This is a genomic window from Halolamina salina, assembly GCF_054653455.1.
Window position 1 is genome coordinate 215,497 of sequence record NZ_BAAIGE010000002.1, and the last position, 209,685, is coordinate 425,181.

General features: G+C 69.5%; 253 protein-coding genes, 7 tRNA genes, 1 other RNA gene and 1 pseudogene (2 of these 262 cut by a window edge). 147 read left to right on the forward strand and 115 right to left on the reverse strand.

All coding sequences use genetic code 11. The features are described 5' to 3' along the window. Window positions 1-1,134, forward strand: partial view of a DNA-methyltransferase gene (locus ACYQZ5_RS01460; protein WP_379730510.1) — the 3' portion only. The gene continues 75 nt to the left of window position 1, outside the view; only the last 1,134 of its 1,209 coding nucleotides appear in the window; its start codon lies beyond the left edge, outside the window; the stop codon is at window positions 1,132-1,134. Here the strand turns inward: ACYQZ5_RS01460 and ACYQZ5_RS01465 are convergent. From ACYQZ5_RS01465 to ACYQZ5_RS01475, 3 genes are all read right to left on the reverse strand, one after another. Then, window positions 1,131-2,624, reverse strand: coding sequence for a restriction endonuclease (locus tag ACYQZ5_RS01465; protein WP_379730509.1), 1,494 nt, complete (start codon window positions 2,622-2,624; stop codon window positions 1,131-1,133). The genes ACYQZ5_RS01460 and ACYQZ5_RS01465 overlap by 4 nt on opposite strands. 76 nt (window positions 2,625-2,700) lie before the next feature. Continuing rightward, on the reverse strand, window positions 2,701-3,288 hold the full coding sequence (locus ACYQZ5_RS01470) for a tyrosine-type recombinase/integrase (protein ID WP_459844893.1): 588 nt from the start codon (window positions 3,286-3,288) through the stop codon (window positions 2,701-2,703). A 213-nt stretch (window positions 3,289-3,501) separates the two neighbouring features. Next, entirely contained in the window at window positions 3,502-3,744 is a 243-nt protein-coding gene (locus ACYQZ5_RS01475; protein WP_379730507.1) for an AbrB/MazE/SpoVT family DNA-binding domain-containing protein, read from the reverse strand. Window positions 3,745-3,846: 102 nt separating this feature from the next. On the opposite strand from ACYQZ5_RS01475, the gene ACYQZ5_RS01480 reads away from it, so the two are divergent. From ACYQZ5_RS01480 to ACYQZ5_RS01515, 8 genes are read left to right on the forward strand one after another with little or no spacing between them, the layout of a single operon-like run. Continuing rightward, the gene (locus ACYQZ5_RS01480; RefSeq protein ID WP_379730506.1) at window positions 3,847-4,083 is read left to right on the forward strand and encodes a hypothetical protein; all 237 of its coding nucleotides are present in this window, start codon (window positions 3,847-3,849) and stop codon (window positions 4,081-4,083) included. Further along, on the forward strand, window positions 4,076-4,267 hold the full coding sequence (locus ACYQZ5_RS01485) for an AbrB/MazE/SpoVT family DNA-binding domain-containing protein (RefSeq protein ID WP_379730505.1): 192 nt from the start codon (window positions 4,076-4,078) through the stop codon (window positions 4,265-4,267). The genes ACYQZ5_RS01480 and ACYQZ5_RS01485 overlap by 8 nt, the downstream gene beginning before the upstream one ends. Continuing rightward, window positions 4,267-4,470 carry a hypothetical protein gene (locus tag ACYQZ5_RS01490; protein WP_379730504.1) on the forward strand — a complete coding sequence of 68 codons (204 nt, stop codon included), beginning with the start codon at window positions 4,267-4,269 and terminating at the stop codon, window positions 4,468-4,470. Before ACYQZ5_RS01485 ends, ACYQZ5_RS01490 begins: the two co-directional genes overlap by 1 nt. Then, window positions 4,467-5,327 (forward strand): hypothetical protein, encoded by an 861-nt coding sequence (locus ACYQZ5_RS01495; protein WP_379730503.1) that lies wholly within the window; start codon window positions 4,467-4,469, stop codon window positions 5,325-5,327. The genes ACYQZ5_RS01490 and ACYQZ5_RS01495 overlap by 4 nt, the downstream gene beginning before the upstream one ends. Then, window positions 5,324-5,956 (forward strand): hypothetical protein, encoded by a 633-nt coding sequence (locus ACYQZ5_RS01500; RefSeq protein ID WP_379730502.1) that lies wholly within the window; start codon window positions 5,324-5,326, stop codon window positions 5,954-5,956. Before ACYQZ5_RS01495 ends, ACYQZ5_RS01500 begins: the two co-directional genes overlap by 4 nt. Further along, on the forward strand, window positions 5,956-6,552 hold the full coding sequence (locus ACYQZ5_RS01505; RefSeq protein WP_379730501.1) for a hypothetical protein: 597 nt from the start codon (window positions 5,956-5,958) through the stop codon (window positions 6,550-6,552). Before ACYQZ5_RS01500 ends, ACYQZ5_RS01505 begins: the two co-directional genes overlap by 1 nt. Next, window positions 6,552-7,091: a hypothetical protein gene (locus tag ACYQZ5_RS01510; RefSeq protein WP_379730500.1), complete on the forward strand. Its 540-nt coding sequence runs from the start codon at window positions 6,552-6,554 to the stop codon at window positions 7,089-7,091. The genes ACYQZ5_RS01505 and ACYQZ5_RS01510 overlap by 1 nt, the downstream gene beginning before the upstream one ends. Then, window positions 7,088-7,873 (forward strand): ATP-binding protein, encoded by a 786-nt coding sequence (locus tag ACYQZ5_RS01515; protein WP_379730499.1) that lies wholly within the window; start codon window positions 7,088-7,090, stop codon window positions 7,871-7,873. The genes ACYQZ5_RS01510 and ACYQZ5_RS01515 overlap by 4 nt, the downstream gene beginning before the upstream one ends. 252 nt (window positions 7,874-8,125) lie before the next feature. On the opposite strand, the gene ACYQZ5_RS01520 is transcribed toward ACYQZ5_RS01515, so the two are convergent. Further along, on the reverse strand, window positions 8,126-8,542 hold the full coding sequence (locus ACYQZ5_RS01520) for a group I intron-associated PD-(D/E)XK endonuclease (protein WP_379730498.1): 417 nt from the start codon (window positions 8,540-8,542) through the stop codon (window positions 8,126-8,128). 167 nt (window positions 8,543-8,709) lie between these two features. Between ACYQZ5_RS01520 and ACYQZ5_RS01525 the strand changes: the two genes are divergently transcribed. The 13 genes from ACYQZ5_RS01525 to ACYQZ5_RS01585 all read left to right on the forward strand — a co-directional run bounded on the left by ACYQZ5_RS01525 (window position 8,710) and on the right by ACYQZ5_RS01585 (window position 13,964). Continuing rightward, a complete protein-coding gene (locus ACYQZ5_RS01525; RefSeq protein ID WP_379730497.1) occupies window positions 8,710-9,000 on the forward strand; it encodes a hypothetical protein in 291 nt (96 codons plus the stop codon). Between the two features lie 3 nt (window positions 9,001-9,003). Then, complete coding sequence (locus ACYQZ5_RS01530; RefSeq protein WP_379730496.1) at window positions 9,004-9,477, forward strand: hypothetical protein; 474 nt, start codon at window positions 9,004-9,006, stop codon at window positions 9,475-9,477. 2 nt (window positions 9,478-9,479) lie between these two features. Continuing rightward, complete coding sequence (locus tag ACYQZ5_RS01535; protein ID WP_379730495.1) at window positions 9,480-10,214, forward strand: hypothetical protein; 735 nt, start codon at window positions 9,480-9,482, stop codon at window positions 10,212-10,214. Continuing rightward, on the forward strand, window positions 10,215-10,439 hold the full coding sequence (locus ACYQZ5_RS01540; RefSeq protein ID WP_379730494.1) for a hypothetical protein: 225 nt from the start codon (window positions 10,215-10,217) through the stop codon (window positions 10,437-10,439). After that, the gene (locus ACYQZ5_RS01545) at window positions 10,432-10,566 is read left to right on the forward strand and encodes a hypothetical protein (protein ID WP_379730493.1); all 135 of its coding nucleotides are present in this window, start codon (window positions 10,432-10,434) and stop codon (window positions 10,564-10,566) included. Before ACYQZ5_RS01540 ends, ACYQZ5_RS01545 begins: the two co-directional genes overlap by 8 nt. Further along, window positions 10,556-10,912, forward strand: a complete 357-nt coding sequence (locus ACYQZ5_RS01550) for a hypothetical protein (RefSeq protein ID WP_379730492.1) — start codon at window positions 10,556-10,558, stop codon at window positions 10,910-10,912. Before ACYQZ5_RS01545 ends, ACYQZ5_RS01550 begins: the two co-directional genes overlap by 11 nt. Then, window positions 10,912-11,307: a hypothetical protein gene (locus tag ACYQZ5_RS01555; protein ID WP_379730491.1), complete on the forward strand. Its 396-nt coding sequence runs from the start codon at window positions 10,912-10,914 to the stop codon at window positions 11,305-11,307. Before ACYQZ5_RS01550 ends, ACYQZ5_RS01555 begins: the two co-directional genes overlap by 1 nt. Beyond that, window positions 11,307-11,906: a hypothetical protein gene (locus tag ACYQZ5_RS01560; protein ID WP_379730490.1), complete on the forward strand. Its 600-nt coding sequence runs from the start codon at window positions 11,307-11,309 to the stop codon at window positions 11,904-11,906. Before ACYQZ5_RS01555 ends, ACYQZ5_RS01560 begins: the two co-directional genes overlap by 1 nt. A gap of 1 nt (window position 11,907) precedes the next feature. After that, window positions 11,908-12,318, forward strand: coding sequence for a hypothetical protein (locus tag ACYQZ5_RS01565; RefSeq protein ID WP_379730489.1), 411 nt, complete (start codon window positions 11,908-11,910; stop codon window positions 12,316-12,318). A 66-nt stretch (window positions 12,319-12,384) separates the two neighbouring features. Further along, on the forward strand, window positions 12,385-12,951 hold the full coding sequence (locus ACYQZ5_RS01570; protein WP_379730488.1) for a hypothetical protein: 567 nt from the start codon (window positions 12,385-12,387) through the stop codon (window positions 12,949-12,951). Beyond that, window positions 12,951-13,529, forward strand: coding sequence for a hypothetical protein (locus ACYQZ5_RS01575; protein ID WP_379730487.1), 579 nt, complete (start codon window positions 12,951-12,953; stop codon window positions 13,527-13,529). Before ACYQZ5_RS01570 ends, ACYQZ5_RS01575 begins: the two co-directional genes overlap by 1 nt. Continuing rightward, window positions 13,526-13,729: a hypothetical protein gene (locus ACYQZ5_RS01580; RefSeq protein WP_379730486.1), complete on the forward strand. Its 204-nt coding sequence runs from the start codon at window positions 13,526-13,528 to the stop codon at window positions 13,727-13,729. Before ACYQZ5_RS01575 ends, ACYQZ5_RS01580 begins: the two co-directional genes overlap by 4 nt. Beyond that, window positions 13,722-13,964, forward strand: a complete 243-nt coding sequence (locus tag ACYQZ5_RS01585; RefSeq protein WP_379730485.1) for a hypothetical protein — start codon at window positions 13,722-13,724, stop codon at window positions 13,962-13,964. Before ACYQZ5_RS01580 ends, ACYQZ5_RS01585 begins: the two co-directional genes overlap by 8 nt. 80 nt (window positions 13,965-14,044) lie before the next feature. On the opposite strand, the gene ACYQZ5_RS01590 is transcribed toward ACYQZ5_RS01585, so the two are convergent. From ACYQZ5_RS01590 to ACYQZ5_RS01610, 5 genes are all read right to left on the reverse strand, one after another. Continuing rightward, entirely contained in the window at window positions 14,045-14,608 is a 564-nt protein-coding gene (locus ACYQZ5_RS01590; protein ID WP_379818904.1) for a CPBP family intramembrane glutamic endopeptidase, read from the reverse strand. Between the two features lie 611 nt (window positions 14,609-15,219). Beyond that, entirely contained in the window at window positions 15,220-15,615 is a 396-nt protein-coding gene (locus ACYQZ5_RS01595; protein WP_379730483.1) for a hypothetical protein, read from the reverse strand. Between the two features lie 205 nt (window positions 15,616-15,820). Then, window positions 15,821-16,258, reverse strand: coding sequence for a hypothetical protein (locus tag ACYQZ5_RS01600; RefSeq protein WP_379730482.1), 438 nt, complete (start codon window positions 16,256-16,258; stop codon window positions 15,821-15,823). A 284-nt stretch (window positions 16,259-16,542) separates the two neighbouring features. After that, window positions 16,543-16,615, reverse strand: a tRNA-Pro gene (locus ACYQZ5_RS01605). A gap of 106 nt (window positions 16,616-16,721) precedes the next feature. Beyond that, on the reverse strand, window positions 16,722-17,504 hold the full coding sequence (locus ACYQZ5_RS01610) for a DUF7847 domain-containing protein (RefSeq protein WP_379730481.1): 783 nt from the start codon (window positions 17,502-17,504) through the stop codon (window positions 16,722-16,724). 142 nt (window positions 17,505-17,646) lie between these two features. Here ACYQZ5_RS01610 and ACYQZ5_RS01615 point away from each other — a divergent pair, with 142 nt between their 5' ends. Genes ACYQZ5_RS01615 through ACYQZ5_RS01630 form a run of 4 tightly spaced genes read left to right on the forward strand, consistent with a single transcriptional unit; the run spans window position 17,647 to window position 19,780 of the window. Continuing rightward, window positions 17,647-18,447 (forward strand): CopG family transcriptional regulator, encoded by an 801-nt coding sequence (locus tag ACYQZ5_RS01615; RefSeq protein ID WP_459844907.1) that lies wholly within the window; start codon window positions 17,647-17,649, stop codon window positions 18,445-18,447. Next, window positions 18,440-18,958 carry a DUF8135 domain-containing protein gene (locus ACYQZ5_RS01620; RefSeq protein WP_379732650.1) on the forward strand — a complete coding sequence of 173 codons (519 nt, stop codon included), beginning with the start codon at window positions 18,440-18,442 and terminating at the stop codon, window positions 18,956-18,958. The genes ACYQZ5_RS01615 and ACYQZ5_RS01620 overlap by 8 nt, the downstream gene beginning before the upstream one ends. Before the next feature lie 34 nt (window positions 18,959-18,992). Continuing rightward, a complete protein-coding gene (locus ACYQZ5_RS01625; protein ID WP_379732651.1) occupies window positions 18,993-19,316 on the forward strand; it encodes a transcription factor S in 324 nt (107 codons plus the stop codon). Between the two features lie 41 nt (window positions 19,317-19,357). After that, window positions 19,358-19,780, forward strand: coding sequence for a hypothetical protein (locus tag ACYQZ5_RS01630; protein ID WP_379732652.1), 423 nt, complete (start codon window positions 19,358-19,360; stop codon window positions 19,778-19,780). Here ACYQZ5_RS01630 and ACYQZ5_RS01635 read toward each other — a convergent pair. After that, window positions 19,762-20,427 (reverse strand): dienelactone hydrolase family protein, encoded by a 666-nt coding sequence (locus tag ACYQZ5_RS01635; protein ID WP_379817924.1) that lies wholly within the window; start codon window positions 20,425-20,427, stop codon window positions 19,762-19,764. The two genes, ACYQZ5_RS01630 and ACYQZ5_RS01635, sit on opposite strands and share 19 nt — an antisense overlap. A 92-nt stretch (window positions 20,428-20,519) precedes the next feature. On the opposite strand from ACYQZ5_RS01635, the gene ACYQZ5_RS01640 reads away from it, so the two are divergent. After that, window positions 20,520-21,335 carry a PspA/IM30 family protein gene (locus ACYQZ5_RS01640; protein ID WP_379731738.1) on the forward strand — a complete coding sequence of 272 codons (816 nt, stop codon included), beginning with the start codon at window positions 20,520-20,522 and terminating at the stop codon, window positions 21,333-21,335. A gap of 43 nt (window positions 21,336-21,378) precedes the next feature. After that, window positions 21,379-22,410, forward strand: a complete 1,032-nt coding sequence (locus tag ACYQZ5_RS01645; RefSeq protein ID WP_379731739.1) for a DUF7972 family membrane protein — start codon at window positions 21,379-21,381, stop codon at window positions 22,408-22,410. 4 nt (window positions 22,411-22,414) lie between these two features. Here the strand turns inward: ACYQZ5_RS01645 and ACYQZ5_RS01650 are convergent, their stop codons facing one another. From ACYQZ5_RS01650 to ACYQZ5_RS01675, 6 genes are all read right to left on the reverse strand, one after another. Then, window positions 22,415-23,455, reverse strand: coding sequence for a dipeptide epimerase (locus tag ACYQZ5_RS01650; protein ID WP_379731740.1), 1,041 nt, complete (start codon window positions 23,453-23,455; stop codon window positions 22,415-22,417). Further along, on the reverse strand, window positions 23,452-24,486 hold the full coding sequence (locus ACYQZ5_RS01655) for an N-acetyltransferase DgcN family protein (protein WP_379731741.1): 1,035 nt from the start codon (window positions 24,484-24,486) through the stop codon (window positions 23,452-23,454). The genes ACYQZ5_RS01650 and ACYQZ5_RS01655 overlap by 4 nt, the downstream gene beginning before the upstream one ends. 98 nt (window positions 24,487-24,584) lie before the next feature. Then, entirely contained in the window at window positions 24,585-25,487 is a 903-nt protein-coding gene (locus ACYQZ5_RS01660) for a Vms1/Ankzf1 family peptidyl-tRNA hydrolase (RefSeq protein ID WP_459844913.1), read from the reverse strand. 40 nt (window positions 25,488-25,527) lie between these two features. Then, window positions 25,528-25,665, reverse strand: coding sequence for a hypothetical protein (locus ACYQZ5_RS01665; protein WP_379733306.1), 138 nt, complete (start codon window positions 25,663-25,665; stop codon window positions 25,528-25,530). A gap of 119 nt (window positions 25,666-25,784) precedes the next feature. Next, entirely contained in the window at window positions 25,785-26,126 is a 342-nt protein-coding gene (locus ACYQZ5_RS01670; protein WP_379817926.1) for a DUF5802 family protein, read from the reverse strand. 126 nt (window positions 26,127-26,252) lie between these two features. Further along, window positions 26,253-26,822 carry a peptidylprolyl isomerase gene (locus ACYQZ5_RS01675; RefSeq protein ID WP_379731183.1) on the reverse strand — a complete coding sequence of 190 codons (570 nt, stop codon included), beginning with the start codon at window positions 26,820-26,822 and terminating at the stop codon, window positions 26,253-26,255. Between the two features lie 103 nt (window positions 26,823-26,925). Between ACYQZ5_RS01675 and ACYQZ5_RS01680 the strand changes: the two genes are divergently transcribed. The 7 genes from ACYQZ5_RS01680 (at window position 26,926) to ACYQZ5_RS01710 (ending at window position 33,746) form a co-directional block, all read left to right on the forward strand. Continuing rightward, window positions 26,926-27,120 carry a XapX domain-containing protein gene (locus ACYQZ5_RS01680; RefSeq protein ID WP_379731184.1) on the forward strand — a complete coding sequence of 65 codons (195 nt, stop codon included), beginning with the start codon at window positions 26,926-26,928 and terminating at the stop codon, window positions 27,118-27,120. 56 nt (window positions 27,121-27,176) lie between these two features. Further along, window positions 27,177-28,481, forward strand: coding sequence for a 5'-deoxyadenosine deaminase (locus tag ACYQZ5_RS01685; RefSeq protein ID WP_379731185.1), 1,305 nt, complete (start codon window positions 27,177-27,179; stop codon window positions 28,479-28,481). A gap of 54 nt (window positions 28,482-28,535) precedes the next feature. Further along, on the forward strand, window positions 28,536-29,519 hold the full coding sequence (locus ACYQZ5_RS01690; RefSeq protein WP_379731186.1) for a DUF7972 family membrane protein: 984 nt from the start codon (window positions 28,536-28,538) through the stop codon (window positions 29,517-29,519). A 124-nt stretch (window positions 29,520-29,643) separates the two neighbouring features. Next, window positions 29,644-31,296, forward strand: coding sequence for a CTP synthase (gene pyrG / locus ACYQZ5_RS01695; RefSeq protein ID WP_379731187.1), 1,653 nt, complete (start codon window positions 29,644-29,646; stop codon window positions 31,294-31,296). Then, window positions 31,296-32,213, forward strand: a complete 918-nt coding sequence (gene guaA, locus ACYQZ5_RS01700) for a glutamine-hydrolyzing GMP synthase (protein WP_379731188.1) — start codon at window positions 31,296-31,298, stop codon at window positions 32,211-32,213. The genes pyrG and guaA overlap by 1 nt, the downstream gene beginning before the upstream one ends. Continuing rightward, window positions 32,210-32,539 (forward strand): DUF7126 family protein, encoded by a 330-nt coding sequence (locus ACYQZ5_RS01705; RefSeq protein WP_379731189.1) that lies wholly within the window; start codon window positions 32,210-32,212, stop codon window positions 32,537-32,539. Before guaA ends, ACYQZ5_RS01705 begins: the two co-directional genes overlap by 4 nt. Window positions 32,540-32,759: 220 nt before the next feature. Next, on the forward strand, window positions 32,760-33,746 hold the full coding sequence (locus tag ACYQZ5_RS01710; RefSeq protein WP_379731190.1) for a hypothetical protein: 987 nt from the start codon (window positions 32,760-32,762) through the stop codon (window positions 33,744-33,746). Window positions 33,747-33,974: 228 nt separating this feature from the next. Here ACYQZ5_RS01710 and ACYQZ5_RS01715 read toward each other — a convergent pair whose 3' ends face one another. Then, complete coding sequence (locus tag ACYQZ5_RS01715) at window positions 33,975-36,137, reverse strand: amino acid permease (RefSeq protein WP_459844918.1); 2,163 nt, start codon at window positions 36,135-36,137, stop codon at window positions 33,975-33,977. Next, complete coding sequence (locus ACYQZ5_RS01720; RefSeq protein ID WP_379817914.1) at window positions 36,134-36,556, reverse strand: NAD-binding protein; 423 nt, start codon at window positions 36,554-36,556, stop codon at window positions 36,134-36,136. Before ACYQZ5_RS01720 ends, ACYQZ5_RS01715 begins: the two co-directional genes overlap by 4 nt. Window positions 36,557-36,765: 209 nt before the next feature. Here ACYQZ5_RS01720 and ACYQZ5_RS01725 point away from each other — a divergent pair, with 209 nt between their 5' ends. From ACYQZ5_RS01725 to ACYQZ5_RS01745, 5 genes are all read left to right on the forward strand, one after another. Beyond that, entirely contained in the window at window positions 36,766-37,242 is a 477-nt protein-coding gene (locus ACYQZ5_RS01725) for an Lrp/AsnC family transcriptional regulator (protein ID WP_379731266.1), read from the forward strand. A gap of 124 nt (window positions 37,243-37,366) precedes the next feature. Then, window positions 37,367-37,675 carry a cupin domain-containing protein gene (locus ACYQZ5_RS01730; RefSeq protein ID WP_379731265.1) on the forward strand — a complete coding sequence of 103 codons (309 nt, stop codon included), beginning with the start codon at window positions 37,367-37,369 and terminating at the stop codon, window positions 37,673-37,675. Beyond that, complete coding sequence (locus ACYQZ5_RS01735) at window positions 37,675-38,451, forward strand: PHP domain-containing protein (protein ID WP_379731264.1); 777 nt, start codon at window positions 37,675-37,677, stop codon at window positions 38,449-38,451. The genes ACYQZ5_RS01730 and ACYQZ5_RS01735 overlap by 1 nt, the downstream gene beginning before the upstream one ends. Window positions 38,452-38,504: 53 nt before the next feature. Next, window positions 38,505-39,305 (forward strand): aldo/keto reductase, encoded by an 801-nt coding sequence (locus ACYQZ5_RS01740; RefSeq protein WP_379731263.1) that lies wholly within the window; start codon window positions 38,505-38,507, stop codon window positions 39,303-39,305. Between the two features lie 108 nt (window positions 39,306-39,413). Further along, the gene (locus ACYQZ5_RS01745; protein WP_379731262.1) at window positions 39,414-39,845 is read left to right on the forward strand and encodes a DUF8048 family protein; all 432 of its coding nucleotides are present in this window, start codon (window positions 39,414-39,416) and stop codon (window positions 39,843-39,845) included. Between the two features lie 228 nt (window positions 39,846-40,073). Here ACYQZ5_RS01745 and ACYQZ5_RS01750 read toward each other — a convergent pair whose 3' ends face one another. Both ACYQZ5_RS01750 and ACYQZ5_RS01755 read right to left on the reverse strand, forming a co-directional pair. Next, window positions 40,074-41,894 carry a S9 family peptidase gene (locus ACYQZ5_RS01750; RefSeq protein ID WP_379731261.1) on the reverse strand — a complete coding sequence of 607 codons (1,821 nt, stop codon included), beginning with the start codon at window positions 41,892-41,894 and terminating at the stop codon, window positions 40,074-40,076. Between the two features lie 49 nt (window positions 41,895-41,943). After that, window positions 41,944-42,294 (reverse strand): DUF8066 domain-containing protein, encoded by a 351-nt coding sequence (locus tag ACYQZ5_RS01755; protein WP_379731260.1) that lies wholly within the window; start codon window positions 42,292-42,294, stop codon window positions 41,944-41,946. Window positions 42,295-42,383: 89 nt separating this feature from the next. Here ACYQZ5_RS01755 and ACYQZ5_RS01760 point away from each other — a divergent pair, with 89 nt between their 5' ends. Both ACYQZ5_RS01760 and ACYQZ5_RS01765 read left to right on the forward strand, forming a co-directional pair. Further along, window positions 42,384-42,749, forward strand: a complete 366-nt coding sequence (locus tag ACYQZ5_RS01760) for a VanZ family protein (RefSeq protein WP_379731259.1) — start codon at window positions 42,384-42,386, stop codon at window positions 42,747-42,749. 49 nt (window positions 42,750-42,798) lie between these two features. Then, window positions 42,799-43,878, forward strand: a complete 1,080-nt coding sequence (locus tag ACYQZ5_RS01765; RefSeq protein WP_379731258.1) for an archaeosine biosynthesis radical SAM protein RaSEA — start codon at window positions 42,799-42,801, stop codon at window positions 43,876-43,878. 478 nt (window positions 43,879-44,356) lie between these two features. Here the strand turns inward: ACYQZ5_RS01765 and ACYQZ5_RS01770 are convergent, their stop codons facing one another. The 3 genes from ACYQZ5_RS01770 to purS all read right to left on the reverse strand — a co-directional run bounded on the left by ACYQZ5_RS01770 (window position 44,357) and on the right by purS (window position 46,305). Next, on the reverse strand, window positions 44,357-45,259 hold the full coding sequence (locus ACYQZ5_RS01770) for an ABC transporter substrate-binding protein (protein ID WP_379817905.1): 903 nt from the start codon (window positions 45,257-45,259) through the stop codon (window positions 44,357-44,359). 114 nt (window positions 45,260-45,373) lie between these two features. After that, window positions 45,374-46,051, reverse strand: a complete 678-nt coding sequence (purQ, locus tag ACYQZ5_RS01775) for a phosphoribosylformylglycinamidine synthase I (protein WP_459844924.1) — start codon at window positions 46,049-46,051, stop codon at window positions 45,374-45,376. Then, window positions 46,048-46,305: a phosphoribosylformylglycinamidine synthase subunit PurS gene (gene purS, locus ACYQZ5_RS01780; RefSeq protein ID WP_379733183.1), complete on the reverse strand. Its 258-nt coding sequence runs from the start codon at window positions 46,303-46,305 to the stop codon at window positions 46,048-46,050. Before purS ends, purQ begins: the two co-directional genes overlap by 4 nt. 156 nt (window positions 46,306-46,461) lie before the next feature. Here purS and ACYQZ5_RS01785 point away from each other — a divergent pair, with 156 nt between their 5' ends. Together ACYQZ5_RS01785 and ACYQZ5_RS01790 are read left to right on the forward strand one after the other, a co-directional pair. Then, the gene (locus tag ACYQZ5_RS01785) at window positions 46,462-47,697 is read left to right on the forward strand and encodes an MFS transporter (protein ID WP_459844928.1); all 1,236 of its coding nucleotides are present in this window, start codon (window positions 46,462-46,464) and stop codon (window positions 47,695-47,697) included. A gap of 56 nt (window positions 47,698-47,753) precedes the next feature. Then, window positions 47,754-48,017, forward strand: a complete 264-nt coding sequence (locus ACYQZ5_RS01790; RefSeq protein WP_379732088.1) for a DUF8015 family protein — start codon at window positions 47,754-47,756, stop codon at window positions 48,015-48,017. An 86-nt stretch (window positions 48,018-48,103) separates the two neighbouring features. Here ACYQZ5_RS01790 and ACYQZ5_RS01795 read toward each other — a convergent pair whose 3' ends face one another. Further along, window positions 48,104-49,144, reverse strand: coding sequence for a phosphoribosylaminoimidazolesuccinocarboxamide synthase (locus ACYQZ5_RS01795; protein WP_379732087.1), 1,041 nt, complete (start codon window positions 49,142-49,144; stop codon window positions 48,104-48,106). A 159-nt stretch (window positions 49,145-49,303) separates the two neighbouring features. Here ACYQZ5_RS01795 and cofH point away from each other — a divergent pair, with 159 nt between their 5' ends. Further along, complete coding sequence (gene cofH / locus ACYQZ5_RS01800; RefSeq protein WP_379732086.1) at window positions 49,304-50,653, forward strand: 7,8-didemethyl-8-hydroxy-5-deazariboflavin synthase subunit CofH; 1,350 nt, start codon at window positions 49,304-49,306, stop codon at window positions 50,651-50,653. A 1-nt stretch (window position 50,654) separates the two neighbouring features. Here the strand turns inward: cofH and ACYQZ5_RS01805 are convergent, their stop codons facing one another. From ACYQZ5_RS01805 to ACYQZ5_RS01835, 7 genes are all read right to left on the reverse strand, one after another. Further along, on the reverse strand, window positions 50,655-51,527 hold the full coding sequence (locus tag ACYQZ5_RS01805; RefSeq protein WP_379817897.1) for a mechanosensitive ion channel family protein: 873 nt from the start codon (window positions 51,525-51,527) through the stop codon (window positions 50,655-50,657). A gap of 66 nt (window positions 51,528-51,593) precedes the next feature. Then, on the reverse strand, window positions 51,594-52,760 hold the full coding sequence (gene cofG / locus ACYQZ5_RS01810) for a 7,8-didemethyl-8-hydroxy-5-deazariboflavin synthase subunit CofG (protein ID WP_459844933.1): 1,167 nt from the start codon (window positions 52,758-52,760) through the stop codon (window positions 51,594-51,596). A 73-nt stretch (window positions 52,761-52,833) separates the two neighbouring features. Continuing rightward, window positions 52,834-55,149, reverse strand: coding sequence for a nitric-oxide reductase large subunit (locus tag ACYQZ5_RS01815; RefSeq protein WP_379732040.1), 2,316 nt, complete (start codon window positions 55,147-55,149; stop codon window positions 52,834-52,836). Window positions 55,150-55,255: 106 nt separating this feature from the next. Beyond that, window positions 55,256-55,870, reverse strand: a complete 615-nt coding sequence (cofC, locus tag ACYQZ5_RS01820; RefSeq protein WP_379817893.1) for a 2-phospho-L-lactate guanylyltransferase — start codon at window positions 55,868-55,870, stop codon at window positions 55,256-55,258. Window positions 55,871-55,883: 13 nt separating this feature from the next. Next, on the reverse strand, window positions 55,884-57,068 hold the full coding sequence (locus ACYQZ5_RS01825) for a tubulin/FtsZ family protein (RefSeq protein ID WP_379732483.1): 1,185 nt from the start codon (window positions 57,066-57,068) through the stop codon (window positions 55,884-55,886). Window positions 57,069-57,204: 136 nt separating this feature from the next. Continuing rightward, the gene (locus ACYQZ5_RS01830) at window positions 57,205-59,967 is read right to left on the reverse strand and encodes an AAA domain-containing protein (RefSeq protein ID WP_459844936.1); all 2,763 of its coding nucleotides are present in this window, start codon (window positions 59,965-59,967) and stop codon (window positions 57,205-57,207) included. A gap of 68 nt (window positions 59,968-60,035) precedes the next feature. Beyond that, complete coding sequence (locus ACYQZ5_RS01835; protein WP_379731845.1) at window positions 60,036-60,848, reverse strand: AAC(3) family N-acetyltransferase; 813 nt, start codon at window positions 60,846-60,848, stop codon at window positions 60,036-60,038. A gap of 151 nt (window positions 60,849-60,999) precedes the next feature. Between ACYQZ5_RS01835 and ACYQZ5_RS01840 the strand changes: the two genes are divergently transcribed. Continuing rightward, entirely contained in the window at window positions 61,000-61,227 is a 228-nt protein-coding gene (locus tag ACYQZ5_RS01840; RefSeq protein WP_379731847.1) for a hypothetical protein, read from the forward strand. On the opposite strand, the gene ACYQZ5_RS01845 is transcribed toward ACYQZ5_RS01840, so the two are convergent. From ACYQZ5_RS01845 to ACYQZ5_RS01855, 3 genes are read right to left on the reverse strand one after another with little or no spacing between them, the layout of a single operon-like run. Then, window positions 61,228-62,190, reverse strand: a complete 963-nt coding sequence (locus ACYQZ5_RS01845) for a zinc-dependent metalloprotease (RefSeq protein ID WP_379731849.1) — start codon at window positions 62,188-62,190, stop codon at window positions 61,228-61,230. Window positions 62,191-62,226: 36 nt separating this feature from the next. Continuing rightward, the gene (locus ACYQZ5_RS01850) at window positions 62,227-62,691 is read right to left on the reverse strand and encodes a hypothetical protein (protein ID WP_379817889.1); all 465 of its coding nucleotides are present in this window, start codon (window positions 62,689-62,691) and stop codon (window positions 62,227-62,229) included. Between the two features lie 54 nt (window positions 62,692-62,745). After that, complete coding sequence (locus ACYQZ5_RS01855) at window positions 62,746-63,438, reverse strand: DUF8071 domain-containing protein (protein WP_459844939.1); 693 nt, start codon at window positions 63,436-63,438, stop codon at window positions 62,746-62,748. A 113-nt stretch (window positions 63,439-63,551) separates the two neighbouring features. Between ACYQZ5_RS01855 and ACYQZ5_RS01860 the strand changes: the two genes are divergently transcribed. Beyond that, on the forward strand, window positions 63,552-64,616 hold the full coding sequence (locus ACYQZ5_RS01860) for a M20/M25/M40 family metallo-hydrolase (RefSeq protein WP_379817887.1): 1,065 nt from the start codon (window positions 63,552-63,554) through the stop codon (window positions 64,614-64,616). Between the two features lie 6 nt (window positions 64,617-64,622). Here the strand turns inward: ACYQZ5_RS01860 and ACYQZ5_RS01865 are convergent, their stop codons facing one another. The 5 genes from ACYQZ5_RS01865 to ACYQZ5_RS01885 form a co-directional block, all read right to left on the reverse strand. Next, window positions 64,623-64,802, reverse strand: a complete 180-nt coding sequence (locus ACYQZ5_RS01865; protein WP_379817885.1) for a hypothetical protein — start codon at window positions 64,800-64,802, stop codon at window positions 64,623-64,625. Between the two features lie 56 nt (window positions 64,803-64,858). Continuing rightward, complete coding sequence (locus tag ACYQZ5_RS01870; protein WP_379732432.1) at window positions 64,859-65,968, reverse strand: hypothetical protein; 1,110 nt, start codon at window positions 65,966-65,968, stop codon at window positions 64,859-64,861. After that, window positions 65,965-67,104, reverse strand: coding sequence for an Hsp70 family protein (locus ACYQZ5_RS01875; protein WP_379817883.1), 1,140 nt, complete (start codon window positions 67,102-67,104; stop codon window positions 65,965-65,967). The genes ACYQZ5_RS01870 and ACYQZ5_RS01875 overlap by 4 nt, the downstream gene beginning before the upstream one ends. Window positions 67,105-67,245: 141 nt before the next feature. After that, a complete protein-coding gene (crcB, locus tag ACYQZ5_RS01880; RefSeq protein WP_379817881.1) occupies window positions 67,246-67,602 on the reverse strand; it encodes a fluoride efflux transporter CrcB in 357 nt (118 codons plus the stop codon). Continuing rightward, window positions 67,599-67,985, reverse strand: a complete 387-nt coding sequence (locus tag ACYQZ5_RS01885; protein WP_459844943.1) for a fluoride efflux transporter FluC — start codon at window positions 67,983-67,985, stop codon at window positions 67,599-67,601. Before ACYQZ5_RS01885 ends, crcB begins: the two co-directional genes overlap by 4 nt. 96 nt (window positions 67,986-68,081) lie before the next feature. Here ACYQZ5_RS01885 and ACYQZ5_RS01890 point away from each other — a divergent pair, with 96 nt between their 5' ends. Continuing rightward, complete coding sequence (locus ACYQZ5_RS01890) at window positions 68,082-68,561, forward strand: 50S ribosomal protein L11 (protein WP_379731979.1); 480 nt, start codon at window positions 68,082-68,084, stop codon at window positions 68,559-68,561. Between the two features lie 48 nt (window positions 68,562-68,609). Here the strand turns inward: ACYQZ5_RS01890 and ACYQZ5_RS01895 are convergent, their stop codons facing one another. Continuing rightward, window positions 68,610-69,272: a DUF2238 domain-containing protein gene (locus tag ACYQZ5_RS01895; RefSeq protein WP_379731981.1), complete on the reverse strand. Its 663-nt coding sequence runs from the start codon at window positions 69,270-69,272 to the stop codon at window positions 68,610-68,612. Next, window positions 69,269-69,910 carry a hypothetical protein gene (locus ACYQZ5_RS01900; RefSeq protein ID WP_379731982.1) on the reverse strand — a complete coding sequence of 214 codons (642 nt, stop codon included), beginning with the start codon at window positions 69,908-69,910 and terminating at the stop codon, window positions 69,269-69,271. The genes ACYQZ5_RS01895 and ACYQZ5_RS01900 overlap by 4 nt, the downstream gene beginning before the upstream one ends. Window positions 69,911-69,998: 88 nt before the next feature. Between ACYQZ5_RS01900 and ACYQZ5_RS01905 the strand changes: the two genes are divergently transcribed. Next, complete coding sequence (locus ACYQZ5_RS01905; protein ID WP_053949012.1) at window positions 69,999-70,178, forward strand: HVO_2753 family zinc finger protein; 180 nt, start codon at window positions 69,999-70,001, stop codon at window positions 70,176-70,178. Window position 70,179: 1 nt separating this feature from the next. Continuing rightward, the gene (locus tag ACYQZ5_RS01910) at window positions 70,180-70,446 is read left to right on the forward strand and encodes an elongation factor 1-beta (RefSeq protein ID WP_379731984.1); all 267 of its coding nucleotides are present in this window, start codon (window positions 70,180-70,182) and stop codon (window positions 70,444-70,446) included. A gap of 89 nt (window positions 70,447-70,535) precedes the next feature. Here ACYQZ5_RS01910 and ACYQZ5_RS01915 read toward each other — a convergent pair whose 3' ends face one another. After that, window positions 70,536-70,886: a DUF5518 domain-containing protein gene (locus ACYQZ5_RS01915; RefSeq protein ID WP_379731986.1), complete on the reverse strand. Its 351-nt coding sequence runs from the start codon at window positions 70,884-70,886 to the stop codon at window positions 70,536-70,538. Window positions 70,887-70,989: 103 nt separating this feature from the next. Between ACYQZ5_RS01915 and ACYQZ5_RS01920 the strand changes: the two genes are divergently transcribed. The 6 genes from ACYQZ5_RS01920 to ACYQZ5_RS01945 all read left to right on the forward strand — a co-directional run bounded on the left by ACYQZ5_RS01920 (window position 70,990) and on the right by ACYQZ5_RS01945 (window position 76,444). After that, window positions 70,990-71,190, forward strand: a complete 201-nt coding sequence (locus tag ACYQZ5_RS01920) for a dodecin (RefSeq protein WP_379731987.1) — start codon at window positions 70,990-70,992, stop codon at window positions 71,188-71,190. A gap of 56 nt (window positions 71,191-71,246) precedes the next feature. Continuing rightward, window positions 71,247-72,641 carry a bifunctional metallophosphatase/5'-nucleotidase gene (locus ACYQZ5_RS01925; protein WP_459844948.1) on the forward strand — a complete coding sequence of 465 codons (1,395 nt, stop codon included), beginning with the start codon at window positions 71,247-71,249 and terminating at the stop codon, window positions 72,639-72,641. Window positions 72,642-72,689: 48 nt separating this feature from the next. Beyond that, complete coding sequence (locus ACYQZ5_RS01930; protein WP_379732666.1) at window positions 72,690-73,109, forward strand: universal stress protein; 420 nt, start codon at window positions 72,690-72,692, stop codon at window positions 73,107-73,109. A 79-nt stretch (window positions 73,110-73,188) separates the two neighbouring features. Beyond that, on the forward strand, window positions 73,189-74,109 hold the full coding sequence (locus tag ACYQZ5_RS01935) for a S49 family peptidase (protein WP_459844951.1): 921 nt from the start codon (window positions 73,189-73,191) through the stop codon (window positions 74,107-74,109). Beyond that, entirely contained in the window at window positions 74,102-75,064 is a 963-nt protein-coding gene (locus tag ACYQZ5_RS01940) for a DUF4350 domain-containing protein (RefSeq protein ID WP_459844953.1), read from the forward strand. The genes ACYQZ5_RS01935 and ACYQZ5_RS01940 overlap by 8 nt, the downstream gene beginning before the upstream one ends. A 195-nt stretch (window positions 75,065-75,259) precedes the next feature. Continuing rightward, window positions 75,260-76,444: a tripartite tricarboxylate transporter permease gene (locus ACYQZ5_RS01945; protein ID WP_459846580.1), complete on the forward strand. Its 1,185-nt coding sequence runs from the start codon at window positions 75,260-75,262 to the stop codon at window positions 76,442-76,444. On the opposite strand, the gene ACYQZ5_RS01950 is transcribed toward ACYQZ5_RS01945, so the two are convergent. The 3 genes from ACYQZ5_RS01950 to ACYQZ5_RS01960 form a co-directional block, all read right to left on the reverse strand. Next, window positions 76,441-77,385, reverse strand: a complete 945-nt coding sequence (locus ACYQZ5_RS01950) for a metal-dependent hydrolase (RefSeq protein WP_459844955.1) — start codon at window positions 77,383-77,385, stop codon at window positions 76,441-76,443. The two genes, ACYQZ5_RS01945 and ACYQZ5_RS01950, sit on opposite strands and share 4 nt — an antisense overlap. A gap of 55 nt (window positions 77,386-77,440) precedes the next feature. Continuing rightward, window positions 77,441-78,094 carry a mechanosensitive ion channel domain-containing protein gene (locus ACYQZ5_RS01955; protein ID WP_379732272.1) on the reverse strand — a complete coding sequence of 218 codons (654 nt, stop codon included), beginning with the start codon at window positions 78,092-78,094 and terminating at the stop codon, window positions 77,441-77,443. A 77-nt stretch (window positions 78,095-78,171) separates the two neighbouring features. Continuing rightward, window positions 78,172-78,483, reverse strand: a complete 312-nt coding sequence (locus ACYQZ5_RS01960) for a DUF7116 family protein (protein ID WP_379732273.1) — start codon at window positions 78,481-78,483, stop codon at window positions 78,172-78,174. 161 nt (window positions 78,484-78,644) lie between these two features. On the opposite strand from ACYQZ5_RS01960, the gene ACYQZ5_RS01965 reads away from it, so the two are divergent. From ACYQZ5_RS01965 to ACYQZ5_RS01995, 7 genes are all read left to right on the forward strand, one after another. After that, the gene (locus ACYQZ5_RS01965; protein ID WP_379732274.1) at window positions 78,645-78,821 is read left to right on the forward strand and encodes a hypothetical protein; all 177 of its coding nucleotides are present in this window, start codon (window positions 78,645-78,647) and stop codon (window positions 78,819-78,821) included. 368 nt (window positions 78,822-79,189) lie between these two features. Further along, window positions 79,190-80,845 (forward strand): thermosome subunit beta, encoded by a 1,656-nt coding sequence (gene thsB / locus ACYQZ5_RS01970; protein WP_459844958.1) that lies wholly within the window; start codon window positions 79,190-79,192, stop codon window positions 80,843-80,845. 254 nt (window positions 80,846-81,099) lie between these two features. Beyond that, entirely contained in the window at window positions 81,100-81,936 is an 837-nt protein-coding gene (locus ACYQZ5_RS01975) for a hypothetical protein (RefSeq protein WP_459844960.1), read from the forward strand. Between the two features lie 45 nt (window positions 81,937-81,981). Next, complete coding sequence (locus ACYQZ5_RS01980; RefSeq protein WP_379732734.1) at window positions 81,982-82,470, forward strand: DUF7109 family protein; 489 nt, start codon at window positions 81,982-81,984, stop codon at window positions 82,468-82,470. A 43-nt stretch (window positions 82,471-82,513) separates the two neighbouring features. Further along, window positions 82,514-83,113, forward strand: a complete 600-nt coding sequence (locus tag ACYQZ5_RS01985; RefSeq protein ID WP_379732732.1) for an NUDIX hydrolase — start codon at window positions 82,514-82,516, stop codon at window positions 83,111-83,113. Between the two features lie 271 nt (window positions 83,114-83,384). After that, window positions 83,385-84,008 (forward strand): hypothetical protein, encoded by a 624-nt coding sequence (locus ACYQZ5_RS01990; RefSeq protein ID WP_379733006.1) that lies wholly within the window; start codon window positions 83,385-83,387, stop codon window positions 84,006-84,008. Window positions 84,009-84,134: 126 nt separating this feature from the next. After that, entirely contained in the window at window positions 84,135-84,968 is an 834-nt protein-coding gene (locus ACYQZ5_RS01995) for a DUF7388 family protein (RefSeq protein ID WP_459844964.1), read from the forward strand. A 4-nt stretch (window positions 84,969-84,972) separates the two neighbouring features. Here ACYQZ5_RS01995 and ACYQZ5_RS02000 read toward each other — a convergent pair whose 3' ends face one another. Next, a complete protein-coding gene (locus ACYQZ5_RS02000) occupies window positions 84,973-85,707 on the reverse strand; it encodes a CPBP family intramembrane glutamic endopeptidase (protein ID WP_379818732.1) in 735 nt (244 codons plus the stop codon). An 87-nt stretch (window positions 85,708-85,794) separates the two neighbouring features. On the opposite strand from ACYQZ5_RS02000, the gene ACYQZ5_RS02005 reads away from it, so the two are divergent. Both ACYQZ5_RS02005 and ACYQZ5_RS02010 read left to right on the forward strand, forming a co-directional pair. Further along, window positions 85,795-86,220, forward strand: coding sequence for a hypothetical protein (locus ACYQZ5_RS02005; RefSeq protein ID WP_379818731.1), 426 nt, complete (start codon window positions 85,795-85,797; stop codon window positions 86,218-86,220). 54 nt (window positions 86,221-86,274) lie between these two features. Next, window positions 86,275-87,453, forward strand: coding sequence for an MFS transporter (locus ACYQZ5_RS02010; RefSeq protein WP_379818730.1), 1,179 nt, complete (start codon window positions 86,275-86,277; stop codon window positions 87,451-87,453). A gap of 414 nt (window positions 87,454-87,867) precedes the next feature. On the opposite strand, the gene citZ is transcribed toward ACYQZ5_RS02010, so the two are convergent. Further along, window positions 87,868-89,019: a citrate synthase gene (gene citZ / locus ACYQZ5_RS02015; RefSeq protein WP_379732329.1), complete on the reverse strand. Its 1,152-nt coding sequence runs from the start codon at window positions 89,017-89,019 to the stop codon at window positions 87,868-87,870. Between the two features lie 124 nt (window positions 89,020-89,143). On the opposite strand from citZ, the gene ACYQZ5_RS02020 reads away from it, so the two are divergent. After that, window positions 89,144-90,364 carry a potassium channel family protein gene (locus ACYQZ5_RS02020; protein WP_379732328.1) on the forward strand — a complete coding sequence of 407 codons (1,221 nt, stop codon included), beginning with the start codon at window positions 89,144-89,146 and terminating at the stop codon, window positions 90,362-90,364. Here ACYQZ5_RS02020 and ACYQZ5_RS02025 read toward each other — a convergent pair whose 3' ends face one another. The 3 genes from ACYQZ5_RS02025 to ACYQZ5_RS02035 are packed head-to-tail and all read right to left on the reverse strand — an operon-like array spanning window position 90,365 to window position 91,487. Then, window positions 90,365-90,655: a DUF7536 family protein gene (locus ACYQZ5_RS02025; RefSeq protein ID WP_379818727.1), complete on the reverse strand. Its 291-nt coding sequence runs from the start codon at window positions 90,653-90,655 to the stop codon at window positions 90,365-90,367. A gap of 45 nt (window positions 90,656-90,700) precedes the next feature. Then, window positions 90,701-91,318 (reverse strand): endonuclease dU, encoded by a 618-nt coding sequence (locus tag ACYQZ5_RS02030; protein ID WP_459846583.1) that lies wholly within the window; start codon window positions 91,316-91,318, stop codon window positions 90,701-90,703. Further along, window positions 91,314-91,487 carry a DUF5786 family protein gene (locus ACYQZ5_RS02035; RefSeq protein ID WP_053948942.1) on the reverse strand — a complete coding sequence of 58 codons (174 nt, stop codon included), beginning with the start codon at window positions 91,485-91,487 and terminating at the stop codon, window positions 91,314-91,316. The genes ACYQZ5_RS02030 and ACYQZ5_RS02035 overlap by 5 nt, the downstream gene beginning before the upstream one ends. 110 nt (window positions 91,488-91,597) lie before the next feature. Between ACYQZ5_RS02035 and ACYQZ5_RS02040 the strand changes: the two genes are divergently transcribed. The 3 genes from ACYQZ5_RS02040 to ACYQZ5_RS02050 all read left to right on the forward strand — a co-directional run bounded on the left by ACYQZ5_RS02040 (window position 91,598) and on the right by ACYQZ5_RS02050 (window position 95,026). Next, window positions 91,598-92,104, forward strand: coding sequence for an LUD domain-containing protein (locus ACYQZ5_RS02040; protein ID WP_379731305.1), 507 nt, complete (start codon window positions 91,598-91,600; stop codon window positions 92,102-92,104). After that, a complete protein-coding gene (locus tag ACYQZ5_RS02045; RefSeq protein ID WP_379731306.1) occupies window positions 92,101-94,320 on the forward strand; it encodes an LUD domain-containing protein in 2,220 nt (739 codons plus the stop codon). Before ACYQZ5_RS02040 ends, ACYQZ5_RS02045 begins: the two co-directional genes overlap by 4 nt. An 82-nt stretch (window positions 94,321-94,402) precedes the next feature. Then, window positions 94,403-95,026 carry an MBL fold metallo-hydrolase gene (locus tag ACYQZ5_RS02050; RefSeq protein ID WP_379731307.1) on the forward strand — a complete coding sequence of 208 codons (624 nt, stop codon included), beginning with the start codon at window positions 94,403-94,405 and terminating at the stop codon, window positions 95,024-95,026. Window positions 95,027-95,068: 42 nt separating this feature from the next. Here the strand turns inward: ACYQZ5_RS02050 and ACYQZ5_RS02055 are convergent, their stop codons facing one another. Together ACYQZ5_RS02055 and ACYQZ5_RS02060 are read right to left on the reverse strand one after the other, a co-directional pair. Then, window positions 95,069-95,218 carry a 50S ribosomal protein L40e gene (locus tag ACYQZ5_RS02055; protein WP_053948938.1) on the reverse strand — a complete coding sequence of 50 codons (150 nt, stop codon included), beginning with the start codon at window positions 95,216-95,218 and terminating at the stop codon, window positions 95,069-95,071. Window positions 95,219-95,356: 138 nt separating this feature from the next. Next, window positions 95,357-95,638 carry a thioredoxin family protein gene (locus tag ACYQZ5_RS02060; protein WP_379731309.1) on the reverse strand — a complete coding sequence of 94 codons (282 nt, stop codon included), beginning with the start codon at window positions 95,636-95,638 and terminating at the stop codon, window positions 95,357-95,359. Window positions 95,639-95,765: 127 nt separating this feature from the next. Between ACYQZ5_RS02060 and ACYQZ5_RS02065 the strand changes: the two genes are divergently transcribed. The 4 genes from ACYQZ5_RS02065 to ACYQZ5_RS02080 all read left to right on the forward strand — a co-directional run bounded on the left by ACYQZ5_RS02065 (window position 95,766) and on the right by ACYQZ5_RS02080 (window position 97,220). Continuing rightward, window positions 95,766-95,924, forward strand: coding sequence for a preprotein translocase subunit Sec61beta (locus tag ACYQZ5_RS02065; protein ID WP_379731310.1), 159 nt, complete (start codon window positions 95,766-95,768; stop codon window positions 95,922-95,924). 48 nt (window positions 95,925-95,972) lie between these two features. Then, window positions 95,973-96,599, forward strand: coding sequence for a pyridoxal 5'-phosphate synthase glutaminase subunit PdxT (gene pdxT, locus ACYQZ5_RS02070; RefSeq protein WP_379731312.1), 627 nt, complete (start codon window positions 95,973-95,975; stop codon window positions 96,597-96,599). Beyond that, on the forward strand, window positions 96,596-96,931 hold the full coding sequence (gene hisE, locus ACYQZ5_RS02075; RefSeq protein WP_379731313.1) for a phosphoribosyl-ATP diphosphatase: 336 nt from the start codon (window positions 96,596-96,598) through the stop codon (window positions 96,929-96,931). The genes pdxT and hisE overlap by 4 nt, the downstream gene beginning before the upstream one ends. A gap of 115 nt (window positions 96,932-97,046) precedes the next feature. After that, a complete protein-coding gene (locus ACYQZ5_RS02080; protein ID WP_379731314.1) occupies window positions 97,047-97,220 on the forward strand; it encodes a hypothetical protein in 174 nt (57 codons plus the stop codon). 43 nt (window positions 97,221-97,263) lie between these two features. On the opposite strand, the gene ACYQZ5_RS02085 is transcribed toward ACYQZ5_RS02080, so the two are convergent. The 4 genes from ACYQZ5_RS02085 to ACYQZ5_RS02100 form a co-directional block, all read right to left on the reverse strand. Then, window positions 97,264-97,416, reverse strand: a complete 153-nt coding sequence (locus ACYQZ5_RS02085; protein ID WP_379731315.1) for a hypothetical protein — start codon at window positions 97,414-97,416, stop codon at window positions 97,264-97,266. 111 nt (window positions 97,417-97,527) lie between these two features. Next, complete coding sequence (gene npdG, locus ACYQZ5_RS02090; RefSeq protein WP_379731316.1) at window positions 97,528-98,196, reverse strand: NADPH-dependent F420 reductase; 669 nt, start codon at window positions 98,194-98,196, stop codon at window positions 97,528-97,530. Window positions 98,197-98,253: 57 nt separating this feature from the next. After that, on the reverse strand, window positions 98,254-99,129 hold the full coding sequence (locus ACYQZ5_RS02095) for a TIGR01548 family HAD-type hydrolase (RefSeq protein WP_379818722.1): 876 nt from the start codon (window positions 99,127-99,129) through the stop codon (window positions 98,254-98,256). A 49-nt stretch (window positions 99,130-99,178) separates the two neighbouring features. Then, the gene (locus ACYQZ5_RS02100) at window positions 99,179-99,613 is read right to left on the reverse strand and encodes a UPF0146 family protein (protein ID WP_459844975.1); all 435 of its coding nucleotides are present in this window, start codon (window positions 99,611-99,613) and stop codon (window positions 99,179-99,181) included. Between the two features lie 38 nt (window positions 99,614-99,651). Between ACYQZ5_RS02100 and ACYQZ5_RS02105 the strand changes: the two genes are divergently transcribed. The 5 genes from ACYQZ5_RS02105 (at window position 99,652) to ACYQZ5_RS02125 (ending at window position 104,044) form a co-directional block, all read left to right on the forward strand. Continuing rightward, window positions 99,652-100,173, forward strand: coding sequence for an archaemetzincin family Zn-dependent metalloprotease (locus tag ACYQZ5_RS02105; RefSeq protein WP_379732469.1), 522 nt, complete (start codon window positions 99,652-99,654; stop codon window positions 100,171-100,173). 57 nt (window positions 100,174-100,230) lie between these two features. Continuing rightward, window positions 100,231-101,367: an alanine racemase gene (locus tag ACYQZ5_RS02110; protein WP_379732468.1), complete on the forward strand. Its 1,137-nt coding sequence runs from the start codon at window positions 100,231-100,233 to the stop codon at window positions 101,365-101,367. A 168-nt stretch (window positions 101,368-101,535) separates the two neighbouring features. Beyond that, on the forward strand, window positions 101,536-102,402 hold the full coding sequence (locus ACYQZ5_RS02115; protein WP_379818718.1) for a ubiquinol-cytochrome c reductase iron-sulfur subunit: 867 nt from the start codon (window positions 101,536-101,538) through the stop codon (window positions 102,400-102,402). Between the two features lie 5 nt (window positions 102,403-102,407). Beyond that, a complete protein-coding gene (locus ACYQZ5_RS02120) occupies window positions 102,408-102,749 on the forward strand; it encodes a DUF8113 family protein (protein ID WP_379818717.1) in 342 nt (113 codons plus the stop codon). Window positions 102,750-102,898: 149 nt separating this feature from the next. Further along, window positions 102,899-104,044, forward strand: coding sequence for a nicotinate phosphoribosyltransferase (locus ACYQZ5_RS02125; protein WP_379732638.1), 1,146 nt, complete (start codon window positions 102,899-102,901; stop codon window positions 104,042-104,044). A 42-nt stretch (window positions 104,045-104,086) separates the two neighbouring features. Here ACYQZ5_RS02125 and ACYQZ5_RS02130 read toward each other — a convergent pair whose 3' ends face one another. Genes ACYQZ5_RS02130 through ACYQZ5_RS02140 form a run of 3 tightly spaced genes read right to left on the reverse strand, consistent with a single transcriptional unit; the run spans window position 104,087 to window position 106,832 of the window. After that, on the reverse strand, window positions 104,087-104,350 hold the full coding sequence (locus ACYQZ5_RS02130; RefSeq protein WP_459844978.1) for a ubiquitin-like small modifier protein 1: 264 nt from the start codon (window positions 104,348-104,350) through the stop codon (window positions 104,087-104,089). A gap of 38 nt (window positions 104,351-104,388) precedes the next feature. Then, a complete protein-coding gene (locus ACYQZ5_RS02135) occupies window positions 104,389-105,624 on the reverse strand; it encodes a cation:proton antiporter regulatory subunit (RefSeq protein ID WP_459844980.1) in 1,236 nt (411 codons plus the stop codon). After that, the gene (locus ACYQZ5_RS02140) at window positions 105,621-106,832 is read right to left on the reverse strand and encodes a potassium channel family protein (protein ID WP_379818419.1); all 1,212 of its coding nucleotides are present in this window, start codon (window positions 106,830-106,832) and stop codon (window positions 105,621-105,623) included. Before ACYQZ5_RS02140 ends, ACYQZ5_RS02135 begins: the two co-directional genes overlap by 4 nt. Window positions 106,833-106,921: 89 nt before the next feature. On the opposite strand from ACYQZ5_RS02140, the gene ACYQZ5_RS02145 reads away from it, so the two are divergent. Continuing rightward, complete coding sequence (locus ACYQZ5_RS02145; protein ID WP_379732475.1) at window positions 106,922-108,070, forward strand: NAD-binding protein; 1,149 nt, start codon at window positions 106,922-106,924, stop codon at window positions 108,068-108,070. Window positions 108,071-108,565: 495 nt separating this feature from the next. Here the strand turns inward: ACYQZ5_RS02145 and ACYQZ5_RS02150 are convergent, their stop codons facing one another. The 3 genes from ACYQZ5_RS02150 to ACYQZ5_RS02160 are packed head-to-tail and all read right to left on the reverse strand — an operon-like array spanning window position 108,566 to window position 111,623. Beyond that, on the reverse strand, window positions 108,566-110,038 hold the full coding sequence (locus ACYQZ5_RS02150; protein WP_459844982.1) for a universal stress protein: 1,473 nt from the start codon (window positions 110,036-110,038) through the stop codon (window positions 108,566-108,568). Further along, on the reverse strand, window positions 110,039-110,764 hold the full coding sequence (locus ACYQZ5_RS02155) for a guanosine phosphorylase (RefSeq protein WP_379732711.1): 726 nt from the start codon (window positions 110,762-110,764) through the stop codon (window positions 110,039-110,041). It lies immediately after the preceding gene. 55 nt (window positions 110,765-110,819) lie between these two features. After that, window positions 110,820-111,623 (reverse strand): DUF63 family protein, encoded by an 804-nt coding sequence (locus ACYQZ5_RS02160; protein ID WP_459844985.1) that lies wholly within the window; start codon window positions 111,621-111,623, stop codon window positions 110,820-110,822. 93 nt (window positions 111,624-111,716) lie between these two features. Between ACYQZ5_RS02160 and deoC the strand changes: the two genes are divergently transcribed. Beyond that, complete coding sequence (gene deoC / locus ACYQZ5_RS02165) at window positions 111,717-112,352, forward strand: deoxyribose-phosphate aldolase (protein ID WP_459844988.1); 636 nt, start codon at window positions 111,717-111,719, stop codon at window positions 112,350-112,352. Window positions 112,353-112,361: 9 nt separating this feature from the next. On the opposite strand, the gene ACYQZ5_RS02170 is transcribed toward deoC, so the two are convergent. Continuing rightward, window positions 112,362-113,546 (reverse strand): outer membrane protein assembly factor BamB family protein, encoded by a 1,185-nt coding sequence (locus ACYQZ5_RS02170; RefSeq protein WP_459844990.1) that lies wholly within the window; start codon window positions 113,544-113,546, stop codon window positions 112,362-112,364. A gap of 122 nt (window positions 113,547-113,668) precedes the next feature. Between ACYQZ5_RS02170 and ACYQZ5_RS02175 the strand changes: the two genes are divergently transcribed. Both ACYQZ5_RS02175 and ACYQZ5_RS02180 read left to right on the forward strand, forming a co-directional pair. After that, the gene (locus ACYQZ5_RS02175; protein ID WP_379731938.1) at window positions 113,669-114,919 is read left to right on the forward strand and encodes a tRNA (N(6)-L-threonylcarbamoyladenosine(37)-C(2))-methylthiotransferase; all 1,251 of its coding nucleotides are present in this window, start codon (window positions 113,669-113,671) and stop codon (window positions 114,917-114,919) included. Between the two features lie 63 nt (window positions 114,920-114,982). Then, on the forward strand, window positions 114,983-115,897 hold the full coding sequence (locus ACYQZ5_RS02180) for a hypothetical protein (protein ID WP_379731939.1): 915 nt from the start codon (window positions 114,983-114,985) through the stop codon (window positions 115,895-115,897). A 3-nt stretch (window positions 115,898-115,900) separates the two neighbouring features. Here the strand turns inward: ACYQZ5_RS02180 and ACYQZ5_RS02185 are convergent, their stop codons facing one another. Beyond that, entirely contained in the window at window positions 115,901-117,307 is a 1,407-nt protein-coding gene (locus ACYQZ5_RS02185; RefSeq protein WP_379731940.1) for a carotenoid oxygenase family protein, read from the reverse strand. 40 nt (window positions 117,308-117,347) lie between these two features. Beyond that, complete coding sequence (locus ACYQZ5_RS02190; RefSeq protein WP_459844993.1) at window positions 117,348-118,256, reverse strand: cation diffusion facilitator family transporter; 909 nt, start codon at window positions 118,254-118,256, stop codon at window positions 117,348-117,350. Between the two features lie 128 nt (window positions 118,257-118,384). On the opposite strand from ACYQZ5_RS02190, the gene ACYQZ5_RS02195 reads away from it, so the two are divergent. Further along, on the forward strand, window positions 118,385-119,728 hold the full coding sequence (locus ACYQZ5_RS02195; RefSeq protein ID WP_379732017.1) for a sodium-dependent transporter: 1,344 nt from the start codon (window positions 118,385-118,387) through the stop codon (window positions 119,726-119,728). On the opposite strand, the gene ACYQZ5_RS02200 is transcribed toward ACYQZ5_RS02195, so the two are convergent. Further along, window positions 119,729-120,280, reverse strand: a complete 552-nt coding sequence (locus ACYQZ5_RS02200; RefSeq protein ID WP_379732016.1) for an HIT family protein — start codon at window positions 120,278-120,280, stop codon at window positions 119,729-119,731. 83 nt (window positions 120,281-120,363) lie between these two features. Here ACYQZ5_RS02200 and ACYQZ5_RS02205 point away from each other — a divergent pair, with 83 nt between their 5' ends. Next, a complete protein-coding gene (locus ACYQZ5_RS02205; protein WP_379732019.1) occupies window positions 120,364-121,023 on the forward strand; it encodes an AIM24 family protein in 660 nt (219 codons plus the stop codon). A gap of 18 nt (window positions 121,024-121,041) precedes the next feature. Here the strand turns inward: ACYQZ5_RS02205 and gdhB are convergent, their stop codons facing one another. Both gdhB and ACYQZ5_RS02215 read right to left on the reverse strand, forming a co-directional pair. Then, complete coding sequence (gene gdhB, locus ACYQZ5_RS02210) at window positions 121,042-122,337, reverse strand: glutamate dehydrogenase GdhB (RefSeq protein WP_379818227.1); 1,296 nt, start codon at window positions 122,335-122,337, stop codon at window positions 121,042-121,044. A 2-nt stretch (window positions 122,338-122,339) separates the two neighbouring features. Next, window positions 122,340-122,510 (reverse strand): rubrerythrin-like domain-containing protein, encoded by a 171-nt coding sequence (locus ACYQZ5_RS02215; protein ID WP_379732214.1) that lies wholly within the window; start codon window positions 122,508-122,510, stop codon window positions 122,340-122,342. 196 nt (window positions 122,511-122,706) lie between these two features. Between ACYQZ5_RS02215 and ACYQZ5_RS02220 the strand changes: the two genes are divergently transcribed. Genes ACYQZ5_RS02220 through ACYQZ5_RS02235 form a run of 4 tightly spaced genes read left to right on the forward strand, consistent with a single transcriptional unit; the run spans window position 122,707 to window position 125,683 of the window. Then, window positions 122,707-123,273, forward strand: coding sequence for a GNAT family N-acetyltransferase (locus ACYQZ5_RS02220; RefSeq protein WP_379732215.1), 567 nt, complete (start codon window positions 122,707-122,709; stop codon window positions 123,271-123,273). A gap of 57 nt (window positions 123,274-123,330) precedes the next feature. Beyond that, complete coding sequence (gene mdh, locus ACYQZ5_RS02225) at window positions 123,331-124,245, forward strand: malate dehydrogenase (protein WP_379732216.1); 915 nt, start codon at window positions 123,331-123,333, stop codon at window positions 124,243-124,245. A 60-nt stretch (window positions 124,246-124,305) separates the two neighbouring features. Further along, window positions 124,306-125,202, forward strand: coding sequence for a CPBP family intramembrane glutamic endopeptidase (locus tag ACYQZ5_RS02230; protein WP_379818229.1), 897 nt, complete (start codon window positions 124,306-124,308; stop codon window positions 125,200-125,202). A 37-nt stretch (window positions 125,203-125,239) separates the two neighbouring features. Continuing rightward, complete coding sequence (locus ACYQZ5_RS02235) at window positions 125,240-125,683, forward strand: FxLYD domain-containing protein (RefSeq protein ID WP_379818230.1); 444 nt, start codon at window positions 125,240-125,242, stop codon at window positions 125,681-125,683. Window positions 125,684-125,687: 4 nt separating this feature from the next. Here ACYQZ5_RS02235 and ACYQZ5_RS02240 read toward each other — a convergent pair whose 3' ends face one another. The 3 genes from ACYQZ5_RS02240 to ACYQZ5_RS02250 form a co-directional block, all read right to left on the reverse strand. Continuing rightward, window positions 125,688-126,692, reverse strand: a complete 1,005-nt coding sequence (locus ACYQZ5_RS02240; RefSeq protein WP_459845001.1) for a zinc-binding dehydrogenase — start codon at window positions 126,690-126,692, stop codon at window positions 125,688-125,690. A 97-nt stretch (window positions 126,693-126,789) separates the two neighbouring features. Then, a complete protein-coding gene (locus ACYQZ5_RS02245) occupies window positions 126,790-128,064 on the reverse strand; it encodes a COG1470 family protein (RefSeq protein WP_379732359.1) in 1,275 nt (424 codons plus the stop codon). A 102-nt stretch (window positions 128,065-128,166) separates the two neighbouring features. Continuing rightward, on the reverse strand, window positions 128,167-129,915 hold the full coding sequence (locus tag ACYQZ5_RS02250) for an excinuclease ABC subunit C (protein ID WP_459845005.1): 1,749 nt from the start codon (window positions 129,913-129,915) through the stop codon (window positions 128,167-128,169). Between the two features lie 104 nt (window positions 129,916-130,019). On the opposite strand from ACYQZ5_RS02250, the gene ACYQZ5_RS02255 reads away from it, so the two are divergent. From ACYQZ5_RS02255 to ACYQZ5_RS02265, 3 genes are all read left to right on the forward strand, one after another. Beyond that, a complete protein-coding gene (locus ACYQZ5_RS02255; RefSeq protein WP_379731977.1) occupies window positions 130,020-130,277 on the forward strand; it encodes a DUF7967 family protein in 258 nt (85 codons plus the stop codon). Between the two features lie 61 nt (window positions 130,278-130,338). After that, a complete protein-coding gene (locus tag ACYQZ5_RS02260) occupies window positions 130,339-131,283 on the forward strand; it encodes an ABC transporter ATP-binding protein (RefSeq protein ID WP_379731976.1) in 945 nt (314 codons plus the stop codon). Next, window positions 131,280-132,173 (forward strand): ABC transporter permease, encoded by an 894-nt coding sequence (locus ACYQZ5_RS02265; RefSeq protein ID WP_379731975.1) that lies wholly within the window; start codon window positions 131,280-131,282, stop codon window positions 132,171-132,173. Before ACYQZ5_RS02260 ends, ACYQZ5_RS02265 begins: the two co-directional genes overlap by 4 nt. A 401-nt stretch (window positions 132,174-132,574) precedes the next feature. On the opposite strand, the gene gnd is transcribed toward ACYQZ5_RS02265, so the two are convergent. After that, a complete protein-coding gene (gnd, locus tag ACYQZ5_RS02270) occupies window positions 132,575-133,474 on the reverse strand; it encodes a phosphogluconate dehydrogenase (NAD(+)-dependent, decarboxylating) (RefSeq protein ID WP_459845010.1) in 900 nt (299 codons plus the stop codon). 125 nt (window positions 133,475-133,599) lie between these two features. Between gnd and ACYQZ5_RS02275 the strand changes: the two genes are divergently transcribed. Together ACYQZ5_RS02275 and ACYQZ5_RS02280 are read left to right on the forward strand one after the other, a co-directional pair. Then, window positions 133,600-134,703, forward strand: coding sequence for an aminopeptidase (locus ACYQZ5_RS02275; RefSeq protein WP_459845013.1), 1,104 nt, complete (start codon window positions 133,600-133,602; stop codon window positions 134,701-134,703). 465 nt (window positions 134,704-135,168) lie between these two features. Further along, window positions 135,169-135,441, forward strand: a complete 273-nt coding sequence (locus tag ACYQZ5_RS02280) for a hypothetical protein (RefSeq protein WP_379732381.1) — start codon at window positions 135,169-135,171, stop codon at window positions 135,439-135,441. A gap of 1 nt (window position 135,442) precedes the next feature. Here ACYQZ5_RS02280 and ACYQZ5_RS02285 read toward each other — a convergent pair whose 3' ends face one another. Beyond that, window positions 135,443-136,105: a DUF5806 family protein gene (locus ACYQZ5_RS02285; RefSeq protein WP_379732380.1), complete on the reverse strand. Its 663-nt coding sequence runs from the start codon at window positions 136,103-136,105 to the stop codon at window positions 135,443-135,445. 94 nt (window positions 136,106-136,199) lie between these two features. Beyond that, window positions 136,200-136,727, reverse strand: coding sequence for a GbsR/MarR family transcriptional regulator (locus ACYQZ5_RS02290; RefSeq protein ID WP_379732379.1), 528 nt, complete (start codon window positions 136,725-136,727; stop codon window positions 136,200-136,202). A gap of 90 nt (window positions 136,728-136,817) precedes the next feature. On the opposite strand from ACYQZ5_RS02290, the gene ACYQZ5_RS02295 reads away from it, so the two are divergent. The 5 genes from ACYQZ5_RS02295 to ACYQZ5_RS02315 all read left to right on the forward strand — a co-directional run bounded on the left by ACYQZ5_RS02295 (window position 136,818) and on the right by ACYQZ5_RS02315 (window position 139,930). Next, window positions 136,818-137,453, forward strand: a complete 636-nt coding sequence (locus ACYQZ5_RS02295; protein ID WP_379732378.1) for an ABC transporter ATP-binding protein — start codon at window positions 136,818-136,820, stop codon at window positions 137,451-137,453. Next, window positions 137,446-138,174 carry a hypothetical protein gene (locus ACYQZ5_RS02300; RefSeq protein WP_379818445.1) on the forward strand — a complete coding sequence of 243 codons (729 nt, stop codon included), beginning with the start codon at window positions 137,446-137,448 and terminating at the stop codon, window positions 138,172-138,174. The genes ACYQZ5_RS02295 and ACYQZ5_RS02300 overlap by 8 nt, the downstream gene beginning before the upstream one ends. Beyond that, window positions 138,171-138,899, forward strand: a complete 729-nt coding sequence (locus ACYQZ5_RS02305) for a hypothetical protein (protein WP_379730551.1) — start codon at window positions 138,171-138,173, stop codon at window positions 138,897-138,899. Before ACYQZ5_RS02300 ends, ACYQZ5_RS02305 begins: the two co-directional genes overlap by 4 nt. A 96-nt stretch (window positions 138,900-138,995) precedes the next feature. Then, the gene (locus ACYQZ5_RS02310) at window positions 138,996-139,364 is read left to right on the forward strand and encodes a universal stress protein (protein ID WP_379730550.1); all 369 of its coding nucleotides are present in this window, start codon (window positions 138,996-138,998) and stop codon (window positions 139,362-139,364) included. Window positions 139,365-139,366: 2 nt separating this feature from the next. After that, complete coding sequence (locus tag ACYQZ5_RS02315; RefSeq protein WP_379730549.1) at window positions 139,367-139,930, forward strand: GNAT family N-acetyltransferase; 564 nt, start codon at window positions 139,367-139,369, stop codon at window positions 139,928-139,930. Here the strand turns inward: ACYQZ5_RS02315 and ACYQZ5_RS02320 are convergent. Next, window positions 139,909-140,316 carry a universal stress protein gene (locus ACYQZ5_RS02320; protein ID WP_379730548.1) on the reverse strand — a complete coding sequence of 136 codons (408 nt, stop codon included), beginning with the start codon at window positions 140,314-140,316 and terminating at the stop codon, window positions 139,909-139,911. The genes ACYQZ5_RS02315 and ACYQZ5_RS02320 overlap by 22 nt on opposite strands. Before the next feature lie 225 nt (window positions 140,317-140,541). Here ACYQZ5_RS02320 and ACYQZ5_RS02325 point away from each other — a divergent pair, with 225 nt between their 5' ends. Further along, a complete protein-coding gene (locus ACYQZ5_RS02325) occupies window positions 140,542-140,883 on the forward strand; it encodes a DUF8070 family membrane protein (protein WP_379730547.1) in 342 nt (113 codons plus the stop codon). Between the two features lie 51 nt (window positions 140,884-140,934). Here the strand turns inward: ACYQZ5_RS02325 and hemB are convergent, their stop codons facing one another. Next, window positions 140,935-141,939, reverse strand: coding sequence for a porphobilinogen synthase (gene hemB, locus ACYQZ5_RS02330; RefSeq protein ID WP_379730546.1), 1,005 nt, complete (start codon window positions 141,937-141,939; stop codon window positions 140,935-140,937). A gap of 92 nt (window positions 141,940-142,031) precedes the next feature. On the opposite strand from hemB, the gene ACYQZ5_RS02335 reads away from it, so the two are divergent. After that, on the forward strand, window positions 142,032-142,196 hold the full coding sequence (locus ACYQZ5_RS02335; RefSeq protein WP_379730545.1) for a DUF6757 family protein: 165 nt from the start codon (window positions 142,032-142,034) through the stop codon (window positions 142,194-142,196). A 1-nt stretch (window position 142,197) separates the two neighbouring features. Here the strand turns inward: ACYQZ5_RS02335 and ACYQZ5_RS02340 are convergent, their stop codons facing one another. The 3 genes from ACYQZ5_RS02340 to ACYQZ5_RS02350 all read right to left on the reverse strand — a co-directional run bounded on the left by ACYQZ5_RS02340 (window position 142,198) and on the right by ACYQZ5_RS02350 (window position 144,654). Next, entirely contained in the window at window positions 142,198-142,695 is a 498-nt protein-coding gene (locus tag ACYQZ5_RS02340; RefSeq protein ID WP_379730552.1) for a DedA family protein, read from the reverse strand. 77 nt (window positions 142,696-142,772) lie between these two features. Further along, the gene (locus ACYQZ5_RS02345) at window positions 142,773-143,597 is read right to left on the reverse strand and encodes a PHP domain-containing protein (RefSeq protein ID WP_379730544.1); all 825 of its coding nucleotides are present in this window, start codon (window positions 143,595-143,597) and stop codon (window positions 142,773-142,775) included. 40 nt (window positions 143,598-143,637) lie between these two features. Then, window positions 143,638-144,654, reverse strand: a complete 1,017-nt coding sequence (locus tag ACYQZ5_RS02350; RefSeq protein ID WP_379730543.1) for a DUF5784 family protein — start codon at window positions 144,652-144,654, stop codon at window positions 143,638-143,640. Window positions 144,655-144,779: 125 nt separating this feature from the next. On the opposite strand from ACYQZ5_RS02350, the gene ACYQZ5_RS02355 reads away from it, so the two are divergent. Further along, the gene (locus tag ACYQZ5_RS02355; protein ID WP_379730542.1) at window positions 144,780-144,953 is read left to right on the forward strand and encodes a DUF5786 family protein; all 174 of its coding nucleotides are present in this window, start codon (window positions 144,780-144,782) and stop codon (window positions 144,951-144,953) included. A gap of 97 nt (window positions 144,954-145,050) precedes the next feature. After that, the gene (locus tag ACYQZ5_RS02360) at window positions 145,051-145,278 is read left to right on the forward strand and encodes a DUF7561 family protein (RefSeq protein ID WP_379730541.1); all 228 of its coding nucleotides are present in this window, start codon (window positions 145,051-145,053) and stop codon (window positions 145,276-145,278) included. A 22-nt stretch (window positions 145,279-145,300) separates the two neighbouring features. On the opposite strand, the gene radA is transcribed toward ACYQZ5_RS02360, so the two are convergent. The 4 genes from radA to ACYQZ5_RS02380 form a co-directional block, all read right to left on the reverse strand. Then, window positions 145,301-146,332: a DNA repair and recombination protein RadA gene (gene radA / locus ACYQZ5_RS02365; protein WP_379730540.1), complete on the reverse strand. Its 1,032-nt coding sequence runs from the start codon at window positions 146,330-146,332 to the stop codon at window positions 145,301-145,303. Between the two features lie 122 nt (window positions 146,333-146,454). Beyond that, window positions 146,455-146,814 carry a hypothetical protein gene (locus tag ACYQZ5_RS02370; protein WP_379730539.1) on the reverse strand — a complete coding sequence of 120 codons (360 nt, stop codon included), beginning with the start codon at window positions 146,812-146,814 and terminating at the stop codon, window positions 146,455-146,457. A 2-nt stretch (window positions 146,815-146,816) separates the two neighbouring features. After that, a complete protein-coding gene (gene pspAB, locus ACYQZ5_RS02375) occupies window positions 146,817-147,488 on the reverse strand; it encodes a PspA-associated protein PspAB (protein WP_379730538.1) in 672 nt (223 codons plus the stop codon). Window positions 147,489-147,586: 98 nt separating this feature from the next. Then, complete coding sequence (locus tag ACYQZ5_RS02380; RefSeq protein ID WP_379730537.1) at window positions 147,587-148,150, reverse strand: hypothetical protein; 564 nt, start codon at window positions 148,148-148,150, stop codon at window positions 147,587-147,589. 123 nt (window positions 148,151-148,273) lie between these two features. Between ACYQZ5_RS02380 and ACYQZ5_RS02385 the strand changes: the two genes are divergently transcribed. The 4 genes from ACYQZ5_RS02385 to ACYQZ5_RS02400 all read left to right on the forward strand — a co-directional run bounded on the left by ACYQZ5_RS02385 (window position 148,274) and on the right by ACYQZ5_RS02400 (window position 150,053). After that, window positions 148,274-148,346 (forward strand) — tRNA-Arg (locus ACYQZ5_RS02385). Between the two features lie 81 nt (window positions 148,347-148,427). Then, the gene (locus ACYQZ5_RS02390) at window positions 148,428-148,559 is read left to right on the forward strand and encodes a hypothetical protein (RefSeq protein WP_379730536.1); all 132 of its coding nucleotides are present in this window, start codon (window positions 148,428-148,430) and stop codon (window positions 148,557-148,559) included. 52 nt (window positions 148,560-148,611) lie between these two features. Further along, complete coding sequence (locus ACYQZ5_RS02395; protein ID WP_379730535.1) at window positions 148,612-149,043, forward strand: histone family protein; 432 nt, start codon at window positions 148,612-148,614, stop codon at window positions 149,041-149,043. After that, window positions 149,043-150,053 (forward strand): histone deacetylase family protein, encoded by a 1,011-nt coding sequence (locus tag ACYQZ5_RS02400; protein ID WP_379730534.1) that lies wholly within the window; start codon window positions 149,043-149,045, stop codon window positions 150,051-150,053. The genes ACYQZ5_RS02395 and ACYQZ5_RS02400 overlap by 1 nt, the downstream gene beginning before the upstream one ends. Before the next feature lie 6 nt (window positions 150,054-150,059). Here ACYQZ5_RS02400 and cca read toward each other — a convergent pair whose 3' ends face one another. After that, the gene (gene cca, locus ACYQZ5_RS02405; protein ID WP_379730533.1) at window positions 150,060-151,472 is read right to left on the reverse strand and encodes a CCA tRNA nucleotidyltransferase; all 1,413 of its coding nucleotides are present in this window, start codon (window positions 151,470-151,472) and stop codon (window positions 150,060-150,062) included. A 96-nt stretch (window positions 151,473-151,568) separates the two neighbouring features. Here cca and ACYQZ5_RS02410 point away from each other — a divergent pair. The 5 genes from ACYQZ5_RS02410 (at window position 151,569) to ACYQZ5_RS02430 (ending at window position 154,164) form a co-directional block, all read left to right on the forward strand. After that, a tRNA-Asn gene (locus tag ACYQZ5_RS02410) sits at window positions 151,569-151,641 on the forward strand. A 49-nt stretch (window positions 151,642-151,690) separates the two neighbouring features. Then, window positions 151,691-151,766 (forward strand) — tRNA-Ile (locus ACYQZ5_RS02415). A 289-nt stretch (window positions 151,767-152,055) separates the two neighbouring features. Then, entirely contained in the window at window positions 152,056-152,595 is a 540-nt protein-coding gene (locus ACYQZ5_RS02420; RefSeq protein WP_379730532.1) for a hypothetical protein, read from the forward strand. Between the two features lie 41 nt (window positions 152,596-152,636). Continuing rightward, complete coding sequence (locus tag ACYQZ5_RS02425; RefSeq protein ID WP_379730531.1) at window positions 152,637-153,512, forward strand: GAF domain-containing protein; 876 nt, start codon at window positions 152,637-152,639, stop codon at window positions 153,510-153,512. Further along, window positions 153,505-154,164: a DUF7504 family protein gene (locus ACYQZ5_RS02430; protein WP_379730530.1), complete on the forward strand. Its 660-nt coding sequence runs from the start codon at window positions 153,505-153,507 to the stop codon at window positions 154,162-154,164. Before ACYQZ5_RS02425 ends, ACYQZ5_RS02430 begins: the two co-directional genes overlap by 8 nt. A gap of 34 nt (window positions 154,165-154,198) precedes the next feature. On the opposite strand, the gene ACYQZ5_RS02435 is transcribed toward ACYQZ5_RS02430, so the two are convergent. The 4 genes from ACYQZ5_RS02435 to ACYQZ5_RS02450 form a co-directional block, all read right to left on the reverse strand. Then, window positions 154,199-154,849: a DNA-3-methyladenine glycosylase family protein gene (locus ACYQZ5_RS02435; protein WP_379730529.1), complete on the reverse strand. Its 651-nt coding sequence runs from the start codon at window positions 154,847-154,849 to the stop codon at window positions 154,199-154,201. Continuing rightward, window positions 154,846-155,598, reverse strand: a complete 753-nt coding sequence (locus ACYQZ5_RS02440; RefSeq protein ID WP_379730528.1) for an MBL fold metallo-hydrolase — start codon at window positions 155,596-155,598, stop codon at window positions 154,846-154,848. Before ACYQZ5_RS02440 ends, ACYQZ5_RS02435 begins: the two co-directional genes overlap by 4 nt. Before the next feature lie 42 nt (window positions 155,599-155,640). Continuing rightward, entirely contained in the window at window positions 155,641-157,302 is a 1,662-nt protein-coding gene (locus tag ACYQZ5_RS02445) for a histidine kinase N-terminal 7TM domain-containing protein (RefSeq protein WP_459845026.1), read from the reverse strand. A gap of 66 nt (window positions 157,303-157,368) precedes the next feature. Beyond that, window positions 157,369-158,253: a complex I NDUFA9 subunit family protein gene (locus ACYQZ5_RS02450; protein ID WP_379730526.1), complete on the reverse strand. Its 885-nt coding sequence runs from the start codon at window positions 158,251-158,253 to the stop codon at window positions 157,369-157,371. Between the two features lie 112 nt (window positions 158,254-158,365). Between ACYQZ5_RS02450 and tmk the strand changes: the two genes are divergently transcribed. After that, complete coding sequence (gene tmk / locus ACYQZ5_RS02455; RefSeq protein WP_379730525.1) at window positions 158,366-158,959, forward strand: dTMP kinase; 594 nt, start codon at window positions 158,366-158,368, stop codon at window positions 158,957-158,959. Window positions 158,960-158,972: 13 nt separating this feature from the next. On the opposite strand, the gene ACYQZ5_RS02460 is transcribed toward tmk, so the two are convergent. Then, complete coding sequence (locus tag ACYQZ5_RS02460; RefSeq protein ID WP_379730524.1) at window positions 158,973-159,293, reverse strand: DUF7991 family protein; 321 nt, start codon at window positions 159,291-159,293, stop codon at window positions 158,973-158,975. A gap of 129 nt (window positions 159,294-159,422) precedes the next feature. Beyond that, window positions 159,423-159,947, reverse strand: coding sequence for a DUF5813 family protein (locus ACYQZ5_RS02465; protein ID WP_379730523.1), 525 nt, complete (start codon window positions 159,945-159,947; stop codon window positions 159,423-159,425). Window positions 159,948-160,077: 130 nt separating this feature from the next. Here ACYQZ5_RS02465 and ACYQZ5_RS02470 point away from each other — a divergent pair, with 130 nt between their 5' ends. Continuing rightward, the gene (locus ACYQZ5_RS02470) at window positions 160,078-161,298 is read left to right on the forward strand and encodes a carboxylate--amine ligase (protein WP_379730522.1); all 1,221 of its coding nucleotides are present in this window, start codon (window positions 160,078-160,080) and stop codon (window positions 161,296-161,298) included. A gap of 545 nt (window positions 161,299-161,843) precedes the next feature. After that, window positions 161,844-163,199 (forward strand): LLM class flavin-dependent oxidoreductase, encoded by a 1,356-nt coding sequence (locus ACYQZ5_RS02475; RefSeq protein ID WP_379732655.1) that lies wholly within the window; start codon window positions 161,844-161,846, stop codon window positions 163,197-163,199. 207 nt (window positions 163,200-163,406) lie between these two features. Here ACYQZ5_RS02475 and ACYQZ5_RS02480 read toward each other — a convergent pair whose 3' ends face one another. From ACYQZ5_RS02480 to ACYQZ5_RS02500, 5 genes are all read right to left on the reverse strand, one after another. Next, a complete protein-coding gene (locus ACYQZ5_RS02480; RefSeq protein WP_379818438.1) occupies window positions 163,407-163,589 on the reverse strand; it encodes a DUF8015 family protein in 183 nt (60 codons plus the stop codon). 204 nt (window positions 163,590-163,793) lie between these two features. Then, window positions 163,794-163,878, reverse strand: a tRNA-Leu gene (locus tag ACYQZ5_RS02485). A 44-nt stretch (window positions 163,879-163,922) separates the two neighbouring features. Further along, complete coding sequence (locus ACYQZ5_RS02490; protein WP_379732260.1) at window positions 163,923-164,885, reverse strand: succinylglutamate desuccinylase/aspartoacylase family protein; 963 nt, start codon at window positions 164,883-164,885, stop codon at window positions 163,923-163,925. Window positions 164,886-164,951: 66 nt separating this feature from the next. Further along, entirely contained in the window at window positions 164,952-165,608 is a 657-nt protein-coding gene (locus ACYQZ5_RS02495) for a DUF4396 domain-containing protein (protein WP_379732261.1), read from the reverse strand. Window positions 165,609-165,651: 43 nt separating this feature from the next. After that, window positions 165,652-166,428, reverse strand: coding sequence for an SDR family oxidoreductase (locus tag ACYQZ5_RS02500; protein ID WP_379732263.1), 777 nt, complete (start codon window positions 166,426-166,428; stop codon window positions 165,652-165,654). A 532-nt stretch (window positions 166,429-166,960) separates the two neighbouring features. On the opposite strand from ACYQZ5_RS02500, the gene ACYQZ5_RS02505 reads away from it, so the two are divergent. The 5 genes from ACYQZ5_RS02505 to ACYQZ5_RS02525 all read left to right on the forward strand — a co-directional run bounded on the left by ACYQZ5_RS02505 (window position 166,961) and on the right by ACYQZ5_RS02525 (window position 171,449). Then, window positions 166,961-167,812, forward strand: coding sequence for a HoxN/HupN/NixA family nickel/cobalt transporter (locus ACYQZ5_RS02505; RefSeq protein ID WP_379732002.1), 852 nt, complete (start codon window positions 166,961-166,963; stop codon window positions 167,810-167,812). A 111-nt stretch (window positions 167,813-167,923) separates the two neighbouring features. Continuing rightward, window positions 167,924-168,316 carry a succinate dehydrogenase, cytochrome b556 subunit gene (sdhC, locus tag ACYQZ5_RS02510; protein WP_379732003.1) on the forward strand — a complete coding sequence of 131 codons (393 nt, stop codon included), beginning with the start codon at window positions 167,924-167,926 and terminating at the stop codon, window positions 168,314-168,316. Window position 168,317: 1 nt separating this feature from the next. Further along, complete coding sequence (locus ACYQZ5_RS02515) at window positions 168,318-168,686, forward strand: succinate dehydrogenase/fumarate reductase transmembrane subunit (protein ID WP_379732004.1); 369 nt, start codon at window positions 168,318-168,320, stop codon at window positions 168,684-168,686. Window positions 168,687-168,688: 2 nt separating this feature from the next. Next, on the forward strand, window positions 168,689-169,573 hold the full coding sequence (locus tag ACYQZ5_RS02520; RefSeq protein WP_379732005.1) for a succinate dehydrogenase/fumarate reductase iron-sulfur subunit: 885 nt from the start codon (window positions 168,689-168,691) through the stop codon (window positions 169,571-169,573). Window position 169,574: 1 nt separating this feature from the next. Next, on the forward strand, window positions 169,575-171,449 hold the full coding sequence (locus ACYQZ5_RS02525) for an FAD-binding protein (RefSeq protein ID WP_459845033.1): 1,875 nt from the start codon (window positions 169,575-169,577) through the stop codon (window positions 171,447-171,449). A gap of 84 nt (window positions 171,450-171,533) precedes the next feature. Here ACYQZ5_RS02525 and ACYQZ5_RS02530 read toward each other — a convergent pair whose 3' ends face one another. The 3 genes from ACYQZ5_RS02530 to ACYQZ5_RS02540 form a co-directional block, all read right to left on the reverse strand. Then, on the reverse strand, window positions 171,534-171,692 hold the full coding sequence (locus ACYQZ5_RS02530) for a DUF7563 family protein (protein ID WP_202594681.1): 159 nt from the start codon (window positions 171,690-171,692) through the stop codon (window positions 171,534-171,536). Window positions 171,693-171,828: 136 nt separating this feature from the next. Further along, window positions 171,829-173,130 (reverse strand): dihydroorotase, encoded by a 1,302-nt coding sequence (locus ACYQZ5_RS02535; RefSeq protein ID WP_459845035.1) that lies wholly within the window; start codon window positions 173,128-173,130, stop codon window positions 171,829-171,831. Between the two features lie 24 nt (window positions 173,131-173,154). Then, window positions 173,155-173,883: a lipoate--protein ligase family protein gene (locus ACYQZ5_RS02540; RefSeq protein ID WP_459845037.1), complete on the reverse strand. Its 729-nt coding sequence runs from the start codon at window positions 173,881-173,883 to the stop codon at window positions 173,155-173,157. Window positions 173,884-173,936: 53 nt separating this feature from the next. Between ACYQZ5_RS02540 and ACYQZ5_RS02545 the strand changes: the two genes are divergently transcribed. Then, window positions 173,937-174,866 carry a DUF8155 domain-containing protein gene (locus tag ACYQZ5_RS02545; RefSeq protein ID WP_379818456.1) on the forward strand — a complete coding sequence of 310 codons (930 nt, stop codon included), beginning with the start codon at window positions 173,937-173,939 and terminating at the stop codon, window positions 174,864-174,866. On the opposite strand, the gene ACYQZ5_RS02550 is transcribed toward ACYQZ5_RS02545, so the two are convergent. Then, window positions 174,863-175,321: a DUF4385 family protein gene (locus ACYQZ5_RS02550; RefSeq protein ID WP_379732443.1), complete on the reverse strand. Its 459-nt coding sequence runs from the start codon at window positions 175,319-175,321 to the stop codon at window positions 174,863-174,865. The two genes, ACYQZ5_RS02545 and ACYQZ5_RS02550, sit on opposite strands and share 4 nt — an antisense overlap. Window positions 175,322-175,410: 89 nt before the next feature. Between ACYQZ5_RS02550 and ACYQZ5_RS02555 the strand changes: the two genes are divergently transcribed. Both ACYQZ5_RS02555 and ACYQZ5_RS02560 read left to right on the forward strand, forming a co-directional pair. Then, window positions 175,411-175,896, forward strand: a complete 486-nt coding sequence (locus ACYQZ5_RS02555; protein ID WP_379732442.1) for a PaaI family thioesterase — start codon at window positions 175,411-175,413, stop codon at window positions 175,894-175,896. A gap of 70 nt (window positions 175,897-175,966) precedes the next feature. Beyond that, on the forward strand, window positions 175,967-176,392 hold the full coding sequence (locus ACYQZ5_RS02560; RefSeq protein WP_379732440.1) for an HIT family protein: 426 nt from the start codon (window positions 175,967-175,969) through the stop codon (window positions 176,390-176,392). A 33-nt stretch (window positions 176,393-176,425) separates the two neighbouring features. Here ACYQZ5_RS02560 and ACYQZ5_RS02565 read toward each other — a convergent pair whose 3' ends face one another. Next, window positions 176,426-176,995 (reverse strand): cysteine hydrolase family protein, encoded by a 570-nt coding sequence (locus ACYQZ5_RS02565; RefSeq protein ID WP_379732439.1) that lies wholly within the window; start codon window positions 176,993-176,995, stop codon window positions 176,426-176,428. 74 nt (window positions 176,996-177,069) lie between these two features. Here ACYQZ5_RS02565 and ACYQZ5_RS02570 point away from each other — a divergent pair, with 74 nt between their 5' ends. Continuing rightward, on the forward strand, window positions 177,070-178,722 hold the full coding sequence (locus tag ACYQZ5_RS02570; RefSeq protein WP_459845041.1) for an Hvo_1808 family surface protein: 1,653 nt from the start codon (window positions 177,070-177,072) through the stop codon (window positions 178,720-178,722). 31 nt (window positions 178,723-178,753) lie between these two features. Then, window positions 178,754-180,079 (forward strand): Hvo_1808 family surface protein, encoded by a 1,326-nt coding sequence (locus tag ACYQZ5_RS02575; RefSeq protein WP_459845044.1) that lies wholly within the window; start codon window positions 178,754-178,756, stop codon window positions 180,077-180,079. Here ACYQZ5_RS02575 and ACYQZ5_RS02580 read toward each other — a convergent pair. Both ACYQZ5_RS02580 and ACYQZ5_RS02585 read right to left on the reverse strand, forming a co-directional pair. Continuing rightward, window positions 180,076-180,381, reverse strand: coding sequence for an AzlD family protein (locus ACYQZ5_RS02580; RefSeq protein ID WP_379818452.1), 306 nt, complete (start codon window positions 180,379-180,381; stop codon window positions 180,076-180,078). The two genes, ACYQZ5_RS02575 and ACYQZ5_RS02580, sit on opposite strands and share 4 nt — an antisense overlap. Beyond that, the gene (locus ACYQZ5_RS02585; RefSeq protein WP_379818450.1) at window positions 180,368-181,078 is read right to left on the reverse strand and encodes an AzlC family ABC transporter permease; all 711 of its coding nucleotides are present in this window, start codon (window positions 181,076-181,078) and stop codon (window positions 180,368-180,370) included. Before ACYQZ5_RS02585 ends, ACYQZ5_RS02580 begins: the two co-directional genes overlap by 14 nt. 121 nt (window positions 181,079-181,199) lie before the next feature. Between ACYQZ5_RS02585 and ACYQZ5_RS02590 the strand changes: the two genes are divergently transcribed. From ACYQZ5_RS02590 to ACYQZ5_RS02605, 4 genes are all read left to right on the forward strand, one after another. Continuing rightward, window positions 181,200-182,123 carry a sulfide-dependent adenosine diphosphate thiazole synthase gene (locus ACYQZ5_RS02590; protein ID WP_379732923.1) on the forward strand — a complete coding sequence of 308 codons (924 nt, stop codon included), beginning with the start codon at window positions 181,200-181,202 and terminating at the stop codon, window positions 182,121-182,123. Next, window positions 182,123-183,466, forward strand: a complete 1,344-nt coding sequence (thiD, locus tag ACYQZ5_RS02595; protein WP_459845049.1) for a bifunctional hydroxymethylpyrimidine kinase/phosphomethylpyrimidine kinase — start codon at window positions 182,123-182,125, stop codon at window positions 183,464-183,466. Before ACYQZ5_RS02590 ends, thiD begins: the two co-directional genes overlap by 1 nt. 67 nt (window positions 183,467-183,533) lie before the next feature. Next, window positions 183,534-184,355 (forward strand): alpha/beta fold hydrolase, encoded by an 822-nt coding sequence (locus ACYQZ5_RS02600; RefSeq protein WP_459845052.1) that lies wholly within the window; start codon window positions 183,534-183,536, stop codon window positions 184,353-184,355. A gap of 45 nt (window positions 184,356-184,400) precedes the next feature. Next, a complete protein-coding gene (locus tag ACYQZ5_RS02605) occupies window positions 184,401-185,615 on the forward strand; it encodes an iron-containing alcohol dehydrogenase family protein (protein WP_459845054.1) in 1,215 nt (404 codons plus the stop codon). Between the two features lie 4 nt (window positions 185,616-185,619). Here ACYQZ5_RS02605 and ACYQZ5_RS02610 read toward each other — a convergent pair whose 3' ends face one another. Further along, window positions 185,620-186,372: a sensor domain-containing protein gene (locus tag ACYQZ5_RS02610; RefSeq protein ID WP_459845057.1), complete on the reverse strand. Its 753-nt coding sequence runs from the start codon at window positions 186,370-186,372 to the stop codon at window positions 185,620-185,622. A 151-nt stretch (window positions 186,373-186,523) separates the two neighbouring features. Between ACYQZ5_RS02610 and ACYQZ5_RS02615 the strand changes: the two genes are divergently transcribed. From ACYQZ5_RS02615 to ACYQZ5_RS02645, 7 genes are all read left to right on the forward strand, one after another. Further along, complete coding sequence (locus ACYQZ5_RS02615) at window positions 186,524-186,868, forward strand: helix-turn-helix domain-containing protein (protein ID WP_379733167.1); 345 nt, start codon at window positions 186,524-186,526, stop codon at window positions 186,866-186,868. Further along, window positions 186,865-187,206, forward strand: coding sequence for a hypothetical protein (locus ACYQZ5_RS02620; protein ID WP_459845059.1), 342 nt, complete (start codon window positions 186,865-186,867; stop codon window positions 187,204-187,206). The genes ACYQZ5_RS02615 and ACYQZ5_RS02620 overlap by 4 nt, the downstream gene beginning before the upstream one ends. After that, window positions 187,199-187,477, forward strand: coding sequence for a DUF7521 family protein (locus ACYQZ5_RS02625; RefSeq protein ID WP_379818315.1), 279 nt, complete (start codon window positions 187,199-187,201; stop codon window positions 187,475-187,477). Before ACYQZ5_RS02620 ends, ACYQZ5_RS02625 begins: the two co-directional genes overlap by 8 nt. A gap of 96 nt (window positions 187,478-187,573) precedes the next feature. Continuing rightward, a complete protein-coding gene (locus ACYQZ5_RS02630) occupies window positions 187,574-188,404 on the forward strand; it encodes a DUF4097 family beta strand repeat-containing protein (RefSeq protein WP_379732647.1) in 831 nt (276 codons plus the stop codon). 139 nt (window positions 188,405-188,543) lie between these two features. Further along, window positions 188,544-188,884, forward strand: an RNA gene (gene rnpB / locus ACYQZ5_RS02635) — RNase P RNA component. 117 nt (window positions 188,885-189,001) lie between these two features. Continuing rightward, the gene (locus ACYQZ5_RS02640; protein WP_379818318.1) at window positions 189,002-189,304 is read left to right on the forward strand and encodes a WNWW family protein; all 303 of its coding nucleotides are present in this window, start codon (window positions 189,002-189,004) and stop codon (window positions 189,302-189,304) included. Between the two features lie 61 nt (window positions 189,305-189,365). After that, window positions 189,366-190,652, forward strand: coding sequence for an MBL fold metallo-hydrolase (locus tag ACYQZ5_RS02645; protein ID WP_379818319.1), 1,287 nt, complete (start codon window positions 189,366-189,368; stop codon window positions 190,650-190,652). Here the strand turns inward: ACYQZ5_RS02645 and ACYQZ5_RS02650 are convergent. Genes ACYQZ5_RS02650 through ACYQZ5_RS02665 form a run of 4 tightly spaced genes read right to left on the reverse strand, consistent with a single transcriptional unit; the run spans window position 190,640 to window position 193,806 of the window. Then, window positions 190,640-191,065 (reverse strand): SRPBCC family protein, encoded by a 426-nt coding sequence (locus tag ACYQZ5_RS02650; RefSeq protein WP_379731811.1) that lies wholly within the window; start codon window positions 191,063-191,065, stop codon window positions 190,640-190,642. The two genes, ACYQZ5_RS02645 and ACYQZ5_RS02650, sit on opposite strands and share 13 nt — an antisense overlap. A gap of 58 nt (window positions 191,066-191,123) precedes the next feature. Beyond that, the gene (gene hemG, locus ACYQZ5_RS02655) at window positions 191,124-192,383 is read right to left on the reverse strand and encodes a protoporphyrinogen oxidase (protein WP_379731810.1); all 1,260 of its coding nucleotides are present in this window, start codon (window positions 192,381-192,383) and stop codon (window positions 191,124-191,126) included. A gap of 2 nt (window positions 192,384-192,385) precedes the next feature. Next, window positions 192,386-193,471 (reverse strand): TIGR04053 family radical SAM/SPASM domain-containing protein, encoded by a 1,086-nt coding sequence (locus ACYQZ5_RS02660; RefSeq protein WP_379731809.1) that lies wholly within the window; start codon window positions 193,469-193,471, stop codon window positions 192,386-192,388. A 29-nt stretch (window positions 193,472-193,500) separates the two neighbouring features. Then, window positions 193,501-193,806, reverse strand: a complete 306-nt coding sequence (locus tag ACYQZ5_RS02665) for a CGCGG family putative rSAM-modified RiPP protein (RefSeq protein WP_379731808.1) — start codon at window positions 193,804-193,806, stop codon at window positions 193,501-193,503. Between the two features lie 205 nt (window positions 193,807-194,011). Between ACYQZ5_RS02665 and ACYQZ5_RS02670 the strand changes: the two genes are divergently transcribed. Both ACYQZ5_RS02670 and ACYQZ5_RS02675 read left to right on the forward strand, forming a co-directional pair. Further along, a complete protein-coding gene (locus tag ACYQZ5_RS02670) occupies window positions 194,012-194,398 on the forward strand; it encodes a winged helix-turn-helix transcriptional regulator (protein WP_379731807.1) in 387 nt (128 codons plus the stop codon). Window positions 194,399-194,504: 106 nt separating this feature from the next. After that, the gene (locus ACYQZ5_RS02675; protein WP_459845064.1) at window positions 194,505-195,221 is read left to right on the forward strand and encodes a DUF7119 family protein; all 717 of its coding nucleotides are present in this window, start codon (window positions 194,505-194,507) and stop codon (window positions 195,219-195,221) included. On the opposite strand, the gene ACYQZ5_RS02680 is transcribed toward ACYQZ5_RS02675, so the two are convergent. Further along, a complete protein-coding gene (locus ACYQZ5_RS02680; protein WP_459845066.1) occupies window positions 195,212-196,462 on the reverse strand; it encodes a M20/M25/M40 family metallo-hydrolase in 1,251 nt (416 codons plus the stop codon). The two genes, ACYQZ5_RS02675 and ACYQZ5_RS02680, sit on opposite strands and share 10 nt — an antisense overlap. Before the next feature lie 81 nt (window positions 196,463-196,543). On the opposite strand from ACYQZ5_RS02680, the gene ACYQZ5_RS02685 reads away from it, so the two are divergent. Continuing rightward, a tRNA-Lys gene (locus ACYQZ5_RS02685) sits at window positions 196,544-196,617 on the forward strand. Window positions 196,618-196,994: 377 nt separating this feature from the next. Next, window positions 196,995-197,141, forward strand: coding sequence for a hypothetical protein (locus tag ACYQZ5_RS02690; RefSeq protein WP_379731353.1), 147 nt, complete (start codon window positions 196,995-196,997; stop codon window positions 197,139-197,141). A gap of 111 nt (window positions 197,142-197,252) precedes the next feature. Here the strand turns inward: ACYQZ5_RS02690 and ACYQZ5_RS02695 are convergent, their stop codons facing one another. Continuing rightward, window positions 197,253-197,747, reverse strand: coding sequence for a deoxyuridine 5'-triphosphate nucleotidohydrolase (locus ACYQZ5_RS02695; protein WP_379731354.1), 495 nt, complete (start codon window positions 197,745-197,747; stop codon window positions 197,253-197,255). Between the two features lie 110 nt (window positions 197,748-197,857). Here ACYQZ5_RS02695 and ACYQZ5_RS02700 point away from each other — a divergent pair, with 110 nt between their 5' ends. The 6 genes from ACYQZ5_RS02700 (at window position 197,858) to ACYQZ5_RS02725 (ending at window position 202,722) form a co-directional block, all read left to right on the forward strand. Continuing rightward, window positions 197,858-199,831: an aconitate hydratase gene (locus ACYQZ5_RS02700; protein WP_379731355.1), complete on the forward strand. Its 1,974-nt coding sequence runs from the start codon at window positions 197,858-197,860 to the stop codon at window positions 199,829-199,831. Window positions 199,832-200,084: 253 nt separating this feature from the next. After that, window positions 200,085-200,573 carry a ribosomal protein S18-alanine N-acetyltransferase gene (gene rimI / locus ACYQZ5_RS02705; protein ID WP_379731356.1) on the forward strand — a complete coding sequence of 163 codons (489 nt, stop codon included), beginning with the start codon at window positions 200,085-200,087 and terminating at the stop codon, window positions 200,571-200,573. A gap of 203 nt (window positions 200,574-200,776) precedes the next feature. Continuing rightward, the gene (locus tag ACYQZ5_RS02710) at window positions 200,777-201,217 is read left to right on the forward strand and encodes a DUF5810 domain-containing protein (RefSeq protein ID WP_379731357.1); all 441 of its coding nucleotides are present in this window, start codon (window positions 200,777-200,779) and stop codon (window positions 201,215-201,217) included. An 80-nt stretch (window positions 201,218-201,297) separates the two neighbouring features. After that, window positions 201,298-201,744 carry a DUF5809 family protein gene (locus ACYQZ5_RS02715; RefSeq protein WP_379731358.1) on the forward strand — a complete coding sequence of 149 codons (447 nt, stop codon included), beginning with the start codon at window positions 201,298-201,300 and terminating at the stop codon, window positions 201,742-201,744. Next, complete coding sequence (locus tag ACYQZ5_RS02720) at window positions 201,737-202,318, forward strand: NUDIX hydrolase (RefSeq protein WP_379731359.1); 582 nt, start codon at window positions 201,737-201,739, stop codon at window positions 202,316-202,318. Before ACYQZ5_RS02715 ends, ACYQZ5_RS02720 begins: the two co-directional genes overlap by 8 nt. A 50-nt stretch (window positions 202,319-202,368) precedes the next feature. After that, on the forward strand, window positions 202,369-202,722 hold the full coding sequence (locus ACYQZ5_RS02725) for a rhodanese-like domain-containing protein (protein ID WP_379731360.1): 354 nt from the start codon (window positions 202,369-202,371) through the stop codon (window positions 202,720-202,722). 53 nt (window positions 202,723-202,775) lie between these two features. Here ACYQZ5_RS02725 and ACYQZ5_RS02730 read toward each other — a convergent pair whose 3' ends face one another. The 6 genes and pseudogenes from ACYQZ5_RS02730 to ACYQZ5_RS02755 all read right to left on the reverse strand — a co-directional run bounded on the left by ACYQZ5_RS02730 (window position 202,776) and on the right by ACYQZ5_RS02755 (window position 207,086). Further along, window positions 202,776-204,767 (reverse strand): CARDB domain-containing protein, encoded by a 1,992-nt coding sequence (locus ACYQZ5_RS02730; protein ID WP_379818324.1) that lies wholly within the window; start codon window positions 204,765-204,767, stop codon window positions 202,776-202,778. Between the two features lie 70 nt (window positions 204,768-204,837). Further along, window positions 204,838-205,131 (reverse strand): stress response translation initiation inhibitor YciH, encoded by a 294-nt coding sequence (yciH, locus tag ACYQZ5_RS02735; RefSeq protein ID WP_053948808.1) that lies wholly within the window; start codon window positions 205,129-205,131, stop codon window positions 204,838-204,840. Between the two features lie 107 nt (window positions 205,132-205,238). Next, window positions 205,239-206,162, reverse strand: a pseudogene (locus tag ACYQZ5_RS02740) (formate/nitrite transporter family protein); the annotation flags it as partial. Between the two features lie 52 nt (window positions 206,163-206,214). Continuing rightward, window positions 206,215-206,439 (reverse strand): hypothetical protein, encoded by a 225-nt coding sequence (locus ACYQZ5_RS02745; protein WP_379731720.1) that lies wholly within the window; start codon window positions 206,437-206,439, stop codon window positions 206,215-206,217. 76 nt (window positions 206,440-206,515) lie between these two features. Then, window positions 206,516-206,589, reverse strand: a tRNA-Thr gene (locus ACYQZ5_RS02750). Between the two features lie 14 nt (window positions 206,590-206,603). Next, on the reverse strand, window positions 206,604-207,086 hold the full coding sequence (locus tag ACYQZ5_RS02755; protein ID WP_379731719.1) for a GNAT family N-acetyltransferase: 483 nt from the start codon (window positions 207,084-207,086) through the stop codon (window positions 206,604-206,606). A gap of 134 nt (window positions 207,087-207,220) precedes the next feature. On the opposite strand from ACYQZ5_RS02755, the gene ACYQZ5_RS02760 reads away from it, so the two are divergent. Then, window positions 207,221-209,197 (forward strand): 3-hydroxyacyl-CoA dehydrogenase/enoyl-CoA hydratase family protein, encoded by a 1,977-nt coding sequence (locus ACYQZ5_RS02760; protein ID WP_379818325.1) that lies wholly within the window; start codon window positions 207,221-207,223, stop codon window positions 209,195-209,197. Window positions 209,198-209,235: 38 nt separating this feature from the next. Beyond that, a protein-coding gene (locus tag ACYQZ5_RS02765; RefSeq protein ID WP_379732663.1) for an NUMOD3 domain-containing DNA-binding protein crosses the window boundary here: on the forward strand, window positions 209,236-209,685 show its 5' portion. It continues 228 nt past the right edge of the window; the window shows 450 of its 678 coding nt (coding positions 1-450); it begins with the start codon at window positions 209,236-209,238; the stop codon falls past the right edge of the window.

The window sequence follows — 209,685 nt, forward strand, 5'->3', positions numbered from 1 at the left end:
CAGGGCGATAGCCGAGAACGTCTGAAGGAGCTACCTGACGACTGTATCGATCTCGTAGTCACGTCTCCTCCTTTCGCGCTACAGCACAAGAAGGAGTACGGCAACGAGGATCAGGAGGGGTACAACGACTGGTTCATGGAGTTCGCGGAGGAGGTCTACCGCGTTCTCGCGCCCCACGGGAGCTTCGTCATCGAGATTGGCGGCGCCTTCCAGAAGGGCTGGCCCAAGCGCTCGACCTACCAGTTCAAACTGATCACGCGCCTCGTCGAGGAGGGCAACTTCGACCTCGCGCAGGACTTCTACTGGTACAACCCGGCGAAACTCCCGAACCCGATCGAGTGGGTGAACGTCCGGAAGATCCGCGTCACCGACGCCGTCACGCACATCTGGTGGCTCTCGAAGGACGCGAACAAGGACTCCGCCGTCGAGGAGGGCGAACAGCCCAGTCCCGAAGCGAACAATCAGCGCGTCCTCCAGGAGTACAGCGACAGTCAGAAAGACCTGATCGAGACCGGCGACTACAACGACGGGAAGCGGAGTTCCGGGTGGGACATTGACGCCGAGTCCTTCGCGAACGAGAACGAGGGCTCGATCCCGGACAACCTGATCGAGGGCTTCTCCGCCGGGAACGTGCTCGAAAAGCTCGACGAGATCTCCGCCGAGGAGTTCATCGGGATGGTCGCGGGCGAGGACCCAGAGGATCTATCTGCCGGCGACCTACTCCGGATTCTCGGTATGGGTGGACCGACCGCTGACAACCTCGTTGAGGCGTCGAACACCGCCAGTAACACCCACTACCTGAAGATGTGCCGCGAATTTGGCTTCGACGCCCACCCCGCGCGCTTCCCGCGTCAGATCCCGGAGTTCTTCATCGACTTCCTGACGCCGAACCCCCCCTACGACGACTGGGACCGAGGTGAGCTCGACCGGCCGGTCGTGCTCGACATCTTCGCCGGCAGCAACCTGACCGGGCAGATCGCCCAGCAGAAGGGCCGCTACTGGCTCGGCTTCGAGAAGGAGAAGAAGTACATCGAGACCTCGCGGTTCCGCTTCATGGCCGAGGAGGAGATCCGCCAGTCCCTCGACGATGAACAGAGCGACATCGGCGAGTTCGCCGAGATCGGCGACGACTAACTGAACTCGTCAAGCGACTCTTGCGAGTCGTCGCCGTCCTCGATCTGGTCGGCGTACTTTTCCAGCGCTTCTTCCTCGCGATCGGTCATCTCTTCGTCTTCGTCCTCGTCGACCAAGTCCTCACGGCCGAGCCGCTTCAGGTTCTTCACCCGGCGGGATTCTCCCCGGAGAGTCGTCAGGAGGTGATCCTCGTTCCCGTCGAACTCGTCCAGGTCGTCACCCCTGATGAACAGAATGGCGATGTTCTCGTGCTGCATCACACGGTTCGCGTACTGCTCTGCCTTCGAGGAGACGCCCCCTCTGGCGACCATCAGAATAGTGTTCGTCTGGAGGGTCCGTGAGAGGCCGACCTCGCGAGCGATATGTTTCGCCTCGAGCTGATCCTTCGTGTTCTTACACTGGATCTGGAAGCGGTTGAACGTCACACCAACGTCGTCCATGACCACGTCGACCTCCGATCCTGCTGTCTCTCGACCGCGAACCCGCCAGCCTGCGAAGTCGAGCCCGAGAAGCCGACCGATTTTCACAGTCAGCGTTTCGAGGGCAACACCGCGCTCGTAAGTTGAGTCGGCGTCCATCTGCTCTTGGATCTCGTCGAACGAGAGTCGGAGAACCGCCCTGGGGATGCCGGTACGCTCTGCCAAGTCTTCTAAGACGGGACGCAGAACCTCGGCGTCGAACTTCTCCGTCGTCGTGACGAGGTTCGGCTTCCCGGAGACGTGTTCCCACTCGATATACCCCGCTTCCTGTAGGGGGTTGAGTATCCGCTTACTGATGCCAGACTGCCGAATATCGACGCCGTAGGCCTCCTCCGCGATAGCCTTCGGAACCCTGTTCTTAATCGGACCGTCGGGGTCGATGAGCGCCAGAGCCCGAAGAAACGCCTGCTGTTCGTCCTCCAGTTCGTCCAGTTCGAGAATATCTTCCGAATCGACGCCGATCAGCTCCTCGATCCTACTACGGTCGATGTCGTAGTGGTGGGTTCCTGAATTCACCACACCGGCCTTCGACATCCACGCCCGCATCTGGGACCAGTGGTTAGAGGATTCGTTGATGTGGAAGTCGTACTGTTCTCGGAACTCCTCTTTCACGTTCTCGTTGACTGTTCGCCGGCCCTGAGCCTGAAGATCCTCGACGATCTCGATTCCCTTCAGCCCGTGCTCGTTCTGGAGGATATGCTTCGCGAACCGATCGTACATCGCCTCAAGATCGTCCCGAAGCTCGTAGAGCTCCTCACCGATCTCGGTGAATCGGAAGTCTTCGTCGACGATATCGTATCCCGCTGGCCCGAGCCCGAGTCGAACGTTCTTCGCGCGGTCGGGTGTCGAGAAGAACTGCTCCCGCATCTCTTGGTCGAACGCTTCGGGATCCCATTCGTGCTCTTTCGCTAGTTCGAGAACGGCCCGTAGCTCGTCTTCGCCGTCCTCGACTTCGATCTGGTTCGGAGAGAAAGCGTCTCCGAAAGGAAGGTCGGTATCCTTTCGGACCATTCGTTAGACCCAGAGCTGTTGGGTCTAAGTATAGTTCTTACGTATAGTCTAAACAGAAAATCGGATAGCGGAGAGGTTAGAGCCACTCTACCTTCCCACGCTCCCTCGCCTGCGCCTTCTCCGTCGCTTCGCCGCGGTAGTGGTTCAGGAACGTATCGAGATCGTTCCACCCGCCCCAACGCAGCGCCACAGTCTCGTCCACGTCGGCGTTCGCGAGCTGCCCCGCCCACGTCCGCCGCAGGTCGTGAAACGTCAGGTGCTCCCAGCGATCCTCGCCGGTTGCCGAGGCCAGCTCCTCGCGAGCGCCCTCGACCCAGTTCCGGACCGAGCGTGTCGATCGATCAACTAGGACCTCGTCGTCGTCGACGCCGCCGAAGCTCGCCGCGGCGTCCACAGTATCCGCCAGCGAGTCGGGAATCGGCGCCTCGCGGTACTTCTCGCCCTTTCCCTCCGGCACGACCAGCATCTGTCCGGCCTCCCCGCCGTCGACGACGTGCTCGGGCCGAACTTCGACGACCTCGTGAGACCGGAGCCCCACTTCGGCGCCGAGCCGGAACGCGACCTTCCGTAGCGGGTCGTCGGCGACGCCGAGTAGCTGCTCGACCTCGGACCGACTGAGCCACACCCGCCGACCGTCCTTGTCGTCGTACTCCTCGGTCATCATGGCTACCTTCCTCCTTGCCCGCTTCCCGGAAGGTTTCCTCGGTCGATCGCCGCCGATCGGGGGTGAATCGGCGCCGATTCAGGGGGTGATCGGGTCATCAGTTTCCGACTCTCCCCCGATTCTCGGAAGCGGCCGTCGACGGCGCCCGAGCGCACAGGGGGCACTCGTCGTCGGTGTTGATGTACTCGATCTCGTGGAGCGGGCAAAAGTCCATCAGTCCCATCCCTCGAAGTTCTCCGCCTCCCGAATCCGGAACTCGTCGGCCTCGGCATCGTAGCCAAGCTCGAGGCTGTCGCCTTTCTCCATGCCGAGGCGTTCGACCATCTGCTTGGGGAGTGAGACGGTGAAGGTACCGTCGTTGGTGCCGAGGGTCCGCTGACCGAGCGGGACCACGTCGGAGTCGCTACCAGTCTTCGCTTCAGCCGCCGTCCGGCTGGGCCGAGATTTCGTCGCCACGATTCTTCTTTGCGAGTAGATCGGTAAAATACCTACGCGAGTATCAACGTCTGTATCAGGTTCCCTCATCGCCGAATAGCTCGCTCCCCGACAGCCGACCGCATGGCAACAACGGTACACCGCAAGCACCAGGGCGAACAACGAACCTTCCTCGTCGTTCCAGCCACCGACGCGACCGGCCGGGAAGTCGGCAGCCACGTCTTCCAGGTCACCGACGACGGGCCGGAGTACGTCGGCGAGGGTGACGCCGTCGGCGACTGGGAGCCAGACGAGGAGCTGACGAACGACGACGCACCACAGTCGGCGCTCAACGCCGCCCGCGAGGCCGACGATGTCTGACGACGGCTACGCGGGCTCGCGGAAGGTCCTCGAACGTGGCGGGAGCCTCACCGTGGGCATCCCGAAGGCCATCGTCGACCGCTACGGGATCGAGAAGGGCGACGACGTGTTCTGGAGCGACCAGAAGGACGCCGACCGGCCAACGTTCATCCCGCCCGGGCAGGGTGGGCCGGAGGTGGCCTGATGCACACCCACGAGAGCGGCGACGTGCTCGCCCTTCAAGCCGAGACCGAAGTCGAGCACCAAGCGCTGGTCCGCCTGTGCAGCATCCTCTCGACGCCCGACCTCCGCTACCCCGCGCCGGAGTGGAAGCTCCCAGCGTGGGACGGACTCGACGAGACGAGCCACCGAGACGCACTCCTACTTCCGGACGGAGGTGCTCGGTGAGCTTCGAGATCGAGTTCGGGACGAAGGGCGGCGCCGACGCCGCCCGCGACGAACACGGGGAGTACGTCTGCCCCGTCGACGACGATCGCCGGCTCAAGACCGTCGCGTTCGTCGACGACACCCCCGACCACGTTCGCGATCAGCTCGAGGCCGGCGCCCAGACCGGCCGCGCCGAGCGTGAGGAAGGGGCTGGGCAGGCAGAACTCACCGACGGCGAGAAGAACCGCGTCGGCCCGTTCGTCGAGGAGAACAACTACCTGAAGGCTGCGTCAGTGAAAGCACTTCTCCGCGATAACGGGGTGAGCGACTGGGAAGCGTGGTACGGTCCGGAACTCACCGTCGACGAGCACCGGAACTCCGTGCTCCCAAAGGCCCAGCAGGCTGGCGGCGGCGACCGGATCGAGAACGAAGGCCCCGATCGCGACGCCGCGGCCCGCGCCGAGAAGGCCGCCGGCGAGCAGTGCGACCACGCTCGGGATCACTGCGAACACGGCGATCCTGAGGCCTGTGAGTTCCTCCGCGAGAGCTGTGGGATGGACGACGACGAAGTCTCCGCGCTGCTCTCGGACGAACCTCGTGCTGCCGAGGAGGAAATCTCCGGGGAAGCCTTGGGCGCCCTCGGCCGGGCGTGGCAGGGGTACAAGGCCGGCGTCAGCCGCCTCGATCAGGAACTCTCCGACGCCGTCGACGCGAAGGCCAACGCCGAGCAGGCCGCAGCGGCGATCAACGCGATCCGGGCTAACCACGGACAGGAACCGATGGAGTTCGAGCGCCTCGAAGAACTCAGCGACGAGCTCCAAGCGACTGGCCGTGACGCACACGACGCCAAGGGCCACGTTGAGGAGGCCGACGCATGAGCGAGTACGAGTGCCCGGTCGACTGGTGCGAACACACCGGCAACCTCGACTCGGTGAGGGGCCACATCAACGGGTCGACCGACCCCGATCACGACTGGTCGGAGTTGAAAGACCAGATCGAGGCCCAGAACGACCAGCCCGAAGGGGACCCATCGGGGGGAGACGAATCAGGGGACGGCGCTGTTTCCGACCCTTCCGACGACGACCAGCCAGCAGAGGGGAAAGAGACCAGCGACGAAGGGGGGTCTGAAGGCCCCTCTGAAGGGGGTACGATGGCAACCGACGCCGAGTACGAGAACCAGACCAACGACGACCAGCAAGAACCGACAGACGAGAAGGAGACGGGGACCAGCGACGAGGGGGGGTCAGAGGGGGGTTCGAACCCCTCTGCAGGGACTGGTGCAGCGGCAGCAGGGGGCGCGACCGCCCTCATCGCCGGCCAGTCGATGTGGGTCGTGGTCGGTATCGCTGCCCTCGCGCTGCTGGTCGTGCTGCTCGTCACCAGCGACGATGGAGAACCGACAGCAGAGAACGCGATGGGGACCAGCGACGAAGGGGGTAGCGAAGACCCCTCCGAGGGGGCCTCGGAGGGTGGTAGCGACGGCGAGACTGGAGGCCTGATCGACTGATGCCCGACGACCAACCCAAACCGGACGACGAGAGCGAGGTAGAGACCAGCCAAGAGGGGGCCTCCGAAGGGGGTGAAGAGGGTGGTAGCGACCAGCCCGACATCGCCCCCGACGAACAGGCCAGCATCCCCGAGGGGCTCGACGATATCGACCCCGAGGAAGCCGAGGAGGCAGCCGGCGTCGACGAGGAAGACGTCGAGGACGAACAGGCAGGTGCCGATAGCGACATCGCCGACCCCGGCGCTTCCGGTGGAGAGGCTACCGAAGCCAGCCCGCTGAAAGCCGGGAACCTCTACGTTTCGGTCGTCCAGTCGGTCACGAACGCGCAGATCGAGAAGTTCGGTGACGAGGACGCCGAAGAGCTGGGGGACGACCACTTCGAGCAGTACGACCTCGCCCACCACTTCAACGAGACGATGGACTACATGGGGGTGGGCTCGGACATGGAGCCCCACGAGGCTCTCCTGATGGCCACCGTGCTCTCGGTCGGCGACGGCCTGGTGAGCGAGACCGACGTGCTCGACAAGCAAGTGAGCCGCCTGATGGACAAAGCGATGAACGGCGACGGCGCCGAGAACGGAGGTGTCGCGGCGTGATGGGCGGCATGAAGCAGCGCATGATGAACCAACTGCTCGACTCCGGGATGACCGAGAACCTCACCTCGGTCCTCGCCCGCGCCGAGCACGAGCTCCTCACGACTGCCAAGCGCATGGAGGAAGCCCACGGCACCGAGACGCTGGGCGATCTCCCCACCGTCGAGGAGCGACAGGCCGCGCTGAAGCGGCTGATCGAGGCGCTCGTCACCGACTCGGTGGACGAGGTCTGGATCGAACAGGTCGCGCCGGCGCTGCTCGACGACCCCGAGAAGGCCGAGTCCTACCTCGCGATGGACGACGACGAGTGGGCCGACCAGATCGAGCGCTGGGCCGAGTTCTATCGCGAGAACGGCGCCGAGGGGAACGACCGCGTCCTCGCCGAGCACCACGTCAAGCGCACCTTCGGCGTCGATCTCGAGACCTTCGAAGATCGCGTGGTCAACTGGGAGCGCGGAGAGGAAGCCGAGCGCATCTTCGCCGGGAACTTCCGCGCCGTTCGGCGCTCGATGGAGGAAGTGACTGAGGAGGCCGAAGCGTGACCCGGCGCCTGCTCGCGGCGATGTCCGGGTGGGGGAAGTCCTGGTACGCGCAACTCCTCTTCGAGACTAACCTTCCCAAGTTCGATCTCGTCGCGATCTTCGACTACAAGGACGAGTACCGCGGACTGGTCAAGGCCGGGCTCGCGAACCACTACATCGTCGGTGAACGCGAGAAGGCGTGGTCCGTCGACGACTGGGAGACGTTCTTCGAGTCGAACCCGAAGGTTGTGCTCGCCCGGCACCGACTCAAACCCGAGGAGTGGCAGGAAGTAACCGCCAGCGCCGTCCAAGCCCTCCGGAACCTCGCCGGACCGTCCCGATCGGCGCTCGCCGGCGTCGACGAGGCCCACTTCGTCGCCCCGCAGTCCGGCAAGATCCCCGACGCGATCGAGGGGCTCGCGACGACCGGCCGCGGTGAGGGCGCGTCAAGCATGTGGATCACCCAGCGCCTCGCAAAACTCGACGAGACAGTCGGCTCGCAGTGCGACGAGCGGATCGTCGGCGGCTTCTCGGGCGATCGAGACCGCGGAAAAATCGATCCGGAGTACCCCGAGGACGTACACAACCCGCAGGCTCGGAGCATCGCCCGACTCCCGGAGGAACTCCGTGTCGACGGCGAGAACCTCCCACTCCGGCGCTTCGAGGAGAACGGCTCGACGATCGGCTCTGAGTGGGTCTACTCGAACAACAAGGGCGAGATGGAACGCCGCGACACTCGCGATCTGAGCATGGAGACCACCCACTACGGCCCCGAAGGCCACCCCATTCACGACCCGAACTAATGCCACGTACCCAAGCGACCCTCCAAGGAGCGGACTCTGAACGCTTCCAAGATACCCGCGAGCGCGTCTGTGAACTCCGTGGCGGCGCCGAACCCTCAAACGCCGAACTCATCCGTATGATGATGGATCAGTTCGATCCGGCCGACGCAGTTATGACACCGGATGGCGTTGGAGGTTCAAGTGAATCCTGTAGTAGTAGGTTGTGATGCAATCCCGTTCCGCAAATAGAGGGAATGGGGCGTAGTACAGATTTTATATCTTCTTAATAGCTTCTGAGAATGTATGGTCGCTAATATGGTGAGAGGTCTGTCGGCTTCTGTCAGACCTCATTTGATCTAAGTCGGTGAACGTCACACGTTGTCTCTTTCCGGACGCCTCAACAGTCGGGATGTAGAATGATCTCTCTTCGGCCTCAGAATATCCTGCTAAGAGATCCACATACTCTTCCTCGTAGTGATCGGCACTAGCTTGGATGTAATACCTGTTGCCTCCCTCGTTTTTCGCAGTCTTAACTTGGATTCTATACAGAGATCCATCTTTGTCAACGATTAGATCGTATTGGTGATCATGACCAAAAGGAAAAGAAACACCGTACCCTTGCGCCATCAGTTCTGAGGCAACAGCCAATTCTGATTTCTCACCTTGCCGTGAGCCTTCACCAGGAGTCATAGATCCATTACTTGATTGGGGCACAATAAATCCAGAGGACAAACCGAATCAACAGGGTCGGCCCGGAACTATACATAGCTCTACTGCTGAACCGCTGCACGCCACAGCACACCTGCAGCAGTCTTTCGTGGCCAGTTCAAGGGTTTCACCCTCCGAGTTAGGAGCGCATGGCAGAGATGGCTGATGCGTTCGAACAGGTGATCGAATTCGACATGTGGGAGCGAGTGCTGGCGATCCTCGCCGGCTTCTTCGCTCCGACTGTCCTGCAAAACCTCCTCGGTGGGGTCGTCCCCGATGCTACCGACCAGCGCGAGGTCTACGGGCTTGCCGTCGTCGCCGGCGGCCAGCTCGCGCCAAAGTACAGCACCGAACTAAGCCTCGGCGGTGGCGTCTACACCGCCGACGCGGCCGCTGAACGGTTCGGCGTCAAGGGCACCATCGTCAACGCGGGGGCCTAACGGATGTCTGAAACCCTCTCCAACCTCGGCACGCCGAAGGTCGATGCGACCGAGAAGACCAACGTCCCGGGGCAGATGACGAACATCCTCGAGTTCCAGCCCATCGACGGGATGGTGCTCACGCTGTCGAACCGCGGCGGCGGCATCCCCTTCCAGATGGACCTCCGGGACGCCAACGACGACCCCCTCCCGCTGGACACCGACCTCGAGATCGTCTACGACGCGCCGCACCTCCAGCGCCCCCAGACGGTCTCGGAGTCGCTCGCGAACATCGGGACGTACAACCGGCTGAGTATCGCCGAACAGCAGAACGAGGACTACGTCGAGCAGACCCGCATCTCGCTCAACGGGCGGGAGCTGGTCGTCCGGGACATCGACATCGCCGCCGTCGCGATCGAGTCCAGCGAGCAGATCGACTGGTCCAACTCGCGCATCTACGTCGACAAGGACAACGTCACCACCCGACAGGAGGCCTGAACATGGTTTCCGACCGCATCCTGAACGAGCTCCGGAACGCCGACACCTACAGCGACCAGTTCACGCGGGCGGACTTCGACCTCTCGGCGGGCGTTGCCGGGTCGAACGAACTCGTCGCCGAGACCCAGCTACTCCGCCCCCACGCGCTCGAGGATGGCGTCCCGATCGACGTGGCCATCATGGCCTACGAGGAGTTCACGGCCGACGCTACCGCGGGCAACAGCGAGACGCTGACCCTCTCACATGACCCAGTCGACTCCACCGCGACCCCCGATCCGGTCGTCGTCTACGAGAACGACTCCCGGCTTCCGATCGACTCGCGGGACTTCGAGAACGACACGGTCACCGTCACGCCCGCGAACGCCGACAGCACGCTCGGCGTGTTCTACGCTTCGGGCGAACAGGCGCAGGTGGCTGTTCAGAAGACCGCGCCTGGTTCGCAGGCACAGGAGACGCTCTACTCGGGCGATATCGGGCTGATCCATATGCGCGACACGGCGCGCGAGCCGATCACGCTCAACTTCAGCGGCTCGCCGCTCCAGCCGGTGATCCCGACCGACTGGCGCCTCCAGGTGTACGTCGACGCGCCGTACACGGCGAGGTTCGCGAAGGACGTGGGCGGCGACGGGACCGACGAGCAGGCCACCAACTCCCTGCTCGGGTTCGCGTACCGCGCCACGAAGGAGGACATCGAGGGGCTGAAAACGGCCGTCGCGCAGGACTCCGCGGGGCGATAGATGGCCGGGCTCATCGCCGAACAGGACGGCGGCGAGAGCGCATCCACCACAGGGGGTGACCAAGCGTTCTCGACCACCGACGCTGGGGGCGGCCCGTCCGGAGAGTCTCATCTCGACTCGTTCATCGCCAGCTCGGGCTGGTCCCGCGAGGATCTGATGCTCGTGCTGATGCTGCTCCAGACCACGCTGCTGATCGCGTGGTACGTGGAGGTGCGCGATGCCTGAGGTCGAGGACGCCGAGGTCACGGAGATGACCGACGACGAGCTCGAAGAGGCCGTCAAGGAGGCCGTCGACACGGACACCGAGACCGCCGACGAGGAGGTGATGGGCTTTGCCCCGCGTGATTCCTGAACCGGACCCCGACGACACGCCGTTCCTCAGCCCGTACACGGTCACCGTACCGCCGGGTAAGAAGGCGACCGTCGAGTTCACGCCCGAGGAGTCGAGTTCGGTGTTCCACCTCGCCGCAGTCGCGATCTCAAAGGAGGCCCAGACCACCTACGAACTCCGCGACGACGACACTCCAATGTACGGGCCGGCAGCGATCCCGCCCACCGACATCGACGACTCGTCGGTGACGTGGGTGCCCTGCCAGCGCTTCAGGAGCAGCCTCACAGTAATCATCAAGAACGTATCCGACGCCCAGCGGACCTACAGCATCCTGCCGATGGGCTACGAGACCACGGAGGGCACCTGATGGGACTCATCACTCGCGGGAAGATCGAGAAGCTTCGCGGCGTCGTCGATCGCGCCGGGGACTTCAGACCGGCCGCGAACGCAGACCTACAGGCCAAGATCCGGGACTTCCTTGGAAATCGGGATGGGCTGACGCAGTTCGTCTACTCGACGAGCGGAACCACCGCGGAGGCACTCGACTCCAAGAGCGTTCCCGGCGGTGTGGAGGTGCTGGTCGAGTACGATCAGGGCAACAGCGGCACAGTCTACGTCGGCGATTCTGACACGCAAGCGATCGCGCTCACCGCCGCTGGGCAGGGCCGCGGCTTCCGCGTCACCGACACCAGCGACATCTACGTCCGGACGCCGAACACCGGCGACGGTGTGATCGTATCGTTCGTCGGAGGTGGTGCCTGATGGTGAGCATCTACGGTGGCTCCGGCGGCGGCGGGTTCGACTACGTGCAGGACCCGCAACCCCAAGACCCGCAGGAGGGCGAGGAGTGGTACGACACCGGGAGCGACAGCGCGTTTGTCTACGACGGCAGCGCGTGGGTCGAGCAGACGATTACGGACCACTCGAAGCTGTCCGGGATCAGTTCGAGTGACCATCATTCCCGGTACACGGATGCCGAAGCGGCTGCTGCCGCCCCAGTCGCGGGGATTCGGGGCGGGTTCGACAGTACGAACGTGAGCGGAGACGGTGACACGGCGACCCTCTCAATCGGAAACGCAGTTCCGTGGCGTCTCTACATCTTCGTGAATTCCGGGGGGTCGTATAATGGTGAGACGAGAACAACCGCGACCCTCTACTATGAAAACGGGGGGTCAAACAGCTACTATGTGAATATCCTCGGCGGGCAAATGGGCTCCTCCTCAAACACGTACACAGCTCCAATGTGGGGGGAGTTCGAGCAGGGGAAGCGAATCGACCGAATCGAGTGCAGTTTCACACAGGACCCGAGCGACAGCGATGCGTACGGGTCTGTTGAGTTCCACTATCTCGAGTGGTTCTAACATGATCGAGACCTTCCCCGCCGATCGGGTTCCGGACGGCGCCGTGTTCGGCCCGCACCACGCCTATCTCGGGCTGCTGCTGGCGCTGCTGGCGGTCGCACTCGTGTGGGATGACGCGACGGGTGCGGAGCCGTGGGTGGGCGCTGCGGCGCTGCTGGCGGCGTCGTTTGCGTTCGCGACCATCTGGAAGTTCTACCCACAGACCGGCGCAGCCCTCGCACTCGCCGGCATCGTGATCGCGCTGGCGTCGACGCTGCTCCCGTTCTGGAGTAGCTACCCGTGGCTCGGCCCGCGGGGCGTGCTGCTGGTCGGCGCGATCGTCGCGCTCGACGACGTTGCCGAGCACGCCTTCGGCGTCCCCACGCCGCTGGACTGGCTCTGGACCCATCACCTCGTTCAACACATCCACTAACACCATGATCGACGACACCACCAACGACGACGCACAGGCAGAGAACCGACTCGCGGAGGGGAGCTAATGGCGCTGATCGACGCCGGCGGCAGCTCCGAACCCCTCGTCGACGCCGGCGGGGGGAGTAGCACAACCTCCGACAGCGACGACAGCGGCTCGAGCTCGGACAGCTACGAGTTCGATCAGGACGAGCACGAGCAGACGCTCGCACAGGGTGACCTCATCAACGACGCGCGAGCGAACGTCGCCGGGCACGACCAGGACATCGAGGTCGACGGTGCGGGAGAAGACGCGGACGGCGTGGAGGTGACCGACCAGAACGGCGGACTCAGCGACGGCGGGACGACCGTCATCGACCCGGACACGTCGGAGGACTCGACGGGTGACCGCGTCGGACTCGTCGGCGGCTCGGAGGACACCGACAACGACGGCGAGGAAGAGGAGACTACCACCGTGGTCCAAGAGGACGGGAGCAGCACAACGGTCACCAACGCTCCGGAGGACTCCGCGAACGACAGTCCGAACAACACGCCCGCAGGGAGTGACAACTCGGGCGACGCCGAGGGGATCGGCCGGGCCGGGAAGGCCGGCGCGGCCCTCCTGATCGGTGCGCTGGTCATGGGGGGACGCTAATGGGTTCGCTCCCGACGACGAAGGGCGGGAACGTCGTGCTGAAGGAGCTGGCCCTCCCCGACAGCGTCGAGCCCGGGGAGATGGCCGAGGCTCAGATCCGCGTGAAGAACCGCGCGATCGTGATAAACCCGCTCGACGGAGATCGCTGCAACAACCCAGTGGCGGGCTACAAGATGCGCGCCGGTCTCACACTTCCCTCGGGCGAAACCGTCTACACGAACGAGAAGTGCGTCGCCGGCGACTTCTCGAACCACACCTGGGCGAAGACGTTCGAGGTACCGGACGACGGCGGCGACTACACGGTTGAGGCATGGGTCGAGATGACCGGCTCAGGAAAGACGACCGACACGCTGGAACAGAGCCTGAGCATCACCTCGACGCCGCCCGAAACGCCGGACGACGGAGGAAGTGACGACAACGACGGTGGCAACGGGCTACCGTGGTTGCCGTCGGGCGGATCGACGCCCGACCCGTCGGACCCGCTGAACATCGGCGGGCAGATGGACAAGCTGCTACTCGTGGTCGGCCTGATCGCGGTGGCGTGGGCCGCGGACTCGGGGGCGGAGGTGATCTCGTGATTGAGGCCATCCTTCAGTACGTGATCGCGCTCTCGTCGGCGCTGACGGCCACAGGAGTCGCGTACATCGCCCGAGAGGCTCATGAGGCCCGCCAGACGATCTACGACAACGAGGAGCGGAGCCAAGTCAACCGACGAGTGCTCCGCCGCGAGGGAATCTACCGACCGCCGAAAGTGCCGAACGGGGGGAGAGATGAGTGAGCTCGCGGCGGTCGGCGAGGCGCTGGCAGCGTCGACGCCGTACATGGTGATGTTCGCGATCGGCGTCGTGACGGGCTCGCTCGTGCCGGCCTACTACGCCCAAGAGCGCCTCCGAGGCTTCGGTCGGGCGATGATGGGCCGGCTGCCCTACCAGCCGCCGCCCGGCCTTGATCGAGAGCAGGCCATGCGCGCGGCCGTCGAGGCGGCCGACGCCGACGACGTGAAAGAAGAGTAGTGGCTCAGTTGTAGCCTTCAGCAGCTACCAAATTTTACTGCGTATCAGTAAGTACAGGGGGGTATACGTAACGTTCCTTATCACTCCGCTGATTTAGAAGGCTGATTTTGAGTGTCGATTGTCACTGGATGTGTGTCTCCTCCCATGAATCTGTATCCAAGCGCGATGAGGAGCCCAGAGACTGCGGCAACCGGGATAAAAGACGGTACTGCGGACGGATCGAAGGGAACCACCGGGGCATTGCCGAACCCGTGGACGAAACCCGCATACCACACGTTCTGCGTCAGATAGTAGATGATACCATAGGTGATTCCCGGAATCAGGTTCGCCAGGATAATCCATGGAATCGCCGTCGGAGAGGCCCCCTCCAGTAGTAGCCCGACGGGAATATGTGCGACGCCGAATAAGACGGCTCCACCGAGGATTCCGATTGCGACGGATAACCTATGCGAGCGAGAACTCGCAAGACCAGTACACTTGTTCTGCACGTATCCCCGAAAGACGAACTCCTCGGTGAGCCCGTTCGAGACGGTGAGTGTGAGCAGAAACCAGATCGGCACCCAGTACCACGGCATATCGAAGGCAAATCCCAGTTGTGCGGTCGCTCCCGTGACGACAAGATACCCCACTCCGATGATGCTCATCCATCCCCAGAGGACGCAGAACGCGATGACGGCAGGGAAAAATGTCGATCTACTGAGGCCGACAGCAGACGCTGAAACGCCCTCGTACCGGAGTACGCCCCACGTGCCAACAACGAGAACCAGCATAAACGGCAGGCTTAGCAGGGCCGACAGATGATTCGGATATTCCGACGGTTCAGGACCCAGAGTCGCCGTGTGAGCGGTTGCCGAGGCAACCGCGACAATGCTCACGAATGCAACGACGGCAACGAGCGGGACCAAACTGAGGATGAAACGGAGGTGGCGCGATGACGACCTCATGCATCTCTGGTCTTGACAGTATGGTATCAAAAACATTCGGAGAGGGGATGAAGAGCGGTTGGCTTCTACGACCACCGGCGGGGACCTGCTGGTCACTTCGGAACCCACTACTGGCTTGATACATTCGCACACCTATCGAACGGCTGTTTCACCGCAATTGTGTCCAAAATAGGTTTCAATAGAGTCGATAGCCACCTACACCCAGACTTCGCCTTTGTCCGGGTGATCGGCGGCTGCGAGGTGGTGCTGGTGTTCTTCGATCGTTTCCTCCGTGTTGCCGCACGCGAGGCATTTCATCGTCGTTCGTCCCATCACCGTACCTCCAGCATGGGGCGGTTGATCGGGTCGCCACAGCGCCGGACGTAGCCTCGATCTCGGAGCGGCTTCAGCGCGCGCCGGGAGACGCTGCTCTTCGGGATGTTCGTCTGGGCGGCGATCAGACTCTTCGCTTCGTCGACCGGGAGCGGCGCGTCCCCAGCAGCCCGTTGGAGCACGCTGTAGGCCGATGCAAGCGTTTCGTCGTCACCCGGCGGAGTGAGACCCCCGTCGGCGGCCGGATGCTTGGCCTGCTGTCGCATGTAGGCCCGCAGGTCCTCGCTGCGGTTCGTGTCGTCGTCGAGCGACTCCTCGTACGCCTCGACTACGTTCTCGGGCACGCGGACCGTGACGCGCTTGGTGTCGGTCTCGTCGGACTCCATCCGTCCCATCAGGCCACCTCCGTATGACGCGGTGCGGTTTCGCATGACGCGCCGAAATCACCAGATGGGGTGAGGTTCCGGGGGTTGCAGTGCAGTATGTATGACACCCCTCCCCCTGTCTCTGCGAGACTCACGCGGGCGCCCGCGATTGCCGCGTGCGTGCGAGGCCGCCGGCGCTGGCGTCGGTGACCGGGGCGGCCGCGAGGGACCGCGTTCATCGGCGGCCCCCCGTGGCGTCGGTGCGCTGCGCTTGATCGACGAAGCCACCGTCGGCGACGGCTCGCTCATCGGTGCTGTGGGCGTCGAGGTCGACGCGAGGGATCATGACGGAATCGCCCTCGACATCCTCGACGCCGGCGAATGCGGCTTTCCTGACCGTGCAAAGATGGGCACACGGCCCGTCGTTGTACTCCCACCCCTCGCAGTCGCAGGTGCCGACGTGCTCGCCGTGCTCGCGAGCGACGGCGACGAGGTGAGCGTCGCCGTCCGGCAGCGTCACTCGGTAACCGTACCGGCCCGTGCTCTCGATGAGGGCGGCCTCCGGATCGGCGCGCGCCCAGCTCGTCTGGTCGCTCCCGGCGATCTCGTCGAAGTCGAGCCGCTCGCCGGGAGCGGGATGGTCCGTCGACGGCGGAACGCGGTCGGCGCTCAACGCTGCTCACCTCCGTTGCACTCCGGGCAGACACGGCGAGTGATAGCGCTTCCTCGTCGGCGCTGAGGTTCGAGACGTGTTCCGCAGTCCGGACAGAACCTCATGGCGAACACCTCGCGTCGTCCTGCGCGGGACACTTCTGATCGGTGTCGAGGATGTAGCCGCCGCAGTAGTCGCAGATCGGCGGTGAGTTGAACGCCAGTCCGCTCTCGACGCTCATGCGGAACACCCCGCAGAACGGCCGCTACCTATCAGAGAACCCTGCAAAGAGTATAAGGGGGTAGTGGGCCGGCGCGAATTCGAATCGCGGTTACGGCCACCCGAAGGCCGAAGGATACCAAGCTACCCCACCGGCCCGCAGGCGAAACGAGGCACCCGGCGAGGTTAAGAGTTGCCATCTTTCAGCGCCGTCGACCGAAACCCGAAGCCCGGAAGCCCCACTCGACGGCGCCCGGCGCGTCGATCAGGCGTAGTCGAAGCCGGAGTCGTCGTCGAGTCGCTCCACATCGTCGTCGTCCGTCTCGGTCGTCGTCGCCGAGGATCCGCCTTCGAGCTGCTGGTAGGCGTCGATCAGGACGGCGAGGGAGAAGATGCTCACGAACCCGGAGACCACGTAGGTGAGCAGCGTCCCGGCGACCGGGCTGAACACCGTCAGGATCCCCGTCGGGATGCTCGCCAGCAGGCTGATGACGAAGATCACGATCCCGAGGCCGAACAGCGGGAAGCGGTTCCCCTTCGCGAGCGACCAACTGGAGGAGAGCGCCTCGAACGGCCCTTCGCCCTCGACGGCGACGTACACCTGCGTGAAGATCAGGCTGACCAGCAGGAACAGCCCCGGGATGAACAGCGCGACGAAGCCGATCGCGACCGCGATCCCCTGCACGATCAGCGCGACAACGAGGAACACCCAGGTCTTCAGCATGTCGTCGGTGACGCCGCCGGGGATCGAGCCGAGGTCGGTGGCGTCGTGGTTCAGCGCCCGCAGGGCGACGATCGTGAACGCGACGTTGAGGATCGCGCCGAGCGTCGCCAGCGCGGCGCCGCCGGCCGCCCCGATCGGGAGCGACAGCGTGGTCGTCGCCGTTCCCGAGGTGCCGGCCGGCGGCGCGACCGAGGTCACCGCCGAGTTCGTGCCGAGGACGGTGAGCAACTGGAGCAGGACGTAGATCACGCCGAGTTGGATCCCGCCTGTCGTCGTTAGCTTCTCCGCGCCGCTTGAGAGGGCATCACCGATGTTCAGGGACATGTCTGCCCCTCGCGAGAGTTAATTAAAAATATTTTTGATAGCGGATTTCTACCACCGGCGGGGTCGATCGACGCAGTTCCCGGAGCGAGGGGGTGGGCCGGAGCACGGAGTTACTTATGTAGGCGCACATTATCCTCCCGTAATGGCAGAGGAGCAACCCCAGTCACTCCCGACCGAACTCGACGCGTGGCTCGACGATCGGGCCGCCGAGACCGGCCGGGACCGTGGGGAGCTGCTCGCCCGTGCGGTCGCGACCTACCGCCTCCTCTCGGAAGCCGAGGACGCGACCGACACGGAGCCGCTGGACCAGCAGGTCGAGGAGCTGGCCGACCGGGTCGCGGCGGTCGAGGCGGACGTCGACGATCGGGTCGAGGACGTGCGCGACCGCGTGGTGCAGGTGATGCAGGTCGCGAAGGCGAAGGCCGACGAGGAGCACGACCACCCCGAACTCGAAGCGCGGATCGAGGAGATCGAGGACGCCGGCGCCGACGACGTGGCGGCGCTCCGGCGGTCGCTCGCGGAGCTCGACCGGCAGGTCGAGGGCGGGTTCGACAACTACGAGGCGGTGCTCTCCTCGCTGGTCGACCGCGCCGACGACGCCGAGGAGAAGCTCGATACGCTCGCGAACGCGGTGGTGAGCCTGCGCCGGCGGGTCACCGAACTGGAGGCCGCCGACGCCCGCCGGAGCGCCGTCGAGGAGCTGCAGGCCGAGGCCAACCGCCGGAACGTGGGGGCGGCCGACTGCGGCGCGTGTGAGCGGCAGGTCCACGTCGGCCTGCTGTCGGCGCCGCGGTGTCCACACTGCGACGAGGCGTTCGTCGACGTGGAGCCGGGGCGTCGCTTCTTCGGCTCCGCGACGCTCGTGACCGGCGACCAGCCGGCGCTGACCGGCGAGTCGTTCGACCCCGAGGCGGCCGAGGAGGTGTTCGAGGACGATGAGTGAGGACGACGGCTTCGACGACCCGGAAGATGACGACGAGGAGCTTCCCCTCGCCGGGCTGCGTGAGCGCGTCGACGCCGAGCGGGAGAACGACGGGGAGGCCGACCGGGAGAGTCCCTTCGAGACGGTCGCGGAGGACCAGCCGGCCGACGCTGCGGGGTCGGACGAGCTGTTCGAGGAGGTCGACGTCAGCGACCTCGACGGCGAGGCGGTGTGGGACGCCGTCGTCGAGGGCGACGCCGAGACCGAGGAGCTGCTGGAGGGGGAGTCCCGGATGGAGGCCGACGTGGAGTCGTCGGTCGAATCCACCGGCGTGCCCGACGAGCACGTGATCGACAAGCGGGAGTACTGCCAGCGGTGTGAGTTCTTCGCCGCGCCGCCGGACGCGGTCTGTACCAACGAGGGGACCGTGATCGTCGAGCTGGTCGACAACGGCCACTTCCGGGTCCGGGGCTGCCCGAAGGTCGCCGCCGACGACGAGGCGTTCTCGGGGTTCACCACCGGGGAGGAGTGAACAGCCTTTCCTGCGGCGGTCCCCTTCCTCGGGTATGCAGTTCTGCGACGACTGCGGCTCGATGATGGTCGCGGAGGGCGACCTGATGGTCTGTCAGGAGTGCGACGCCACCCAGCCCCGCGACGAGGAGGCCGAGGCGGCGTTCGTCTCCACCGACGAACAGACCGAGGGCGACCTGATCGAGGCCGACGAGGACGCCGAGTACGAGGGGAAACCCACCGCCTCGGACGTGACCTGCGAGGAGTGCGGCCACAACGAGGCGTGGTACGACATCAAGCAGACCGCCTCCGCCGACGAGCCGCCGACGCGGTTCCTGCGCTGCAAGGAGTGCGACAACACCTGGCGGGAGTACAACTGACGCCGGCACGCTTTTCTTTCGCCCCTTCGACCCCGGCCAGTATGGCCCTCCCCGACCGCTTCGAACCGTGGCACGTCCTCGTCGTCGCCGCCTTCTTCGTCGGTACCGCCGGCTCGCTGTTCGGTAGCGGTACCGACGGGTTCGGCCTCGTGAACGTCCTCACGGCGGTCCTCAGCGGCCTGCTCTGGGCGTTCGCGGTGTACGTCTTCGTCGGCACGTTCCGGAACTACGTCACGAGCTACGCCGACACCGGGGGATCGCTGTGGGACCCGCGTTTCCTCGCCCCGTTCGTCGTCGGCGCGCTCGCGGCGGCCGCACTGTTCGGCTGGCGGCTGACCGAGACGGGGTTCTCGCCGTCGCTGATCGCCGGCGCCCTCTCCGCCGGCTTCTGGGCGTTCGTGCTCGCGATGGTCGTCGTGCTGACCGCGAGCTACGTCGTCACGGGCTACCGCGAGGCGCAGTAGTCGAGCAGGAACCCCCCGATGGTCTCGGCCACTCTCTCGGTCCGCCCGACGAAGAAGTGATCCGCCGACAGCGCCGTCGTCTCCCAGCCCAGCTCCTCGGCCCGCTCGACGACCGGCTCCCAGTCCGCGAGGTCGTCGCGCTCGCCGTAGGCCACCGTCGCGGGCGCCTCGATCCGCTCCATCGCCGGCACCGCGTTGAGGTCGTCGTTCAGCCGCGAGGGCGGCGCGAGCGCGGCGACGGCGGCGAGATCCGGCGTGGCGCCCGCGCTGCCGTCGACTTCGGTCCCGCCGGCCGCCAGCAGCGTCAGGCAGGCGCCGAAGCTGAACCCCGTCAGTCCGATCCGGTCGTAGCGCTCGCTCGCCCACTCGATCGCGGCGTACGTGTCGCCGAGTTCGCCGTACCCCTCGTCCCAGTCGCCGTAGTCGAACCGCAGGCAGTCGACGCCGGCCGCGGTGAGGTGGTCGCTGATCCCGACGAGGCGGCCGTCGCCGCGGTGGCCGCCCTGCTGTGGGTGGGGTGGGCAGGCGACGACGCAGGCGTCAGTTTCGCCAGCTACGGCCGGCCGATCATCGCCGGCCGCACCTTCATCGAGGTTCGCCCGCACGTCCCGCGCGCTCGGGATCACGATCGGCTCGCTGTCGCTCATGGGTCGGGCTGGGGCCGCCGCCGCCAAGCGCCTTCCGCTCGGAACCGCGGCTCCGCGGGAACTTTAAGGCGCTGACGACCGCATACCCGGCCATGGGAATCCTCTCGCGCGCCTCCTACATCGTGCGGTCGAAGGTGAACTCGGTGCTCAACCGCGCCGAAGACCCGAACGAGACGCTCGACTACTCCTACGAGCAGATGCGCGACCAGCTGCAGGAGGTCAAACAGGGTATCGCCGACCTGACGACCCAGAAGAAACGGCTGGAGATCCAGAAGCGCCGGCTGGAGGAGAACGTCGAGAAGCACAACGAACAGGCCCGCGAGGCCGTCCGGCAGGACCGCGACGACCTCGCCCGCGAGGCGTTAGAGAAGAAGAAGTCGAAGATGAACGAGATCGAGGATCTGGAGGCCCAGATCGCCGACCTCCAGGAGTCACAGGACCGCCTCGTCGAGAAGAAGGAGGAGCTCCAGAGCCAGATCGAGGAGTTCCGCACGAAGAAGGAGACGCTGAAGGCGCGCCACGACGCCGCCGAGGCTGAGACGCGCGTCTCCGAGGCGATGACCGGCGCCGGCGACGAGATGGCCGACGTGACCCGCGCCATCGAACGCTCCGAGGAGCGCACCGAGGAGATGGAGGCCCGCGCGGAGGCGATGGACGAACTCGAGGAGTCGGGCGCCTTCGAGAGCGCCCTCTCCGACGAGGACCGCATCGACCGCGAGCTCGAACAGGGGCGGACCGACACCGAGGTCGAGTCCGAGCTCGCGACGCTGAAAGGCGAACTCGGCGAGGACGTGGACTCGAACGGCGCCGATACCGACGCCGACGAGTCGTCGAGCGAGGAGACGGAGAGCGAGCCGGCAGACCCCGAGATCGAGAGCGAACTCGAGGAGCTTCGGGACGAGGAGTGACCCCCCGCGCCGCCTCGCCCTCCCCGAACGACGGTGAACCCCCGTGAGCGACGACGGCACCAGAGGTCGGACCAGCGACTCAATCCGGGAGCGTGCGGACGTGAGCACCGCCAAGCTCTGGCTCTACATGGCCGCGGACCGCCGGCTGGTCGCGCTGGGGGTCGCCGGCGCCCTGTTCCTCGGCGTCGTCGTCGGCGGGGTGCTCCACCCGGAGCCGTTCCCGCTGCTCGCCGAGGGCGACCCCGTCGAGACGCTGTCGCAGGCGCTCGTCGGGTCGACGGTGACCGGCGTGACGCTCGTGCTGACGCTCTCGCAGTTGGTGCTCTCCCAGGAGCAGGGCGCCGTCGGCGACCAGCGCGGTCGGATGGAGGAGGCGATGACGTTCCGCTCGGACGTGGCCGACCTGCTGGAGGACCCCGTCAGCCCGACCGAACCCTCGGCGTTCCTCCGGGCGCTCGTCAACGCCACCGAGCAGCGCGCCGACGAGGTATCGACGGCGGTCGAGGAACTCGAGGACGACGATCTCCGGGAGCGCGTTACCGAGTTCGTCGACGCCATCCGGGAGAACAGCGAGGGGGTCCGTTCGGACCTCCAGGGCGCCCGGTTCGGCGAGTTCGAGGTCATCTCGGCGGCGCTGGACTTCAACTACTCCTGGAAGCTCTACACCGCGAGGCGGCTCCGGGCCGAACACGCCGACAGCCTGAACGACGAGGCGGCCGACCGGCTGGCGGCGCTCTCGGACGTGCTCGAACTGTTCGGGCCCGCCCGCGAGCACTTCAAGACGCTGTACTTCCAGTGGGAGCTGATCGACCTCTCGCGGACCATCCTCTGGACGTCGCTGCCGTCGCTGCTGGTGTCGACGTGGGCGCTGCTGTTCTTCGACGCGGCCCCGGGCGCCGTCGCGGGCGTCCCGATCGCGCTGCTGCAGATCGCGGGCGTCGTCGCCGTCGCGCTGCTCCCGTTCGCGGTGCTGCTCGCGTACATGCTCCGCATCGTCACCGTCACCAAGCGGACGCTCTCGATCGGCCCGTTCATCCTGCGGGAAACCGACCGGGACGCGTCGTTCGAGGAGTGAGCGACTACGCCTCCCGCGCGCCGGTGCCGGGCAGCCCCAGTTCCGCCAGCCGCATCTCCCCCCCGGCGAGGTCGATGCCCTCGTAGGGGTCCGAATCCAGCAGCAGCGAGCCGTCGAGGTCGGCGTAGTCCAGCAGCGGGCCGAGGTGGGCACCGGCAGCGATGCTGGCGTTGCTCTCGATCATGCAGCCGAGCATCACCTCCAGCCCCTCGGCGCGGGCGGCGTGGATCATCCGTTTCGCCTCGAGCAGCCCGCCGCACTTCATCAGCTTGAGGTTCGCGATGTCGCACTTGTCGGCGATCTCTGGAATATCCTCCAGCGTGACGCAGGACTCGTCGGCGGCGATCGGCAGTTCGCTGCGCTCGTAGGCGAACTGCAGGCCCTCGGGGTCCTCGGCGGGCACCGGCTGCTCGATGAACTCCACGCCGTGGTCCGCGAGCCACGCCGAGTTCCGAACCGTCTCGCGCGGCGTCCACGCCTCGTTGGCGTCGACGCGCAGCGTCGCGTCGGGCGCCTCCTCGCGGATCGCCTCGATGATCTCGCGGTCGCGGTCGGTGCCCAGTTTCACCTTGAGCGTCGAGTAGCCCGCCTCGACGGCGTCTTCGGTTTTCTCGCGGATCTTCTCGGTCGTGTCGAGGCCGATGGTGAACGAACTGGTCGGCGTCGACTCGGGGTCCAGCCCCCACATCCGGTAGAGGGGAAGCCCGGTCCGCTTGGCGGCGAGATCGTGCAGCGCGATCGACACCGCACACCGCGCGGCGGGGTTGCGCTCGACGACGTGGCGCATTCGCTCCTCGATCGTCGTCAGCGCGTGAGGGTCGCCGACCTCCTCGACCACGTCGAGCAGGTCCGGCAGCACCGCCTCGACGGTGTTCGCGGTCTCGCCGTAGTGCGCCGAGGGCGCGGCGCCGCCGATTCCGGTCATCCCGCCCTCGTCGGTGATCTTGACGATCACGTTCTCCGCGGCCTCGGTCGTCCCTCGGGAGATGGTAAAGGCGTCCGCCAGCGGCAGCGAGACGCGTTCGAACTCCGTGTCGAGGCTCATTCCCCGACCACCTCGTCGACGATCTCCGCGGCGTCGAAGCGCACGGGATCGGTCGCGACGCCGCCGATCTGGTCGGCGAACGCCTCGACAGCCTCGCGGGCCGCCTCGTCGCCGTCGATCTCCTTCGTGTTGAGCGCGCCGGCGACGACCTCGGTCTCGTGGACCGGCGCCGCGAGCGACTCGTAGAGGTCGACGTACTCCGCGATCGGCGGCAGGTCGGTGTCCTCGTAGCCGTGGACGACCTCGCGGCCGGCCTCGTGACAGAGCACCAGCTTGTCCGCCATCGAGCCGTGGAGGATGCCGCAGGTCACCGCGGAGTAGGCCGGGTGGACGATGCTCCCCTGCCCCTCGACGAACAGCACGTCGTGCTCGTCGCCCCGTTCGAGCAGCATCTCCTCGACTGCGCCGGCGGTGAAGTCGGAGACGACGCGGTCGACGGGGTTGCCCCAGCCGGCGATCATGATCCCCGTCTGGCCCGTGGGGACGAAGCCGGCGTCGATGCCGGCGTCCCGGGCCGCCTCGACCAGTTCGCAGGTGGCGGTCATCTTCCCGACCGAGCAGTCGGTGCCGACCGTGAGGACGACCTCGGCGTCGATCTCGTCGGATTTCCCCTCGGCGACGCCGATCCCCGGGTGAGGCTCGCGCACGTCGTGGATATCCGCGCCGTGTTCGGCCGCGAGCGTCGCGAACTCCTCGTCCTCGTTGAGGAAGTAGTGGAGGCCGGCGACCACGTCGACGCCGGCTTCGAGTGCCGCGCGTACGTCCGGCCGCCACGACTCGTCGAAGCCGCCGCCGATCGGGGCGATCCCGATCAGCAGCGCGTCCACGTCCTCGTCGATCTCGGTGAAGGAGCCGACGATCGGCGCGTCCGGGACGGTGTCGGTGTGGTCGCGGACGCGGCTGCCGGCGGTGTCACGGTCGATCACGGCGACGGTCTCGTCGTCGCTGTAGCGCATCACCCCGAGGGCGGTCTTCGCGCGGTCGGGGAACTTCTCGTGGGCGAGGATCGCGAGCCGTCTCTGTTCGGACATGGTGGAGGGATCGGGGAGCGGGGGTATAAATCGGTGGTCCGCGGTAGCACTCGCTTCGGTCGGCCGCGACGGTGCAGTCCGGGAATCCGACTGAACGGTCAGAGCCCCCGCACGCGGACGCTCCAGAAGTCGCGGAACGCCGTCTCGAGCGCTTCTTCGGGGTCGCCGGTCGCGTCGACGCGGGCGGTCGTGTCAGCGAGCTCGCGCAGTTCGCCGAGCACGCTGCGCTCGCCGACGATCACGACGCGATCGGCGTCGGTCGCGTGCTCCTCGACGGTCGCGGCGGCCTTCTCGAGGTGCTCGTCGATCTGGGCGTCGCGGCGGCGCTCGAAGCGCCCTTGCGAGAAGCCGCCCTTCGAGTGTTCGTTCATCACGTCGCTCTCGAACCCCGCGAACTCAACGCGCTCGCCGTCCTCGTACACCCCGAGGGCGAACCGGTCCGAGCGCACGAGCGCGAAGCAGAGCCGACCCGTCGGACCGACCCACTCGGGATCGACCCGGAAGCCGTCGTCCCACTCGACGAACGGGTCGGGTTCGACCGGGAGCGAGAGCGCGGTCGCGACGAGGCCGGCGTCGTCGGCACAGACCAGACAGGGTGCCGCCCGCGAGACGAGTCCGGCGCGGTCGCCCAGCGTCTCTCGGACCGCCTCGGGCACCGATTCGTCGTCGGCGACGAACGCGGTCAGCGCGCCCTCGCGGCCGGCGTCGACGCTGCGCAGCCGGTCGGCGACGGCCTCGACCCGGCCGCCGCTGGCGGTTTCCTCGTGGCGGAACGTCAAGTCCGGCTCGCCGTCGCCCTCGGCGCGGTCGAGCCGGTCTTCGAGCTCGGTGATCCGGTCTTCGAGCCTGTTGATCTCGTGTTCGGCGTCCTGACGGGCGCTGACGGCCTCGGCGCGGCTCTCCTTGGCCGACTCGGCCCGTGCCCGGAGGCTCTCACACTCCTCCTCGAGCTCCTCGATGCGCTCCTTCAGGCGGCGCCGGCCCAGCAGGCGGTCGAGCATACCGAACCCGCGGGCTGGGAGGGGTTTGTAGCTTCGGGGCTCAGTTCTCCTCGTCGTCGAGGTGGAGCAGCTGCATCGACTCCCGGATGTGGTAGCGTACCTCCGGGCACTCGGCGGCGTCGAGCGCCTCCTGAAGCTGTTCAGCCACGACAGTGTTGGCGCGTTGTCGGGTAGCCATGACTGGACTACCGTGTTTCTGCCTTAAAGTAATGGGCCGCTTTCGGTCCCTCGACGGCGTCGAAGGGTGGCCTCGCCGGGGCGGTACGTCGCCCTGATCGAACCGCTTCCGTCGGCGGATTACGCGGCGTCCGCCGGCTCCCAGCCGCCGTACTTGAGCAGCTGCCCCGCGCGCTCGGGGCGGGCCAGCAGCACCTCGCGGCGCGCCGGCAGGTCGTCGTCGGCCAGCGACTCGGGCACCGTCAGCGTCCCCGTCGGGACGCCCTCGGCTCCCCGTACCGGGAAGTGGGTCCCGTCGAGCTTCATCACGAGCGGGGAGTCGAGCCGCTCGATCCCCTCGCTGTCGCCGTAGAGCTGTCGGTTGACCGCCTCGTGGTCCTCGACGTTGAGGGCGGCCCGTTCTTCGCCCGGCTGGACGTACAACACGCCCAGGTAGTAGCCGCTGGAGAACTGCTCGAACATGCTGTGCATGTGAACAACTACCACGAGTAGGGATAAGCCTTGCCGGCAACGCTTATGTGGAGCGCAAACACGCCGCTCGTGAGGTTCGGGAAAAGAAAAATCGATAGAACGGCGGTTGCAGGTCCGTCACTCGTCGATATCGACGGATTCGAGCTTCGCCTCGACCTGCGGCTCGTCGTTGCGGTCGGTCGGGACGTTGCCGAGTTCGCGCACCACGTCCATCCCGTCGATCACGCGGCCGAAGACGGCGTGCTTGCCGTCGAGGTGGGGCTGGGCGTCCAGCGTGATGAAGAACTGCGAGCCGTTGGTGTTCGGGCCGGAGTTGGCCATCGAGAGGATCCCGGGGCCGTCGTGGGTGAGCTCCTCGTGGAACTCGTCCTCGAACTCGTAGCCGGGGCCGCCGCGGCCGGTCTCGGTCGGGTCGCCGCCCTGGATCATGAACCCGGAGATGATGCGGTGGAACGCCACGTCGTCGTACAGCGGGTCGACGCGCTTCTCGCCGTCGTCCTCCCACGCCTCGCCCTCGGGGCCGACCTCGGCGTCCTCGTAGTCCTCGGCGTGGGTCGCGAGGCTGATGAAGTTGTGTACGGTCGTCGGCGCGCGCTGCTCGAACAGTTCGACGACGATGTCGCCGTGGCTGGTGTGGATCGTCGCGACGGGGTTCTCGGGGTTCTCCATCTCGTCTTCGTAGCTCATGTCCGTGAATCCGGCCGGGCGACGGTTAACGTTGCTGACTCCCGGCGCGTACTTGCCGCCGATAGCCGCATTTACGTTCGCGGACCGCGTCGCTCCGGGAACCATGAACGTCGCTGCCGTCGTCGCGGCTCTCGCGGTCGGAATCATCACCGGCGCGCTGTTCACGTTCCTCCGACTGCCGATCCCCGCACCGCCGGCGCTCCCGGGCGTCGTCGCCATCGTGGGGATCTACGTGGGCTACTACGTGATGGCGCACCTCGGCTGGGGGTTCGACCTGCTGGAGGCGCTGGGGCTCTGACCGGCGCTGTAGGCGATAGTCAGCCTCTTAATCCTCCACACCCTCCCACGCAGGGGATGCTACTCACCGGAACGGTCGTCGTCGACGCCGAGACGACCATCGAGGACGGCGCCGTCGTCACGGCGGGCGACCGAATCGAGGCCGTCGGCCCCGCCGCCGACCTCCGCGAGCGGTTCCCGGCCCACGAGCACCGCGCGTTCGACATCGTCGCCCCGGGGCTTGTCGGCGCGCACGTCCACTCCGTCCAGTCGCTCGGCCGCGGCGTCGCCGACGACGCCGAACTGCTCGACTGGCTGTTCGACCACGTGCTGCCGATGGAGGCCGGCCTCGACGCCGAGGGGATGCGGCTCGCGGCCGACCTCGGCTATTTGGAGTGTTTGGCCTCGGGCACGACGACCGTGATCGACCACCTCTCGGTCCACCACGCCGCCGAGGCGTTCGAGGCTGCCCGCGACCGCGGGATCCGCGTCCGGATGGGGAAGGTGCTGATGGACAAGGAGTCGCCCGACGGCCTCCAACAGTCCACCGAGCAGGCCCTCCGGGACAGCGAGGCGCTGATCCGGCAGTACCACGATACCGAGAACGGTCGGATTCAGTACGCCGTCACTCCCAGATTCGCCGTCTCCTGCACGGAGGAGTGCCTGCGCGGCGCCCGCGAACTCGCCGACCGCTACGACGGCGTCCGGATCCACACCCACGCCAGCGAGAACGAGGACGAGATCGCCGCCGTCGAGACCGAAACCGGGATGCGGAACGTCCACTGGCTCGACGAAGTGGGATTGACCGGCGAGGACGTGGTGCTGGCCCACTGCGTCCACACCGACGAGGCCGAACGCGAGGTGCTGGCGGACACGGACACCAACGTCACTCACTGCCCGTCCTCGAACATGAAGCTCGCCTCCGGGATCGCGCCGGTCGAGGACTACCTGCACCGCGGGGTCACCGTCGCCCTCGGAAACGACGGCCCGCCCTGCAACAACACGCTCGACGCGTTCACCGAGATGCGGCAGGCCAGCCTGCTCGCGAAGGTCGACGACAACGACCCGACCGCCGTCGCCGCCGGGACCGCCTTCGAGATGGCGACCGAGAACGGCGCCGAGGCCGCTGGCTTCGAGCAGGTGGGCGCGCTCCGGGAGGGGTGGAAAGCCGACGTCGTGGGGTTGACGACCGACAGCGAGCGCGCGACGCCGGTCCACGACCCCGTCTCCCACCTCGTGTTCGCGGCCCACGGCGACGACGTGGCGTTCACGATGGTCGACGGCCGAGTGCGCTACGAGGACGGCGAACACGTCGGCGTCGACGCCGCCGCGATCCGCGAGCGCGCACAGGCGTACGCCGAGGAGCTGTTCGCCGAGATCTGACGGTCGGCGTCCGGGGTCGCAAGCGGTAACTAACTGCGCGGCGAGAGAACGACCATGCGCTTCAGACGGGACGAGGGGCCGTTCACGCGCCTGTTCCGGTGGGTGGTGCTGACGGGGAACCGCCAGCACGTCACGGCCGTCGTCCTGCTGGTCGGTTACGTGCTCGCGGCGCCCGTGGGCCACGCGCTGCTGCCTCACGGCCACCACCTCGGCGGGCGGGACGCGACCGTCCCGCTGCTGAACACGATGCTGTCGGGCACGTTCCTGATCTTCTCGATCGTCGTCTCGATCAACTCCCTGTTCGTCTCCGGCGAGCAGAACCCCCTCGACCAGCAGTTCGGCCGGGTCCAGAGCGTCGTCGAGTTCCGCCGCCAGCTCGAGGGCGTGGTCGACGAGGAGCACGTCCCCGCGTCGCCCGGACCGCTCGTACGGACGCTCTCGGGGGAGATCCTCGAACGCGCCCAGCGGCTCGAAGACGACATCGCGACCGCCGACATCGACGCCCGCGAGAACGTCTCGGCGTACGTCGACGACCTCGCCGCGGAGACCGGCCGGATGAACGAGGGGATCGACGGCGCCTCCTCGCCGCTGGACGTGACGGTCGCGATGATGAACTACAACCACGACCGGCAGATCAACGATCTCCGGCGGATCCGCGCCGAGCACGCCGACGCGCTCTCGCCGTCGGCCGAGGAGGCGATCGACGAACTGCTCCGGCTGCTCCAGTACTTCGCGGCGGCGCGACAGTACTTCAAGACGCTGTACACCAAATCCGAGTTCGCCAGCCTCTCGCGGTGGCTCGTGTTGGCCTCCGTTCCCGCGGTCGCGCTGACCGCGACGTTCCTCCACTACCTCGCGTGGGTGCCCGAGAGCCACCTGCTCGTCGCCGCGATCGAGGCAATCTCCTTCGCCCCGTTCCTGCTCGTCGCGAGCTACGTCCTCCGGGTGACGACCGTCTCCCGGCAGACCTCGGCGGCGGGGCAGTTCGCGGCCACCGACGGGAGCCGGGGCGCCATCGACGGGATCGAGGGGGACTGATCCCGGAACCGCCAGCGGAATCGACGGGGATCGGTCTCGGAGCGCTGACGGGATCGGTCGGGAGTCACCACCGACCCCGGGGTCCCTCCGAAATCGTTTTGCCGGGGGGACGGGGATGGTCGGTATGCCGACGGACCAGCAGCGCTACGACCCCGACCTCGGACGGAAGTTCGTGTTCGTCACCGGCGGGGTGATGTCCGGCCTCGGCAAGGGCATCACCGCCGCGAGCACCGGGCGCCTCCTCTCGAACGCCGGCTTCGACGTGACCGCCGTCAAGATCGACCCCTACCTCAACGTCGACGCCGGGACGATGAACCCCTACCAGCACGGCGAGGTGTACGTCCTCAAGGACGGCGGCGAGGTGGACCTGGACCTCGGGAACTACGAGCGGTTCCTCGGGGTCGACATGACCTCCGACCACAACGTCACCACCGGGAAAGTCTATCAGAACGTCATCGAGAGCGAGCGCGCCGGCGACTACCTCGGCGAGACGGTGCAGGTCATCCCCCACATCACCGACGACATCAAGCGCCGCATCCGCGAGGCCGCGGAGGGCAGCGACGTCTGTCTGGTGGAGATCGGCGGCACCGTCGGCGACATCGAGGGGATGCCGTACCTCGAGGCGCTGCGGCAGTTCGCCCACGAGGAGGACGAGGAGGACATCCTCTTCACCCACGTCACGCTGGTCCCCTACTCGAAGAACGGCGAGCAGAAGACCAAACCCACCCAGCACTCCGTGAAGGAGCTGCGGTCGATCGGGCTTCAGCCCGACGTCCTGGTCGGGCGCTGCGAGGACGAACTCGACCCGAAGACGAAGGAGAAGATCGCGCTGTTCTGTGACGTGCCCACCGACGCGGTGTTCTCCAACCCCGACGTGGAGGACGTCTACCACGTCCCGCTGATGGTCGAGCGCGAGGGGCTCGACGAGTACGTGATGCAGGAGCTGGATCTGACCGACGAGGCGCTGCCCGAAGAGGAACGGTCCACTGAATGGCGCGACCTCGTCACCCGCGACCGAACGGAGACCGTCGAGGTCGCGCTGGTCGGGAAGTACGATCTGGAGGACGCGTACATGTCGGTCCACGAGGCGCTGAAACACGCCGGCATCCAGCGCGGCGTCGAGGTCGACGTGCAGTGGGTCGACGCCGACGAGATGGACGACTGCCACGCCGAACGCCTCGAGAACGCCGACGGCGTCGTCGTCCCCGGCGGCTTCGGCTCCCGGGGCAGCGAGGGGAAGATCGAGGCGGTGCGCTACGCCCGCGAGAACGACGTCCCCTTCCTCGGGCTCTGTCTCGGCTTCCAGATGGCCGTCATCGAGCACGCACGCAACGTCGTCGGCCTCGAGGGCGCCGACAGCACCGAGATCGAACCCGACACGCCCCACCCCGTGATCGACCTGCTGCCCGAGCAGTACGAGACCGAGGAGATGGGCGGGACGATGCGGCTTGGAACCCACGAGACAGAGATCGACGAGGGTACCCTCGCCGCGGCGGTGTACGGCGACACCTCCTGTACGGAACGCCACCGTCACCGCTACGAGGTGAATCCGGAGTACATCCCACAGCTCGAAGCCGACGGGCTAACGTTCTCGGGGTACGCCGACAACCGTATGGAGATCGTCGAACGCGCCGACCACCCGTACTTCATCGGCACACAGTTCCACCCCGAGTTCCGCTCCCGCCCCGACCGCGCGAGCCCGCCCTTCGTCGGCCTGCTCGACGCGATCCTCGACGAACAGGGCGACGAAACCGCCGAAACGGAGGTGAGCGCCTGATGGTCGACCCCGAGTCGTTCATCGACGAGAAGGTCGAGGAGATCCGCGAGGAGGTCGGCGACGGGAAGGCCGTCATCGCCCTGTCGGGCGGCGTCGACTCCTCCGTCGCGGCCGCGCTGGCGTACGAGGCCATCGGCGACCGGCTGGTGCCGGTCTACGTCGACACGGGGCTGATGCGGAAAGGCGAGACCGAGAGCATCCGCGAGACGTTCTCCTACATGCACTCGCTGACGGTCGTCGACGCCGAGGAGCGGTTCCTCTCCGAACTCGCGGGCGTCACCGACCCCGAGGAGAAGCGCCACGTCATCGGCGAGCAGTTCATCCGGGAGTTCGAGCGCGAGGCCCGCGAGGCCGACGCCGACTACCTCGTGCAGGGGACGATCTACCCCGACCGCATCGAGAGCGAGGGGAACATCAAGTCCCACCACAACGTCGGCGGGCTGCCCGAGGCCGTCGACTTCGAGGGGATCGTCGAGCCGGTTCGCGACCTCTACAAGGACGAGGTCCGGGAGGTCGCCCGCGAACTCGGCCTCGAGGCGGTGATCTCCGAGCGGATGCCGTTCCCCGGCCCGGGGCTGGCGGTCCGCATCGTCGGCGAAGTCACCAAGGAGAAGGTGGAGGTCGCCCGCGACGCCTGTCACGTCGTCGAGGAGGAGACGAAGGAGCACGACCCGTGGCAGGCCTTTGGCGCCGTGCTCGGGAAGGCGACGGGCGTGAAAGGCGACAACCGCGTCCACGGTTGGGTCGTCGCCGTCCGCTCCGTCGAGAGCCGGGACGGGATGACCGCCCGGGCACAGGAACTCGACTGGGACACGCTCCAGCGGATCCAGAGCCGGATCACCGGGATGAACGACAACGTCTCGCGAGTGGTGTACGACGTGACCCACAAACCGCCCGCGACCATCGAGTACGAATGAAGGCGATCGTCGCCGGCGCCGACGCCGAGGGGATCAGCGAGGAACTGGAAGCGCTGGGCGTGACCGTCGCGCGGGTCGACAGCCCCGTGTTCGCCGACGCGCTCGAGGACGCGGGGATCGCGGACGCCGAACTGTTCGTGCTCACCGACCTCTCCGAGGGGATCTCGATCACGCTCGCGAAGGAGATCAACCCCGACGTGCGGACGGTCTGCTTCGGCAGCGGCGAGCTGCCGGAGTCGGTCGCCGGCACCGTCGATCTCGTGGTCGACCCGTCGCTGCTGGGGGCCGAGGCGGTCGCGGAGGAGCTGGTCGACGAACTCGCGTAGCACTTCTCGTAGCGCTCCGCGCCCCTTCGGCGGCCGCGCGCCCCGGCCGCCCACGACCGTGTTCCAAGCGAATCCATGCCCGCCAGCGACGGCTGAGCCGATCGGTCTCGGAACCGACGGTTAACCCGACTTAATTCGGTTTAGGATGGACTCAAACCGCCGGAATCGGCGTTTGGCGCGTTACCCCTTCAAGGGGGAGTAGGTCGTCGGGACGGATGCGATGAACACCACGAAACTGCTCACGGTGCTGGTGGCAGCGCTGGTCGTCTCCGCGGGTGCGGGGGCGGTCACGGCCACAGGCGCGGAGAACAGTGATACGGCGTCCGACACGACGGTCGAGGCGTCCTACGACAACGGAACGGTGACGCTCAGCGTCACCCAGAACGGCAGCGCCGTCGAGAACGTCTCGGTCACGGCCAACGGCGAGGACGTCGGCGCGACCGACGCGAACGGGAGCCTGACGTTCGAGACGGACGCCACCGAGGAGCTCGAGATCGAGCTCGAAGGCGACGGGATCGAGCACGAGGTCGAGTACGTGATCGAGGACGGCGACCTCGTTCGCGAGTCCGACGAGGACGACGACGAGTCCGAGCTCGCGGCCGACGTGAGCTACGACAACGGCACCGTCGACCTGACGGTCACGCAGAACGGCAGCGCCGTCGAGAACGCCTCGGTCACGGCCAACGGCGAGGACGTGGGCACGACCGACGCGGACGGCACGCTCACGTTCGAGACGAACGCCAGCGAGGAGCTCGAGATCGGGATCACTGCCGGCGAGCAGGAGCTCGAACTCTCGTACACGATCGAGGACGGTGAGCTCGTCGAGGAGAGCGACGACGAGGCCGGCCCCGACGAGAACGCCTCCGACCGCGCGAAGAACGTCTTCGGCGTCATCCAGGGCTGGCTCGACGGCGATCAGGAGGAGAGCCTCGGCCAGCTGATTCAGGAGCAGCTCGACAACGGCAACGACGACGCCCCGGGTAACTCCGACGAGGCCCCGGGCAACTCCGGCGACGCGCCCGGCCAGTCTGATGACGAGAGCGACGACGAGGCGCCGGGTAACTCCGGCGACGCGCCCGGCCAGTCTGACGACGAGGGCGACGACGAGTCGGAGTCCGAGAGCGAGGCCGACGACGAGGACGATGACGACGAGGAGGACGACGAGGACGAGGACGGCAACCCCGGTAACGGGAACGGCAACAACTAACCGCTGAGTTGCGGTTCGGCGGCGCAGTGGGTTTCGCAGCCGCCCATCCTCCCGCAGGGAGGCGGCGGCCTCGGCGTGGACCGGCGGCGCGGACGATGGGGGTGCCCTCTGTCAGAGGCGGGGCATCGGGATGGCCGTCCCAGTCGTCGAGTGCACGTGTTGTCCGGTGCGACGCCGTCCACCGGTGTCGCCTTCTCCGAAGCTCGCGACCGCGAGCGGCGCGGCCGCCTACAGCAGGTACCGCTCGATCAGCCGCCGGTGTAGCGACGGTCGGCGGCTCTCACGCGGGTAGACCGTGACGGTCGTGCCGGCGGCCTGCGTGAACGGCCGCCCGCCGTCGGCGAGCGCCCCGCGGAGGCGGTGGTCGGCGCCGCGGCGGACGAGCAGGTCCGCCGCCGGCGGGCGCTGGTCGGTCGGGATCGACTCGGCCTCGACGGGGACGTCGAGCATCCCCGCGAGGTCGGTGCGGTACGCCTCCACCGACGCCGCGCGGTCGCCGTTGCCGTCGCCGGGGTACCACAGCGAGAGACCTCCGTCGTGGGCCTCGGCGACCGCCTCCGCGACGGTCACTGCCGTCGACGGGAACGGCGCGTTTTCGCCCGAAACGACCACCTTCTCCGGCGTCCGTGGGGCGGAGCTGTCGACCAGCAGCACGTCACACGGCGCGTGGCGGACCACCCAGTCGATGGGGTCGCCGATCAGCCGCGAGCGCAGGCGCAGCGGCTCGTGCTCGGCGACGATGGCGTCGACTCCCCGCCGCTCGGCGACGTTGACGATGGCGTGTTTGGTGTCGTGGCTGACGATCTCGTCGGCCTCGACGTCGACGCCGAGCCGTTCGCCGATCGTCTCCATCCGCCGCTCGAAGGAGCGGTCGTCCTCGGACTGGGCGGCGGCGTCCGCCGTCAGGGGCGCCTGATCGGGCACTTCTTCGAACCGCACGACGACGACCCGACCGTCGTCGGCGCGGACCTGATCGGCGCCGAGGGAGACGAGCGTCTGTATCCGGCGCTGGTCCATCCGTTTCGTGAGCGCGACGAGCACCTCGCGGGTCGCGTCGGCGGACTCGATTTCGGTGAGTCCCTCCTCGCTGACCTGCCGGCGGATCGCGCCCGTCGCGGCCCCCTCGCGGTCGACCCGCGGCCGGACGTAGGCGGCGTACCAGAGCACGCTCGCGACCGTGATGACGAGCGCGCCCGCCAGCGGCACGCGGCCCATCTGGGTCAGCAGGCCGACGCCGGTGACGGTGCCGAAGATCTGCATCCAGGGGTACAGCGGCGACGTGAACTCGGGCTCGTACTCGACGGTCCCCTCCCGGAACGCGATCACGGCGAGGTTGATCAGCGCGAACACCATGATCTGGAACGCGCTCGCGAGCTTGGCGATGTCGAGGATCGGCACGAACGCGATCAGCGCCAGCAGCACCGCGCCGGTGAGCGTGATGGAGTTGACGGGCGTCCCCAGCCGCTCGCTGATCGACGCCAGCGACGGCGGCGCGAGCTGGTCGCGGCTCATCGCGAACGGGTAGCGCGAGGAGGAGAGAATGCCCGCGTTGGCCGTCGACACCAGCGCGAGGATCGCCGCGAGGATCACCGCGATCACGCCGGCGCCGCCCAGCGTGACCGCCGCGGCGTCGGCGACCGGCGTGTCGGAGCCGGCGATCGTCCCGGGGTCGGTCACGCCGACCAGCACGGCGACGACGGCGACGTACAGCACGGTCGTGAACGCCAGTGAGCCGAGAATCCCCAGCGGGATGTTCCGGCCGGGATCCTCGACCTCCTCGGCGACGCTCGCGACCTTGGTCACGCCGGCGTAGGAGACGAACACCAGCCCCGTCGCCGCCAGCAGGCCGCCGATCCCGTCGGCGAAGAAGTTCGCGTAGTTCGCGGACTCGACGCTGGGGACGCTGCCGGCCGCGAACCACCCGAGCGCGGCCAGCATCACGACGACGATGGCGACCTGCAGGCGCCCGGTCTGCTTGGCGCCCACGAGGTTCACGAGGATCAACACGCCCGCCAGCCCGAGCGCGACGGGCTTCAGCGGGAGATCGAACAGTATCAGCAGGTAGGGAACGCCGCCGACAAGCGCCAGCGCGCCCTTGAACGAGAGCGAGAACCACGTGCCGACGCCCGCGATGGTGCCGAGCAGCGGTCCCATCCCCCGCTCGATGTAGATGTACGTCCCGCCGGCCTCGGGCATCGCGGTCGCCATCTCGGACTTCGACAGCGCCGCGGGCACGACGAGCACGCCCGCGAGCAGGTACGCGAGGATCACCGCGGGGCCGGCGATCTTCAGCGCCAGCGCGGGGAGGATGAAGATGCCGCTGCCGATCATGGCGCCGATGCTGATCGCAAGCACCGACGGGAGTCCGAGGTCGCGTTCGAGTTCCTTCATACGTGCTCGGAGACGGCCGTAGAGACGGCGCTTGTCGCGCAGACGACCTCGTGACCGGCGTCGGCGAACGGGTCGACGCGGTCGGGGCTGTTGACCAGGACGATCACCCGGGGCGTGTCGAAGCGGACCCGGATCGACTGGGCGAGCAGGAGGTTCCGCCGGTCGGACCGGGTCGCCACGACGACCGTCGACGCCGCCGGGATGCCGGCCTCGCGCAGCGCCGCCGAGTCGGTCGGGGAGGCCTCGACGGTCGGGATCCCGGGCGGATCGACCGTGTCGTCGACGAGCACGACGGCGTGGCCCGCCGCCTGTAGCTCTCGGCTGACTGCGGCGCCGACCGCGCCGTCGCCCAGTACGAACAGTTCGGCGTCGGTCGACCGCCCCGTCGGTGCGTCCGTGTCGGTAGAGATGTCACTCATAGTGGTGCGTGCCACCCGCTGTCCACGGGTGCTTACTCGACAGTAACGGTCGGAAGTGTATAAATTAGCGGTTTTCGATGACGGTCCGTCAAAATAGTGGCCGATTATTGCGGAAACGTCGCCAAGTCCGTTGGGTGGCGGGTGCGACCGACCGCTCCCCCGGCTGGATCGGGGGTTCTAAGGCGCTACCGGGCGTCGCGTCGGTAGCGATGAAAGACGGAGAGCTGGACGATGTGGACCGTCACATCCTCTACTACCTCCAGCAGGACGCCCGGGGCACCTCCTCCAGCGAGATCGCCGAGAAGCTGGACCTGTCGGCGAGCACCGTTCGCACCCGGATCAACAAGCTCGAGGAGTCCGGCATCATCCGCGGCTACCACCTCGACATCGACTACGACCTCGCGGGCTACCCGCTGTACACGAAGATCATCTGCACCGCCCCCATCCCGGACCGCGACGAGATGGCGAACGCGGCCCGGGAGATCGAGGGTGTCACCGCGGTCCGGGAGATCATGACCGGCGAGCGCAACGTCTACGTCAACACGATCGGCCGCGACCACGACGACCTCAACCGGATCAGCGAGGAGCTCGACGCGCTGGGGCTGGAGATCGTCGACGAGCAGATCATCCGCGACGAGTACGTCTGCCCGTACCACGGGTTCCTCGACGGCGGTCCCGACGAGTAGCGAAGCCGATCACGGTGAGTGACCTGCCGGAACCACCGTGTTCCGGCCACGGAGCCGATGCCGTGGTCGTGTCCGTCCACGCCGACGTAGCCGGATTTTTCTCCCCGCCCGCCGAGTGGGGTGTATGGACCGACTCCCCGACGTGACCCCGGAACCGGGCACGATCGAGACCCGCGAACTGGTGGTCGACGACGACGCCCTCGTCAAGGCCTTCTTCCTCGGCCCCGGCGCCGAACTCGACGCCCACGACCACCCCGAGAGCCTGAACGTGTTCCACGTCCTCGCCGGCACCGTGACCGTGATCCAGGCGGACGAGGAGGAAGCGATCGACGCGCCGGGCGTCGTCGCCCACGAGCGCGGCGTCGCCCACGGCGCGCGCAACGACACCGACGGGACCGCCGTCTTCACCGCCACGCTCGCACCCCTGCCCTGATGGTCCGGTTCGACTACCACACCCACACGAACTACTCGGACGGCCACTTCATCCCGGGGATGGTCCGGGCCGCGGAAGCGGCCGGACTCGACGGGATCGGCTTCGCCGACCACTGCAACGTCACCGCGGAGGGCGACGCCCGGCGGCGCCTCGACGGCCTCGGGTTCGCGCTCGACGAGACGTACCACCGACGCCGCGAGGGGATCGAGTGGATCCGCACCGAGACCGACATCACGGTGTACGACGCCGTCGAGATGGACTACGTCCCGGGCCGGGAGGCCGAGATCGCCGAATTCCTCGACGAGGCGGCGTTCGACTACGCGATCGGCAGCGTCCACTCCGTCGACGGCGACGACGTGCAGTGGTCGGCGAACTTCGCCGACCTGACCGACGAGCAGCGCCGCGCGGTCGTCGACGGCTACTACGACAACCTCGCCGCGCTGGCGGAGTCGGAGCTGTTCGAGATCGCCGCCCACGCCGACCTCGTCGAACGGACGCCCGAACTCCGGGGCTACTCGACGGCCGACCACTACGCACAGGTCGCCGACGCGTTCGCGGACTCGGCGACGGTGCCGGAGATCAACGCCGGCCGCGTACTGGACGACTACGGCGAGTTCCACCCCGCGCCCGACCTGCTCGACACGCTGCTGGACCGCGATATCGAGTTCGTCGTCGGCAGCGACTCCCACCAGCCGGCGGAGATCGGCCGCCGGATCGACGCGCTGGAGACCCACTTCGACCACCTCGGGGTCGAACCGGCGACGCTGTCGCTCTGAGTTCGGGTTCCGCCACCGCAGGGTTGACACGCCCCCGGCCCCCCGATCCGGTCATGCAGGAGATCCCCCGACTCGGCTTCGGCACCTACGAGAACGACGACCCCGAGCAGTGCGCCGAGAGCGTTCGGACCGCGCTCGACGCCGGCTACCGGCACGTCGACACCGCCCAGAGCTACGGCAACGAGAGCGCGGTCGGTGACGGCATCGCCGCCAGCGACGTGGACAGCGAGGACGTCTTCGTCGCGACGAAGCTCTCGACGGAGAACCTCGCGTACGACGACGCCGTCGAGACCGCCCGCGAGAGCGCCGACCGGCTGGGCGTCGACACGATCGACCTGCTGTACGTCCACTGGCCGATCAACAGCTACGACCCCGAGGGGACGATCGAGGCGCTGAACGACCTCTACGAGGACGGCGTGATCGACGCCGTGGGGCTGTCGAACTTCCGCGTCGACCAACTCAACGACGCGCTGGATCGGCTGGAGCCACGGCTCGCGGCCCACCAGGTCGAGTGCCACCCGATGCTCCCGCAGGACGACCTCCGGGCCCACGCGGTCGACCACGACTACGCGCTGGTGGCGTACTGCCCGATCGCGCGGAATCAGGTCGCGGACGTCGAGCCGATCCGGGAGATCGCCGAGAAGCACGACGCCACGCCCGCGCAGGTGAGCCTCGCGTGGCTGCTCGAGAAGGAGAACGTCGCCGCCATCCCGAAGGCGACCGGCGAGAGCCACATCCGGGAGAACTGGGAAGCCCGGGAGCTGGATCTCGACGACGAGGACGTGGCCGCCATCGACGGAATCGACGAGCGCCACCGCATCGTCGACTTCGACGCGGCGCCCTGGAACCAGTAGCGCCGTCGCGCTCCTTATGCCCGAGAACGCACAAGTGGGGAGTATGTCCCTCTCGACGCTCGCTCGACCCCCCGTCGCCGACCGACCGCGTCGATCAGCGGGGCGACAATGAGGCGCTCGGAGTTCCCCGGCCGGCGCGACGACGGGCCGGACCCCCCCGACCCGACGCCCGTCCCCGACGCGGACGAGGTGCCGTTCGACGCCGCGGTGCTCCAGCAGGTGGCAGGGGGCGAGGGCGTCGACCCGCGGACGCTCCCGGAGCTGCTGGGTCGGGTCGAGGCACACCTGACGGACAGCCGGGCGTCGCTCCGCCGGCAGTTCGAGTCGCCGTACAGCGACGACCGCCGCGAGCTGTTTTTCGTCCCGCCGGACTACTGGGAGGGGGTGGCGTCGGCGCTCTCGCTGACGCCACAGGAGGAATTGACGGTCCGGCAGGCACACGAGCGACAGCTCCTCCGGATCGGCGCCGAGACGCGCCGCGGGAGCGAGTTCGACGCCGCGCTGGACATCCGGACCGCGGTGGTCGTCGGGCGGGAGTAGCGTCGTCGTCGGCGATACACCCCTACGGCATCGAGTTCTGTGGCCGCGAGCCGGAGCTCGCGGCAGGTCACGCGCCGTGGGTGGTTACACACAGTCACGGCATCGAGTTCCGGGAGAGCGACACGGGGGTCGCTCTCGGTCACGCGCTGTGGAAGGGCACACACAGTCACGGCGTCAAGCTCCGTGGCCGCGAGCCGAAGCTCGCGGCAGGTCACGCGCCGTGACTGGCTACAACCGCCGCTCGAGGAACTCCCCGATCAGCCCGAACGCCCGCACTTTCTGCTCGGCGTCGGAGCTTCCGTGGCCCTCCTCCTCGAGTTCCTCGTACTCGAAGTCGCCGTCGGGACCCTCCTCCCAGCCGCGGTCGAGCAGCGCGTCGCGGAACACGCGCGCCTGTGAGACCGGGCAGCGCGGGTCGTTGACGCCGTGGACGACGAACACCGGCGCCTCCATGTTTCCGACGTGGGTAATCGGCGAGCGCTCCCGCCAGAGGTCGGCGTTCTCCTCGGGGTCGCCGAGTTGCTGTTCCAGCGTCGCCTTGAAGTGCGGCATCGACTCCTCGTACAGCAGTTCGAGGTCGGTGATGCCGATCCACGCCACCCCGGTCTTCCAGATTTCGGGGTGCATCGTGAGCTGGCAGTACGCCGAGTAGCCGCCGTAGGAGCCGCCGAACACCGCGAGCCGGTCCTCGTCGACGAACTCGCGGTCGCCCAGCCAGCGGCCGCCGGCGGCGATGTCCTCCTGTTCGGCGCCGCCCCAGTCGCCGAGGATCGCCTGCTGGAACTCCCGGCCGCGGCCGACCGAGCCGCGGTAGTTCGGGAGCAGCACCGAGTAGCCCTCGCTCACGAGGAACTGGGCGTAGAGGTCGAACGACTGCATCGACTGGCCGTGCGGGCCGCCGTGGACCTTCACGACGCCGGGGGTCTGTTCATCTTCACTCCCATCGGGGCGATCCCGCGCGTCGTACAGCAGCGCGCCGATCTCCAGTCCGTCTGCGGACTCGTAGGTGACGTACTCGGCGTCGACGAACGCGTCGGGATCGATGTCGCCGTAGTCGGGTTCGATCAGCGTCTCGGTCGCGCCGTCGTCGTACGCCAGCAGCGACGAGCGCGTGTCGGGCGTGGTCTGGGTGAAGACGGGGCGGCCGTCGGCGAGGAAGTGCTCCCCGCCCGCCAGCGAGGCGACGCCCTCCGCGAGGTCGAGCGTCTCGGACTCGCCGCTCTCGAGGTCGTAGACGATCGGCGCGCGGCCGGCGTTCTCGCTTCGCAGGGCGTACGCGTGGTCGCCGTCGGGACCGAACGCCTGCGGCGACTCCTCGGCGTCGCCGCCGCTGAGCCACCGAACTTCGTCGCTTTCCAAGTCGTACACGCCGGCGTTGGTGAAGTCCTCCGTGTCGTCGCGGACGAGCAGGCGCTCGCCGTCGGGGTGCCAGTCGACCGCGGCGGTCTGCGAGCCCGTCTCGCCAATGTCGAGCCGGCGGCTCTCGCCGGTCTCGAGGTCCATCACGTACGCGTCGCGGTTCTCCATCGCCTCTGTCTCGTTGGTCGTGTAGGCGATCCGGTCGTCGTCGGGCGCGAAGCTCCCGCCACGGACCGGCTCGTCGTTCTCGGTCAGCTGTTCGGACTCGCCGGCCGCGGGGTCGAACAGGTAGAGGTTCATCTGCTCGCCCTCGTCGCTGGCGTAGAGCAGGCGGCCGTCGTCGGCGACGTCCTGCAGCGACGCCTGCCCGGGCGTCTCGATCACCGGCTCGGCGTCGCCGTCGAGGTCGATCGCCCAGATGTCGTTCTGTTCGTCGCCGTCGTCGTCGAGGTGGAACAGCACCTCCTCGCCGTCGGCACCCCACGCGATCGGCCAGCGCGCGGCGCGGGGGACCTCGCCGTCGCTGATCTGTCGGCGCTCGCCGGTCTCGACGTGCTGGACGTACAGCTCGTTCCGGCCGGTGCCGTCGTAGTAGAACGCGATGCGTTCGCCGTCCGGCCCCACGCGGGGGTGGTGGAACTCGGGGAGGCGGGCCAGCTCTTCGGGGGTGAACCGTTTCTTGCCGCTCATCGTCCACGAGTGCGGCGGCTCCCTGAAAGCTCCTGTGAACCCGGTGAAACTACGCGTCGTCGTTCCCGTCGGCGTCGGGTTCGTCGGCATCTGCCCCGTCGGCAGCGTTCCCATTAGCGTCGTTCCCCGCGGCGACCTGCGAGCCGCTCGGGGGGTTCTCCGCCGCAGCGATTCGCTGCTGTGCGTGGGCGATGCGCTCGACGGCGACGACGAGGCGGTAGAACAGCCACAGCACGAACGCCGCGACCGCCAGCCAGACGACGGTGTACAGGAGGAACCCGAGAGCCCCGACGGCGCCACCGAAACCAAACAGCCCCGCGAGGAGCAGGACGGCCAGCACGACGACGCCGGCGGTGATCAACAGGCCACTGTTCTCCGAGAGGGTGGAGGGCTCGGACATGGCCGACCGTTCCGTCGCGACCCGGATAAACCCACCCGCCGACGACCGGGGGACACAACGGCTTTGGGCGGCTCGCCCCACCCACGGCTATGGACCGTCGCTGGCTCCCGATCGCGGTTGTGGCCGTCGTCCTCGCCGCCTCGTTCGTGCCGGGCGGCGGTGGCGGCGGTACCGTCGGCCCAGTCGGCGTCGACAAGCTCCTCCACGTCCTCGGCTACGCGGCGCTCGCGGCGGCGAGCCTGTTCGCGATTCGCTCGCGAACGCTCCGGACGATGCTCGCCGTGCTCGTCGTCGTGACCGTATTCGGCGGCGCCGTCGAACTCCTGCAGGGGTTCGTTCCGGGGCGGACGGTGTCCGGACTCGATCTGGTCGCCGATGCGGTCGGCGCGGTGGCGGGCGTCGCGGCGTGGCGGCTGTTCGCGTCGCCCGCGTGGGTCGACGACGCGCGGTCGTAGCGTCCCGGCCTGTCGAAGCCGTTTTCCCCGTGCCCGGCCCAGTTCGGCCATGAGCAGCGAGCCGACGCCCGAAGTGTACGAGCGCGGGCGGGGGATGGACGCGCACAATCAGGTGATGCGCGACATCCGCGCGGAGAACGACCAGAGCTACGACCCCCGCGAGCCGACCCGGGTGTGGATCGACGAGGACAACACCCCCGACGGGGTGTACCAGAGCCTGACGATCATCCTCAACACCGGCGGCTGTCGCTGGGCCCGTGCCGGCGGCTGTACGATGTGTGGCTACGTCGCCGAGTCCGTGGAGGGCGGCAGCGTGAGCCACGACGCGCTGATGGACCAGATCCAGTACTGTCTCGACCACGAGGCCGAGGAGGCCGACGGCGAGTCGGGGCTGGTGAAGATCTACACCTCCGGCTCGTTCCTCGACGAACGAGAGGTGCCAGCCGAGACCCGGCAGGCGATCGCCAAGACGTTCGCGGACCGGGACCGCATCGTCGTCGAGTCGCTGCCGGACTTCGTCGACCGCGAGAAGGTCCGGGAGTTCACCGAGCAGGGGCTGGAGACCGACGTGGCGGTGGGGTTGGAGACCGCGACCGACCGCGTGCGTCACGACTGCGTGAACAAGTACTTCGACTTCGCGGACTTCGAGGAGGCCTGCGCGGAGGCGCGGGCCGGCGACGCCGGCGTGAAGGCGTACCTGCTGATGAAGCCGCCGTTCCTCTCGGAGCAGGAGGCGCTGGAGGACATGAAGTCGAGCGTCCGGCGCTGTGGCGCCGTCGACGGCTGTCACACCGTCTCGATGAACCCCTGTAACGTCCAGCGCTACACGATGGTCGACGAACTGTTCTACGAGGGGGGCTACCGGCCGCCGTGGCTCTGGTCGGTCGCGGAGGTGCTGCGGACGACGACGGACGTGGACGCGATCGTGGTGTCCGATCCGGTGGGTCACGGGAGCGACCGCGGCCCGCACAACTGCGGCGAGTGCGACGACCGCGTCCAGCGCGCGATCAAGGACTTCGACCTGCGGCAGGACCCCTCGGTGTTCGAGCAGGTGGAGTGTGAGTGTGAGTTCACATGGGAACTGGTGCTCGAGGAGGAGGCGTCGTACAACATGCCGCTGGCTCGGTAGTAGTCGGTTTCGGGTTTGGTTGGGTCTGGATAGCTTTTTGCGTGTTTTCAACTCTCGAGACCGCGAACAGCAACAGCATCTCCATCGTAGACCACTTGTGACCGCACCGCCCCGCACAGCCCTCACCGCTCGCGGGTCGCTCTGCTCCCCGCTCGCTTCGAGGCGGTTTGCCTCGCCTCCGGCGAGTTTTCCCGCCTCGCTTCCTCCCCAGCCGACTCCCTCCTTCGCTTCGCTCAGTCGGTCGTCCCTCGCGCTGACTCGCCCACGGAGGGGCTCGCGCTTCGCGCCGACAGCCGCGGCGGTGCGGTCGCGGTGGACGCCTCGCGGCGGCCAATCGTCGGCCGCCGCGGGGGGAGGGGTGGGGACTCGGCGCTGTGCCGGGCCTCGTGCCCGGCACACTGCGGTCGCAAGTGGTCTAGCGTCGAGATGACGTTGCTGCCGCGGTGGCTGTTCCAGCGGTCACCAACCGAGAGCCCGCTTACGCGAACTCCTCGGCGATCACGTCGTCCACGCCGACCGGTCCCGCAGTCAGCTCCAGCTCCTCACAGAACGCGACCAGACCCTCGTACATCTCCCGATCCTGCGTCAGATCCGGCGTGAAACAGTCGAGCGTCGCCTCGGTGATCCGGTCCATCAGCTCCGGATGCTCCTCGCGGATCTCCGGGTGCCGATCGAACAGGATCTCGGCCGCCTCCCGGCCCTCCTCCACGGTGTCGGCGACGCCCCGCCGGGTCGCGCGGACGAACCGCCGCACCTGCTCGGGCTCGTCTTCGATTTTCGTGTCCGAGGCGGTGAGCACGAGGCGGTTGAAGTCCGGGACGCCGTAATCCGCCAACTCCCAGAGCCCGGTATCGAACCCGCGGTGGCGGCTCTCGACGATCTCGAAGTTGTGGAAGGCGAGAAACGCCGCGTCGGCGTCGCCGTCGATCAGCGCGTCGGTGTGGTAGAACCCCCGATCGACGGGCTCGATGTCGGCCGCCGTCAGGTCGCTCCCGGCCTGCTGAGCCATGTAGGCGACCATCTTCCGCCCGCCCTCGCCCGGCGCGCCGGGGTAGTTCAGCCGGACCCCCGGCTCCATGTCGGCCGGCGACTCCCAGCCGCGGCTCTCGGGATACTGGATCCCGCCGCGGGTCTCGAGGAACGTGGCGATCCCCTGTACCGGGACGCCCGCCGAGCGGTCCGGGACGAGGTGGATCGGCTCGGTGATCGCGTAGTCGAGTTCGCCGTCGGCCAGCATCTCCAGCGTGTCGTAATGCTCCTCTGGCTCCCAGAACGCCAGTTCCAGCCCCTCCTCCTCGTAGTAGCCCCGCTCGTCGGCGACGAAAAACGGGACGTGGTCGGGGTTCAGAAACCACTCCAGTCCGAGTTCGATCGTCTCCATACCTCGGCCCTGTGACGCCACGGTGATATAAGTTGGTGGTATCACTGAAGAATATTCTGCTGTCGGGCGGGCGATACCGACACGTGATCGAACGACGGAGAAGCGAAGGAGTCGCTACGCGAACCCTTCCAGCACGCCCTGCCCGTCCGTACTGCCGCCGAGTTCCGCCAGCGCGGCCCGCTCGGGGTGGGGCATCAACACGGCGACGGTCTCGCGCTCGCCCAGCACGCCCGCGACGTTCCCCGTCGAGCCGTTGGGGTTCGCGGCGTCGGTCACGTTCCCGTCGGCGTCGCAGTAGCGGAACAGCACGCGATCCTCGTTGACCAGTTCGTCGTACCGCTCGGCCTCGATCTCGAACCGCCCCTCGCCGTGGGCGATCGGCAGCGAGAGCACCGCGCCCTCGTCGTACGCCGCGGTCCACGGCGTGTCGGCGTTCTCCACGCGCAGGTAGACGTCCTCACACTGGAACCGCGCGCTGGCGTTCGTGGTGAACGCCCCCGGCGTGAGCCGGCTCTCGCTGCCGATCTGGGCGCCGTTGCAGACGCCGAGCACGGGCGTCCCGTCCTCGGCGGCCGCCCGCACCTCGTCCATGATCGGCGAGTGGGCGGCCATCGCGCCTGCCCGGAGGTAGTCGCCGTAGGAGAAGCCGCCGGGGAGGACGACGCCTTCCGTATCCGCGGGCAGGCCGTCCTCGTGCCAGACGCGCTCGGCGTCGACGCCGATCCGGTCGAGCGCGCGCACGGCGTCGCGGTCGCAGTTCGAGCCGCCGAACTGCACCACAGCAATCGTCATGCGCTCTGCTCCTCCACGACCACGTCGTAGTCGTGGAGCGTGGGGTTCGCGAGCAGCCGCCGCGCCATCTCGTCGGCGCGCTCGGCGGCGCTGTCGGCGTCGTCGGCGTCCAGATCCACCTCGAACTGGTCGGCCGAGCGCAGATCCGAGAGCTCGAACCCCAGCCGTTCGAGGGTCTTCTGGGTCGTCTCGGCCTCCGGGTCGAGCACGCCGCGCTTCAGCCGCACCGTCACCGTCGCGGTGTAGGCGGTCATCGCGTGGGTATGTTCGTCCGTGCGTAAAAGGGGTTGTGGTCGTCGACGTATATACACGCTCGTGGATACTCCCCTGCGCCGGCCCGGGCTCGGAGAAACCCCCCTCGATTGCCGGCAGCCGTAGGGTTGGAGTCGAGGGGACCGTGAGACGACCTGATGGCGACCCGAGTCCGGGACGCGTCGAGGGAGGCGGCGACGGTGGTTGGCCTCGTCAGCGGCTCGCAGTACGTCAACCACGCGTATCTCGTGCTCTTCCCGCCGATACTCGGCACGCTCTCGACGGAGTTCGAGGTGTCGCTGGCGATGCTCGGCATCGCTATCGGGGTACAGGGGGCTGCCAACACCGTGTTCCAGCTACCCTTCGGCTGGCTCGCCGACGCGCGGGACCGGACCATCGCGTTCGCGCTCTCCTCCGTCGCGGGCGCGCTCGGGGTGCTCGCAGTCGCGCTCGCGCCGAACTTCCCGATGCTCGTCCTCGGGCAGGTGCTCGTCGGGGTCGGCGTCGGCGGCCACCACCCCGCCCACTACCCGCTGCTCTCGGACGCCACCCCGGACGGGCTCCGCGGCCGGGCGTTCTCGGTGTACGGCGTCGGCGGGGCGCTCGGCTTCGCCACGCCGCCGGTCACGTTCACGCTGTTCACTGACGCCGGCCTGACGTGGCGCCACGCCGTCGGCGCTATCGGCGCCGTCGGCCTCCTCTACGCGGTCGTCGCCACCGTCGTCCTCCGGTCCGTCGTCGGCGACGACGTGACGGGGCCGAACGTCGATGCCGGGACGACGGGGGAGAAGGAGTCGCTCTCGACCCGGGCCGTCGCGGCCCTGCGCGCGCTGGCGAACTCGCCCGGTATTCTGGGGCTCACGCTGCTCGCGCTGCTCACTTCGACGGCGTCGTGGGGCGTGAACACCTACGCCGTCGTGTTCCTCGACAGGGCGTACGACGTCCCCTCGGAGACGGCGAACCTCGCGCTCACGGGGATGTTCGTCGTCGGCGCGGTCGCGATCGTCCTCGGCGGCGACCTGACCGACCGGATCGCTCCCGGCCCCGTGATGGTGGGGAGTTTCGCCGCGGTCACGGGGTTCGTGGCGCTGTTGGCGTCCGGCCTCGTCACGGCAACAGTGGCCGTCGGTGCTCTGCTCGGCGTCGGCGCCGCCCGCAGCCTCGCCGGCCCGGCACGGGACGGGCTGACCGACGCGCTCTCGGCCGACGACACCGTCGGGACGAACTTCGCGGTAGTCAGCGTCGGCGTGATGCTCGGCAGCGCGATCGCGCCGCCGGCGTTCGGCTACATCGTGGACGTGACCGGTCCGAGCGCGGCGTTCGGCGCGATCGGTATCGTCGCCCTCGCGGGCACCCTCGTGACGGTGTGGCTGGCGGCGGCCGTCGCGGAGTGACCGCGGCCGCAGGAACCGCTGGAACGCTTTTCAGGCTCAAGCAGCTACCGTCGACCGTGGCACGGCGCCGGTCCCTCGGCTACTACGACAAGATCTTGATCGCCATCGCGGCCAGCCTCGCCGGCGGATCGGCGGTGGGCGCAGCCACCGCCGTCGAGTTCCGACTCGGTCTGCTCGCCGGCGCCCTCCTCGCGACGGTGTTCGTCTACGACGCGACGCTGCGGAACCCACCCCGGCCGCCGTCGTCGTCGCGGCAGACGATGGCGATGGTCGGCTGGCACCTGCTGCTCGCGATCCTGTTGCTCCCGGACCTGCTCTGACACCGAGTCAGCCGACTCGATACACTCCGCTGTCGCTGTCCCGGATTCTCACGACGAACACGGCGCCGTCCGTGGTGTCGACGGCGTTACAGCTCCCGGACCGCGTCGACTGCCTCGTCGATCCCGGGGGCCTCGAACCACTCTCGGCCCGTGTAGGCGTTCGTCCCCGCGGCATACATCTCGCCGGCGACCTCACGCACGTCGGCGGGTAGTTCGTCGGGCGACTCCTCGCAGAAGGACTTCCAGTCGGCGACGCCCTCCGCGGCGGCGACGGCTTTGGCGTCCTTCACCGCGGCGACCCAGTCGGGGTCGTAGGACTTGTAGAACTGCCGGAGCACCTCCTTCGACAGTTCCTGCCCGTCGTAGGCGAAGCGGTTCTCGTCGAACGTCCCCGCCACGTCGGCGACGCGGATCTCGCCGTCGACCCAGAGACACTCGATCTTCCCGTCCTCGTGGACGAACCCCCGCTCTTCGGCGCGCTCGGTGATCACCTCGTTCACCGCCAGCGCGGTCTCCCGCAGGTCGTCGAGGTCGGCGCGCCCGGCGATCGTGTCGGCCTCGCTTTCGTCGAGGTAGCGGTCCTGCTCCTCGAACTTCGTGGAGAACTCCACGATCGGCTCGGGCAGCGAGACGGCCTTGTCGGGCCAGCGGTGGCGGTCGAGTCCAACGTCCTCGGGCTGCTTCCGGGTCCGGAGGCTGGAGCCGACGGGCACCTCGTTCCGGAAGACGATTTCGAGGGGGACGAGGTAGTGGCTCCCGGCGCTCGCGTGGAAGGCGTCGTAGTCGTAGCCGTCGGCGCCGTGGGGGAGTTCCGGGACGACCGTGAGGTCGATCGCCATCTGCCGCGGCGGGCCGGAGACGCCGTCGAGCTCGTCCGTCGGCGGCGCGTCGACGCCGGCGTCCGCGGGGTCGACCACGCCGCGGTAGTGGGTCGGCACGCCCGCGTCGGCGAGGCGCTCGAAGTTGTCCGCGCCCATCGTACAGAGGCTCCGCCCCTTCTCGGGGATCGTGTCGGGCATCGGTCCCCAGTCGAACACGGAGTAGTCGTCGGTGAACACGAACCGCCCCCGGCCGAGTTCGTCGTCGGTCGGCTCCCGGTCGACGCGGAACTCCTTGACGCTGGTCACACGCTGAGGGGAGGCGGGAGCGACCTTCAATCTTCACATCGGTGGGCAGGACCCCACTGTTTCGCGTGGAGGTATGCACGGTCGTGGTTCGACTGGCGACGACCCGGCCGGGGTCGCCCGCACCGCGCGGTTTTTCACGCTCGGCCGTTCCAACCCTGTATGACCACGGCGGCGGACCTCGACGACGGGGCCTTGGAGTTCGAGCACGTCCCCGAGAGCGACCAGTCGTTCGAGAACGCGCTCGCGAAAGCCGCCGACGGGAAGCGACTGAGCGTCGACGACGCCGTCGAACTGCTGACGACGGGCACCGAGTCGTCGGGCATCGACCCCGCGCGCAAGGAGCGCGTGCTCGAACTCGCGGACCGCCGGCGCGCCGAGGAGGTCGGCGACACCGTGACGTTCGTCGCGAACCTCAACAACAACGTCACGACCGCCTGCAACACCGGCTGCCTGTTCTGTAACTTCAAGAACCCCGACGACGCGTTCGAGGTCGACGCCGACGTCGAGCACTCGGGGTTCACCAAGACGCCGGCCGAGAGCCGCGAGGCGGTGCGGGACGGCCTCGAACGCGGCATCTACGAGGTCACCTCCGTCTCCGGCCTCCACCCCGCGTTCGCGCTCGATCAGGACCACCGCGAGATTCTCGAGAACTACGACGATCCGGCGCGGACGGTGAACTACAAGCCGCCAGAGCGCTACGAGACCGATCCCGGGACGTACGTCGAGCAGATGGAGGCGATGTCGGTCGGCGGCGTCCACCTCCACTCGATGACGCCGGAGGAGGCGTACCACGCCCGCCGCGGGACCGAGCGCTCCTACGAGTCGATCTACGGCCGACTCCGCGAGGCGGGGCTGGATTCCGCTCCCGGCACCGCGGCGGAGATTCTGGTCGACGAGGTTCGGGAAGTGATCTGCCCGGGGAAGATGGACACCGGCGAGTGGGTCGACGCGATGGAGGGCGCCGCCGCGGCGGGCCTGCCCGTCACCTCGACGATGATGTACGGCCACGTCGAGAACGAGATGCACCGCGCGAAACACCTCAAGGTGATTCGCGACCTGCAGGACCGCACGGGCGCGATCACGGAGTTCGTCCCGCTCTCCTTCATCCACCAGAACACCCCGCTGTACGAGGCGGGCGTCGTCGACGGCGGCGCCAGCCGCGACGAGGACGAACTGCTCGTCGCGGTCGCGCGCCTCTTCCTCGACAACGTCGAGCACATCCAGTCCTCGTGGGTCAAGTCCGGCGACGAACACGGCCTCAAACTCCTGAACTGCGGTGCCGACGACTTCATGGGCACCATCCTCTCCGAGGAGATCACCAAACGCGCCGGCGGCGAGTACGGCGAGTTCCGCAGCGTCGCCGACTACGTCGAGATGGTGGGCGCGATCGGTCGCCCGCTCGCCGAACGCTCGACCGACTACGAAGAAACGCGACGCGTCGAGATGGACGGTGGCCCGTACGGCCCGAAACTGGGACCGAAAGCCGACGGGACGCCGCTGCTGGACTGAACTAGGCCTCGGCGGCGTGCTGGGTCACGTCGATCTCGCCGGTGAGCTGGCGGTAGACGTACGGCATGTCGATCCCCTCGTCGTCGAAGCGCTCCTTCACCGCCTGGACCGCCTCGCTGCGGACCGCGACGTAGTCGCCGCGGTCGGGGTCGTCGATCCAGAACCGCGCCTGGATGCCGACCGCGGAGTCGCCGAGTTCCGTCACGCGGGTGGTGACTTCCGGGTCCGTGAGTACGCCGTCGACCGCGCTGATTTCGTCGACGATCACCTCGCGGGCGAGTTCGATGTCGTCGTCGTAGCCGATGCCGAACACGAACTTCTGTCGGAGCTTCTCGTAGGCGACGGGGTTGGTGATCGCGTTGTTCGCGAGGTCGCCGTTCGGGACGGTGATGCGCTCGTTGTCGAACGTCCGGACCGTCGACACCCGGAGATCGATCTCCTCGACGCGGCCCGCGTTGCCGTCCCACTCGATCCAGTCGCCCACCTCGAACGGCTTGTCCTTGATGATGAACACGCCGGCGACGAAGTTGCCGACGAGGTCCTGCGCGGCGAAGCCGAGCGCGAGCGCGAGCGCGCCCGACAGCGTCGCCGCGGCGGTGAGGAAGCTGGGGAAGCCGGCGGCCATGAACGCGACCGCGACCGCGGCGAACAGCACCAGCGCGTTGGCGGCACTCTTGGTCAGCCCGCGCAGCGCCTCGGTGAAGCCGCGGGCCCGCAACACGCGGAGCAGCAGCGGTATCAGGAGGAGACGACCGATCAGCATCGTGACGAGGAAGCCGGCGACGAACGCCAGCGCCCGGCCGGCCAGCGCCGACAGCGAGACGCCGAACAGCTCGCCGCTCAGCCCGAACTGCAGCGCGGTGAGTGTCTGCATACGCGACGGCACGAGCGCCCGTCGCAAAGAGCTACTGGCCTCGGATCGCGCGGTGAGCGAGCGATACTACTCCGGGGTCGAGAGCGGCCCCTCTCGGCGAGCGACCGCCCGGAACCGGCGGCCGTGTACGTCGTCGTCGGCGACGCGCTCCCGGACCGGCGCCGGCAGCCACTCGCCGCCGTTCGCGGGCGGGTCGGCGGGGCGTCCGTCGAACCCCTCTCTACGCAAATCTGCCGGGAGGTAGCGGTCGTACGTGGGGAGTCGTTCGTACAACGGGACACCCGCGCCGTCGGCGATATCACCCAGTTCGCGCAGTGCGGGCCACTCGTAGTCGGGGTTGATGTAGTCGTCCGTGATCGGCGAGACGCCGCCGAGGTCGTCGACGCCGCAGTCGAGCAGGTCGCGGGCCGGCGAGAGGTTCGGCGGCACCTGCACCGAGATTTCTTCGGGGAGCGCGGCGCGGGCCATCGCGACCGTCCGCCGCATCGTCCCGAGGTCGGGCTTTTCGAAGTCGGATCGCTCGTTCGGGACGACGTTCTGAACGATCACCTCCTGCACGTGGTCGTAGCGCTCGTGGAGTTCTCTGATCGCGAGCAGGCTCTCGGCGCGGTCACGCCAGTCCTCGCCGATACCGACGAGGATGCCCGTGGTGAACGGGACGCCCAGTTCGCCGGCGTTCTTGATCGTGTTGAGCCGCTGGCCGGGCGTCTTGCGTCGCCCGCCCGAGTGGGCGCGCACGTCCGCGGTCGTCTCCAGCATCACGCCCATCGAGGCGTTCACGTCGGCGACCTCGGCCATCTGCTCGCGGCTCTGGTCGCCGGGGTTAGCGTGGGGGAGCAGCCCCTCCTCCAGCGCGATCTCGCAGGCCTCGCGGAGGTACTCGTGGATCGAGTCGTGGCCCCACTCGGCCAGTCGGTCGTGGATCGCGGTGTAGCGGTCGTCGGGGTCGTCGCCGAACGTGAACAGCGCCTCCGTACAGCCCGCGTCGGCGCCGATGCGGCACTCCTCGCGGATCTCCGCGGGCGACATGAGGTCGGCCTCGCCCGGCACGTCGTAGTACGTGCAGTAGGTGCAGGTGTAGCGGCAGGCCGTGGTGAGCGGGATGAACACGTTCCGGGAGAACGTCAGCGCGTCGGCGGCCTCAACGTCGTCGGGCGTCACGTCGAGCAGGCGGTCGATCTCGTCGTCGCTGATCGACACGTCGATATCGTACTCGTCGGCGCCCGGGATCACGCCCGGAGGTGGCGGGGCGACGGGTATGAAGGTTTCCAGAAGAGGGGAGCCGCGGCGTGAGGACCGACCGGCGTCAGTCGTCGCGTGGCTCCCGGTCCGGTTCGTCGTCCCCGCCGAAGATGCGCCGCGAGATCGGCGTGCCGCCGGTCACGTCGGCGACCTGCTCGCGCTTGACGAGCCGCTTTTTCAGCACGTCGTAGCAGAACAGCCCCGTGCCGCCGATGAGCAGGAGGTCACCCGGCAGCCGCGCCCAGAACAGCGTCTGAATGATGTCACGGCTGTAGAACGCCAGCGAGCGCCCGGCGTCGTACCCCTGCGTGAACACCGTCTCGAGCTGGAGGAAGCCGACCGGCACGTCGCCGATCAGCACCATCCACGCGAGGCCGATGTTCCACAGCCAGAACGCACGCTTCAGGTTCGTCGGGTCCCACTTCCCGGGCTTCGTAGTGAACCGGAGCATGTACGTCGCCATCCCCAGCGCGAGGAAGCCGAAGGCGCCGAACATCGCCGCGTGGGCGTGGGCGACGGTGAGGAACGTACCGTGCTCGTAGTAGTTCACCAGCGGGAGGTTGATGAAGAAGCCGAGCACGCCGGCGCCGACGAAGTTCCAGACGCCGGAGGCGACGATGAACATGAACGGCAGCGTGTAGTGGAACTCCTCGCCGGAGGTGGCGTAGGTGCGGTACTCCTCGGTGGCCTCGAAGAGGATGAACACCAGCGGGATGAACTCCAGCGTGGAGAACACGCTGCCGATGGGGACCCAGTACTCCGGCAGCCCGATCCACCAGTAGTGGTGGGAGACGCCGATGATCCCCGACCCCATCACCAGCAGCGCCTCGACCATCACGGCCTTCTCGGCGCTGGCCCGCGAGAGGAGGTTCATCGACACCAGCGTGAGGCCGATGACGGCGACGATGAAGAACTCGAACACGCCCTCGACCCACATGTGGACGACCCACCAGCGCCAGAACTCCGTCACCACCATCGACGTCGTCGGCGTGTACAGCATGCTCGCCGTGAACAGCAGGCCGATGGAGGCGCCGGCGTAGAGGATCAGGTGGGCCAGCCCGTATCGGGACTCCCGGTCCAGCAGCGGCTTGAACCCGCGGGCGACGATGAACGTCCAGAGCGCGAAGCCGAGCAGGAGGCCGACCTGCCAGAGCCGGCCGATCTCGAGGTACTCCAGTCCCTCGTTGCCGACGATCCACCAGAGGTCCCCGTCGAAGTAGCCGTGGGAGCCGAGCCAGATGCCCGCGAACCCGCCGACGACCACGACGAACAGCGCCCCAAGCAGGACGTTGACCAGCGATTTCTGTCCGTCCGGCTCCTGCCCGGTGAACAGCGCCGGGAGGAACAGGCCGATCCCGATCCACAGCGTGGTGATCCACAGCACCGCGAGGTCGATGTGCCACGCCTTGGTGATCGAGAACGGGATCAGGTAGAGGACGTTCACCCCGAGCGCGTCGGCGATGCCGTAGAAGCCGCCGCGCTCGATGTAGTAGTGGGCCATCATCCCGCCCAGCAGCACCTGCGCGAGGAACAGCAGGGCGGCGACCGGGATGAACCGCGCGGCCGCGAACTGGCTGGGGTACATGTTGGTCTCCTCGGGCGGCGGCACGTCCAGCCCGTCGGCCTCCGGTTCGGGCAGTTCGAGCGCGCGGTAGAGCCAGATGCCGATGCCCGCGCCGGCGACGAGAATGATCATCGCGACGACGCTCCAGGTCATCGCGGACACCGGCGGGGTGTTGCCGGCGGCCTCGTTGTACGGCCACTCGTTGGTGTAGGAGATCTCCCCGCCCGGGCGGTCGACCGCGGAGAACCAGGCGGTCCAGAGCGCGAAGTCGGCGAAGCGTTCGGCCTCGGCCTCGCTTCCGACGAAGTTCGACGGGATCCCGTGTTCGCGGGAGCCGTCGTGGTAGCGGTCGACGTACTCCGCGCGGACCTGCCGGAACGCGTACGCCTCGGCGGCGGTCAGTTCGACGGTGTCGCCGAACTCGCCGTTCTCGATCTGTCGCTTGACGGCGTCGTCCACGACGGCCCGCTCGGACGCGTCGAGCTCTGCGTATTCAGTCCCGTACCGCTCCCGGGCGACGTACTCCCGCATGTGCCGGGTCATGCGGTCCAGCGCGTCGGCCGTGTAGTCGGAGTCGAAGTACGCGCCGTTGCCCAGGATCGACCCTTGGTTCATCAGCCCGTTCCGCTGGAACACCGCCTTCCCCTCGGTGATCTGTTCGTCGGTGGTCACGACGTCGCCGTCGGGACCGACGAACTGGTCGGGCCGGTCGGGGGACTGCTGGTACGCGAGAAAGGCCCCACCCGACATCACGACCAGATTGATCACGAAGACGACGACGAGTGCTCGCGCGAGCGTCTGTCGTGACACCTGCATGGGTCACCGTCGAAGCGGAACCCACTTCTAACTGGTTCCGGGCGTCAGTCCGTGGGAATCCCGTCGTTACACTCCTGTACGGCGACGCGTTACGCGGTTCGCGAACTCACTCCCGGACCACCTCGACCCGCCCGCCGCCGACCGAGAGTTCGAACCCCGCGTCGACCAGCCAGTCCCGCGCCGCGCCGTCGCCGTGGAGCAACAGTTCCGCCAGATCTGCAGGCTCGTCGATGTCGACCGCGAGCAGCCGCGAGTCGACCTCCCGAACCGAGAGGCCTTCCTCGCGGGCGATCGCGAGGTGGTCGCGGTAGGAGGCGCCGTGGTAGTCGACGCGGAACGCCGAGTCGCGGGCGAGGAAGGCGTTCGTGCCGCCGCCGAGCCCGGCGGCGATCGCGAGGTCGGCCTCGGCGGCGAACAGCTCTGTGAGCGCGTCGGGCGTCGCGAGCGCGAGGTCGGCCATCACCACCGCCGTCGGCGCCGTCCCGAGGCGGTCGTTCACGGCGGGAGTGAGCGGTCGCTCGTCGATCTCGATCGCGGCGTCGACACCGTCGACAGGCCCCGTCGAGAGCACCGTCACCTCCAGCGATCGCGGGACCGCGTCGAGCGCCGCGAGCACGTCGCGGAGCATCGCGTCGGCGAACTCGCGTCGCTCGTCGGTGTCGAGCGTGTCGGCGAGACGGGTCTTCGGCCGGTCGGCAGCGAAGGGAACGACGACGTGCACGAGGGGCGCGCGCTCAGAACAGCGACTCGAGTTCGTCGTCGTCGTCGTTGACGAGCTCGTCGAGGTTCTCCTCGCTCTCCTCCTGGATGTCCTCGATGTTCTCCTGGGCCTCGATCGCGACCTGCTGGAGCTCCTTGATCCGCGGGACGTTGTTCACGCCCGACAGCAGGATCACGCTGGCGACGAAGTTCGCGCTCGGAACCGGGTAGTCGCCGCCGCGGACCTCCATCGAGCCGGTCTGCTCCTCGAGCCACTTCCGCCCGCGCTCGATGCCCTTGCGGTTGAGGTACTTCGGCGGGCCGGCCATCACCAGCAGCGCGCGCTCGGCGCCCTCGATCTCGCAGGGCAGCGTGAGCCGCCCGAGCGCCGCCTTCCGGACGAGGCTGGTGATCCGGTTGGTCGTGTGGGCGGTGTCGAGTTCGTCCTCCTCCTCGCCGCCGGTGAGCCGCGAGAGCAGGCCGCCGTTGCCGCCGCTGGCGTTCTCGACCTCCTCGCTCGCGTAGCCGACGGTGGAGACGCCGCCGCCGGAGAGCGTGTTGATGATCTCCGAGGAGTCGACGACGCTCTCGGCGACCTCGCCGCCCTGTTCGACCTCGCCAGCGCCGAACAGCAGGCCGAAGCGCTGGACGATCTCCTCGTTGATCTGGTCGTAGCCGCCCTGGACGGACTCGCCGGTCTTCCGCCACGCGTCGTTGTCGAACACCATGAGGTTGTCCACCTCACGGACGAACGTCTGGAACGAGCGCGCGGCGTTGAGGGTGTAGATACCCCCCTCGTCCGAACCCGGCAGGATCCCCAGCCCGTAGACAGGCTCGGTGTATATCCGCTTCAGGTGCTTGGAGATGACGGGCGCGCCGCCGCTGCCCGTCCCGCCGCCGAGGCCGGCGACCACGAGGAACGCGTCGACCTCGTGGACCGGGATGGAGTCGATGGCGCCCTGCACCTCGTCCATGTCCTCCTCGGCGATCTCGGCGCCGAGTTCGTTGTCGGCGCCGACGCCGTGACCTTTCACCCGGGACTGCCCGATGAGCACCCGTTGGTCCTCCGGGATGTTGTCCAGCCCCATCAGGTCGGCCTTGGCCGTGTTGACGGCGACGGCGGCCCGAACGATGTTCGAGCCGTGCTCGGCGTCGTAGCCGACGAACTTGTCGACGATCTTCCCGCCGGCCTGACCGAACCCGATCATTGCCAGCTTCATGCGTGCGCTCCCCTCATCGTTAATCGGGAGTGACGTGGAACCCGAACAAAAGGCTTGTGGGCCAGCCCCACGCTGACTCGCGAAATCACGGACCAACTACCCCGGGATTGAGGGTTCTCATTCGATAGTTGACTTTTTACCGCCGCGCCCACTCGAGCATCCGCTCGTAGAACGGCTCGGAGCCGAGCGCGCCGGCGTCGCCGACGAGCACGAGCGACTTCTTCGCCCGCGTGAGCGCGACGTTCATGCGGCGCGGGTCGTCGTAGATCGGTCCCGAGAGCTCGCCCGTCGCGACGAAAGAGACGATTATCACCTCCTCGCTCGACCCCTGGAACCGGTCGACGGTGTCGACGGTGGCGTCGACCCGGCGGGAGATCTCGGCGACCTGCGCCCGGAACGGCGCGATCACGCCGATGTCGTCCTCGTCGACGCCCGCGGCGACGAACTGCTCGACGATCTCTGCGACGCGGTCGGCCTCCGCGGGGTTGGTGTTCCCCTCGCGTGCCCCGTCAGGATCGACGAACGCGACGGGGTCGCGCAGTTCCGGCGGCAGCGCGTCCGCGTCGACGCCCGGGAGGTCCGAGATCTGCTGTGCAGCCACCTCGCGGGTGGCGGGCCGGAGCGCGCCGTCGTAGAACTCACGGGAGGGGAACGCCTGGATGCGCTGGGCCATCCGGTACTGGCGGTCCAGCAGCACCGACGCCTCGGGCGCGAGTTCGTGGAGTCGCTCGAACAGCGAGGTCGAGAGGTCGAGCCGCGGCGCGCGGTTGTCGTCGGCCTCGATATTTCCGCCCTCTGTGGCGGTCCCGCCGTCGGCCTCCGCCGTCCCGAACCCCCGGTGCCACGCGTCGCCGCCCTCGGCCTGCACGACCGGGGGGAGTTGCTCGTGGTCGCCGACGAGCACGAACCGCTCGGCGAGGTTGATCGCCGCGAGCGTCGCTGGCTCGGTGAGCTGGGACGCCTCGTCGACCAGCGCCACGTCGAACGCCTCCTCGCGCATCACCCGCGAGCCGCAGGAGGCCGTCGTCGCGGCGACCAGCGACGCCTCCTTCAACTCGGAGATGCGCTCGCCCGGATCGCCGGCCTCCTCGAGGTGGAGGTCGGTCATGTCCTCGCGGATGCCGGACTCGGTGCCGACGCGGACGATCTCGTCGTCGTCGACGCCCGTCTCCCGGACCGCTTCGAGCGCGTTGTCGACCGCGCGGTTGGTAAAGGCCGAGAGCAGTACGCGGTCGCCGTCCTCGATCAGCGCCTTCACCGTCTGGGCGATGGTGTACGTCTTCCCCGTACCGGGCGGGCCGTGGACCAGCGCGAAGTCCTCGGCGCGGGTCGCGAGGTTGACGGCGTCGTTCTGCGCCTCGTTGTTGTCGATGTACTCGCGTTCAGGCCCCGAGAACTCGGGCTCACGGCGGCCGAACAGCACGTCCTTCCGGTCGGGGTCGCCCTTCAGCACGCCGTCGTGGAGCGCGGTCAGCATCCGGTCGACCGAGAGTTCGGAGGGGTACACGTCGAGCCGGCGCACGTCGACCGGCTCGTCGGCCTCGACGACAATCTCGGCGCCGGCTTTCCCCGTGCCGAGGCTCTGGATTCGACAGAGTTCGGCGTGCCCCTCGACGGGATCGCCGTCACTGGCCAGCGCCACGTCGCCCTCCCGGAGCTTCGAGACGGCGTCGTCGGGCTTGCGGGCCCGCAGGCGCCAGCGCCCGCCGGGAAGCTCCTCCCGATCGAGCGGTTCGAGGTCGAGCAGCGCGCGGTCGTCGTCGGCTCGCTCCTCGGCGTCCTGCTCCCAGAGCTTGCGGTACTCGGCGTGGACCTCGCGGCGCTCGGCCTCGATGGCTTGGTAGAACCCCTCGAAGTACGCACGTTCCTCGGGGGGCAGGGGCTGGCCGATCTGCCCCGCCTTGGACTCCTGATCCAGCCGGCCGGAGACGACCATGCAGGTGTCCTGCTCGAAGCAGTACTGGCAGTTCGCGTCGGCCTCGAACCCCGTCGGGACCGAGGCGTCGAACTCCATCGCCGCCAGTTCGTTCCGGGTGCGGACGACGAACTTCAACAGCCCCGGCCCGACGGAGAACTCCTTCGCCGGCGCGAGGTCGCCCGTCTCCTCGCTGCGTTCGAGCGCGGTGTTCTTCGTGTAGAGCAGCGTGCCCGTGTCCGCTTCGACGCCCTGCTCTTCGAGCATCAGCGCGTAGCAGGCCGCCTGCATCTTGTCCTGGAAGCGCGGCTCGCGCTTGGTGTTCTTCCCCGTCTTGAGTTCGACCGGCATCCCGCGGCGCAGGGCGTCGGCCCGCCCCTTCAGCCCGAACGTCGGCGAGATCAGCGTGTACTCCGATCGCCACGTGTCTTCCTCGGTGAGGGTGCCCTGTTCGAGCCACCCCTCGACGGCGGCGGCGTTCCTGCGGACCTCGTTCTCGACCTCCTCGCGGTCGTAGCCGAGCGCGCCGAGTTCGAGGCCGGCCTCCGCGACGCGGTGGTCGATCGCGTCGTCGAGGTCGCGCCCGCGGAGCAGGTCGCCGAACACCTCGTGGACGACGGTCCCCTTCACGACGGGGTACTTGAGGGGAACGCCGGAGAGCTTGTTCAGGTAGTACATCCGCGGGCACTGCACCCACGACCGCACGGCGGTCACGTCGACGAGGAACTCGGGTTCGAGCACGACCCACGAGTCGGGCGTCGTCTCGTAGGTGGTCTCGCCGCGGAACTCCGACTCCTCGGCATCAGTGACCAGCAGTTCCATCCCTTCCTCGGCGTAGTCGGCGGTCTCCGCCCACTTGTTCCACAGCGTCACCGTTGTCGGGTCGGCGGCGCCGCGCTCGGGCCGGATCGTGAGTTCGACGAGGTCGGCCCCGCCGGCGGTCCGCTGATCGCCAACGTCGACGATGGGGCCTCTGATTCGCATTGTGGGATGGAGTGGGTCCCGGAGGTAAACGGTGTCGGTCGGCCGGGTCTTCGGCCGGCTGTCCCGGCTCAGCGGTGGTCGGCCATCCACTCGGCGGCGAAGTCGACCAGCGCCGGCTGATCGACGAGCGTCGCCGTCCCCGCCCCGACCTCGCCCGTCTCGACTGACTCGGGACGTTGGCCCTCGAACGTCGACCCGGCCACGAGGAAGTCGCCGCTCTCGTGCTCGATGTCGGTCCACTCGACCATCGTCCGCTCCCCGTCCCGCAGGACGGGCGCGGTCTCGGTCACGCGTCCGGCGTCGAGGTCGGCGCGGTACTCCGCGAGATGCAGCGACGTGTTCGACGCGTGGTCGGTTCCGAGCAGCAGCACCGAGCCGTCGCGGTCGTACACCCGCGCGAGCGGCGACTCCTCGCCCATCGCGTTCTCGAAGCTGTGGTCCGCGACGATATCTTCGGCGTCGGCGCCCCACGCCGCGAAGGAGTACAGCGGGTGGCGGCTCCGGACGGCGTTCGGGTAGTCGCGGAAGCACTCCGCGACCGCGCCCATGCCGCGACTCGGTGTGACTTCGGGCCGGAACGGCGGTATCGACTCGCGGATCTGCGGGATCCAGTCGTCCGGAACTGGGGGGTTCATCCAGACTGACGGATCGCTGTACTGCGTCGAGTGGGTCGGCATCACGATCGTGCCGTCCGCGGTCACGACGCGCTGGAGCGCGTCGACGACGGCCTGCGGTCCGCCGGCGACCCAGCCGAGTTCGGAGAGCGAGGTGTGTACGAGGAGGGTATCGCCCGCCTCGACGCCCAGTTCGCGGAGGTCGGCGGCGATTCGATCGACCGTCACGGGGTCGTCGACGGCGGCGACGGCTGCGTGTTCGCCCATACGTTCGGGGGCGAGTGCGGGGTATAGGTGTCTTGTGGGCTGGAGCGGTCGACAGGGGAACCCGCCACGCTTGACGATCTCCGCGGCGGCGCAACCGCCGCGTTCAAGCCCTCGAACGCCCTCTCTCGAGCCATGAACGGGAGGCTCTGCGATGGGCGGTGACTGGAACAACGGCTCGCTGACGCTGCAGGCCGGCTTCGTGCTGCTCATCGGTCTCTCCGGCGTGTTCGTGTCGATTCAGGCCGGCGCCGGGATCCGGTTCGCGCTGCTCGCGGGGGTCGCCGGGCTCGCCGTCGGCGCCGTCGTGACGTGGTTCGTCGTCCGGAACCTCCGGCAAGTGATGCCCGACACGCCGGACGTGTCAGAACGGGAGTGGTAGCTACTCGATCCGGGCGAGCCAGCGCTCGGGGGCGTCGAGTTCCGCGTCCGTCGGGAGGTTCTCCGGGCGGTCCCACACTCTGCCGGCCGTCTCCAGCCCTTCGGCGTCGGCGACGGCGGTGAAAAAGTCCGCGCCGCGCTCGTACTGCCGGCGCTTGAGACCGAGCCCGAGCAGCCGCCGGATCAGCTGATCGACGGGTCCGCCGCCGCCCCGCCGGGCGTCGATCTTCCGGCGCAGGTCGTCGTACTCCTCGTCGAACGCCCGGTCCATCAGCAGTTCGGCGTACCCCTCGACGGCGGTCATCGCGGCATCGAGTTCCGAGAACGCCTCGCGGTTCAGCCCGCCGGCGGCGAGTTCGGTGACGGTGTCACGCATCCGCGACTCGAGATACTCCGGCAGCCACTCCGCGGCGCCGAACTCCGCGGCGTGGGTCACTTCGTGGAACGCGATCCAGCGCCGGAACCGCGGGAAGTCGACGTTCAGTTCTCTGGCGGTGCGCTCGATGTTCGGGTGGACGAAGTAGAGTTCGTGGGTCGGACCACCATCAGCCTCAGCCAGCAGGAGGGGGTCGTACTGGCCGAGCACGTGCCGCCCGAGGAACGCCAGCGAGAACGACATCGAGCCCGTGTTGACGACGCGGGAGGCGCCGGGGAACAGCGGCTGGTCGAACTCGTCGGCCATCGGCTCGATCAGCCGCCGGAACGTGTCGACGTTGGCGTCGATCCAGTGGTGGCGGTTCTGGAGCGACACCGTCTCGGGCACGTCGAACTCGACGCCGCCGACCTCGCGGATGCGGTCCCGGGCGTCGCGAACGTCGGTCGCGTACCCCTCGCGGTCGGCCGCCGAGAGGTCGAGGGAGCCGGGGTCGGTCCCGGATTTGGCGGCCTCGGAGACGGCCGCCCAGTCGACGACGCCGTCGCCGGAGGCCGAAGCCACGGCGCCGACGCTGCGGAAGAGATCCATACCCCCACTCGGGGGGCGGCGGGCAAAAACCCTCGTTCAGTCCTCGACGACGATCTCCTCGCTCCCGCTCAGGAGCTTCTTCGCGCCGAGTACGAACAGCACCAGCAACACGGCGGCGCCGGCGAGCAGGCGTGCGAGGTTGCCGTCCGTCTCCTCGTCGGGGCTGGTGATCTCGATCGGGACCGAGTCCTCGTCGGACTCGAGATCGTCGGTGGCGTCTTGGACCTCTTCCTCGATGTCGTCCAGCGCGTCCAGTCCCTCGGGATCGACGCCCGAGAGCAGCTTCCGGACGGCGTAGGCCAGCGCGGCGAGGACGCCCAGCCCCAGCAGCGGGCCGAACACGCTCGACCCTGACCCGTCGCCCGACGCCTCGACCGCCTCGGCCGCCGACTCGCGGGTCGCGTCGTCGGCCGCCGTGTCGTCGGAGCCGAGGCTGCGCGGACCGAACTGGAGGCCGTCGTGGACGTGGAGTTCGAGGAGCGTGAACTGTTTGTCGGACATACACGTCCGTTCGGCCGGTGACGGCATAAACCCTCCCGAGGCGCGGGCGGGCGCTCAGTCGTCCCCGGCCACGCGACCGCGCAGCGTCGTCCCCGCGCGGCGGGCGAACGACCCGAGGAGGAACCCCCCGACGGCGATGGGGACGCCGAACGCGAGCGCGAGGCCGGCCGCCGTCCAGACCGCGCTCGGGAGGGAGGCGACCTCGGCGCCCCACCTGTACGTGACGCTCGTGCCGTAGCGGGTGACGCCGGCGCCGAAGACCGGGGCGCTGACGAGCAGCACCGTCGGCAGGATGCCGGAGTTGGCGGCCGCGCTGACCGCGGCGAGCAGGAGCAGCGCGCCGACGGCACCGAACACCGAGAGCGAGGGGTCGGTGCCGAGCCACGTCCCGCGAACGGAGGCGACGACGGACTCGTAGCCGACCGCCGACCCGACCCACCACGCGACGGCGAGCGCGAGCGCCGGGCTCGCCAGCACGACGAGCAGCGAGAGGTCGGTCCGGCGCCCGAGCAGGACCGCCCGGAGCGGCCCGGTCACGAACCGCTTTGCGGGGCCGGAGAGCAGTTCGCCGGCGCGCCGCCGCCCGCGGCTCCACAGCTCGCGGCTGCGGCGGAGCACGCGGCGGAGCAGTCGCCGGAGGAAGCGGTACGTCGTGACGGCGGCGTCGAGCAGCCGTTGTACGAGCAACGCCAGCGTAGAGACGGCCGTGTCGGTGACCGACTGGAGGGACGGTCGATCGGGGCGCATACTCCCCGGTTCGGGGCACTCTGCCTTAGTTGTTGGCGAGCGTGACCGTCGCCCAACCGGCGGGGGCGTCCCCCACCGTCGGACTCATTTGGTTCGGCGCCGACGGTCGGGCCATGGACGACAGCCAGCGGGCGTTCCTCGACGAACTGCTCACGACGCCGAGCCCCTCCGGGTTCGAGACGCGCGGCCAGCGAGTCTGGGTCGACTACGTCTCCCAGTTCGCCGACCGCGTCGAGACCGGCCCGTACGGGAACGCGGTCGCGGTCCACGAGGGCGACTCGGCCGTCGACACCGAGTTCGCCGTGGGCGGCCACGCCGACGAGATCGGGTTCATCGTCCGGGACATCCTCGACGATGGGTTCCTCCGGATCAGCCGCGTGGGCGGCTCGGACCGCACGGTGTCGAAGGGCCAGCACGTCACGGTCCACGCCGACGACGGGCCTGTACAGGGCGTGATCGGACAGACCGCGATCCACCTGCGGCAGGGCGACGAGGAGTACGAGGACATCAGCGAGCAGTTCGTCGACGTGGGCGCCGAGGACGACGACGACGCCGAGGAGCTCGTGTCGATCGGCGACCCGGTGACGTTCTCCTCGGAGGTCGAGGAGCTGGCGAACGGTCGCATCGCGGCCCGCGGCGTGGACAACCGCGCCGGGACGTGGATCGCTGCCGAGGCGCTCCGCCGCGCGGCCGAGGCCGGCGCCGACGCGACCGTCTACGCCGTCTCGACGGTGCAGGAGGAAGTCGGCCTGAACGGCGCCCGGATGGTCGGCTTCGACGTTGACCCGGACGCCTACGTCGCCGTCGACGTGACCCACGCGACCGACAACCCCGACGTGGCCGGCAGCGCGCGCGGCCCCGTCGAGCTCGGTGAGGGGCCGGTCGTGGGTCGGGGGAGCACGAACCACCCGAACCTCGTGGAACTGGCCCGCGAGTCCGGCGACGACGAGGACGTGGACTACCAGCTACAGGCCGCCGGGAGCCGTACCGGTACCGACGCAGACGGCGTGTTCACCCAGAAGGGCGGCGTGCCGTCGCTGAACGTCGGCATCCCGAACCGCTACATGCACACGCCGGTCGAGGTCGTGGACGTGGCGGATCTGGACGCCGTGGCCGATCTCTGTGCCGCCATGGCCGAGCGCGCCGGCGAGCACGCGCCGTTCGAAGTCCGGATCTGACGCCGCTCACTCCGTCGATCCGGGCCGTCTCGTGGACGCCATCGCGGCAGCGCTCAGCAGACAGACGGCGGCGGCGGCCGCGCTGACGTGAGTGCCGCCACCGGTCGCGGCGGCGACGACGATGCCGGCGCCGCCAAACACGATCAGGAGGCCCAACACCACGCGGATCGTCCCGTCCCGGTTCATACGGTCCCCTTGGTTCGGGCAGTCCAAGAACGTTTGTCCCCGGGGACCCTCCGGCGCTACATCACCGCGAAGTAGTAGTAGCCGCCCGCGGCGAGGGCGATCACCAGCGCCAGCGCGACGAACGGGACGACCTTCCGGGCCGCGGACTTCGGGTAGGAGTCGGCGTGGAGGCTCCCGCCCACGTCGAACAGCTCGTAGCTGTCGCCGTCGTACTCGTAGCTCACCTTCCGGGTCCGGATGGCCCGCGTCTCTACCTCCTCACGGTACACCGTCGGCTCGTCGTCGTCGGGGTCGGCGGGGACGCCGTCGGCGACCGTCTCGATGTCGACACGGTCGCCGGTCTTGTGGCGGAACCACCGGAACTTCGCGCCGCGGTCGTCGTCGAGGTTGTACCCCTCGTCGGGCTCGAACTCCAGCGTCCCTTGGGTCGTGCGGTACACCTCGCGCTCACCCTCGCACGTGCTACAGGTGACGGTCGCGCTGCCGCCACAGCGGTCACAGACGACCTCCGTCGAGCCGCCGCAGTTCGAACACCGGAAGTCGCCGGAGCCGTTGCAGTCACGACACGTCAGCTTCCCGGCGCCGCCGCAGTCCCGGCACTGTCTGGCGTCGTCGCCGCTGCCGACGCTGCCGTTCCCGCCACAGGTCTGACACCGGAGCGTCCCGCTGCCCGAACAGGCCGAACAGCTCTCGCGCCCGCTGCCCGAACAGGTGGGACAGCTCATCTTCCTCGTGCCCGAACACTTCGGGCAGGTCACGTCGCCGGACCCGCTGCAGGTGGTACAGGTCTCGACCCTCGCGCCGCCGAAGTCGACGAAATCGACCGTCTTCTCCTCGAACTCCGCCGGCGCCGCCTCGTAGCGCTCGGCGGCACGCACGTACTCCCCACCCTCCGAGGGCGCCTTACTCGGCGGCACGACCAGTTCCTCGACGTCCTCGGTCACTTCGAGGTCGCGGACGATGTTCTTGTGGACGTCCCACTCCTCGAAGTTCTGGATCTCAGCCTCCCCGTCGAGGTCGTCGACGACCTTCCAGCTCTCGCTGAACTCCGCGATCATCTCCTCGGCGACCGCCTCGTCGGAGAGGCCTCCCCCCGCCTCGAAGGCGATGTCGATCCCGTCGTCGTCCGGTGCTCCGCCGTCGTCCGTGGTCTGGTCAGTGCTCATTGGTCGTCGTACACGTCGAAGGCGTCGGTCGAATCGTCCAGTTCCCGCTGTGCGATCAGTGCCGCGCCCCGCTCGGGGGCGTACCGCGAGCCGGTTTTGAGGTGCTCGACGACCCAGCCCGGGGCCAGTTCGTCGGCGAGGTGGCTGCGAACGCCCTCCTCGTAGGCGTCGCCGCCGGGCGTCCGGACGCCGAGCCCGGTCAGGCAGACGGCGCCGATCTCTTCGAAGCGATAGCCGGAGTCGTCGATCATCGTTATCACGTTGTGGGCCGTCTGCTCGACGAGCTCGGTGACCTCCCGCTCGACGGCGTCGGCGAACACCGGCACGTCGATCTGGGTGTCCGCGAGCTCGACGGTGGCGAGCTTGTCCGTCTCTCGCCCGGTGAGTCCCGCACGCACCTCCCGAACCGTCGGGAGGAGCTGCGCCCACAGCTCGATCGGGACGTCGTCCTCGTCGACGTCGAGCGCCGTGGCGAGGGTCTCTTCGGCGAAGATGTTGTCGACCAGCTGGGAGCCGCCGTCGACCGTGACCCGGTCCTGCACCCGGACCCGGTCCTCGGCGGCGTTGACCTCCACGATCGCGGTCGTGGTGTCGAACAGCCCGATCTCGGCGACCGCGACCGGGTGTGGCTCCGGAGGGTATCGCCCGTGAGCGTGCTCCAGCCCGCGGGCGACCGCGGACGCCACGTCGGTCCGGACGAGGCTGACCGGCTCCACCCGCGACCCGCCGGCACGCCGGGCTAGCCGCTTCGCGGCGTCGTCGACGTACCGCCCCGGAACCGCGACGACCGTCTCGCCGTCCCACTGCTCGTGTTCGGCGGCCAGTTCGCCCGCCAGCGCGTCGACGATCCCGTCGAAGTCGTCCTGGATCGACACGTCGACTCCGACCGGGGTGTCCTCGACGTCAACCGCGGGCGTGTCGAACAACAGCCCCTCGATCACCGCCTCGAACCCGGTCGACAGGTCGGGGTTCGCCCCGTCGCCCCGCGTCAACGGGACGGGCTCGCCCCCGGCGTACTGTCGAACGTCGTCGAAGTCGTCGTCGACCGACGCGGTCGCGGCGCGGAGCGCGACGAACTCGAACGCCATCCCCGCGGCCGTCGGCGTCGGACCGGTATCTCGACTGAACAGTCCCATGCCCGATCGTACATGGGTAGAAACCAATAGGTCACCTCCCGAGCAAATTGCTCACGCCCTGAACACCGCGGATTCGCCACGGGGCGTCGCCGATAAATCAATAAGTTGTCAGTTAGGTCGCGGGGACGGGACCGCTCCGAGCTACCCGACGAGCAGCCACGCGGCAACGAGCGCCGCGCCCGCGAGCAGCAGCGTCCCGAGCGCGTAGCCGGCCGCGAGCCCGCGCCGCCCCGACTCCCACGCCCGGACCGTCTCGACCGAGAACGAGGAGAACGTCGTGAACGCGCCGCAGACGCCCGTTCCGAACAGCAGCACTGCCGTCTCTCCCGCACCGGCGAACGTGAGCAGGCCGAGCGCGAACGTGCCAAGCGCGTTGACCGCGAGCGTCGCCGCCGGGAACGGCGCGTCGGCGTCCGCCAGCGCACACCCGACTGCGTACCGCAGCGTCGCGCCGAGGGCACCGCCGAGACCGACGAGCAGCGGCGCGGGGAGGCTCACGCTGTCTCACCCCCGTCCGCGCGGTCGACGATCCGCCGTCCGAGCGCGAGGCCGACCCCGGCGGCCGCGAACCCCAACACGTAGGTCGCGACGACGTTTCCGATCAGGAGAGCGTGCGAGCCGGCCGTCGCCGACTCGACGGCGAACGTCGAGTAAGTCGTGAAGGAGGAGAGAAACCCCGTCGCGACTGCGGCCCGCGTCGCGGCCGGGAGGCGGCCGGTCGCGTCCGCCGCGACGACGGCGCCCAGCGCGAACGCGCCGAGGACGTTGGCCGCGAGCGTGCCGGCCAGCGCCGGGAGCGCGACGGCGAGCAGCCAGCGCGTGACCGCGCCGGCGGCGCCGCCGCCCGCGACGAGTCCGAGCGTGCGGGCGCGGGAGACCATTACCTCCGACGCTGCGGCACCGAGGGGCAAACCGCTGTCGCTCCGGGCCGAGGCAGGAAAGAAACCGTTTTACGCGCCGCCGGGCACGTTTCGGGTATGGCTGGAACCATCGAAGTGCTCGTCGCGGGCGGCGAGGCCGACCCTGGCCCGCCGCTCGGCCCCGAGCTGGGTCCGACACCCGTCGACGTGCAGGCGGTCGTGCAGGAGATCAACGAGGAGACCGACGCGTTCGACGGGATGGAGGTCCCCGTCACGATCGAGTACGAGGACGACGGCTCGTTCACCATCGAGGTGGGCGTCCCGCCGACCGCGGAGCTCATCAAGGACGAGGCCGGCTTCGACACCGGCTCCGGCAAGCCTCAGGAGGATTTCGTCGCCGACCTGAGCGCGGATCAGCTCCGGAAGATCGCCGAGCAGAAGTCCTCTGACCTGCTCGCCTACGACACCAAGAACGCGGCCAAGGAGGTCGCCGGGACGTGTGTCTCGCTGGGCGTCACCATCGAGGGCGAGGACGCACGGACGTTCAAGGAGCGCATCGACGCCGGCGACTACGACGAGCAGTTCGCCGAAGCCTGATCTGCGCGCTTTCTTGCGGTTCTCCCGTCCAAATAGCGGCGGCGCCGCCTACTCGCTCCCGCCGGGACCGAGCCGTTCGGTCAGGATCTCGGTGAGGCCGGTGAGGTAGGCCGTCCCCCAGATCCCGACGACGATGCCGCCCAGCGTGTCGAACAGCAGGTCCTTCATCGTGTCCTCCAGCCCGTATTGGGTGAGCACCGACGGCGCGCCCGTCGCCTCGGCGATCAGCGCGATGGCGAACTCGATCACCTCCCAGAACACCCCGAACGACATCGTGAACAGCAGGATGAACACGAAGGTGAACTGCGGCGGGAACCGAACCGCGTCGGTGTGTTCGTCGAGCGCCCGCACCGTGACGTAGCCCGCGCCGGCGACGAGGCTGGCGGAGAACGTGTGCGTCATGTGGTCCCACCACCAGATCGAACGGTACGGGTGGGCCTCGGCGCCCGGGAGACCGACCGTCCCGAACCCGTGGAGGAACACCGCGAGCGTGATCCAGAGCACCAGCGCCGGATCGAGGTTGATGTCGTAGTCCCGCTCCAGCAGCGCCGGGACGTAGGTAATCACGAACCCCACGCCGGCGTTGACCATCACGCCGACGCTGCCCTCGTAGAAGCCGACCGTGATCATGCCGAACAGGCCGTACTGCATCACTTGAGTGACTATCCGCTGCTGGCGGTCGCTCAGCCCGATGCGATCGCGGAGCTTCACAGCCGCTCACCCCCCTCGGCCGCCCGTTCGCCGCCCGAACCGCCGCGCCGTCCGTTCGCGCGTCGTCGGAAGTAGTAGGTGAACAGCAGCCCCGACAGCACGCCCGCCAGCGTCGCCGCGGTGAAGTCCCACATCAGCGCCTCCTCGGCGTGGGGCCGGTCGAGGAAGCTCGTCGCGAGATAGATGTCCGAGAGCCACTGTGCGACCGCCCAGATTCCCGCGGCCGCGGTGGTCGTGACGGCGACGAACACCACCGCGAACGCGTCGTTCATCCGGACCTGCGTGAACTGGCCCAGCAACACGGCGATGATCAGTGCGACCGCGGCGACGGCGACGAACGTCATCACCCGCCCGGTGAGCGTCACCTCGCCGATCGAGCGCCCCGCGACGAACACCCGCCCGGCCACCGGTAGCGACGCCAGCCCGAGCAGCTCCCACGGCAGCATCGCCTGCCAGTCCCGGGCGGCGGCCGCCGGGACGACGGCGAGCCCGACCATCACGAACACGAACCCGGCCCAGACGACCGCACCCGTGGCCAGCTCGACCGTCGCCGCGAGCAGGAGGAAGGCGAGGATCACCCACGCGAGCAGCGCGTTCCTGCGCTCCCCCTCCAGCAGTCCCAGTCCTGTACTGTCCATAGAGACAGGTCCGGTGGCTCGGGCAAAACGTTTCGCCCCTCGGCCGGGGAAGGTAACGGTTAAACGTCGCGCGCCCGCCTTTCCGGACATGAGCGAAGCAGAAACGACTGGGGAGCGATCCTGTGTCTCCTGTGGCATCTCCGTCACGGGGACGAACGCGGCCCGGTTCAAGTGCCCCGACTGTGGCACCGTCATCTTCCGGTGTGCGAAGTGCCGGAAGCAGAGCAACCTCTACGAGTGCCCGGACTGCGGGTTCAGGGGGCCGTAAAATGGGTGACGTCGCCGCCAAGATCAAGGTGATGCCGGAGAACCCCGAGATTGATCTCGACGATCTCGAGGACCGTCTCGAGGACGCGCTGCCGGAGGGCGCGGAGATCCGCGGCTTCCAGCGCGACGACGTGGCCTTTGGCCTGACCGCGCTGCTCCCGACGGTCGTCGTCCCCGACGACGCCGGTGGCACCGAGGCCGTCGAGGAGGCGTTCCGCGACGTCGAGGGCGTCGAGAGCATCAACGTCGAGTCGGTCGGCCGCCTCTAAGGCTACCGACGTTTCTCCGCCGGTTCACGATCCGCCAGCGGCGCTGCTCCCGTTCGGTCGCTAATTTCTTCGGACCGAGCAGCGGCGGCTCAGTCCCGGAACTCCTCGGCGAGGTAGACGCCGAGCACGCCGCCGACCGTCGAGAGGGCGATTGTCGAGACGGCGACGAACAGGACGACGAGCAGCAGGATCGCGATCCCGCCGGCGAACGCGTCGCCGAAACCGAGGAAGGCGAAGAGGAAGCCGCCGAACAGCAGCACCGCCCCCGCCATCGGGATCGCGGCGAACAGCCCCGCGAGTGCGCCGACGCGACCGCCGTCCCGGCGTTCGAGATAGCCCGCGGTCGCGCCGCCCAGCAGCGCCGAGACGCCGAGGAAGGAGAGACACACCGTGACTGCCGCCCCCACCACCGCGTTGACGTAGGTGTTGTCGGTCGCCATAGGTGGGGGTTCGGGCGACCGGTGGAAAACCGTCGGGGGTCCGACGACGACGCCGGCCCGACGGCCGCCCCGTTTATGTGTCCGCTCGCCGAACAGTGACGTGATGGTTCACAAGAAGATCACCCTGATCGGATCGAGCAGCGAGAGCTTCGACGACGCCGCGGACGCCGCGATCGACCGCGCGGAGGACACGCTGGACAACGTGAAGTGGGCCGAGGTAAAGGAGCTCGGCGTCGAGCTCGCCAGCGTCGACGACCGGGAGTATCAGGCCGAGGTCGAGGTCGCGTTCGAACTCCAGGGCTGAACGCCCCCGCGGTCCGACGAGTTCTTGCTTCCCGGCCGACTGTTCCCGACTACTCGATGGTTCGTCTGCTTCACTACTCCGATATCGAGAACCTCTTCGACGACGCCGAGCGGGCGGGCCGCTTCGCCGGCCGGATCCGCGAACTCGACGGCGACGACGCCCTCGTCGTCGGCACCGGCGACAACACTGCCCCCGGCGTGGTGTCGCTCGCGGCCAGCGGGCGGCAGGTGCTCGACTTCGCCGACGCGGTCGACACCGTCGCCGACACGTTCGGCAACCACGACTTCGACTACGGTCCCGACGCGACCCGCGAGTTCGTCGCCGACAGCCCGTTCACCTGGGTCAGCGCCAACGCACGCGACGAGAACGGCGAGCGCTTCGGCGCCGACGAGGGTGTCGTCCCGTGGACGGTCGCCGAGGCCGACGGCGAGCGCGTCGGCTTCTTCGGCCTGACCGACCCGGCGACCGACTCGATCAACCCACAGGCGGCGCCGCTCACCTTCACCGACCCCTACGAGGCCGCTGAACGGGCTGTCGCGGAACTCCGCGAGGAGGGCGTCGACTACGTCGTCGCGCTCTCACATCTCGGCGGCGGCGACGACGAACTCGCCCGGCGGGTCGACGTGGACGCGATCCTCGGCGGCCACGTCCACAGCGTCCGCACCGAGCACGTCGACGGGACGCTCTGTACGCGGCCGGGCGTGAACGGCCACGAGTTCGTCGAGGTCGAACTCGGCGACGACGGAGCTGAAGCGGCCCGTGGCGACGGCGGCGTCGCCGCGAGCGCGCGCGTGGTCAACCCCAGTAACGGCCCCGTCCACGAGGAACTGACCGACGCACTCGAACGCCGGCGGGAGGCTGCCGGCCTCACCGAGACGGTCGCGACGGTCGCGGAGCCGCTGGAACGCACCGACGAGACCACCTTCGGCGGCGAGTCCCGGATCGGCAACTTCGTCGCCGACGCCTACCGCGCTGCGGCCGACGCCGACGTGGGCCTTCAGAACGGCGGCGGGATCCGGGAGGGGCCGCCGCTCGCCGGCGAGGTGACGCTCGCGGATTTGGTGAGCGTGCTCCCCTTCGAGGAGCCGGTGGTCGTCGTCGAACTGACGGGGAGAGAGCTGCTCGAGACGTTCAGCGAGGCCGACGGCGCCGAACTCGACTTCGGCGAACCCCACTGGTGGCACGCCCACCTCAGCGGCGCCAGCCTGCGCTGGGACGAGAAGGCGGGCGAACTGCTCGAGGCCCGCGTCGACGGCGAGCCGATCGACCCCGACCGGCGCTACACGGTCGCGACCGCGGAGTACCTGCTCCACTCCGACCACGAGTTCCCGACGATCGAGCAGCGCCACCGCGCGGGCGAGGTCGGCATCCAGCACGACGTGCTCGCCGATCACGCTCGCGACGGCGGCCTCGACGTGGAGGTCGAGGGGCGGCTGACGTTCGAGCGGTAGCCTCCCGGAAGGGGTACGCATTTGTCCACTCCCGTCGGAGTCGTCCCCATGACGTTGGTCGTCGTCCCGGTTCGGTACCCGCTCTCGAAGCACTCCAAGGCCACGCTGCGGGAGGCAGCCCGGATCGCCGACGAGCGCGAGGCCGACCTGACGGTGCTCCACGTCGATCTCTACCAGGAGAACCGGAAGGTGAGCCGTGCGGACCTCAAGCGGGAGGTCGAGTCCGAACTCGGCCCGATCGACCGGGCGCGCTACGTCGTCCGGCAGGGGTTTCTCGTCGAGGAGACGATCATGGAGGAGGTGGCCGACGAGAACGCCGACGTGGTGGTCATCGGCTCGAAACAGGCCGGCCGCTGGCGGAAGATGCTGAACCGGCTGTTCGAGTCGCCCGACGTGGGCCGGTATCTGGAGGAGCAGCTCGACTGCACCGTCATCACGGTGTCGGCGGACGGCGAGACGGCGCGGTAGCCGTCGCGTCGGGTGTTGAACGGACGTTCGGTCGGAAGATTTTGGTGGGGTCCGGTTCACCGTCCACCGGAACCCCGCCATGGAGAACCCGATAGACAGGTACGTCGCGACCGCCCTCCGGTCGTACACGGTGCTCGCGATCGTCGGGCTGGTGATCGGCGCGACGATCGCCGCGCCGTTCGCCGCGGGCGTCGTGAGCAGCGAGCCCGACCGGATCGCCGTCGTCAGCATCGACGAGACGATCACCGGGACGACCGCACAGGAGACCATCAGCCGGCTCCGCCAGCTCCGCACCGACGGCTCGGTGAAGGCGGTCGTGCTGCGGATATCCAGCCCCGGCGGCAGCGCGGCCGCAAGCGAGCAGCTCTACCTCGCGGTCAAACGGCTCGCCGACGAGAAGCCGGTGGTCACGAGCGTCGGCCAGTACGCCGCCTCCGGCGCGTACTACACGGCGATCCCGAGCGAGGAGATCTACGTGACGCCGGCGAGCATCGTCGGCCACGTCGGCGTCATCGGGACCGCGCCGAGCGACGGACTCAGCGCCCAGTCGACCACGGGCGCCGACAAGGCCCACCGCGGGATGACCCGCGACCAGTACTTCGCCGCCCTCGAATCGATGAAACGCGCCTTCGTCGGCGCGGTGATGACCGAGCGCGGCGACCGGCTCTCGGTGTCGCGGGGGACCGTCGCCGAGGCGTCGGCGTACCACGGCGGCCGCGCGGTCCAGACCGGCTACGCCGACGAGATCGGCGGCCTCGAGAGCGCGATCGCCGGCGCCGCCGAGCAGGCCGGCCTCTCGAACTATCGGGTGGACTACTACAACCCCGCACAGCTGGCGTCGCTCGCGAGCCTGCTCGGCGCCAACGGCAGCGTGAGCGGGGAGACGGCGCCGTACACCGACCGCGGGGTCGACTCGATCCACTTCCTGATGATCTACGGCACGCCCGACGGCCTCGACGCCAACACCACGGCCGCACGGGAGGTGACCGCCGATGCCTGACCTGGGGACGGCCGCCCGCGTCGGCTTCTTCCTCTTCGTCGTCGCGCTCGCGGGGGTCGTCGGCGGCCTGACCGCCGGCGGCTTCGGCTCGACGCCGATCGACGGCGACGTGGACGCGCCGTCGTTCAACGCCGCCGACTCAGTCGCGACGGTGCCCGAGCAGTCGGGCGAACTCACCATGTCCGCCGACGCCGACGGGACGGAGGTCGTGATCGACACGGCCCACAGCGCGAGCATCGACCGCGAGGCGCTCGCGCCGATCGTGACGACGCTGACGGAGAACGGCGCGACCGTGCGCTACCACGTCGGTCCCCGCGCCGGCGGGCAGCCGCTCAACGACTCGCTCAGCGAGGCCGACGCGCTCGTCGTGCTCGGCGGCGGGAGCAGCTACACCGACGACGAACTCGACGGCCTGCGGGCGTTCGCCGACGCCGGCGGCCGCGTGCTGGTGATGGACGAACCCGAGAAGGCCAGCGGCGGGACCGCCCTGCTCACGCTCTCGACGGAGGGCAGCGTGACCAGCCCGCTCGCGCCGATGCTCTCCCAGTTCGGGCTGGCGTCCGACAACGGCTACCTCTACACGCAGGGCGAGGCGACGCTGAACTACCGCGCGGTCGCCGGGACGCCCAGCAGCGACGGCGACCTGACCGAGGGCGTCGACCGCGCGGTCTTCTACGAGGCGACGCCCGTGACCGGCGGCGATACCGTAGTGGCCGCCGAGGAGACGATCCTCTCCCAGACCCGACGCGAGGGGAGCTACGGCGTCGTCGCCCGCTCGGGGAACGTCGTCGCGGTCGGCGACACCAGCGTCGCGACGCAGGAGTTCCTCTACCGGGCGGACAACGAACGGCTGGTCGGGAACCTGCTCGACTTCCTCGTCAGCGGCGAGAAGTCGCCGGGGGACGCGCCGAACGGCGGGAGTTCGGACGGGTCCAGCAGCCCGCCCGCGCCCTGACTCGCCGAGTGCCTGCCCCGGCCGTGTTCACCCCCGAAGTTGAAGTAGGGGAACGGGACCACTCCCGCTCGGATGTGGCCCGCGCCGCCCGGTCCCCGGACGCTCGCCGACCTCGGAGCCGCGGCTGCGGTCAGCGCCGGCGTCGCCGGCGTTCCGCTCGGCCCGCGGGTCGCGCCTGCCGTCCTCGTTCCCGTGATGCTCGCGACCTTCGCGGGCTGCCTGCTCGGCACCTGCTCCGGGCTGGTGCCGGGGCTGCACGCCAACAACTTCGCGCTGCTGCTGGCGGGTGCGGCGCCGAGCGTCCCGCTCGATCCGCTGACGCTCGGCGCGGCGATGCTCGCCGCCGGCGTGGTCCACACGTTCCTCGACATCGTTCCCTCGCTCGCGTTGGGGGTGCCAGACGGCGCGATGGCGGCGGCCGCGCTCCCGGGGCACCGGCTGGTCCTTCGCGGGCGCGGGCGTGAGGCGCTACGGCTCTCCGCGCTGGGTTCCGGCGCGGCGGTCGCCGTTGCGACGCTGCTGGCGTTCCCGGTGACGTGGGCGATGGTCCGGCTGGCGCCCCTGTTGACGGCGTGGTTCCCCGCGGTCGCCGCCGCAGTGCTCGCCGTGCTGCTCGCGACGGAGCCTTCCCACAGCGCGCGGCTGGCCGGCCTGCTCGCGTTCGCGGCGGCGACGGCGCTCGGCACCGTCACGCTCGGCCTCTCGCTCGCGGGGCCGATCGCGGGCGGCGTGCTCGCGCCGCTGTTCGGCGGGCTGTTCGGCGCGCCCGTGCTGCTGGACGCGCTCCACGGCGGTGGTGTGCCAGAACAGGACGACGCCGCGCTCGCGATCCCGCCGCTGGATCTCGGCGTCTCGGCGGCCGCGGGCGGGCTCTCGGGCGCGGCGGTGGGCTACCTCCCGGGCGTCTCCGCGGGCGTCGCAGCGACGATTTCGCTGCCTGCCGTGCCGGCCCGCAGTGACCTCCGGGGGTTCGTCGTCGCGACCAGCGGCGCGAACAGTTCGACGGCGGTGTTCGCCCTGTTCGCGCTGGTCGCGCTCGGCTCGCCCCGCTCGGGCGTGCTCGTGGCCGTCGACGACGCGGGGGTGCCGCTCTCGCTGTCGGTGCTGCTGCCGGTGGTCGTCGTCGCGGCCGCGGTCGGATTCGTCCTCGTCGGCGTGCTGGGCGACGCGGCGTTCCGGGCCGTGTCACGGCTGAATCAGCGACGGCTGGCGCTTGGAGTGCTCTGTCTGCTCGTCGCGCTCGCCACGCTGTTCGCGGGGGTCGCGGGGGTCGCAGTGTTCTCGTTGGCGACGCTGGTGGGGCTGTTCGCGGTCCGGATCGGCGCGCGCCGGGTGTACCTCATGGGGGTGTTGCTCGGCCCGCTGGCGCTCGGCCTCTAGAGTGCGACGTACGCGACGGCGTAGGCGGCGCCCGCGAGCGTCACCGCCGCCAGTCCCGTGAGCGCGGCGCCGACGGCGTCGGGGCGCTCGACCGTCACGTCCGGTATCCTGACCCGAGGGGCGGCGCCGATCATCCCGACCGCGAGCACCGAGAACACGAACGGGTAGGAGAAGTCCAGCGTCGGCGCGGGGATCGCCAGCGCGGCCAGCGCGTAGCCCGCACCGGCGACCGCCCGGAAGTCGATCGCCTCGCGGATCGGCCGCTCGAGTAGCCACATCGCGACCAGCAGCCCGGCCCAGATGGCGGCGAGCTCGACGCCGAACGCGCCGAGCAGGTGCAGCGTCGGGTCGGCCGAGAGCGCGACGCGCTCGGTCACCAGCGGCGCCGAGAGCGGGTAGAGGAACGCGGGCGGCTCGCCGGTCGCGAGGTCGCCGAAGGGGTGGGAGAACAGGCCGACGAGCGCGACGGCGAACGTCGCCCGCGCACCGAACGTGGAGTACCGTCTCACGCCCTCGGCGACGAGCGCGGCGGCGACGAGGAAGACGGCCATCACCGCGCCGCCGAGCGTGCCGCTGACGACGGCCGCGACGGCGGTCAGCCCCGCTCCGAGCAGGGCGGCGGCACCGAGCCACGGGCGGGCGCGCTCGCGTCGGCCGTGGAGCCACGCGGCCGCGAGCGCGGCGGCGACGGGCGCGACCAGCAGCGAGTGGGTGATCGTCCGGTGGACCGCGGTACTGGCCGCCCAGAACGAGCGGACGGTGCCCATCGCGCCGCCCTCGGCGCCGACGAGGCCGACCAGCGCGTACACCATGTCCACGTCGGGCACCGCCGCGAACGCGGCGGCGACGAGGCCGAGGCGGAGGCCGACCCCGCGGTCGGTCAGCAGCGCCGCCGCTCCCCCGACGAGCGCGAACGCCAGTAACGCGTGGCCGACGAACATTAACAGAGCTTCGCGGTTGCCGGTGATAAGTCTCTCGCCCGGCCGGGCACACCGGCTACGCCGTCTCGTCGTCGGATTCCTCCGCAGCCTCGTCGTCCGATTCGGCCGCCGCCTCGTCGTCGAATTCGCCCGTAGCCTCGCCGTCCGATTCGCCGGTAGCCTCGTCGTCTGCCTGCTTCAGCTTGGTCCACTTCTTCTCGATCTCGGCGTTCCCCCGGACCACCGTGTCGTCATTCTCGTCGCGGAACCGCGTCTTGCGGAGTTCGATCGACGTGACGGTGCCCGACACCTCGCCGACTTTCACGCGATCGCCCGGCATGAAGTCCGGGTCGCGCAGCAGGTAGACGCCGGCGACGGCGTCGGCGATCATGCTCGACAGCGAGTAGGAGACGCCGAGGGCGAGGAAGCCGGCGGCGGTCCCCATCGAGGCGGCGATCTGATCGAGTCCGACGATCGAGAGGAAGGAGAGCCCGATCCCGAACCAGAGGAACGCGGCGACGATGGTGCTGACGAACTGTCGGTACACGTCGGACTCCTTCGGGAGCGTGCGGCGGAGCGCGACCCTGACGATCGTCATCACGACTTTCGCGAGCACCGCCGCGATCAGTATGAAGACGATCCCCGAGAGGACGCGCGGGATCGCGCCCGCGATCCCCTCGATGAACCGATCGATCCCCTCCTGCACGACCCCGAACTGGAGCGACAGCATAGGCTATCTCTCGGGGGTCGAGCGTAAAAATCTGGTAGCCGAGCCCACCGTAGGGGCCGATCGCCGGCGACCGAGGATTAGGCTGCTCGATGCACTTCGTACTCGCCCTCGTCGTCGACGCCGATGATCGCCCACTCGCCGTCGGGGGACTGTTCGCTGAGGTGGTCGTCGAGTTCGTCCACGCAGTCGGTCCACGTCACGAGGCATTCGAGGCCGTACTCCGCGTCGAGGGCGCCGGGCCGGGCGGCGTCCTCGGCGCAGAGGGTCCGTACCCGGACGGACCGCCACTTCCGCTCCGCGACGAACTCCGGTCCGTCGCCGGAGACGGCGTAGCCGAGGCGTTCGAACACGCTCCGTGCTTCCTCGTTCGGTGGAACCGTACGCACCATACGGGCCGTATTTCGACTGCCACCCTGTTAAGTGTGTGGGAAGTTACCACAGAACGAACACCGTCCCCGGCTGCGGTGGGATTCTCGCGAGGCGACCGGCTGTAGCGGGTCGCATACCCCCGAAACGTTGATAACCATGTGTATCTTTGTCACGGGTGACGATGCCAGACACGAAAACCGGTCGCGAGCGGAAAGGGCGGAACAAGCGTCGACAGTTGGAGCACCGCCTCGCCTCCCGAGACGTGGAGACGGAGTTCGACGACGAGCTCCCCGAGCCCGACGCGGCCGACGCCGAGTACCTGGTGGATCCGGACGGGGGTGATCACCCCGAGAACTGACCGACCGCCGCGCCGACCACCCCTCTCCTCTCCTGCTTGCGGTTTCTGCTCTCCTCGTTTCGTCGTCGACCCGTCCCGTCAGCCGTATCTCTTCGACGCTTGCCCCCCGACCAGTAGCTTCGGCTCGGTTCTCGTGTCCAGTCGAGGGGGCGAGCGGTTCGCCATGGCTCCCCGCCCGGTGGACACCCCGACGAGTACATAAAGGCGCCAAATCTCGACTCGGTATACCATGCTACAGTAACACACGATTCGCTCCCTACCGGTCGCTTGCTGTCGATTTCTTCGGCCAATCTGGCTCGACGACGGGATCGATCTGGCCGCCACCAACGACACATTTATATAGAACCACGGACAATCTCTCTATACACATGAGTCAACGACAGCGAGGCGGAGGCCAGCCGATGATCATCATGGGCGAGGACTCCCAGCGAGTGAAGGACAAGGACGCACAGGAGTACAACATTTCTGCGGCCCGCGCGGTCGCCGAGGCTGTACGCTCGACGCTCGGCCCGAAAGGGATGGACAAGATGCTCGTCGACTCGATGGGCGACGTCACCATCACCAACGACGGCGTCACCATCCTCGAGGAGATGGACATCGACAACCCGACGGCCGAGATGATCGTCGAGGTCGCCGAGACCCAGGAGGAGGAGGCCGGCGACGGGACGACCACGGCCGTCGCGATCGCGGGCGAGCTCCTGAAGAACGCCGAGGAGCTGCTCGAGCAGGACATCCACCCCACCGCGGTGATCAAGGGGTTCCACCTCGCGAGCGAGCAGGCCCGCGAGGAGATCGAGGACATCTCGCGTGAGATCGACCCGAGCGACACCGAGCTGCTCGCGAAGGTCGCCGAGACGTCGATGACCGGCAAGGGCGCGGAGCTCGACAAGGAGCACCTCGCCCAGCTCATCGTCGAGGCCGTCGAGGCCGTCACCGTCGAGGCCGAGGACGGCAGCCACGTCGTCGACCTCGCCAACCTCAACATCGAGACCCAGAAGGGCCGCGGCGTCTCCGAGAGCGACCTGCTCAACGGCGCGGTCATCTCGAAGGACCCCGTCCACGACAACATGCCGAGCGAGGTCGCGGACGCCGACACGCTGCTGCTCGACGCGGCCATCGAGGTCGACGAGGCCGACGTGGACACCAACGTCTCCATCGACTCGCCCGACCAGCTCCAGTCGTTCCTCGACCAGGAGGAGCAGGAGCTCCGCGAGAAGGTCGACGCCATCGTCGAGACCGGCGCCGACGTGGTGTTCTGTCAGAAGGGCATCGACGACCTCGCCCAGCACTACCTCGCGAAGGAGGGCATCCTCGCGATCCGCCGCGTGAAGTCCTCGGACATCGGCTTCCTGAAGAACGTGCTCGGCGGCAACGTCGTGAGCACGTTCGACGGCCTGAGCAGCGACGACCTCGGCCACGGCTCGATCAGCCGTGACGAGGACGACGAGATGTTCTACGTCGAGGGCGACGACTCCCACGGCGTCACGCTCCTGCTGCGCGGCTCCACCGACCACGTCGTCGACGAGCTCGAGCGCGGCGTCGAGGACGCGCTGGACGTCGTCGCGACGACCGTCTCCGACGGCCGCGTGGTCGCCGGCGGCGGCGCGATCGAGGTCGAGCTCGCCAGCCGCCTGCGCGAGTACGCCGACAGCGTCACCGGCCGCGAGCAGCTCGCGGTCGAGGCGTTCGCGGACTCGCTCGAACTCGTCCCGCGCGTGCTCGCCGAGAACGCCGGGCTGGACTCCATCGACACGCTGGTCGACCTGCGCGCCGCCCACGAGGCCGGCGACGAGGTCGCCGGGCTGAACGTCTTCAGCGGCGAGGTCGAGGACACCTTCGAGGCCGGCGTCGTCGAGCCTGCCCACGCCAAGGAGCAGGCGGTCTCCAGCGCCACCGAGGCCGCGAACCTCGTGCTCAAAATCGACGACATCATCGCCGCGGGCGACCTCTCGACCTCGGGCGACGAGGACGAGGGCGGCGCCGGTGGCATGGGCGGCATGGGCGGCATGGGCGGCGCGATGTGAAGTTCGGCGAGTAGCTAACTTCACACCCGCCCGCCGACCCGCGTACCGCTCTGTCGATCACGTTCTCCCGTTTTTACTGGCCGGTTACTCACCGCGAACGAGCGAAGCTCTCTCGGAGCGAGTGAGCGGGCCAAGAGCCGACCGGAGGGAGGCTCGCAGGCTTTTGGTCGAGCTTTTGCAAGGGCCCTCTGGGGCCCGCAGCAAAAGGTCGGTTCGCAGAAAGCACTTACCCCGACCGACCGAACCTCGAACTAATGCCCTCCAGACGCGCGTATCTCGCTACCCTCACAGCCGCAGGACTCGCCGGCTGTATCGGCGAGGAGCCCGCCACGGGGACCGATACGGACAGCCCGACGGCGACCACGGCACCCGGGACCGCTCCGCGCCCCGACGTGATCGTCGAGGCCGCGGCCGTCCAGTACGCCTACCGCCACATCGAGAACGTCGACTGGAACGGAATCCAGCCCGCCGACGGCCAGTTCGTGTTCGTCACCGTCGACGCCCGCCCGGCCGACTCTGTCCCCGCCCGCTCGGCGTTCACGCTGGTCGCCGACGGCGAGCAGTACGCCCCCGCGGAGCTGGCCCACCGGATGCCCGTCGACCTCGACGTGCCCGGGAGCGCGTATACCCCTGACCGCGAGGGTCCCGATCGCCGGGGCTGGCTCGCCTTCGAGACGCCCGCCCAACTCGACTCGGCGCCGACGCTGCGACTCGACCGCGACCCCGCGCCGGCGGAGTGGGAACTCGACGCCGACCTCGCGACGGCGCCGCCGCCCGCGTGGGAGTGGTCGGTCGACACCCCCGACACGGTCGCGCCCAACACGACGTTCGACATCGCGATCACCGCCGAGAACGTCGGCGACGGGCCGGGGACGTTCCGCGGCGCGGTGAACTTCTCCTACCCGCTGTACGCCCCGAGGGGGTTCGACATCCCGCTCGATCCCGGGCAGTCCGGCACCGAGACCGTCGGGGCCGAGGTCCGGGACGCCGATCCCGGCCGGGAGATCGACTACGGCGTCCGGACGCCCGTCGGCGAGACGACCGTGACTGTCACTGTCGAGAGCGACTCGACCGATACCGAAACCGAGTGAGCACGGACCCCGCGCGCTTTTGCCGACCGCCGTCCCACTCCGGGTATGGAGGAGGCCACCCACGACGAGCTGGCCGGGGTCGTCGACCTGTTCGACGCGCTGACCCGCGAGGAGCTGGAGCAGGCGCTGGTCGAGCTCGCCTACCGCCGCGGCGCCGACGTACGTGATGACGCCGTCTCGGCGGCCGTCGCGGAGGCGATCCGGGAGTACTACCTCGTCGAACTCCCCGCCGACGCCGTCGAGGGCGAGGTCGACGCCGACGCGGTGCTGATCGTCGGTCCCGTCGCGTTCCCGATGCTCCCCGACGAGGGCGAAGATCTCCCACATATCCTCGACGTGCCCGCGCGCTCGGTCGACCGCGCGACCGCGGCCGAGCACGCCGCCGAGCGCCTGCGCGCGGAGGCCGAGACGGCCGTCGACGAAGGCGACGAGGAGCGTGCCGCGACGCTGGCCGACGTGACCTACGACGTGGAGGCGTGGGGACCGGTCGAGCTCCGGGAGACTCGCGAGCGCCTACTCGCGCTCGGGGAGTGAAACCGACGAAGCGTTTTTGACCGACTACCGCCGACAGTGAGATATGGAACTGTCGGGGCTCGGCAGCTACGAGCCGGTCACGATCGCCGACGCGGAGCGCTGGGCCAGCGTGCTCGCGCCGGTGGTCGAGCGCGACGGCGAGCCCTCGCTGCTGTTCATCAAGCGGGCCGACCACCTCGGCTCCCACCCCGGCCAGATGGCGTTTCCCGGCGGCGGTCACGAGCCGTTCGACCCGGACCTGACCGCCACCGCCCGCCGCGAGGCGTTCGAGGAGATCGGCCTCCCGGAGTCCGATCCCTCGATCGTCGGCCGGCTGGACGACACCACGACCACCTCCGGCTACGCGATCCGCCCGTTCGTCGCGGAGGTGCCCGACCGCGAGTACGAACCCGACGAGCGCGAGGTCGCCGAGATCACGACGCTGCCGGTCTCGGCGCTGACCGACCCCGCGAACTACGAGTCCGAGCGTCGGGAGCGCGCCGGCGTGGGCGACGTCCGCGTCCACTACTTCCACGTCGGCGACTACACCGTCTGGGGCGCGACGGGTCGGATGCTGGTCCAGCTGCTCGAACTCACGACCGACTGGCGCGCGCCGGAGACACCCGACCGGGTCGTCGACGCCGAGGCCGAGTTCCCGGTGTAACCAGCCACGGCCCGCGACCGGCCGGCGCCTCCGTGCGCCGGCCGCGGAGCCGATGCCGTGGCTGTGTGTAGACCAACTACGGCGAGCGACCAGCCGGCGCCTCCGTGCGCCGGCCGCGGAGCCAATGCCGTGGCTGTGTGTAGACCAACTACGACACGCGACCGGCCGGCGCCTCCGTGCGCCGGCCACGGAGCCGATGCCGTGATCGTGTGAGACAAGCCCGGGTTTGTCTCTACGGAGTGTTCAAGCCCTCTCGGCACCTTTCCACACTATGCACACCCGACGGACGTTCCTCGCCGGCGCCTCGCTGCTGACGCTCTCAGGCTGCCTCTCGGCTCCCTCAGTCGAGACGCCGACGACTGGCCTGCCGGGCGGCAACGGCTCCGCGGGCGGAACGCGACCCGAGGGCACGGGCGGCCCAGCGGTCACACTCGCGAGCGTCGACGACAGGCCCGACCTCCCGCTCGGCGTCGAGGTGACGGTCACCGAGCCAGTCGCGACCGAGGATCACCCACCGGGGGTCGCCGTCTCAATCACGAACGAGGGCGAGGAGACGGTCGCGATCGGCGAGGCCCGTGCGGCGGTGTTCGAGTACCAGCACTCCGACGACGGCTACCTCGCCCTGCTGCCCGCCGACGGGGAGTACGCCGCCGAACCCGGCTGCTGGCGGCTGACAGAGGACGTGGGGACCACCGAGGAGTACCGGACGGTCACGCTCGAACCCGGGGCGAGCCACGCGTCCGACCTCGAACTGTACGCCGCCGGCGTCGAGGACGACGCCTGCCTCCCGGTCGGCGAACACCGCTTCGAGACGACGATCACCCGCTACCCAGATCCCGAGAACCTCGACGCCGGCGAGGGGGTCGACTGGGGGTTCTCGGTGCTGCTGGAGTGACGACACCCTTATCCCCGTGACCACGGTACGGAGGAGTGCATGGCCGCACAGGCGATGGATCGCGTTCCGCGATTCTAAATCCGCGCAGTTCTCGTACAGCTACCGCACCACCGACGAGCGCCAGCTATGACTACACCCGACACCACACAGCCCGACAGCACCGCGCAGCGAACCACCGAGAACAGTGCCGTCGGGCCGTTCCCGCGTGTCGGCATCGACGCGGTCGCGCTCAAGCCGGCGAAGGTCGACCTCGCCCGCGCCACCGAGCTCGCGGCGTCGACGCTCGTCGTCGACTACGAGGGCCGCGAGGCGTTCCCGGACGCCGACACGCTCCGGGCGCTGGCCGAAACAGCCGAGGTGCGCGTCACCACGCCCGTTCGCGCGGACGGGCTCGACCCGCTGGGCGACGACTCGCTGTCGGAATCGATCCCCGAGGGGGTCGGTCGGGTGCTCGTCGCGGGCAACGGCGCGTACCTCACCGAGGAGGAGGGCCAGCGCGCAGTCGCGCCCCGACTCGGCGAAGCGACCGATCGCTACCCCGACGCTTGGGTCGGCACCGAGGGCGTCGAACGGGTCGCGCTCGCGACCGGCGCGCCCCAGTTCGATCTGCTCTCGCGCTCGACCGAGCGCGACGCCCGCGCGCTGCGGGCCGCCGGCTTCGACGGCGACCTCGCGGTGTACGCGCCCACGGTGTTGAGCGACGACGAGGACGCCATCCTCGACGCCGTCGGCGGGTACGTCTCCCGGCGCGCGCCGGTCCGCCGCGCGCTGCCCGACGAGTACGAGACCGACTCGGCGGCGACCGGCCGCGCCCGCGAGGTGTTGCTGGCCGCGAGCAGGGACTTCGCGATCGTCGGCGACGAGGAGACGGTCCGGGGTCGCGTCGAGGGGCTTCACGGCGCGGGCGTCGACACGGTCGTCGGCTACCCCGCGCGGGGGCTGGACGAACTGCTCGGGTAGCCCCCTACACGATCCCCAGTTCGGCGAACAGCAGCCAGATCACGGCCACGTTGTACAGCCCGTGAACCGCGACCGGCACCAGCAGCGCCGCCGTCCGCTCGTAGAGCCAGCCCAGCACGACGCCGATCACCAGCCAGATCGGGATCGATACCACGCCCGACTCGGGGTTGGCGAGGAGGTTCGGCAGGTGGACAATCGTGAACAGCACTGCACCCCAGCCGATCGCGCCCCGGGCGGAGAACGACTGTCGCAGGTAGCCCTGGATCACGCCGCGGAACAGGTACTCCTCGGCCGGCCCCACGGCGAACAGCATCGCGGGGATCACGAACACGAGTACCGCGACGGAGAGTTCCTCCGGGGTGGTGACGGCGGTCGTTGGGTCGATGCCGAGCAGCGAGCCGACGGCGAACGCGAGCCGGTTGAAGACGACGAGGACGGCCGTGGTGCCGACGATCAGCGCGGCGTCGCGGGCGTCCGGGCTGCCGATCCAGTCGACGACCAGATCGCGGCCGTCGTCGGTCCGCCGGAACGCGTAGCCGACGACGACGAACCCGGCCTCCGACGCCGCGAGCGCCACGCCGACCAGCACCGGCGTCGCCGCGTCGGGGTTCGTCCCCGCGCCGACGAGCGCGCCGCCGAACGTCCCGATCAGCCCCGTGACGCCGCTCACGACCAGCCCCCCGACGGCGAGCGTGAGCGCGATCACGAGCGCGATCGGCGAACTCGGGCCGTCGGTCATATCCGGGGGATCGGTCGGCGGCACAATCAATCCGACGCCGCCCGCGCCCCCGGCGTTTAAGGCTGCACGACCGGAAGGGGCGGTCGGATGGAGGTCCGCGACGCGGTCGAGCGCGACGCGGCGGCGATGGCCGCCTTGAGCGACGCGCCGGAGCCGGTGCTCCGGAACGTGATTCACGAGCGGAGCGTCCGCGTGCTGGTCGAGGCCGGCGACGGGGAGGCAGCCGACGACGCGGCGGCCGACAACGAGTCGACGCTCCGCGGCTTCGTCAGCTTCGACGCCCGCGAGGACGCGGTGTTCGTCACCCAGTTCGGCGGCGACCGGGCGGCCTGTGAGCGCCTGCTCACGGAGCCGCTGCGTTTCGCCCGCGCCGAGGGGCTGCCCGTGGAACTGGTGCTCCGGGAGGGCGACGACGCGATGCGGGCCGCGGCGGAGGCGACCGGCTTCGAGGCTGCCGGCTCGGGCCCGCGGTTCCGCGGCGAGTCCACCCGGGCGTACCGCTACGAGGAGTAGGGGAGAACGGCCGGGACGCCCGCGTTCAAGTGCCCCCCGGCCGAGAGTGTGGCCGTGAACGGAACGCCCGACGAGGAGCACCTGTTCCGTGGCTACTCGGGACGGCTGCTGCTCGTCGTCTCGCTGGGCTGGGCGCTGCTGCAGGCCGGCCGGCTGAGCATCTCGCCGCTGCTGACGAACATCGCGGGGGACCTGCAGGTCTCCAGCGGCGCCGCCGGCTTCGCGGTCACGGTCGTCTGGGGGACGTACGCGATCCTTCAGTACCCGAGCGGCCGGCTCTCGGATCAGCTCTCCCGGACGACGCTGCTCGTCGCGGGGCTCTCACTGGCGGCCGTCGGCTTCCTCACGCTCTCGGCGGCCCCGACATACCTCGCCTTCCTGTTCGGCGCAGTCGTGATCGGTGTCGGCGTCGGCCTCTATCCCACGCCGGCGCGGGGGCTGGTGTCGGACCTGTTCGTCGTCAAGCGGGGCCGGGCGTTCGGCCTCCACACCGCCTCGGGCGACGTGGGCGGGATTCTGGCGGCCGGGATCGGGACGGTCGTGATCGCGGTGGCGACGTGGCGGGCGGCCTTCGCCCCCGTCGCGGTCGCGCTGCTGCTGATCGCGCTGCTGCTGCACGTCTGGAGCGACGAGGGGTACGAACTCGCCTCGATCGACCTCGCGGTCGGCGACACGTTCCGGCGGATTCTGGGCGTCCCGCGACTGCGCTGGCTGCTCGTCGCCTACGCGCTGTACGCGTTCACCTGGCAGGCGGCGACGAGCTTTCTCCCCACGTACCTCCGGGCGAAGGAGCTCTCGCCGGTCGTCGCGAACGCCTCCTTCGCGCTGCTGTTTCTCGTCGGTGCCGCGGTGAAACCGCTGGCCGGCGGGCTGGGCGACCGCGTCCCGCGGGGGCTGCTCGCGCCGGCCGTGCTGGTCGTCGCCGCCGGCTCGCTGCTCGTGCTGGTGAGCGCCTCCACCTCGGCCGTCGCGCTCGCCGCTGTCGCCGCCTTCGCCGCGGGGCTGCTGGCGTACCCGCCGGTGATGCAGGCGTACCTGATGGACTCGTTCCCCGGCGACAGCATGGGCGGCGATCTGGGCGCGATGCGCAGCGTCTACATCGGCATCGGCTCGCTGGGTGCGACGTACGTCGGCGTCGTCGGCCAGTACGTCGACTACGACACGGCGTTCGTCGGGCTGGTGGGCTGTCTGCTGTTGAGTAGTGCGGTGATCGTGCTTCGTGGACGGGAGTAAGTTGGGTTCGTCTTTCTCAGCCGAGGGTGGGACAGCGATCGCGACGGCAACAGCATCTCGATGCTTGACCACTTGCGACCGCAGTGCGCCGGACACAGGGTCCGGCGCAGCACCGAGTCCCCACCCCTCCCCCCGCCGGCGCCGACCGTCGGCGCCGGCGAGGCGTCCACCGCTACCGCACCGCCGCCGCGGTCGGCGCGCGACGTGAGCGCCTCCGTGCGCGAACGAGCGCGCGAGGGATGAGCGAGGCCGGAGGCCGAGCGAATCGGCTGGGGAGGCCTGTGGGCTGTGCGGGGCGGTGCGGTCGCAAGGTGCCAACGATCGAGATGCTGTTCGCGGCTGCTGTCCCGACGTGGAAGATCACCGCTCAGACGCCCGTATCTCCCTCGAAAAACGGAGAACCGAACGAATCGACTACCGCTCCCCGAGCGGCACCCAGTCGGCCTCCTTCGCACCCGTGTACTTCGCCCGCGGCCGCATGATGCGGTTGTCCTCGAGCTGTTCGAGCACGTGGGCCACCCAGCCGCCGACGCGGCTCATCGCGAAGATCGGGGTGAACATGTCGACCGGGATCCCGAGCTGGTAGTACACCGTCCCGGAGTAGAAGTCGACGTTGGGCGCCAGCCCCTTCTCGGCGAAGTTCTGCTCCTCGACGAGGTACTCTTCGATCTCGTTCGCGTGGTCGTACCACTTGCGCTCGCCGGAGGCGTCGCCGAGGTCGCGGGACTTCTCCTCCAGAATTACCGCCCGCGGGTCCTTCACGTTGTACACGCGGTGGCCGAAGCCAGGGATCTTCCGGCCCTGTTCGAGCGCGTCTTTCACCCACTCGACCGAACCCTTCTCGGAGCTATCGACCTCGATCAGCGTCTCCATCACGTCCTGATTCGCGCCGCCGTGGAGCGGCCCCGACAGCGCGCCGACGCCGCCGGCGATCGCGGAGTACGTATCGGCGAGCGTGGACGCGATCACCATCGACGTGAACGTCGAGGCGTTCAGCCCGTGGTCGGCGTGGAGGATCAACGCCATGTCCAGCGTCTCCTCGGCCACCTCGTCCGGCTCCTCGCCGGTCAGCATGTAGAGGAAGTTCGCGGCGTGGCTCAGCCCCTCACGCGGGGAGAGCGGCTCCTCGCCGTCGCGCAGGCGCTGGTAGGCCGCGAGGATCGTCGGGATCTTGGCGGTGATCCGCCGGCCCTGCCGGAGCCGGGCGGCCCCATCCTCGGGATCGGCGTCGGGTTCGGGGTCGCTCGCGGAGAGCATCGACACCGCGGTCCGGAGTGCGGCCATCGGCGACTCGTCGACGGCAGCCAGATCGGCGAGCACGGAGAGCACCTCGTCGTCGACGGCGCGCTCCTCGGCCATCGTCGCCGTGAACTCCGAGAGCTGGTCGGCCGTCGGCAGCGAGCCGTGCCAGAGCAGGTAGAGCACCTCCTCGTAGCTGGCCTCGGCCGCCAGCGTCTCGATGTCGTGGCCACGGTAGATCAGTCGTCCCTCGTCCCCGTCGATGAAGCTGAGCTGGGACTCCGCGACGACGACGCCTTCCAGACCTTTCTGAACCTCGCCTGACATAGGCTACGGGTTCGGCCGGTCGACGAAAAAGCGTTGCCGTTCCGGCCGCCCTATCGTGGAATCGGTCCCTTGCGCCCGTTGCGGGCCGACAACCCTTATCCCCCGTCCCGCTGAACCGCCGGGTATGCCCGACGTCGAGTACGAGCCGGTCAGCGTGAAAGCGGTGCTGTCCGAGATGAAAGACACCGCCGAGCTCCTCATCGACCTCTCCTACTCCGCGGTGCTGTCGGGCAGCGACGAGCTGGCCGAGGAGGTGCTCGCCCTCGAAGAACGGATGGACGTGCTCCAGTTGCAGGCCCGGATGAGCGTCCTGATGGCCGCCCGCAGCCCCGAGGACGCCGAACAGCTGGCGCCCGTGCTGGGCGTCGTCGGCGCCGCCGAGAAGATCGCCGACGCCGCCGGCGACATCGCGAAGATCGTGCTCGAGGACATCGGCCTCCCCGAGGCGATGCGGGCGGCGATCCCCGAGGCGACCGAGGCGCTCGTCCGGACGACCGTCGCGGCCGACTCCGAGTACGTCGGACGGACGCTGGGCGAGATCAACATGGAGACCGAGCGCGGCGTCCGAGTGATCGCCGTCCGGCGGGCTAGCGAGACGGGCAAGCGGGCGTGGATCACCAACCCCGACAAGGAGACCGAGATCCGCGCCGGCGACGTGCTCCTGCTTCGCGGGCTCGACGAGGGACTTGCCGCCGTGTACGAGGCGGCGACCGGCGAGGCGTACGACCCGCCCGAGCACACGGCGTCACCGATCGAGGACCTCGAACGCGCGGTCGACTCGATCGTCACGATGAAGGACACCAGCGAGCTCGCGGTCGATCTGGCGTACGGCTCGGTGCTGTTCGACAGCGAGGCCGTCGCCGAGGAAGTCGTCGAGCTCGAGGCCGAGGTCGACGCGCTCAAGTCCCGGCTGGAGGCGTGGACGCTCCGTGCGGCCGGCCGCGTCGACGACCCCATCGAACTCCGGGGGCTGGTCCACCTCGCGGCCGCGACGGAGGTGATCAGCGACGCCGCCCTGGAGATCAGCGAGGGGGTGCTCCGGGGGCTGGACGCCCACCCCGTCGTCGCCGCCGCCGTCGAGGAGAGCGACGAGGTGATCGTCCGCCTCACGGTCGCGGAGGATGCCGAGATCGCGGGCCACACGCTGGGCGACCTCGAACTCGGCACCGAGACGGGGGGCCGCGTGATCGCGGTTCGGCGACCCGGGGAGGAGACCGAGTGGGTGGTCTCGCCCGACGCCGACACCCGGCTCTCGGCGGGCGACGTGCTCGTCGCGAAAGGGACGCGGGCGGGCACCGAGCGCCTCTCGGCGATGGCCGGCGACCCGCGGGAGTTCGACGCGTAGCTACGCTTCCCTGCGAACGAGCCGGATCAACGAGAACAGGGTCAGAACCGTCGTCACCAGCAGCGCCGCCGCGGACGCGAGGACGAAGGAAAGCAGCAGGAACCAGCCCGTCTCCCCGAGGACGGGGAACTCGCGCGTGCCCGCGAACGGTCCCGCGACGCGGGTGAGGCGGAACACGTACGCCAGCACGGCCAGCGCGACCCCGGCGGCGGCGCCGACTGCGGCGTTCCGCCGGACCGACAGCGCATCGAGCAGCGGCGCGACCGACGGCTCGGGCGGCTCCTCGCTCATCGTTTTCGGTTGGTACCGGCGGGGCTTATCGGCGTCGCTCCCGGGTCAGGAGTCGAGCCGTTCGCCCAGTTCCCGTCCGGCCCGCGCCGCGGTCCGTGCCACGCGGAGCGGCTCGGGCCGGCCACCGTCCGGCGTAAACCCACGGACGAACTGGGCGGCCTCGCAGTTCGGTTCGAGCGGCGGCACTTCGTCGTCGTCCGAGTTCGTCGTCGCGGCCGGCGTGTCGACGCCGACCCCGCGAACGAACACCCGTTCGTCGTTGACCGACAGCGAGCGCCGCGGCGGCAGCGACTCGTAGGCGTCGAGCCGCCACGCCCGGGCCTCGCCGTCGAACTGCGCCCGGATCGCGGGGGCGAGCCCGGGGCTGGCTTCGAAGGAGACCGAGAGCGTGGGCAGCCCCGTCTCGGCGTGGATACGGGAGAGGTCGAGAACGTTGAACCACGCGGGGGCGACCCCTGCGAGCAGAAGGACCGATACGTCGGGTCTGTCGATGCGGTCGATCAGCGCGGCCGTCGCCGCGGTCGCGTCGTCGCCGCCGACGGTGCAGCGCTCGAAGCCGAGGCCGTCGACGACGCGGTCGGCCCGGACCACGGCGCCCGCGCAGGTCGAGGCGGTCTCGCCGTCGGAGAACGCGACGCCGAGTGCGCGTCGGCCCGGCTTAATCGTCCTTGATGTCCTGAAGCCGGTCCAGGAGTTCGTCGTTGGAGGCTCCGTTGTCGAACTCGACGGAACCCTCGTGGGATCCGCCGTCGGCGTCGACTGCGTCGTCGCCGTCGTTCATGTCGAGCTGCTGATTCTCCTGCTCGGATTCATCGTAGCTCCCGAAGCCCATTACATCTAAACTTTGTGGCTCGGTATGGATAAACGCTTGGACGTTCAGTGTTGGTACCATACCACATGAGTTGCCGAGGATTTATCGCTCGAACAGCCTACCGGCCGAACATGAGTACGCTCGCGGCGACGTTCGCCGACACCCTCGACGGCCTCGGCGTGGGATCGACGCGGACGACGGCGGCCGGGTTCCCCGACGCGCTGGCGGGGGCGATCGAGGGGCCGGCGGTCGGAACACCGCTCCAGTTCGACGGCGTCTCGCTCGACGGTGCCGAGGTGACCGTGCCGCCGACGCCCGACCAACTCCGGACGGCGACGACTGGCGTCACCCCTGTCTTCGGCGGCATCGCCGAGTACGGGTCGGTCGTCGTCGAGTCCCGACCGGCGGGCGACGAACTGGTCGCACTCTATCCGGAGCGCCACGTCGCGGTGCTGCGGGAGAGCGACCTCGTCGCGGGCGTTGACGACGCTACCGATACCCTCAGAGAACGGTTCGAGAGCGGCCGGGACAGCGCGGTCCTCGCGACCGGCGTCAGTGCGACTGCGGACATGGGCGCCACCGTCGAGGGGGTCCACGGGCCGCGGGAGGTGCACGTCATCGTGCTCTCGGACCGATGAGCGCCGACAACGAGAGCCGGGCCGAGCGCATCCGGCGACTGCTCGAAACCGAGGGGCCGACGGTCAAGCGGAACGCCCAGGGGTTCAACGAGGGGCGCTACGCCGCGATGGCCGACGTCGACGGCGAGCGCCTGCGAACTGAGGCCCGAGAGATCAAGGAGGACGCCATCGAGCGCCTGCCGGAACTGATCGAGACGGTCCGGGAGTCGGTCGAGGCAAACGGCGGCACGGTGTACCTCGCTGACGACGCCGCCGACGCGAACGAGCATATCGCTGCGGTCTGCGATGACGCCGACAGCCTCGTGAAGTCGAAGTCGATGACGACCGAGGAACTCGACGTCAACGAGCATCTCGAGGCGGCGGGGGTAGACGTAACCGAGACCGACCTCGGCGAGTTCGTCCTGCAGGTCGCCGACGAGGCGCCGTCACATCTGATCGCGCCGGGGTTCCACAAGTCGACCGACGAGATCGCGGCCCTGTTCGAGGCCCGATTCGACCCCGACGAACCGCTGGAAACGCCCGAGGAACTCACCGCGTTCGCCCGCGACCACCTCGGCGAGCGCATCCGCGAGGCCGACGTGGGGATGACCGGTGCGAACTTCGTGCTGGCCGAGAGCGGCACCATCACGCTGGTCACGAACGAGGGCAACGCGCGCAAGTGTGCGGTCACGCCCGACACGCACGTCGCCGTCGCGGGCGTGGAGAAACTGCTCCCCTCCGTCGACGAACTCGGCCCGATGATCGAACTGCTGGCCCGGAGTGCGACGGGGCAGGAGATCGCCCAGTACGTCTCGCTACTGACGCCGCCGACGGACTCGCCGACCGTCGACTTCGACTCGAACGAGCCGATCGGCGGCGGCGCCGAGGACCGCGAGTTCCACCTCGTTCTGATCGACAACGGTCGCTTCGAGATGCGCGAGGACGAGAACCTGCGGGAGACGCTCTACTGCGTCCGCTGTGGCGCCTGCAGCAACTCCTGTGCGAACTTCCAGCACGTCGGTGGCCACGCGTTCGGCGGCGACACCTACACCGGCGGCATCGCGACGGGGTGGGAGGCGGGCGTCGGCGGCGAGGAGACCGCCGAATCGTTCAACGATCTCTGTACCGGCTGCTCGCGCTGCGTGAACGCTTGTCCGGTGAAGATCGACGTGCCGTGGATCAACACCGTCGTCCGGGACCGCATCAACCGCGGCGCGGAGCCGGACGCGATCGACAGCCTCGTCGACGGCCTCGTCCCGGACTCCGAGCCGGCGGGGATGGACTGGGGGAAACGCGCGTTCGGCAACGTCGAGACGCTCGCGCGTCTGGGGAGCGCAACCGCGCCGGTCTCGAACTGGCTGGCCGACAGCGCCCCGGTCCGGTCGCTGCTGGAACGCGGCCTCGGCATCGACGCCCGACGGAATCTCCCCGAATTCCGACGGCAGACGCTCAGACAGTGGGACCAGCACCGTGATCCGGACGTCGCGACGCCCCGGGCGGACCGCGAGGTGGTCCTGTTCCCGGACGTGTTTACCAACCACGTCGACGTGGACCGGGGGAAAGCCGCCGTCCGCGTGCTGGAGGCGCTTGGCGTCCCGGTCTGGGTCGCCGGCGAAGCGGGCAGCGGCCGTGCGCCGTTCTCACAGGGGATGCTCGCCACCGCCCGCGAGCGGGCCGCGTCGGTCGCCGACGCGCTGGAACCGCATATCGAGGCCGGCCGAGACGTGGTCGTCGTCGAACCCTCCGACCTCGCGATGATGCGCGCGGAGTACGACAAACTGCTCCCCGCGGAGCGGGCCGAAACGCTCGCCGACGGGAGCTTCGAGGTACTCGAGTACGTCTACGGGCTGCTGGAGAACGGCGTCGATCCGGCCCCGCTCACCCGGGGAGGTGGCGAGCGGGTGACCTACCACGCCCACTGCCAGCAGCGCACGTTGGGCCTCGACGCTCATACCGAGGCCGTGCTGGGGAGGCTGGGGTACGACGTGGCGACGACCGACGCGGAGTGCTGTGGCGTGGCGGGCAGTTTCGGCTACAAGGCGGACTACTACGAACTCAGCGTCGCCGTCGGCGAGTCGCTGGCCGAGGAGATCGAGGCGGCTGACGACACCGACGCCGACCGGCGTGTCGTCGCCAGTGGCACCTCCTGCGAGGAGCAATTGACGGATCTGCTCGACCGGCCGGCGACTCACCCTGTGGAACTGCTCGATCCGGCGCGGGAGCCGGCGGACGAGTAGATCGACGACTCGCCGCCGTCGGCCGTCGATCGCGGTCGGCCGCCGACGCCGGCGTTTTACTCCGCCCGGCCCAAGCGAGGGTATGGACCCAGTCAACGTCACCGCCGACGCCGAGCAGTTCACCGCGAACGTCTACCTCGTCGACGGCGAGGTCACGACGCTGGTCGACGCCGGCGCGATGCCCGGCGTCGTCGACGAGATCCGCGAGCACGTCGACGATCTCGATCGCGTCGTCCTTACCCACCAGCACGGCGACCACGTCGAGCAGTTGGACGCGGTGCTCGACGCGTTCGACGCGGAACTGTTCGCCTACGACGACCACCCGGATCGAACGCACGCGATCGACGACGGCGACACGGTCCAGATCGGCGACGAGACCCACGAGGTCGTGTACACGCCGGGCCACGCCGACGACCACGTCGCGTTCGTCGGCGAGACGGCGCTGTTTAGCGGCGACGTGGTGGTGTACAACGACGGCGCGTTCGACGACGGCAGCTTCGGCCGGACCGACCACCCGAGCGGCGACCGCGAGCGGCTGATCGAGAGCCTGCGGACGATCCTCGATCGACTCCCCGACTCGGTGGAGGGGATGTACGCCGGCCACGGCGACCCGTTCGAAGCGACTGACGGGGAGAGCGTGCGCGACGTGATCGAGCGCGCGCTGGAGCGGGCCGAGCGCCGGGAGCCGAAGTACCCCGAGGAGTAGCGCGGCTGTCGAGGGTTGCGGACGGAGAAGGGGAGCGCGTCGTTAGGCCGAGCGCGGCTCCTTGGCCTTGGGTCGGAGCTTCCCGTAGCCACACTTCCGGCACTCCTCGGCGCGCTGGGGGTTCCGCGCGTTACAGCGCATGCAGATCTGTTTGTCGAGGATGCGTTTCTCCGCTTCTTCGAACTTAGCCATACGCGTGGATTCTCTCGGCGGGCGTTTAACGCTTACCTTGCGGGCCGACGCCGCCGTTCGGGGTGCGCTGCCGCCCTACGAGCGGCTCGCCGGCGGCTGGTCGGGCTGTTCGCGGCGAGAGAGAAACGTCGAAACCGGTTAGGCGGCCTGCTGGCCCTGCTGGGCCCGGTCGAGCGCCTCCTCCAGCTCGTCGCGCTGAGTGACGCCGACGAACCGCTCGACGACGCCGTCGTCGTTCTCGATCACCAGCGTCGGGAGCGAGCGGACGGAGTACTCGTTGGCGGTCTCCTGATCGGCGTCGACGTCGATCTTCTCGAACTCCACGTCGCCGAACTCCTCCTCGAGCTCTTCCAGGATCGGGTCCTGTGTCTTACACGGGCCACACCAGTCGGCGTAGAAGTCCTTCAGTCGGACAGTCATGCGTGGGCCGAAATTGGCCGTGGCCGCGCATAAGGGTTCCGCCGGCGGCGCTCCGTTCGGTTTTCGCGTTCACGCGCTCCCGTCCCGCTCCGGAAGCTTTAGGCGGCTCACGTCCCGACGTGGCTGTATGAGCGGAAGCGACAGCGGCGGACTGATGTCCAGCGCGGGGCTGGTCCGCTACTTCGACGCCGAGGACCGCAACGCCATCCGAATGGACCCCCGCACCGTCGTCGCCGCGGGGACGCTGTTCGGGATCTTCGTGCTGGTCCTCCGCGCCGCGTTCTGAGCCGGGTCGAACGCACCCTTTTTGCGCGCCGCCCGCCCACCTCCAGCCATGCAAGCAGGCGTCATCGCGGTCCAGGGCGACGTGAGCGAACACGCCGCCGCCATCGAGCGCGCCGCCCGCGCCCACGGCGAGGAAGCCGACGTGGTCGAGATCCGCCAGTCCGGCACCGTCCCCGACTGCGACGTGCTCCTGATGCCCGGCGGCGAGTCGACGGCCATCTCCCGACTGCTCGCCCGCGAGGGGATCGACGAGGAGATCCGCGACCACGTCGCGGCCGGGAAGCCGGTGCTCGCGACCTGTGCCGGACTGATCGTCGCCTCGACCGACGCCAAGGACGACCGCGTCGACACGCTCGACCTGCTGGACGTGACCGTCGATCGCAACGCGTTCGGCCGGCAGAAGGACTCCTTCGAGGCGCCGCTGGCGGTCGATGGCCTCGACTCGCCGTTCCCGGCGGTGTTCATCCGCGCGCCGCTGATCGACGCAGTCGGCGACGGCTCGGGCGCGCCGATCAACGACGGCGACGACGTGGAAGTGCTCGCGCGCTGGGACGGCGACCCCGTGGCGGTCCGACAGGGTCCCGTCGTCGGCACGTCGTTCCACCCCGAACTCACCGCCGACTCCCGGATCCACGACCTCGCCTTCTTCGAGACCGTCGAGGTGAGCAGCCAGTGAGCGATCCCGACGAGTCCGAGCCGACGGCCGACACCGAGGACGCACTCGACGCCGACACCATCGACGCCCTGTTCGAGACGATCGAGCAGCGCAAGCGCGACCTGCCCGAGGACAGCTACACGGCCTCGCTGTTCACCCACGAGAAGGGGGAGAACGCCGTGCTGGAGAAGCTGGGCGAGGAGTCGACGGAGCTGATTCTGGCGGCGAAAGACGACGACGGCGAGGAGCTGGCCGCCGAGAGCGCGGACTTCCTCTACCACCTGCTGGTGCTGCTCTCGATGAAGGGGATGGAGCCGGACGATCTGCGGGCGGAACTGGAGTCGCGGTTTTAGCGTACACCGGTCGGTCCCGCTCGTGAGTTCGGGGCCACGCTGCCGGACGACCGAACGGTTACCCGGATAATCGGTAACGTTCCAACTGATACGGGTGGCGAGTATCTTTCCAGTGATGGACGAGTGTTTCAACTGCAACTCCTCCGCGTCCGACCGCTACACGCTGACCCTCGAGGGTTCGACCGTACTGGAGGAGGTACTCATCTGCGGCGAGTGTTCCGGCGATTTCCAGACCATCGAGTGGATCGAACTCGAGGCGCCGTCGAGTTCTCCGAACCGGACTCGCTGATCTCGCGACTCCGCGGATACCGACGGCATTTCGCGACTACCTCTCACTCGGAGGCGAGGAGCGAGCCGACGAGCGCACCGACGACGACCGTCCCGCCGTACGTCGGAACGACCCCCAGTGCGCCGAGGACGATCGGCACGAAGAGGAACGACAGCAGATCCGAAAGGAGTTGCGTCAGGGGGGACGCGTTCGGCACCGGCTCGAACACGCTCTCCCCGGCCAGAACGAGGCCGAGTTCGAACAGGTAGAACGGGACTGGGAGCGCGAGTAAGCTAACGAGCGCGCCGACCAGCCCCCCGCGGGCCGACTACTTCAGCTCCAGCCCCAGATCGTGCAGCCCGTCGTTGTGCATCGCGACGTTCACCAGCAGCGGCGTGAGCGACTCGACCTCCGCGGCGTTGGCGAGCCCGCCGGCGTCGAGCGCGCGCAGCCCCTCGATCCCCTCGGCGATGTCGGTCACGATCCCCTTCGCGTCGTCGTCCTCGCCGACGACGAACGTGTCGACGCCCAGATCGGCGTCTAAGTTCGCCAGCCGGCCGGCCGCGAGGTTGTGGAACGCGCCGACGAGGTGGACCCCCTCAGGCACTGCGCTGGCGGCGTGTTCCGTGACGCTACCCGCGGGCGGCGGCGCGTAGTGGAAGCCGTCGTCGTCGCGATCCATCCCCGTCGCGGGCGAGACCACGATGTCGCCCTCGTCGAGGTCGTCGGCGACGTACTCGATCGTGTCGTCGACGTAGTACGGCGGGACCGCGACGACCACCACGTCCGCGAGCGTCGCCACGTCCTCGTTGGCGCCGGCCTCGATCGTCACCTCGGTCCCCCGGGAGTCGAGTTCGGTCTCGTACTCCGCGGCCTTCGTCTCGGCCTTCTGGGCGTCGCGGGAGCCGATCAGCACGTCGTGGCTCGTGTGGTAGGCCACGCGCAGCGCGAGCCCCTCGCCGATGTCGCCGGTGCCGCCGAGTATCGCGATGTCCATACCTGCCCGTGCGGTGGTGCCGACGTTAAGGGTTGTGCGAGCGGGAAGCGAGCCGACTCAGTCGAGCAGGTCCGGCAGGTCGTTCACCGAGTCGAGCACCGCCGCCGCGCCCTCGGCCTCGTACTTCCGTCGGCCCGATTCGCCCGTCAGCCCGCCAGTGAGCACGCCGATCCCGTGGTACTCCCGGGAGGGGTCGGCCTCGGCGGCGTTCGTCGCGGTCCGCACGTCGTCCAGCGTGTCGCCGACGAACACCGTCGAGTCGGCGCCGAACCGCTCGGCGAGCGTGACCAGTGCGTGGGGGTGGGGTTTCCCCTCCTCCCAGTCGTCCATCGTGAAGCGGTGCTCCTCGGGAACCGAGAGCCCGGCGCGTTCGAGCGCGATATCCGCCTCCGCGGCGGGTCGCCCCGTCAGGACGCCGACGGAGAACCCCGACTGTAGCCGCTCGATCGTCCCCGGCTCGACGAGCACCGGCTCGTCGTGGATGTACCCCGGCGCCTCGAAGGGTGGGGCACCGCCCTCGATCTCCCGGAACAACTCCGCGCCGAGGTAGAGCGCCTGGAACGTCTCCCGGACGCCCTCGGGGTCCCACGCTGCCTCGACGGCGTCGGCGTCGAACCCCTCGCGCGCCGCGGCCTCGCGCAGAACTGCCCGGGCGGCCGCGAGTCCCCCCTCATCGTGGGCCGCGATCGCGTCGGTGAAGTCGGCGGCGTCGCCGGCGTAGCCCGCCTCGCGGGCGAGCACGAACAGCGTCGCCGCGTCGGTGAGTTCCCAGTCGTTGTTGAAGCCGCCGGCGTCCTTGAAGCGCTGGATCGTCGCGCGCTCGATCGTCCCGCCGTGGCGTCGCTGCACCGTCTCGATGATCGCCCGCCGGTAGGAGTCGGCCACGTCGACGAGCACCCCGTCGACGTCGAGGACGACCGCGTCAGCGTGCATACCCCCGCTCCGACCCCGGGCGGAAAGGCGTTTGCGGCTCGCGCCGGCGTCAGCGACGCCCCGGGCGAGGCCCGTCCCGGGTCGTGGCGGTGTAGAGGGTCACCCGCGGCGTGTCGCCGCCGCCGAGCGTCTCGCGCTCGACGGGGATCGACGGCTCCTCGTAGCCCAGCGTGGTGAATCGGAACGTCGCGCCGACGGCCGCCGCGAGATCCCGGATCGGCCGGTGGAGTTCGGCCGGGCAGTTGAGTGCGTACACGGTGTCGACCTGATGGAACACATCGGGCTCGTCGACGGCCGTCACGTCCTCGACGCGGAAGCGGACGCCCTCGGGGACGGTAACGGGGCGAACGTCGGTCGCGCGCACGTCGACGCCGGCGTCGGCGAGTCGGGCCGCGACCCCGGTCCGGTTGCCGATGCCGACCTCCAGCACGCGCTCCTCGCCCCGGAGCTGTCTGACGATCAGCGGATCGGTTTTACGGTCCATGCCGAGGGTTTATGCTGATCCTCGGCATGGGTGGAGATATGCGCGTCGACATCGTTCCAGTCGGATCGGTCCCCAGCCGTGCCAAACGCGAGGCGTCGGAGGCGCTGCGGACCGTTTACGACTGCGAGGTCGGCGTTCGGAGCGAGCAGGCGATCCCGGAGGACGCGTACGACCGCGGGCGGAGCCAGTACCGCGCCGAGCGGTTCATCGAGGTGGCCAGCGACGCCGGTACCGGCGAGAAGAACATCGCGATCACGACCGAGGACCTCTACTACCGCCAGCGGAACTACGTGTTCGGGCTGGCGTACCTCAACGGCCGCGGCTCGGTCATCTCGACCCACCGGCTCAACACCTCCTCCGACGGCGGCATCTCGAACAAGCCCACCACGGAGGTGTTCGCCGACCGCATCCGGAAGGAGGTGGTCCACGAGATGGGCCACAACTTCGGGCTGGAGCACTGCGACAACAGCAAGTGCGTGATGTCCTTTTCCCCGACGGTGCGCGAGGTCGACGTGAAGGAGGAGAACCTCTGTGGCTCCTGTTCGCGGCTGCTCGGGTAGCCCGTCGCCGTTTTCTCCTTCCACCCCGCTTTTCCGTTCGCCGGTGCCCCTCCCTGCATGACCACGTGGACCAGCGACGAGATGGCGCCCCGCCTCGGGCAGTCCGTCGACGACCTCGAGACGCCGGTGCTGCTCGCCGACGTGGACGCGATGGAACAGAACATCCGCGAGTACGCCGCCGTCGCCGACGAGCACGACGTCGACCTGCGATCACACGTCAAGACGCACAAGAACGCGGAGCTGGCGGCTCGGGAGGTGGAACTCACCGGCGGCACCGGGATCTGCTGTCAGACCCTCGGCGAGGCCGAGACGATGGCCCGCAACGGGATCGACGATATCTACCTCTCCTACCAGGTCGTCGGCGAGTCGAAGCTCGACCGGCTCTGCTGGCTCGACGGGAAGCTCGACGCACTGGCGACGACCGTGGACTCCGCGGCGACGATCGACGCGCTCGAAGCCGCGGCGGCGCGGAACGACCGAACGCTGCACGCGGTGCTGGAGGTCGACATGGGACTGCACCGGACGGGAGCCAGCCCCGAGGAAGCGCCGGCGCTGGCCGAGCGGATCGCCGACGCCGACGCGCTCGCGTTCGACGGGATCCTCGCCTACGACGCCAACGTCAAGAGCGAGGCGAGCACGGAACAGGAGTTCGAGGAGCGCTGCTGGGAGGCGATGGAGCTGGCGGCGTCGGTCGTCGACGACATCGAAGCCGCCGGGATCGAGGTCGCGGAGGTGAAAGTCGGCGGCACCGCCACCTCGCGGTACAGCGCCCGCCACCCCGTCGTCACGGAGATCAACCCCGGAATGTACCCGTTCAACGACGTGGGCGAACTGGAGCTTCGGCCGTGGGAGGTGTCGAAGGCCGACTGTACGGCGACGGTGCTGACGACGGTGATCTCGGTGCCCGACGAGGACCGGCTGGTGGTCGACGGCGGCAGCAAGACGTTCTCGCTCGACAAGCCCCAGATGCCCGTGCCGAAACGCCGCGACGACATCGAGTACGTCAACGCCAGCGAGGAGCACGGCTGGATCGACACCAGCGAGTCCGACGAGACGTTCGCGGTGGGCGATCGACTCGAGTTCGTCGTCCCCCACGTCTGTACCACGATCAACCTCCACGACCTGATCGTCGGCGTTCGCGACGGCGAGGTGGCAGATCTCTGGGAGGTGCAGGCGCGGGGGAAGGTTCGGTAGTCGAGGGTTCCGAGTGGCGGGGGTGTTTCACCCTGAACCTCTGCCACTGCGTTCGGTTCCGCTCCCCGGACGGCCGCGCCCGCGGGCGTCGCACGCCGTCTCGGCCGACCCGCCGCCCGCATGGGTGCTTCGTCATGCTTTTGAGAACGCGGGACCGACATCTCGGGCATGAGCGCAGACGAGGACAAGTATCCCGCCGAGTCCGGGCGTCGGCGGTTCGTCAAGGGGGTCGTCGGCGGCGCGGGGCTGGCCGCCGTCGGCATGACCGGCGCGGTCGGCATCAACTCCGCGACCCAATCCCCCGGGGAGGGGGGTGGCTCGACGACCGCGATGGCCATCGAGAACACCGCGGGTCCCGCGCCGCGCGGGATGCCCCAGATCCCCGTCGAGATCGACGACGAGGGGTACCTCAAGGGCGTCTGGCCCGAGGTGAAGGAGGTCGAACAGGGCGGCCGAACCATCGAGGTCGCGGAGACCGAGATGGGCGGCCAGACGTACTCCTCGGAGTGGTTCCAGTACTGCGGCGTCGAGTCCTACGAGGGGATCGTCCCGAGCTACGACTCCGAGAACTACTTCCGCTCGATCGCCGGTCCGGACTACGACTGGCAGAGCGAGGCGCTGGAGGAGGGTGACCGCCTCAACGTCGAGATGTTCGACGACTACGAGAGCTGGGGCAACGGCATCGGCGAGGCCGGTCTCGGCAAGCCCGCGACCGGGCGCTGGCGCTCGGAGGGTACCGAGAACACCATCCCGATCCAGGTGATCCGGAGCCCGATCATCGAGGAGATCGCGAACGGCAACACCGACGCCGATCAGTCGATCGTGAACTGGCTGCAGGCCAGCACCGAGAAGGGGTTCCTCGCGTGGCTCAACAAGTGTACCCACTTCTGCTGTGTCCCCGGGTACAAGCAGAACTCCTCCTCGGCCTCCTTCGGCGGCGAGGACGGCGTCTACTGCGCCTGCCACCAGTCCGTCTACGACCCGTTCAGCATCGTCCAGACGCTGTTCGTCGCCCGGCCCCGGCCGGACGACTGATTCCCGTGGCCGACGAGTTCGAGGACAGCCCGGACGCCGACGGTGGGAGCGAGGGCGCACCCGCCGGCGACGACGCCGACGATCCGGCGTTCGCCCGCCGGGTCGAGGAGGCCCGCGATCTGCTCGACGAGGACGCCACCGCCCTCTACGTCGGCGTCGTCCGCGACGGCCGCGAGGTCGATTCCACGTTCGCCCAGCGGGCCGACGACGCCCAGCAGGAGGGGATGCAGGCGCTCTCGCTGCTGGCCTCTCACATCCGGCTGGTCGCCGACGAGGCGGGCGTCGACTACACGACCGTGGCCGGCGACGCGGTGACGCTGGCCGAGCAGTTGGACGAATCCGAGTAGGGACCCGGCCCCGCCGGGCTGAGACGCCTCGCGTTCGAACCGCGCGGCTGAAGACCCTCGTTCTCCGGCCGCCACCGATAGACGGGACTTTTTGTTCACACGCCCACGAGTTCGGACACACTGCTCCCCGCGACTGCGGGGGCCACACCATGAGCGAGTTCGACATCATCTCACCCGAGGCGATCGAGTCAGGCGACGCGACCGACGCCTACTTCGACCGGACGACCGAGACGCTCTCCCACGCGGGACGGAACCCCCACGTCGTCGCGGAGGTGACCGCCGACCAGTTCCCGACCGGCGAGTTCGAACTGCTCGCGGGGCTGAAAGACGCCGCCCACCTCCTCGAGGGGCTGCCGATCGACGCCGACGCGCTGCCGGAGGGGACGCTGTTCGACGGCGGGCCGGTCTGCCGGATCGAGGGGAACTACCTCGACTTCGCGCGCTACGAGACGGCGCTTCTGGGCTTTCTCTCCCACGCCTCGGCGGTCGCGACCAACGCGCTCCGGGCCCGCCGGGCCGCGCCGGAGTCGACCGTGTTGAGCTTCGGGACTCGACACGTCCACCCCTCGATCGGCGCGATGGTCGAGCGCTCGGCGCTGATCGGCGGGCTGGACGGCATCTCGAACGTCGCCGCCGGCGAGGTGCTCGGCCGCGAGGCCGGCGGGACGATGCCACACGCGCTGCTGATCTGTTTCGGCCGCGGGAATCAGGAGGACGCTTGGCGCGCGTTCGACGAGGCGGTCGACCCCGACGTGCCGCGGGTGACGCTGTGTGACACGTACTCCGACGAGGTCGACGAGGTGCTCCGTGCGGTCGAGACGCTGGGCGACGACCTCGACAGCGTCCGCCTCGACACGACCGGTTCCCGGCGGGGGGATTTCCGCCACATCGTCCGCGAGGTTCGCTGGGAGCTCGACGCCCGCGGCCACGGGGACGTGGACGTGTTCGTCAGCGGCGGCATCGACCCCGCGAGCATCCGCCACCTCCGGGACACCGTCGACGGGTTCGGCGTCGGCGGCTACGTCAGCAACGCCGACCCGATCGACTTCGCGCTGGACATCGTGGAAGTCGACGGCGAGCCAGCCGCCAAGCGCGGGAAGCTCTCGGGGACGAAACAGGTGTACCGGACCGACGACGGCGGCCACCACGTCGCGCTCGCCGACCGCGGCGCCGACGGCGAGGCGCTGCTGGAGCCGCTGCTCCGGGACGGTGAGCTCGTTCGGGAGTTCGATATCGACGCGGCGGCCGACCGCGCCCTCGCCGACGCCGCACACGTCGGTTTCCCGCGGGAGTGAGTTCTCGGGAGAACTGGTAGGACGGTACGCGGGCGGAGCGTCCTATCCGCCGCTGACCGGCGGGAACAGCGCGAGTTCGTCGCCCGCGTCGACGGTCGCGTCGCCGTCGACGCTCTCGCCGTTCTTGAGGAGGTTGACGTGCTCCCGGAGTTCGCCGTCCTCGTTCAGCGCCCGCTCGGCGAGCGCCGGCTTCGTCGTCAGGAGCGCGTCGAGCGCGTCGTCGACGGTCGCGCCGGCGTCGACGTCGACCGTGACGGTGCGCTCGCCGGCGGCCTCGGCGAGATCAGCGAAGAGCTTCCACTGCATGGTCGGGGGTGGGCGACGGGCGGAAAAGAGCGTTGCGCTCACTCGGGCAGGGCCCGCTCCTCCAGTCCCCGCAGCACGTCCGGCCGGCCGATCGCGTACACCGAGTCGCCGGGTTCGAGCGCGCGCTCGCGGGCGGGCAGCGAGTCGAGCGTCCCCGACGACTCCCGGATCGCGACGACGGCGACCGCGAGGTCGCCGACCGTGGTCCCCACGAGCGGGCTTCCCTCGGGAACGTCGACGACGCCCAGCGTCTCGTCGGCCGCGCGCAGCAGCGACGCGAACTCCTGGTCGGCGCGTGCGCTCACCGGCAGCGTCACCAGCCGGTAGCGCTCGTCGGGCGAGAGCGCTTCGGCGTCGCCCTCGTCGACGACGAGCGTCACCGTCTCGCCCGCGGTCGCGCGCAGTTCCGCGGTCGTCACGCGCTTGGCTCCCTCCACCTCGCTCGGCGCCGGCGTCGCGGCCGCCGGAGCCTCGGCGTCGGCGGCTTCGGCGTCGCTCTCCGTCGCTGGGGGAGCGGGTTCGGGCGTCGTCCACACCTGCACGATGTCGCCCGGGCCGGCGTCGCTCGCGGGGTCGGCCTCGACGGCGACGGCGCAGGTGCCCGGGCCGAGCGTGGGGCCGATCCCCGCCAGCCGGGAGCCGAGCGCGAGGTAGGTCACCGTCCCGTCGTCGTCGAGTTCGGCGTCGACGTAGCCGACGCCGTAGTCCTCCTTCAGCCGCGTCACCAGCCGTTCCCGGAGCGTCTCGGTGCCCGCGCGCGGGAACAGCAGCGTCTTCCCGCCCAGCTCGTCTTTCACCGCCGCCGGGACGGGGTCGTGGCTCGCCATGTCCTCGATCTCGTCGGTCGCGGGCAGTTCGACCGCCGAGAGCCGGGCGACGCCGCGGAGCGCGCGCCCGACGCTGGCGTTGACCTCGCGGGCGCCCGCCGCGCTCAGCACCCCCGAGCGGAGCGAGTCGCCAAGCCGGCGGCCGGGGATCGTGGCGACGAACGCCGACAGCAGCGTGAGCAGGTCGATGCCGATGCCGACCGCGTCGAAGGGATCGCCGCCGGGCGTCCCGATCACCCGCCCCAGCAGGCCGACCGTGTTGAGGTAGAGCGCGACGGTCGCGACGCCGAACAGCGCCGCCAGCCCGCGCGGGATCGGCTCCCGGAAGTACCAGCGGTAGGCCACCGAGACGCCCCCGGAGACGAAGAAGGCGAGCACCGAAAGCCCGAACAGCCCCCCGAGCGCCGGGAGCACCGCCACGTCGCCGAGCAGCATCTGGAGGATCACGCCGCCACCTCCGCGAACGCGTCGAGGTCGGCGGGCGCGCCGACGACGAACAGCTCCTGTCCGGCCGCGGGGACGTACTCGCTATCGGGGGCGACCGTCCAGCCGCCGTCGCTCCGCCCCGCGAGCACGACCACGCCGTACGTCGAGTGGACGCCCACCTCGCCCAGCCCGTGGCCGTCGAGGGGACCGCCCTCCTTCACCGTCACCCGGCGGAGGCGCTTGCCCGAGCGCCGCAGCAGCGCCAGCAGCTCGAATTCCTCGCGCTCGCCGCGGGACTGCACCGTCAGCCCGGTCACCTCGTGCGCGATCAGCGCCCGCGACGCCTCGCGAGTCACGGCGACGGTCACGCGGTCGCGCCCGCCCGCGGCGGTCTTGGCGGCTGGCGTCGACGGTGCAGCAACGTCCTCGCCGCCGTCGGTGACCGCGGGCGTCTCCCCCTCCTTCCCGGGGCGGACGCTCACGACCGTCCCGTCGTACTCGGCGTCGGCCGTGCGGAGCCGGACCTCGTCGCCGGCGGCCAGCCCCGTCGGCACCAGCGTCGTCAGCGACACCGCGCGCTTCCCGTTGGGGACGCGCTTGGAGAGCCCGGCGGTCGGCGGCGCGGCGGCGACGGTCGCGTGCCCGCGCTCGTCGATCCGGACCGACGCGTCGACGAGATCGAACTCGGTCCGGAGCTGGTCCTCGGCGCGGTGTTCGAGCTCGGAGATCGGAAGGTCCGCCGGCAGCGCGATCGACGCCTCGCGGATCTCCGCTCGGAGCTCCGCGGGCAGCGGCGGGTACCCCTCCAGATCGCCCACCTCGCCGGTGATGTTCAGCTTCACCTGCCCGCGGTTGCCGACGAACTCCACGACGTCGCTGGAGAGGGTGCGGCCGGCGAGCTTCTTCAGCGTGAGCCGCTTGGGCGTCGCCGCCCCCATCTGGTCGCCCTTCGCGTGGGCGTACATCGACAGCATCAGCACGACGACGATGGCGACGAGCACCGCGACGCCGTTCGTGCTGTTCGTGATCGCCTTGTCGTTGAGCGCGAGCAGGCCGCCGTTGACCCCCGCGATCGCGAGCGCGAGGACGACGGTACCGAACCCGGGGATGGTGACGTTGGTGAAGTACTTGAACGCGAACCCCAGCCCCCAAGAGACCAGCGCGGGGACGATGCCCGTCACCAGCCCGAGGTACACCCCGAGCAGGACCTGCAGCGGAAACGACGCCATACGCACAGCCAGCGGTGGGGGAGACATAGACGTACCGGCGTCGGCCGGATCGGCTGCCATTTAAGTACCCGCTCCGTCACTCCTCACGTATGCAGTGGGACCGGGACTGGCTCGGCGTGCGCGCCTCCATCCTGTTGACGTTCGCCGTCGCCGCGCTGTCGGTGGGGACGGGTATCGTCAACATCTCGACGACGACGGTCACTGGCCCGTTGGCGCCGTACATCCCGCCGATGGTCCGGCAGACGGTCGGGTTCACGGGCGCGCTGACGGGGTTTCTCACGCTGGCCGGGGCGTTCATGCTCCAGAGCCGCTACCGGCTGGGCTGGTACCTGACGGTCGTGATGCTGCCGATCACGGCCGCACAGGGGCTGCTACAGGCCAGCGAGTACTCCTACCCGCTGGTGGCGCTGTCGCTGATCACCCTGCTGGTGGTCCTGCTCAACCGTCGGACGTTCGACAACGAGCTCGACCTGACGACGACCCAGCTCGCCGCGACCGGCTCGCTGGTGGCCGCACAGGCGTACGGCACGGCCGGCACCTACGCGTTCCGCGACGAGTTCCACGGCGTCGACAGCCTCACCGACGCGTTCTACTACACGCTCGTCACCGGCAGCACCGTGGGGTACGGCGACATCTACGCCCAGACCGAGCAGGCGCGGCTGTTCGCCATGTCGGCGATCCTGCTCTCGGTGGCCTCCTTCGCGGTCGCGCTCGGTGTCGTGCTGACGCCGATGATCGAGGCCCGACTCTCCGCCGCACTCGGACGCATGACCGAACAACAACTCGACACGCTCGAGAACCACGTGCTGGTTCTCGGCTACGGCGACCTGACCGAACCGATTCTCGAAGAACTGGAAGACCAAGTGCGGTTCGTCGTCATCACCGAGGACGAGGCGGCGACCAGACGGCTGGCCAACCGCGACGTGCACGTCCTGACGGCCGACCCGAGCGACGAGGAGCCGCTGGAGAGCGCCGGGATCGACCGGGCGCGGGCCGTCATCGCCGCCACCAACAGCGACGCCGAGGACGCGCTGAGCATCCTGACCGCCCGCCAGCTCAACCCCGAGATCCACATCGCGGTCGGCGTGACCCAGCGGGAGAACGTGAGCAAGCTCAAGCGCGCCGGCGCCGACACGGTGATCAGCCCCGCCGCCATCGGCGGGCATCTGTTGGTCGAGGCGGCGATGGGAAAGGGGGATAGTGAGCGCGAGGCGAGCGATCTGTTGGGCGAGGAGTAGTCGTTTGAAACAGTGGGCGATTCTGGAACGTTGGCGTGCCTCCGCCTGATCTCTGGAACGTCATAGCTGACGGACTCGACGACAGCAACTCGTTCGTAGACCACTTGTAACCGCGACCGCTCCGCACAGCCCACAGGCCTCCCCAGCCGACTCGTTCCTTCGCTGTCGCTCAGTCACTCGTCCCTCGCGCGCTCGTTCGCGCACGGAGGCGTCGTGCGGGCGACCCAAGCGTCGCCCGCACGGCCAGCGAGACCTTCGGTCTCGCCCTGCTCACGTCGCGCGCCACCGCCGCCGCGGTGCGGTCGCGGTGGACGCCTCGCGGCCGGCGATCGTCGCCGGCCGCGGGGGGAGGGGTGGGGACTCGGTACCGTGCCGGGCCTCGTGCCCGGCACACTGCGGTCGCAAGTGGTCTACGAACGAGTCGCTGTTGCGGTTGCTGTTGCAGTTACCAACGACCCACCGAGTGTCGACGCTTTCCCTCGCTGAACCCAACAATCACCGTCCAACATCGCCCCGATCCACCACCGCCACGTCGCAGTCCACCTCCTTCAACCGCTTGAACGTCGGCGGCGAGATCAGCCGCGAGGCCGTCGAGCGCTCGCCGGAGGAGCCGAGCATCACCAGATCGTACGCGCCGGCGTTCTCCTCGATGTACGTCGTAATCTCCGCCCGGGCGACCCGCGTCTCCACGGGCCCGTCGAACGTCTCGACGACGTTCGAGAGGCGGTGTTCGGCGGCCCGCCGCGAGCCGTCGGCGTCGATGCAGGTACAGACACTCACCCGGCCGTCGTCGCCGGCCAGTCGGCTCGCGAAGTCCACCATCGCGTGGGCCGTATCGCCGGGCCGGGCGATCGGCACCATCACCCGCCGCCAGTCGGTCGTCCCGGTCGAGCGGTGGACGATGGCGTCGACGGGGCCGGAGAGCACCGTCCGGATGTACGGCGAGAGCGCGCCGTCCTCGGTCTCGTAGGGGGTGATCACGAGGTCGCAGTTGGCGCGCTCGGCGGTGTCGAGCACCGTCGCCGCGGGGTCGCCGCTGGCGACGATCACCTCACACGGGACGCCGTAGTCGGCCCGCAGGCGCTCGGCGATCCCGTCGAGCCGTTCGGCGGCCCCCCGCACGCGCTCGGCGTCGGCCTCGTCGACCGACTCGGGGTCGCCCTCGCCGCGGTGGGCCGCAAGCACGTCGGCGTCGATCCCGTCGAGCACGTCGAGCAGCACCACCTTGCCGGCGTCGTGGTCGGCGGCGATCCGGGCCGCCATCGTCGCGCTCTCGGCGTCGTTCTCGCCGCGGGCCGGGACGAGCACGTGGTCGTCGCCGTGGGTCGTGCCGTAGAGGTACGTCGCCCGGCGCTCGTACACCGTCTTGTCCCAGACGGCGAAGGCGCCGGCCACCAGCGCCGTCGAGAGCAGGACGCTGACGACGTACGCCGAGCGCGGGGAGAGTTCGAGCACGAACAGCGACAGCGGGCGGAGCACGACGGTCCCGGTCCCCATGTCGACGACCAGCACCAGCAGCGCCGAGGAGAACGCCGACGGCTCCTCGACGTCGAGCACCCACGTCACGATCGCGGTGAGCGCGATCGCGCTGGCGGCGGCGATCGGGGGGACGGTCCCCCCCGCGGCGCTCGGGAGCAGCCGTTCGGCGGCCACGAACGCGATCCAGCCACAGATCGCGCCCGCGGTGATCCCGCCGACGAAGCGCCGCGGCGACGCGTAGCGACTCTCCGGGCGGACGAACAGCGTGTACGCCCCCGAGGCCAGCGGCGGGAAGAGGAGATACGGCAGCGCCGCGACCGCGTTCGAGAGCAGCGTCACCAGCGCGATCAGCAGCGGGACGAACACCAGCGCCGAGAGGCGGACGAGGTTGTCGGTGTTCTCCGCCCAGCGCCGGAACTCGGCGACCTCGCGGCGCTCGACGGACCGACAGCGCCGACAGATCGCGCGGACTCGCTCCCGGAGGCCCATTCAGAGCGCGGCGACGGCGTCGAGCGCGATCCCGATGGCGCGCTCGACGTTGTCCTTGGCTTTCTCGGGGAGTTCGTCCTCCTCGGTCTCGCCCTTCTGGGTTCCCTTCACGAGGTTGCCGTCGACCGTACAGATCGCGCCCGCGGCCATCCCGCGGCGGCGAGCCAGCGAGAACACCGCGGCGGCCTCCATCTCGATGCAGAGCAGGCCGGCTTCCTCCCAGTCCTCGACGAACTCGTCGCTCTCGTTGTAGAACGCGTCGTCGGAGACGATCGGGCCGACGTGGACGTCCTCGTCGTTGGCCTCCGAGGCGTCGACGAGGTTCGAGAGCACGTCGTAGTCCGGCACCGCGGGGTAGGTCGCGGACTCGTAGCGCTTGCTCGTCCCTTCCTCCTTGGCGGCGCCGGTGGCGACGACCATGTCGCCGATCTCGATCTCCTCCTGCAGCGCGCCGGTGGTGCCCACGCGGAGGACGGTCTCGACGCCGACGTTGTGCAGTTCCTCGATCGCGATGGCGGCGGAGGGGCAGCCGATCCCCGTCGAGCAGATCGTCAGCTCGGTCCCCTCGTACTCGGCGTTGACGACCTTGTACTCGCGGTTCTGGGACACCTCCTCGACGTTCTCACACTGGGCGGCGATGCGGTCGACACGACCCGGGTCGCCCGGGATGAGCGCGATCTCGTTCACGTCGCCGTCGCCGACGAGCAGGTGGGGCTGTTTGGCCATACTCGCGGTTGCCGGCGGCGAGGGCAAAAGCGCCGCGGTCCGGCCGGGCGTCGGATCAGGCCGTGATCGAGAACAGCAGGAGGTTGTGCGCGCCGGGGCCAAGCCCCACGGCGGCGACGAACGCGAGCAGCAGTCGGCCCTCGCGGGGCGCCTCCCGGACCGACTCCGCGAGCAGCGCCGTGATCCCGCCGGCGAGCGCGAGCTTCACCAGCACGAACAGCCACGCGCTCCCGAACAGGTCGGCGGTCGGCAGCGTCGCGCCGAACTCGATCACCGCCCGCGAGAGCGGCGTCCGCTCGGTCGCGCCGAGCACGTCGATCCCGATCGCGGTCGAAACGCCGTCGAGGCTGTGGGCGACGATCGCCAGCCCGCCCGCGACGCCGGCGTCGCCGATGGACGGGGCGACGCGGCGCAGGCCGAGCCAGACGCCGATTCCGACGCCGACGCCGAGGACGGCCGCGATCGCCGGCCAGACGACGCTGACCGTCCCCTCGGCGAATCCCCAACGAAAGCCGACGACGAGCGCGATCAGGGCGAGACCGGCGCCGGCGGCGGCGAACGGGCGTTCGTTCCCGTCGTCGGCCTCCACTGCGAGCCAGACCGCGCCGGCGAGCACGGCGGTCGTGACGTACGCCGCGGGCGTACCGAGCAGCGGGGCGACCGCGTCCGGGACGGCGCCGACCACGTCGAGGACGTGGAGCCACGCGCCCGCGAGCATCCACGGGACGAGCGCGAGCACGAGCCGGGGCGACACCGGCGGGTCGCGGCGCCGCAGGCCGACGGCGACGGCGCCGCCGGCGAGCAGCAGCCCGAGCAGGTACGGCAGCGGCGGCAGCGCGAAGCCGGCGGGGAGTACCATGGTTCCCGGGGGGAGCGGTGAGGCGGAAAGGCTTACGGAGCGCGCCGCCGCGTAGCGGCGGTGTTTTTCACCGCGGGCTGCACAGGGACGGCTATGAACCGCGACGAACTCGCCCCCCGGATCGACCACACGGTGCTCGGCCCCGAGACGACGTGGCCCGACACGAAGCGCGTCCTCGACGAGGCCGCGGAGTACGGCATGAACGCCTGCATCCCGCCGTGTTACGTTGCCGAGGCCGCGGAGTACGCGCCCGACGTGACGCTGGCGACGGTGATCGGCTTCCCGCACGGCCAGCACGCCTCGGCCGCCAAGCGCGAGGAGGCGGTCGTCGCCGACGGCGACGGCGCCGACGAGCTCGACGTGGTGATCAACGTCGGCCGACTGCGAGGGGGCGAGACCGACGCCGTCGCGGACGAGCTGGCCGAGGTCGTCGCCGCCACGCCGCTGCCGGTGAAGGTGATCATCGAGACGGCGCTGCTCGGCGACGACGAGAAACACGCCGCCTGCGAGGCCGCCGAGGCCGCCGGCGCCGACATGGTGAAGACCTCGACGGGCTTCGCCGACGGCGGCGCCGAGGTGGCCGACGTGGAGCTGATGAGCGAGTACCTGCCCGTCAAGGCCTCCGGCGGCGTCGGGAGCTACGAGGAGGCGATGGCGATGATCGAGGCAGGCGCAGAACGCATCGGCGCGAGTTCGGGTGTCGAGATCGTCGAGGGCGCGCCCGAGTAAACAGGATCCTCACTCCAACGCGATCAGTCGCTCCTCGCCGTCCCCCCTGTCGGTCACGCCGGCGAACAGCGCGCCGTCGGCCGGGGTCACGCCCATCGCCGAGGCCTCTTCGCCGATACCGTACCGGAACCGCTCGGCGTTCACGCGGGCGGAGCCGACCCCAGTCCCGCCCGAGAGCGGCCGGGCGACGACCGCGCCGTCGGCGCCGGTGTACAGCGTGTCCCCCGCGGCCGCGACGGAGTAGGTGTCGTCGCCGAGTTCCCACCCTCGGCTCCCGTCGTCCGCGTCGAGTCGGTCGACGCCCGAGAGATCGCCGCCGAACACCGCGCCGTCGGCGAGCACGAGCGCCCCGTCGGCGACCGGGCCGTTCTCGGCGTGCCACGCGACTCGGCCCGCGTGGGCGGCCGTCCGGAGACAGAGGACGCCGCCGCCGAACGTCGCCACGAACAGGTCGTTCCCGGATCGCCCGGCGACAGCGGTTACCTTCCCGGGCACCTTCTGCCGCCAGAGGCCGCGGCCGTCGTAGAGGGTGAACAGTTCGCCCCCGCTGGTCGCCGCGGTAACGCCGGCCATCTGGGCCGAGACCAGATGGGTCACTTCGCCGTACACCGAGGTCCGCCACTCGACGTCGCCGTCCGGGCTGATCCGGAGCACCTCCCCGCGGTCGCTGCCAGCGTACAGCGCCCCCCACTCGATGCCGGGGACCGGCGACGCGCTGACCCGCCCGTCGGTTTCGACCCGCCACTGCTCCTCGCCGTTCTCGGCGTCGACGGCGACGAGACCGGACTCGGTGCCGAGGTACGCAATCCCGTCGTGGACCGCCGGCGAGGTGTAGTAGCTGGCCCCCTCGTCGTCCGTCTCGCGGAAGGTCCACAGCCTCTCGCCGCTCTCGGCGTCGAACGTCTCGATGCCGGCCCACGTGGATTGGAACACCCGCCCGCCGGCGAGGACCGGGCGCCCGCGCGGGGTCCCGTCGAGGGGCGTGCTGAAGCGCTCGCTCGGTCCCGACCGGGGGACGGCAGCGTCGGAGGCGTACGCCGTGCCGAAGCGGTCGTAGTTCCGGACGGGCCACTCGGTGCTCCCGTCGCTGCCGGGCGAGGGAGCGCCGTCGCCGCTGGCTCCGTCGATACAGCCGGCGAGGCCGCCGGCGACGCCGGTACTAACTGCCGCGAGGAACGCGCGTCTGGAGGGCATCACTCCCTCGATTTCTGGGCCACGCGCAAGAAAGTACCTCTGTTCCTCCCGGTCGGGACTCGCTGTCGAACGGGCACGGAACCGTCGGGCTTTTGCGCGCCGCTCGCCCAGTTCCGACGAAGATGGCCCGTTACCACATCGAGACGTACGGCTGTACGTCGAACCGGGGTGAGAGTCGGTCGATCGAGAGCGCGCTGCGCGACGCCGGCCACTACCGGGTGGACGGGCCGAAAGAGGCGGACGTGTCGATTCTCAACTCCTGTACGGTCGTCGAGAAGACCGAGCGCAACATGCTCCGCCGGGCGCAGGAACTCGACGAGCAGACCGCCGACCTGATCGTCACCGGCTGCATGGCGCTGGCCCAGAGCGAGGAGTTCGAGCAGGCCGACCTTGACGCGCAGGTGCTCCACTGGGACGACGTGCCCGAGGCCGTCACCAACGGCGAGTGTCCCACGCCCGGCCCGGGCGTCGAGCCCGTGCTGGACGGCGTCGTCGGCATCCTCCCCATCGCCCGGGGCTGCATGAGCAACTGCTCGTACTGCATCACCAAGCAGGCCACCGGCCGGATCGACTCCCCGAGCGTCGAGGAGAACGTCGAGAAGGCCCGCGCGCTGGTCCACGCCGGCGCGAAGGAGATCCGCGTCACGGGGCAGGACACCGGCGTCTACGGCTGGGACGAGGGCGAGCGGAAGCTGCCCGAACTGCTCGACCGCATCTGCGACATCGACGGGGAGTTCCGGGTCCGGGTGGGGATGGCCAACCCCGGCGGCGTCCACGGCATCCGCGAGGAGCTGGCCGAGGTGTACGCCGAGAACGAGAAGCTGTACGACTTCCTCCACGCACCGGTCCAGTCCGGCAGCGACGACGTGCTGGAAGACATGCGCCGCCAGCACCGCGTCGAGAAGTTCGTCGACATCGTCGAGACGTTCGACGACACCCTCGACCACTGGACGCTCTCGACGGACTTCATCGTCGGCTTCCCCACCGAGACCGAGGCCGACCACGAGCAGTCGATGGCGCTGTTCCGCGAGGTCCGCCCGGAGAAGGTGAACGTCACGCGCTTCTCGAAGCGCCCCGGCACCGACGCCGCCGAGATGAAGGGACTGGGCGGGCAGACCAAGAAGGACCGCTCGAAGGCGATGAGCGAACTCAAGCGGGAGATCGTCGCCGAGGCGTACGAGGAGCTCGTGGGCACCACCCGTGAGGTGCTGGTGGTCGAGGAGGGGACCGGCGACTCGGTGAAGTGCCGCGACTCCGCCTACCGCCAGATCGTCGTCCAGAACGCCAGCGAGCACGGCCTCGAACCCGGCGACTTCGCCGAGGTCGAGGTCGACAGCCACCAGACGGTGTACGCGTTCGGGACGCCGGTCTGACCTAACGCCGCCCCGTTCTGCCCCCACAAGGCTTCTTACGCTCGCCGCCCCGATTTTCGGCCGATGCCCTCCAACAGACGAGAGTTCCTCGCGGGGAGCCTCGGCCTCGCCGCGGCGCTCGTGACCGCCGGCTGCATCGGCGACACGCCGGGAAACACCGACTCACCGACCGACTCGCCCACCGAACCGAAGGGGTCCCCGTCCGACACCGAGGTTCCGCCGCCGGCGGCGTCCGAGCGAACCGTCGGCGGCGCCACCGTCGCCGTGTTCGACGTGGTGGCGGAGAAAGCGGTGACCTACGAGTCGATCATGGGCTCGGGCGGCGTCGTCGCCCCCGAGGGACGGCAGTTCGTCGTCGCCTCGGTCCGCAGCGACGCCGAACTGGAGACGGAGGCGTTCAGCCTCCGCGCCGGCGGCGAGTCGTGGGCGGCGGTCGACCCGGGCGACGAAGGCGCTCAGAACTACGCCGTCGCCGGCCACGAGGGCGGGATCGTCGGCGGTCCCAACCTCACCGGCGGCGACGGTCCGCGCTACGTCGCGTTCGAACTCGACTCGCCGTTGGACGCCGACGACGTGCGGATCGTCCTCGAACGCGGCGGCGAGTCGGGGGAGTGGGAACTGCCCGACGACGTCCGCGAGACGCTCGCGGCGTCGGCGCCGTCGTTCGAACTCGACTCGCTCTCGGTGCCCGACAGCGTCGACCGCGGGGAGACACTCGAGGTGGAGCTGACGGCGACGAACACCACGGAGACCGCGGGCCGCTTCCTCGCGGCCGCCTACTGGCCGACACGGATCGCCGACGACGACGAGTCCCACCTGATCGAGCGCTCCGTCGACGCCGGCGGGACGGTGACGGCGTCGCTCTCGATCGACACCGAGTACACGCACGCCGACGAGGGGTCGGCGACGCTCCGGCTCTCGGGGCACGTCGACGCCGAGCGGGAGATCACCGTCGTCGGCGGGACCAGCACCGCCTGATCGTCAGCCCGACACGAAATACTCCCCGTGGAAGCCGAAGGGGACAGCGTGGGGCAGCGGCGCCCGCGCGAGTTCGGTCAGGTCGCCGTCGAGAACGAGCAGCACCGACCGCTCGGCGTCGGCGTCGAGGCAGAGCGAGAGCACGACGCCGTCGGCCTCCGCGTCGCCCTCGGGGCGGGGGACGAAGATCGGCTCGCCCGAGAACACCCCCGGTTCCTCCCAGCGGCGAGCCACGCCGGGGTTCTCACCAGCCACGTCTACGCGGACCAGCGCGTTGCCGCCGTCCATCTCCGTCGACTGTGCGAACACGTGCTCGTACTCGCGGGTGTGGACCCGCGGGGAGAACCGCGGCATCTCCACCTCGTTGGCGAGGTGGTCGTGGCCCGGTTCGCCGCCATCGAGCGGGAGCCGGTAGCGCCGGAGTTCGCCCGAGGGGAAGCCGGCGTCGCCGCCCCGGAGCGCGCTCATCGAGAGGTCCGTCACCGCGCTGTCGTCGTCGTACGCCACGAGGTCGACGACGAGTTCGGTCGTGCCGTCGCTCTCGCGTTCGAACGCGTTGGCGGTGTGGAACGTGAAGAATGCCGGCACCGTCGCCTCCCGGACCAGTTCGCCGGAGTCGCGCCGGAAGACCAGAAAGCGCGTCCCGCGTGACGGCTCCCAGTCGTAGTTGTCGATGAAGCCGCCCGAGCCGGGCAGTAGGAACCTCGCGGGGCGGGTGACCAGCGGCGGTTCGACCAGCACCGCGTGGGTCGGCGTGAGCGCGAAGCTGTGCATGTACGCCGGCTTCTCCACGCGGACGCTGCCGACCCGTTCCCGGCGCGTGGTTCCCTCGGGGATGCGGAAGAGGACGTACTCGTTGTGTCTGCCGAACTTCGTGAAGTAGCCCCAGTGGGCGCCGCTGTCGGGGTCCTGCCGGAGGTGGGCGGTGACGTGGTGGGCGGTCACCTCGTCGTCGTAGTCGAGCGCCCCCCGGCGCTCCAGCGTCTCCGGGTCGATCCGGAGCCAGTTCGGCGTCTCCGTCAGCGCGACGAGGTCGCCGCCGATGCGGGCGACGTGGACGTTGGCATTGTCGGTCGCATCGCCGGCGAGCATCGATTTCACGCGGCTGAGGTAGCCGTCGGTCGAGGAGAACTGGCCGGCGAAGCTGCCGTCCTCGACGGCGGCGCGGTAGGCGTCGGTCCGCGGGAAGCGGTTAGTGTACCGCACCGCGCCGTCGTCGAAAGAGAAGCGTGTGAGGTGGGCCAGCCCGTCGAACCAGTGGTCGGCCTCGGCGTCGCCGACGGTCCAGCGTGCGGGGCCGTTCCGGTAGAGCGCGCCGTCGAGCCACGCCGGCACGTCGCCCTCGACGGGCAGGTCGCGGTCGCGGACCCCCTCGGTCAGATCGTGAAAGCCCGCCTCGTAGCCGGCCATGGCGGTGCTGGGGCGCGGAGCCGAATAAGCGCTCGCCCGGTCAGCCGACGCGCTCGTCGCGCCAGCGGTCGTCCTCCTTCCACTCGCCGAGCTCCTTGGGATCGACGTGGACGAACGCGTCGTCGACCTCGGGCAGGTCGCGGATGGCGTTGATCACCTCCGTCTCGATGTCGTGGGCCTCCCGAACCGTCAGTTCGCCCTCGACCTCGATGTGGAGGCTCACGTCGACCTCGGGGCCGACGTAGTGGGCGACCACGTCGTGGGCGCCCCGCACCTCGGGGTGGGCGAGCGCGGCGTCGACGATCGCCGCCCGGAGGTCCTCCGGCGGCGCGGCGCCGACGAGGTAGCCGACGTTGTCCCGGACGATGTCGACGCCGGTCAGCAGGATGCCGACGGCGACCACCAGCGCGGCGATCGGGTCGAGCACGGGGTAGCCGACCGCGGCGCCGCCCGCGCCGATGAGTGCCGCGACCGCGGTCAACACGTCGGTCCGATTGTCCTTCGCGGTGGCGACCAACGCCGGCGAGCGGTGAGTCTCGCCGGCGCGCAGACAGTAGCGATACAGCGCGTACTTCGCGACGGCGCCGACGCCGAGCACGACCGCGGGGACCGGGGAGACGGCAGAGTAGGATCCAGCGAGCAGCGAGGTGGCCCCCGAGTACGCCACCCCGGTGCCGGCGGCGAGCACGCCCGCGGCGACGAACAGCGCGACGAACGGCTCGATGCGCTCGTGGCCGTGGGGGTGTTCGAAGTCCGGCGGCTGGGTGGTGAGGTAGAGGCCGGCGACGACGACCGCGCTGTAGACGGCGTCGGAGGCGCTGTTGACCGCCTCGCTGACGAGCGCGAGGCTGCCCGTCTCCAGCCAGACCCCCGTCTTCAGCAGCGCCAGCGCGAGGTTGGCGGCGAGCACGACGACGCCGACCCGGCGGACTGCCCCCTTGCGCTCCATGCGGCCGGATTCGGGGCGCGCCGGTACTTGACTTGAGTGGTCGCGTTCGGCCCGTTCTGTCGGACTTCTCACGTTCGTTGCGGGGTGAACCGATAAAAACTTGTATCGGATGAACGGCTTGCGGACATATGGCACAACGAGAGACGTGGACGACGCGTGCGGGGTTCATCCTTGCTGCGGTGGGGAGCGCGGTCGGCCTCGGGAACATCTGGCAGTTCCCGTTCAAGACCGCGGAGAACGGCGGTGCGGCGTTCGTGCTGGTGTACCTGTTCGCCGCCGTGCTCATCGGCCTCCCGACGATCCTCGGCGAGTTCGCGATCGGCCGTCGGGCGAAGATCAACGCGGTCGAGGCGTTCGACCGGCTCGACCACCCGGCGTGGACCGTCGTCGGGGGGTTGGGACTGTTCACGGGGCTGTGGATCCTGTCGTACTACAGCGTCGTCGGCGGCTGGGTGATCCGGTACGTGATCGGGAGCCTGACCGGCGGCTACTTCGGCGACACCGCCGCGTACTTCGGCGCGGTGTCGGTGGGCTGGGAGGCGATCGCGTTCCACGCGGTGTTCATGGCGCTGACCGCGGGGATCGTCGCGTTCGGCGTCGAGGACGGGATCGAGAAGGCGACGAAGCTGATGGTCCCCTCGGTGGTCGTGATGCTGGTCGGCCTCGCGGTGTACGCGTTCACCCTCGGCGGGAGCGGCCCCGCCTACGGCTACTACCTCTCGCCGGATCTGGGCTACCTCGCGAACAACCTCGGCTCGGTGATCCCCTTCGCGGTGAGTCAGGCGTTCTTCTCGCTCTCGCTGGGGATGGGCGCGATGATCACCTACGCGTCCTACATCGGCGAGGACGAGAGCCTGCCCGCCGACGGCGGACTGGTCGTCGGCCTCAACACCGCGATCGGCGTGCTGGCGGGGCTGGTCGTGATCCCGCTGCTGTTCGTCCAGTTCGGGACGGTGCCGGAGAGCGCCGCCGGCGGCGGTCCCGGCGCGCTGTTCGTCTCGGTCGCACAGGCGTTCGCGAACCTCGGGATGGCGGGCCGGGCCGTCGGCGCGCTGTTCTTCTTCGTCGTGCTGGTCGCGGCGCTCTCCTCCGCGATCAGCCTGCTCGAAGTCGTCACCTCCTACTGCGTCGACAAGTACGACTGGAACCGGAAGCCGACCGCGTTCGGCTTCGGCGGCGCGCTGTTCCTGCTCGGCACGCTCGCGGCGTGGGACACCGCGTGGCTGGGCTGGTTCGACACGCTGGCGTACAGCGTCCTCCTGCCCGCCTCGGTGCTGCTGGGCGTGATCTTCGTCGGCTGGGTGTACGGGCCGGAAGCGGTCGACGAGATCAAGCAGGGCAGTAGCGCCGACGCGAGCGTCGCCAACCTCTGGATCTGGTGGCTGCGGACCGTCGTGTTCGTCGGCGTGTTCATCACGCTGTACCTCGGCGTCACCTCCATCTACGCGTCGCCGGGGCTGCCGTTCCTGTAGTCAGTCGAACCGCAGTTCGACCGCGTCCGTTTTTTCGGCTCCGTCGGCGGCATCGGGCAGCGCCGCGAACGCCTCGTGGAGCTTGTCGTAGCTCTCCTCCAGCGCCTCGACGATGACTTTCGTGTCCGAGACGATCGGCATGAAGTTCGTGTCACCCGACCAGCGCGGGATCAGGTGGGTGTGGAGGTGGTCGTCGATCGAGCCGCCGGCGGCGTCGCCGCCGAGGTTCTCGCCGGCGTTGACGCCGTCCGGCCCGAACGCCGCCTCCAGCGCGTCGATGGCGGCGACTTTCAGCTTCGCGTGGTCCAGTAGCTCCGCGTCGGAGAGGTCGGCCCACTCGCCGGTGTGCTGGTCGGGGATGACCATCACGTGCCCCGGCGCGTAGGGGGCGTTGTTGAGAATCACGAACGAGCGTTCGCTCCGGGCGACGATCCGGCTCTCGCGGTCGTCGTCACGCTCGGGCAGTACACAGAACGGGCAGCCGTCGACCTCGTCGTCCTCGGGGTCGCGCTCGACCCAGTCGATCCGCCACGGGGCGAACAGTTGTTCCATACCCGGGCGTCGTGTGGCCGGCGGTTAGTGGTTCTGGACGCCCGGGCTTTTTCACGGATGCCGACACAATGCCGACCGTCCCCATGGAGCTGGAGCAGTTCATCGACGCCAACGGCCCTGACTCCGAAGCGAACGGCTTTCAGAAGGAGAACAACCGTCTGCTGAAGATCCCCGTCGACGGGCTGACCACCGTCAAGGTGGGCACGATGGTCGCCTACACCGGCGATCTGACGTTCACCGGCAGGTCCTCCGCGGAGGGCGGGCTCACGGGGCTCGTCAAGGAGGCGGTCACCGACGAGGGAACGCCGGTGATGGAGGCGGAGGGAACCGGCTCGCTGTACCTCGCGGATCAGGGCAAGAAAGTGCAGATACTCTCGCTGGACGAGGGGGAGTCGATCTCGGTCAACGGCACCGACGTGCTCGCGTTCGAGGAGCAGATCGACTACGAGATCGGCACGATCGGCAGCCTCTCCGGCGCCGCCGCCGGCGGGCTGACGAACGTCTTCCTCTCCGGCCCCGGCGACGTGGCGATTTCCACCCACGGCGACCCGCTGGTGATCTCGCCGCCGGTGACGACCGACCCCGACGCCACCGTCGCGTGGAGCTCGAACCTCTCGCCCTCGATCGGGACGAACAAGATGATCGAGATCGGCCAGCAGTCCGGCGAGTCGATGCAGATGGAGTTCACCGGCGAGGAGGGGTTCGTTGTCGTCCAGCCGTACGAGGAAGGCGGCCAGATGTAGGCGGCGGGCGGCCCCGACTTACGGCCAGAGGCCGCGGCTGTCGTGGGCCTCGGCGACCCGCGTGAGCGCGACGATGTAGGCGGCGTCGCGCCAGCTCACGTCGTGTTCCTCGCGGCGGTCGCACACCGTCTCCCACGCCTCGACCATCTCCGACTCGAGTTCGCGGTGGACGCGGTCGAGCGACCACGCGCGACGGTTGATGTCCTGCAGCCACTCGAAGTAGCTCACGGTCACCCCGCCGGCGTTGGCGAGGATGTCCGGAACCACCGGGATACCGCGCTCCTCGAGTATCTCGTCGGCCGTGCTGGTCGTCGGGCCGTTGGCGCCCTCGACGATCACGTCGGCCTGCACGTCCTCGGCGTTCTCGGCGGTGATGACGTTGCCGATGGCGGCGGGGATCAGCACGTCCGCGTCGAGTTCGAGCAGTTCGTCGTTGCTCACTTTCTCGGGCGCGGGGTGGCTGAGCACCGCTTCCGGCTCCTCGTGGTGGCTGGGGATCGAACTGGTGTCGAGCCCGTTGGGGTCGTAGATCCCGCCGTTCACGTCGCTGACGGCGACGACGTTCGCGCCCCACTCGTCGAGCAGGCGCGCCGCGTTGGCGCCGACGCTGCCGTACCCCTGGATCGCGACCGAGGTCTCCGACAGCGGCATGTCGTAGTAGTCGGCGGCCTCGCGGGCGACGATCGCGACGCTCCGGCCCGGCGCCTCGTCGCGGCCCTCGCTGCCGCCGACGACCGGCGGCTTCCCCGTGACGACGCCCGGGGTGGTCTCGCCCTCCTGCATCGAGTAGGCGTCCATCAGCCACGCCATCGTCTGGGGGCTGGTCCCCATGTCCGGCGCGGGGATGTCCTTGTTCGGGCCGATGGCGTCGCGGAGTTCTTCCGCGAACCGGCGGGTGAGCCGTTCGGTTTCGTCCTCGCTCAGCTCCTTGGGGTTGACCGCGATCCCGCCTTTCGCGCCGCCGAAGGGGATGTCCATCACCGCACACTTCCAGGTCATCCACATCCCGAGGCCGACACACTCGTCGCGGGTCACCTCGGGGTGGTAGCGCAGGCCGCCCTTGTGCGGGCCGCGGACGCTGTCGTGCTGGGCGCGGTAGCCCGTGAACACGTCGACGGAGCCGTCGTCGCGCTCGATCGGCACGGTCACCTCGTGGACCTTCTTCGGGTGTTTCAGCCGCTCGACCACGTTCTCGTCGACGTCGACGTGCTTGGCCGCGCTGTGGAGTTGGCGCTTGGCCGTCTCCAGCGCCGACTCGTGTTCTGTCGCCTCGCTACTCTCCCGCTCGGTCGTGTCCTCTGTCGTGGGGCTCACTGTTACTCGAGTCTGGTTCGTCGGTTACGCATCTCTCCGCCGCAGTCGGGGCAGATGAGTGGTTGGCTGTCGGTCCGTCCAACGTTCCTCAGTTGGGCGGTTCTCCCGTCCCGGTAGCACGCCGGCGGGGATATACTCGGCGTCTCGACGGCCGATTCCACGGAGTTGTCCACTAATGGAGAGAAATGTCCTTCATCACCCCGTTACGACCGTGCCGTGAGGGACTGTCACACTCCCTCCGAACTGCTATACCGCTGCCGACCGCACCCGACGGAACGTGCCCAACGCCATCGCCCGTTCCGGCTCCCTCCGTTCGCGATAGCCGGCGTCACCGACGTATCGCTCGCAACACCGATCGACCACACACCGATGCCACACGCGACGTTCATCGACGGCGACCGCATCGAACTCAGGCCGCCAGACGAGGGCGACATCCCGCTCCTCGTCGAGGCCGAGAACCACCCACAGGTCCGGCGCCACGTCACGCGCTTCCGGACGCCCGTCTCCGAGGCGGCGTACCGCGAGGACCGCTGGCCGCTGCCGAACGACGACGACGGGGTCGAACTGCTCGTGGTGCCGAAGTCCGGCGATTTCGGTGGCGAACCCGTCGGCTCGGTCAGCCTCGCGCCGATCCAGCAGCCCGATGGCTACGCCAACTTCGGCGTCTGGCTCCACCCCGACGCGTGGGGGAACGGCTACGCGCTCGACGCCGGCGCCCACCTGCTCGACTACGGCTTCCGCGCCCACCGACTCCACCGCGTCTCCGCGACCGTCGCGGGGAGTAATGACGCCTCCCGGCGGCTCTGTGAGCGGCTCGGCTTCGCCGAGGAGGGCGCCGCCCGCGAGGCGTGGTTCCTCGACGGCGAGCACGTCGACGCCGTCCACTACGGCCTGCTCGAACGCGAGTGGGACGGGCCGGCCGCGGCGCTGGAGTAGCACTCAGTCGCCGCCATCGGTGCGTTTAATCCCGGACTGGCCCAACAGGTATGCGTCATGACGAAAGTCAGCGTAGTCGGTGCGGCAGGGACCGTCGGCGCGGCCGCCGGGTACAACCTCGCGCTCCGTGACGTGGTCGACGAGCTCGTCTACGTCGACATCCCCGAGCAGGAGGACGTGACCGTCGGGCAGGCCGCCGACGCCAACCACGGCGTCGCCTACGACTCGAACACGACCGTCCGCCAAGGCGGGTACGCGGACACCGCCGGCTCGGACGTGGTCATCATCACCGCCGGCATCCCCCGCGAGCCGGGCCAGACCCGGATCGACCTCGCGGGCGACAACGCGCCGATCATGGACGACATCGGCGCCTCGCTCGCCGAGCACAACGACGACTTCGTCACCATCACCACCTCCAACCCGGTCGACCTGCTGAACCGCCACCTGTACGAGACCGGCGACCGCGACCGCTCGAAGGTGATCGGTTTCGGCGGCCGGCTCGACTCCGCGCGGTTCCGCTACGTGCTCTCCGAGCGCTTCGACACGCAGGTAGGGAACGTCGAGGCGACGATCCTCGGCGAACACGGCGACGCGCAGGTGCCCGTCTTCTCGAAGGTGCGCGTCGACGGCCGCGACCCCGAGTTCACCCCCGACGAGCGCGACGAGATCCTCGCCGACCTCCAGCAGTCCGCGATGGACGTGATCGAGCGCAAAGGGGCGACCGAGTGGGGACCCGCAACGGGCGTCGCCCACATGGCCGAGGCGGTCATCCGCGACACCGGCGAGGTGCTGCCGGGCAGTATCGTCCTCGACGGGGAGTACGGCTACGAGGACACCGCCTTCGGCGTCCCGGTCAAGCTCGGCGCGAACGGCGTCGAGGAGGTCGTCGAGTGGGAGCTCTCCGACTACGAGGTCGGGCTGATGGACGACGCCGCCGAGAAGCTCCGCGACCAGTACGCCAAAATCCAGTAGCCGCGCTATCGACGCGACACACGACCACGATTTTTCTCCCCTCCCGCCGATACGCCGGCCATGGACGGCCGACTCGAGACGCCCGAGAGGCTCGAACGCCGCCGGATTGCGGTGTTCCTCGCCGTCGCGTTCGGCGTCTCCTGGGCGACGGGACTCGCGATCTGGCTCACCGGCGGGCTGGCCGACAGCCCCGAGATCGCCGAGGGGATCACGCTCGCGGCGGTGCTGCTCCCGACCGCCTACATGTTCGGCCCCGCGGTGGGGAACGTCGCCGCCCGGCTCGTGACCGGCGAGGGGTGGGATCGCCACCGGCTCTACCCGGAGTTCGAGGGGACGATGTGGACCTACGCCGCCGCGTGGCTCGCGCCCGCGGGGCTGACCGTCGTCGGCGCCGCGCTCTACTTCGCGGTCTTCCCCGGGCAGTTCGACCCGACGATGGCCGCGTTCCGTGAGCAGGTGGCGAGCATGGGCGTCGGGATGGACCCGCGGCTGCTGGCCGCGATTCAGATCGCCAGCGCGCTCACGATCGCCCCGCTCGTCAACGGGCTGTTCGCGTTCGGCGAGGAGTTCGGCTGGCGGGCGTACCTGCTGCCGAAGCTGACGCCGCTGGGGTACCGCCGCGCGGTCGTCCTCTCGGGAGTGATCTGGGGCGTCTGGCACTGGCCGATCGTCGCGATGGGGCACAGCTACGGCTTCGACTACCCCGGGTTCCCGTGGACCGGAATGGCCGCCTTCCTCGTCTTCACCGTCGGCGCGGGGACGTTCCTCGCCACGCTCACGGTCCGGGAGGGGAGCGTCTGGCCCGCCAGCATCGGCCACGGCGCGATCAACGCGATCGCGAGCGTCGCGGTGCTGTTCGTCGCCGGGCGGCCCAACACGCTGCTCGGCCCGACGCCGGTGGGCGTGCTGGCCGCGCTGCCGTGGCTCGCCGTCGCCGCGTGGCTGCTCCGGAGATAGTCACAGAGACTATGCGGTTCGGGACCGAGCGGCCGGTATGCGCCGCCGTGCCCTCCTCGCGCGCACCGCCCTCCTGACCACCGCCACCGGGCTGGCCGGCTGCTCCGGCCTCGGCGACGGGCGCGACTCCCCGACCGACTCACCGACTGCCAGCCCGACGGCCACGCCGTCGACGGTTCGAACGCCGGAGAACGGCTCGCTCGGCGTCGTCGAGCACACGCTCTCGCGATCGAACGAGGGGAGCGAGAACGAACTCGTCGCGGTCGAGGCCACGATCGAGAACGGCGGATCGGAGCCGGCCGACGTGACCGCGACCGCCCGCTTCCTCGACGACGCGGGCGCGGTAATCGACGAGAGTGAGGCGTCGACGACGGACCTCGCGGCCGGCGGGCGCTGGTCGGTCGAACTCCTGTTCGGCGGGAGCGGCGAGGCCGCACGAGCCGTGACGGACTACCGGCTCGCCGTCGAACGGGCCGACTGAGCCGTTACTCGTTCTCGAGCAGGATCTTCCCGACGAACTCGCCGGACTCGGCCAGCTCGTGGGCCTCGGCCACCTCGTCGAACGTGAATCGCTCGTCGATGTGCGGCGTGATCGCGCCGTCGTCGACCAGCGATGCGATGTCGTCGAGTTCGTCGCCGACGCGCTCCTGCCCCTCGCCGAGCAGCACCGGGAGGATCACCAGCACGACGCCGAGTTCCAGCGATCCCTGGTGCATCGGCGCGAGCGAGAGCTCCTCGGCGGCGCTGGACTCGGTGGTGACGACGCTGCCGAACGGTCGGACCGCCTCGAACGCGGTCGCGAGGTGGTCGTCGCCGACGGGGTCGAACACGGTGTCGAAGCCGGCGCCGTCGGCGTACTGTGCGACGTACTTGCTGGGCTCGGTTTCGGTGTAGTCGACGGCCGCGTCGGCGCCGAGTTCGAGCGCGAGGTCGCGCTTCTCGGCGGTCGATCCCGTCGCGATCACGTTCGCGCCGAGCCAGCGGGCGACCTGTACGCCGACGTGGCCGACGCCGCCGCTGGCGCCGTAGACGAGCACGTCGTCGTCGATCCCCACGTCGCTCTTGTCGGTCAGCATCTCCCACGCGGTGAGCGCGACGACGGGTAGCGCCGCGGCGTCGGCGAGCGGGATCGACTCGGGCGCGTCGGCGAACGTGCCCGCGTGGCCGACGACGTAGTCGGCGAGCGCGCCCTGCCGGCCGGCGCCGCCGGGCATCCCGTACACCTCGTCGCCGGGTTCGAAGCGGTCGACACCCTCGCCGACCGCGTCGACGACGCCGGCCACGTCACAGCCCAGCGTCGCCGGGAACTCGGGGGCGAAGTCGGGGATGTGACCCGCGCGGATCTTGTAGTCGACGGGGTTGACGCTCGAGGCGACGACCTCGACCCGGATCTCGCCGGGGTCTGGCTCGGGGACCGGTCGCTCGGTCTCGGTGAAGACGTCGGGGTCGCCGTACTCCTCGATGACGTGTGCGGTCATCTCTGATGGCATCGCCCGAACGTTCGGGCCACCGAGGGGAGAGGTCGGCGGTCGCGGCACGCGGCGCTGATAGGCTGCGGTACGCGAAAAATGGAGGACTGCAGCGGGGTTACTCGTCCGACTCCTCGTCGGACTCGTTCTGCGTGATCTCGTACTGGAACCCGATCGTGTTCTCGGGCATGATCTCCGCGGTCCACTCGCCGGCGACAGGCTCCTCCAGTTCGTAGACGAACTGGGTCTGCCCGCCGTTGGTGGCGTAGGGACCGTCCTGCGAGGCGCCACGCTCGGGCGAGGCGCCGAGATCGACGTAGCCGCTCTGGCTCACCTGCACGCGCTCGGCGTCGATGCGCTCGCCGTCGGGCGAGACGAACGTCACGTCGAAGCTCGCGGCCTCGGCGTTCTCGGCAGTGCGGCGGTTCTGCGGGTTGAGCGTCAGCGTGACGTTGTCGGTCCGCTCGGAGACGTCGAACGTCGCCTCGTAGGGCTGGTCGGGCTGCTCCCAGACGACGAAGCTCAGGCTGATCTCCTGCCAGTAGTTGTTGTCGTCGCGGCGGTTGGGGTCCTGCAGCCCCAGATCGAGCGAGGTGTCGTAGCGACCGCGCTCGGCGTCGGCGTCCGGCGAGATCGTGACCGTCACGGTCGCGGTCTCACCGGGCGCGATCTGGCTCGGCGCGTCGACGTCGATCCAGGACTGGTCGACCTGCTGCGGGCAGTGGGTGCCGTAGCAGTGACCCCGCTGCTCGGCGCGCTCGGGGCTCAGCGGCACCGACTCGTCGCCGGTGTTCTCGATCACGATCTGCTTGCTGACCGAGTCGCCCGCCTCGACCTGCGTGTTGATGTACGTCTCCGAGAGGATCCGAACGGTCGGCTCCTTCCAGACGTTCACGCTCGTGTGGGCCGCGTGGACCGGGCGGTCCGGTCGGCCGGGCGAGGAGACGGTCTCGTCGGTGAACGCGACCGCGCCGGAGTAGCGTGCGATCTCGGCGTCCTCGGGGACCGAGACGCTCACCTCGTACTCGACTTCCTCGCCCGCGTCGATCGTGTCGGGACCGTCGATCTCGACCCACGACTCGTTGATCGGGTTGCGGTCGGTCGGCGACGTGAACAGGTGGGGGTTCACGTCGACCGCCTCGTCCTCGCCGTTCTCGACGACGACGGTGAACGTCCCGCTCTCCCCGGGCTTCAGGTCGAGGTAGCTCTCCCGGGCGTCGACGTAGAGCCGGGTGTAGTTCCCGTCGTCGCTCTGTTCGGTCTGTTGGCTCGAGACGGCGTCGTTCACTGCGGGGGCCGGTGCGTCGGTCGCGCCGTCGATCGGTGCGACTGCCGCCGCGGCTGGCACGCCGGCCAGCGCGACGAGAAGCGTGATCAGTATGACTCGTTTCATGGGTGGCGTACGCCGAAACTCGCCACGGAGGGCGGAGGGCGGCGAACGGGCGGCGTTTCGACGCCGGCCGGCAAATAGCTACTGGAGAGTGAAACGAATTTTTTACAGCCGTCGGTCGATCCGTTCGGCGGTCGTCGGCCCGACGCCCTCCACGTCCAGCAGCGCCGACTCGCCGGCCTCGCGGATGGCGTCGATCGAGCCGAACCGACGGAGCAGGCGCTTCCGGGTCTCGGGGCCGACGCCCTCGACCTCGTCCAGCGCCGTCGCCACCTCGTCGCGCACGCTCTGGTGGTACTGGACCGCGAAGCGGTGGGCCTCGTCGCGCACGCGCTGGAGCAGGTGGAGGTGGGGGGCGTCGTCGTCGAACCGCTCGACGCCGTCGGGCGTGACCACCAACTCCTCGGACTTCGCCAGCGCGATGCAGGGCACGTCCCAGCCCACCTCGTCGAGTGCGTCCATCGCCGCGCCCAACTGCCCCTCGCCGCCGTCGATCAGCAGCAGGTCCGGGTCGGGCCGGTCGTCTGTTCCGTCGACGGCGCGTTCGGCCCGCCAGCGCACCAGTTCGCGCATGTTGGCGTAGTCGTCGTTGCGGTCGGGAAGCTTCTTCCGGCGGTAGTCGGACTTCTCGGCGCTGCCGGCGACGAAACACACGTCGCTGCCCACGACCGCCTTCCCCTGTGCGTGGCTCACGTCGAACCCCTCGATCCGCTCCGGGCGGGGGATGTCGAGCGCCTGCCCGAGCGCGCCGACGGGGTCGTCCGCGCCGCCGACGCCGCTGCGGGCGTTCTTGAGCGCCAACTCTACGAGTTTCCCCTCCCGGCCCGCGCCGGGCACCGACACGTCGACGCCGGCACTTTCGAGCCAGTCGAGCACGTCCTCGTCGTCCGGCCGTTCGGAGAGCAGTATCGCGTCGGGTAGCTCCCGCTCGGCGTAGTACTGGGTCAGGAACGCCGACAGCAGGCTGGCGACGCGGTCCTCGCCATCGGGCGCGTCGAGTCGGTGCCGCGAGCGGTCGACCAACTGGCCGGAGTCGGCGTGGAGCCGCGCGACGGTCGCGTCGCCGCCCTCGACGACCGCCGCGAGCACGTCGACTTCCCGCCGGCTCCCGGGCGAGGAGACGGCCTCGCCGCCCTCGCCGTGGAACGCCTCGACGGCTTCGAGCCGGTCCCGGGCGTTGGCGGCGCGCTCGAACGCCTCGTTCTGGGCGGCCTGCTCCATCTCCCGCCGGAGCGGGTCGGCGAGGATCCCGGTCTCGCCCTCGAAAAAGCGGATCGCGCTCGATACGTCCTCGGCGTAGCGCTCCGCGTCGATGGCGTCGACGCAGGGCGCCGAGCAGATCCCCATCTCGTGGTCGATACACGGCCTGTCGCGGTTCCGGAACTTGTGGTCCGAGCAGCCCCGTAGCCCGTACATCTCACGAATCGCCTTCACGACCGTCTCGACCTCGCCCTTCCGGGTGTACGGGCCGAAGACGGTCGCCGCGTCGTCGGGATCGCGGGTGATCTCGATGCGGGGGTACTCGTGGTCGGTAAGTTGGACCAGCGGGTAGGACTTGTCGTCCTTCAGCCGGACGTTGTACCGCGGCTGGTGGCGCTTGATCAGGTTCGCCTCCAGCAGCAGCGCCTGGGTCTCGGTGTCCGTGACCGCGGTGTCGATGGCGTCGGCGCGCTGGACCATCTTCCGGATACGGTCGCTCCGCGGGTCCGCGTAGGAGCGCACGCGGTCGCGGATGTCGACGGCCTTGCCGACGTAGAGGACGGTGTCGTTGTCGTCGCCGCGTTCGAGGAACTGGTAGACGCCCGGCTCCCGGGGGAGGTCGCCGGCGCGCTCGCGTGCCTCGCTCGCGTCCATCTATCCGGGGTAGGGTGTCGGCGCGTTTGAGCGTGACGCCCTCGGTGTCGCGGGGGCCGAATCCGACCGTCGGCTACAAACCGCGCCCACCACAACCCCGGAGCATGACTCGCGTCTGGCTGGTCGACCGCGACGTCGACAGCCGCAACACGGTGACGATGACCTACGCCACCCCGGACGGCGAGCGGGCGTTCACCAGACAGGCCGCGCTGGACCGCCTCGCGACCCGCGACGGCCCGACCGCCGCCGTCGACGTCGAGGACGACCGGCTAACACCGGTCGACGACCCCGAGACGGCCGCGCGCTACGCGGCCGAAGTCGAGCGTGTGGCGGCGGAACACGACCCCGAAGACGTACTCTGAGCGATAGTTACGCCGGCGACGCAGCCGAAACCCTTTATCCGGAACCGGGGCAAGCCGCCCCATGGCCGCCATCGAACTCGACGGGGTGACGAAACGGTTCGGCGACGTGACCGCCGTCGACGGGCTCGATCTGACGGTGGAGGAGGGCGAGGTGTTCGGCTTCCTCGGCCCGAACGGGGCCGGGAAGTCGACGACGATTAACGTCCTGCTCGACTTCGTGCGCCCCACCGCGGGGCGGGTGGAAGTGCTCGGGATGGACCCCCAGCGCGAGAGCGTCGCGGTTCGGGAGCGCACCGGCGTGCTCCCGGAGGGGTTCTCCGTGTACGACCGCCTGACCGGGCGGGAACATCTGGAGTTCGCGATCGAGTCCAAAGATGCCGACGCGGACCCCGACGCCGTGCTCGATCGCGTCGGCCTCGCCGGCGACGGCGACCGCAAGGCCGGCGGCTACTCGAAGGGGATGGCCCAGCGCCTCGCGCTCGGGATGGCGCTGGTGGGCGATCCCGATCTGTTGATCCTCGACGAGCCCTCCTCCGGGCTCGACCCCGCGGGGGCGAAGGAGATGCGCGATATCGTCCGCGAGGAGGCCGACCGGGGGGCGACGGTCTTCTTCTCCAGCCACGTGCTCGGGCAGGTCGAGGCGGTCTGTGACACCGTGGGGATCCTGCGGAACGGCGAACTCGTCGCCAAGGACTCCGTCGAGGGGCTGCGCGAGGCGGTCGGCTCCGGCGCGACGCTTTCGATCACCGCCGACGGCGTCACGGACGAGGATCTCGACGCGGTGCGCGCGCTCGACGGCGTCGACGCCGCCTCGACCGACGGCGCGACCGTGACGGTCCAGTGCGACCCCGAGGCCAAGACCGCGGTCATCGGCGCGCTCGAGGACGCCGGCATCGCCGTCGAGGACTTCTCGACCCGCGAGTCGTCGCTCGAGGACCTGTTCCTCGCGTACACCGAAGGTGACACGCCCGACGATGGCGGGGAGGCCGAGGAGGTGGACGCATGAGCTGGGAGGCCGTCGCCCGGAAGGACTTCCGGGACGCGGTGCGCTCCCGGTGGCTCTGGGTGCTGTCGGCGCTGTCGATTCTGGTGTTCGCCGGCGCCGCGATCGGCCGGCTCTACGTCGGCGGCGGCCCCCAGGGCGGCGGGGGCGGCGTGCTCCGCACGTTCCTCTTCTTCCTCAAACAGGGGACGGCGATCATCATCCCGCTGACGGCGCTCGTCGTCGCCTACGGCTCGATCACGCGCGAGCGGGAGTCGGGCACGATCAAGCTGCTGCTCTCGCTGCCTCACTCGCGTGACGACGTGGTGCTCGGGAAGTTCTTCGGTCGCAGTGCGGTCGTCAGCCTCCCGGTGTTGATCGGCTTCTTCGTCGCGCTGCTCGCGCTGCTGCCGGCGGCGTCGGGGCTGGACATCCTCGTCTACGTCGAGTTCGCGCTGCTGACCGCGCTGCTGGGGGTCGTGTTCGTCGGCATCGCCGTCGGCGTCTCCGCGGCCGCGAACACGAACCAGCAGGCGCTTGTCGGCGCCGGCGGGCTGTTCGCGACGTTCTGGTTCCTCTGGAACTTCTTCGTCACCGGCGTCAACCGCGCGGCGACCGAGTTGTTCGGCCTCTCGACGCCCCAGCAGTTCCAGCTCCGGCTGGCGCTGAAGATCCTCAACCCGATTCAGGCGTACAAGTCGCTGGTCGACAGCCTGTTCATGAGCGATCTGGAGGCCCGCATCCGGATGTTCAGCCTGCTGCTGGGGATGATCCCGAACCAGCAGGCTGCGCAGGCGCTCGGCCCCGAGCTCTCGCCGATGTTCGCCGACGGCGTCGTCCTGCTCGCGATGCTGCTCTGGCTGGCGGTCCCGCTCGCGGTGGGGATCGTCTGGTTCCGCGACGCCGACCTGTAACGGTCGGCTCCCGGCACCCAGTAACGAACGGGGATGTCGGAGGGGTTTTCAGTCAGCGGCGGGGAGTACAGGTGACGGCACGGACAGCGGGAGCCTTTCGCCCTCGTGGTTTCCACGGGGGTTCTCCTGTTGCCCTACCCCGTCGTTCAACGACCCTGAGCGACGGCTCTCCCGACGATAGAACGCGCAGCGGATCACTTTACGATCGTTCCGAGGCTGTTTACCGGCGCGCCGTCGGTGTGCCGTTACCCCGACTTCGCTCCTTGCTCGCGGGTCGTCCCTCCCCGCTCGCTTTCGAGGCTGTTTGCCGGCACACCGTCAGTGTGCCGTTTGCCAGCCTCGCTCGCTTTCGAGGTCGGTTTTCCGCTCGCTCCTCCGTCGCTCGCGTTGCCCCGACCTCGCTACTCTCGCTTCACGTCGTGCCGCCCGAACCCGTAGCGCAGCCGGTTCGCGAGCCGCCGGGAGAACCGCCCCTCATCGGGCGCCCGCGAGCCGAACCGCTCGGCCAGCGCCTGATAGATCAGCGGCACCGGGGTCTCCTGCTCCAGCGCCTCCTGGACGGTCCACGTGCCCGTGGAGCCGCCGGCGACGTGGTCGGCGACGTCGCCGAGGTCGTTCCCCTCCTCGCGGAACGCCTCCTCGCAGAGTTCGAGCAGCCACGAGCGGATCACGGCGCCGTTGTTCCACGTCCGCGCGACGGCTTCGAGATCGAGGTCGTACCGGCCGTTCGCGAGCAGTTCGAACCCCTCGCCGTAGGTCTGCATCAGCGCGTACTCGACGCCGTTGTGGATCATCTTCACGTAGTGGCCCGACCCGGAGGGACCCATGCGCTCGTGGCCGGCGTTCCCGGTCGCGACGGCGTCGAAGACCGGTACCATCGCCTCGTAGGCCCACTCCGGGCCGCCGATCATCAGCGAGAAGCCGAGGTGTGCGCCCGCGGGGCCGCCGGAGGTGCCGCAGTCGAGGTAGGCGGCGTCGACCTCCTCGGCCCGGCGCACCGACGCCTCGAAGTGGGAGTTCCCGCCGTCGACGATCACGTCGTCCTCGCCGACGTGGGGTTCGAGGTCGGCGAGCGTGGCGTCGACGGGGTCGCCCGCCGGCACCATCAGCCAGATCCGCTTCTCCTCGCCCAGTCGGTCACAGAGGTCCGCGGCGCTGTCGGCGGCGGTCGCGCCCGCCTCGGCGGCCTCGGCGGTCGCCTCCGCGCTCAGGTCGAACGCCACCACGTCGTGGCCCGCGTCGAGGGCTCGGTCGACGACGATCTGTCCCATCCGTCCGAGTCCGATGACGCCCAGTTCCATACCCGAGGCTGTGAGGGCACGCGTGTAGCCGTTGCGGTCCCGGGCGGTCGCGGAACTGCCCGATCGCCGCGGGCGGTCGACCGCGTCCCGCGGGTGTTTTCCCGGATGGCACCGATCCGGCAGCCATGGACGAACGCATCCGCGAACACGCGAGGACGCTAGTCGACTGGAGCGCCCGGATCGAGGCGGGCGACGACGTGGTGCTCTCCGTCGCCGAGGGGGCCCACGAACTCGCCGTCGCCGTCGCCGAGGAGCTCGGCGAGCGCGACGCGAACCTCGTCACGCTGTACGGCTCCAGCGAGGTGGATCGGGCGTACACGCGGGCCCACAGCGGCGAGTTCGACGAGGACCCCGAGTACGAGCGCGCGCTGTACGAGCACGCCGACGCGGTGCTCCGCCTCGGCGGCGGCCGGAACACGACGGAGGGCGCCGACGTACCCGCCGAGAAGCGACAGGCGAAGGGCCGTGCCCGGCAGGGGATCCGCGAGGCGCGGATGGACACCGACTGGGTGTCGACGGTCCACCCGACCCGCGCGCTGGCCCAGCAGGCCGGCATGAGCTACGCGGAGTACCAGGAGTTCGTCTACGACGCCGTCCTGCGTGACTGGGAGGAACTGGCCGACGAGATGGCGACGATGAAGGAACTGCTGGACGAGGGGAGCGAGGTCCGGATCGTCAAGGAGGACACGGATCTCACGATGTCGATCGAGGGCCGGACCGCAGTGAACTCCGCCGCGAGCGTCGCCTACGACTCCCACAACCTCCCCTCAGGCGAGGTGTTCACCGCGCCCCACGCCACCGAGGGCGAGGTGTTCTTCGACGTGCCGATGACGATCAACAGCCAGCGCGTCCGGAACGTCCACCTCACCTTCGAGGACGGCGAGGTCGTCGACTTCGCGGCCGAGCAGAACGAGGACGCGATCGCCGAGGTGCTCGACACCGACGAGGGCGCTCGGCGACTCGGCGAACTCGGGATCGGGATGAACCGCGGCATCGACCGCTTCACCGACAGCATCCTCTTCGACGAGAAGATGGGCGATACGGTGCATCTGGCAGTGGGGCGTGCCTACGAGTCGAACTTCCCCGAAGGCAGCGAGGGCGAGGCGAACGACTCGGCGGTCCACGTCGACATGATCACCGACATGAGCGAGGACTCGCGGATGGAGATCGACGGCGAGGTGGTGCAGCGTAACGGGACGTTCCGGTGGGAAGACGGGTTCGAGGGCTGAGTTGGTGTAGTCGGTTCGGGCAGTTTTCTCTGGACCACTGCCACTACTGCGAACGACACCGCGGAGTGAGCATGACCACTTGCGACCGCACCGCCCCGCACAGCCCTCACGCCTCCCCAGCCGACTCGCTCACGTCCGTTCGCTCGTCCCTCGCGCGCTCGTTCGCGCACGGAGGCGCTCACGTCGCGCGCCGACCGCCACAGCAGTGCGGTTGCGGTGGACGCCGCGGGCCGGCAGCGGTCGCCGGCCCGCGGGGGAGGGGTGGGGACTCGGCGCTGCGCCGGGCTTCATGCCCGGCGCACTGCGGTCGCAAGTTGCCAACGATCGAGGTGCTGTTGCCGTGGCGGGTGCTGTTCCAGAGGCTGTGCAGCGAAACAGCGTCGGCGAAACCGGAGTTCTTCCTCCAAGAGAACCCGACTAATAACGGCCACGGACGTTTTCACCCGGACGGTACAACCAACGATCATGCCCGAGTTCGACTCCGACGCCGTCGAGCCGACGCTCCGACTCCTCTACCAGTCCGGCGTCGGCATCTCGCCCAGCGGGATCGCCGCCAATCTCCACGACCGGATGGACGACCCGCCCGACCGAACCGCCGTCTTGAACGCCGTCAGGGAGCTTGCCGACACCCGGCTCATCCGCAAACTCGACGAGATGGAGTCCTGCTACATCATCACCGACCACGGCCGGGACTACGTCGAGACCGAGATCGACGACGAGGCCCCCGGCCTCCACTGACTCACTCAGTCTCGTGGACGTGCCCGCACTCCGGGCACTTCACCTCCTCGCCGCGCACCTCCGCGGAGGCCTCCCGCACCTCGCGCATCACCCGCGAAATCTCGTCCTCGGCCTCCAGTTCCTCCTCGACGGAGAGGTCCACCCCCTCGACCTCAAGCAGGAACTTCGCGATCTCGGTCACCTCGTACATCGTCTCGTCGAGCTCCTCGGCGGTGTAAAAGCCCGACATCGCGCCGTAGAGGAACGTCGCACCCGCCTTGGTCACCTTCTCCTCGAAGGAGGCGCGGGCCTGATTCACCGCCTGCGGGGTGTACGTGTCGGTCATAAAGGGCACCAGCCGCGGGAGGTTCTCGCCGATCTTGGTCATCTCGACGCCGGTCTCGGTCCGGAAGTCCGCACAGAGCCGGGCGATCGCCCACTCGCGGGCGGTGATGTACGTCCGATCGCGCAGAAACTCGTTGACGCGGTCGTAGTCCGCGCGATCCATCTTGGTGAACCGCTCGTACTCGGCGACGTCCTCCGGAACGTCCTCGGGAAGCTCCACGTCGCGCGAGGCGGTCGGTTCGGCTGACCCGTCGTCGGTGTCGGCGGCATCGCTGCGCTCGTCGGTCACATCCTCGCCCGTGTCGATCTCGTCGGCGCCGGGCGTCGAATCCTGAGCCATGTCCCGGTTTGTACGGTGTAGGGGGAAAGAGTTGTCCCCCACGCGTGCAGCGGTGTCGGGGCGGCTCGCGCTGGCCGCCGGGACGACCCGAGAGTCAGCGCCGTTCGAGCAGCTCGTCGATCGAGGCGATCGCCGATCGGAGTCGGTCGACCGGCGCGGACGTGACGACGTCGACGAACCGCTCGGACTGGGCGTAGACGCGTTGTAACTGGCGGACGCGCTCCAGGTCGTTCGCGGCCCGTTCGGAGTCAGCGGACTCGAGGATCGACTCCGCCTCGTTGAGGGCACGCAGCATCGTGTCGATCTCCCGCCGGAGCTCCTGGTCGAGGAACTGCTGAACGACCCGCCAGAAGTCGCGCTCGGCCTCGAAGAACACGCGCTTGCCCTCGCCCGGCATGGACCGTCGGTGGACCATGTGGAGCCGTTCCAGCTCCGTCATCGCGGTGCTGACAGTCGACTTGGCGAACCCGCTCGAGTCCGCGAGGTCGTCCAGCGACATCGGCTCCTCGGCGAAGTAGACGATCCCGTACAGCCGCCCGTAGCTCCGGTTGAGTCCGTATATCTCGGCGGATCGCTCGAACCCCTCGATGACGCGCTCCCGGGCAGTCTCGGCGTCGGCCATGTCCGAGACACGGCTCCGTAACGAATAAATCGTTTTGTTCTGAATATTCGGCATATGCCGAATGAAGGGAACGGAGGTGGGTCCTCGGACGTGGTCCTCTCCGCGACCGGCCTCGAGAAGACGTACTCTTCGCTGCTCCCGTGGGAGCCGAACGTGACGGTTCTCGACGGGGCGAGCATCGAACTCCGCGCCGGGGAGGTCGTCGGTATCGTCGGCGAGAACGGCTCCGGGAAGTCGACGCTGATGCAGTGTCTCGTCGGCGCGCTCGACCCCGACGCCGGCAGCGTCACTCGTCCCGGCGGGATCGGCTGGTGTCCGCAGGACGATCGGCTCTACGACCGGCTCACCGTGGACGAGACGTTTCGCCTGTTCGGGCAGGCACACGGGATGGCTCCCGAGGAGATCGAGGAGGCCGCCGACCGGCTGACCGAACGGCTGGCGTTCGAGCGGTTCCGCGACCGCCGCGTCGATCGGCTCTCGGGCGGCAACCGTCGGAAGCTCACGCTCTCGATCTCCCTGATGCACGACCCGGACGTGCTCCTGCTGGACGAGCCGTACACCGGGTTCGACTGGGAGACGTACCTCGCGTTCTGGGAACTCACCGAGAGCCTCTCGGAGCGAGGCACCACGGTGGCCCTCATCTCCCACCTCGTGCGCGAACAGGAGCGGTTCGACCGCATCTACGAGCTCAGCGACGGCAGCCTGACGGTGAGAGACCATGCGTAGCACGGCCGTCAGCGTCAGCGCACACGCCAAGAGCGTGCTCCGCCAGCCGACGACGCTCGCGCTGCTCACGCTCCTGCCGCCGTTCGTCGTCGTCCTCTACGGCGCCGCGATGGCGTCGTTCCCCGACGCCGTCGTTGGCGAGGCGTCGGCGACCGCGTACGGCCGCATCGGCGGGGCGCTGTTCGCGACAGCGTTCCTCTCGGGGCTGGTCGGCCTGTTCGGGACGGTCAGCGCCGCACGCGCCGATCGGTACCTCTCGTTCGCGGGTTACCCGGCGGGCGTGCTGTTCGTCACTCGGCTCGTCGTCGCCGTGGGCGTCGCCGCGGTCGCCGCCGGCGCTTCGCTCGCCACGCTGTCGGCCGCCGGTACCGACGTCGCCTCCGTTCCGCGCGCCTACGCCGTCCTCGTCCTCGCGGGGATCATCTACGGGCTCCTCGGGGTGGTCGTCGGGGCGCTCGTCACGCGGGAACTGGAGGGGTCGCTGGTTCTCGTGTTCCTCGCGGACATGGACTCGTTCCTCTCGGGCGACGTGCTCCGACTGGACACGGAGCTCGTGACGTATCTCCCGCTTCACCACCCCCACACGCTGTTCGTGGCCACGGTCACCGAGGGGACGTTCCCGAGCGACACCGTCCTCCCGGCGCTGGGCTATCTGGGCGTACTCGGCGTCGCCGCGGGGGTGGCGTACGCGGCGGCGACCGGGCGGAGGTGGTCGCTGTGAACCGAACGGGCGCCGCGATCGTGGCCACCGGCAAGGAGTTCCTGCGGACGCCGGTCGTCCTCGCCCTGCTCGTGTTCCTGCCGGCGTATTTCGTCTGGCTGCTCGGCGCGGTCCTGCCGTCGACGCCGGTGGCCGTGTCACTTCCGGGCCTGACCGTCGAGACGACGCTCGCCCACGGCGTGTTGCCCATGCTCGCGACGCTCGCCGCGGCGATGGTCGTCGGGATCACGGGGCTGTTCCTCACCGTCCGCTCGCTGGACGCCGACGGCTGGCTGCTGCTCGCCGGACTGCCGACCCGGACGCTGTTTTTCGCGCGGACAGTCGTCCTGACGGTCGCCGCCGTCGTGGCGTCCGTCGCCGCGACTGTCGTTCTCAGCGTGCACGTGGTGCCCGACCAACCGGCCCTGTTCGTCGTCGCGGTGTTGGTCCTCGCGCTGACGTACGGGCTGGCGGGGGCGGTCGTCGGCGTGGTCCTCGATCGGCTCGCGGGCGTCTACGTGATGCTGTTCGCACCGGCCGTCGACCTGTTCCTGTTCCACTCGCCGCTAGCGACCGAAACCCCGGAGTGGGCGGCCGTGTTCCCCGGCCGGTGGGCGGGCGTCGCGGCGACCGACGCAGCGCTCACGGTCGACCCCAACTGGGGTGCGCTCGCAGTCGGGATCGGCTACGCCGGGGTCGCCGCGGTGACGGCAGCGGTGGCGGTACGACACGCTGTCAAGCCCTGACCGATCACCGCGGGGCGGATCACCCAGACGGCGTCACGCCCCTCGTATTCGGTCGATGTCCGTGGTTTTATCGGGTCCCACGCCGACCTGCACCGCATGAAGGTGCTGCTCGGTATCGGCGGGAGCGACGACTCGATCCGGGCGCTCGAGCACGTGGTGGATCGCGCGGCGGCGGTCGGCGACGAGCTCACGATCGCGATCGTCGAGAACCCTCGCTCGCCCCGATCGCGTGACACGGTCGCCGAGCGAGCACGCGAGGAGCTCGACTCGGCCGGCCTCGACGCGGAGATCCGGCAGGTCGACGGCGACCCGGGGAGCGAGCTGGTCGACATCGCCGAGCGCGAGGGGTTCGACGAGATCGCGCTGGGCGGCGGACAGACCAGCCCGATGGGGAAGATCAACGTGGGCAGCATCGCCGAGTTCGTCCTGCTGAACGCCCACACGACCGTCAGGCTGGTTCGCTGAGCATGACCGGACCACAGCGCTACCCCGACGACGCCGTCGGGGGGCTTCCGACGCCGCCCCGGACCGTCGAGGACAACGAGGGGCGGGAAATTCGCGTCCGCGCCGACGACGGCAGCGAGAGCGACCGCGAGGCGCTCCGGGCGATGTACGAGGCGTTCGACCCCGCCGACCGGGCACAGGGGATCCCGCCGAGCCGCCCCTCACAGCTCGAAGACTGGCTCGACCGGATCCTCGACGAGGGCTGTTACAACGTGTTCGCGTTCGACGGCGACGACGTGGTCGGCCACGTGACGCTGGTGCCCGAGAACGGGGCGGAGTCGCCGTACGAACTCGCGATCTTCGTGCTCCAGTCCCACCAGGGCGCGGGGATCGGCACCGCGCTGATCGAGACGGCGCTGGGCTACGCCGCCGGGCAGGGGATCACGAAAGTGTGGCTCACCGTCGAGCGCTGGAACCGCGCCGCCGTCGGGCTGTACGAGAAGATCGGGTTTGAGACCACCGACGCCGAGAGCTTCGAGTTGGAGATGGCGATCCGGCTCGCCGATCAGACCGAGAGCACCGGCTGACTCGCGTAGCGCAGCACGTACTCCGCAGTTTTCTCCAGGACGGCCGCGCGGGTGCCGGTCTGTGGCTCCCGCGGGACGACGAGGAAGTCCGCGCCCACCTCCTCGGCGGTGTCGAGCACGACGCTGCCGGGGTGTTGGCTGAGGCGCTTCTCCGAGAACCCGGACACCGCCGAGGCCTCGATCTCGACGCCGCGCTCGGCAGCGATCTCCTCGGCGGTGTCGGCGTACCCCTCCGACTCGTAGTTGTCGGCGACGCCGTCGCCGAGCACGTAGACGACGTGGACCGCGGCGTCGTAGGTGTCGGCGACCGCCACGGCGTACTCGACGGCCCGGGTCGACTCCTCGCTCCCGTCGACGGCGACGAGTACGCGGTCGAACGGCTCCATGGGTGGGAGTCCACGCGGCGACGCAAAACCGTTTGGTTCGCAAGCGAGGTGGGAAAACGTCGCGCCGAAGGCGCGACGGCAAACCACCTCGGGAGGCGAGCGGGGAGTGTAACGACCCGCGAGCAAGACGGCGGAAACGCCGCCCAGTCACGGTAACAGCCGAACTCACCGTGACCTACCGCTCCGGCGGAAGGAATATCTGTTCTCGCTCCGACCACAGTCCCCATGGCCCTCCGAGCCCTCTGGAAGCCGGTCCTGCTCTACACCGGTGTCCTCGCCCTGCTCACGGTCGGTACGGTGTATCTCGCGACGCGATCGCTCGCGCTCATCCTCGTATTGACGGCAGTCGGCCTGCTCGTCGCCGTTCTCAACGGCGGCACCGCCGGGCGAACGAGCCTCGGCGGCGGCGAAAACTCGGACGAGGGCGGGGCGGAGTTCGACGAAGCAGGGCTGTTACCCCAAACGAGCACGGAGGTCTCGCTCCGTCTCACGCTCCTGCTCTATGGGACCGGCGTGTTTCTGTGGAGCCTCGCCGTGTTGATCGCGCTCGGCGACACGCTCGCGTGAGCAGTCTGTGGTTCGGTCCCGAGACGATGAGCCGTGGGTCCGCTACGTTATTCAGAGCGACTCGGCCACGTCCTCGGCGAAGTAGGTGAGGATCAGGTCCGCGCCGGCGCGCTTGATCGACAGCAGCGACTCGTGGGCCACGGCGTCCAGATCGAGCCAGCCGTTCTCCGCGGCGGCGTGCAGCATCGCGTACTCGCCGGAGACGTTGTACGCCGCCACGGGGTGGTCGTGCTCGCGGCGCACGTCCGCGACCACGTCGAGGTACGGCAGCGCGGGCTTGACCATCAGCACGTCCGCGCCCTCCGTCACGTCGAGGTCGACCTCGCGGCGGGCCTCCCGCGAGTTCGCGGGGTCCATCTGGTAGTGTCGGCGGTCCCCGAAGGCGGGCGCGCCGTCCGCTGCATCGCGGAACGGGCCGTAGAACGCCGACTCGTACTTAGCGGCGTAGGACATGATCGGGAGGTTCCGGAACCCGGCGTCGTCAAGCCCGTCGCGGATCGCGCCCACCATCCCGTCGAGGCTGGCGGAGGGCGCGACCATGTCCGCGCCCGCCTCGGCGTGGGAGACCGCGGTCTCGGCGAGCAGTTCGACGCTCTCGTCGTTCCGGACCGTCAGGTGGGGGTCCTCGTCGGCGTCGCCCTCGACGACGCCGCAGTGGCCGTGGTCGGTGTACTCACAGAGGCAGACGTCCGTGATCACGTAGGCGTCCGTCTCCGCGGTGATCTCTCGGACGGCGCGCTGGACGACGCCGTTCTCGGCGTAGGCCCGTGTGCCGCGGCTGTCCTTGAACTCCGGGATGCCGAACACCATCACCGCCTCGACGCCCGTCTCCAGCACTTCCTCGACGCGGGCGACGGCGTCGTCGACGGGGACGCGCTCGTGGCCGGGCATCGACTCGATCGGGACGCGCTCGTCGGTCGTCGCGTCGACGAACACGGGCGCGATCAGGTCCGTCGCGTCGAGGCTGGTCTCGGAGACGAGCGACCGGACGCCGTCGGCCCGCAGGCGCCGCGGGCGGCGGGCGTCGTCGCGGCCGGGACGGGGGATCTGCTCCATGCCGGGAACAGCGTCTCCGGCGGCAAAACCGCGTCGTTCCGGTCGGCCGCGACCCGCGTTTTTAACCGACTGGCCCGCGTAGTCGTTCACGTATGAAGTGTCACTACTGCGACGACGATGCCGTCTACGCCGCGGAGACGGACGGGATCAAGGTTGGTCTCTGCGAGCAGCACTTCCAGGAGCGCGTCGAGGAGCTGGCCGACGACGAGGGGCTGGAGGCGTTGCGGGAGCGGACCGAAATCGACCGCGCGGAGTAGCTCACCAGAGCACGTCGACGCCGAACACGTACAGCGCCGCGAGCGCGGACTCGAACACGAGCGTCCCGAGTGCCGACAGGGCGACGAACCGCCTCCGGTCCATCGACGCCAACCCCGCCGGGACCGTCAACATTCCGCGGGTGAACAGCATCGCGTTGCTGCCGGCGACGGCGTAGCCGCCCCAGCGCTCGAACCAGCCGTCGAACCGGGTCAGCGTGCGCTCGCTCACCCGGAACCATCTGTTCTGCAGGAGATACTCACGGCCGGCCCGCCGAGCGACCGTGAACAGCGCGACCTGCCCGACCGTGGCGCCGAGGACGGCGACGCCGAGCAGGGGGAGGAGTTCGTCCGGGCCGTGGCCCAGCAGCGCCAGCGACCCCGGGACGAGGAGTTCGCTGGGGACGAAGTACATCAGCATCGCCCCCTCGAGCACGAACACGCCGAACAGGACGACGTACGCCCACTCCGAGGTCAGCAGCGACTGCAGCCACCCCGGCATCTCGGCGACGATCCCCTCGTTCACGGCCGCCGTTACCGGAGTGGCGGATAAATCAGTTACTCTCGCCGGCAGCGAAGTCAGGCGAGTTCGACCGGCTCGGGCAGGCGCTCGCGGACCCGCTCCCACGCAGCCCGCGGGAGGCCGTCGACGGCCAGTTCCTGTTCGTGGGCGTCGGTGCCGCCGGTCGCGAGCAGATCGTGGTCGGCGATAGCAGCCTCGACGGGTCGGGGGTCGAGCGCCTCGGCGTCGTCGGGCGACACCGGGCGATCGTACGGGTAGTAGCGCTCGACGGCGTCGAGTTCGGCGGTGAGTTCCAGCGCGGCTTCAGGGTCGTCGTAGCGCAGCGGGTGAGCGAGCCCGACGAACGCGCAGGCCTCCTCGAGCAGTTCCCGACCCGTCTCGAAGTCGGGGACGTTCCGGGAGACGTAACACGAGCAGTCGTCGCCGATCAGGTCGTCGAACACGTCGCCGACGGCGTCGTAGTCGGCGGCGCTCTCGACGACCGCACGGGCGATGTGGGGCCGGCCCAGTCCCGGGTGGGGGTCGATGCCGAGATCGACGCCCAACTCTGCCTCCACGTTCTCGACGATCCGCCGGCCGCGGTCGACGCGGTCCTGCTGGAGCCGTTCGACCTCCGCGGTCAGCGCGTCGGTGGGTTCGAGGCCGTACCCCAGCAGGTCGACGCGCTCGTGGTCGGTCTCGACGCGGAGTTCGATGCCGCGTACCACGAGCAGGTCGCCGCGGCGCTCGACGGGGACCGAGAGCTCGGGGTGGTAGCGGTCGTGGTCGGTGACGGCGACGGCGTCCAGCCCCGCCTCGCGGGCGGTTTCGATCAGCCCGTCGAGCGAGAAGGTGCCGTCGGAGACGGTCGTGTGCGCGTGGAGATCGGCGACGACGCTCATTGGCGGACCCTGTCGACCGCGGGAGAAACCGCTTGCGGTGTCAGTCGTCGACCCACTCGACGGCGCCGTCGAGCTCCAGCGGGAGCCCGCCCTTCCGGTAGGCCTCGATGCGGCCCGAGGGCCGGGCGCGGAACACGACCGCTGGCCGGTGACGCACCTCGGGCTGTTCGCCGGCGATCGCGAGCCAGTCGTCGTCCGGGAACGAGGAGCAGTCGACGAACAGCGTGACGCCGCCGCCGTGCTCCTCGAGCTGGCCGGAGGACTTGGTTTCCGCGGTCTCCCGGATCGCGGTCACCGGCGAGCCCGCGGCACGGTGTTTCGGCGGGAGCGGCCGGGTGACCTCGACCAGCGACGCCTCGGCGTCGCCGTCGCGGCTGGCGCGGTAGTCGATGGAGTGGCCGGTCGTCACCGCCGCCTCGGGGGTCACGTCGTAGCCCGCCTCCAGCAGGATGGCGGCGGCGTTGAACTCGCCCATCGTCGCCGACATCCGGGTGAGGTCCATTACCTCGGAGGTGCCGAGCTTGCCGGCCATCGTCTCGCGGTACTCGTCGAGCGCGCCGGTCGAGAGCAGCTCCTCGTAGAACGACAGCGCCTCGTCCCGCTCGGCGTCGGGGAAGCCCGCGGCGTGGTCACGGAAGAACTCCCGGGTGGTCTCCCGACCGTCCTTCGAGAGGAACACCGGGAGGAAGAACCACGAGAGGTGCGGGTAGTCCTCGAGCCACGGCGACTCCTCGGTGAGCTGGGCGAGCAGCTCCCGTTCGGCCCACCGCCGGATCGGGTAGGGGACCTCCTCCCACCCCACCTTGTCGGTGCGCCACAGCGCCGACGGCGTCTCGGTGTTGCCCAGCCAGTAGCCGGCGTCGTCGTCCCAGCAGAACAGCGCCACGTCGCCGTTGTCCATCTCGAACCGGACGGCCTCGACGCCGTCCGGCGAGCTGTACCACGGGTCTCCCATCTCCGCCCCGATGTTGGCCTGCAGCGCCTGTAACAGCTCGTCGCGAACGCGCGCCTCGGACCACGACCCGGGGGCGTATCGGAACCGAAGCGGCTTTGCCACGGTTTCACTCGGTGATGTGGGGGTTTACACGTTTCGAGGCGGGGCGTGACCCCGGACGACACGGCGATCACCGGTGAAACTAACCGATACGTATATGCTACCCTCCCACAAAGGGAGTAGTTGTCATGTCATTCGGTGCCTATGATGAGGGAGAGCACGAACGTCGCGAACAGCTGACCTCCCAGGCCGACACCGAGTTCGCCGAAAGCGAGGAGGAGTTCAGTGGGACCGTCAGCTACGACTCGGGCGAGTCCGCGGAGGCGCTGCTCGACCAGTTCGAAGAGATCAAAGACGACTGATCCGGACCTCCCTTCTCCGGCAGCCCGCTCGAACAGCGGCGCCACCGGCGACCGCACCGCCGGAGCGCCTAACCGCCTCGCTCCCGAAGCGACGCCGATGGCTACCCAGCGCTGTGACGGCTGCGATCGGCGGGTCCGTATCGGCGGCGGCATCGGCGACTTCTGGTCGTTCAGCAACGACGGTCCCACGCAGGGGATGGATCTGGAGTTGGCCGACGGCGCCGAGTTCTTCCTCTGTTTCGACTGTATCGAACGGCTCCCCGACGACCGGGACGCGACGGCGGCCGACGTCGAGGCGCTGCCGCGTCACGACGCCGACGAGTGAAAAATAGGACCGCGCTGCGCGCTTACTCGGGCTTCAGGCCGCCGTCCTGGACGCGCATGACGGCCTCGCCGTCGGCGAGGTTGGGCGCGTCGACGAGGCGGACGATACGCTTGTCGCCCTTGGACTTGCGGAGGTAGATGCGGAACGTCGACTTGTGGCCGAGGATGTTCCCGCCGATGGGCTGGGTCGGGTCGCCGAAGTAGGAGTCGGGGTTGGAGGCCACCTGGTTGGTGACGAGGACGGCGACGTTGTGGAGGTTCCCGACCTTGTCGAGCTCGTGCAGGTGTTTGTTGAGCTTCTGCTGGCGTTCGGCCAGTTCGCCGCGGCCGACGTACTCAGCACGGAAGTGGGCGGTCAGCGAGTCGACACAGAGCAGGCGGACCGGCCAGTCGGAGTCCTCGTTCTCCTTGGCGAGTTCGAGCGCCTTCTCCGCCAGCAGCATCTGGTGGTTGGCGTTGAACGCCTTCGCGACGTGGATGTTGTCGAGGAACGACTCGAGCAGCTGCTCCATCGCCTCCTCGTCGCCGGGCTGCCCCTCGATCCCGCGGCGTTCGAGCTCCTCGGCGATGATCTCGTCATCAAGCCCCCGGATCATGTCGTCGATCCGCTCGGGGCGGAACGTGTCCTCGGTGTCGATGAAGATCGCGCCGCCGTCGAGCCCGCCGTTCTCCTTCGAGAGCTGGACGTTGACGGACATCTGGTGGGTGACCTGGGACTTCCCGGAGCCGAACTCGCCGTACACCTCGGTGATCGACTGGGTTTCGATCCCGCCGCCGAGCAGGTCGTCCACCTCGTCGATCTGCCAGGAGAGCTTCCCGATGCGCTCGCGGCGTTCGAGCACGGTCGCGCCGGTTTCGAAGCCGCCGACGTCGGCGGCCTCGCGGGCCGCGTTGATCACGTCCGACGCGGTCGAGTCGCCGACGTCCGCGGAGTTGGACAGTTCGCCGGGGCTCGCGACGGCGATGCTCTGGAAACTGTCGAAGCCCGCGTCGGTGAGCTTGTCTGCGGTTGCGGGGCCGACGCCGGGGAGACTTTCGAGGTCGTCTTCTGCCATACCCAGTCGTTGTGCGTCACCCGGGATAAACCCTCGTTAACAGTAGGGTGAAAGTGAAACTGCGGGGTGAACGGCGAGGTCGCTCTCGCCGTACGCGAAGACTCAAACCGAATGGCGCGGCGTCAGTGCCGCCGCCAGAGGAGGTAGCCGCCGCCGATTGCGAGGATCGCGCCCCCGACCCGGTCGCCGGCGGGGTGGACCGCGAGCGCGATACCGCCGACGAGCAGCAGGCCGGCGAGGTAGTCCGGCGTCTCGAAGCGCGGGTCGGGGTTGTCCGCGGGCGCGAACGCGCGATCGAGTCGGTCCAGCGCGACGTGACGCAGGTCGCCCGTCGCTTCCCGGTTCCCCTCCGTGTCGGTGACCCGGAGCAGGGTGACTCCCGCCTCGCCATCGGCGTCGACACCCACGACGCGAAAGACGGCGCCGGCGTCCGGCCCGTCCGTCAGCCGGTAGTGGTCGTACACTGCGGGCTCGGCGGGCATCGTCACTCCCAGGGGTGGCCGCCGGCGGTGTCGGGCCAGAGCGGGTACCAGTGGGACTCCTCACCCTCGATCTCGAGCTCGCCGTCCAGCACGGACCGGAGTTTGAACTCCGCTCTCGTGTTGCGGTCGTGGTCGCCGGTGGGACAGAACGGGTAGTAGGCGCCGCGGCGGAACGAGTAGATCCAGTAGGCGCGGTCGGTGCTGGCACGGGTCGCGCCCGCCCCGCGATCGCCGGAGTTCCCCCCGGACTCGGCGACGTTCCCGTCACCTTTCTCGAAGCCGAACACCGCCGCGAGCAGCCGCGAACCGAACCCCTGTTCGACGAACTCGTCGGCGGCGAAGTGGACGCTCGTCACGAGGTCCTCCGGGTCGTCGTCCTCGAGGATGACCCAGTGGTAGCCGTGGTCGTCCTCGCGGCGACGGAACTCGGTGCCAGTCTCGGTCTCGCCGGCCCGGAGGATCGCCTCCACCTCGTCGACGGCGTCGGCGAAGGCGGTGCTGTCGACCTCGGAGAAACAGAGCGCGGCGGCGCCGGCGGACTCGTAGCCGAGTTCGGCCTCCATCGTGACGTAGGCGGTGCTCATGCCGAACAGCGCCTCGGGGTCGGCCGCGCTCGACGCGTCGGCCTCCGCCCGAGTGCCCAGCACGGACTTGATCGAGTCGAAGATGCCCATACCCACCGTTCGGGTGCCCGGCGTTTAGTCCTGCGGTCAGACCGCCGGAGCGGTAGTTCTCGGTACCCGTCGAACTCCGACTGAGCCGTTCCGGACGGCTACTCGCCCGTCGAGGACTGGGCGACCTGCCGCTGGCCCTCCGCCCCGTCGTGGACGACCGTCGTCGTCCCCGGGCGGGCGCCGTCGAACTCGACGGTCACCACGTAGCCGCGGCTCACGAGCGCCTGCGTGCAGGACTCGTCGGGGTCGGACTTGTCCTCGGCCACCACGCGGACCGTGAGTTCGTCGGCGTCGGCGTCGTAGCGCGCCGACTCGAGCGCGGGGTAGGTACAGCCGTTCCGACCGACGATGCAGCCCTCGACCGTGACGGTGGCGCCGTCGGCGGCGATGCTCGCGCTGCCGGGCGAGTCGCAGTCTCCCTGCTGTTCGAGCGACCGGGAGACGATCGCCGTCGACGCCCCGGACGGCGTCTCCGTCGGCGTGTCAGTGTCGTCCGGAGTCCCGTCCTCCGGCGTGTCGGTCTCCGGCGTCTCGGTATCCGTCCCCCCGTCGGTGTCGGTCGGCTCGGCCCCGCCGTCGGGCGTCTCCGGCGCGTCGCCGACACAGCCGGCGACCGTGCTCAGCGCCGCTGCGGTGCCGGCGAGGAACGTTCTGCGTTCCATACCTCGGCCAACGGGGGCTACTTGCATAAGGTCGCGGTACGGACAAAATCTCCTTTGTTCCTCGCCCCCACGCCGACTGGGAACCGGAACCGACTTATGCGGGTCGGGCGTTTGTCGATATGAGTCCGGATAGGGTAGTGGACTATCCTCTTGGCTTGCGGAGCCAGGGACCGGAGTTCAAATCTCCGTCCGGACGTTCCTTCACTTCGTTCAGTCACGACCGGACGTGCCCACGCTCACTTCGTTCGCGTGGACTCCGTCCGGACGTTTTCGCCGAATGACGACGACGAGCGACAGCGAGGATTCCGTGTGGAGACTAGCTGTGACGGAGCGTTTCGGTAGGGACCTGAGCGACTGTCTCGTCCCGACGACACCCGCCGTCGACCCGCCGGTCGTCCCGTCGCCGTGACGCCCTCAGAGCGGAGGGGAAGCGTTTTACGCGCCACGCCCGGGGTGTGAGTATGACCGTCGAGCTGCCGTTCGCCCCCGTCGACGCCATCATCCGGCGCAACGCGGACGGGCTCCGGGTGAGCGCCGACGCGGCCGAGAAGCTGGCGGCGCACGTCCAAGACCGCGGCGCCGAACTCGCCATCGAGGCCGCCGAGCGAGCGACCGAGGACGGCCGGAAGACCCTCATGGCCGAGGACTTCGGCGTCGAGCAGGTCGTCGACCGCGACGCCGTCGACCTCCCCGTCGCGCCCGTCGACCGGATCGCCCGTCTCCGTATCGACGACCGCTACCGGGTGTCGATGGAGGCCCGCATCGCGCTGGCGGACATCCTCGAGGACTACGCCGACAACGTCGCCCGCGCGGCCGCCAAGCTCGCCCGCCACGCCGACCGCCGGACCGTACAGGCCGAGGACATCGAGACGTACTTCTCCCTGTTCGAGTAATGCAGTTCGGCTACTCGGACCGGTGTCTCGACCACGATACCGGCCCCCGACACCCGGAGTCGCCGGACCGGATGCGGGCGATCAGGGAGGCGCTCAAGGACCGCCACGGCGTCGAGTACGTCGACGCCCCCGCCGCCGACCGGGCCGACATCGAGCGCGCCCACGACACCGAGTACGTCGCCGAAGTCCGGGAGTTCTGTGCGGACGGCGGCGGGGAGTGGGACCCCGACACAGTCGCCGGCGAGGACACGTACGAGGTGGCGCGCAAGTCGGCGGGGCTGGCGATATGGGCGGCAGAGACCGCCCTCGACGGCGCCGACGGCCGTGACACCCCCTTCGCGCTCGGCCGGCCGCCGGGCCACCACGCCGAGTCCGACGAGGCGATGGGGTTCTGCTTCTTCAACAACGCCGCCGTCGCCGCCCGCACGGTGATCGACGATCCCGACTCCGCCGTCGACAGCGTGGCGATCTGGGACTGGGACGTCCACCACGGCAACGGGACCGAGGAGATCTGTGCCGCCGACCCGGACGTGTTCTACGCCTCGACCCACGAGGAGGGGCTTTACCCCGGCACCGGCCCGATCGAGGAGACTGGCGAGGGCGCCGGCGAGGGGACGACGCTGAACGCGCCGCTCTCGGCGGGCTGTGGCGACGCGGAGTACCGCCACGTGTTCGAGCGGGCGATCGCGCCCGCGATCGAGCGCTTCGACCCCGACCTGCTGCTGGTCTCGGCGGGCTTCGACGCCCACCGCCACGACCCGATCTCGCGGATGCGCGTCTCCACGGAGGGGTACGCCCAGTTCACCGACGCCGTCCGCGAACTGAGCGACGACATCGGCGCCGCGCTGGCGTTCGTTCTGGAGGGCGGTTACGGGCTGGACACGCTCTCGGAGAGCGTCGGCGTGGTCCACGAGACGTTCGACGGCCGCGAACCGATCCCCAAGGACGACGACCCCGCCGGGGAGGTCGTGGAGCTGGTCGAGCGAATCCGCGAGATCCACGACCTCTGAGTCCGATCAGATTTCCGGCTCGAAGTACGCCCGGAGTTCCTCGCCGAACTCTTCGGCCAGCGCCGCCGTCTCGTCGCCGACCAGCACGTCGTAGGACCCCCCGAGCGCCGTCTCGACGTGGGTGCCGAGCGCCACGTCGAACAGCGTGTCGCTCCGGAGCAGGGCCTCGGGCGTCCGGTGTTCGCGCTCCCGTTCGACCACGTAGCGACCGGCGTCGACGAACGGGCCGTACGCCGACTCGTCGTCGGCGTAGGCGTCGTAGAACGACGCCGCGTGTTCGCCGACGTGGACGGGCGGCCCCTCGTGGCGTTCGACGGCGGGGAGTTCAGCGACGGCGGTCTCGACGAACAGCACCGACGTCCCCGACGCCGTCTCACCTACGCCGTCGGCGAACGTCGTCGCCCGCAGGGTGTCGAACCCCCGGCGGTCGAACTCGTCGGCGACGCCGCCGAGCGAGCGCCGGAGCTGCGGGTAGAGCTGATCCTCCACCACGTCGGGCGTGTCGAAGACGACCGCGACCGCGTGGCTCCCGCGCCGGTCGAGATGCTCGCGAACGCCGGCAGCGTCGATCGGCTCGGTCGGTTCGGGGAAGAACAGCGACTCCCGCGGCTCGTCGAGCAGTTCCCGACAGTAGTGCTGGAACCGCGCCAGATTGGCTTCCGACAGCACGGCGGCGACGTTGCGGTCGGGGTCCGTGGGATCGATCACGACGAGGGGATCGTCGAACTCGGCTGCCTCGGCCACGTCGGGCGGGACCTCGGCAGGACCGCCGTCACCACGCAGGTCGAACCGAACCGGCGGGTGCCACTCGGCGGCGGCCTCGACCAGCGGTCGGAAGCCGCCGTACTCCAAGACGAGCAGTTCGACCAGATAGCCGGAGAACCCCTCGGTCCGGAGGTCGCTGCCGTAGACGCCGACGCCCTTCATGAACCGCTTCAGGAGCCGGGCGGCCTCGGCGAGTTCGGGGGTGTATCTCGCCTGGAGGAAGGCGTCGTGGAACGGCGTCCGGTCGACCGCCGAGCGGATTTCGGTCGCCGAGTCGACGGCGTAACACGGCACCAGATCCACGTCGAACCCCTCGTACTCCCCCTTCACGTAGGGGTGTTCGGCGTACTCCTCGTGCCCGTCGGGGAGGACGGCGTGGCCCACGTCGAGGCCGTAGCGTTCGAGTTCTTCGCGGTCGATTTCGGTGGGGAAGCGGACGAACAGGTCGATGTCGCGGTCGCCGGCGAGCCACGTCGAGCGGGCGCTGGATCCCACCTGCGTCACGTCGGCGTCGACGGGTAGCTCCTCGATCGCGGTCTCGGCACGGTCGGTGAGTTCTTCGGTGACGGCGCGCAGGCGCTCGCGCTCGTCGGCGTCGGGCGTGACGCGCTCGCTCACGCGTTCGAGCACGGCGTCGAGGGCGTCGTCGGTCATGGGCCACGGTTCCGCGACGCGGGAGGAAACCGTGTCGGTCGGGCCGCCGGGGGGAAACGAAACCCATTTGTGTGAAACCACGGTACGAGAAAGTGAGCCGTCGTAGCTCAGCTGGTAGAGCACCACGCTGTTAACGTGGTTGTCCCAGGTTCGAGCCCTGGCGACGGCGTCGATCCTTTCGGTAGTCTCAAGGGCGAGCCGTCCGGCTGTTCGTCTACGGGCCCTTAGCTCAGTCTGGTTTACAGCCCCCGGCTCATAACCGGGTGATCGGTGGTTCAAATCCGCCAGGGCCCATGAACCCCGCGAGCGACAGCGAGCGGTGGTGATTTTCCGACCTGGCGATTTGAACCAGGGAGTGGAGTGAAACGGAACGACCGTGGTTCAAATCCGCCAGGGCCCATCCGAGTGCTCCGAACGACAGTGAGGAGCCGAGGCTGCCGCCGTGGCGGATTTTGAACCCAGAGAACGAGCGATAGCGAAGTTCGCGTGGTTCAAATCCGCCAGCCCCCCGTGCCACGCCGACACTCAAACGGCTCTTTGCGCTTGAGTGACGCCTTTCCCCGCCCCGGCCGAACTGCGACTCATGCAGCACGACTCCCTCCCCCGCCGCCGCGCCCTCGCCGCCATCAGCGCCACCGTCACGGCCGCCGTCGCCGGCTGTTCGAACCTCCCGGGCACCGACGACACCACCGAGGAACTCACCTTCGACGAACTCCACCAGACGCCGACGTACGTCGCCGACGGCGTCGATCTCACGCTCCACGAGGAGGTCCCGACCGTGAGCGCGACCAACAACGCCGATCTGCTCCTGCTCCCGGGCGACACCGACGTGGCGGCCGAGCAGGCCGCCGACTGGCTGGCCGCCGATCGGGCGATCGCGCTTCTGGGCGACGACGCCGAGCCGACGTGGCTCGACTGGGAGGCCAGCGACGCCTTCGACGACACGTTCGAGAACCGGGGAGCGGCCGACAGCGATCCGGACCCCGATCTGCTGGTCGGCGTAACCTTCGAGAACCGAACGGCGACGTACAACCGGACGTGGGCCGACGGGCCGCGCGATCGGGACTTGATCCGTGCGCTGGACGAGATCCTCGTCGAGATCGCGGCGCGGACGCCCGCCTGACGACCACCAGTTTCCTAACCCCCCTCCACTGAGTAAGGGGTATGCTGCTCTGTGTCGACTCGGACGCCGCCTCGCGGGAGGCGACGGCCGAGACGCTGCGGGACGCCGGGTTCACCGTCGCGGAAGCGGCGACGATCGCGGCCGCTCGCGAGCACGTCGACGACGATCTCGACGCGCTCGTCACCGAACAGTCGCTGCCCGACGGGACCGGACTGGAGCTCGTCCGTGACGTCCGCGAGACCGTCCCCGACACCCCCTGTTTCCTGTTCACCGACCTGCCGATCGAGGAGATCGATACCGCCGCGTTCGGCGACATCGTCGTCGAGTACGTGCCGAAGGACGCGCCCGAGGCCCGCGCGGACCTGCTCGATCTCGTCGAGCACGCCGTCGCGTTCCGGAGTCAGACAGCCTACCCGCTGCCCGAGAACGAGGAGGCCCGACTGGCCGCCCTGGAGCGCTACGCCGTCGAACCGGAGGCGCTGGGTGAGTCGTTCGACCGACTGACCGAGATCGCGACCGAACTGTTCGGCGTCGACGCCGCCGCTGTCGGGCTGATCGACGCTCACGAACAGCGCTTCCTTGCCTGTCACGGCATCTCGCTCGACCCGATGGACCGCGAAGACACCGTCTGTACGTACGCGCTGCTCGACGACGGCGTGACCGTGATCGAGGACGTGCAGGCGGACCCGCGGTTCGATGAGAACGAGGGGCTGCAGGCCGCGAACATCCGGTTCTACGCCAGCAGCCTGCTCCAAACGCCCGAGGGCGAGGCCGTCGGGACGTTCTGCATCTACGACGACGCGCCGCGGGAGTTCTCGACGCGCGACCGGGAGCTGCTCGAACTGCTCGGCGCGGAGGCGATGGATCAACTGACGCTCCGTCGCGACCGGCGGGAGACGGAGGTAGCCGATGAGTGACGACGGCTACGCGTTCCCAGGGCTCCCGCTCGACCCGATCCGGCCGGGGACGACCGTCCTGTTGGCCGGCCCGGCCCACTCGGGGGCGCGCGAACTCGGTCTCGGGATGCTCGCCGGTCCCTCCGGCGAGGGGGCGATCGTCGTCACCACCAACCGACGCTCGCGGCGCATCGCCGCCGACTGCGAGCACGTGGGGCTGGAGCTTACCGCCGACAGCACGGCGATCCTCGACTGCGTCGGCGACGAGGACGCGGACGTGCCGGCGCGGGTGCTCCCGGTGTCGGGACCCTCGGACCTGACGGGGATCGGGATGCGCTACTCCGACGTCCACCGCGAGTTCGAGCGCTCCGGGATCGATCGCGTCCGCACGGGGCTGTTCTCGCTGTCGACGCTGCTCTCCTTCGGCGACCTCAAGACGGTCTCGCGGTTCGTCCACACGCTCGTCGGGCGCATCGACGCGCTCGACGGTCTCGGCGTGCTGCTGATCGACCCCGCGATCCACGACGACCAGACCGTCAGGACGCTCTCGCAGTTCTGTACCGGCCGGATCGACGTTCGCGAGGGGGACGACGGCCCCGAACTCCGGACGCGTGGGCTGGCCGGACACCCACGGGAGTGGCGGACGTTCGATCCGGCTCGGAAGGATAGCTAAGCAGTCGCGGGCTGTCGCCCGTCCCCGGCCGCCCTCACTCCGAAACCACGTCGCCAGCACGCTCCCCGAGCTCCTCCTCGACCTGCCAGAGGTACAGCGCCGCGTAGCTCCGCACCGGTTCCCAGCGCGCCGCGAACTCGCGCATCTCCCCGCGGGTCATCTCGGGGTCTTCGCCGTGGTGATCTACGAGCGTCTTCAGCCCCTCCCGGACGCCGAGGTCGCCGACGGGGAACACGTCCGGGCGGCCGAGCACGAACAGCAGGAACATGTCCGCGGTCCACGGCCCGACGCCGGTGATATCGGTGAGCGTCTCGCGCACCTCGTCGTCGGCCATCGCCGCGAAGTCGTCGCGAGTCCACCCCGCCTCGGCGAACGAGTCGGCAATCTCGTTGACGTACCGCGTCTTCTGTCGGGAGAGCCCGGCGTCGCGCAGAATCTCGTCGTCCGCGGCGCGGATCCCCTCGGGCGTCACCTCGACCGCGTCGAACAGGCGCTCCCGCGTCGCCGCCGCCGACGCCATCGACACCTGCTGGCGGAGGATCGAGACGATCAGGCGCTCGAAGGCGTCCTCCGCGGGGTCGATCGAGACGGGACCGACCTCGGCGACGATCGGGCCGAGGTACTCGTCCTCGCGGAGGCGGTCGTACGCGTCGTCGTCGCTCACGTCGTCGGGTCCCACCGTCATACTTCGAAGCGCATCCCGTCCTCGGCGATCGACACGTCGCCGTCGAAGCCGGCGCGCTCGACGCTCTCGATCATCTCGTCGTGTTTCCCCTCGGTGTGGGGGTAGAGATGCGTGAGCAGCAAGCGGTCGATGTCGGTCCCGGCCAGCGCCTCGCCCAACTGCGTCGGCGTCGGGTGGTTGTCCACGTCCACCTCGTCGGGGAACGAGCAGTCGTGCAGCAGCACCTCCGAGCCGTCGGCGAAGCGGGCGATCGACGCGCTGGCCTCGCCGTCGGCGCCGAACGTGAACTCGCCGTCGCTCCCCTCGCTCGCGAATCGGTAGGCCAGACAGTCCATCGAGTGGACCGTCTCGTGGGTCGCGATCTCGAAGCCGGCGGCCTCGAACTCGCTGTCGGCGCTCACCTCCCGGATCGAGAGGTCGACCCGGCCGTCGAGGTAGTCGTGGACCGAGAGCAGGTCGTCGACCAGCGCCTTCGTCCCCGACGGGCCGATCACTTCGAGGTACTCCTCGCCGGCGAGCCACCGCGCCTTCAGCAGCGCGAGCAGGTCGCTGACGTGGTCGAGGTGGTGGTGGGTCAGCAGCACCGTCGACACGTCCTCGTAGCCCACGTGTGACTCCGAGAGGCGGTGGAGGACGCCGGCGCCGCAGTCGACCAGCAGCGCCCGGTCGTCGCGTTCGAGCAGGAGTCCGGTCTGGACGCGGTCGGGCAGCGGCATGGCGCTCCCCGTCCCCAGCAGCGTGACGCGCATGGACGCCAGTGGGCGGCCGGCGGGGAAAGGCTGTACGGTCGGTTACTTCCGGTCGGCGGCGGGGAACTCGATCAGGACTGTCGTCCCGTCAGGCCCCGTGGACTCGATGCTGAGTTCGCCGCCGGCCGCGCGGGCGCTCCATGAGGCGAGCCAGAGCCCCAGCCCCCGGCTGTGTTTCAGCGGCGTCTCGGCCTCGCGTCTGAGCACCTCCCGTTCCTCCGCGGGGATCCCCGGCCCATCGTCGTCGATGCGGAGGCGGACCGTCCCGTCAGCCTCCTCGATCCGGAGCCGCGCCCACGGCTGGTCGCCGTCGTTGTGCTCGACGGCGTTCTCGAGGAGGTTCCGCAGCGCCGTCGTGAGCGCGGCCTCGTCGGTGACGGCGGCCCGCGTCCCCGGGAGATCGGACTCGACGATCGCGTGTTCGGCGTCGAACCGCGCGACGACCTCCTCGGCGACCTGCCCGAGATCGACCGGCTCGGCCGCCTCGACCGACGAGGGCTCGATCCGCGTCATCTCCCGGACCTTCTCGCTGGTCGCGACCACGCCGTCGACTTTCGACTGGACCTGCGCCGCGATCGCCGCCGGATCGTCGGCCTCGCCCGACTCGATCCGCTCGGCGAGGCCGTGGACGACGTTCATGTCGTTGCGGAGGTTGTGCCGGAGCACGCGGTTGGCGACCTGCAGCCGCTGTTCGTACGCGCGGCGGTCGGTCACGTCCCGCAGCACGAGCGCGTAGCCGGTGAGGGTGTCCTCGGCGTCCCGCAGCGACGAGACCTGCACCTCGTAGGTGCGGCGGATCCCCTCCGTCTCCCCGTCGACGGTCGTCCCCGAGAGTCGGGAGAGGGGCGTGTCGGGGAAGACGGCGGAGATGTGGTCGCCGGCGGTGGGCGCGGGCGTCAGCACCCGCCGCGCGCGCTCGTCGGCGTCGACGACCATCCCCTCGGCGTCGAGCACGACCAGCCCGTTCCCGACCACGTCCAGCGCCGCCTCCCGGGCGATCGGCGTCCGGTCGAGCAGGTCGAATCGGAACAGCGAGACCCCGATCAGCGTGACGGTGGCGCCGAACGTGAACGGCGTGAGGTCGAGGCCGGGCACCGGACTGGCACCGAACGTGAACGCGGCGTTCGCGAACAACGGCGGCACCACCGCGGCCAGCAGCGTGGCCGCCTGTCGGTGGTAGAGCTCGGAGGACCGGGCCGCCGTCCGGAGGACGAGGTAGATCCCGAACCCGATGATCGCGTAGGCGTAGGCCATGTGGACGTAGTAGCCGAGCGCGAACTCCGGGGCGAACACGCGGATGACGCCGGTGGCGGCGAGATCGAGGTCGGACCAGATCAGGCCGTGCCGAGGGTTGGTGAGCACGAACGCCGCGAACACGGCGGGTTCGGACACCATCGCCAGGCGGGCGGCCCGGGTGAGCCACTCGCCCTTGCCGGCGTAGCGCAGCGCGAACAGCAGCCACACGGTGGGGATGAACCCCGCAACTGCGAGCGTCAGCTGCCACCACGCGAGCTGTTCCGGCCGGGCCGCGAACCCGAGCTGGACGCCGTAGCTGAACGCCCACGTCCCGATGACGGTGACCAGTGCGACGAACCCGCCGACGTAGCGCTCGCTTCGGTTCCGCCGGACCGCCACCGCCAGCAGCGCGGAGAGCGTGCTGACGCCGAACAGCAGCAGCGACGGCAGCCCCGGAGCCCACGCCATGGTACGACCGTGGGGTCAGGTGGGTGGGGTGAAAAAGTACCGGGGCAGCGGTCCCCGACGTGTCAGCTAACCGTCGAGGAACGACGAGAGCGTGGTGAGATCTTCCTCGTCGACACCGAACGCGGACACGTCGTTGTCGTCGACGGTGTTGTCCATCTGCAGCGAGCGGTACTGGTCGCTCCCGAACGGGAACCCCGGGACGTAGTCGAGCGCCGAGAGTCCGATCTTCGACAGCGACATCGGGATCGGGAGCACGTTCACCCCGCGACCGTCCGCACGGTGACCCAGACGCGCGACTTCCGCCATCGTGAGCTTCTCCGGGCCGCCGATGTCGTACGTCTCGCCGACGTGGTTGTCCTCCAGCACGGCGTCGGCGAGCATCGGGACGAGGTCGCCGACGTGGATGGGCTGGAACCGCGTCTTCCCGCCGCCGGGCAGCGGCGTGATGTACGGCGGCGCGAGCAGTTTGGTGAACTTCACGAACTCCCCGCCCTCGCCGAACACCACCGAGGGGCGGGTGATCGTCCAGTCGAGGTCGGAGTCGCGGACGACTGCCTCGGCCTGCCCCTTCGCCCGGATGTAGTGAGTCGGCCCGTCGGGGTCGGCGCCCAGCGCACTCTGCTGGAGGAACCGATCGGCGCCCGCTTCCTCGGCGGCGGCGACGAGGTTCTTCGTCCCCTCGAGGTGGACCTCGAAGTGTTTCCCCTCGCCGCCGCTGGGGGTGAACAGCGGCGAGAGCGCGACGAGGTTCACCACCGCGTCGTGGCCGTCGACGGCCGACTCGATCGAGTCGTAGTCGGTCACGTCGCCCGTCGCGTGGCTGACGCCGTCGGGCAGCGACTCCTCCGGCTCGCTGCGGGACATCGCGGTCACGTCGTGGCCCCGCTCGACGAGTTCGGTACAGAGCGGGCGACCGATGAAGCCGTCACCGCCGGCGACGAGTATCTCCATACGTGTGAAGTGGGCGCACACGAACTTAAATGGCGGCGGCAGCGGCGGCCGTCCGTGGTGGCAGCAGCCCCGGACCGACGCGCCTTAATCCCGCGACGAACACCCTCCGTCCATGCTCATCACGCTGGAGGGGCTGGACGGGAGCGGGAAGACCACCGTCTGGGAGGCCCTCCACGACTCCCACCCCGAGGCGACGTTCACCCGGGAGCCAACGGAGTCGTGGTACGGCGACGCCGTGAACCGCGCCATCGACGACGACGACGCGGACCCGCTGGCGACGCTGTTCCTGTTCACCGCCGACCACGCCGACCACCTCTCGCGGACGGTTCGGCCCGCGCTGGAGAACGACGAACTGGTGATCTCGGACCGCTACTCCGACTCGCGGTACGCGTATCAGGCCGCGGCGCTCTCGGGCAGCGAGCTCAAGCGCCCGCTTGAGTACATCCGGGGGATCCACGCCGCCTTCACCGAACCGCCGGACGCGACCATCTACATCGACGTGGACCCGGAGACGGCGGCGGCCCGGAGCGGCTCGGCGAACCAGTTCGAGGACGCCGCCTTCCTCGCGCAGGTGGAGTCGAACTACGAGCGCCTGATCGAGGCCGAGCCCGAGCGGTTCGTGCGCGTCGACGGCACGCAGTCGCCGGAGGACGTGATCGCGGCGGTGGAGGACGCGGTCGACCGGCTACTGGACGAACACGAGTGAGCGGCGGCGGTCGCTACTCCCACGTCTCGGGGAGGTCCACGTCTTCTGGTGGGGGAACGTAGAGCACGTCGACGAGCGCGCCCAGTCCGATCGGGACCGCGACGAGCAGGGTGAGCACGATCGCGGGGCTCGCGAGATCGGGACCGAGACCCAACAGCCCCGAGAACAGGTACGTCGAGCCCAGCAACACCACGGGGATCCCGGTGACGGTGAACACCGCGGCCCCCCCGCGGGTATCGAGCGCGATCCGGAAGTAGCGCGTGAGCACCGCCGCGAGGAGGGTGTGGGCCGCGACGAGCGCGAGCAGGAACCCGATCGAGAGCGCCGAAGCCATTACCCGGCTCTCGGTGCCGCGTGACCTTTTCGTTGTCGCTGTCGGTCGGCGACCGTTTACGACTGAGATTTCGGCGGCTGACCGTTGCCGCCTCCGACTGAGACACCGGCGGCTGACCGTTGCCGCCTCCTACTGTTCGATCCCGTCGCTGCCGCCTGCCCGCCGCGCCTCGGTCAGGATGCTCGAGACGGGCTCGGTGTAGTCGTAGCCGGGGATCACGCCCTGCACGAACGTCCCCTCGACGAAGTCGACGACCGCGGCGGCGTCGTCGACGCCCCGAGCCGGGTCGATGTCCGTGAATCCGGCCCGGACCTCGGCGGTTCGCGTCCCCTCGTGGACCGTCTCGGTGACGGTCGGTTCGAGCTCGTGGTCGCCCGCGAGCACGCCGCCGCCGATGCCGTCGAGGCGGCGCTCGAACGTCTCGTACCAGCCCTCCTCGACGACCGGGGCCACGTCGCTCTCGGTCACCTCGTCCAACATCGGGACGCGGACGACGATCTCGAACCGGATCTCACCGCCCTCGCCGGGTTCGGCGGCGACGGTCCCCTCGAAGGGGGTGGCGGTGGCGGCGAACCGGTCCTCGGCGTCGCTCTCGGCCGCGAACGCGTCGTGGCGGCGGAACGCCCGCCGGGCTCTGTCGGGTAGCTCGCTCATACCCGTTCCACGTGATTGCGGCGAATAAGCGCGTCCCTTCCGGGGGCGTACGGCCCCAAGAGCGATCCCGGAACGGCCGTCGAACTGCCGGTTCGGCGGAGCTTTTCCCTCCCGGCATCGAACGGCGGGTATGGCCGAGCAGTTCCTCGACACCGACGCGCTCGTCGACGCCGTCGACGACGCCGAGTTCGATCGTACGCCAGCGGTGGTCGCGAACGCACACATCACGGGGCTGAGCGTCGCCCGCGCGCTCGACGCCCACGGGGTGCCCGTCATCGCCGTCGACCAGATGGCCGACGGGGTCGCGTACCCCTCCGACGCGATCGACTTCGCCGGGCGAGTGCGCTACCCGCTCGACGATCCGCAGGGGTTCGCGGACGATCTTGCCGCGATCGCTGACGCCGCCGGCGAGGTCGTCGCCTTCGGCTGCATGGACGAGTGGGTCCACGGGTTCGCCGACGCCGGCGTCGAGAACGTCCACCTGCCGTGGGAGAACCACGTCAGCGTGCTCGACAAGACGCGCCTCTACCGCCGCGCGGAGGAGTTGGGCGTCCCCTACCCGGAGACGTACTTCCCCGTGGAGACCGACCCCGCCGCCGCCGCCGAGGAACTGGGGTTCCCGCTCGTCGTCAAGCCCGCCCGGAAGCGTGAGGGCGAGGAGGCGATCGGCAGCAACGTCGTCGAGGTCGCGACGAGCGAGGAACTGCACGACGTACTCGAGGCCGCCGACGCGGCCGGCGTCGAGGTGATGCTGCAGGAGAAGGTGAACATCGCCACCGGAAAGGACCGTTCGCTCGCGTCATACGTGCCCGCGGAGGGCGAGCCGCTCGCGGTGGTCGGGAACGCCGCGGTGCGCTTCCCGCTGGAGTTCGGCACGTCCTGTCTGGTCGAGACCGTCGACGCCCCGGAGATCGAGGCGCGGGCGCTCTCGGTGATCGAGGACGCCGGCTACCACGGGATCAGCGAGTCGGAGTTCGTCTACGACCAGGACCGCGAGGAGTACGTGCTGCTGGACATCAACACCCGGCCCTGGAAGTGGATCTCGCTGCCCGTCTCGGTCGGCGCGAACCTCCCGTACGCGGCGTACGCCGACACGGTGGGGGAGACGTTCGAGCCGGGCGAGATCGACGACGGGCGGTGGGTGTACCTGCGGGACTACCTGACGCTGCTCGCGAGCGAGGAGACGTTCTGGGACGTGCTCGATACGGAGGACTGGGTGTCGCTGGTCTCGGGCGCGTTCGAGGATAGTGGGAATCTGACGACGGGCGTCTACCGGCCCAGCGATCCGGCGCCAGTCGCGCAGTTGCTGGACACGGAGTTCACGGACCGGGAGTACTACTGTTCCTGTTAGGTCGATTCGTTTGGGGCAGAGTTTCGGTGGGTGGTTCGATTTGTTCGGGTGGTGTTGTGCTCGCGATTGTGGCATTTTCGATTGTTGGCCACTGCGACCGCGACAGCAACAGCAGTTCGTCGCTAGACCTCTTGTGACCGCACCGCTCCGCACAGCCCTCACACCTCCCCAGCCGACTCACTCGCTCACGTCCGTTCGCTCGTTCGTCCCTCGCGCGCTCGTTCGCGCACGGAGGCGCTCACGTCGCGCGCCACCGCGACCGCGGTGCGGTGGCGGTGGACGCCGCGGGCCGGCAGCGGTCGCCGGCCCGCGGGGGAGGGGCGGGGACTCGGTGCTGCGCCGGACCCTGTGTCCGGCGCCCTGCGGTCGCAAGTGGCCAACGAACGAGATGCTGTCGCGGTTGCAGTAGCCGACGAACGAAATCCAGTCACGGTCTCCCTAGAGGGGTACAACGAGAACACGACCAAACGATCACGACCGCGAAACCCCACCGTTTCGCCGGCATCCGGTAGTTCCTAACCCTCAGACCCCAACACGTAACCAAGATGAGCGACCGGCTCCACCTCAACCTCTTCACGATGAACTCCGTCGAGCACGTCTCGCCCGGCACTTGGCGCCGGGAGGGCGACCGCTCGCACGAGTACACCGATCGAGAGTACTGGACCGACGTGGCCCGCACCGCCGAGCGCGGCAACTTCGACGCCGTGTTCTTCGCCGACGTCCGCGGGATCTACGACGTCTACGGCGGCGACCGCGAGACCGCGATCGAGAAGGCCGTCCAGACGCCGTCGAACGACCCCGCGCTCGTGGTGCCGGCGATGGCCGAGGCCACGGAGGACCTCGGCTTCGCGATCACCAAGTCCACCACCTACAACCACCCCTACCAGCTCGCTCGGGAGTTCTCCACGCTCGATCACCTCACCGACGGCCGCGTGGCGTTCAACGTCGTCACCTCCTACCTCGAATCCGCCGCCGCGAACCTCGGCCTCGACGAGCGCATGGAGAAGGAGACGCGCTACGAGCGCGCCGCCGAGTTCCTCGACGTCTGCTACGCGCTCTGGGAAGATTCGTGGGAGGACGACGCAGTCATCCGGGACGCCGACGCAGGCCGCTACACCGACCCGGAGAAGGTCCACAGTATCGACCACGAGGGCGAATTCTTCGACGTGCCCGGCCCGCACGGCTCCGAGCCGTCGCCCCAGCGCACGCCGGTGATCTATCAGGCCGGCTCCTCGGAGTACGGCCGGAACTTCGCCGCGAACAACGCCGAGGCGGTGTTCTGCTCCCAGCCGACCGAGGAGGGGGTGGTGGAGTACATGGAGGATGTCAAGTCCCGCGCCGCCGACGCCGGCCGCGACGAGGACGCGATCGCGTTCTTCATCGGGATCGTCCCGGTCGTCGCGCCCACGGAGGAAGAAGCGGAAGCGAAGTACGAGGCGCTGAAGGAGTCGGTCGACGTGGAGTCGACGCTGGCGCTGCTCTCGGGCTTCCTCGACATGGATCTCTCCGAACTCGACCCCGACCAGAAGGTCGAGCACATCGAGACCCAAGCGATCCAGGGGACGATGAACGCGTTCACGCAGTCCGACCCCGACCACGACTGGACGGTGCGGGAGGTTGCGGAGTTCTCCGGCCTCGGTTCGACCTCGCCCATCGTCGTCGGGACGCCCGAGCAGGTCGCCGACGAACTCGTCTACTGGCACGAGGAGGTCGGCGTCGACGGCTTCAACGTGAAGGAGGCGGTCCGCACGGGCAGCCTCGACGACTTCGTGGATCAGGTCGTCCCGGAGCTACAGGACCGGGGGCTGTTCCGCACGGAGTACGAGGGCGAGACGCTCCGAGAACGGCTCTACGGTGAGGGGCAGTCTCGGCTCCCCGCCGACCACCCGGCACGACAGTAGCGAGTCCGCCGCAGTCCGGCGGTTCTTTCGGAAGCCGTCACGTAGTTCCGGTAGCGAATAGGTTTAAGTTCCTCCACCCACATGGTTCAGGTGACGCTTCGCTTTGGAGGGCCGAAGCGTCAGCGGGGACCAACCGGGCTCGCGCCGCCGCGCTTTTTCGCGGCGGCGCGGCCCGTTTTCGCTGAAACTTACTCGATCAGCGACGACTCAGTTCTCCGTCGGCGGGTTGAGTGCGAGGCCGTCGACGACGGCGGCGCTCGCGAGCAGCGACCCGACGCCCGCGCCGGCGCCGAGCGACAGCGGCGAGAGCACGGCCGCCACGATCCCACACAGCAGCGCGGACGGGATGAAGAGTAGATGGTAGTCCGGACGCGCGAGGCCACCGAGCATTCTAATTATATCTAATTAGGCGCTCCCGAAAGGCTTTGTGCCGCGACGGCACCGATCTCGGCGCTTCCTACCGATCGCCCCGGAAAATGCGAGGGGAGGGATTCGAACCACAGTCGGACGTGCTCGCTCATTCCGTTCGCTGCGCGCGACCTCCCTGCTTCGAATCCCCGATACGCATCGCTCCTCACTGTCGTTCGGAGACGATGCGAGGGGAGGGATTCGAACCCACGGACCCCTACGGGAGCGGGTCTTAAGCCCGCCGCCTTTGTCCTGACTCGGCCACCCTCGCGCGGCCCGAGATACCCAGCAATCCCGGAAGTCGGTTTCGGTCGCCTACTCCGCCAGCGGCAGCGCGACCCCGACCAGCGTCGACCCCGCGGTCACGGTCGCCTCCCGCTCCAGCGAGTAGACGATCCCCTCGCGGTCGACGGTCACCTCCTGCAGCACCTCGTAGCTCGTGGGGTCGTGGACGGCGCCGACGTGGTCGCCCGGCTCCACGTAGTCGCCGAGTTCCACGTCGCCGTCGACGTGGAACAGCCCCGAGTCGTCGGCTTTCACTCGGCCGAGGTGGTTCCGTGCGACCGTGGCGTTCGTCGGCGCCGGCTCCCCCGGCAGCATGTCGAGATGACGGAGCGTGTCGAGCATCCCCGCGACGCCGGCGTCGATGGCGTCCTCGACCAGTTCGGTGTTGTGGGCGAGTTCGGGCGTGATCGTCGGAATCCCCTCTTGGGTGGCGGCGACCCGGAGCTTCCCGCCGAAGTTCCGGTCGGCCCACTCCGCGTCGGCGTCCTCGCCCGCTGCCTCGGCGAGCAGGAGGTCGTGGCCGAACGCCTCCGCGAGCGCACGACACTCCGCGTCGCCTTTCAGGTAGACGGTGTGGCTCAGCATCTCCTTCCCGCCGGTGTGGAGGTCGACGATCGCGTCGGCGTCGCCGGCGTACTCCCACAGCGTCGCCGCCATCCGCTCGTGGAGCGTCCCGTCCTCGTCGCCGGGCCAGCAGCGGTTCATGTTCGCGTTCACCGAGTCCAGCGCCTCCGGCGCGGTGTAGGAGACGCGATCGAACGTGATCGGGTCGGCGACGGGGACGGCGATCAGCGTGCCGGAGAAATCGTCCTCCCGCGCGAGCAGTTCGCCGTGGAGCCGCCGGAGCACCTCGCTCCCGTTGATCTCGCGGCCGTGTTGGGCCGCCTGCACGTACAGCGTCGGCCCGTCGCCGTCGCCGTACGTGTGGACGGTCGTCTCCAGTTCGACGCCCGAGGGGAGCCGCGCCAGCGTGATCCGCTCCGTGTCGTGCATGGTCGGAGTCAGGAGCGCGGGGGCCTTTGGCCCACCGGCCGATCCGTTCCCCGCGAACGTGCTCGGTCACATCTCGGAGGGGTCGCCCATCCCCTCCTTCACGCCGAGCCGGAGCAGCCCCAGATTGACTGGGTAGGCTGCGAGAAAGCCCAGCGAGAGCGACACCGCCAGCGACGCCCAGAACACCGGCTCGCCCATCGTCGACTCGCCGGCGAGGTAGATGTCCGAACCGATCGCGACGGTCTCCATCGCCACGATGCTGCCGGACTCGCTGTACACCGCGTCGGTGAGCGCCTCGCGGAGTCCGACGCCCTCCTGCAGCAGCGGGCCGACGGTGAACGCGACGCCGAACGTGTAGGCGAACGCGAACGTGGTGGCGGCGACGCCGAGCGTGCTCAACAGGAGGATCCCGGCCGCGAGCGTGACGCCGAGCACCTCACCCACCCCGCAGCCGGAGTAGCAGTGGGCCGTCGAGCGCATTCCCCGCCGCAGGAAGCTGTCCTCGGGAATCTGGGTCCGGCCGCTGTACCAGTACACCGCCAGCCCGAGCACCGCCGAGTAGAGCACCGTGAGCGTCCAGACGAGCTTCATCATCGACGGGAGCGCCTCGTTGTTCCGTCGGAGGTCGACCCAGAGCACCCCGACGGAGACGAGGGAGACCGCGAGCCACGCGAGCACCAGTTCGAGCGTCACGAGCTCGTGGAACGCCTGCTGGAGGCTCATCGCGACGTGGGTATCCCGCCGAGCCGTTTGGGCGTGGCGGCCGTCAGACCGCACTCAGCCCGCCGTCGACCGGCAGCCCCGCACCGGAGACGTAGCTCGCGGCGTCGCTGGCGAGAAAGCAGATCGCGTCGGCCACGTCGTCCGGGTCGCCGAAGCGCGCCAGCGGGATCTCGTCCGCGTAGCGCTCGGCGCGCTGGCCGCCGACGGTCGGCACGTCCTCCCGGGTCATCGCGGTGTCGATCACCCCCGGGAGCACGCAGTTCACCCGGATCTCCGGCCCGAGCGCGTCGGCCATCGACTTCGTGAGGTTCTGAACCGCGGCCTTCGACGCCGAGTAGACGGGATGGTTCCCCGTTCCGTGGAGCGCCGCGATCGAGGCGAGGTTGACGACCGCCCCCTCCTCCATCGCCTCGGCGGCGACCTGCGTGCCGAAGAACGCGCCCTTGGCGTTGATCTCCATCATCCGGTCGTACTCCTCCTCGCTGATCTCCGCGAACGGGATCGTCCGGAACACGCCGGCGTTGTTCACCATCACGTCGATTCCGCCCAGTGACTCGGCGGCCTCGACGGCGACGCGGAGGTCATCGCGCTCGCGCACGTCGCACTCGACGAAGTGGCCCTCGCGGTCGGTCTCGTCGTCGATGTACTCGTGTGTCGGGCGCGGGTCCTCGGCGCCGCCTGCCGAGTCCGGGATCCGTGGTTCTTCGCGCACGTCGGCGATCACCACGTCGGCGCCGCGTTCGGCCATCCGGATCGCCGTCTTCCGGCCGATTCCGCTGGCGCCGCCGGTGACAACGGCGACGCGGTCTGTCAGGTCCATGCGTGGGCGTTTGGCACGGAGCGACGTGAACGGTGTGGCCGCTGATTCGTGGGTGGTGGGTACTTGGATACCGTTGCTCGGTGTGTGAACTTCCCGGGGGTGACGACAGCAGTGACATCCATCGCCGACAACTGAAACTGCGACCGCAACAGCAGCTCGATCGTTGGCAACTTGTGACCGCAGGGTGCCGAGCACGAGGCTCGGCACAGCGCCGAGTCCCCACCCCTCCCCGCGGGCCGGCGACGACTGCCGGCCCGCGGCGTCCACCGCCACCGCACCGCAGCCGGCGGTCGGCGCGAAGCGCGAGCCCCTCCGTGGGCGAGCCGAGCGCGAGGGACGACTGACCGAGTGAAACGAGGGAAGGAGTCGGCTGGGGAGGCCTGTGGGCTGTGCGGGGCGGTGCGGTCGCAAGTGGTCTACGAACGAGATGCTGTTGCTGTTCGCAGTTGCGGAAGCAGCGAACCGAACTACTTCCCAGCCACCAATCTCCGCCTTGCCAACCTCTAAACGCCTCCCTCCACGGCTACCGGATATGCTCCACGGCGAAGCGGTCGGCCTACTCGTCGGCGCCGTCGCACTCGGCGCCGTCCACGGGGTCGAGCCCGGACACGGCTGGCCGGTCGCGGCCTCCTACGCGTTGGATCAGTCGAACAAGTGGCTCTACGGCTTCGCGGCCAGCCTGATCCTCGGCACGGGCCACCTGATCAGCAGCATCGCGATGGTTGGGGTGTTCTTCTACGCCAAATCGTACTTCAGCCTCACGCAGGTCAACGAGCCGATCACGGTCGTCGACGGGATCACGATCGGCGGCCCGGTCAGCCTCGTCGCCGGCGTCCTGCTGATCCTGCTCGGACTGCGCGAGTACTACGGCGGGCACAGCCACGGCCACGGCGGACACGACGACGGCGAAGAACACGATGAGCACGAGCACGGCGATCACGGTCACCACCATCACGAGCACGACGACGACGGCCACCATCACGACGGCCCACACCACGAGCACGACGATCACCACGACGACGACGGCTGGTGGGATCGAGTCAAGACGGCGCTCCCGTTCGTCGGCGGCCACAGCCACGCCAGCGGTGACGAGGCGGCCGAGCGCGGGCTGTTCGGGATCGCGTGGTTCGCGTTTCTGCTCGGGTTCGCCCACGAGGAGGAGTTCGAGATCATCGCGCTGTGTGCCGGCTCGGCCCACTGTCTGGAGCTGATGAGCGCCTACGCGCTGACGGTGATCGCGGGGATCGTCGGGTTCACGATGCTGCTGGTCGCGGGGTACGAACACCACGAGGAGCGCGTCGAGCGGTTCACGCCCTACCTCCCGGCGTTCTCGGCCGCCGTGCTGATCGTGATGGGGGTCGGGTTCGTCTCGGGACTGTTCTGAATCGGCGCGTCGATTCGGGGAATATCGACAGCCGACGGGGAACACGTTCGGCGGCCGGCGTAACCGAGACGGTAACTTCTATACCCTCCGCGAACCGAGTGAACTTGTTACATGAGTCAGTCGTACGATCGGGGAACCGTCGAGGACTTCGGGCGGTGGCGCTCGTTCACTGCCGGCATGTGGGCGTGGCTGTTCCACAAGTTCACCGGCTGGGTCCTCATCGGCTACCTCTTCACACACATCGCCGTGCTCTCGACGGCGCTCCAGAACCCGGGGATGTACAACGACACCATCGTCGGGCTCGAGAGCCTCGCCATCGTGCGCCTGCTGGAGGTGGGCCTGCTCGCGGTGGCGGTGTTCCACATCCTCAACGGGGTCCGGCTGCTGTTCATCGACCTCGGCAAGGGGCTGGAGGCACAGGAGGAGAGCTTCTACGCGTCGCTGGTGATCACGGGCGCGATCACCGTCGCCAGCGTCCCGACGTTCGTCTCGGGGGTGTTCTGAGATGGCGGAACACTACTCCTCGTTCGACCGATCGGGGCGGAAGTGGCTGCTCCAGCGCATCACGGCGGCGTTCCTCGTGGTCGTGCTCGCGTTCCACTTCTTCCTCCTCCACTTCGTGAACCACGCCGCCGACGTGACCTTCGCGGGCACCTCCGCCCGGATGAGCACGTGGACGTACTTCTCGCTGATGGTGCTGTTCCTGCTGACGGCGACGTTCCACGGCGTCAACGGGATTCACAACACGCTCGTCCACCGCGACGGCGTCGACGGCTGGAAGCGGACCGCGATCACGGCGGTGCTGGCGGTCGCCAGCCTCGTGCTGATCGTCCAAGGGCTGCGAACCGCGCTCGTCTGGACCAACCTGTTCTAACTATGAGCACGCAAACCGAACCACCCGAAACCGACGACGAGACCGAATCGACGCCGGAGGCCGAGCCGGAGAGCCCCGGCGACCGCCGCCGCGCGGAGAAGGCCGCCCGCGCCGCCGAGCGCGAGCGTGAGGAGGCCGAGGCCGAACCCGACCTCGGCGAGGACGCGGTCACCCTGAAGGTGTTCCGCTACGACCCCGAGGTCGAGGCGAAGGCCGAACCGCGCTTCGACACGTTCCAGATCCCCTTCGAGAAGGGGATGACCGTCCTCGACGCGCTGATCGCGGCCCGGGACACGTACGACTCCTCGCTCACGTTCCGGCACTCCTGCCGGCAGGCGGTCTGTGGCTCCGACGCGCTCTTTATCAACGGCCGCCAGCGCCTCGGCTGCCAGACCCAGATCGCCGATCTCGACGGCGACGTGGTCCGCGTCGAGCCGCTCCCCCACCAGGACGTGGTGAAGGACCTCGTCGTCGACATGGAGCACTTCTACGACCAGATGGAGGCGGTCGAGCCGTACTTCCAGACCGACGAGACGCCCGACGACGAGCTGGAAGAGCAGTTCCAGACCCCGGAGAACAGAGAGAAGATCAAGATGTCCACCCGGTGTATCTGGTGTGGCGCCTGCATGTCCTCCTGCAACATCGCGGCCGGCGAGGAGTACCTCGGCCCGGCGGCGATCAACAAGGCGTACCGCTTCGCGATGGACGACCGGGAGGGCGAGGAGATGAAGGAGCACCGCATGGAGCTGATCGAGCAGGAGAACGGCGTCTGGCGCTGTCAGACCCAGTTCTCCTGTACCGAAGTCTGTCCGAAGGACATCCCGCTGACCGAGCACATTCAGGAGCTCAAGCGGGAGGCAGTCAAATCCAACCTGAAGTTCTGGTAAGATGAGAGAGTACGACGTCATCGTGGTCGGCGCCGGCGGCGCCGGGCTCCGCGCGGCGATCGCCGCACAGGAGAACGGCGCGGACGTGGCGATGGTGACCAAGCTCCACCCCGTCCGCTCCCACACGGGCGCGGCGGAGGGCGGCATCAACGCCGCGCTGCGCGAGGGCGACGACTGGCGCGACCACGCCTACGACACGATGAAGGGATCGGACTACCTCGGCGACGCCCCCGCGGTGGAGGCGCTGACCCGCGAGAGTCCGAAAGAGACGATCCAACTCGAGAACTGGGGGATGGCCTTTTCCCGCGACGAGGACGGGCAGGTCTCCCAGCGACCGTTCGGCGGCCTCTCCTTCCCGCGGACCACCTACGCCGGCGCCGAGACCGGCCACCACATGCTCCACACGATGTACGAGCAGGTGGTCAAACGCGGGATCGAGGTGTACGACGAGTGGTACGTCACCCGGCTCGCGGTCACCGACGAGGACGAGCCCGAGGAGCGGGACTGCCACGGCGTCGTCGCCTACGACATCAAGCGCGGCGAGATCGAGGGGTTCCGCGCCCGCGACGGCGTGATCCTCGCGACCGGCGGGCTCGGGCAGGTGTACGACCACACCACCAACGCCATCGCCAACACCGGCGACGGCGTCGCGATGGCCTACCGCGCCGGCGTCCCGATCGAAGACATGGAGATGATCCAGTTCCACCCGACGACGCTCCCCTCGACGGGGGTGCTCATCTCGGAGGGTGTCCGCGGCGAGGGCGGGATCCTCTACAACAGCGAGGGCGAGCGGTTCATGTTCGAGGGCGGCTACGCCAACAACGACGGCGAACTCGCCTCCCGCGACGTGGTCTCCCGCGCCGAACTCAACGAGGTGAACAACGGCCGCGGGATCGAGGACGAGTACGTCCACCTCGACATGCGCCACCTCGGCGAGGACCGCATCCTCGACCGACTGGAGAACATCCTCCACCTCGCGGAGGACTTCGAGGGCGTCGACGGGCTGGAGGAGCCGATGCCCGTCAAGCCCGGCCAGCACTACGCGATGGGCGGCATCGAGACCGACGAGTGGGGGTCGACCTGCGTGAACGGTCTCTACGCCGTCGGCGAGTGTGCGTGTGCGTCGGTCCACGGCGCCAACCGGCTCGGCGGCAACGCGCTGCCCGAACTCGCCGTGTTCGGTGCCCGCGCGGGCCGGCACGCCGCCGGCGCCGTCGACGAGGAGCCGAAGATCACCACCGGCTGGGACGAGGATAGCGAGGAGGGCGAGAACGTCTCGCCGGTGCCGCTGGGCGAGGCCGACCTCCCCTCCTCGGAGAAGGGCGCGCTGGCTGACGGCGGCGCGACGTCGCCGTCCGGCGACAGTGACCCCGCGGTCGACGCCGAGGACGCCGACGGCGTCGTCGAACAGGCGGTGCAGGCCGAGCGCACCCGGGTCCACTACCTGCTCGAGAAGGAGGAGGGGATCAACCACGCCGAGGTCCGCTCGGAGCTACAGGAGACGATGACCGAGAACGTGAACGTGTTCCGCGAGGAGGGCGCGCTGAAAGACGCGCTGGAAGACATCCGCGAGGCCCGGAAGGACTACCAGCACGTCACCGTCGAGGACCCCTCGCGCACCTACAACACCGACCTGATCCACACGATCGAGACCCGGAACCTGCTCGACGTGGCCGAGGCGATCACCGTCGGCGCGCTGGCCCGCGACGAGTTCCGCGGCGCCCACTGGCGCAAGGAGCACCAGGAGCGCAAGGACGACGAGTGGCTCAAGCACACGATGCTGTCCTGGAACGACGGCAGCCCCGGCCTCTGGTACAAGCCGGCGGTGCTCGAAGGCGAGGCCAAGACCTACGAGCCGAAAGAGCGGAGCTACTGACTGCGGTTCCCGTTTTCGTCGACCGACTGCCGCGGGGTGTTCCCCGCGACCGCGGTTCGAGCGCCGAAAAGACCCGTCTACCTCTCAGTTCCCTCGCGTCGAACGCGCGGCGCGTACGTCGCTGCCGTCCCGGATCTTGTCTTCACAGGAGGGACAGACCCGAGGCGTCTCCTGCCCCTCGGGAGTGAACACCCGGACGTACCGCCGCGTGACGAACGAACTACAGTTCTGGCATTCGGGCATCGTTCTAATTTACTTGAAGATATATGTAAAGCTTGCCTTGCGAGACCGTCACAGCCCGGCGGGCGACGCCGCTCTCGGGCGGGTAGCCCCAGCGTGAGAACTTCGTTGTCTGACAGTCCGGAACACCCGGATTTCGCTACTCCCGGACGTTCCGCCCCAGGCCGACGGTGAACCGATCTCCGGCACGGCCGTCGTAGACGATCTCGCCGTCGACGATCGTGAGTTCGGGGAACACCGCCTCGCGGCCCTCGAAGGGGGTCCAGTCACACTTCGTGTGCAGCGAGTCGGCCCGGATCGGCTCGGCGTCGTCGAGGTCGACCAGCGTGAGGTCGGCGTCGTACCCCACCTCGACCCGGCCCTTCTCGGGCAGGCCGAACCGCTCGGCGGGGTTCGCGGCGACGAGGTCCCGGACCCGTTCGAGGGTGAGGCCGCCGTCGCGGACCTCCGCGAGCAGCAGCGGGAGCATCGTCTCGACGCCCGGGACGCCGGAGGGGGCGTCCCAGAGCCCGGCTTCCTTCTCCGCAGTCGTGTGTGGCGCGTGGTCGGTCGCGATCAGGTCCACGGTGCCGTCGGCGACGCGCTCGTACAGTTCCTCGCGGCGGGCCTCGCTCCGGAGCGGCGGGTTCATCCGCCCGAACGTGCCCAGTTCGTCGAGGTCCTCGCGGGAGAGCAGCAGGTGGTGCGGGGTGACCTCGGTCGTCATCCCCGCGTCGGCGGCGTGGTCGGCCGCCTCCGGCGTCGACGTGTGGGCGACGTGAATCTCCACCCCGGCGCCGCGAGCGCCCTCGCAGGCGGCTTCGACGGCCGCGATCTCGGCCTCGGCGGTGCGGTACTGGCTCCACAGGTCCGCGTCGGCCTCCCGGCCGACCCCGCCGGCGTCAGCGCCGTACACGGACTCGTCGAACAGATCGGCGTCCTCCGCGTGGACGGTGACGGGGATTCCGGCGTCGGCGGCCGCGGCGAGCGCGTCCTCGAACAGGTCCTCGTCGATACCCATCTCGCCCGTGGAGTCCGCCAGAAAGACCTCGCCGAGCGCGAACACGGGCCGGGCGAGCAGCGACTCGGGCGCCCACTCGTGGTTCACGCCGCCGTTGATGCCGTAGTTGACCGCCGCGTTGTCGGCGAACTCCGCCTTCTCGTCGAACGCGTCGCCGTCGACGGTCGGCGGCGAGGTGTTCGGCTGATCGACGACGGTGGTGACGCCGCCCGCCGCGGCCGAGCGACTGCCGGTCGCCCACGTCTCCTTGTGGCCGTGGCCGGGCTGGCGGAAGTGGACGTGGGCGTCGATTGCGCCCGGGAGGAGCGTCAGCCCGTCGGCGTCCACGGTCTCCTCGTCGGGCAGCGAGTGGAGGGAGCCTTCGATCTCGGCGATGCGGCCCTCGTCGGTCCGAACGTCCCGGACGCGGCCGTCGGGGAGTTCGGCGCCGGTGATGAGCATACGTCCACTGGGTGTGGCCCCGCCCTAAGTTTCCCGGCCCGCCGCAGTGTCGGCGAGCCGTTCGACCGTCGTCGGCCGACCGTCGACGATCGCGTCCTCCAGCGCCCGAGCCACCTCTTTCGGATCGTTCGACCCGCCCGCGGCGGCGACGCTGCCCACGGAGTTCGGGTCGAACGGCACGCCGAGCGCGTCGTACACGGGATCGAGCACGTCGCCGATCTCCTCGCGGTCGGCGACGGTCACCACCCCCGAGACCATCGCCGCGCCGGCGGTGACGCGCTGGGCGATCCCCGCCAGCTTCCCGGGTCGCTCCCCATTTCCGGTCGAACACGCCGCCTGCACCGAGTAGTCGCCCGGGCAGAACGACTCGGGCGGCTCGCCGCGTTCGGCGTCGACGCCAAGCGAGGAGAGGGCCGAAACGACCGTCTCGACGGCGGCCTCGTAGCGATCGGTCAGCCCCGAGCGGCTGTCCTCGACCGGCTCGACCGACGCGAACGCGACGGTCGTGCCCGTGTAGGCGACCGCGCGCCCGCCCACGGAGCGCTCGACCGGCGGGAACCCTCGTTCCCGCGCGGCGGTCCGGGCGGCATCGTACCCCGTCTCGTTCGCGTCGCGCCGGCCGAACGCGAGCTGTCGGTGGGGGGTCCACGCCCGGACGACCGGCGTCCCCGAGTCGGCGACCGCGTCCAGTAGCTCGCGGGTGGCCGCCCGGTCGGCGTCGGGCGTCGCCGCCCGCCCGCGGATCACGCGCATACCGGCTCTCCGGCTCCGACGTACCTAAGCGTGGCCGTCGCGACGCCTCGGGTATGCCCGCGGATCAGGCGGCGAGCGAGGCTCCCGTCCCGCTCCCCGACGCGCTCCTCGCCCGCTACGCGCGCTTCTCCTGCTACAACTCCCCCTACCCCGCCCACGACCGCGGCTGTGCGGTCGACCTCTACCCGGACGACGGCACCGCGCCCGCGCCGCTTCCCGGCGAGGTGCTCGACACCCGGACGGTCGCCTGCCCGGACCGCCCGTACGCGGTCGACCACGACCACCTGATCGTGCTCGACGTGGCCGACGACTGGGCCGGCGGGCGAGGATCGGACCTGCTCGCCCGAATCCTCCACGTCGATCCTGCCGTCTCTTCGGGCGAGTGGATCGATGCCGGCGACTCGCTCGGTGAGACGGTGCGCTCGGGCTTCTTCGGCCGCTGGGTCGACGACCACCTCCACCTCGGTTTCCGTCCCGCCGACGTGAACCCCTACCGGGCGTCGGGTTCGCTCCCCGTCGTGCCCGACGTGCCGATCACGGGTGCGCCGTGGGACGGCACCGGTACGGTCGTCGAGACCGGGCAGACGTTCGTCCGACTCGACGCGCCCGCCCACCCCGATCCGGGGTGCTGGGCGACGATCGCGGCTGACGACGGGACGCCGCTGGACGGCGGGCTGGCCCACTACTCCGGTGGCGGTGCGTACGGCGTCGACGGCCGACCCGAGGGATCGCTCTCGCTGCTCGGCAGCGAGGTTGGGACGGCGACGCCGCGGGACGGCGGCGGCGCGGACGTGGACTGGGGCGACGTGGCGATCGAGGTCCGCGGGACGGACCGGACCGAGCGCGCGACGGGGCTCTCGCTGTTCGCCGCGACGGGGGCGTTCGGCGCGAAGATCGTCTTCCACGAGGGCCACGGCTTCGCCGTCGGCGACGAGGTGCGAGCGTCGATCGAGTCCGCGGACGCGTCGATTCGACTGGGTTAGCCGCGTCGCTCGCGCCACTCCCGCTTGCGTCGCTGGTACGCCTCGTCGTCCTCGAGGCGGCGTCGAACGTGGTCGAAAATCAGCGCCGCCTTCCGCTTCTCGGCGTCGGCCCAGTGGACTCTCTCGCGCTCGTTGCCGTCACTGTCGTACTTTCGGCCGCCCGGGTAGTGTGCGTAGCGCATCGCCCGGGTGTACCCCATCCGGAGGTACTTCCGGGCCATGTCCATCCCGACGAACTCGTCGTCGCGGCGGTAGCGGAGGAACCGCTCGTAGATGGCTTCGGCGGCCTCGGCGGCGGTTTCGGGGTCGGCGTACCCCCACAGCGGGAGGAGTTCCGACTTGTACGGCTGCACCTTGAACACGCCCTCCTCTCCCCGGCCGATGCGGTACGGCTCGGGGTCGGCCCGGAAGTCGTGGTCGTACTCGCCGTCGTCGTCCTCGGGGAGGTCACCCATCGCGGGCATCGGCGGCGGTTGGGACGGCGACGGCCTGAAACTGTCCCCGAACCCCGCGGCTACTTGGTGGGCCGGACCCCAGCGGGAGTATGACCGACGTTCCGCCGCTGCCGGAGGAGGCCGCCGAGTTCCTTCGCTACGCGATCGAGGAGGAGCACGGCTACCTCTCGTGGCTGGGCACCGAGGTCGGCGCCGTCGAGCGCGGCCGGATCGAGCTCACGGTGCCGTTCGACGAGAAGCTCACCAACATCGCGTCGAAGCCCACGATCCACGGCGGCGTCGCCGCGACGCTGATCGACACCGCGGGCGGGCTGGCGCTGCGGCTCGCCGCCGAGGACCCGCTGGCGGTCGACGTGGCGACGGTGAGCCTGAACGTGAACTACCTCCGGCGGGCGACCGGCGACCTCCACGCGACCGCGGACGTCGTCCGGGCCGGCTCCACGATCGGCGTCAGCCGCGTCGACGTGACCAGCACGGTGCCGGAAGACGGCGACGAGGACGTGGACTGGGGCGTCGAGGAGGGGGAGGAACGGCTCGTGGCAACGGGACAGCCCTCCTACCGGCTGTTCCGGTAGCGACCGTTCGGGGCGGAATTTCGTCCCCTCCCGGCGGTGTACTTTTGGCGCCGACGGCGCACCACCGTCCATGTCCGACTGCGCCTTCTGTTCGATCGTTGCCGAGCGTGCTCCCGCCTATCGAGTGTACGAGGACGGGCGGACGCTCGCCTTTCTTGACGTGAACCCGGCGGCTCGGGGGCACACGCTGGTCGTCCCGAAGGAGCACGCCGAGTCGATAACCGAGATGCAGGCTCCGCTCGTCGGGGACGTGTTCCGGACCGCACAGCGGGTCGCTGCCGCGCTGGAGTCGGCGTTCGAGCCGGACGGGATCAACGTCGTCCAGTCGAACGGACGCGCGGCGGGACAGGAGGTGCTTCACGCACACGTCCACGTGATCCCCCGGTCCGAGGACGATAGCGTGGATCTCGACTGGACGGCCGGCGACCCCGACGACGCGGTTCTGACGGACACTGCGGCCACGCTCCGTGAGGAGTCGGACGCGCTGTCGCGGTAGACCCCGGGCGAGGACCCTGCAGTCCAGCGTCCGTTACGCGAACGTCACGTCGTCGCGTTCGGTCACTTCGCCGAACAGCCAGTCGGCGTGTTCGACGGTGTACTCCTTGTGATCCTCTTCGATGTACCCGAGCGCGTCCTCGACGATCACGGGTTTGTAGTCCCGCAGGCCGGCGCTGCCGGCGGTGTGGAGCACGCAGACGTTCGCGAGCGTGCCGCAGATGAGCAGGTCGTCGATGCCGTGGGTGTCGAGGTAGCCCTCCAGCCCGGTCCGGTAGAACGCGTCGTAGGTGTGTTTCTCGACGACGTAGTCCGCCTCGCGCACGTCGAGGTCGTCGTGGAGTTCGGCGTCCCACGTCCCCTCGACGACGTGTTCGCCCCAGCGCTCGAACTCGTCGTAGTAGTGGTTCCCGTCGAACTGCTCCTCGGGGTGGGTGTCCTTCGTGTAGACGACGCTCGCGCCGGCGTCGCGGGCGCGGGCGACGAGTTCGGTCACTGGCTCGATCGCCGACTCGCTCGCGGGCGCGAACAGGCTGCCGTCGGGGTGGCAGAACCCGTGCTGCATGTCGACGACGACGACCGCGGTGCTGTCTGGATCGTACACGGCGGAGGGATGGGCCGTCGCCGTCTTAGTTCCCTCGCCGGGGTCTTTTTGCGTGGGCCTCCCCATGTGCGCGTATGCGACGACTCGCGACGGTCCTCGCTGTCACCCTGGTCGTCCTCGCCGGGATCGCCCCCCTCGCGGCCGCGGCCCCCCCGGTCGCCGACGCCGCCGTCGGCGACGCCGCGGCGACGGCCCAGACGGAGCCGAGCAACGAGAGCGCGCCGCCGGACCCGGAGCGCGACCGGATCGGCTGGGAGGACGGCTACTGGCACAACGAGAGCATCGACGTGAACCAGAGCGACGGGCTGACGCAGGCCGAACTCAACGCCACGGTCGCACGGGCGATGGCTCGCGTGGAGGTGATCCGCGAACTGGAGTTCAACACGACGGTGCCCGTCGACATCGTCTCGCGTTCGGCGTTCGCGAACTCCTCGGGCAACAGCTCCTACAGCGAGGCGTTCCGCGCGTTCGACAACGCGAAGTTCGAGGCGCTGTTCCTGATCGGCGAGGACGAGGACTCGCTGGGGGTCCAGCAGTCCAACCGCGGCGCGACCGTCGGGGGCTACTACAGCCCCGCCGCGGACTCCATCGTGCTCGTCACGGACAACGAGACGACCCTCCAAGTCGACGAGCTCACCCTCGGCCACGAACTCGTCCACGCGGTGCAGGACCAGCGGTTCGGCCTCGGAAACGTCAGTAGTCGGACCCGCGACGGCGCCAACGCCAACAGCGGGCTGATCGAGGGCGACGCCAACTACGTGCAGGAGCAGTACCGACAGCGGTGTGCCGAGGGCGGCGCGTGGGCCGGGAGCTGCCTCCGCCCCGACGCCAGCGGTGGCGGCGGTGGCGGCGGCCCGGCGAACATCGGCGTCTACTTCGTGAACTACCAGCCCTACAGCGACGGGCCGGCGTTCATCGCCGCCCAGAAGCGACAGGGCGGCTGGGAAGCCGTGAACGACCTCTACGACGCCCCGCCCCAGAGCGCCGAGCAGGTGATCCACCCCGAGCGCTACGGCACCGACCCGCCGACGGAGGTCGAACTCGAGGACGAACACAGCGAGGACTGGGAGCGGATCCGCCCGGAGAGTCGCCTCGACTACGCCGAGGTCGGGCAGGCCGGCGTCGCGTCGATGTTCGTCTACCCGTGGTACGCCGGCGAGCAGACACGGGGGTACGACGCGATCCCGAACTTCCGTGACACGTGGTTCAACTACACCGACTCCGGCGACCTCAGCCCGATCGACCCGCTGAACTACGGGTTCGACGCCGCCGCCGGCTGGGACGGCGACCGGATGCACTTCTATCAGAACGACGCCGGCGAGGGGGGCTACGTCTGGCGGCTCGTCTGGGACAGTAACGCGGAGGCGGCCGAGTTCCGCGAGGCCTACGAGGAGCTGCTGACGTACTGGGGCGCCGAACCGGTCGGCGAGGACACGTACCGCATCGCCGACGGGCCGTTCGCCGACGCGTTCCACGTCTCCGTGGCGGGGGACACGGTGACGATCGTGAACGCGCCCTCCGTCGGGGAGCTGACCGAGGTCCGAAGCTCGGTTGATCCGGACGTGGAGACGGCGACACCGACGCCGGCAGCGACCCCGGCGCCGGCGAGCGAGACGCCACCGGAGACGGTGACCGAGCCGACCGTCGCCACGGAGGCGCCGGGCTTCTCCGCGGTCGCCGCGCTGGTCGCGGTGCTCGGGGCGGCGCTGCTCGCCCGCCGGCGGTAGCTCTTTTCCGTTTCCCGCCGGAGTTTCGGCTGTGAAGCTCCGCCTCCTCGCTGTCGTCTGCTGTCTGGTGCTGGCCGGCTGTGCGGCGCCGGCGCCGGCGGCGCCGTCGCCGTCGCCCGACGGCGACCGTTTGGGCGTGGAGAACGGCTACGCCGCGACCGACGAGCTCGCGGTCGACCCGAGCGACGGGCTGAACGAGTCCGAACTCGACGCCGTCGTCGCCCGGACGATGGCCCGCGTCGAGGTGATCCGCGGGCTGGAGTTCCGGGAGACGGTGCCCGTCGAGGTGATCTCCCGCGAGGAGTACCTGAACGGGTCGAGCCGCGACACGACCGTCGACACGGCCGCCGAGCGCGCCCGCGAACAGCGCTACGAGGCGGCGATGCTCGTCGGCGAGGACCGCACCGTCGGCGGCGCGTTCGCCGAAATCTATGGCGGCTCCGTGCTGGGCTACTACTCCTCGTCGAGCGATCAGATCGTGATCGTCAGCGGTAACGAGACGCCGACGGTCGACCGGACGACGCTGGCCCACGAACTCGTCCACGCGCTGCAGGACCAGCAGCTCTCGCTGCTCGGCGGCGCCGCCGGCCCGGACGAGCGAATGGCCCAGACCGGCGTCGTCGAGGGCGACGCCAGCTACGTCGAGGCGCGCTACGAGGAGCGCTGCGGCGAGCAGTGGGACTGCATCGACCGCCCGGCGAGCAGCAGCGCGGGCGGCATCGCCGACCGGAACCTCGGGCTGTATCTCACCGTCTACGCGCCGTACAGCGAGGGGCCGACGTTCGTCCACCACACCTACCGGGCGGGCGGCTGGGCGGCGGTGAACGACCTGTACGTCCGGCCGCCCCGATCGAGCGAACAGCTGATCCACCCCCCGGACTACCCGGCGGACCGCCCGGCGAGCGTGATCGTCCCCGACCGCTCGACCGCGGCGTTCGAGCGGGCGAGCCCGACCACGCTGGGCGAGGCGACGCTGTTCGCGATGCTGTGGCAGCAGCGCGCGATCGACCGCGGGACGCTGTCGAACGACCCCGGCCCCTACTCCGCGTACAACTACTCCCATCCCGCGACCGCGGGCTGGGGGGGCGACACGCTGGTGCCGTACTTCGGTGAGGAGGGCGACGGCTACGTCCTGAAGACCCGGTGGGAGAGCGAGCGCGACGCCCGGCAGTTCGCCCGCGCCTACCGTGGGCTGCTCACCGAGTCGCTGAACGCCACCGCCGAGGGTGAGGGGGTCTACCGCGTGTCCGAGGGGTCCTTCGCGGACGCGTTCCGCGTGACGCGCGAGGGGCGGACCGTCCGGATCGTGAACGCGCCGACGTTCGACGCGCTCGACGAGGTCCACGACCCCGCTTAGAGCACCGCCCGGACCGCGAGCACGACGCCGAGGCCGCCGGCCATCGCCGCCAACAGGCTCCCCGTCTTCCGGGTGAGCAGCACCACCGCCGCCGCGCCGAGCCACGCGCTCGGCCCGCCGTGCAGTAGCTCCGGCGCGACGATCGAGACGACGACGGCGCCGGGCAGCGCCGACAGCGCGGCGTCGACGCGCTCGGAGGTGTCGACGTGGCCGAGCAGCCAGAAGCCGCCGGCCTTGGTGAGGTAGGTCAGCACCGCCATCGCGGCCACGACGGCGAGTACCGTCGGATCAACGGCCGACACGGATCACCTCCACGAGGCTGCCCGCGATCCCCCCGGCGAGGATGTACCACCGCCCCGGGAGCGCGTCGGCGGCCACGACCGCGACGAGGAACGCGACGCCCCACGGCAGCAGCGTCGACTTCCCCTCCCAGAGGCCGACCGCGATCGCGACGAAGATCGCGGGCAGCACGAAGTCGAGCCCGTACCGGCTGGGGTCGCCGATCGCGGCGCCGGCGCTCGCGCCGACGACCGTCGCGGCGACCCAGAACAGCCAGACGGCGATCCCGCTGCCGAGCATGAACGCCCCGCGACCGCTCCCCTCGCTCAGTTCGCCCATCGTCAGCGCCCACGTCTCGTCGATCAGGAAGAACACGCTCCCGTAGGCGTGGCCGGGCCGGAGCCGGGCGAACCACGGCCGCAGCGCCGCCCCCATCAGCACGTAGCGGGTGTTGACCACGGCGGTCGTCGTCAGCACCGCGGCGATCGGGACCGGGTCGGCCCAGAGCTCGACGGCGATCAGCTGAGCCGCGCCCGCGAACACGGTCGCGCTCATGAGCGCCGCCTCCGCGACACTCAGTCCCGACTGCCGCGCGACGACGCCGAACACGAGGCCGTAGCCGCCGACGCCGGCCGCGACCGGGAGGCAGCGTCGGAACCCCTCCCACGCGCCGTCGAGGGTGAACGTGACCCCCTCCCGTTTCTCCGTCTCGCTGGTCATGGATGACGTACCGTCGGGGGGTTTCTAAACGCTCTGTGACGGCGCGACGCCCGACGGCCCCGCCGCCTCGCTCGCCCGCGACGCAACGCTTAACTACTCGGTAGTACCACGTAGTAATCGCATGTCCTTCGACGGGTTCAGCGACGCGAGCGAGGCACAGGTCACCCGCGCGATCGCCGACGAGTGGCACGACGAGTTCATGGAGTTCACCGACAGCGAGGTGGTGGTCGTCGGCGGCGGCCCCTCGGGGCTGGTGGCGGCGAAGGAGCTCGCCGAGCGGGGCGTCGACGTGACCGTCGTCGAGAAGAACAACTACCTCGGCGGCGGCTTCTGGCTCGGCGGCTTCCTGATGAACAAGCTCACGGTCCGCGAGCCCGCCCACGAGGTGCTCGACGAGCTCGGCGTCCCCTACGAGGAGACCGACGAGGTCGAGGGACTCCACGTCGCGACCGCGCCCCACGCGAGTTCGGCGCTGATCGAGGCGGCCTGCGACGCCGGCGCGCGGATCCAGAACATGACGGAGTTCACCGACGTGGTCGTCCGCGAGGACCACGAGGTGTCGGGCGTCGTGCTCAACTGGACGCCCGTCCACTCCCTCCCCCGAGAACTCACCTGCGTCGACCCCGTCGCGGTCGAGGCCGACCTCGTGATCGACGCTACGGGCCACGAGGCGGTCGTCGTCTCGAAGCTCCACGAGCGCGGCGTGATCGACGCCGAGGGGATCGAGGAGACCGGCGAGGTCGGCATGGACACCTCCGCCGACGGCGAGTACGGCGCCCCCGGCCACGACTCGCCGGGCCACGACTCCATGTGGGTCGGCGAGAGCGAGGACGCGGTGGTCGAGCAGACCGGGAAGGTCCACGACGGCCTGATCACCACGGGGCTCGCGACCGCGACGACCCACGGGCTAACCCGCATGGGGCCGACGTTCGGCGCGATGCTGCTCTCGGGTAAGCAGGCCGCGCAGGTGGCCATCGACGAACTCGGCCACGACGCGCCGAGCGTCGGCATGCCCAGCACACAGCCCGGCCCCGCCGACGACTGATGGGCCGACCCGTCGCGCTCACCGTCGCAGGCTCCGACAGCGGCGGCGGCGCCGGCGTGCAGGCCGACCTGAAGGCGATCGAGGCCCGCGGCGCGTTCGGCGCCTCGGCGATCACCGCGCTCACCGCCCAGAACACGGCGGGCGTCCGGGCCAGCGACCGAACCGACCCCGAACTCGTCCGCGAGCAGATCCGCGCGGTCGAGGAGGACCTCGGTGTCGACGCGGCCAAGACCGGGATGCTCGCCGACGCCGAGGTGGCCGCGGCGGCGGCCGACGAACTCCGCGACGCCGAGTACCCGGTCGTCGTGGACCCAGTCGTCGTCGCGCAGGCCGGCGACCGGCTGCTCTCCGCGGACGGCGAGGACGTGATCCGGGAGGAACTGCTCCCCGCGGCGACGCTGGTGACGCCCAACGCCGCCGAGGCGGAGCTGTTGACCGGGATCACCGTCGAGGACCCCGAGAGCGCCCGCGAGGCCGGCGCCGAACTCCGGGAGCTGGGCGCCGACGCGGCGCTCGTCACGGGCGGCCACCTCCCCGGCGACGAGGCGGTGGACACCTTCGTCGGCGACGAGGTCCGGGAGTTCCGCTCGCCCCGGGTTCCGGACGCGAACAGCCACGGCAGCGGCTGTACGCTCTCGGCGGCGATCGCGGCCGACCTCGCCCGGGACCTCGACCTCCCCGCGGCGGTCGCGAACGCGGAGGCCCTGCTCGATCGCGCGATCCGGCACGGCCTCGATCTCGGCGCGGGAACCGGGCCGGTCCACCACCTCGCCGGCGTCCGTGCGCGTGCCGACGCGCCCGACGCGCTCGCCGCGGTGCGGGAGACGGTCCGGGCGCTCGAAACCCCCGAGGTGGCGCCGCTGATCCCCGAGGTCGGCACGACCGTCGCCGTCGCGCCGGAGACGGCGACCGAGCCTGCCGATGTGGCGGCGACGGAGGGGCGGCTCACCCGGGTTCCGGACGGCGTCCGTGCGCCTGGCGGCGCCGCGCTGGGCGCGTCGAGCCACGTCGCGCGGCTCCTGCTCGGCGTCCGCGAGCACGACCCGGCCGTGACGGCGGCCTGCAACGTCCGGGCGAGCGACGCGGTTCGTGCGGCCCTCGAGGAGCAGTTCGCGGTCGCGACGGTCGATCGAACCGAGGAACCCGCTGACGCCGACGGGACGATGGACTGGGTTGCCGAGCGCGTACTGATCAGACGGGACGGCGACGCGCCCGAGGCGATCGTCGACGGCGGCGCCCACGGCAAGGAGCCGATGGTCCGGCTGCTCGCGCCCGACGCCGCGACGCTGCGCGAACGCATGCTGTCGCTGGCGGCGCGCGTCGACGCCGACCGCTCCGACTGATACCCCGGCGGCCGTGCAGGGTGCCGCCGGCCGAAAGCTCACGGCACTCCGGCCGAAACGGCCACCGATGCGAACCCACACCGTCTCCCGCCCGGACGGGCCGGCGATCCACGTCGCCGAGTCGGGGCCGAGCGACGCGCCGGCGGTCCTGTTCGTCCACGGCTACTCCCAGAGCCACCTCTGCTGGCGCGGCCAGCTTCGCTCCTCGCTCGCGGACCGCTACCGCCTCGTCGCGATGGATCTCCGCGGCCACGGCGACTCCGAGAAGCCGCCGTCGGGCTACGCCGACAGCGAGGCGTGGGCCGACGACGTGCAGGCCGTCGCCGACGCGCTCTCGCTGGACTCGTTCGCGCTGGTGGGCTGGTCGTACGGCTCGCTGGTCGCGCTCGACTACCTCGCGGTCCACGGCACCGACCGCGTCCGCGGGGCGAACCTCGTCGGCATCGTTCTCGGGATCGGCACGCCCCAGACCAACGAGTGGCTGGGCCAGCAGTACGTCGACCTGTTCCCGGAGATCGTCTCGACGGACGCCGAGACGGCGACAGCGGCGCTCGACCGCTTCGTCCGCATCTGCTTCCACGACGCCCCCTCGCCCGAGGAGCGGTACCTGCTGCTCGGGGTCAACGCCGCGGTGCCGCCGTCCGTCCGCGACGCGATGCGGGACCGCGAGGTGTCCCACCTCGACGCTCTCGATGACCTGACGATCCCGGTGTTGCTCACCCACGGCGCCCACGACGCGGTCGTCGACCCCGACGCCGCCCGCGCGGCCGCCGAGCGCCTGCCCGACGCGGAGCTCTCGATCTACCCGGACGCCGGCCACAGCCCGTTCCGGGAGTCGATCGACCGCTACAACCGGGAGCTGGCGTCGTTCCTCGACGGCCTTGACTGATGCCGGAGGGGCCGGCTTGATGTGGCGCCGCCCCCTGTGACCGGTATGGACGACAGCCGCCGACAGTTCACGCTCGACTACGACCCCGGCGAGATACGGTTCGGCCGCGGCGCCGCCGACGATCTGAGCGACCTGCTCGCGGATCGCGGGCTTGCGTCGGCCGTGGTGGTCACCGGCGAGAACGTGGGCGCCAACCCCGACGTGATGGAGCCAGTCGAGGCCGGCCTCGGCGACGCGCTGGCCGGCGTGTTCGACGAGACCACCCCCGCCAAGACGCTCGGCGCCGCGCTCGCGGCCGCCCGCGAGGTGCGCGACACCGGCGCCGAAGCCATCGTCGCCGTCGGCAGCGGCTCCAGCCTCGACACTGCGAAGGTCGCGAGCGCGCTCGGCAGCTACGCCGACCCCGCCGCGGCCGCCGAGCACGCCCTCGACTCCGGCTCGGTCCCGGTCGCCGACGACGGCCGCCCGACCCCTGTGATCGCGGTGCCGACGACGCTCGCGGGCGCCGACCTCTCGGTGATCGGCGGTGTCGGCCTCTCGCTCGACCGGGACGCCGACCCCAGCGAGATCCCCAGCGGCGGCGTGAGCGACCGCCGGCTGATGCCGACGGCGCTGTGTTACGACCCCGAACTGTTCGAGACGACGCCGCGCTCGGTGCTCACAGCCTCGGCGATGAACGGGTTCGACAAGGCCGTCGAGTGTCTCTACTCGCCGCACGCGACGCCGATCACCGACGGCACCGCGAGCCGTGCGCTCTCGCTGATGCAGTCCGGCTTCTCCGCGCTGCCCGAGGAGGATCCCGACCCCGCGACGTTCGACGACGCGGTCGCGGGCGTGGTCGCCGCGCAGTACGGCATCTCCACCCCCGGCGCCTACCGCGCCTCGATCATCCACGCGTTCGGCCACGGCTTCTCGAACGACTACGACGCCCACCAGGGGACGGTCCACGGCGTGCTCGCCCCGCACGTCCTGCGGTCCGTGTTCGCCGAGGTCGACGGCCGGCGGGACCTGCTCGCGAGGGCGCTCGGCGTCGACGAGGGGGGTGCGACGGACGCGGAGACCGCCGAGGCGGTCGTCGACGCCGTCGCGGGCGTCCGCGACGACCTCGGCCTCCCCAGCGAACTCCGCGAGATCGAGGGACTTTCGCGGGCTGACCTCCCGGACATCGCGGCGATCATCCACGACGACGGGCTGTTCGCTGAGGCGCCGGTCCAGCCGTCGGTCGTAGAGATCGAAGAGGTGCTGGAGTCGGCGTGGTGAGCCGTCAGTCGTCCCCGAGCAGCGACACCGGATCGTACGTTCGGGCGAGCAGTCGGGCGGTCAGCCGCCCGTAGGCGCCCGCGAGCCAGTTGGTGAACGCGAGGCCGACCAGCAGCAGGAGCGCCCCGACGCCGGCGACGACGAGCGCCCCCGGCAGCGTCCGGATCCGCCACGCTTCGATCGTCACGACCGCCTCGAACCCGACGAGCAGGCGGTTCCAGCCGAAGTGGAGCGCGGGGTGGAGTTCGACCGGGCGGTCCGTCACCAGCCCGACGTACAGCCCCGGCTCGCCGTAGTGCAGCGGCACCGACAGCAGCGCGACGCCGGTCACGAGCGCGTTCATCACGACGACCAACGCGACGGCGCCGGCGACGAACTTCAGCGGGAGGTACAGCAGCGGCGCGTACGTCCCGGGTTCGGTCGCGAGCGCGCGGAGTCGTTCCCACCGCCCGTCGCCGGCCGGCGCCGGCCCGGGGGGCACGTCGACGCCGAGCAGCCACGCGGTGAGCCGTCGTTCGAACGCGGCGGCGACCAACGAGCCCGCGACCACGGCAGCGAGCAGCGGGAGTCCGACGAGGACGACGGAGAGCCCCACGCCGAGGCCGAGGCCGACGGTCACGGACACGAGGTACACCAGTCCCAGCGGGAACGCCAGCACGAGGTACGCGAGGTTCAGGTACGTCTGCGGCCGGACGGGGGCGGCGAGGAAGGATCGGAGCCGGCCGTCACGCGCCGGCAGCGCCGTGGGGGAGGGCATATCGGCCGATGCTGGCGTGCGTGCCGGAATAAGGGTTCGGGTCGATCTGCCGGCTCGACAACTCGGCGTCGGTCTGTTTATTCTTCCCTCGCGAACCGCCGGCCGTGCGTACCCCGTGGATATTTCGACCGGGACACCCACAGCCCACCCGATGAGCGACGGCGGCGAGGACGTGGTCGACCTCCTCGGGGACGACTACGTCCGGACGATCCTCGCGGAGACCCGCGAGGAGCCAAAGTCCGTCGAGGCGCTCAGCGACGCCTGCGACGCCGACCCCTCGACGATCTACCGCCGGGTCGAGCGCCTCGAGGCCGCAGGGCTGCTGACCGACGAGCAGCGACTGGACCCCGGCGGCCACCACTACAAGGAGTACGACGCCGTGTTGGAGGCGGTCCACGTCCACGTCCGCGCCGAGGGGTACGAGATCGACGTCGACTACGTGGAGGAGGAGGAGCCCGCCGACCGCTTCACCCGCCTGTACGAGGAGTTCAAATGACCGTTCCACTCACCATACACCCGGCGTCGCCCCCGGTGCAGGCGGCCACCGGCGGCTCGGCCGCCGTCGTTCTCGCCGCGCTGCTCGCGCTGCTGGTCGCGACGGTGCTCTCGCTCGCGGTCGCTGCGCGGCTCTACCGGGGGTACCGCCGCGGCGGCGGCCGGCCGATGCTGGGGCTACTCGTCGGGCTGATCCTCCTCACGACGGTACCGTTCGTGCTCCGCATCGTGCTGACGAACGTCGGCGACGTGTCGGCGACGACGCGCGCGCTGGTGGCGACGGCGAGCCAGCTCGCCGGCCTCCTGATCGTGCTCACGGTGGTGTTCGACCGTGGTTGACGCCGCCACGCTGCTGGTGCTGGCCTCCGGCGCGACCGCGGCCGCGGGCAGCGTCGTCGCGTGGCTGGCGTATCAGGGGTACCGGCGCAACGACAGCCGGGCGATGCGCTTCCTCGCGATCGGGGTGGCCTGCATCGCGGTCGTGCCCTTCTTCCTCACCTACGGCGCCGGCCCGCTGTTCGCGCTCTCGGACGCGGCGACGCTGCTGGCGGTCTTACTCGCGAACATCGCCGGCCTGCTCGCGGTGCTCTACTCGCTCGAAGGTACCTGAGTCGGGGAACGAATCCAGTACAAATAGGTTTCGACGACTGGGCGCCGTGACAGTCGGCGAACACGGTTGAAGTGCTCCGGGGGCGACGGGTCTCGTATGGAGCGGACCTCCACCAGACGACGACTGCTCGGCGGCGTCGGCGCAGCACTCGTGACCGCGCTCGCCGGCTGCACCGGCGCGACGCCGTTCGTCGGCAAGCGGCTCGAAGACGACCGAACCATCCCCACCGAGGGCGCCGCGGCGCTCGCCGTCGACGCCCGGGTCGGCGACGTGACCGTCCGCGGCGAAGAGCGCGACGACATCGACGTCGAGATGGTCAAGCAGTCCAGTTCGGTCGGCGGCGACCTCTCGAAGCTCGACCTCGCGGTCGAACGCGAGGGGGACCGGCTGACGCTCGCGACCCGCTACACCGGCGAGAGCTCCCTGCTCGGCGGCACGCCGTCGATGGACCTCACGATCCGTGTCCCGCGCTCGCTCCGCGTCGCCGAGATCGACGCCAGCGTCGGGGACGTTCGGGTCGAGGGCGTGACGGGCGACCTCGCCGTCGACTCCTCGGTCGGGGACGTGACGATCCGGAACGTCGAGGGCACCGTCACCGCCGAAGCCAGCACCGGCGACGTACGCATCGAAGGCGCGTCGGCGGTCGGCGACGTGCGGGCCGACGTGGGCGACCTCGACCTCGCCGTGTCGGCGATCGACGGCGACACGGCGTTCCGGACCTCGACCGGCGACATCGACGCCGCGCTCTCCCCGGATCTCGACGCCGAACTCGCCGCGGAGAGCCGCGTCGGCGACGTGACCGTCGAGGGGCTATCGCTGGGGGACGGCACCCGGACCGAGAGTTCGGCGTCGGGGACGCTCGGCGACGGCGGCTCGACTCTCCGAGTGGAGACCCGAACCGGCGACGTTCACCTCTCGGGGCGCTGAGCCACGGGAGTGTCGCGCCCGCGGTCCGTTCCTGTCCCCACCAACTCCCCGCTGCTGCCCTCCCCGCCCCCGCTGACGACCCCTCCTCCCACCTCGGCCCACCGAACCGCTTAACCCCGCCACTCGCCTACCACGAACCGGCAGAGAGAGCCCGGTTCCCGCGCCCCGGCCCGCGAGCAAGGGGCGTGAGGAAAGTCCCCCCACCGTCCGGACGGGCGACCGGGCGCAAGCCCGGAGTCGGAGACGGCTGGCTCTGGAACAGAAACGAGACCGCCTGCCCCGACCCATGAAGTGCGCGAACCGACCCGTAAGGGAAGGGAGCTAACCCACGGAGGATCGACGGGCAGGAACGGATGGAACGGCGAACCCTCGCCGGTGCAAGCCCGTGCCCGAAGGTAGTCCGGACGGCCGGAGACGGCAGGGCGCGGGTGCTCAGCCGAATGCCGGGTCGAAACAGAAGGGGGCTTACTCCTCTCAGCCGCTTCACCTCGCCAGCGCCGCCCGAACCGTTTTGCCCCGCCCCCGCCTCGCTCCCACGATGGCACTCGACCGTTCGTTCCCGACCGCCGGCGTCGACGGCGGCACCGAGCGGGGACGATGACCGACGACGCGGCCGCCGACGCGCTCGATCCGGCGACGCTCGCGGACGCGCTCGCCCGGTTCGGCGGCACCGAGCCGGAACGGCGCACCGTCGCCCGGCAGGCCGCCGATCTCGCGGACGCGGGGCGGTACCGCCGTGACACGGGGCGGGAACTCACGGTTGATCTCGTCCTCGACGAACTCGCGGACGCGCCCGACGGCTCGCCCGCCGACCGCTGGAACTGGTGGATGGGCGTGCTCTCGCTGGCCTACGCCGGCTACGAGGGGTTCGCGGTGCGACGCTATCCGGACGCGGAGTGAGTTCGCTAATCCGCCCCCGAACCGACGAACGGAAACGCCGGCGCCGTCGAGAGTCGACCGAATGCAGCTACGTTTCCTCGGGGGCGCCGGCGAGGTCGGCCGCAGCGCGGTCCTCGTCGACGACTCGCTGCTGCTCGACTTCGGCCTGCTGACCGCCGAGCCGCCGCAGTACCCCGTCGGGACGCCCGACCCCGACGCGGTCGTCGTCTCCCACGGCCACCTCGACCACGTCGGCACGATCCCCGCGCTGCTCTCGGGGTCGAACCGGCCGCCGATCCACTGGACGCCGCCGACGCGGGAGCTGGCGCTCACGCTCGCCCGGGACACGCTGAAGCTCCACGGGCAGTCGCCGCACTGCCCGTTCACCGAGAACGACGTGAAGCGGGTGACGGAGGTCTCCGAGACCCACGGCTACCGCGAGTCCTTCGAGGCCGCGGGGTACGAGGTGACGTTCTACAACGCGGGCCACATCCCCGGCAGCGCCCACGTGCTCGTCGACGACGGGGAGACGCGCCTGCTCTACACCGGCGACTTCCACGTCGACGAGGCCGAGGCCGCCGACCCGCCCGCGGGGTTCGACGCCGGGGAGCCGCCCGTCGGCCAGCGCCTCGTCGCGGGATCGACCGCCCGGCCCGACGCCGACGTGGTGCTGTGTGAGAGCACCTACTCGGACGTGGAGCACGAACCCCGGGCGACCGTCGAGCACCGCTTCGCCCAGAGCGTGAAGACCACGCTGTGGGAGGGCGGAACCGTCGTCGTCCCGGCGTTCGCGATCGGGCGCACCCAAGAGATGCTGCTCATCTGCGAGGCACACGACATCCCCTGTTACGTCGACGGGATGGGGAAGCGAGTGACCGAGATGCTGCGGCAGTACCCCGAATACGTCCGTGACCCCGACGCGCTGCGCCGGGCGAAATCCCACGCGCGGTTCGTGACGGGGCGGGACGGCCAGCGACAACGGATCGCCGACCAGCCCGCCGCCATCGTCACCACGAGCGGGATGCTCTCCGGCGGCCCGGCGATGACGTACATCCCCGAGATCCGGGCGAACCCCGTGAACAAGCTCACGCTGACCGGCTATCAGGTCGAGGGGACGCCCGGCCGCGAACTACTGGAGACCGGCCGGGTGGAGATCGACGGGCGCGTGATGCCCGTCAGCGCGCAGGTCGAGGCGTACGACTTCTCCGCCCACGCCGACCGCGACGGTCTGCGGCGGTTCCTCGATTCCTACGACGGCGCGGAGATCCTCGTGAACCACGGCGACCGATGCGACGCGTTCGCCGAGGAACTCCGCGCGGACGGCCACGACGCGTCGGCGCCCGAACTGGGCGCGACCTACTCGGTCTGAGCGTCGAGTTCGCGTTCGAGCCAGTCGAACTGCTGTTCCAGCTCTCGGCGACGCTGGCGCTCGATCACCGTCGAGTCCAGTAGCTTGCCGACCAGCGCCACGTCGATCGCGAACTCCGTCTCGGCGGTCACCTCGGTGCCGGCGTCGGTCGCTTCGAGCGTGTACCGCGTCACCATCTCCTCGAAGATGCCCTCGCGCTGGCGGTACGCGAGCGCCGCGTCCGGCTCGTCGGTCAGTTCGAGCGTGAGTTCGATCGTCGCGATCCCGACGCCGTTCTCCAGTTCGAGGCGGTCGCCATCGATGACCACCTCGTCGAATCCCGCGGCGCGCATGAACGGCCCGAGGTCGTCCATCCGCTCGCGGATCGCGTCCGGCGGCGCCGCGATCTCCCGGGAGACGCTGACCGAGTTCATACCCGGGCTACAACGCCTCGATTGAAAACACTCGGGACGAACATCTCCGTCCGACGCGTCAGCCCTCGGCCAGCGATTCGGCCACCCGCTCGGCCTCGCGGAGTCTGCCCGGAATCCCCGCTCTGGCGGCGTAGTTCGCACAGATCTGCGCCCCGTCGGGGAGGTCGACCGCTTCCAGCGCGTCCCACGTCGTGTCGTAGGCGGGCATCCCGCGGCGGAGCCGACACACGTCGACGGCGGTCGCTTCGACGCCGGTCAGCTCTGCGAACTCCCGTTCGGCGATCTCACGAATATCCGACTCCGGCTGATCCACGAGCCCGGGGTTCCGACCCCCGCCGAGGTACGCAGTGTGGCGGTTTCCGCGGTCGAACAGCGCCCCGGTGCTGGTCACGCCGAGCGTCCGGAACGACTCGTCGTACTGGATCTGGAAGCCGGCGGCGTCCATGTCGCTCGCGGCGTCGAGGTGGACGACCGCCATGGGGTTGTAGGTGAGTCGGCGGAGCGCGTCCGCGCTTTCGGGTGCGAACGGGTCGAGCAGGTCGGCGGTCACCGCCGCGGGCGTCGTGAGCACCACGTGGTCGACCGTCGTCGTCTCCTCGGGCGTTTCGATCACGAAGCCGTCGTCGGTCTGCTGGACTGCTTCGACCGGCGTGTCGAGCCGAACACGCTCGCTATGGCGCTCGAACAGCGCCTCCGGGAGCGTCTGGAGGCCGCCGTCGAAGGAGACGACGGGCGGCGTCGACCCTCGACGACTCGCCCGCACTGCCGCGACGAGCAGGCTCCGATCGACGCCGCGTTTCTCGAGCGCTCGCCCGAGCGAGTGCCGCATCGGCATCTCGTCGGGGTGCGTGCCGTAGATGCCGCCGTACAGCGGGCCGACGAGGTACCGGGCGGCCTCCGGCCCGAGCATCCGGGTCAGGGATTCTTCGACGCTCTCCTCACCCCGTGGCGGCCCGGTCAGCGGTTCGAGCAGCATACGGAGCTTCCCCCGCAACGAGAGCAGGTCCGTCGACACCCCCTCGCGGACGGAGAACGGCACCTGGCGGAGCGAGCCGTCACGGTAGAGGTACAGCGGCGGGTCCGCCGCCTCGACGAGTCGATCGTCGAGGTCGAGGTCGTCGACCAGCGACGCCACCGGCGGCGAGAGACGGGTGCGTTGGGGACCGTCCTCGACGACGTACCCCTCGACGGACCGGCTCCTGATCACGCCGCCCGGCTCCGAGTCGGCCTCGAACACGACGCTGTCGACGCCGCGCTCGTAGAGTTGGTGCTGCAGCGCGAGGCCGGTGATCCCCGCGCCGACGATGCCGACCCGCATCGTCAGTCGGCGGGGTTCGGCAGCGGGCCGTCGTACCCCTCCGGCACGTACGGACAGAGTGGATCGCTCTCGAGCGGGTCGCCGGTCGTCGCGTACGCCCGCGAGCGGCTGCCGCCGCAGACGTTCCGGAACTCGCAGGCGCCGCATTTCCCCTCCAGCGCGTCGGGATCGCGGAGCTTCTCGAACAGCGGCGCGTCGCGGTAGAGGTCGACGAGGCTGTCCGTCCGGACGTTCCCGGCCGGCTCCGGCAGGAACCCGGAGGGGTAGAGCTCGCCGGTGTGGCTCACGAACGCGAAGCCGTCGCCGGCGGTGATGCCGGTCCGGCGGCCGATCGCGTCGTTCTCGGGCTTGTCGGTCGCCGAACGGCGCTGCTGGATCGCGACCCGGCGGTAGTGGGGCGCCTCAGTGGTCTTGATTCCGAAGTCGGCCTCGTCGTTTACCTCGGTCAGCCACTCCATCACGCGGTCGGCCCGCTCCGGCGGGACCGGATCGAGCACCTCTCCTCGGCCGACCGGGACGAGGAAGAACACGGACCAGAGCACGGCGCCGAGGTCGTCGACCAGTTCGCGGAGCTGGGGGAGCTGTTCGACCGTCTCGGCACAGACGGTCGTGTTGATCTGGAGCGGAAGCCCGGCCTCGTTGGCGGCTCGGGCCGCCTCGACGGTCTGCCGGAAGCTCCCTTCCTCCTTCCGGAAGCCATCGTGGGCCGCGGGGGTGGCGCCGTCGATGCTGAGCGCGAGTCGGCGCAGCCCGGAGTCTGCGAGCTTTTCGATCCGGTCGGGGGTTAGCGACGCCGTCCCGCTGGGCGTGAGCGTCATCTGCAGCCCCTGATCGACGCCGTGTTCGATCAGCTCGAACGTGTCGTCGCGGTAGAGCGGGTCGCCCCCGGAGAGGACGACAAGCTGGTTCTCGCCGAACTCGCTCGCCTCGTCGAGGAGCCGCTTCCCCTCCTCAGTCGTGAGTTCGTCGGGGTGGCGCTGGGGCTGGGCCTCCGCGCGGCAGTGTTTGCAGGCCAACTCGCAGGCCTGCGTGAGCTCCCAGACCAGCACGAACGGGCGCTGACTCGTGTCGATGGTGGATGGGCGCATTGGGGTCGTCGTGGGTGTCGGAGACGCGGTTACTGGACGTGGACTCGCAGGACGTGGCCGCCACAGCCGCACTGTTCGACGTACTCGTACTCCACGTCGTCGCCGAACTCGTCGTCGAGCACGTCGTAGAGGTACGTCTCGGGGTGGCCGTGCTCGCCGTGGGTCACGAGGTTGACGTGGTTTCCGGGGGCGGTGTGTTCGACGGCGTCGATCCCCTGCTCGACGAGGAGGTCGCGGTCCTCGGCGTGTTCGGGACCTTCGAGGTTCGCGGACCAGGAGTTGTCGTGGACGCGGTCGGTGACGGGGTCGGCCGCCTCGTGGTCGTGCTGAGACATGGCTTACGTCGTCCTTCGACGCCGACGACCATGGGGGGATGGCCGAACATGTTCTTGGCCGAGGCGGCCTCGACAGCCCCGCTGCTCGTACCCGGCCGTACGGCTGCCGCCGCCTACCCCTCCGGCCGGCCGCAGGCAAAGCTACCTATATGTAACTCAGTTACCAGTAGTAACCCCTAAGTCGCCGTCGCCCTATTCACCACGTATGACGAGTGACACGGGCGAGGACGGGGAGAAGCTGCAGGTGTGGTGTGCGGGCGAGGACTGGTGTCCGGTCACCACGACGGCGCTTTTGGTCGGGAAGAAGTGGCACCCGGTGGTGATCCACCGGCTGCTCAACGAGGGGCCGAGCGGCTTCAGCGAACTGGAGGACAGCGTCGGCGGCATCTCCAGCAAGGTGCTCTCGGAGGTGCTCGACGATCTGGAGAGCAAGCGGCTGATCGACCGCGAAATCGTGAGCGAGAAGCCCGTCCGGACGGAGTACTCGCTGACCGACCACGGCGAGTCGCTGGAGCCGGTGATCACGGCGATGCGCGACTGGGGGAAACAGCACATCACGGAGCCCGAGGACCCGAGCGTCTCGCTGGTCTGAGGCGACTCTCCCTCGCAGCACTCGTGCGTCGCCAGTCGCCGCCGGTGTGCGTCGCGTTCACTCGGGCGCGGGAGGCTTTTCCACCGCGGGACCGAACCAGCAGCTAATGTCACAACCCGACCCCGACGAGGAGGCTCGCGCGGGCGACCCGCGGGCGAGCCGGCAGGAACCGACCGACGACGTGCCGGCGACGACCGACCGGCGCTCGCGGGTCGGCGAGCCAGTCGTCCGCGCGGACCCGGAGATCACCGGCGAGCGCGCGAGCGACGCGATCGACTTCGACCCCGACGACCCCGAGAGCGTCGCCCGCGCCGCCGAGGTGCTGGCGGAGTTCGCCGGCTGTCAGGGCGAGGAGGACTGCGTCGACATGCTCCGGGGCGCGGCGGCGTGTGCGGCGCTCGTGCGCGGGGTCGGCTCCTACCGCGAGGCCGCCGAGCGCGCCGGCGGCGTCTCGGTGTCGTTCATCCGGACGTGGGCGCGGGTCCACGACCTACCGCAGTCGGTGCGGCGCCACGTCGCCCGCGGCGAGATCGCCCCCTCGGCGGCCAAACACCTCGCCCGCGTCGACGGCCCCGCACGGCTGGATCTCGCGTGGGCGGTGCTGGACCACGACCTCACGGTCCGGCAGGTCCGATCGCTGGCGAGCCGGGTCAACGACGGCACGTCGGCGCAGGAAGCGCTCCGCGAGGAGGGGGTCGAACTTGGCGATATCCGCCTCTCGCTCCCGGTCGAACAGTACCGCGAACTCCGCCGCGAGGCGTCGATGCAGAACACCACTCCCAGCGATCTGGTGGCCGAGATGATCGCCGAGCGCTACGACTGAAGGAACCGGACGGCGGTCTCCGCGATCGTTTCTCGGGCCTGCTCAACGTCGGCCCACTCGATCGTCTCGTCGGGGAAGTGGGCCTGTTCGATGCTGCCCGGGCCGAACACGACCGTCGGGATGCCCGCGGCGACGTAGTGCCGAGAGTCGGCGCCGTAGGTCGCGCCGCGGGGGTCCGTGTCCGGCAGCCCCGTGTCGAGCATCGCTTCCCGCAGCGTCCGGACGATCGGCTCGTCGGCGTCGACCTCGGCCGACTCGAACTGGATGCTGAACCGCTCGAAGCTTGGCGGGTGCTCGGAGAGCCAGTCGTCGGCGTCGACGACCGCCTGCAGCGCCTCCTCGTACTGCTGCTCCACCTCGTCGACGGTCTCGCCGGGGGCGACCCCGAACCGCATCTCGGCGGTCAGCGAACTCGGCACCGAGGAGGCCCAGTTGCCGGCCTGCACTTTGCCGATCACGATCGGCCACGGGACGGGGTACTCCTCGTACAGCGGGTGAGTGACGCTCTCGGAGCGCTCGGCTTCGAGATCCTCGAACGCCGCCCGGATGCGCTCGAAGTGCGGGAGCACGTCCTCGCCGCGCCAGCGCGAGGCCGCGTGTGCGGCCCGGCCCTGTATCTCGAGGCGCTTCATCACCGTCCCCTCGGTGGCAGTGATCGGCGTCAACTCGGTCGGCTCGGCGACGATCGCGGCGTCGCGCTCGAAGGGATAAGGGTTCGACAGCGCGGCCGCCGCGGCGCCGATGCCGCCCTCCTCCTCGCCGGCGACGGCCTCGACGACGAGCCGGCCGTTCAGGTCGGCGTCCTCGGCGCGTTCGGCGACGTCCAGCGCGGCGAACACGCAGGCCGCGACGGGACCCTTCATGTCCACCCCGCCGCGGCCGGTTAGCGTCTCCTCGCCGTCGTCGCTCTCGCCCCACACCGGCTCGAACGGCGGCGACGACCACGCGTCCTCGTCGGCCGGCACGACATCGAGGTGGCCGTTCAGGATCAGTGTCGGGCCGGCGTCGGGGTCGCCGAACTCCAGCACGCCGGCGACGCTCGGGCGGTCCTCGGTGTCGATCAGGTCGGGATCGTCCGGGAACGACGAGTGCTGGGCCAGTTCCTCGGCGTCGGCCTCCCACTCGTACGTCTCGAAGCCGAGGTCGTCGAGACGCTCTCTGGTCCACGCCGCGGCCTCGGCCTCCCCGCCGCCGACGGTGGGGAACTCGATCAGTCGCTCGGCGAACGTACGCATCTCCATGGCCGAGGGGTCGGCGGGAGAGGGTTTAGCTTCCGGGGGAACCGTAAACGCTTACCCGGTGGTCGTCCTTGATCGGCGTGAGGGCTGATAGCTCAGTTTGGGAGAGCGTCTGGCTTTTAACCAGACGGTCGGGGGTTCAAGTCCCTCTCAGCCCGTACAGACCGCCGAGCGACAGCGAGGCGTGTCGATCGTCGCTGAAGGGTCTTGAACCTCGGAAGCCGCGCCCGCGCAGGCGAGCGAAGCGAGCCGAGCAGGACCGTCTTCCGTCCGGTACAAGTCCCTCTCAGCCCGCTTCTCCGACGAACGATGTGAGTCGTGAGTCACGACGCCGAAGGGGCTGACCCTGTCAGTCGCGCGCAGTGAGGCGGGACCGAAGGTCCCGCTGACAGCCGGCGGCAAAGCCGCCGCCGAAGGGAGCACGCCTGATCCCGGTTCAAGTTCCTCTCAGTTCTATCTGCAGTGTAACCGCAGGTAAGTGGCTACCCTTGGATTCTGGGAAAACCTTTAGGCACGCCTGACAGGATATTGAGCTATGGTACAAGTAACGTGTGAGGACGCTGGCGGAAACTGTAGTACCGTGTTTGAGGACATCGATGAGTTGAAGATCGGAAAGAAATGTCCGATATGCAACGAGTATCTCGACACGAGCGCCAGAAAGCTGTTGAAGAAGAACAGTTAGAAGAGGGCCCAGTTACGCGGACGGTTCGGCTTCGATCCAATCGAACGGGGTGATCGAAACCACATCTCTTTCCCTCCAACTTCGCGCGGTGTTCGCTACTATCGGTCGTCCTCAGTTCTCCCCTTGATAGCTCCCGTCGTACGTTCCCTCGCTCTCCGCATCGGCGAGCACGAACTGCCCGATCCGGGCACCCTGCTCGATCTCGATCGCCCGGCCGACCTGCAGCAGTCCCTCGCCGCGGCCCTCGTAGCCGGCGTCCCAGACGGCCGTATCGAGCGAGCAGGTGTTGCGCAGTAGCGTCGAACGCGGGAGCACGAAGCCGACGCTGTCCTCGGGCACTGCCAGTCGCTCGCCGTAGCGCACGACGTAGTCGCCCGGTTCGAGACGATAGATCGGCGGGTCGTCGCCGTGGGGGTCGACCTCGCTGCGCTCCCCCACGGACTTCCCGTCCCGGCCGACGTAGCCGGGGCTGGTCTGTTCGAACACTGCGTCGAGAGTGAGGTCGACGCCGTTCGGCTGGACCGCGTCGTCGGCGGCGTCCTCGACTGCGGCGGCGACCTCGGCTCCGGAGCGGAACATGAATCGGTGTCGGGTCGTCGGCGACAAAACCTTGCCGAAGGCGCCGTGACCGGCTCTCCTGCCCGCGTGTGGCTCCCTCGCCGCCTGCGCCGTTTCTCGCCGGATTTATCACTGCTCCGAGTCCATTTGCAGACGATATGGGAAAGACAATCACGGAGAAAGTCCTCGACGATCACCTCGTTGAGGGCGAGCTGACTCCCGGCGAGGAGATCGGGATCGAGATCGATCAGGTGCTGACCCAGGACACCACCGGGACGATGGTGTGGCTCCAGTTCGAGGCGCTCGGCCTCGACGAAGTCCAGACCGAACTCGCCGCGCAGTACTGCGACCACCAGACGTACCAGTTCGACTTCAAGAACACCGACGACCACCGCTTCCTCCGCTCGGCGGCGGGCACCTACGGCGCCCACTTCTCCCGGCCGGGCAACGGTATCTGTCACAACGTCCACAAGGAGAACTTCGCCGCGCCCGGCAAGACGCTGCTCGGCTCGGACTCCCACACGCCGACGCCCGGCGGCCTCGGCCAGCTGGCGATCGGTGCGGGCGGGCTGGACATCACCGTCGCGATGGGCGGCGGCGCCTACTACGTCGACATGCCCGAGGTCGTCAACATCCGACTCGAAGGTGAGCTCGGCGAGTGGGCCACCGCGAAGGACGTCATCCTCGAGCTGCTGCGGCGCCTGAGCGTCAAGGGCGGCGTCGGCAAGGTGTTCGAGTACACCGGTCCGGGCGTGGAGACCCTCTCCGTGCCGGAGCGGACGACGATCACCAACATGGGGACCGAGCTCGGCGCCACCTCCTCCATCTTCCCGACCGACGAGCGCACGAAGGAGTGGCTCGACGAGGTCGGTCGCCCCGAGGACTACGTCGACCTCCAGCCCGACGACGACGCGGAGTACGCCGAGGAGATCGTCGTCGACCTCTCGGAGATCGAGCCCATGATCGCGGAGCCGTCGATGCCCGACAACGTCGTGCCCGTCCGCGAGGCGGCCGGCCAGTCGGTCGAGCAGGTGATGATCGGCTCCTGTACCAACGGCGCCTACGAGGACATCCTCCCGGCCGCGAAGATGCTGGAGGGCCGCGAGGTCAACAAGAAGACCGAGATGATCATCGCGCCCGCCTCGAAGCAGGCCTCCGAGATGCTCGCCCGTGAGGGCTGGACGGCCGAGCTGATGGCCGCCGGCGTGAACTTCTCCGAGGCGACCTGTGGCGCCTGTATCGGGATCGGCCACGTCCCCGGCAGCGACACCGTCTCGCTGCGGACGTTCAACCGAAACTTCGAGGGCCGCTCGGGAATCGAGGACGACTCCGTCTACCTCTGCTCGCCGGAGGTCGCCACCGCCGCGGCGATCAAGGGCGAGATCATCGACCCGCGCGATCTGGCCGACGAACTCGGCGATCTGGAGGATCCCGGCTTCGAACTCGGCACCGACTACGACCAGCACGACGCCGACCTCATCGCCCCCGACGAGGCCGTCGACGACGAGCTCGTCAAAGGCCCCAACATCGGCGACGTGCCGCTGAAGGACCCGCTCGAGTCCAACCTCGAGGGCGAGGTGCTGCTCCGGATGGGCGACAACATCACGACCGACCACATCATCCCGGCCACGTCGGACATCCTGAAGTTCCGCTCCAACGTGCCGAAGCTCTCGGAGTTCACGCTCTCCCGCGTCGACGAGAGCTTCGCCCAGCGCGCGCTGGACGCCGACGGCGGCTTCCTCGTCGCCGGCGAGAACTACGGTCAGGGTTCCTCGCGTGAGCACGCCGCCCTCTGTCCGATGTACCTCGGCGTCGAGGGCGTGCTGGCTCAGAGCTTCGCCCGCATCCACAAGGCGAACCTGTTCAACTTCGGCCTCGTCCCGCTGACGATCGACGAGGACGACTACGAGCGCATCGAGCAGGGCGACGACGTCCAGATCGTCGACGACGTGGGCGCCGGCGTCCGCTCCGGGCAGGAGGAGTTCGCCTTCCGCGTCAACGACGAGTGGGAGGGCACCGCCCACCTCGACGCCTCCGAGCGCGAGCGCGAGATCCTCGCGGCCGGCGGCAAGCTCTCGTGGACGAAGCAGCAGGCTCAGGACGGCAGCGGCGCCGCCCCCGCGGACGACTAAGCCAGTAGCGGTTCGCGATCCCTTTTTCCGATATTTCGACTGTCGATCGCTCAGTCAGTACGAGTAGCTGTTCCCGGCGACCGTGAGCGCGCATCGCCCCGCGTCAGCGACGAGCACCGATCGTCGTTCCGTCTGGCAGCGCGCCGAGCGTTCGTGAACGCCCCGACGTGGACGACGGAGCCGAACGGTTCGTCGCCGATCCGCCCCCCGCGGGCCGCGTCGTTTATGCCGACCACTGCCTTAGGTCACGGACGTGACCTCCCACCCGGACACGTCGGACGCCGCGGACCTCACTATCCGCGAGGCCGACCGGGCGGATCTGCTCGCGGTGTTCCGGATCGAGAAGTCGGTGTTCCCCCAGCCGTGGCCGTTCGCCTCCTTCGAGCGGTTCCTGGGCAATCGAGGGTTCCTCGTCGCGGTCCGTGACGGCGCCGTCGTCGGCTACGCGATCGCGGACGTGAGCGCGAACCACGGCCGCGATCTGGGCCACCTGAAGGACATCGCCGTCCACCCCGAGATGCAGGGCGAGGGCGTGGGCCGCGCGCTCCTCCGGCGCGTGCTGTTCACGCTGGCGCTCGCCGGCGCGGACGTGGTGAAACTCGAAGTCCGGGAGAGCAACGACGTGGCGCAGTCGCTGTACGAGGACGTTGGGTTCGAACGCGTCCGGCGGGTGTCCGCCTACTACGACGACGGCGAGGACGCGTTCGTGATGGTGCTCGACGTCGACGACTGGCGAAACTGAGCCGCGGCTGGCACCTGTCGCGACCTCCGTGTCGCGACGACGGAGCGCCATGCCGCGGCTCTGTGGGACTCGACGCCGGCGCGTGACCTGCTCCAGCCTCCGGGCTGGAGCAACGGAGCGCCATGCCGCGGCTCCGTGGCACTCGACGCCGGCGCCGCCCCGCCGAGCACACCTGTTTTCCCCCTCCGGACCGAGAGCCGGGTATGGGATACCGCTGTCCGGTCTGTGGCTCGCCCCAAAAGGACGACGAGCACTTGGCGAACCACCTCGCGATGACCGCGATGCTTCACGGCGAGGACCACGAGGCGTGGCTCGACGACCACGTCGAGGAGTGGAGCGAGCACACGCCGCCCGAACTCGCCGCGAAGATCGTCGGCGACGCCGAGGAAGTCGACTACGACGAGGCGACCGCCGAACGCGCGGAGACCGAGATTCCGACCGGCGACGGCGAACACGACCACGAGCACGATCACGGCGACGCCGGCGGCCACCCCACCGAGGAGATCGCCGACCCCGCGGAAGTGCCCGATTCGGGGTTCATCGACGAGGCGGCCGAGGAGGCCGTCGCCGAGGCGCGCGAGATGACCCGGAAGCGCCGCGAGGCCGCCGCCGAAGAGGAGAGCGAGGAGGACGGCGACGCCTGACCGGCACGCTGCCAGCCGGGAAGTGCGACGCCCGATCGACCATCGTCACCGGTAAGCCCGTCCGCTCGGGATTTCCAGGTATGCGAACCGAAGGAGTGTTCTCCCCGCAGACGGCAGACGACGCGGCCGAGGCGTTCGAGACCGTCGGTCCCGCCGCTCAGACGGTCGTCCGCGAGACCGCCAAGGCGATGGAGTTCGACCGCGAGGAGTACGACCGCCGGGTGACCGGCGAGGTCGTCGAGACCGCCCGCGACGCGCTGTTCGCCTCGCTGCTGTCGGTCACGATCGGTGACCGCGAGGAGTGGGAGGCGTGGCGCGATGAGCACCCGGGGTACGACGTCCACGAAACCGGCTCCGAGAGCGTCGAGCGGGTGGTCTGGCACGCCGCCCCCGCCACGGAGGAGGTCGTCGCGGCGACGTTCCAGTCCGAGGAGGAAGCGGCGATCGGTACCCTCCGCCGGCAGGCGTTCGGCCGCATCTACCAGCCGCTGCTGAAAGACGACGTGCCCGGAGAGTCGGATGGCTGAGTTCCCGCCGGACGACGGCCGCCGGCACGAGTCGCTGCCCGACCCGCACCCCGACTGGCGCGTGATCGAGAGCGTGCCGGAGTACGAGACCGGCTGGTTCGTCGGGGGGTACGATCTGATCGAACAGCCCGACGGCAGCCGGAAGCGCTACTACTGGGCCGAGCTCGCGACCGCCGTCGTCGTCACCGCCGTCACCGACGACCACGTGCTGTTCGTCGAGCAGTACCGGCCGACGATCCGCCACGAACAGCTCGAACTGCCCGCCGGCGTCGTTGAGGCCGAAGAATCGTTCACCGCCGCGGCCCGGCGGGAGCTCCGCGAGGAGACGGGGTTCCGCGCCGACTCGCTGTCGCTGCTGGAGGACGTCTGGGTCGCGACGGGCGCGCTCAGACACAAGCGCGCCTACGTGTTCGCCGAGGGCCTTGAACCGGTCGGGCAGGAGCTCGACGCGAACGAGTTTCTCACCCCGCGGGCGATCCCGATCGAGGAGGCGATCCAGACGGTCCGTTCGCGGCCGACCAACGAGGCCACGCTGCAGGGCCTGACGCTGGCCGACGAGGAAGGGCTGCTGTAGCCCCGGCCGCGGTCCGTGAGCTTCAACCGTCCGAGCGAGCCACGGTCGGTATGGACGAAATCTCGACCGAGCGCGTGGCCGAACTGCTCGCGGACGACGCGGCCCCGACGCTGGTCGACATCCGCGAGCCGCCGGCGTTCCGGCGCGGCCACATCCCCGGCAGCCTGAACGTCCCGTTCCGAGAGCTCCCCGACCGCGTGGCCGAGCTTTCCGACGCCGACCACGTCGTGACGGTCTGTCCCCATGGGAAAGCCAGCGTACAGGCCGCGAAGCTGATCGAGTCCTACGAGGGGATCACCGATGCGACCGTCGAGAGCATGGCCGGCGGGCTGAGCGAGTGGGACGGCGAGATCGAGTCCGCCGCCGACGCGGAGCCGGACGAGGGGCCGGCAGCGCCGTTCTAAGCGACCGACTCCGCATCTCTCTCGCGATCGACGGTCTCGACCCTATCCAGTAGTTAGCTCCCCGACCGCCGCCGAAGCCCCAGTGCCCCGAGAACGGCGACGATCGCGGCCGGCACGCCGAACCCGGGGCCGGTGGTCTCGGTCGTCGGTGCGACGGCGCGCACGTCGACCGCACGGTCGCCCGCGCCGACGCGGTACTCGCCCGCTGCCGGCAGTTCGACGGTCGCCGAGACCGTCGTACGCTCACCCGGGCCGAGCGTCACCGTCCGTGTCGCCACCGTCTCGCCGTCGCGGGTGAACGGGATCGTCGCGTTGCCCGGTGCCTGCCCGTCGTTCGTCACGGTCGCGGTCACGGTCGTCTCCTCGCCGGGCTCGACCGTCCGCGGTTCGACCGCGAGGTCGGTCACCGTCGGCGTCGCCGGCTCGCGGACCGCGACGCTGAACCGTTCGCCGGCGATCGAGACGGTGTAGCGTCCCGGCTCATCGAACTCGTGGGTCAGCGAGGCCGTCGTCTGTTCGCCGGGAGCGAGCGTCCCGTTCGCCGTCGCGACCGCGCGGTCGTCGACCCGGAGCGTGACCGCGTACTCGCCGGACGCGCCGCCGAGGTTCTCGACCGTCGTCCGCAGCGAGAGCGTCTCGCCGGCCGCCAGCGTGACCGGGGCGCCGAGCGTCGCGTTCCGGTACGGCCCGGTCGCGCGCACGTCGGTCGCGGGGTCGAAACCGACCCGCAGCAGCGCAGCGTCGCCGCCGAACGCCTCGCGGTGGGCGCTCCGGTTCCAGACCTCGAAGGTGTCGCTGGTCGTCGTGAGCCGTTCGGCGGTGGTGCGGGTGGACTCTCCCCCGGCGTTCCCGACGGCCGTGAGGATGTCCTCGTTGGTGACCGGGGAGGTTCGCTCGTTGAGTGCGGCGAGCACGCGCTGGAAGGTGGCGCCGCGGTCGGTCGCGACGCGGATCCGTCGGTCGATCTCGCCGGTCACCAGCGCTCCCTTCCAGTAGTTCGCGTGGTTCGCCCAGTCGGTCGGCTCCGCCAGCACCGAACTCGCCTGCGGGTCGTCGGCGCCGCGGTCGAGATACTCGGCGAAGCGGGCGAAGCTCACCCCCTCCTGTCGGTGGCTCAGCAGCGCGGCGTACCACGTCGCGCTGGCCTCCGTGAGCCATCGCCCGGAGTCGGCGGTCCGGAACGACTGCCGGGTGTGGACGTACTCGTGGAGCCACGCACTGCCGACGCTGTCGATCGGCTGGCTCGCGCGAACCCAGAAGTCGGTATCGCCGACCTGAACGCCCTGTGCCGCCCAGTTCACCCGGTCGGTGGGCGCCGCGACCGCGAACACGGTCGGGTCCCGGTCGCCCACGCGGAGCGCCTGCGAGGCGTTCCCGAGGCCGTCGAGGATCTCTTCGGGCGGGTCCGCGAGCGAGGCGGCCTCGGGCACGATCAGCCTGATCTCCTGCCCGGCGACCTCCCGCGTGTACGTCGCGTGAGGGCCGAGGAACGCCGTCGTCTCGCCGACGGCACCTTCGCCGTCGACACGGGTCGTGCGATCGATGCTGACCGAGTCCGTGCCGCGGTAGCGCCACTGGTAGCCGAGGTTGGGCTGCTGGACCAGCGCCCACTCGCCGGTGTCGGTGTAGAGATACGAGCCGTCGGCGGCCAGCGGGCCGTCGCGGTCGGCGGTCCGGTTGGCGGCCATCTCGTAGCGGAGTCGCGGCTCGGCGGTTTCGCCGTCCCACTCCCAGGTCCGTCCGTCGAGGCGGCTGAACCCTTCGGCGTCGGTGACGTTCGACTGCGGGTCGAGCGTGACCCTGAGCTCGGTCACCTCCGACGGGACCCCGAACGTCTGGACGACGCCGATCGACCCCGCGCGCTCCGGCGTGAGCGAGAGGACGGTGTCGACCGTGATCGTCGGCGACGCCGCGGGGCCGACGGCCGGTTCGGCGTCACGATCCGTACCCCACGTGCTCGCGTCGGCGTCGGCGGCCGTTACGGCGGCCGCTGGCTGCACACCGGCGAGCAAGAGAACGACCGCGACCGCGACGGCTCTGTGCACAGTACTGCTCGGTGCGGGGCCGACATAGTTCCCACGTCACCGGGTGGGAACCGGGCCGGCAGGGAGGGGGTCAGGCCACGTTGAAGCCTTTGTCGCGGAGGAAGTCCTCCACGCGACCGCTGTGGTTCCCCTGGAGTTCGATGGCGCCGTCCTCGACGGTGCCGCCACACGCGAACTTGGACTTCAGGTCCGAGGACAGGCTGTCCATGTCCACGTCTTTCGGATCGAACCCCTCGATGACCGTTACCTCCTTGCCGTACCTGCGCTCGTCGATGCGGATGCTGATCTGCTGGGACTCTTTCGCGACGTCCTCGCAGACGCAGAGTTCCTCAGGCAGCCCGCACGTCGAGCAGACTTCACCCATTACGGCCGAAAAGTAGCTGCCACAGCTACAAAACAGTATCGGGGCGCCGTTCGCGGGGCGAGACGCGGCGTCGGCGGCTAATCGCTATCCTCGTGGACCAGCTTGTGGACGTACGACCGCCCGGCCAGCCCGCCGAACAGCAGCTCTCGCGGGGTGAGCTTCCGGTCGAACCCGTCCTGACGGGCGATGTCCAGCCGCTCTTCGGTCGTCTGGAAGTAGTTCACGACCGTGAGGAACAGCACGCCGCCGACGGTGTTCCCGACCAGAACCGGAAACACGAACCAGAACAGCCCGCCGACGAACACGGGGTAGCCCGCGAACGCGAGGAACGCAAGCTCCGTGAAGGAGACGACCGAGTGGTACAGGTTCGCCAGCGGGATCGACAGGAAGGCGATGTAGACGACCGCGAGGCGCGTGAAGCTGTCCCGGACGGCGTACACGAGCCACACGACGCCCGCGACGATGAACCCCGCGAACGTCGCCTTGAAGAACAGCGGCCAGAACGCGGTATCCAGCCCCTTCTGTGAGAGCTTGATCGCCGCGTCCATCACCTCCGGGGAGAGGACGCCGGTCCGGGCGAGGATCAGCGCGCCGAACCCGCCGCCGACGAAGTTGCCGAAGATAACCATCCCCCAGATCTTGAACAGGCGGGGCAGGCTCATCAGGCGTTCCAGCACCAGCACCACCGGCGGCAGCGTGTTCTCGGTGTACAGTTGGTAGCCGCCGAGGATGATGAACACGAACCCGAGCGGGTACAGCAACGCGCTGAGTATCGGATGACTGTCGGTCGACGCGGTCAGCGACGCGAGCATCAGGAACGTGACGGTGATGGCGAACCCCGCCGCGAGGCTGCTGAAGAACAGCTCCCGTCCGCCCGTCGTGGCCTCCTCGTCGGCGGCGGCGATGATCCGCTGGAACACCTCGTGGGTCTCGAACTGGTCGCGAAGCACCGCCCCCGCCGCGGGCGCGCCGTGCTCGGACTGTTCGATCGCCTTCCGTACGGACTCCTCTTGGGCATCGCCGTCCGACATTGCGGGTGGCTACGCGACGGAGCAGGTAACTTCTGGGGTTATCGAACGCCGCTCACCACAGCCAGATCGACGAGACCAGTATCGACAGCCCGACGAGCGCGGTGATCGCGCCGACGATCTGCGTGGCGTCGATCTCCCACTCGTCGGCGACCTCGTCCTCGTTGCCCTCCTCCATCGCGGCCTTCCGGGCGGCCTGATAGGGGGCGAGGACGTGGATCCCCCCGGCGAGGAGCAGGAACAGCCCGGCGACCAGCGGCTGCCACGGTTCGTACGCCATTCGGCGGTGGTTCTCGGCGGTCGTGGAAATGGGTTCCGACGGCGGCGCTTCACGTCTCGCTTCGCTCGACGAGAAGAGCCTGGACCGGGAGTCGAACCCGGGAAGTCTCGATTACAAGTCGAGTGCATGAACCACCCATGCTCTCCAGGCGCGGCCGAGCCTACTCAGTCCTCCTTTGAGTGCGTGTCGTTTTCGGGTGCCTTCTCCATCTCGACGCGGTGGGGGCGGTAGCCGTGGCGCGCGTAGAACCGCCGGGCGGCCTCGTTGTCGGCGAGCACCTCCAGCGAGATCCGATCGACGCCAGCGTCGAGCAGGCGGCGCTCGGCGGCAGTCAGCAGGTCGCCGCCGACGCCGGTGCCGCGGTGGCTCGGCCGCACGTAGATGTTCTCGATCACGCCGCGATCGACGTCCTGCCGGAAGCCGCCGGTTTCGGGGGCGAACTCGACGAACCCCGCGAGGTCGCCCTCGGCGGTGCGGGCGACCAGCACCCCCTCGGTGACGATGGCGCGAGCCAGTCCCTCGCGGACCGACTCGCGGTTGGGCGCCGCCAGCAGATGCGAGCCGTGTGCGCGCTGGTCGCGCGCGAGATCCACCCACAGCTCCGCGATCCGGTCGGCGTCGTCCATCGTCGCCTGTTCGATCTCCATCCGTTCCCGTATGGGGTCGCCGGGAGGTAAGAGGTGTCGGCCGCGGCGACCGCGATCCACGCGGAGCAACTCCGAGCCCGTTGCTGATACGGGAGAGGGAAACGTTCAACCGCTATCCGGTCGACTACCCGCGCATGGATCCCGACGATATCGACCGGATCGCGGTGCTCGGCGCAGGGAACATGGGCCACGGCATCGCAGAGGTGGCCGCGCTGGCCGGCTACGACGTGACGATGCGGGACATCAACGAGGAGTTCGTCCAGAACGGCTACGAGCAGATCGAGTGGAGCCTCGAGAAGCTGGCCGAGAAAGACCAGATCAGTCAGGCCGACGCCGACGGCGCGCTCGACCGGGTCACGCCGGTCGTCGATCTCGACGCCGCAGTCGGGGACGCCGACGTGGTGATCGAGGCCGTCCCGGAGAAGATGGACATCAAGAAGGACGTGTACCGCGACGTAGCCGACCACGCGCCGCCGGAGGCCATCTTCGCGACCAACACCTCCAGCCTCTCGGTGACGGAGCTCTCGGAGGTCAGCGACCGGCCCGAGCAGTTCTGCGGGATGCACTTCTTCAACCCCCCCGTCCGGATGCAGCTGGTCGAGGTCATCTCCGGCGCCCACACCGCCGACGGGACGCTCGACACGATCGAGGCGCTCGCGGAGTCGCTGGGCAAGACGCCCGTCCGCGTCCGGAAGGACTCGCCGGGGTTCATCGTCAACCGCGTGCTCGTCCCGCTGATGAACGAGGCGGCGTGGATCGTCGAGGCCGACGACGCGACGATCGAGGAGGTCGACTCCACCACGAAGTACGATCTCGGTCTCCCGATGGGCTCGTTCGAGCTCGCCGATCAGGTCGGCATCGACGTGGGCTACCACGTCCTGGAGTACATGTATCAGGAGCTGGGCGACGCCTACCGGCCCTGCCCGCTGCTGGCGAACAAAGTCGAGACGGAGGAGCTCGGGAAGAAGACCGGCCGCGGCTTCTACGACTACGAAAACGGCGACGGCGCCCAGATCCCGACCGACGCCGGCCGCGAGGACATCCAGGAGCGTCTGCTCGCGGTGATGGCCAACGAGGTCGCGGGCCTCGTCGCCGAGGACGTCGCCGACCCCGAGGCGATCGACGAGGCGGTCAAGCTCGGCGCCGGCTTCCCCGACGGCCCGGCGAAGATGGCCGACGACTACGGGATCGAGCCGCTCGTGGAGACGCTCGACGAGCTATACGAGGCGACCGACGAACCCCGCTACGAGGCCGAGGAGTCGCTGCGCGAACTCGCCGAGTCGGGCGCGGGCTTCCACGGTCCCGCGGGCGACGGCGACGGCGGGACGGAGTACGAGGTGCTGAACGTCACCGTCGACGGCTACGTCGGCCACATCGAGATCGCCCGGCCCCACCGAATGAACACGATCAGCGAGGAGCTGCTCCACGAGCTCGACACCGCGATCGACGAGCTCGACGCTCACGAGGACGTGCGCTCGGTGCTGCTCACCGGCGAGGGCGACCGGGCGTTCTCCGCGGGCGCCGACGTGCAGTCGATGGCCGCCGGCGGCGGCGACCCGCTGCACGCGGTCGAACTCTCGAAGCTCGGACAGGAGACGTTCGGCAAGCTCGAGTCGCTGGACGCGCCGGTCGTCGCCGCCATCGACGGCTACTGCCTCGGCGGCGGGATGGAGCTCGCGACCTGTGCCGACCTCCGCGTCGCCAGCCGGCGCTCCGAACTCGGCCAGCCCGAACACAACCTCGGCCTGCTGCCGGGCTGGGGCGGCACCCAGCGCCTGCGCCACATCGTCGGCGAGGGCCGGGCGAAGGAGATCATCTTCACCGCCGAGCGCTACGACGCCGCGGAGCTCGAGGAGTACGGCTTCATCAACGAGCTCACGGAGGACGGCGAACTGCTCGACCGCGGCTGGGAGCTGGCCCGCGACCTTGCGGCCGGCCCCCCGATCGCCCAGCGCTACACCAAGCGCGCGATGCTCGCCGGCCGCGACGACACCGACGCCGGCCTCGAAGTCGAGAGTCAGGCGTTCGGCCACCTGATGAACACCGACGACCTGATGGAGGGCGTCACGGCGTTCATGGGCGACGGGGAGCCGGAGTTCGAAGGGAAGTAGGCCGAGATTTCTTCACTGATCCGGGCGAACTTTTCTTCGTGGGTCGACGGTACCGAAGCGGCTGGTGGCTCGAACAGAAGTACTGGGCAGAGGGGTGGACGCAGGCAGAGATAGCCGACGAATGTGGCGTGTCGCCACGCTGTATTCGGAAGTGGATGGAGAAGCGCAACCTCGACACCCGCGACCTCGCCGGCGAGAACCACCCGCAGTACGGTACTACGCGAACCGCCGAGACACGTGCGAAGATCTCCGACACGATGGAGAACCGAGAGGTGACCGAAGCACATCGCGAGCGAATCGCGGAAGCCCACGAGGGGCGGACGCTGCCGGAGGACGTCCGGGAGCGGATCTCCGAGTCGCTCTCAGGGCGATCACTTTCGAAGAGGACGCGGCGTCGGATGAGCGAGTCGACGACGGGGAGGGCGAATCCGAACTGGAAAGGTGGGTACAGCCGGCGGTACGGCGACGGCTGGTCGATCGCTCGCGAG

Coding starts and splice junctions, on each gene's coding strand:
- ACYQZ5_RS01465 (WP_379730509.1), bottom strand. CDS start 2,624: ATGGTCCGAAAGGATACCGACCTTCCTTTCGGAGACGCTTTCTCTCCG.
- ACYQZ5_RS01470 (WP_459844893.1), bottom strand. CDS start 3,288: ATGATGACCGAGGAGTACGACGACAAGGACGGTCGGCGGGTGTGGCTC.
- ACYQZ5_RS01480 (WP_379730506.1), top strand. CDS start 3,847: ATGGCAACAACGGTACACCGCAAGCACCAGGGCGAACAACGAACCTTC.
- ACYQZ5_RS01485 (WP_379730505.1), top strand. CDS start 4,076: ATGTCTGACGACGGCTACGCGGGCTCGCGGAAGGTCCTCGAACGTGGC.
- ACYQZ5_RS01490 (WP_379730504.1), top strand. CDS start 4,267: ATGCACACCCACGAGAGCGGCGACGTGCTCGCCCTTCAAGCCGAGACC.
- ACYQZ5_RS01500 (WP_379730502.1), top strand. CDS start 5,324: ATGAGCGAGTACGAGTGCCCGGTCGACTGGTGCGAACACACCGGCAAC.
- ACYQZ5_RS01505 (WP_379730501.1), top strand. CDS start 5,956: ATGCCCGACGACCAACCCAAACCGGACGACGAGAGCGAGGTAGAGACC.
- ACYQZ5_RS01510 (WP_379730500.1), top strand. CDS start 6,552: ATGGGCGGCATGAAGCAGCGCATGATGAACCAACTGCTCGACTCCGGG.
- ACYQZ5_RS01520 (WP_379730498.1), bottom strand. CDS start 8,542: ATGACTCCTGGTGAAGGCTCACGGCAAGGTGAGAAATCAGAATTGGCT.
- ACYQZ5_RS01525 (WP_379730497.1), top strand. CDS start 8,710: ATGGCAGAGATGGCTGATGCGTTCGAACAGGTGATCGAATTCGACATG.
- ACYQZ5_RS01530 (WP_379730496.1), top strand. CDS start 9,004: ATGTCTGAAACCCTCTCCAACCTCGGCACGCCGAAGGTCGATGCGACC.
- ACYQZ5_RS01535 (WP_379730495.1), top strand. CDS start 9,480: ATGGTTTCCGACCGCATCCTGAACGAGCTCCGGAACGCCGACACCTAC.
- ACYQZ5_RS01540 (WP_379730494.1), top strand. CDS start 10,215: ATGGCCGGGCTCATCGCCGAACAGGACGGCGGCGAGAGCGCATCCACC.
- ACYQZ5_RS01545 (WP_379730493.1), top strand. CDS start 10,432: ATGCCTGAGGTCGAGGACGCCGAGGTCACGGAGATGACCGACGACGAG.
- ACYQZ5_RS01555 (WP_379730491.1), top strand. CDS start 10,912: ATGGGACTCATCACTCGCGGGAAGATCGAGAAGCTTCGCGGCGTCGTC.
- ACYQZ5_RS01560 (WP_379730490.1), top strand. CDS start 11,307: ATGGTGAGCATCTACGGTGGCTCCGGCGGCGGCGGGTTCGACTACGTG.
- ACYQZ5_RS01565 (WP_379730489.1), top strand. CDS start 11,908: ATGATCGAGACCTTCCCCGCCGATCGGGTTCCGGACGGCGCCGTGTTC.
- ACYQZ5_RS01570 (WP_379730488.1), top strand. CDS start 12,385: ATGGCGCTGATCGACGCCGGCGGCAGCTCCGAACCCCTCGTCGACGCC.
- ACYQZ5_RS01575 (WP_379730487.1), top strand. CDS start 12,951: ATGGGTTCGCTCCCGACGACGAAGGGCGGGAACGTCGTGCTGAAGGAG.
- ACYQZ5_RS01585 (WP_379730485.1), top strand. CDS start 13,722: ATGAGTGAGCTCGCGGCGGTCGGCGAGGCGCTGGCAGCGTCGACGCCG.
- ACYQZ5_RS01590 (WP_379818904.1), bottom strand. CDS start 14,608: ATGAGCATCATCGGAGTGGGGTATCTTGTCGTCACGGGAGCGACCGCA.
- ACYQZ5_RS01595 (WP_379730483.1), bottom strand. CDS start 15,615: ATGGGACGGATGGAGTCCGACGAGACCGACACCAAGCGCGTCACGGTC.
- ACYQZ5_RS01610 (WP_379730481.1), bottom strand. CDS start 17,504: ATGTCCCTGAACATCGGTGATGCCCTCTCAAGCGGCGCGGAGAAGCTA.
- ACYQZ5_RS01615 (WP_459844907.1), top strand. CDS start 17,647: ATGGCAGAGGAGCAACCCCAGTCACTCCCGACCGAACTCGACGCGTGG.
- ACYQZ5_RS01620 (WP_379732650.1), top strand. CDS start 18,440: ATGAGTGAGGACGACGGCTTCGACGACCCGGAAGATGACGACGAGGAG.
- ACYQZ5_RS01625 (WP_379732651.1), top strand. CDS start 18,993: ATGCAGTTCTGCGACGACTGCGGCTCGATGATGGTCGCGGAGGGCGAC.
- ACYQZ5_RS01630 (WP_379732652.1), top strand. CDS start 19,358: ATGGCCCTCCCCGACCGCTTCGAACCGTGGCACGTCCTCGTCGTCGCC.
- ACYQZ5_RS01635 (WP_379817924.1), bottom strand. CDS start 20,427: ATGAGCGACAGCGAGCCGATCGTGATCCCGAGCGCGCGGGACGTGCGG.
- ACYQZ5_RS01640 (WP_379731738.1), top strand. CDS start 20,520: ATGGGAATCCTCTCGCGCGCCTCCTACATCGTGCGGTCGAAGGTGAAC.
- ACYQZ5_RS01650 (WP_379731740.1), bottom strand. CDS start 23,455: ATGAGCCTCGACACGGAGTTCGAACGCGTCTCGCTGCCGCTGGCGGAC.
- ACYQZ5_RS01655 (WP_379731741.1), bottom strand. CDS start 24,486: ATGTCCGAACAGAGACGGCTCGCGATCCTCGCCCACGAGAAGTTCCCC.
- ACYQZ5_RS01660 (WP_459844913.1), bottom strand. CDS start 25,487: ATGCTCGACCGCCTGCTGGGCCGGCGCCGCCTGAAGGAGCGCATCGAG.
- ACYQZ5_RS01665 (WP_379733306.1), bottom strand. CDS start 25,665: ATGGCTACCCGACAACGCGCCAACACTGTCGTGGCTGAACAGCTTCAG.
- ACYQZ5_RS01670 (WP_379817926.1), bottom strand. CDS start 26,126: ATGTTCGAGCAGTTCTCCAGCGGCTACTACCTGGGCGTGTTGTACGTC.
- ACYQZ5_RS01675 (WP_379731183.1), bottom strand. CDS start 26,822: ATGAGCTACGAAGACGAGATGGAGAACCCCGAGAACCCCGTCGCGACG.
- ACYQZ5_RS01680 (WP_379731184.1), top strand. CDS start 26,926: ATGAACGTCGCTGCCGTCGTCGCGGCTCTCGCGGTCGGAATCATCACC.
- ACYQZ5_RS01685 (WP_379731185.1), top strand. CDS start 27,177: ATGCTACTCACCGGAACGGTCGTCGTCGACGCCGAGACGACCATCGAG.
- ACYQZ5_RS01690 (WP_379731186.1), top strand. CDS start 28,536: ATGCGCTTCAGACGGGACGAGGGGCCGTTCACGCGCCTGTTCCGGTGG.
- pyrG (WP_379731187.1), top strand. CDS start 29,644: ATGCCGACGGACCAGCAGCGCTACGACCCCGACCTCGGACGGAAGTTC.
- guaA (WP_379731188.1), top strand. CDS start 31,296: ATGGTCGACCCCGAGTCGTTCATCGACGAGAAGGTCGAGGAGATCCGC.
- ACYQZ5_RS01705 (WP_379731189.1), top strand. CDS start 32,210: ATGAAGGCGATCGTCGCCGGCGCCGACGCCGAGGGGATCAGCGAGGAA.
- ACYQZ5_RS01710 (WP_379731190.1), top strand. CDS start 32,760: ATGAACACCACGAAACTGCTCACGGTGCTGGTGGCAGCGCTGGTCGTC.
- ACYQZ5_RS01715 (WP_459844918.1), bottom strand. CDS start 36,137: ATGAAGGAACTCGAACGCGACCTCGGACTCCCGTCGGTGCTTGCGATC.
- ACYQZ5_RS01720 (WP_379817914.1), bottom strand. CDS start 36,556: ATGAGTGACATCTCTACCGACACGGACGCACCGACGGGGCGGTCGACC.
- ACYQZ5_RS01725 (WP_379731266.1), top strand. CDS start 36,766: ATGAAAGACGGAGAGCTGGACGATGTGGACCGTCACATCCTCTACTAC.
- ACYQZ5_RS01730 (WP_379731265.1), top strand. CDS start 37,367: ATGGACCGACTCCCCGACGTGACCCCGGAACCGGGCACGATCGAGACC.
- ACYQZ5_RS01735 (WP_379731264.1), top strand. CDS start 37,675: ATGGTCCGGTTCGACTACCACACCCACACGAACTACTCGGACGGCCAC.
- ACYQZ5_RS01740 (WP_379731263.1), top strand. CDS start 38,505: ATGCAGGAGATCCCCCGACTCGGCTTCGGCACCTACGAGAACGACGAC.
- ACYQZ5_RS01745 (WP_379731262.1), top strand. CDS start 39,414: ATGAGGCGCTCGGAGTTCCCCGGCCGGCGCGACGACGGGCCGGACCCC.
- ACYQZ5_RS01750 (WP_379731261.1), bottom strand. CDS start 41,894: ATGAGCGGCAAGAAACGGTTCACCCCCGAAGAGCTGGCCCGCCTCCCC.
- ACYQZ5_RS01755 (WP_379731260.1), bottom strand. CDS start 42,294: ATGTCCGAGCCCTCCACCCTCTCGGAGAACAGTGGCCTGTTGATCACC.
- ACYQZ5_RS01760 (WP_379731259.1), top strand. CDS start 42,384: ATGGACCGTCGCTGGCTCCCGATCGCGGTTGTGGCCGTCGTCCTCGCC.
- ACYQZ5_RS01765 (WP_379731258.1), top strand. CDS start 42,799: ATGAGCAGCGAGCCGACGCCCGAAGTGTACGAGCGCGGGCGGGGGATG.
- ACYQZ5_RS01770 (WP_379817905.1), bottom strand. CDS start 45,259: ATGGAGACGATCGAACTCGGACTGGAGTGGTTTCTGAACCCCGACCAC.
- purQ (WP_459844924.1), bottom strand. CDS start 46,051: ATGACGATTGCTGTGGTGCAGTTCGGCGGCTCGAACTGCGACCGCGAC.
- purS (WP_379733183.1), bottom strand. CDS start 46,305: ATGACCGCCTACACCGCGACGGTGACGGTGCGGCTGAAGCGCGGCGTG.
- ACYQZ5_RS01785 (WP_459844928.1), top strand. CDS start 46,462: ATGGCGACCCGAGTCCGGGACGCGTCGAGGGAGGCGGCGACGGTGGTT.
- cofH (WP_379732086.1), top strand. CDS start 49,304: ATGACCACGGCGGCGGACCTCGACGACGGGGCCTTGGAGTTCGAGCAC.
- ACYQZ5_RS01805 (WP_379817897.1), bottom strand. CDS start 51,527: ATGCAGACACTCACCGCGCTGCAGTTCGGGCTGAGCGGCGAGCTGTTC.
- ACYQZ5_RS01815 (WP_379732040.1), bottom strand. CDS start 55,149: ATGCAGGTGTCACGACAGACGCTCGCGCGAGCACTCGTCGTCGTCTTC.
- ACYQZ5_RS01825 (WP_379732483.1), bottom strand. CDS start 57,068: ATGAAGCTGGCAATGATCGGGTTCGGTCAGGCCGGCGGGAAGATCGTC.
- ACYQZ5_RS01830 (WP_459844936.1), bottom strand. CDS start 59,967: ATGCGAATCAGAGGCCCCATCGTCGACGTTGGCGATCAGCGGACCGCC.
- ACYQZ5_RS01835 (WP_379731845.1), bottom strand. CDS start 60,848: ATGGGCGAACACGCAGCCGTCGCCGCCGTCGACGACCCCGTGACGGTC.
- ACYQZ5_RS01840 (WP_379731847.1), top strand. CDS start 61,000: ATGGGCGGTGACTGGAACAACGGCTCGCTGACGCTGCAGGCCGGCTTC.
- ACYQZ5_RS01845 (WP_379731849.1), bottom strand. CDS start 62,190: ATGGATCTCTTCCGCAGCGTCGGCGCCGTGGCTTCGGCCTCCGGCGAC.
- ACYQZ5_RS01850 (WP_379817889.1), bottom strand. CDS start 62,691: ATGTCCGACAAACAGTTCACGCTCCTCGAACTCCACGTCCACGACGGC.
- ACYQZ5_RS01855 (WP_459844939.1), bottom strand. CDS start 63,438: ATGCGCCCCGATCGACCGTCCCTCCAGTCGGTCACCGACACGGCCGTC.
- ACYQZ5_RS01860 (WP_379817887.1), top strand. CDS start 63,552: ATGGACGACAGCCAGCGGGCGTTCCTCGACGAACTGCTCACGACGCCG.
- ACYQZ5_RS01865 (WP_379817885.1), bottom strand. CDS start 64,802: ATGAACCGGGACGGGACGATCCGCGTGGTGTTGGGCCTCCTGATCGTG.
- ACYQZ5_RS01870 (WP_379732432.1), bottom strand. CDS start 65,968: ATGAGCACTGACCAGACCACGGACGACGGCGGAGCACCGGACGACGAC.
- ACYQZ5_RS01875 (WP_379817883.1), bottom strand. CDS start 67,104: ATGGGACTGTTCAGTCGAGATACCGGTCCGACGCCGACGGCCGCGGGG.
- ACYQZ5_RS01885 (WP_459844943.1), bottom strand. CDS start 67,985: ATGGTCTCCCGCGCCCGCACGCTCGGACTCGTCGCGGGCGGCGGCGCC.
- ACYQZ5_RS01890 (WP_379731979.1), top strand. CDS start 68,082: ATGGCTGGAACCATCGAAGTGCTCGTCGCGGGCGGCGAGGCCGACCCT.
- ACYQZ5_RS01900 (WP_379731982.1), bottom strand. CDS start 69,910: ATGGACAGTACAGGACTGGGACTGCTGGAGGGGGAGCGCAGGAACGCG.
- ACYQZ5_RS01905 (WP_053949012.1), top strand. CDS start 69,999: ATGAGCGAAGCAGAAACGACTGGGGAGCGATCCTGTGTCTCCTGTGGC.
- ACYQZ5_RS01910 (WP_379731984.1), top strand. CDS start 70,180: ATGGGTGACGTCGCCGCCAAGATCAAGGTGATGCCGGAGAACCCCGAG.
- ACYQZ5_RS01915 (WP_379731986.1), bottom strand. CDS start 70,886: ATGGCGACCGACAACACCTACGTCAACGCGGTGGTGGGGGCGGCAGTC.
- ACYQZ5_RS01920 (WP_379731987.1), top strand. CDS start 70,990: ATGGTTCACAAGAAGATCACCCTGATCGGATCGAGCAGCGAGAGCTTC.
- ACYQZ5_RS01925 (WP_459844948.1), top strand. CDS start 71,247: ATGGTTCGTCTGCTTCACTACTCCGATATCGAGAACCTCTTCGACGAC.
- ACYQZ5_RS01930 (WP_379732666.1), top strand. CDS start 72,690: ATGACGTTGGTCGTCGTCCCGGTTCGGTACCCGCTCTCGAAGCACTCC.
- ACYQZ5_RS01935 (WP_459844951.1), top strand. CDS start 73,189: ATGGAGAACCCGATAGACAGGTACGTCGCGACCGCCCTCCGGTCGTAC.
- ACYQZ5_RS01940 (WP_459844953.1), top strand. CDS start 74,102: ATGCCTGACCTGGGGACGGCCGCCCGCGTCGGCTTCTTCCTCTTCGTC.
- ACYQZ5_RS01945 (WP_459846580.1), top strand. CDS start 75,260: ATGCTCGCGACCTTCGCGGGCTGCCTGCTCGGCACCTGCTCCGGGCTG.
- ACYQZ5_RS01950 (WP_459844955.1), bottom strand. CDS start 77,385: ATGTTCGTCGGCCACGCGTTACTGGCGTTCGCGCTCGTCGGGGGAGCG.
- ACYQZ5_RS01955 (WP_379732272.1), bottom strand. CDS start 78,094: ATGCTGTCGCTCCAGTTCGGGGTCGTGCAGGAGGGGATCGATCGGTTC.
- ACYQZ5_RS01960 (WP_379732273.1), bottom strand. CDS start 78,483: ATGGTGCGTACGGTTCCACCGAACGAGGAAGCACGGAGCGTGTTCGAA.
- ACYQZ5_RS01965 (WP_379732274.1), top strand. CDS start 78,645: ATGCCAGACACGAAAACCGGTCGCGAGCGGAAAGGGCGGAACAAGCGT.
- thsB (WP_459844958.1), top strand. CDS start 79,190: ATGAGTCAACGACAGCGAGGCGGAGGCCAGCCGATGATCATCATGGGC.
- ACYQZ5_RS01975 (WP_459844960.1), top strand. CDS start 81,100: ATGCCCTCCAGACGCGCGTATCTCGCTACCCTCACAGCCGCAGGACTC.
- ACYQZ5_RS01980 (WP_379732734.1), top strand. CDS start 81,982: ATGGAGGAGGCCACCCACGACGAGCTGGCCGGGGTCGTCGACCTGTTC.
- ACYQZ5_RS01985 (WP_379732732.1), top strand. CDS start 82,514: ATGGAACTGTCGGGGCTCGGCAGCTACGAGCCGGTCACGATCGCCGAC.
- ACYQZ5_RS01990 (WP_379733006.1), top strand. CDS start 83,385: ATGCACACCCGACGGACGTTCCTCGCCGGCGCCTCGCTGCTGACGCTC.
- ACYQZ5_RS01995 (WP_459844964.1), top strand. CDS start 84,135: ATGACTACACCCGACACCACACAGCCCGACAGCACCGCGCAGCGAACC.
- ACYQZ5_RS02000 (WP_379818732.1), bottom strand. CDS start 85,707: ATGACCGACGGCCCGAGTTCGCCGATCGCGCTCGTGATCGCGCTCACG.
- ACYQZ5_RS02005 (WP_379818731.1), top strand. CDS start 85,795: ATGGAGGTCCGCGACGCGGTCGAGCGCGACGCGGCGGCGATGGCCGCC.
- citZ (WP_379732329.1), bottom strand. CDS start 89,019: ATGTCAGGCGAGGTTCAGAAAGGTCTGGAAGGCGTCGTCGTCGCGGAG.
- ACYQZ5_RS02020 (WP_379732328.1), top strand. CDS start 89,144: ATGCCCGACGTCGAGTACGAGCCGGTCAGCGTGAAAGCGGTGCTGTCC.
- ACYQZ5_RS02025 (WP_379818727.1), bottom strand. CDS start 90,655: ATGAGCGAGGAGCCGCCCGAGCCGTCGGTCGCGCCGCTGCTCGATGCG.
- ACYQZ5_RS02035 (WP_053948942.1), bottom strand. CDS start 91,487: ATGGGCTTCGGGAGCTACGATGAATCCGAGCAGGAGAATCAGCAGCTC.
- ACYQZ5_RS02040 (WP_379731305.1), top strand. CDS start 91,598: ATGAGTACGCTCGCGGCGACGTTCGCCGACACCCTCGACGGCCTCGGC.
- ACYQZ5_RS02045 (WP_379731306.1), top strand. CDS start 92,101: ATGAGCGCCGACAACGAGAGCCGGGCCGAGCGCATCCGGCGACTGCTC.
- ACYQZ5_RS02050 (WP_379731307.1), top strand. CDS start 94,403: ATGGACCCAGTCAACGTCACCGCCGACGCCGAGCAGTTCACCGCGAAC.
- ACYQZ5_RS02055 (WP_053948938.1), bottom strand. CDS start 95,218: ATGGCTAAGTTCGAAGAAGCGGAGAAACGCATCCTCGACAAACAGATC.
- ACYQZ5_RS02060 (WP_379731309.1), bottom strand. CDS start 95,638: ATGACTGTCCGACTGAAGGACTTCTACGCCGACTGGTGTGGCCCGTGT.
- ACYQZ5_RS02065 (WP_379731310.1), top strand. CDS start 95,766: ATGAGCGGAAGCGACAGCGGCGGACTGATGTCCAGCGCGGGGCTGGTC.
- pdxT (WP_379731312.1), top strand. CDS start 95,973: ATGCAAGCAGGCGTCATCGCGGTCCAGGGCGACGTGAGCGAACACGCC.
- ACYQZ5_RS02080 (WP_379731314.1), top strand. CDS start 97,047: ATGGACGAGTGTTTCAACTGCAACTCCTCCGCGTCCGACCGCTACACG.
- npdG (WP_379731316.1), bottom strand. CDS start 98,196: ATGGACATCGCGATACTCGGCGGCACCGGCGACATCGGCGAGGGGCTC.
- ACYQZ5_RS02095 (WP_379818722.1), bottom strand. CDS start 99,129: ATGCACGCTGACGCGGTCGTCCTCGACGTCGACGGGGTGCTCGTCGAC.
- ACYQZ5_RS02100 (WP_459844975.1), bottom strand. CDS start 99,613: ATGGACCGTAAAACCGATCCGCTGATCGTCAGACAGCTCCGGGGCGAG.
- ACYQZ5_RS02105 (WP_379732469.1), top strand. CDS start 99,652: ATGCGCGTCGACATCGTTCCAGTCGGATCGGTCCCCAGCCGTGCCAAA.
- ACYQZ5_RS02110 (WP_379732468.1), top strand. CDS start 100,231: ATGACCACGTGGACCAGCGACGAGATGGCGCCCCGCCTCGGGCAGTCC.
- ACYQZ5_RS02115 (WP_379818718.1), top strand. CDS start 101,536: ATGAGCGCAGACGAGGACAAGTATCCCGCCGAGTCCGGGCGTCGGCGG.
- ACYQZ5_RS02125 (WP_379732638.1), top strand. CDS start 102,899: ATGAGCGAGTTCGACATCATCTCACCCGAGGCGATCGAGTCAGGCGAC.
- ACYQZ5_RS02130 (WP_459844978.1), bottom strand. CDS start 104,350: ATGCAGTGGAAGCTCTTCGCTGATCTCGCCGAGGCCGCCGGCGAGCGC.
- ACYQZ5_RS02140 (WP_379818419.1), bottom strand. CDS start 106,832: ATGGCGTCGTTTCCGCTGCAGGTCCTGCTCGGGGTGTACCTCGGGCTG.
- ACYQZ5_RS02145 (WP_379732475.1), top strand. CDS start 106,922: ATGCAGTGGGACCGGGACTGGCTCGGCGTGCGCGCCTCCATCCTGTTG.
- ACYQZ5_RS02150 (WP_459844982.1), bottom strand. CDS start 110,038: ATGGGCCTCCGGGAGCGAGTCCGCGCGATCTGTCGGCGCTGTCGGTCC.
- ACYQZ5_RS02155 (WP_379732711.1), bottom strand. CDS start 110,764: ATGGCCAAACAGCCCCACCTGCTCGTCGGCGACGGCGACGTGAACGAG.
- ACYQZ5_RS02160 (WP_459844985.1), bottom strand. CDS start 111,623: ATGGTACTCCCCGCCGGCTTCGCGCTGCCGCCGCTGCCGTACCTGCTC.
- deoC (WP_459844988.1), top strand. CDS start 111,717: ATGAACCGCGACGAACTCGCCCCCCGGATCGACCACACGGTGCTCGGC.
- ACYQZ5_RS02170 (WP_459844990.1), bottom strand. CDS start 113,546: ATGCCCTCCAGACGCGCGTTCCTCGCGGCAGTTAGTACCGGCGTCGCC.
- ACYQZ5_RS02175 (WP_379731938.1), top strand. CDS start 113,669: ATGGCCCGTTACCACATCGAGACGTACGGCTGTACGTCGAACCGGGGT.
- ACYQZ5_RS02180 (WP_379731939.1), top strand. CDS start 114,983: ATGCCCTCCAACAGACGAGAGTTCCTCGCGGGGAGCCTCGGCCTCGCC.
- ACYQZ5_RS02185 (WP_379731940.1), bottom strand. CDS start 117,307: ATGGCCGGCTACGAGGCGGGCTTTCACGATCTGACCGAGGGGGTCCGC.
- ACYQZ5_RS02190 (WP_459844993.1), bottom strand. CDS start 118,256: ATGGAGCGCAAGGGGGCAGTCCGCCGGGTCGGCGTCGTCGTGCTCGCC.
- ACYQZ5_RS02195 (WP_379732017.1), top strand. CDS start 118,385: ATGGCACAACGAGAGACGTGGACGACGCGTGCGGGGTTCATCCTTGCT.
- ACYQZ5_RS02200 (WP_379732016.1), bottom strand. CDS start 120,280: ATGGAACAACTGTTCGCCCCGTGGCGGATCGACTGGGTCGAGCGCGAC.
- ACYQZ5_RS02205 (WP_379732019.1), top strand. CDS start 120,364: ATGGAGCTGGAGCAGTTCATCGACGCCAACGGCCCTGACTCCGAAGCG.
- ACYQZ5_RS02220 (WP_379732215.1), top strand. CDS start 122,707: ATGCCACACGCGACGTTCATCGACGGCGACCGCATCGAACTCAGGCCG.
- mdh (WP_379732216.1), top strand. CDS start 123,331: ATGACGAAAGTCAGCGTAGTCGGTGCGGCAGGGACCGTCGGCGCGGCC.
- ACYQZ5_RS02230 (WP_379818229.1), top strand. CDS start 124,306: ATGGACGGCCGACTCGAGACGCCCGAGAGGCTCGAACGCCGCCGGATT.
- ACYQZ5_RS02235 (WP_379818230.1), top strand. CDS start 125,240: ATGCGCCGCCGTGCCCTCCTCGCGCGCACCGCCCTCCTGACCACCGCC.
- ACYQZ5_RS02240 (WP_459845001.1), bottom strand. CDS start 126,692: ATGCCATCAGAGATGACCGCACACGTCATCGAGGAGTACGGCGACCCC.
- ACYQZ5_RS02245 (WP_379732359.1), bottom strand. CDS start 128,064: ATGAAACGAGTCATACTGATCACGCTTCTCGTCGCGCTGGCCGGCGTG.
- ACYQZ5_RS02250 (WP_459845005.1), bottom strand. CDS start 129,915: ATGGACGCGAGCGAGGCACGCGAGCGCGCCGGCGACCTCCCCCGGGAG.
- ACYQZ5_RS02255 (WP_379731977.1), top strand. CDS start 130,020: ATGACTCGCGTCTGGCTGGTCGACCGCGACGTCGACAGCCGCAACACG.
- ACYQZ5_RS02260 (WP_379731976.1), top strand. CDS start 130,339: ATGGCCGCCATCGAACTCGACGGGGTGACGAAACGGTTCGGCGACGTG.
- ACYQZ5_RS02265 (WP_379731975.1), top strand. CDS start 131,280: ATGAGCTGGGAGGCCGTCGCCCGGAAGGACTTCCGGGACGCGGTGCGC.
- gnd (WP_459845010.1), bottom strand. CDS start 133,474: ATGGAACTGGGCGTCATCGGACTCGGACGGATGGGACAGATCGTCGTC.
- ACYQZ5_RS02275 (WP_459845013.1), top strand. CDS start 133,600: ATGGACGAACGCATCCGCGAACACGCGAGGACGCTAGTCGACTGGAGC.
- ACYQZ5_RS02280 (WP_379732381.1), top strand. CDS start 135,169: ATGCCCGAGTTCGACTCCGACGCCGTCGAGCCGACGCTCCGACTCCTC.
- ACYQZ5_RS02285 (WP_379732380.1), bottom strand. CDS start 136,105: ATGGCTCAGGATTCGACGCCCGGCGCCGACGAGATCGACACGGGCGAG.
- ACYQZ5_RS02290 (WP_379732379.1), bottom strand. CDS start 136,727: ATGGCCGACGCCGAGACTGCCCGGGAGCGCGTCATCGAGGGGTTCGAG.
- ACYQZ5_RS02300 (WP_379818445.1), top strand. CDS start 137,446: ATGCGTAGCACGGCCGTCAGCGTCAGCGCACACGCCAAGAGCGTGCTC.
- ACYQZ5_RS02310 (WP_379730550.1), top strand. CDS start 138,996: ATGAAGGTGCTGCTCGGTATCGGCGGGAGCGACGACTCGATCCGGGCG.
- ACYQZ5_RS02315 (WP_379730549.1), top strand. CDS start 139,367: ATGACCGGACCACAGCGCTACCCCGACGACGCCGTCGGGGGGCTTCCG.
- ACYQZ5_RS02320 (WP_379730548.1), bottom strand. CDS start 140,316: ATGGAGCCGTTCGACCGCGTACTCGTCGCCGTCGACGGGAGCGAGGAG.
- ACYQZ5_RS02325 (WP_379730547.1), top strand. CDS start 140,542: ATGGCCCTCCGAGCCCTCTGGAAGCCGGTCCTGCTCTACACCGGTGTC.
- hemB (WP_379730546.1), bottom strand. CDS start 141,939: ATGGAGCAGATCCCCCGTCCCGGCCGCGACGACGCCCGCCGCCCGCGG.
- ACYQZ5_RS02335 (WP_379730545.1), top strand. CDS start 142,032: ATGAAGTGTCACTACTGCGACGACGATGCCGTCTACGCCGCGGAGACG.
- ACYQZ5_RS02340 (WP_379730552.1), bottom strand. CDS start 142,695: ATGCCGGGGTGGCTGCAGTCGCTGCTGACCTCGGAGTGGGCGTACGTC.
- ACYQZ5_RS02345 (WP_379730544.1), bottom strand. CDS start 143,597: ATGAGCGTCGTCGCCGATCTCCACGCGCACACGACCGTCTCCGACGGC.
- ACYQZ5_RS02355 (WP_379730542.1), top strand. CDS start 144,780: ATGTCATTCGGTGCCTATGATGAGGGAGAGCACGAACGTCGCGAACAG.
- ACYQZ5_RS02360 (WP_379730541.1), top strand. CDS start 145,051: ATGGCTACCCAGCGCTGTGACGGCTGCGATCGGCGGGTCCGTATCGGC.
- radA (WP_379730540.1), bottom strand. CDS start 146,332: ATGGCAGAAGACGACCTCGAAAGTCTCCCCGGCGTCGGCCCCGCAACC.
- ACYQZ5_RS02370 (WP_379730539.1), bottom strand. CDS start 146,814: ATGCCCGCCGAGCCCGCAGTGTACGACCACTACCGGCTGACGGACGGG.
- pspAB (WP_379730538.1), bottom strand. CDS start 147,488: ATGGGCATCTTCGACTCGATCAAGTCCGTGCTGGGCACTCGGGCGGAG.
- ACYQZ5_RS02380 (WP_379730537.1), bottom strand. CDS start 148,150: ATGGAACGCAGAACGTTCCTCGCCGGCACCGCAGCGGCGCTGAGCACG.
- ACYQZ5_RS02390 (WP_379730536.1), top strand. CDS start 148,428: ATGACGACGACGAGCGACAGCGAGGATTCCGTGTGGAGACTAGCTGTG.
- ACYQZ5_RS02395 (WP_379730535.1), top strand. CDS start 148,612: ATGACCGTCGAGCTGCCGTTCGCCCCCGTCGACGCCATCATCCGGCGC.
- ACYQZ5_RS02400 (WP_379730534.1), top strand. CDS start 149,043: ATGCAGTTCGGCTACTCGGACCGGTGTCTCGACCACGATACCGGCCCC.
- cca (WP_379730533.1), bottom strand. CDS start 151,472: ATGACCGACGACGCCCTCGACGCCGTGCTCGAACGCGTGAGCGAGCGC.
- ACYQZ5_RS02420 (WP_379730532.1), top strand. CDS start 152,056: ATGCAGCACGACTCCCTCCCCCGCCGCCGCGCCCTCGCCGCCATCAGC.
- ACYQZ5_RS02425 (WP_379730531.1), top strand. CDS start 152,637: ATGCTGCTCTGTGTCGACTCGGACGCCGCCTCGCGGGAGGCGACGGCC.
- ACYQZ5_RS02430 (WP_379730530.1), top strand. CDS start 153,505: ATGAGTGACGACGGCTACGCGTTCCCAGGGCTCCCGCTCGACCCGATC.
- ACYQZ5_RS02435 (WP_379730529.1), bottom strand. CDS start 154,849: ATGACGGTGGGACCCGACGACGTGAGCGACGACGACGCGTACGACCGC.
- ACYQZ5_RS02440 (WP_379730528.1), bottom strand. CDS start 155,598: ATGCGCGTCACGCTGCTGGGGACGGGGAGCGCCATGCCGCTGCCCGAC.
- ACYQZ5_RS02445 (WP_459845026.1), bottom strand. CDS start 157,302: ATGGCGTGGGCTCCGGGGCTGCCGTCGCTGCTGCTGTTCGGCGTCAGC.
- ACYQZ5_RS02450 (WP_379730526.1), bottom strand. CDS start 158,253: ATGGAGATACTCGTCGCCGGCGGTGACGGCTTCATCGGTCGCCCGCTC.
- tmk (WP_379730525.1), top strand. CDS start 158,366: ATGCTCATCACGCTGGAGGGGCTGGACGGGAGCGGGAAGACCACCGTC.
- ACYQZ5_RS02460 (WP_379730524.1), bottom strand. CDS start 159,293: ATGGCTTCGGCGCTCTCGATCGGGTTCCTGCTCGCGCTCGTCGCGGCC.
- ACYQZ5_RS02465 (WP_379730523.1), bottom strand. CDS start 159,947: ATGAGCGAGCTACCCGACAGAGCCCGGCGGGCGTTCCGCCGCCACGAC.
- ACYQZ5_RS02470 (WP_379730522.1), top strand. CDS start 160,078: ATGGCCGAGCAGTTCCTCGACACCGACGCGCTCGTCGACGCCGTCGAC.
- ACYQZ5_RS02475 (WP_379732655.1), top strand. CDS start 161,844: ATGAGCGACCGGCTCCACCTCAACCTCTTCACGATGAACTCCGTCGAG.
- ACYQZ5_RS02480 (WP_379818438.1), bottom strand. CDS start 163,589: ATGCTCGGTGGCCTCGCGCGTCCGGACTACCATCTACTCTTCATCCCG.
- ACYQZ5_RS02490 (WP_379732260.1), bottom strand. CDS start 164,885: ATGCACGACACGGAGCGGATCACGCTGGCGCGGCTCCCCTCGGGCGTC.
- ACYQZ5_RS02495 (WP_379732261.1), bottom strand. CDS start 165,608: ATGAGCCTCCAGCAGGCGTTCCACGAGCTCGTGACGCTCGAACTGGTG.
- ACYQZ5_RS02500 (WP_379732263.1), bottom strand. CDS start 166,428: ATGGACCTGACAGACCGCGTCGCCGTTGTCACCGGCGGCGCCAGCGGA.
- ACYQZ5_RS02505 (WP_379732002.1), top strand. CDS start 166,961: ATGCTCCACGGCGAAGCGGTCGGCCTACTCGTCGGCGCCGTCGCACTC.
- sdhC (WP_379732003.1), top strand. CDS start 167,924: ATGAGTCAGTCGTACGATCGGGGAACCGTCGAGGACTTCGGGCGGTGG.
- ACYQZ5_RS02515 (WP_379732004.1), top strand. CDS start 168,318: ATGGCGGAACACTACTCCTCGTTCGACCGATCGGGGCGGAAGTGGCTG.
- ACYQZ5_RS02520 (WP_379732005.1), top strand. CDS start 168,689: ATGAGCACGCAAACCGAACCACCCGAAACCGACGACGAGACCGAATCG.
- ACYQZ5_RS02525 (WP_459845033.1), top strand. CDS start 169,575: ATGAGAGAGTACGACGTCATCGTGGTCGGCGCCGGCGGCGCCGGGCTC.
- ACYQZ5_RS02530 (WP_202594681.1), bottom strand. CDS start 171,692: ATGCCCGAATGCCAGAACTGTAGTTCGTTCGTCACGCGGCGGTACGTC.
- ACYQZ5_RS02535 (WP_459845035.1), bottom strand. CDS start 173,130: ATGCTCATCACCGGCGCCGAACTCCCCGACGGCCGCGTCCGGGACGTT.
- ACYQZ5_RS02540 (WP_459845037.1), bottom strand. CDS start 173,883: ATGCGCGTGATCCGCGGGCGGGCGGCGACGCCCGACGCCGACCGGGCG.
- ACYQZ5_RS02545 (WP_379818456.1), top strand. CDS start 173,937: ATGCCCGCGGATCAGGCGGCGAGCGAGGCTCCCGTCCCGCTCCCCGAC.
- ACYQZ5_RS02550 (WP_379732443.1), bottom strand. CDS start 175,321: ATGGGTGACCTCCCCGAGGACGACGACGGCGAGTACGACCACGACTTC.
- ACYQZ5_RS02555 (WP_379732442.1), top strand. CDS start 175,411: ATGACCGACGTTCCGCCGCTGCCGGAGGAGGCCGCCGAGTTCCTTCGC.
- ACYQZ5_RS02560 (WP_379732440.1), top strand. CDS start 175,967: ATGTCCGACTGCGCCTTCTGTTCGATCGTTGCCGAGCGTGCTCCCGCC.
- ACYQZ5_RS02570 (WP_459845041.1), top strand. CDS start 177,070: ATGCGACGACTCGCGACGGTCCTCGCTGTCACCCTGGTCGTCCTCGCC.
- ACYQZ5_RS02585 (WP_379818450.1), bottom strand. CDS start 181,078: ATGACCAGCGAGACGGAGAAACGGGAGGGGGTCACGTTCACCCTCGAC.
- ACYQZ5_RS02590 (WP_379732923.1), top strand. CDS start 181,200: ATGTCCTTCGACGGGTTCAGCGACGCGAGCGAGGCACAGGTCACCCGC.
- thiD (WP_459845049.1), top strand. CDS start 182,123: ATGGGCCGACCCGTCGCGCTCACCGTCGCAGGCTCCGACAGCGGCGGC.
- ACYQZ5_RS02600 (WP_459845052.1), top strand. CDS start 183,534: ATGCGAACCCACACCGTCTCCCGCCCGGACGGGCCGGCGATCCACGTC.
- ACYQZ5_RS02605 (WP_459845054.1), top strand. CDS start 184,401: ATGGACGACAGCCGCCGACAGTTCACGCTCGACTACGACCCCGGCGAG.
- ACYQZ5_RS02610 (WP_459845057.1), bottom strand. CDS start 186,372: ATGCCCTCCCCCACGGCGCTGCCGGCGCGTGACGGCCGGCTCCGATCC.
- ACYQZ5_RS02615 (WP_379733167.1), top strand. CDS start 186,524: ATGAGCGACGGCGGCGAGGACGTGGTCGACCTCCTCGGGGACGACTAC.
- ACYQZ5_RS02620 (WP_459845059.1), top strand. CDS start 186,865: ATGACCGTTCCACTCACCATACACCCGGCGTCGCCCCCGGTGCAGGCG.
- ACYQZ5_RS02630 (WP_379732647.1), top strand. CDS start 187,574: ATGGAGCGGACCTCCACCAGACGACGACTGCTCGGCGGCGTCGGCGCA.
- ACYQZ5_RS02640 (WP_379818318.1), top strand. CDS start 189,002: ATGACCGACGACGCGGCCGCCGACGCGCTCGATCCGGCGACGCTCGCG.
- ACYQZ5_RS02645 (WP_379818319.1), top strand. CDS start 189,366: ATGCAGCTACGTTTCCTCGGGGGCGCCGGCGAGGTCGGCCGCAGCGCG.
- ACYQZ5_RS02650 (WP_379731811.1), bottom strand. CDS start 191,065: ATGAACTCGGTCAGCGTCTCCCGGGAGATCGCGGCGCCGCCGGACGCG.
- hemG (WP_379731810.1), bottom strand. CDS start 192,383: ATGCGGGTCGGCATCGTCGGCGCGGGGATCACCGGCCTCGCGCTGCAG.
- ACYQZ5_RS02660 (WP_379731809.1), bottom strand. CDS start 193,471: ATGCGCCCATCCACCATCGACACGAGTCAGCGCCCGTTCGTGCTGGTC.
- ACYQZ5_RS02665 (WP_379731808.1), bottom strand. CDS start 193,806: ATGTCTCAGCACGACCACGAGGCGGCCGACCCCGTCACCGACCGCGTC.
- ACYQZ5_RS02670 (WP_379731807.1), top strand. CDS start 194,012: ATGACGAGTGACACGGGCGAGGACGGGGAGAAGCTGCAGGTGTGGTGT.
- ACYQZ5_RS02675 (WP_459845064.1), top strand. CDS start 194,505: ATGTCACAACCCGACCCCGACGAGGAGGCTCGCGCGGGCGACCCGCGG.
- ACYQZ5_RS02680 (WP_459845066.1), bottom strand. CDS start 196,462: ATGGAGATGCGTACGTTCGCCGAGCGACTGATCGAGTTCCCCACCGTC.
- ACYQZ5_RS02690 (WP_379731353.1), top strand. CDS start 196,995: ATGGTACAAGTAACGTGTGAGGACGCTGGCGGAAACTGTAGTACCGTG.
- ACYQZ5_RS02700 (WP_379731355.1), top strand. CDS start 197,858: ATGGGAAAGACAATCACGGAGAAAGTCCTCGACGATCACCTCGTTGAG.
- ACYQZ5_RS02710 (WP_379731357.1), top strand. CDS start 200,777: ATGGGATACCGCTGTCCGGTCTGTGGCTCGCCCCAAAAGGACGACGAG.
- ACYQZ5_RS02715 (WP_379731358.1), top strand. CDS start 201,298: ATGCGAACCGAAGGAGTGTTCTCCCCGCAGACGGCAGACGACGCGGCC.
- ACYQZ5_RS02720 (WP_379731359.1), top strand. CDS start 201,737: ATGGCTGAGTTCCCGCCGGACGACGGCCGCCGGCACGAGTCGCTGCCC.
- ACYQZ5_RS02725 (WP_379731360.1), top strand. CDS start 202,369: ATGGACGAAATCTCGACCGAGCGCGTGGCCGAACTGCTCGCGGACGAC.
- yciH (WP_053948808.1), bottom strand. CDS start 205,131: ATGGGTGAAGTCTGCTCGACGTGCGGGCTGCCTGAGGAACTCTGCGTC.
- ACYQZ5_RS02745 (WP_379731720.1), bottom strand. CDS start 206,439: ATGGCGTACGAACCGTGGCAGCCGCTGGTCGCCGGGCTGTTCCTGCTC.
- ACYQZ5_RS02755 (WP_379731719.1), bottom strand. CDS start 207,086: ATGGAGATCGAACAGGCGACGATGGACGACGCCGACCGGATCGCGGAG.
- ACYQZ5_RS02760 (WP_379818325.1), top strand. CDS start 207,221: ATGGATCCCGACGATATCGACCGGATCGCGGTGCTCGGCGCAGGGAAC.